Source organism: Streptomyces sp. NPDC028928 (genome assembly GCF_055564915.1).
The window spans coordinates 159,030-337,251 of record NZ_JBVHVI010000011.1 but is presented as its reverse complement, the minus strand read 5'-3'; the positions used below and the strand labels follow the sequence as shown (position 1 = coordinate 337,251).

The following is a 178,222-nucleotide window of genomic DNA, read 5'->3' as shown; positions in this document are numbered from 1 at the left end:
TGAACCGAAAGGACAAAGCGAGGGCTTCCCCCCCCGAGAGTGCACTCTCTCCCTGGTCGGGTGTGGACCGCAAGCGTGGGGGGGGGGCGGTCCCCTCGAGCCCCCCCCGCCTTCCTATGTCTCCGGTCCCCGAGGACGGGAGCCCGCGGTCAGGACGTCCGTGGGCCGCCGTGCGCCCGTCCGCCGCGCCTGCGGCGCGCATCCCGCACCGCCACCGCCGTACCGGCCAGGCCCGCCACCAGGACCAGGCCGCCCACGACCGTGTAGGTCGCCAGCCGGCTGTTGCGCTCCTCGGCCGTCTCGCCGAAGTGCAGGGGGGTGACCGACGGGGCCTCGCCCCGGGCCACGCCGTTCTGGGGGTGCGGTGACTGGACGGGGTGCGCCGGGTCCACGTCCGTGAGGGCCTTCACCGGATCCACCACGCCCCATCCCACCCGGATGTCGTTCCCTGGAATCGAGCGTTCCGCGGTCTGTTCGATCTGGGCGACGACCTCCTGGGCCGTCCAGTCGGGGTACTTGGACTTCAACAGGGCCGCCACGCCCGCGACGTAGGGCGCCGAGAAGCTCGTGCCGTTGTCCGAACAGTGGCCGTTACCCGGCACGGTGGAGATCATGTCGACACCGGGAGCCGCGACGTCCACGAAATCTCCCGACTGTGAAAAGGCGGCCCGCTCATTGTTGCGGTCGGAGGCCGCCACCGCCAGGACACCGTCGTACGACGCCGGGTACGTGACCTTGACGTTGCCGCCCACGCCGTCGTTGCCGGCCGAAGCCACGACCACGACCTTCCGGTCCAGGGCGTAGTCGACGGCGTCCTTCAGGGTCGAGTCCTTCGGGTTGAGGGGCTCGGACGTGTCCTGGGAGATGTTGATGACGTCGGCGCCCGCCTGCACGGCGTACTTGATCGCGTCGGCCAGCGTGTCCGCCGTGCCGTCGCCCTCGGCGTCGTTCTGCTTGATCGGGATGATCGTGGCGTCCGGAGCCAGACCGACGAAGCCCGTACCCTTCACCGGGCGGGCCGCGATGATGCCCGCCACGCGCGTGCCGTGGCCGACGGTGTCCGTGGTGCCCGACTTGTTGCCGCGGTCTATCTTCTCGCCCTTGCGGTTCTTCTCGGGCAGCAGGTTCTTGCCCTTGGACGCGTCCACGGCCTTGGTGAGCTGCGGGTTCTTGATGTCCACCCCGGTGTCGATCACGGCCACCTGAACGCCCTTGCCCGTGGACTGGGCCCACAGCTCGTCCAGGTTGACGCGCTGCAGGGCCCAGGGCCGGCCCGCGTACCGCTTCGACGGGAACGTGCACTGGCCGTCGTCCGCCCGGGCGGGGGTGGCGGGCAGGGCGACCACCGTGGTCGTCGCGGTGAGGGCCACCGCGGCGGCCATAAGGGCCGTGCGCGTCCCAGTCCCCGGCGTGCTTGCCTTCAGCATGAGTGCGTTCTCCTCCGCCCGCCGCTACGAACCCTGCGGCTGCCGCGCCGCCGCCTCCGACAGGCGGGGGCCCGTCGGCAGGAAGGTCGACCACGCCATGGGGACGGGGACGGGGTTCACCTTCTCGTAGCCGAGGCGGGTCTGGGCGATCTTCGCCTCGGCCAGCTCCTCCTTGCGCTTCTTGTCGGAGGTGCCGATGCCCTTGTCCTCGGTGGCGCTGTCGCTGTTGGACTGCAGGGCGTAGCGCAGGCCCGTGTCGGTGACCAGGAAGACACCGCCGGCCGTGGTCTCGGTGCCCTGGAACTGGCGGTAGAGCTGGCCGGAACCGGCGGTGACGTAGGCGCTGGAGGAACCGGTGGGCAGTTGGGCGGGGAAGTCCTTGCCGACCCAGGTGGACAGGGTGGTCCTGCCCTTGGCGCCGACCGACTGCAGCACGTTGCAGACCGTGTTGCGGCCGCTGGTGGCGCTGGAACCGTCGTTCACCGTCCGCGGCTTGTACGCCGGCCAGGTCTTGTCCTCGTCGAAGGTCGTGCTGTCGGCGACCGCGCCGGGGCTGACCTGCTGCGCCTCACCGGCCTGGCCCACGCCGACCAGCTGGCCGCTGTTGAGCAGGAGCGTGGCCGTGAACTCGGAGATACGGGCCACCTTGCCCTGGAGGACGACGTAGTACCGCAGCACCTGGCCGTCGTAGGCCTTGATGACCTCGCCGACCTTGTCGTACTGGGCGGGCATGATCCCGGCGTTGGCCTTCGCGCCGGGGGTGCCGTCGATCCTCGGGATGGCGATCGGGCTGCCCTTGTGCAGGGTGGCGAGCCAGTCCTGGGAGACGCGCTGCGGGGCACGGCCCTGGGTGTCGAGGGCCTTGAGGAGTTCCTTGTCGGCCGGGTCGGCGATCTGGTAGGCGGTGCCGCCCGCGTCGACCACGTACTGGGTCTTGCCGTCCGGGCCGACGACGTACATCAGGTCGCCGCGGGTGAGCTTGTCGGGCCCCTCCGTCTTGGACCATTCCTTCTTCGCGAGAACGAACGCCGCCTTCTGGATCGCCCGGCCTCCGTCGCCGGGGCGCTCGCAGACCGCCCAGCGCTTGGCGGCCTCGGCCTCCCCCGGGGAGGGCAGGCGGTCGGGGGCGTAGGGGATGCCGATGGTGGCGCCGTGCGGAGGCTTGCCGCTGTCGAGGATCTTCTCGTCCACGGTGATGACGCTGGCCTTGCTGGGGTCCAGGAGCAGCTTGGCCGAGGCCATGTTGAGGACCGGGTGGAGCTGCTTCTGCTTGCCCGTCTTCAGGACGACGTACCGGGTGGTCGACTCGCTGGCGACGATGACGTGTTCCTCGGGTGTGTCCCACCCCTTGGGTGCCGTGGGGCTGAACATGCCGATCGCGCCGAACACCGCGAGGACCACGACGCCGACGACCAGGCCGGGGACCAGCGCCCCCAGCGGCTTGGGGGCGCCCTCCTCCGTGCCGGAGGGGGAGGGCTGCAGGAATGACGCGAGCGTACGGCGCTTCGCGAAGGTGTAGGCGTTGAGTTCGTCCCGCCGTGATGCCATCTGTGTCCGCTCTCTCCCCGTTGCGGAGCCGTGGGGGACCTGTGAAGATCCGTCCCCCGCCCTCGGTTGCCTCTGGTGCCTCGACTGTCAGACCCGGCCCCTACTATGCCTGTTGCGAGGACGTGCTTGTGGCACGGGTAGGGTGCTCAGGGCTTGAAGGGACCGGAGCGCAAGGGTTTTCGGGAGAGTTCGGGGGTTTTGAAGTGATGGCTTCCGCAACGCGGGCCCGGTCGCGATCGCAATCGGGGTCACGATCGGGTGGCGCGCGCCGGTCGGGTAGCCGCGGCTCTTCCTCCCGGCGGGGCGGCGCCCAGCAGGCGCCGACGCCCCACCAGGGCGCTGTCACGCCGCGCCTGGAGTCCCGCTCGGGGCGCGGCGGTTCGTTCGCGGTGCAGCGGCTGGTGCTGCTGGAGATCGCGGGCGCACTCGCGTTGTGCGGCTGGCTGCTGGGCACGGTGGCGCTGATCGCCACCGCCCCCGTCTCCGTCGTGCTCGTGGTGCTCGCCGTCGTACGGCGCCGCGGGCGCTCCCTGCCGGAGTGGCTCGGCACGCTGCTGGCCATGCGGGCCCGCATCCGGCGGGCCGCGAACACCCCGGTGCCACCCGGGACCGACTCCGGTCTCGCGCCCGCCGTGGAGTGCGACCCGACCCTGCGCACGTTCAGCTACAACCGGGGCGACGACCGCGACCAGCGGCCGATCGGCATGGTGGGCGACGGCGGGTTCCTGACCGCGGTGCTCCAGGTGGAGTCGGACGTCGACGCGCTGCGCGCGGAGCGCGGCCGGCGACCGCTGCCCATAGCCCTCGTCCGGGACGTCCTCGAAGTCGACGGCATCCGCCTGGAGTCGGCGCAGATCGTGGTGCACACCCAGCCCGCGCCCGCGCTGCACCTGCCCCAGCAGTCGGTCGTGGTCAGCAACTACGCCCCGCTGCAGGCCCAGACCGGCTCCCCCGCGGTCCGCATCACCTGGATCGCGCTGAAACTCGACCCCGAGCTGTGCCCGGAGGCCGTGGCCGCGCGCGGCGGCGGGCTGCTGGGGGCGCAGAAGTGCCTCGCGCGCTCGGCCGAGCACCTGTCGAGCCGGCTGACCGGCGCCGGGTTCCGGGCGAACGTGCTCACCGAGGAGGAGCTGACGGCCGCGATCGCCACGTCCGCGTGCGCCAATCCGATGGTGACGGCCCAGGCCGGGCGGGGCGAGGCGCCGCAGCGCCGGACCGAGGAGTCCAGCCGCAGCTGGCGCTGTGACAACCGCCGGCACACCACCTACTGGGTGCGCCGCTGGCCCCAGCTCGGCGGCAACGGCGGCTCGCTGGCCCAGCTGGTGGCCCAGCTGACCGCGGTGCCCGCGCTGGCGACGACCTTCAGCCTGACGCTGGCCAAGGGCGCACAGCAGGACGTGACCGTCACCGGTCACGTGCGGATCACCGGGCGCAGCAAGCAGGAACTGACCGACGCGCGGCGCGATCTGGAGCGTGCGGCGCAGCAGGCACGGACCGGGCTCGCGCGTCTGGACCGGGAACAGCTCCCCGGCGTTCTGGCCACCCTGCCGCTCGGAGGCGCCCGCTGATGAACACGACGACCACGCCCACCCCTTCGGGCCCCGGCCTCGCCGAGCGGCTGCGCACCGGCTTCGGCCTGCTGGGCCCCCGTCATCCGCGGCACTCGCTGCCCGTGGAGCAGGCGGACGCACTGACCCTGCCCATCGGCGACGACGGTGTGGTGGTCGGCGTCAACAGTGAGGGCGAGCCCGCCGTGCTCGGCGTGAACCGCCCCACGCCGTACGACATGGTGCTCATCGGCGGCCTGTGGACGGCCCAGGTTCTCGCTCTGCGGTCCGCCGCCACCGGTGCCCGGGTCGCGGTGGAGACCGGGCGGCCGCAGGCGTGGATGCAGATGGTGCACGCCATGGGCGGCGGGCAGAACGGCTTGTCCGTGTACGAGGTGGGGCGGGTTCCGCCGCAGGGTGCCTCCGCGGGGACGCCGGTGCTGGTGGTGCGGGACTGCGGTATGCGGCCCCCGCGCGGGCGGGTGGTGTCCGGGCCCTGGCAGTCGGTGCTGACGCTGCTGCCGTATCTCAGCCCGGTCGCGCCCCGGCTGCTGCGGCAGGCGCGGCTCGCCGGCATCCAGCGGGTCTCGCCGGACGAGGCGGCCGAACTGGGGCGCACCATGGGGCTGTCGCGGACCGAGGTGGAGTCGCTGCCGGCGCTGCCCGACGGTGTCACCCTGTGGTGTACCGACCGTGACCGGCAGTATGTGCTGACCCAACCCACCGACGCCGAGATCGGATTGTTGGGCACGCCCCGACGGATGGACTGAACTGCCCTCGCCCGTCCCTTTTGTTCACCGTGTGGCAGTGGCTGTGCGGGCCGGGCGGGGCGTTTCCGGGCCCGCTGTGACCTGGTGGGCGGGCGCGGAGAGGTGGGCGGGCCTGCCGAGGTGTGGCTCTTGGTGATTAGGCTGGGAGCGGGCGCGATGGCAGGACCCGTGGACCGGGCGTCGGTGTCCCGGGGGAGGGCCGGTGAATCGGACTGCCCCGAACGACTACGGACGACTCGGTACGACACGACATGGTCGCCCCGGCACGGCATGAGGGTGCTCGACCACACCAGGAGGAACTGTGAGCAGCGATCGGGACGGGATGCGCGGGGGCTGGGACACACCCGGCGATGACCAGCCCGACGCGGAGGCCATCGAGACCACCGGCGAGTTCACCATCGACTACGCTCCCCCCGCCTGGTACACGCAGAACGCGTCCGGTACGGCGGGAGGCCCGGGCGGTGCGGGCGGTTTCGCCGGCACCGGCTCCGGCGGTGACTCGGGCGCTCCGGCCGCCCCCGCGGTGCCGTTCCCCACGGGCACGCCGGTTCCGGGTCCGACGCCGCCCCCGCCGGCCGCCCAGCCGACGGGCACGCCCCCGCAGGGGACTCCGTACGCTCCGGCGCCGGACGCGTCGTTCACCCCGCCGCAGGGCGCCCCCTACGCTCCTCCGGCTCCCCCGGTCGCGCAGCCCGCGCCGCCGGCCGGCAATCCCGTCCCCATGCCGCGGCTGCCCGACGGTTTTGAGCTGCAGCAGCCTCAGCCCGCCCCGCAGGAGACGCCGGCCGCCTCCTCCGCGGTCCAGCCGGAGACCGACAACGGTGACCTGGAGAGTGGGGCGACCATGCGGTTCTCCGCCGTCGCCCTGAAGCGCCAGATGGCCGAGATCGCCGAGCGCACGGCAGCCGCCGGGACGCCGGCCGCATCCGGGAGCGAGGGCTCCGCGCAGGACACGGCAGCCGCCGTCGGCACGGAAGGCGCGGAGGGTACGGAGGGTACGGAGGGTACGGACGGCTCGTCCGGTGCCGAGGAAGCCGAGGACCGTACCGGGGAGTCCGGTGGCGAGGCTGCCGCGCAGGAGGGCGCGGTGGCGGAGACCGGCGGCTCGGACGGCTCCGGCTCGGACGGCTCCGGCTCCGACGGGGAAGAGGAGCGGGGCGAGGGCTCGGTCGCGCAGGGTGCCACCGACTCGGCCGACGCCGAGAAGGGTGCGGCGGCGGACGACGGGGGCGACCAGGGCGCCGGCGAGGAAGCCGACGCCGCCGCGCAGTCCGACGCGGCGGAGGCCTCGGAGGCCGTGGCTGGGGACGCCGTCACCGCGGACGCCGTCACCGCAGACGCCGCCCCCGCAGACGCCGCCGCAGAGGCCGAGGCCCAGAGCAGCGCGGCCCAGCAGGGCACGCCCGAGGACAACGCCGCGCAGCAGCCCGCCGCGCCGCAGGCGGACGCCCAGCAGCCCGTCCCGGGCCAGCCCACCCCCGGACAGCCCGACCCCGGCCGGCCCGGCGGCTACGGCTTCCCGCAGCCCGGCGCCGACGCCGGTGCCCCGCAGCCTGCCGTACCGCCCGCTCCCCCGGCCCCTCAGGGTGCCCAGCCCGGCTGGACCCCGCCGCCCCCGCCGCAGAACGGGCTGCCCCCGCTGCCGCCGTCGTACCAGCCTGCCGCGCCGGCTCCGGCCGCCCAGTGGCCCGCGCAGCCCGGGACCCCGCAGGGTGCCCCGCAGCAGCCCGGACCGATGCCGGGCGAGCAGCCGCAGCCGGCGGGTGGCCACGTCCCGGCCGGTGTGCCCGGCCAGCAGCCGCCCTTCCAGCCGCAGGCGCCGCAGCCCGCGCCCGCCGCGTGGCAGCAGCCGAACCAGCCGAACCAGGCCAGTCAGCCGAACCAGCCCGGCGTGCCCGCCGCACCGGCACCGGCACCGCAGCCGGCCCCCGGCGGTTACGGCTTCCCGCAGCCCCCGGCGCCCCAGCCGGCGGCCCCCAACGGCCCGACCCCGCCGAGCGGTTACGGCTTCCCGCAGCCGGGCGTGCCCAACCCGCAGGCACAGCCGGGCGGGTACGGCTTCCCGCAGCCCGGCGCGCCCAACCCTCCGGCGCAGCCCGGTGATTACGGCTTCCCGCAGACCCCGGACTCCGCCCCGGGCGCCCCGCAGCCTCCGCAGGCCCCGCAGACGCCTCAGGCCCCGCAGGCCCCGCAGGCCCCGGTCGACCCGCGGTCAGGTGCCGCCTGGCCGCAGCCTGTTCAGCACGATCAGCGGCAGCCGACCAACCCCGGTGCCGCGCCGCTCGGTTACACCGCCGCCGTCGAGCTGTCCTCGGACCGGCTGCTCAACAACAAGAAGCAGAAGGCGAAGAGCGGGCGGCCCGCGGCGGCGGGCGGCCGGTTCAAGCTCGGCGGCAAGAAGGAGGAGGCCGAGCGGCAGCGCAAGCTGGAGCTGATCCGTACGCCGGTGCTGTCCTGCTACCGGATCGCGGTCATCAGCCTCAAGGGCGGCGTCGGCAAGACGACCACGACGACCGCGCTCGGCTCCACCCTCGCCACCGAGCGCCAGGACAAGATCCTCGCCATCGACGCCAACCCGGACGCCGGTACGCTCGGGCGCCGGGTGCGCCGGGAGACCGGGGCCACCATCCGTGACCTCGTCCAGGCCATCCCGTACCTGAACTCGTACATGGACATCCGGCGGTTCACCTCCCAGGCCCCCTCCGGTCTGGAGATCATCGCCAACGACGTGGACCCGGCCGTCTCGACCACGTTCAACGACGAGGACTACCGGCGGGCGATCGACGTGCTCGGCCGGCAGTACCCGGTCATCCTGACCGACTCGGGCACCGGCCTGCTGTACAGCGCCATGCGCGGGGTGCTGGACCTCGCCGACCAGCTCATCATCATCTCCACGCCGTCCGTGGACGGCGCGAGCAGCGCCAGTACGACGCTGGACTGGCTGTCCGCGCACGGGTACGCCGACCTGGTCTCCCGGTCCCTCACCGTGATCTCCGGGGTCCGCGAGACCGGCAAGATGATCAAGGTCGAGGACATCGTGGCGCACTTCGAGACCCGCACCCGCGGGGTCATCGTGGTGCCCTTCGACGAGCATCTGGCCGCCGGTGCCGAGGTCGACCTCGACATGATGCGGCCGAAGACGCGCGAGGCGTACTTCAACCTCGCCGCGATGGTCGCCGAGGACTTCACCCGCCACCAGCAGGCGCACGGCCTGTGGACGAGCGACGGCAACCCGCCGCCGGTGGCCGCCCCGCCCATGCCCGGCCAGCCGTACGGCCCCGGTCAGGGCTACCCGCAGGCCCAGGGCCAGCCCTACCCGCAGGCCCCCGGCCAGCCGTACGCCCCGGCGCAGCAGCCGTACCCGCCGCAGCAGGGTCAGCCGCAGCCGTACCCGGCACAGCCCCAGCCGCCCGGCTACCCGCAGCCGCAGCCGCAGCCGCAGCCGGGCCAGCAGCCCCCGCAGGCTCCGCCCCAGCAGTAGGGCCCACGGCAAAGGGCGGCCGGTGCTCATCGCACCGGCCGCCCTTTGCGCTGTACCGCTGTACCGCTGTACCGCGGCACCGCTGTGTGCGAGGTCTACTCCTCCGCCGCCACGATCTCCCGGCACCGCTTCACATCCGCGGCCATCTGCTCCAGCAGGGCCTCCAGCGACTCGAACTTCGCCTGGCCGCGCACGTAGGCGAGGAAGTCGACGGCGACATGCAGGCCGTACAGGTCGAGGCCGACGCGGTCGATGGCGTACGCCTCCACCGTGCGCTCGGTGCCGTCGAACTGCGGGTTGGTGCCGACGGAGATCGCGGCCGGCATGACCTCGCCCTGGGCGTGCAGATACCCGGCGTACACGCCGTCGGCGGGGATCGCGGTGTGCGGGAGCGTCTCGACGTTGGCCGTCGGGAAGCCCAGTTCCCGGCCGCGCTGGGCACCGCGGACGACGATGCCCTCCACGCGGTGCGGGCGGCCCAGGATCTCGCGGGCGCCCTCGACGTCGCCCTCGGCGACCAGGCGGCGGGTCAGCGTGGAGGAGAACGGCTCGCCGCCGCCCGCCTCACCGGTGACGTACAGGTCGACGATCTCGACCTCGAAGTCGTAGACCTTGCCCTGCTCGGCGAGGAACTCGACGTTCCCGGCCGCCTTGTGGCCGAAGCGGAAGTTCGGGCCCTCCACGACCGCCTTGGCGTGCAGCTTGTCCACCAGGACCTTCACCACGAACTCGGCGGGCGAGAGCTTCGAGAACTCGGTGGTGAAGGGCAGGATGAGGACCGCGTCGACGCCCAGCTCGGCCATGAGTTCGGCACGGCGGTGGTGCGGGGCGAGCAACGGCGGGTGGCTGCCGGGGCGCACGACCTCGCTGGGGTGCGGGTCGAAGGTGACCACGACGGCGGGAACGCCCAGTTCGCGGGCGCGGTCGACGGCGTGCTTGATGATCAGCTGGTGGCCGCGGTGGACGCCGTCGTAGGAACCGATGGTGACGACGCTGCGCCCCCAGTCCTGGGGGATGTCCTCCAAGCCACGCCAGCGCTGCACTGTGACCGCTCCTCGAACCCGTGTCCGTGTCTATCGTTGACCTCTTGTGCAGGTCTAAGGGTGCCATGCCGGGTGCCCCGCGCCAGCATCGGCATGGGGGCTGTGACGGGGCGCACGTTCCGGCGCCGCTCAGGCCGGTACGCGGACGCCCGCCAGGTTCTCGATCATGCGGCGGGTACTGGGGCCGACCACGGCGGCCCAGTCGTCCGGGTCGTCGGTGAGCCAGCGGACCATGCGGGCCGCGAAGCCGGGCACGTGCCGGCCGAGGTCGACCAGGCCGCGGTCGAAGCGGGTGGCGCCCTCGGGCGTGCGGACGAGGAGCAGGCCGGTACGGTGCACCAGCCCGCGGACCTCCGCATCCCCGATCTCCTCCCCGATCTCCTCCCCGGTCTCCTGCCCCGCCGTACCGCGCTCGACCGCCGCGTGCAGGACGGCGTCCAGGACGGCCGGCTCCTGCTCCCCCGCGAGCAGCACCTCCAGCAGCTCACGGCGGAGCGGGCGGGAGACGGCCGTGCCGGGGGCGGCGAGGACGGTGGCGAGGGCGGCCCGCAGCGGTTCCGGACCGCCGTCGAGCAGGCCGGTGACGAGGGGAAGCAGGACCGGGCGTGCGGTGGGGCCCTGTTCGAGGCGGCGGTCGACGTCGCCGGCGACGGGTCCGGCGGTCTCCGGGCGCAGCCGCACCGCTTCCTGGACGAGGGCGGCGACCCGGCGGGCCAGGGCCGGGGTGGTGACCTCGGCGAGGCCGCGCAGGGCCGCCGCGGTGTCCGGGCCGTCGGCGTCCGGCGCGCACAGCCTGGCCTGGAAGGCCTCCAGGACCGGCTCCGGATGCGTGGTCAGGGCCGGGAGCAGGGCGCTCGGCGGGAACTGCGGGTCGCCGTCGGCGAAGTGGCGCAGGGCCGCGGGCAGGTACCGGTCGCGGGTGTGCGGGTCGCGGACCAGCAGGGCCAGGGCGCCGCCGTGCAGGGTGCGGTCGGCGGGGCGGGCGAGCAGGGTGAGGGCGGCGTGGCGCAGCAGCTCACGGTCCGCGTCCGCGTGGACGTACGGGGCGGCGCGCAGTCCGACCGCCACCGCTGCCACCCGGCGGGCGGGGCGCTCGTCGTGCGCCCAGCGGTCGACGGCCCGGCAGACGGCCGACGGCTCCTCCTCGGCGAGGACGGCGAGCAGCTCGTCGGCACGGCGGTGCGCGCAGGCCACCAGGACCTCGACGAGATCGTCCAGGGCGGCGTGCCGGTGCGTGTGCAGCAGTGCCTGCGCGGCGGTGGCCACGGTGGCGTGCGGGGTCGCGGGGAGCGGCCGCTCGTCGGCGAACCAGCCGGTGAGCAGGGGCTGTACGACGGTGGGGGCGGCGGCGAGCAGGCCGGCCACGGCGTCCAGGTAGCGGTCCCCGGCCGCGGGCGGCGCCGGGTCGGCCAGGACGAGGCGGCGCAGCAGCTCCAGGCGCTCGGCGTCGGGGACGGGCAGGACGGTCCAGAAGGCGGGGCGGAAGTCGGCCGGTACGGGCCGCTGGGCGCGGTGCCAGGCCACCACACGGTCGGCGAGCAGGCGCAGCACCTCCGTGTACGGCGTCGCGTCCGGGACCTGCAGCAGGGTCCGGGCGAGCAGCCGGGCGGCCCACCAGGAGGCGGGGTCGCGGTCCAGGGCATCGACCAACTCCCGCAGCCGCAGGGACAGTTGCCGGGGGCCGTGCTGGCGGGCGAGGAGCAGCAGGGCCTGGACGACGGGGCCGACGCGGTGGTGGGGCACGGGGACGGGGTGGCGGGTGTCGCGGGGCTCGCCGGGGTGGTGCACCAGGGCTCGCAGGGCCCCGTCCAGGTCCAGGTGCATGCCCTGGATCCAGTCGGCCAGTTCCTCGTGGGCGAAGCGGTAGCCGCCGCCGGCCGGTACGAGGAGGCCCTCGGTGAGGACGGCGGAGGCCCAGCCGGTGCCGCCGCCGAGCCGGGCCGGGGCGGGGCCCCAGGGGAACAGCGCCTCGAACGACTCCCGGTCCAGCTCCCCCTGCCCCGGGCCGAGACTGCGCCGTGCGGCCTCGTGCACCTGCCCGGCCACGCGCGCGGCCAGCCGTCGTACGGCCGTACCGCGCAGGCCGCCGGCTGCGGCGAGCCGGACCGCGATGCGCAGGCACATGAGATCGAGGTACGCGGCGAACACGTCGTCCCGGTCGAGGGTCCCGGCCAGCGACGCGTCCGGTACGGCGCCCCGCACCTCCCCCAACAACCGAAGCACCAACGGATGCCGAGCATCCCGCTCGACAAGCACCCCCTCCGGAACCCCGTACAGCCCCCGAGCCCGCCGCGCCTCGTCAACGGTGAAGTCCCCGATCCGCAGACAGGGGGGCAGGGCGGTGTCGGTGTCGATGGGGGTGGGAGTGGGAGGTGGTCCGGCGGGGTGGGCATCGCCGGGCACCGCGAGCGGGGTGTGTCCAGGCGTACGGAAAGACCCATGCTCCTCCGCCGAGCAAGTGGAGCCGGCAGGCCGGCGGGCCGGGCACGCTCCAGCAGCCGGGGCTTCAGGACCGGTCGCCAGGTGCTTCGACTCGGTGTCGCCGTTCGCCGAGGTGGCGGGACCGGTCGGGCACGGATCGACCGCTCCCGATGCCCCCGCCCGCTCGCGCGGCGGGCCCTCGTCCACCTCTGGCGGAGTGCTGGGGGAGTCCGGGATGTGGAGCAGGTGCTCCGGGAATGCCCTGCCCGCGCGTTCCCAGTGTTCTTCGCGGCAGGCGATCGCCAGGCGGGTGCCTGTTCGGTGTAGCCAGGTGGCCGTGGTCCGGGTCCAGGTGGGGAGGCGGTGGGCCAGGACGGGGGGCATTTCCTCGGGGGCGTCGAGGAGGAGCAGGAGCGGGCGGCCGGCGCGGGCGGCGAGGTGGGCCAGGTGTTCGGGGGTGACGTCGCCGAGGTCCTCGGGCTGGACGCAGTGGGACGCGGCGACGATCCGGGCGGCACGCTCCAGGGCGCGGCGGGCGGCGTCGGCCAGCGAGTCGTCGGTGTCGTGGAGGTCGGCGCCGCGCAGCCACAGGGTGGGGGCGGGGCGCTCGCCCCGGGCGCGGCGGGCGGCGAGCGCCGCGAGTTCCGTCGTACGGCCGCTGCCCGGGGCTCCGACGAGGCCGAGCACCGGCCGGTCGCCGGCGGTGAAGGCGGCCAGCTCCCGGGTGATGCCGGCGCGTTCGAGCGGTTCCGGGGCGCCCGGGGGGCCGTCCTGGCCGACCGAGGTGGCGGTCAGCTGGAGGATTCCGGCGAGGTTGAGGTCGGCTCCGTAGGCGGGCACGGTGGCCGCGTTGCGGGCGAGCAGGGCGGCGAGGGCACCGTCGGCGGGCCGCAGCGGCACGGCGAAGCCCGCGTCGCGCTCGGCGGTGTGCAGGGCGGTGCCGAGGACGCCGAGGACAGCGCCGGTGCGGGCGTCGAGCACCGGTCCCCCGGCCGCCCCGCCGCCGAGCCGGAGCGCGTCCCGGCCGGCGGTGCCGATGGCCAGCTCCAGGACGTCCTCCAGCAGGTGGAAACCGTCCGTGGCGGTGTACGTCACCTCGGTGGCGGCCAGCAGCCGCGCCTCGCGCCAGCAGCCGGCGGCGACCCGGACGTACGTGCCGGCGGCGATCCGCTCCCGCACCGTCAGTGGAAGGGGGGCCACGCCCAGGCCCTCGGTGCGTACGAGGGCGAGGTCGAGGGCGGGCAGCGGGGTGACCGCGTCGGCGGGGACCACGCAGGTGCGGTCTCCACGCGTACCGTCCCCGGGGGCTTGCAGCACCAGCCGGGACAGGCCGTCGACCGTCTCGTGGCTGGTGAGCAGGGTGCCCTCGTGGTCGGCGAGGAAGCCGACCCCGCGCGGGCGCCCCGCCAGGTCCCGGATCCGTACGAGCGCGGCGTCGGCGCGATCCGCAGCGGTGCCGCCGGCACCCGGTCCGCCGTACGCCTGTTCCCGCTCGCGGCGCCCGCCTCCGCTGCGCGGGCCCCGTCCCGCCATGGCCGTACCTCCCCGCCCGTCCCCGTGCCCTGTCCCCGACGGTAGGCGCGGGATGATCGGCGGGACAGATCGCGTGCGGAACGCGCCCCCTTCCGCTCCCCCGGTTCACTCCGAGCGCCTGCCCGGTCGGGTGAATTGACGGGGGCTGCTGGACAACCTAGGGGTGGGGGAACCGAGGGGGGACCGTGGAGCGGCGGCAGGGGCACGACCCCGTGGCCGGCCGCCGCTCCACGGCAGACGGCCCCGCTCCGGCTCAGCCGAAGACGGCCAGGCTCTTCGCCTTGCCCCGGTGCTGCTCGACCAGCGCGAGGAAACGGCCGTCGGTGTCGAACACGGCCACGGGGCCGGCGCCCGCGTACTCGTCGGGCATGTCCAGCCGGACGCCGTTCAGCAGCAGCCGGGCCCGCCGGGCGTCGACCTGCCACTGCGGGAACGCCGCGGCGGCCGCCTCGGCGAGCGGCATCACGGTCAGGTCCTGCTGGAGCTGGTCCAGCGTTTTGGCCGCGTCCAGCTTGTACGGTCCGACGCGTGTCCGGCGCAGCGCGGTGAGGTGGCCGCCGACGCCGAGGCCGGCGCCCAGGTCGCGGGCGAGGGCGCGGATGTAGGTGCCGGAGGAGCAGACCACCGACACCACCAGGTCGAGCACGGGCGTGCCGTCCTCGGCGACCGCGTCGCGGACGTCGTACACCGCGAAGGAGGTGATGGTCACGGGCCGGGCGGGGATCTCGAACTCCTCGCCCTCGCGGGCCCGCTTGTACGACCGTACGCCGTCGATCTTGATGGCGCTGACCTTGGACGGCACCTGCATGATGTCGCCGGTGAGCTTGGCGATGCCGGCGTCGATGGCGTCCCGGGTCACCTTCGAGGCGTCGGTGGACGAGGTGATCTCGCCCTCGGCGTCGTCGGTGAGGGTGTTCTGGCCCAGGCGGATGGTGCCGAGGTACTCCTTCTCGGTGAGCGCGAGGTGCCCGAGGAGCTTGGTGGCGCGCTCGATCCCGAGGACCAGGACGCCGGTCGCCATCGGGTCGAGGGTGCCGGCGTGGCCGACGCGGCGGGTCCTGGCGATTCCGCGCATCTTGGCGACCACGTCGTGCGAAGTGAAGCCCGACGGCTTGTCGACGATGACGAGGCCGTCGGGCGTGGTGTGCTTCTGGGTCATTCGGTGGCGTCGCCGTCCGTGTCGGTGTCGTCGTCCGCCGGCTTGCGGTAGGGGTCGGCGCCGCCGGCGTACGTGGCGCCCGTGGCCGCCTCGCGCACCTTCTCGTCGGACTGCCGGGCCTTGTCGAGGAGGTCCTCGATGGTCCGGGCGGTGTCCGGCAGGGCGTCCGCGACGAAGGTCAGGGTCGGGGTGAACTTCACCCCGGCCGCACGGCCCACCTCGGAGCGCAGGATGCCCTTGGCGCTCTCCAGGCCGGCGGCCGCGGCCTTCCGCTCCTCGTCGTCGCCGTAGACCGTGTAGAAGACGGTCGCCTCCCGCAGGTCACCCGTGACCCGGGTGTCCGTGATGGTGACGTGTGAGCCGAGCCGCGGGTCCTTGATCCCGCGCTGCAGCTTCTGGGCCACCACCTCTCGGATGAGGTCCGCCAGCCTTTTCGCCCGCGCGTTGTCGGCCACTGGTCCGTCTCCCGTTCTTTCTCTTGCTTGTGTCGTTCTGTGGTCTGGTCGTGGTCAGTCGTCTTCGCCGTGGAAGCGGCGTCGGACCGACAGCAGCTCCACCTCCGGGCGGGCGGCGACCAGCCGTTCACACCGGTCCAGTACGTCGGTGAGGTGCGCCGCGTCGCCGGAGACCATGGCGAGGCCGATGATCGCTCGCCGGTGGAGGTCCATGTGGTCCACCTCGGCCGCGCTCACCGCGTACTTCCGTTGGAGTTCGGCGACGATCGGGCGGACGACGGAGCGCTTCTCCTTCAGCGAGTGGACGTCGCCGAGGAGGAGGTCGAAGGACAGAGTCCCCACGTACATGTTTGTGCCGGTTTACCCGCCGGTACGGGATCGATGGCCTGGAGCCACCGTACCGCTTGCCTGCCGGCGGCTCGACCGGGTTTCCCGGCACTCCGGCCGGGGGCGGAAAACGGCGCGCTGGCCGGCAGGACCGCAGTCCCGCCGGCCAGCACGAACCGTAGGCGTTACGCCCGCGGCTTCTCCCGCATCTCGTACGTCGCGATGACGTCGTCGACCTTGATGTCGTTGAAGTTTCCGAGGTTGATACCACCCTCGTAGCCTTCGCGGATCTCGGTGACGTCGTCCTTGAAGCGACGCAGGCCCTCGATGTTGAGGTTCTCCGCGACGACCTTGCCGTCGCGGATGAGGCGCGCCTTGGTGTTGCGCTTGACCTCGCCCGACCGGATGAGCACACCGGCGATGTTGCCCAGCTTGGACGACTTGAAGACCTCGCGGATCTCCGCCGTACCCAGCTCGACCTCTTCGTACTCCGGCTTGAGCATGCCCTTGAGGGCCGCCTCGATCTCCTCGATCGCCTGGTAGATGACCGAGTAGTACCGGACGTCCACGCCCTCGCGCTCGGCCATCTGCGCCGCGCGGCCGGCCGCACGGACGTTGAAGCCGATCACGATGGCGTCGGAGCCCATCGCCAGGTCGATGTCGGACTCCGTGACCGCACCGACACCACGGTGCAGGACGCGGATGTCGACCTCTTCGCCGACGTCCAGCTGGAGCAGGGAGGACTCCAGGGCCTCGACGGAACCAGAAGCGTCACCCTTGATGATCAGGTTCAGCTGCTGGACCTCGCCGGCCTTGAGCACCTTGTCCAGGTCCTCCAGCGACACGCGGCGCGTGCGCTTGGCGAAGGCGGCGTTGCGCTCACGGGCGGCGCGCTTCTCGGCGATCTGACGGGCCGTACGGTCCTCGTCGACCACCAGGAAGTTGTCACCCGCACCCGGGACGTTGGTCAGGCCCAGGACCTGGACCGGCGTCGACGGGCCGGCCTCGGCGACGTTGTTGCCGTTGTCGTCGAGCATGGCGCGCACGCGACCGTAGGCGTCGCCCACGACCATCGTGTCGCCGACCCGCAGGGTGCCTCGCTGGACGAGGACCGTCGCCACGGCACCACGGCCGCGGTCGAGACGGGACTCGATCGAGATGCCCTGCGCGTCCTGGTTCGGGTTGGCCCGCAGGTCGAGCGAGGCGTCGGCCGTGAGGATCACGGCCTCCAGCAGCGAGTCGATGTGCAGACCCTGCTTGGCGGAGATGTCGACGAACATGGTGTCGCCGCCGTACTCCTCGGCCACCAGGCCGTACTCGGTCAGCTGACCGCGCACCTTGGTCGGGTCGGCACCCTCGACGTCGATCTTGTTGACCGCGACGACGATCGGGACGTCGGCCGCCTTGGCGTGGTTGAGCGCCTCGACCGTCTGCGGCATGACGCCGTCGTTGGCCGCGACGACCAGGATCGCGATGTCGGTCGACTTCGCACCACGGGCACGCATGGCGGTGAACGCCTCGTGACCCGGGGTGTCGATGAAGGTGATCTTGCGCTCTTCGTCGTTGACCTGGGTCGCGACCTGGTAGGCACCGATGTGCTGGGTGATGCCGCCGGCCTCGCCCGCGATGACGTTCGTCTTGCGGATGGCGTCGAGCAGTCGGGTCTTACCGTGGTCGACGTGACCCATGACGGTGACGACCGGCGGACGGACCACCAGGTCCTCCTCGTCGCCCTCGTCCTCGCCGAACTCGATGTCGAAGGACTCGAGCAGCTCGCGGTCCTCCTCCTCCGGGCTGACGATCTGAACCGTGTAGTTCATCTCGTCGGCGAGGAGCTGGAGGGTCTCGTCGGAGACGGACTGCGTGGCCGTGACCATCTCGCCGAGGTTCATCATGACCGCGACGAGGGACGCCGGGTTGGCGTTGATCTTCTCCGCGAAGTCGGTGAGCGACGCGCCGCGGGAGAGACGGATGGTCTCGCCGTTGCCGCGCGGCAGCATCACGCCGCCGACGCTCGGGGCCTGCATGGCCTCGTACTCCTGGCGCCTCTGCCGCTTCGACTTGCGGCCACGACGCGCGGGACCACCGGGACGGCCGAAGGCGCCCTGCGTGCCACCGCGGCCACCGGGACCACCGGGACGGCCGCCGAAGCCGGGACGGCCACCGCCGCCACCGCCGCCGGGACCACCCGGACGGCCGGCGAAGCCACCGCCACCGCCGCCGCCACCGGGACGACCGGCGAAGCCACCGCCGCCACCGCCACCGGGACGACCGGCGAAGCCGCCGCCCGGACGGCCGCCGCCGCCACCGGGACGAGCGCCGGCACCGGGACCGCGGCCACCGGGGCCACCGCCGCCGGGACGCGGGCCGGCAGCGGGACGCTGCGGCATCATGCCCGGGTTCGGACGCGGACCGGCCGGGCCGGGACGCGGGCCGCCCTGCGGGCGCGGCATGCCGGCCGGCGACGGACGGGGACCGCCCGGAGCCTGCGGACGCGGACCGCCGCCCTGGGCGCCGGGCGCCTGCGGACGGGGAGCGCCGCCGGGACCGCCGGGGCCGGGACGCGCGCCGCCCTGCGGGCGCGGGGCCTGCGGGCGGGCCATGCCGGCGTTGCCACCGGAGGTGAAGGGGTTGTTGCCCGGGCGCGGACCGGCCGGACGGGCACCCGGACGCGGGGCCTGGCCGCCGGGGCGCTGAGCACCCTGACCCGGACGGGGCGCCTGGCCCTGGCCGGAGGACGGGCGGGCGCCACCGGGCTTGGGGGCACCGGGACGGGCGCCGGGACGCGGACCCTGGGCGGCCGGAGCCTGCGGGGTCTGCGCGGCCGGGGCGGCCGGCGGAGCGGTGAACTCCGGGGCGGCCGGGGCCGGGCGCGGCGCGGGCTTGGGACCGGGCACCGGACGCGGGCCGGGGGCCGGCGCGGACGCCGCGGGGGCCGACGGGGCGGCCGGCTGCTGGGCAGCGGGCGCCGTCGGGGGCTTGGGAGCCGCCGGCCTCGGGGCCGGGGCAGCCGGACGTGCCGCCTGCGCCGGGGAGGGCGCGGCGGGCTTGGGGGCGGCCTTGCGCGGGGCGGGCTTCGCGGACTTGCCGCTGCCACCGCCCTGGAAGGCGTCGGTCAGCTTGCGTACAACCGGCGCTTCGATGGTCGAAGACGCCGAACGGACGAATTCACCGAGTTCCTGGAGCTTGGCCATGACGACCTTGCTCTCGACACCGAACTCCTTGGCGAGTTCGTAGACCCGGACCTTAGCCACTTCGCTCCTTTGAGGTCCGGGTTGAAGCCGGACCGTCGCTAGTTCATGGGCGTACTCATCGCGTACTCATCGAGTGCTCATCGCAATCTCGACCTGCTTTCGACTCGCGAGGTACCAGACCGCACGGGGTTCCGTACGGCATGTCTTACGGCGTTGCCTGCTCGGCAACTGTTGTCTGCTCGACGTACTGGCGCAACGCCTTTGTGTCGAGCGCTCCCGGGACGCGCAGTGCCCGCGGGAACGCCCGGCGGCGTACCGCCTGGTCGAGACAGACCAGGGCGGGGTGTACATAGGCACCCCGGCCGGGCAGCGTACCGCGAGGATCGGGGACGCATGCGTCCCCGCTCTTCACGATCCGCAGGAGATCGTTCTTGGCCGCCCGCTCCCGGCACCCCACACAGGTGCGTTCAGGGCATGCTCGGGTGTGCGTCCGGCCAGACACAGTTAAGTCTACCTCCCCGTACCGACCTCACCCCTTTGGGGCAAGAATCGAACGGCTGTTGTCGTGATCTCAGCGGCCTGCGGCTTGGATTTATTCCCCGGCCTGCTCGGTGTCGGGCCGGATGTCGATGCGCCAGCCGGTGAGGCGGGCGGCGAGGCGGGCGTTCTGGCCCTCCTTGCCGATCGCCAGCGACAGCTGGTAGTCCGGCACGGTCACCCGTGCGGAGCGGGAGGCCATGTCCACGACCTCCACCTTGCTCACCCGAGCGGGTGACAGGGCGTTCGCCACCATCTCGGCCGGGTCGTCCGACCAGTCGACGATGTCGATCTTCTCGCCGTTCAGCTCGCCCATGACATTGCGCACACGGCCGCCCATGGGACCGATGCAGGCGCCCTTGGCGTTCAGGCCCGAACGGGTGGACCGTACGGCGATCTTGGTGCGGTGACCGGCCTCACGGGCGATGGCCGCGATCTCGACCGACCCGTCGGCGATCTCCGGCACCTCCAGGGCGAAGAGCTTCTTCACCAGGTTGGGGTGCGTACGGGAGAGCGTGACGGACGGGCCGCGCACGCCCTTGGCCACCCGGACGACGTACGACCTGAGGCGCATGCCGTGCGGGTAGGTCTCGCCGGGCACCTGCTCCTGCACCGGCAGGATGGCCTCCAGCTTGCCGATGTCCACGAGCACGTTCTTCGGGTCGCGGCCCTGCTGGACCACGCCGGTGACGATGTCGCCCTCGCGGCCGGCGTACTCGCCGAGCGTCGCGTCGTCCTCGGCGTCGCGCAGCCGCTGCAGGATCACCTGCTTGGCGGTGGTGGCGGCGATGCGGCCGAAGCCGGACGGGGTGTCGTCGAACTCACGGGGCTCCTGGCCCTCGGCGAGGTCCTCGGGGTCCTCCTTCGCCCACACGGTCACATGTCCGGTCTCCCGGTTGAGCTCCACGCGCGCGTGTCGGCGGCTTCCCTCGGTGCGGTGGTAGGCGATGAGGAGGGCCGACTCGATCGCCTCGACCAGCAGGTCGAAGGAGATCTCCTTCTCCCGAACCAAGCCCCGCAGGGCACTCATGTCGATGTCCACGGCTACGCCTCCTCCTCTTCCTTCTTGTCCTTCGTGCCGGCCGTGCCGCCGGCGCTGTCCTTACGGTTGAACTCGACCTGCACGCGCGCCTTGGCGATCTCCGGGAAGGCGAGTCTGCGGGCGGTGGCCTTGCGGCCCTTCACCCCGGGCACCTCGACGTCGATGCCCTCGTCGTCGACCTCCAGGATCCGCGCGAGAAGCTCGCCGCCCTCCGTGAGCTGGAACTTCACGAGCCGGTCGGTGGCGCGCACGAAGTGCCGGTGCTCGGTGAGGAGGCGCTCCGCGCCGGGGGTTCCGACCTCCAGGTCGTACGCCGCGTCGCCCATCGCGTTCGTCTCGTCCAGCTTCGCCGAGAGCGCGCGGCTCACATCGGCGATGGCGTCCAGATCGGCTCCGGTGTCGGAGTCCACGACGACACGCAGCACTCGTTTGCGTCCGACCGAGTCCACGGCGATCTCTTCGAGATCCAGCCCCTGGGAGGTGACGAGCGGTTCCAGCAGCTCTCGCAGCCTCTCGCTCTGGGTGGTGCTCATCCGGGTGACTCCTCGGCCGCGTGTGCTGTTGTGGGATGGGTCGCGTGTCTGATCAAAGGGTACTGCCTCCCGGGGTGGGCGGTTCGCAGGAGAGCCCCCGCGCCCCTTGGGCGGGTCCGCTGAGCCGGTGACAGGAGGCGAGCGGATGCGCGGGTACCGTGATCAGCGGCGGGTGGCGTTCCCGCCTGTGTGTTCGTACGAGCCCCCGAGGACGTCAGCCGTGCCGTACTCCCCACCACCGCGCTTCCCCTCGGGGCCGCGCAGAAGATCCCTGCTCGCCTCGGCCGCCGGTGTCGCCCTGCTGGCGGGCTGTTCGGACGGGGCGGAGCCCGGCGACGACGGTCCGTCGGTCACCGAGCGGGCACGCGCGCGTGCGGCACGGGACAGCCGGGGGCTGCTGGAGCGCTACGACGCCGTGCTCGCCGCGCATCCCGGGCTGGCGGAGCGGCTGCGCCCGCTGCGCGAGCAGGTCGCGGCGCACGCGGCGGCCTTCGAGGACGGTACGACGACGCCCACGCCGGCGAAGTCCTCGGCCGCCCCGGCTCCCGTGCCGGCCGGCGAGAAGGACGCCGTCGCCGGGCTGGCCGCCGCCGAGCGCGCGCTGGCCGACCGGCGCGCCAAGGAGCTGCTGGAGGTACCGGGCGAGCTGGCGCGGCTGCTGGCGTCGGTCGCGGCGGCCGGCGCCGCGCACGCGTACCTGCTGACGGAGGGGGCCCGGTGAGCGAGGGGACGGAGCAGACCGAGCGGGACGAGCTGACCGCGCTGCAGGCGGCGCTGGCGGCGGAGCACGCGGCGGTGTACGGGTACGGCGTCGTCGGCGGCCGGATCGACGAGCGGCGCCGGGCCGAGGCGCGGGCGGCGTACGACGCCCACCGGGCGCGCCGGGACACGCTGGTGCGCGCCGTGCGTGACCTGGGCGGCGCCCCGGTCGCCGCGAGCGCCGGGTACGCGCTGCCGTTCCCGGTCCAGGACGGCACGGCGGCGGTACGGCTGGCCGCGCGGCTGGAGGAGCGGGTGGCCGGGGTGTACTCGGACCTGGTGCGGGCGGCGACGGGAGCGCGGCGGGCGGACGCGGCCGGGGCGCTGCGGGAGGCCGCGGTGCGGGCGGTGCGCTGGAGCGGGGGGAGCGTAGCCTTCCCTGGGCTCGCCGAGCGGTCCGGCGAGCAGGCGGGCGCGGCCGGCACGACCCCGTCGGCGTCGGCGTCGGCGACGGCGACGGCGACGCGTTAGCCGCCGGGAGGGCGGTCACCGCACCCGGGGAAGCCCGGGGCAGGCAGGCTCGACAACAGGCGACAGGAAGGGAACGACTCGCGCATGGCTTTCGAAGCGCCGCGGCGTCTGGAGCGGGCGCTCGGTGAGACGGCACCGGCCGGGGACGACTGGCTGGCGCGGCTGCCCGCGATGGCCGAGCAGGCCGTCGCCCGGCGCGAGTTGACCGTCGAGCGGGTGCAGGTGCCGGGCGGGCGCAGCAGCCTGGTGGTGCTGGTACGGCGCGCCGACGGCACCCCGGCCGTGCTGAAGCTGGCGCCGCCCCGGGCCCGCCCGGAGAGCGAGCGGGCGGCGCTGGCGCACTGGGGCGGGCTGGGCGCCGTGCAGCTGCTGGAGACCGAGGCGGAGGACGGGGCGCTGCTGCTGGAGCGGCTGCACCCGGATGTGTCGGTGCGGTCGCTGCCGGAGGCGAAGGCGTTGCTGGAGGCGGCGGGGACGCTGCGCCGGCTGTGGGTGGCGCCGGCGGCCGGGCACACCTTCGAGACCGTCGCCGAGCGGACCGGTCGGCAGGCGGCGGCGATGCGCGCGAGCGCCGAGGCCGACCCGGAGACGGCGCCCCTGGTGGACGCGGCGCTCGCCGCCCGCGAGGAGCTGCTGGCCGCGCCGCCCGAGCAGTTGCTGCTGCACGGCACGTTCCGGCAGAGCAAGGTGCTCGCCGGGGAGCGGATGCCCTGGCTCGCGGTGGGCCCGGACCCGGTGGTCGGCGAGAGCGCCTTCGACCTGGCCCGGCTGGTGCGGGACCGGGTGGAGGACCTGATCGCGACGCCGTCCGGCCCGGCCACCACCCGGCGCCGGATCAAACGCCTCGCCGAGTCCCTGGAAGTCGACCAGGAACGACTGCGCGGCTGGACACTCTTCCGGGCCGTGGAATCCGGGGCACGCGCGCTGCGAGTGGGACGGCCGAAGGACGCGGAACTCCTGCTGGAATTCGCCGGCTGGCTCTAGCGACGCCCCGGCTCCGGCGACGCCCCCGGGGAGCCGGGGGCGTCGTCGGCCGGTGTGGTGCTACGCCGTCAGGCGGGCGATCGCGTCCTCGACGGTCAGTTCCTCGCGCTCGCCGGTCTTGCGGTCCTTCAGTTCCAGGACGCCCTCGCCGGCGCGGCGGCCGGCCACCAGGATCTGCGGGACGCCGATCAGCTCGGCGTCGGTGAACTTCACGCCGGGGGAGACGCCGGCCCGGTCGTCCACCAGGACGCGGACGCCCGCGGCGGCGAGCTTCCCGGCGACGTCCAGTGCCAGCTCGGTCTGGAGCGCCTTGCCGGCGGCCACGACGTGCACGTCGGCCGGGGCGACCTCCTTGGGCCAGACCAGGCCGTGCTCGTCGGCGGTCTGCTCGGCGAGCGCGGCGACGGCACGGGAGACGCCGATGCCGTAGGAGCCCATGGTGACGCGGACCGGCTTGCCGTTCTGGCCGAGGACGTCCAGCTTGAGGGCGTCGGCGTACTTGCGGCCCAGCTGGAAGATGTGACCGATCTCGATGGCGCGGTCCAGCTTCAGGCCGGTGCCGCACTTCGGGCAGGGGTCGCCCTCCTGGACCACGACGACGTCCACGTACGCGTCGACCTCGAAGTCACGGCCGGCGACGACGTTCTTCGCGTGCGTGTGCTCCTTGTTGGCGCCGGTGATCCAGGCGGTGCCGGGGGCCACGCGCGGGTCGGCGATGTACTTCACCTTCTCGCCCAGGCCCTGCGGGCCGACGTAGCCGCGGACCAGGTCGGGGCGTCCGGCGAAGTCGGCCTCGGTGACCATCTCGACGGCGGCCGGGGCGAAGTGCGCCTCGACCTTGCCCAGGTCCACCTCGCGGTCGCCGGGCACGCCCACGGCGACGATCTCGCCGTCCACCTTGACCAGCAGGTTCTTCAGCGTGGCGGAGGCCGGGACACCGAGCGCCTCGGCGAGCGTCTCGATGGTCGGGGTGTCCGGGGTGGGGATCTCCTCCAGCGCGGGCAGGGCCGAGCCGTCGACGGCCTTCAGCTCGTAGGTGACCGCCTCCGTGTTGGCGGCGAAGTCGCAGTGGGGGCAGTCCACGAAGGTGTCCTCGCCGGCCTCGGCGGGGGCCAGGAACTCCTCGGACTTGGAGCCGCCCATGGCGCCGGCGGTGGCGGCGACGACGCGGTAGTCGAGGCCGAGGCGCGCGAAGACGCGCTGGTAGGCCTCGCGGTGCAGGGCGTAGGACGCGCCGAGGCCCTCGTCGTCCAGGTCGAAGGAGTACGAGTCCTTCATCAGGAACTCGCGGCCGCGCAGGATGCCGGCACGGGGGCGGGCCTCGTCGCGGAACTTGGTCTGGATCTGGTAGAGGATCACCGGCATGTCCTTGTAGGACGTGCACTGGTCCTTGACCAGGAGGGTGAAGATCTCCTCGTGGGTGGGGCCGAGGAGGTAGTCGCCGCCCTTGCGGTCCTTGAGCCGGAACAGCTCCTGGCCGTACTCGTCCCAGCGGCCGGTGGCCTCGTAGGGCTCGCGCGGCAGCAGGGCGGGCAGCGAGACCTCCTGGGCGCCGATGGCGTCCATCTCCTCGCGGACGATGCGCTCGACGTTGGCGAGGACCTTCTTGCCGAGGGGCAGCCAGCTCCAGATGCCGGCGGCCGTGCGGCGGACGTAGCCGGCGCGGACGAGGAGCTTGTGGCTGAGGACCTCGGCGTCCGCCGGGTCGTCGCGCAGCGTCTTCGCCATCAACTGGGACATGCGCTGGACCGGTGCGTTGGCCATGGTTCTCGTACTCCTGCCAGGTAAGGGTGATGGCACAGGAGGTTAGCCGGGCTCGCTGTGCCGGTGGAAATCGGTTAGCGCCTGCGCAGCGGCAGGGGGGCGCCCATCACGGCGTACGGGCGCGGTGCGCTCGGGAAGTGGACCTGGCGGGCGAGGTCGGTGTAGCCGAGGGAGAAGTACAGGCCGCGGGCGGGGCTGTCGGTGTCGATCGCGGAGAGGATCGAGCGGGGTTCGGTCGCGGTGTCGGTGATGGCGGTGATCAGCCGCCGGCCGATGCCGCGGTTCTGGTGGTCGGGGTGGACGTGCAGCTCGGTGATGACGAAGGAGTCGTCCAGCCACAAGTCGTTGCCGTTGGCCCGCAGGTAGGGCTCCACGACGGTGGACCACCAGTGGGTGCGGCTGTTGGGCATGCCGTAGACGAAGCCGATCAGCCGGCCGCGGCTGGTGGCGCCGAGGGCCCGGGCGCCGTTGTACTGCATGTGGCGCTGGACGATCTGGCGGCGTACGGCGACTTCGTCCGGTCCGAGTCCGAAGGCGACGGCCTGGACGGCCAGGGCCTCGTCGACGCGGGCAGCGAGGTCCAGGGGGCCGATCACGACGTCCATGCCGGGAGCGTACAGGGCGGTCAGAACAGGACGCTCATGAAGGCTCCCACCTCTTGGAAGCCCACCCGGCGGTACGTCCTGCGCGCCGCCGTGTTGAAGTCGTTCACGTAGAGGCTGACCACGGGGGCCACGTCCGCGAGGGCGTAGCGCAGTACGGCCGCCATGCCGGGCGCCGCGAGGCCCCTCCCCCGGTACTCGGGGGCCACCCACACGCCCTGGATCTGGCAGGCGTGGGGGGTCGCCGCGCCGATCTCCGCCTTGAAGACGACCCGGCCCTGGTCGTCGACGCGGGCGAAGGAGCGGCCGGAGCCGACGAGTTCGGCGATGCGGGCCTGGTAGAGCAGGCCGCCGTCGCCGGCCAGCGGGGAGATGCCGACCTCCTCGGTGAACATCGCCACGCAGGCCGGCATGATCGTCTCCATCTCGTCCTTGCGGACGCGGCGGACGTACGGGTCCGGGGCGATGTCGGCCGGCATGCGGTCGGTGACCATGAGCGGCTGGTGGGCACGGACCTCGCGGGCCGGGCCCCAGTGCGGCTCCAGCAGCCGCCACAGCTGGGCGGTGGCCTCGGCCGGGCCGACGATGGAGGAGCAGCGGCGGCCGGCCCGGCGGGCGCGGTCGGCGAAGGCGCGGACCGCGCGGGGGGTGGCGCAGATGGGGACGAGGTTGGCGCCCGCGTAGCACAGGGACGTGAGCATGCCGTCCTCGTACCAGCCCCACATCTCCCCGCCGAGCCGCCAGGGATCCAGGCCCGCGACCTGCACCCGGGACGTCACGAAGGCGTTGACCACCGGCTCGCGGTCGAGAACGGCGAGCGCGGCGTCCAGGTCGCTCGGTTCGAGCACCCGTGAGGTGGTCTGGGTCAACACGTGGCGGGGCCTCACGACGGGGGTTCTGCTGGTCCCCGCACTATAACTGCGCTGCCTCGCCGGGCGCCTTCCAGCTCGGGGGGCTCGGGTTCCGGGCGGCTGCGGGCTGGGGGTGGCTGGTCGTTTCCCGCGCCCCGTCAGGGCGCGGTCGCACTGGCACGGGAAAAGTCAGCCCGCCACCGAGACCGACGGCTCGCCGGACGTCACGCCCTCGGCCTCCATCTGCTCGGCCAGCTTCATGGCCTCCTCGATGAGGGTTTCCACGATCTTGGACTCGGGGACGGTCTTGATGACCTCGCCCTTGACGAAGATCTGGCCCTTGCCGTTGCCGGAGGCGACGCCGAGGTCGGCCTCGCGGGCCTCGCCGGGGCCGTTGACGACGCAGCCCATGACGGCGACGCGGAGGGGGACCTCCATGCCGGTGAGGCCGGCGGTGACCTCTTCGGCGAGCTTGTAGACGTCGACCTGGGCGCGGCCGCAGGAGGGGCAGGAGACGATCTCCAGGCCGCGCTGGCGCAGGCCGAGGGACTGGAGGATCTGGAGGCCGACCTTGACCTCCTCGACGGGCGGGGCGGACAGGGAGACGCGGATCGTGTCGCCGATGCCCTGGGACAGGAGGGCGCCGAAGGCGACCGCCGACTTGATCGTGCCCTGGAAGGCGGGGCCGGCCTCCGTGACGCCCAGGTGGAGGGGGTAGTCGCACTGCTCGGCGAGCTGGCGGTAGGCCTCGATCATCACGACCGGGTCGTTGTGCTTGACCGAGATCTTGATGTCGCGGAAGTCGTGCTCCTCGAAGAGGGAGGCTTCCCACAGGGCGCTCTCGACCAGCGCCTCGGGCGTCGCCTTGCCGTACTTCTGGAGCAGGCGGCGGTCGAGGGAGCCGGCGTTGACGCCGATGCGGATCGGGGTGCCGTGCTCCTTCGCGGCCCGCGCGATCTCCTTGACCTTGTCGTCGAACTGCTTGATGTTGCCGGGGTTCACGCGGACCGCGGCGCAGCCGGCCTCGATGGCGGCGAAGACGTACTTGGGCTGGAAGTGGATGTCCGCGATCACCGGGATCTGGGACTTCCTCGCGATGGTGGCGAGGGCGTCGGCGTCGTCCTGGGTGGGGCAGGCCACGCGGACGATCTGGCAGCCGGAGGCGGTCAGCTCGGCGATCTGCTGGAGGGTGGCGCCGATGTCGGACGTACGGGTCGTGGTCATCGACTGGACCGAGACCGGCGCGTCTCCGCCGACCGCCACGCTTCCGACCTGGATCTGCCGGCTCTTGCGGCGCTCGGCGAGCTTGGTCGGAACGGACGGCATGCCGAGAGAAATCGCAGTCATCTGCTGTGCAACCCCAAGTCGTGGATCAAGGTCCGGCCCCGTGAACGGCGGGCTCCAGGCTTCGAGATTACGGCACCGGGCCGGGCGTCAGCACATCCCTCCCGCAAACCCACCCGATGGAATGCGGCCCGGAACCAGAGGGTTCCGGGCCGTGTCGAACAGCGGGTGGCTAGGAGATTTTCACCGGGTTGACGACGTCGGCGATCAGCACCAGGACGGTGAAGCAGACGAAGATCCCGGCCACCACGTACGCCACCGGCATCAGCTTGGCGACGTCGAACGGACCGGGGTCGGGCCGGCGCAGCACCCGGGCCACGTTCCGCCTGAGCGACTCCCACAGGGCGCCCGCGATGTGCCCGCCGTCCAGCGGGAGCAGCGGGAGCATGTTGAACAGGAACAGGGACAGGTTGAATCCGGCGACCACGAACACGGCCATGGCCAGCTGCTGCGATGCCGGGATGTCCAGCGTGGCGATCTCGCCGGTGACCCGGGCCGCGCCGACGATGCCCATCGGGGAGTCCGGTTCGCGCGGGCCGTCGCCGAAGGCCGCGTCCCACAGGGCGGGGATCTTGCCGGGCAGGTCCACGAGGGAGTCGACGGCGTCGCCGACCCGGTCGGTCATCCAGGTCACGGACTGGCCGAAGTCCTGTTTGACGACGCCACGGGCCGGGCTGAAGCCGAGGAAGCCTGCCTTGACGTACTCGCCCTCGACGTAGGCGCCGCTGGAGTCCTTCTTGGCGACCTGGTTGGTGGCGATCTTCGCGTGCAGGGTCACCTGCCGGCCGCCGCGGTCGACCACGATCGGCACGTCCTTGCCGGCGTGTCCGCGGATCAGGTCCGAGAGCGCGTTCCAGTTCTCGGTCGGCACGCCGCCGAAGGAGACGATCCGGTCGCCCGCCTTCATGCCGGCGTCCGCGGCCGGGGAGGCCGGGTCGGACTTCTTGCAGCTGTCGCGGTGCTCGCTCTGCGCGATGACACAGGGCGAGACGGACTCGACGGTGGTGGTCTCCTGCTGGATGCCGAAGCCCATCAGCACGGTGAGGAACAGGCCGATCGCGAGCACCAGGTTCATGAAGGGGCCCGCGAACATGACGATGACCCGCTTCCACGGTTTGCGCGTGTAGAACATGCGCGTCTCGTCACCCGGCTCGAGTTCCTCGAAGGCCGCCGAGCGGGCGTCCTCGATCATGCCGCGCCACGGGGAGGTGGAGCGGGCGGTGACCCGGCCGGAGTCGTCGGGCGGGAACATCCCGATCATGCGGATGTAGCCGCCGAGCGGGATCGCCTTGATGCCGTACTCGGTCTCGCCCCTCTTCCGCGACCAGATGGTCGGGCCGAAGCCGACCATGTACTGCGGGACGCGGATGCCGAAGAGCTTGGCCGTGGACAGGTGCCCCAGCTCGTGCCACGCGATCGAGACGAGCAGGCCCACCGCGAAGACCACTATGCCGAGGATGAACATCAAGGTCGTCATGCACGCGCCTCCGCGGTCGCCGTCGTGGCTGTGAGTTCGCGGGCCCGGGCCCTGGCCCAGGTCTCCGCTTCGAGGACGTCCGACACCGTGAGCGAGGTTCCCGTGACCGGGGTGCCGTGCTCCTCCACCACCCGGGTGACGGTCTCCATGATCCCGTTGAAGGGCAGCGCGCCGCTCAGGAAGGCCGCGACGCACTCCTCGTTGGCGGCATTGAACACCGCCGGGGCCGTGCCCGCGAGCTGCCCGACGTGCCGGGCGAGGTTCACCGAGGGGAAGGCCTCGTTGTCCAGCGGGAAGAACTCCCAGGTGGAGGCCTTGCTCCAGTCGAAGGCGGGCGCCGCGTCGGGGACACGTTCGGGCCAGCCCAGGCCGATGGCGATCGGCCCGCGCATGTCGGGGGGCGTCGCCTGGGCGATCGTGGATCCGTCGGTGAACTCGACCATCGAGTGGACATACGACTGGGGGTGCACGACCACCTCAATGCGGTCGAAGGGAATGTCGTAGAGGAGGTGTGCCTCGATGACCTCCAGTCCCTTGTTGACCAGGGTCGCGGAGTTGACCGTGATCACGGGGCCCATGGCCCAGGTGGGGTGGGCGAGGGCGTCCGTGACGGTGACGTGCGCCAGCTCGTCCTTGGTCCGGCCGCGGAAGGGGCCGCCGGAGGCGGTGACGACGAGCTTGCGGACGTCGGCCCGGGTGCCGGCGGCCAGCGCCTGGAAGAGGGCGGCGTGCTCGGAGTCCACCGGGATGATCTGGCCGGGCTTGGCGAGCGCGGTGACCAGCGGGCCGCCGACGATCAGCGACTCCTTGTTGGCGAGCGCGAGGGTGCGGCCCGCCTCCAGGGCGGCGAGGGTCGGCGCGAGGCCGATGGAGCCGGTGATGCCGTTGAGCACGGTGTGGCAGTCGGACGCGGCGACCTGGGTGGCCGCGTCGGGCCCGGCGAGGATCTCGGGCAGCGGCTCCCCCGCGCCGTACTCTGCGGCGAGCGCCTCGCGCAGCGCGGGTACGACGTCCTCGCGGGCGACCGCCACGGTCCGCACCCGCAGCCGGTGCGCCTGCTCGGCGAGGAGGGCGACCCGGCCGCCGTTCGCGGAGAGGGCGGTGACGCGGAAGCGGTCGGGGTTGCGCAGCACGAGGTCGATGGCCTGGGTGCCGATGGATCCGGTGGAGCCGAGGATCACCACGTCCTTGGGACCGTCGCCGGCGACGGGATCGTAGACGAGGTGGGGGTCGGCGAGGGGGGCCGGATGGGCGGGACTGTCGGTCATCCCCCCATTGTGGCCGCAACCGGCCCCGCTCCGGACAGCGCGTCCCTCCGGGAGGTGGACTGCGCGGGATTGTGAAGTCACCGTGAAGATCATGTGATAACACTTCGTTCCACATGATTCGCGGACGACATCCTGGGGGGATTTCTCCATGCGTACTGTGCGCATACGCGCCGCCCTGCCCGCTCTCGCCGGAGCGGCCCTGCTCACCGGCACCCTGCTCAGCACCCCGGCACAGGCCGCCGGGGGCGTGAGGATCCACCATGTGTGGTTCGACAGCCCCGGCTCGGACAACCGCTCGAACAAGAGCCTGAACGCCGAGTGGGTGCAGCTCAGGAACACCAGCGGCTCGGCGGTCTCGCTCAAGGGCTGGGTGCTGAAGGACGCCTCCAACCACAAGTACGTCTTCCCGAACGTCAAGATCGGCGCCGGGAAGTACCTGAAGATCCACACCGGCAGCGGCTCGGACACCGCGTCGGACAAGTACCAGGACCGCCGCGCCTACGTCTGGAACAACGACAAGGACACGGCCACGCTGACCAGGGCGAGCGGCAGCAAGGTCGACAGCTGCTCCTGGACGACGCGGGACCCGAGCGACACGTACTGCTGACCCCCGTAACAGCCGGACTAGCTCCCGAAGGGACGGCGGGCATTCTCGCGAGTCGACGCGCCGGGGGTCGCGTCGGCGATCCACGGGCCCTCGCCCGAGGGGTCGAGGATGCCCTCCTCCAGCCAGGTGTAGGCCCCGCCGAGGACGCCCCTGACCACCTTGCGGTCCAGTTCGTCGGTGTTGGTCCACAGGCGGTCGAAGAGTTCCTCCGCCCGGATGCGGGCCTGGCGGCAGAAGGCGTCGGCGAGCTGGTAGGCCTCGCGGCCGTGCTCGCCCTCCCGCCACAGCCGCTCGGCGCGGACACAGGCCGCGCTCATCGCGAACAGTTCGGCGCCGATGTCCACGATCCGGCCCAGGAAGCCCTGCTTGGTCTCCATCCGGCCCTGCCAGCGGGACATGGCGTAGAACGTGGAGCGGGCGAGTTTGCGGGCCGTGCGCTCGACGTAGCGGAGGTGCCCGGACAGGTCGATGCCGTGCTTGAACTCGCCGTACGCCATCGGCAGCTGGCCCGGTCCGGCGACCAGCTTCGGCAGCCACTTGGCGTAGAAGACGCCCGCGTTCGCGCCCGCCCTCGCCTTGGCGGACAGCGGCTTGTCGGGGTCGATGAGGTCGCCGGCGACCGACAGGTGGGCGTCCACGGCCTCCCGGGCGATCAGCAGGTGCATGATCTCGGTCGAGCCCTCGAAGATGCGGTTGATGCGCAGGTCCCGCAGGATCTGCTCGGCCGGGACCGGGCGCTCGCCGCGCGCCCGCAGCGACTCGGCCGTCTCGTAGCCGCGCCCGCCGCGGATCTGGACCAGTTCGTCGGCCATCCGCCAGGCCATCTCGGAGCCGTAGAGCTTGGCGAGGGCGGCCTCGATGCGGATGTCGTTGCGGTCCTCGTCGGCCATCTGGGAGGACAGGTCGAGGACCGCTTCCAGGGCGAAGGTCGTGGCCGCGATGAAGCTGATCTTGGAACCGACGGCCTCGTGCAGCGCGACCGGCTTGCCCCACTGCTCGCGCTCCGCCGCCCACTCGCGGGCGATCTTCAGACACCATTTGCCGGCCCCCGCGCACATCGCCGGCAGCGACAGCCGCCCGGTGTTCAACGTCGTCAGCGCGATCTTCAGGCCCGCACCCTCGGGGCCGATCCGGTTGGCGGCGGGGACCCGCACCTGGTGGAAGCGGGTCACACCGTTCTCGATGCCGCGCAGGCCCATGAAGGCGTTGCGGTTCTCGACGGTGATGCCCTCGGCGGTCGCCTCCACCACGAACGCGGTGATGCCGCCCTTGTGCCCCTCGGACTTCGGCACCCGCGCCATGACCACGAGCAGGTCGGCGACCACCCCGTTGGTGGTCCACAGCTTCACCCCGTCGAGGACGTACGTGTCGCCGTCGGGGACGGCCGTGGTGGCGAGGCGGGCCGGGTCGGAGCCCACGTCCGGCTCGGTGAGCAGGAACGCGGAGATGTCGGTGCGGGCGCAGCGGGGCAGGAACGCGTCCTTCTGCTCCTGGGTGCCGAACATCTTCAGCGGCTGCGGTACGCCGATCGACTGGTGGGCGGAGAGCAGCGCGCCGACGGCGGGGCTGACGGAGCCGACCAGCGCGAGGGCCTTGTTGTAGTAGAGCTGGGTGAGGCCGAGACCGCCGTACTTGGGGTCGATCTTCATGCCGAGTGCGCCGAGTTCCTTCAGGCCCGCCACGACCTCGTCGGGGATGCGGGCCTCGCGTTCGATGCGGGCGGGGTCGATCGCCGTCTCGCAGAACGCGCGCAGCTTCGCCAGGAACTCCTCGCCGCGCCGGACGGACTCGTCGTCGGGGAGCGGGTGCGGGTGGATGAGGTCGAGCCGGAAGCGCCCGAGGAACAGTTCCTTGGCGAAGCTTGGCTTGCGCCAGTCCTGTTCCCGGGCGGCCTCCGCCACCTGGCGGGACTCGCGCTCGGTGACGGTGGTGCGTGGGGTGGTGGTGGCGGACATGGAGCCTCACCTCGCCGCGAAGGGGGACGACTGGGACCGTTCGTTACCGACCAGTGCTACTGGATCGTTGGTACCCGAAACGGGGCGACCTCACCACCCCTCGCGCGCACGGTCGGCCGACGGCGGCCGAGCAGGAGGTGGTGCCGAGGCGCCCGGAACCCTGGAAGACCTCGGTGCCGGCCGCGATCCCGGAGACGTACGTGTCGTCGCCGGGGAGCTTGCGCCGGACGAGTGCCTGCGTGACGTCGTCGAGGGGTCCGTCCGCGGTGTTGCGTCGAGGATGTCTTCCGGGGGACGGTTCCGTACCGGAAGGACGGTGGCCGCCGCCTGCGAGAGGTTGCCGCGAACCAACGGCCGAGATCGCTGTCGAAGCGCTTCGACTGACTCTGGACACCCCGCCTGGCTGAGGCTACTGTCATTCCCACCCCCACCTACCCGTGTCGGCAACGCGCAGTGTCGAAGCGCTTCACAAAGCTTGGAGAGCTGGATGGTCACCCTCGCCGAGGTCGCCCAGCACGCCGGAGTCTCGGCGAGCACGGTGAGCTATGTCCTCAGCGGCAAGCGGTCCATCTCCGCGACCACCCGGCAGCGGGTCGAGCAGAGCATCCGGGAGCTGGGCTACCACCCCAACGCGGGCGCCCGCGCCCTGGCCGGCAAGCGGTCCAACATCATCGCGCTGATGATCCCGCTGCGCACCGACATGTACGTGCCGGTGATGATGGAGATCGCCATCGCGGTGGCCACCACCGCCCGGACGCACGGCTACGACGTCCTGCTGCTCACCGGCGAGGAGGGCCCGGACGCGGTGCGCCGGGTCACCGGCAGCGGGCTGGCCGACGCGATGATCCTGATGGACGTCGAGCTGGAGGACGAGCGGCTGCCGCTGCTGCGGGAGACCGACCAGCCCTCCGTGCTCATCGGCCTGCCCTCCGACACCACCGGCCTGACCTGCGTGGACCTGGACTGGAGCGCGACCGGCGCGCTGTGCGTGGAGCACCTCGCGGGGCTCGGTCACCGTGACATCGCTGTCATCGGCGAGGCCCCGGCGGTCTACGAGCGGCACACCGGCTTCGCCGAGCGCACCCTCGACGGGCTGCGCTCCCGGGCCCGTCAGGCGGGCGTGCGGGTGCTGCACCGGCCGTGCGAGGGCGGGTACGACGCGATGGCGCTCACGCTGTCCCGGATCTTCGACGAGCGCCCCGGGACGACCGGGTTCGTGGTGCAGAACGAGTCGGCGGTGGAGCCGCTGCTCGCGCTGCTGCGCCAGCAGGGCCGGGCCGTGCCCGAGGACGTGTCGGTGGTCGCGATCTGCCCGGACCAGGTCGCGGTCCAGGCCTCGGTGCGGCTGACCTCGGTGGCCGTCCCGGCACAGGAGATGGGCCGGCACGCCGTGGAACACCTGGTGGCCAAGCTGGACGAGCGGGGCAGCGACGAGGTCGTGCTGCTCGCGCCCGAGCTGACGGTACGGGCGAGTTCGGGGCCGGCGCCGGCCGCGTAGCCGGAGGGGCCGGCCCCCGCTCGGGAGCCGGCCCGGACAGCTCAACTGCTGCTGACGGTGAGGTTGTTGGTGGTGAAGTTCAGGCCGCCGGACGAGGACGTGATCTCGTAGCCGAACTGGACGTCACCGATGGTCTCGTTGCCGAACCAGCCCTTGGTGTCCTTGATCCACTTCAGGATGGGCAGGATGTTGACCGTGCCGGAGCCGGAGTTGGAGGTGCGCACGAAGGAGAAGACCTCGTTCGCGCCGTTGTCGCCCTTGTAGACGGTCCAGGTGTGACCGCCCAGCGTCACGGTGCCCTGCGAGGTGCCGAGGGGGCCGACGGCTCCGGTCTTGTTGACCCAGAGCATGATCTCGTAGTCGTAGTCGGTGTCCCAGATGTCGTAGGACGTGTTGTACGCGCCGGACGACGGGACGGTGACGTTGTAGCTGCTGGAGAGCGAGCCCAGCGAGGTGATCGACTTGTTGATCACCTTCTTGGCGTTGGGGTAGGACTTGATCCCGCCGGTGTCGGGGTGGTTCGCCCAGACGCCCCAGTTGGTGCCGGAGTTGGCCCAGACGCACTGGCTGCCGGCGCCGGAGCCCCAGATGTTGTTGTAGAGGGTGTAGCCGTTCAGGGTGGTGTTGCCCCACTGGTCGCAGGAGTTCCAGACGGCGGCGGAGGCGGGGGCCGAGGCGAGGCCGACGGTGGCGCCGAGGGCGAGGGCGGGGGCCAGCAGGGCCTTGGCGACCCTGCTCAGCGTGCTTGTTGCCATGGTGTCCCTTCCATGGGTGGGGGGAGTTGTTCCGGTCACCGCGCCCCCAGGGTGAGGACGCGGTCTTCTCCGGCGACGAGGTCGAGCGGCTCGGTGCCGGAGGAAGTCCGCAGTTCGACGCGGCCGCTGCGGTGGGGGCGTACGACGGCCCGGGCGCCGTCCGGGCCCCAGGCGAGGTCGATCTCCGCGCCGAACCGGGTGCGCACCCCGCGCAGTTCGCCGCGCGGGCAGCTGTCCGGGACGGCGGGCAGCAGGACGAGCCGGTCCGGGGTGGACTGGACGAGCAGTTCGATCAGCACCCCGGGCAGGGTGTGCGCGGCGTCCGCGTTGTAGACGTCGCGGTGGGGGTAGTGGGCGCTCATCAGGGAGGCGTGGAAGTAGTCGCCGTCGAGCACCCGGCGCAGGGCGTCGGCGGCCCGCTCCGGGTCGCGGAGCCGGGCGGCGATCAGCGCGTGGTGGAGGTGGCCGTGGGCGGAGTCGTTCTCGGTGCCGCGCAGTTCGAGGGCCCGGTAGGCGGCGGCGGCCAGGCGCGGGGTGTCGTAGGGGGTGATCTCCTCCAGCGGCCAGACGCCGTAGAGATGGCTGAGGTGGCGGTGGTCGTAGGTGTCGTCCAGTCCGGGCCAGGCCCATTCGGCGAGGGCGCCGTCGGCGTTGATCCGGTGCGGGGGCAGCCGGTCGGCGAGCGCCCGCCATCTGTCCGCGTGTTCGGGGTGGTAGCGGGCGGCGGTGCGCAGGGTGTGGCGGGCGGCGGAGAGGTCCATGGCCGCGTTGACCGCGCCCCAGCTGCCGTTCGCGGGCCGGTTCTCCGGTGAGTAGGAGGGCACGACGACGAGGTGGCCGTCGGGGTCGGTGCGGGTCAGGAAGTCCTCGTGGAAGAGGGCCGCCTCGGCGAGGGCGGCGGCGGTGCGCGGGTCCTGCGCGCCGCGGATCTCGTCGTGGTCCACCAGCGGTTTGAGCAGCCAGTCCGCGCCGGCGGTCCACAGGTGCAGCGGGTACGCACGGCTGAAGTGGTACGTCAGCCCCGACTCGCCGTCGGTGTGCGAGGGCGCGACGGCGCCCCGGGTGCCGAAGATCGCGCGGGCGTTGGCCCGCCAGTCCGGCAGCTGCCGTTCGACCAGCGCGGCCAGCGCCTCGGTGACCTCCGGCAGGGCGGCGGCGGGCGCGGAAGCGGTCTGGAGGTTGAGGTTGGCGTTCGTGGTGAACGCGCCCGACCAGGCGGTGTCCCAGTCGCCGGTCCACAGTCCGGTGAGCCGGGGCGGCAGCAGGCCGCTGCTGGAGAGCAGGTGGTAGCGGCCGGCGGCGAAGAGCCGCTCCAGCAGGGCCGGGCTGTGCGGGCGTGTCAGCAGCTCGGAGCCGGGCAGGGCGCGCTCGGCCGGGTCGGCGCCGAGGTCGAGCGAGACCCGGAGGTAGGCGGGGCGGTGCCGGTCCAGGTGGCGGGCGAGCAGGCTGTCGTACGGCCGGTCGGTGCCGTCGAGCAGGCCCTGGAGCCGCCGGGCCTCGGCGACCACGTCCGCCTCGCCGGTGTGCCGGCGCACCCGGGTGAGCAGCAGCACCGAGCGGGCGCCGGTGACGCGGACGCCCGGCGGGACGAGTTCGGTCCGGCCGCCGGAGACGGCGACCAGGGTCACCCCGGTGTAGGCGCGGTCGCTGTCCGGGTAGCGGGCGCGCAGGCTGAGCAGGGCGCCTTCCGGGGTGAGCAGGGTGCCGTGGCCGACCCGCAGCCCGGCCGGGGCGCCCGGCAGCCGGTGGTCCAGGCGGATGTCGAGGTCGCCGCCGGTGACCTCGTGCACGATCACGTCGTCCGCGCGGGAGACGAAGACGCGGCTTCCGGCGTCGGCGCGGGCCGCCGTGGCCTCGCCGCTGGTGAAGTCGACGGCGCGGCGGAAGCCGTAGCGGTCACCGCCCGCCGCCGCGCGCACCCGGATCCGGAAGGCGGGGTGGAAGGGCTGCACCCACTGCAGCGGGCGGCCGTCGGTGAAGCTCTCGGCGGCGGTGAGGTCACCGGCGAGCAGCCGGTCCTGGAGCGCGGGGAGTCGGGCGGCCAGCCGGGGCGGGCGGGCGTGCTCGCCGCCGTTGGGACGCACCAGGCTGTGATGGGTGACAACCACCCGCTCATCGTTCGGGTCGCCGAACACAAGGGCGCCGTGGTGACCGTTCCCGCTCAGGAAGGCGTCCTCCCAGCGGGCGGCCGGGGCGGGCTCCCAGGTGCCGTGGACCGGCGTCCGGCTCATGACCGCAGCACCGCCACGCCGTAGCGGCCGAGGGTGACCGCGTCCGTGACGTCCGTGCCGCCGAGCAGCTCGCGATGGGCCCCGGGGACCTGGACGGTGACCGGTTCCCGCCCGTGGTTGAGCAGGAACAGCAGCTCACCCCGGCGCACCGCCTCCACGCCGGCCGGCAGCCCGTCCAGCACCGGCCGTACGCCCGCCCCGTCGGCGATGCCGGCCAGCAGGGAGCGCAGCGCCTCCGGCTCGGGCAGCGTGGAGAGGTACCAGGCGCGGCCCCGGTGCAGGACGGCGGGCAGCCCGTCCAGCTCACCGCCCCGGTACGGCACGGTCTCGGCGGCGCCGGGCTCCGGCTCGATCTCCTCCGCCCACAGCGTGCCGCGAAAGCCCTCGCAGGCCACGGTCTCCCCCGCCTCCAGCGGCCACCACTCGTGCAGGGTGCGGATGCCGAACAGCTCGCGCAGCCGGGCGTCCATGCCGCCGGGCCGGATCCGGTCGTCCTCGTCGGCGACCCCGGTGAGGAAGCCGCAGACCAGGGTGCCGCCGCCGCGGACGTACGCCAGGAGGTTGTCCACGGCGGCGTCGGTGAGCAGGTACAGCTGCGGGACGACGACGAGCCGGTAGCCGGACAGCTCGTGTTCCGGGTGGGCGAAGTCGGTGGTGAGGTGGGACTCCCACAGGGCCCGGTGCCAGGCGGTGAGCACCTCCGGCAGGTCCACCAGCGCCGACAGCCGGCCTTCGTGGTCACCGGCCCACCAGGAGTGCCAGTCGTGGAGCAGGGCGACGCCGGCGGTGACGCGGCCGCCCGTCACCTGGCCTCCGAGCCGGGCGAGTTCCTCCCCGAGCTGCTTGACCTCCTGGAAGGTACGGCCCTCCTCCCCCGCATGGCCGACCATCCCGGAGTGGAACTTCTCGGCGCCCTGCCGGGACTGGCGCCACTGGAAGTAGCAGACGGCGTCGGCGCCGCGGGCGACGGCCTGGAGCGACCACAGGCGGTTGAGTCCGCGCGGTTTGGGATGGTTCACGCCCCGCCAGTTGACCGGCCCGGCGGCCTGTTCCATCAGCATCCACGGACCGCGCGCCTGCGAACGGGTGAGGTCCTGCACGAGGGCGCCGCGCTGGGCGCCCATCGGATCGCGCGGGTCGGGATAGAGGTCGACGGAGACGACATCCTCCTCCTCGGCCCAGCGCCAGCCGTCCTGCCCGGTGAACAGCGGCATGAAGTTGGTGGTGACCGGGAGGTGCGGGCTGTGCCGGCGGACGATGTCCCGCTCGGCGGTGTAGCACTCCAGGAGCATGTCGGAGGTGAACCGCCGGAAGTCCAGCACCTGACCGGGGTTCTTCAGGTAGTGGGCGTGGCGCGGCGGCAGGACGCTGTCCCAGGTGTCGTAGCCCTGGCTCCAGAAGGCGGTTCCCCAGGCGGAGTTGAGTGCGTCGAGGGTGCCGTACCTCGCGCGCAGCCAGCGGCGGAAGGCGGCGGCGGCCTCGTCGCCGTAGTCGAAGGTGCAGTACTCGTTGTTGATGTGCCACATGGTGAGCGCCGGGTGGTTGCCGTAGCGGGCGGCCAGGTCCTCGGTGATGGCGGCGGCGTACCGGCGGTAGGTGGCGCTGGAGTGCGAGAAGTGCTGCCGGCCGCCCCACCATTCGATCCGGCCGTCGGCGTCCCGGGGCAGGGTGTCCGGGTGCAGCCGCCCCATCCAGGGCGGCGGGGAGGAGGTGGGCGTGGCGAGGACGACGCCGATGCCGTGGGCGTGCAGGAGGTCCATCAGCCGGTCGAGCCAGCCGAACTCCCGTGCTCCCGGCTCGGGTTCCAGCATCGCCCAGGAGAAGACGCCGAGCGTGACCGAGTTGACGCGGGCGTCCTTCATCAGCCGGACGTCGTCCTGCCAGGTCTCCTCCGGCCACTGCTCGGGGTTGTAGTCGCCGCCGAAGAGGATGCGGCCCCGGGTGGCGTCGGCGAGGTCCGGCCTCATACCGGCTCCCCGTACTGGATGCCCCGCCCGTTGGTGGCGAGGTAGACCCGGCCGTGGATCCGCGGGTCACCGGTGACGGCCTGCCCGGTCCAGCCCCACTGGTGGGCGTCGTCGTTGATACGGATCCAGGTGCGGGCCTCGTCGTCGGAGCGGAGGACGGCGGGGCGGGAGTCGGTGGCGCCGACCAGGTAGACGGCCGGGTAGCGGGCGCCGGGGGCCGCCTTGCCGAAGCCGAGGGTGTAGCCGGCCCGGACCCCGCCGACCTCGGCGAAGCCCGCTCCGCCGTCCGTGGACCGGTACAGCCCGTGCTCCTTGGCGCACAGCCACAGGTCACCGGTCCGCCCCGGCGCCACGGCCAGCTGGAACTGGATGTCACCGGACGGCAGTCGCCCGGCGCGGGCGGAGAACGTCCGACCGCCGTCGGTGCTGGCGTACAGGGTCCCGCTGTCGGTGTCGTAGGCGTAGAAGACGGCCGGGTCGACGGGGTCGGCGACCGGGGTGGCTCCCTTGGGGAAGGAGGTCACCTCGGCCCAGCCGGCACCCCCGTCCGCCGACCGGTGGGCGGGGTACCTGGTCCCGTCCCGGTGGACGAAGGTCCACAGCAGCACGCGGCCGTCGGCGCTGACGGCGATCGGGCCGGGGGCGTCCTCGGCGAGGGCGGGCTGGGCCGGGAAGGGCGCCCAGGTGCGTCCGCCGTCGGTGGAGAAGGCGCCGTTGCCGTGGTCGCCCCATCCGGTGCGGACGACGTACGAGGGTTTCGCCGCGGCCTGGGCGAGTCCGGTGGCCGTGCCGAAGACGGGGTCGGTGGCCATGCCGCGCTTCGGGGAGGCGGTGAGCCGCTCGTGGTACAGCACCCCGATGTCCCCGTTGGCGCTGATCAGATGGGCTTCCCCGGCCGGCGGCGAGATCAGCTGCCGTACCGAGGTCTCCTCCAGGCCGCGGACGCGGGGTGCCCAGTGGACGAGGTCGCGGGTGCCGTAGACGGTGGCGCCGGTGCCGTAGAGGATGTGCTCGCTGTCGTACGGGTCGACGGCGACGGCCTGGATCCACCAGCCGAACTTGGGCTTCTCCTCGCCCCAGTAGAGGTACGGCGTCTCGGAGACGTCGAGGACGGCGGTGTCCTTCAGGGAGACCCAGCTGCGGCCCGCGTCGGTGGTCCGGTACAGGGTGTCCACGGCGGACCAGCGGTTGTTCGTGGAGACGACGACGGTGCCGGGGCGGCGGGCGGCGACGGCGATCCCGCCGTAGCCGAAGGTGTCCGACCCGCCGGGGGCGACCGGGGTGACGTCGGTCCAGGTGCCGGTGGTGGTGTCCAGCTTGTGCACGCTGCCCGTGGTCTGGCCGTTGGGGCCCGGCACGTCGGCATACGTGACGTACAGCTCGCGGGTGTGCGGGTCGTGGGCGGCGCGGACCGGGACCTTGGCGGACGCGCCGGCGGGCTGTCCGGGGACGGCTTCCCAGGTGGTGCCGTCGGTGGTGCGGTACAGGTTCGGCCGCGCGGGGGTGCCGTCGCTGTCGCCCCAGCCGGCGTAGACGGTACGGCCGGCGGCGAGGAGCAGGGTGACGCCCTGGCCGGTGCCGGCGGGAGTGGCCGGGAAGTTCTTCTCCTGTACCCAAGTGTCCCCCCTGTCGGTGGACTTGAGCAGGCCGTCGTGGCGGGTGCCGAGCCAGAGGGTGTCGCTGTCCCGGGGGTCCACGAGGAGCCGTTCGCCGGTGCCGCGGCCGTCCTCGTTGGCTCCGAGGCGTACGGGGAGGTCGGTGCGGTGCCAGGTGCGGCCGCGGTCTTCCGAGCGGAGGAGGGCGCCGTTGCCGGCCCAGGGCTGGGTGTACGTGCCGAGGGCCAGGTACAGCCGGTCGGGGTGGGCCGGGTCGACGGCCATGGCCTCCACGCCGAGGAGGTTCCAGTCGTCCCAGCCGAGGTGGTCGGTGAGGGGGGTCCAGTGGGCGGTGGTCCGGTCCCAGCGGTAGGCGCCGCCGATGTCCGTGCGGGCGTAGGCGAGGTGGGGGATGGTGGGGTGGAAGAGGATGCCGGTGACGAAGCCGGTGCCGCCGATCACCGCGGTGCGCCAGCGGTACGCTCGCCGCTCGGCCGGGGCCGCGTGTGCCTGGGGGGCGGGGAGGCCGGCGAGTGCGGCCGCGGCCGCGGTGCCGGCGAGGACGGTTCTGCGAGTGGGCATGTGGGGTTACCTCACGTGTCTTGGTGGGGTGGTCGGTGCCGGTGCCGGTGCCGGCGGGGGTGGGAGCGCTCGCCCGCGCTTGCGGGGTGCCTCCCATCGCCCACCCGTGCCGCCCCAGCGGCACGACTGCCCGCAGCTACGCGGATGCGACGACCGCTGCGGACAGGCGCCCCGTCACCCCTTCACCGCTCCGGTGAGCATCCCTTTGCGGAAATGCTTCTGGACGAACGGGGACAGGACAGCCACCGGCAGCAGGGCCAGGACCATCACGGCCATCTGGACGGCCAGGGGGGACAGTTGCCCGGTGTTGATCTGGGCCGACAGGCCGACCGGCCGTTCCTGTTTCTGGACCAGCTGGATCATCACGTTCTGCAGCGGCATCATCTTCTGGTCGGTGAGATAGATCGACGCGTTGAACCAGGCACTCCAGTACCCCACCGCGTAGAACAGGGTGATCACCGCGAGCACGGCCCGGGACAGCGGCAGCACGATCTGCCACAGGATCCGCCAGTCCCCCGCCCCGTCGATCCGCGCGCTGTCGATCAGTTCGGGCGAGATGCCCATGAAGAACCCGCGCAGGACCAGGATGTTGAAGACGCTGACCGCGCTCGGCAGGATCAGTGCCAGGTAGGTGTCGGTGAGCCCGAGCGCCTGGACGAGCAGGTACGTCGGGATCAGGCCGGCCCCGAAGAACATCGTCGCCAGCAGGGTCATCAGGATCCAGCGGTGGCCCAGTGAGCCCCGGCGCGAGAGGCCGTACGCGCACAGCACCGACACCGTCATGCTGAACAGCGTGCCGACGAGCGTCACCCCGACGCTGACCAGTGCGGCGCGCTGCACCTGGCCGCCGCCGAGCAGTTCCTGGTAGGCGACGAAGGTGATGCCCTTGGGGATCACCACCAGTCCGCCGGTCTCGTCTATGACCTTCTTCGGGGACAGGCTGGTGACCACCACGATCCACAGCGGGAAGAGCACGGCGAAGCAGGCGATCGCGAGGACCAGCCCTTTCGCGGCGAGCCCGGCCCTCGCCGGCTCCTCCTCCCAGGACGGCCGGGGCGGCGCCGCCCACCGGCTGCGTCTCTCCCGCTTCTCCGGCCGCTCGCGTTCCACGGGAGGCCGTTCGGCGACGGTGCTCATTTCTCGTACACCCCCTGCTCGCCCATGAGGTGGGCCACCTTGTTCGCCACGAGGACGAGGGTCAGTCCGACGACGCCCTTGATCAGGCCGGCCGCGGCCGCGTAGCTGAAGTCCTGGTTGCGGATGCCGTTCCACCACACGTAGGTGTCGAGCACCTCGGAAGCGTCCGGGCCGACCGCCTGCCGCTGGAGCAGGAACTGCTCGAAGCCGACGGTGAGGGCGTCGCCGACGCGCAGGACGAGCAGCAGGGCGATCACCGGCCGCAGTGCGGGCAGGGTGATGTGCCACATGCGGCGCCAGCGCCCGGCACCGTCCATCGCGGCGGCCTCGTACAGGTCCGGGGAGACGGCGGCGAGGGCCGCGAGGAAGACGATGATGCCCCAGCCGGCGTCCTTCCAGACCGTCTGGGCCGTCACCAGGAACTTGAAGACCGAGGGGTCGGTCATGAGGTCGAAGCCGGAGTGCCCGTGTTCGCGCAGGGTCTGCGCGAGGACGCCGGCGCCGCCGAAGATCTGCTGGAAGACGGTGACGACCAGCACCCAGGAGAAGAAGTGCGGCAGATACATGATCGCCTGGGCGACCGCGCGCACCCGGGGCCGGATCACGCTGTTGATGAGCAGGGCCAGCGCGACGGGGATCGGGAAGTACAGCACGAGCTGGAGGAGGAAGAGGACGAAGGTGTTCTGCACGGCGTGCCAGAACTCCGAGTCCTCGAAGACCCGTTGGAACTGCTCGAAGCCGACCCAGGGGCTCTGGAAGACGGCGATGAAGCCGTTGTCGCTGAGGTAGGGGTCGTAGTCCTGGAAGGCGACGACGTTGCCGAGGATCGGGATGTAGTTGAAGACCAGGAGCAGCAGGACCACGGGCAGGGTCATCAGGATCAGGGTGCGGTCGCGCCGGAATCTGATCCTCAGGCTGAGCCCCCGGCCGCGCGCCCGGCGGCCGGTGGCGCCGCCGGACGCCGCCTCGGCCTCCTCCCCCGCCTTGGCCCTGCTGCGGGGCACGGTGCTGGTCACTTCGCCGAGCCGGTGGAGTCGAGCAGCTTGCGGTACCAGTCGCGCAGGTCGTCGCCGCCCTGTTTCTTCCAGTCGGAGACCGCCTGCTGTACGTCGCTGATCTTCTTCCGGCCGCGTACGACGTCGTCCTCCAGCTGCTCGAAGTCGTCGGCGAGGTTGGACCAGCGGCTGGGTTCGGTGATCGTCAGGCCGTAGAAGGAGGACTTCTTGGTGAAGGCGCCCATGCGCTGCTGCCACTCGACCATGCCCCGGGTGACCTCGGGGAAGTCGGGGTGGGCGACGTAGGCGGCGGGCTTGCCGGTGTAGTCGAAGGCGCCGAGGACCTCGTTGACGCCCTTGGTGGTCTTGGTGGGGACGCCCTTCTGCAGGGTGTAGTCGGTGCCCTCGACGCCGTATTCGGCGAGCAGGCGCTCCTTGGTGCCGAAGGGGGCGGCGCAGAAGTTGGCGACGGCGAGGAAGTCCTTGATCTTCTGCTCGGACGCGGTCTTGTTGACGAAGGTGAAGATGTTGGACGGTTGGGTGGCCCACAGGAGCGGGTCGCCGCCGTCGTGGGTGAAGATGTCCATCGCGGCCATCTCGAAGTCCGGGTTCTGGGTGTGCTGTTCGGAGGTCTTGCCGAACCAGTCGGACAGGTCCTGGTTGTAGACGAGGAGCTTGCCGGCGGTGAACCGGGTGCCGGGCGGGTTGGCGGTCTTGCCGGCCTTGTCGTCGGGGTGGACGACGCCGGCGGCGAAGAGCTTGCGGGCCCACTCCAGCGCTTCGAGGTAGGCCTCGGTCTCGATCCGGTTGATCAGCTTGCCGTCCTGGAGGTTCCACCACAGCGCCTTCTCGCCGCCGTTGAGGACACCGAAGGCGCTGAAGGCGGTCCACTTCATGTCGGCGCAGGCCCACACCCCGCCCCTGGCGTCGGTGGCCTCCTTCGCCCAGGCGAGGAACTCGTCGGTGGACTTGGGGAGTTGCCAGCCCCTCTTGTCGAAGACGTCCTTGCGGTAGAAGGGCGCGATGTTGGGGACGTAGGAGCCGGGCAGCGGGATCGCCCGCAGCTGTCCGCCGAAGATGGCGCGCTGCCAGGCATCGGTGGGGACGGCGGCGAGGTTGGGGTAGTCCTTGACCTTGTCGCCGGACAGATAGGGGCCGAGGTCGGCGAACTTGGCGTTGATGGCGTTGGGGATCTTGCCCATCAGGTTCCAGCCGGGGACGACCACGACGTCCGGGATGTCACTGGAGGCGAGGACCGCGCCGAGCTTCTCGTCGTAGGTGTTGCCGTCCTGGTTCTGCCAGCTGGTCTCGACGCCGATGGCCTCGTTCATGGCCTTGTAGTACGGGTTGCCGTTGTCCGGCGGGGTGCCCCACAGCGGGGCCATGATGGTGAGCCGGCCGCCGCTGCCGAGCTTCTTCGGCACGGAGGTCTTCAGCTGGTCCATCGCGACGGCCTTGGTGAAGCCGACCGCCGAGCCGTTCTTCGAGGGGATGTCCGGGGCGACGACGCTCGACGCGACGTACGCGGGAAGGATCTTCTGCGCCGCCTTGCCGGAGGTGGTGCCTTCCTTGCGGCCCTCCTGCCCGCCGCCGCAGGCGGTGAGCAGCGGCATCCCGCCGGCGACCGCCGCGGCGGCGACCGCGGTGGAGGCGAGGAAGCTTCTCCGGCTCGGGGAGCTTCTCCGGCTGGGCGCGGAGGAGGCGGAGGCGGCGTTCGGCGTCATTGCGTCAACCCTTCATGGCGCACCAGGACACCCGGCGGTGGGCCGTCGGCTGCGGTGTCTTCAGTGGATCCGGCTGAGCGGAAGCGCGTCTGCCGTGCAGAGGCAGTCGAAGCGCTTCGAAGTTGCTGCGAGGTTAAGTGAACACGTGAGGGCACACAAGGCCCGTTCCCAAGATTCCTCCGTTCTCCGGCGAGCCCGGCCAGTGTTGGGGTGCGTGGGAAAGTCGGTCCTGTTTCGGCCCAGCACCTTGACACCCCGACACCGGTCGACCGAGCATCGAAGCGCTTCGAAAGGACCGTCTCGCTCCATGCGCAAGGGGAACCGCTCGTGACCGTTGACTCGCCGTCCACGCCGCCTTTCCGCGATCCGCACCTGCCGTTCGCGAAGCGCATCGAGGACCTGCTGGCACGGCTCACCCTGGACGAGAAGATCTCCTTCCTGCACCAGTTCACGCCCGCCGTGGAGCGGCTCGGCATCGCCGCCTGGCGGACCGGCCAGGAGGCGCTGCACGGTGTGGCCTGGATGGGCCCGGCGACGGTGTTCCCGCAGGCGGTCGGTCTCGGCGCGACCTGGAACCCGGAGCTGGTGCGCCGGATCGGCGAGGCGGTCTCCAAGGAGGCCCGGGCGATGCGCGCCCGGGACGACCGGGTCGGGCTGAACGTCTGGTCGCCGACGGTCAACCTGCTGCGCCACCCGCTGTGGGGCCGTAACGAGGAGGGCTACGCGGAGGACCCGAAGCTGACCTCGGCCATCGCCACGGCGTACACCCGGGGCCTGCGCGGCGACCACCCCGTGTACTGGCGCACCGCGCCCGTGCTGAAGCACTGGCTGGCGCACAACAACGAGACGGACCGGGCCACTTCGTCGGCCTCCGTACGCCCCCGGGTGCTGCACGAGTACGACCTGCGCGCCTTCAAGGACACGGTCGAGGCGGGTGCGGTGGCCGGGGTGATGCCCGCCTACAACCTGGTCAACGGCCGCCCCAACCACGTCTCCCCGTACCTGCGCGAGCAGTTGCGCACCTGGACCGACGACGAGCTGCTGGTCTGCTCGGACGCGGGCGCGCCCTCCAACCTGGTCGACGCCGAGCACTACTTCGACACCCACGAGGAGGCCACCGCGGCGGCCCTGCTGGCCGGCGTGGACAGCTTCACCGACCACGGCACGGACTCCGCGTCGATCACCGCGCGGGTCAGGGGGGCGGTCGAGCAGGGTCTGCTGACGGAGGGGGACATCGACACCGCCGTCCGCCGCCAGCTCTCGGTGCGCTTCCGGCTCGGCGAGTTCGACCCGCACTACGACCCGCACGCGGGCACCGGCGAGTTCGACACCCCGGCCCACCGGGCGCTTGCGCAGGAGGCCGCCGAGCAGGCGATCGTGCTGCTGAAGAACGACGACGACCTGCTGCCCCTCACCCCCGGCACCCGGATCGCGGTCGTCGGGCTGCTCGCCGACGAGTGCAAGCTCGACTGGTACAGCGGCAGCCTCCTCCACCGCTCCACTCCCCTGGAGGGCCTGTACGAGCGGTTCGGCGCGGAGCGCGTGCAGTTCGCGGAGGGCGTGGACCGGGTCCGGCTGCGGACGGCGGCGGGCGCGTTCCTGTCCGTGCCGCCGGCCGGGGCCCCCGACCGGGCGCGCGCCGCCGAGGGCGCCCTGGACCCCGCGCTGCTGTCCGGCCGCACCGACCTGCCGCCGCTGACCACGGACCCGACCGGCACCGAGTTCGCGCTGGCCGACTGGGGCGAGGGGGTGCTGACGCTGCGCGCCCCCGACGGCCGCTATCTCTCGGTCGCCGAGGACGGCTACCTGCGCGCCTCCGCCGACCAGCCCGGCGGCTGGATCGTCCAGGAGACCTTCCGGCTGGAACCGCACCGCGGCGGTCACCTCCTCGAGCACCTGGGCACGGGTCGTCACGTGCGGGTCGCCGCCGACGGCGTGAAGGTTGCCGACACGGGTGACGTCTTCGAGGTCGTGACGGTCGAGCGGGGCGAGGAGGCCGTGGCCCGGGTGGCGGGCGGGGCGGACGTCGTCGTGGTGGTGGCGGGCAACGACCCGCACATCAACGGCCGCGAGACCGAGGACCGTACGACCCTGCTGCTGCCCGAGCACCAGCAGCGGCTGCTGCGCGCGGCCCGGGCCGCCAACCCGCGCACCGTGCTGGTGCTGGTGTCGGCGTACCCGTACGCGGTGGACACGGTCCGGCTGCCGGCCGCGCTCTGGACGGCGCACGGCGGCCAGGCGGCGGGCACGGCCCTGGCCCGGGTCCTGGCGGGCGACGTCTCCCCGGCCGGCCGCCTCCCCCAGACCTGGTACGCCTCCGACGCGGACCTGCCCGACCTGCTCGACTACGACGTGATCGGCAGCCGTCAGACCTATCTCTACTTCGACGGCACCCCGCTCTTCCCCTTCGGCCACGGCCTGTCGTACGCGTCGTTCGGGTACGCCGGCGTGGCGGCCCGGGTGGAGGCGGACTCGGTGCTGGTGAGCTGCACGGTCACCAACACCGGGGACCGGACGGCGGACGAGGTGGTGCAGCTGTACGGCCGGGCGGTGGACCCGTCGGTGGCCCGCCCGCGCCGCGAGCTGCTGGACCACCGCCGGATCACGCTCGCCCCCGGTGAGACGGCCGCCGTCTCCTTCGAGGTCCCGCTCAGCGCACTGGAGTTCTGGGACGTGCGGCAGGGCGGCTGGCGCCTGGAGGGGGGCCCGTACGAACTCCTGCTGGGCGCGTCCAGCGCGGACGTACGGCTGCGGACGACCGTGCACCTGGACGGTCCGCCACCGGCCCCCCGCAGGGCACGGGAGCGCGGCCTGTCCGGCGCCGATTTCGACGAGCAGTCCGGCGTCGCGCTCGTGGACCGGACGAGGACGGCGGGCGACGCGGTGACCCCGGCCCACGGAGGAACGGCCGAACTGGTCTACCGCGCCTGCGACTTCGGCGCGGGCGTGAGCGAGGTGACGGCGGAGCTGGCGGGCGAGGGCACCCTGGAACTCTCCCTGGACGGCGGCCCGGTCCTGGCGACGCTCACCCCGGACACCCCCACGGCCGGCCCGTACACCTACACCAGGGTGACCGCCGCCCTGGTCGCCGAGGGCGTCCACGACGTCCGCCTCGCGCTGCGCGGCCCGCTGCGGCTCGCGCACGTCGGCTTCTCCGGTTGAGGGTCCGGGGAAGGCCGGCACCAGCAAGGGGCCCGGCACCGGAAGGCAGCGGTGCCGGGCCCCTTCGGGGTGGCGGGAGTTGCGCCACGGCGATTCTAAATGAAAATGGTTCCCAATAGCCAGTGGTGGCAGACGTGCTCTTTCACCGCTAGCGGACCACAATGATCACGATGGTGCCGTTGCCGAACCGGTGATCGAAGCGGTGGTCGAAACGATGATCGAAGCGGTGGTCGGAGCGATGGTCGAAGCAGCGCCAGCCGTGGTGGCCCCAGCACCAGTCGTTCGTGACCCGGGTGGGCGCCGCAGGGGCTGCCGCCGAGGCTGTGCCTGCCGCGCCGATCGCGGCGCCGCCGGCCATCAGCAGGCCGGCCGCGGACGCCGCGAAGAGGCGCCTCGCGCGTGATGCTCGCATGACGGCCCTCCTTCTTCCCTCAGGGGTGCGGCCCTACTGTGTGTACGTCCGCGGAGCCCTTCCGGATTGCCTCGGCGAGAGAAAACGGCGAACGGCCGCAGCCCCCGCACAGTGGGCTGCGGCCGTTCTGTTCCTGACCTGTCCGTGGCAGGTCAGAGCGCGAGACCGGTGAGGACCAGCACGCGCTCGTAGGTGTAGTCCTCCATCGCGAACCGCACGCCTTCGCGGCCCACGCCGGACTGCTTGGCGCCGCCGTACGGCATCTGGTCGGCACGGTAGGACGGGACGTCGCCGATCACCACACCGCCGACCTCCAGGGCGCGGTGGGCACGGAAGGCGACCTGCAGGTCGTGGGTGAACACGCCCGCCTGGAGGCCGTACTTGGAGTCGTTGACCGCGGCGAACGCCTCGGCCTCGCCGTCCACCTTCTGCACGGTGAGGACGGGCCCGAAGACCTCCTCGCAGGCGAGGGTGGTGCCCGCCGGTACGTCGGTGAGCACGGTCGGCGCGTAAGAGGCGCCGTCCCGGTCACCGCCGGTGAGCAGGGTGGCGCCGGCCTCCACGGCCTCCTTCACCCAGGACTCGACGCGCTTGGCGGCGTCCTCGCTGACCAGCGGGCCGACGTCGGTCTTGTCGTCGGACGGGTCACCGGTGACCTGGGCCTCGACGGCGGCGACGATGCGCGGCAGCAGCCGGTCGTACACGGAGGCGTCCGCGATGACGCGCTGCACCGAGATGCAGGACTGGCCGCCCTGGTAGTTGGAGAAGGTCGCGATGCGGGTCGCGGCCCAGTCCAGGTCGGCGTCGGAGGCGTAGTCGCCGAGGACGACCGCGGCGCCGTTGCCGCCCAGCTCCAGCGTGCAGTGCTTGCGCGGCACCGAGTCCATGATCGCGTAGCCGACCTGCTCGGAACCGGTGAAGGAGATGACCGGCAGGCGCTCGTCCTGGACGAGGGCGGGCATCTTGTCGTTCGGCACCGGGAGGATGCTCCACGACCCGGCCGGCAGGTCGGTCTCGGCGAGCAGGTCACCGAGGATCAGACCGGACAGCGGGGTGGCGGGGGCCGGCTTCAGGATGATCGGGGCGCCGGCCGCGATCGCCGGGGCGACCTTGTGGGCGCACAGGTTCAACGGGAAGTTGAACGGCGCGATGCCGAGCACGACACCCTTCGGGAAGCGGCGGGTGAGCGCGAGCCGGCCCTGGCCGCCGGCGTCGGTGTCCAGCCGCTGGGCCTCGCCGCCGTTGAACCGCCGGGCCTCCTCGGCGGCGAACCGGAACACGGAGACGGCACGCCCGACCTCGCCCCGGGCCCACTTGATCGGCTTGCCGTTCTCGGCGGAGATCAGCTGGGCGATCTCCTCGGTGCGCTCGGCCAGCCGCTTGCTGACGTGGTCGAGCGCGGCGGCGCGGACGTGCGCCGGGGTGCCGGCGAACTCGTCCCGGACGGCGTACGCGGCGGCCACGGCCTCCTCGACCTGGGCGTCGTTCGGCACGCTGACCTTGCCGACGAGCCGGCCGTCCCACGGGGAGGTGACGTCGAAGGTGTCCTCGCCGGTGACCTGGCGGCCGGCGAGCCAGAAGGCATGGGTGGAAGTCATGTACGAGTCCCGGCCCTTCCGCGTTGGAGGTGTACTGCTTGGCTTGCGTCCTCCACGGTAGGGCGGGGGCGGCCGGGGGGCGCTTGTCCGAGTCGTAGCAGTTGCGGTGGGGGGTACGCCGGATTGGCGAGGTGAGCCGCCCGCGTCGGTCACTCGGTCGACGTCGCCTTCAGGGCGAGCCACAGCTCCATGCGTACGTCGGGGTCGTCCAGGCTTCGTCCGAGGATCTCCTCGACCCGGCGCATCCGGTACCGCAGGGTGTGCCGGTGCACACCCAGGTCGGCCGCCGCGGCGTCCCACTGGCCGTGCCGGGACAGCCACGCCCGTAGCGAGGCGACGAGGTCTCCCCGACCGGTCGCGTCGTGTTCGTGCAGCGCCCGCAGGAGCCCGTCGGCGAACGCCTTCACCGCGTCGTCGGCCAGCAGCGGAAGGACGGACCCGGCGGCCAGCTGCTCGTGCTCCACGAACACCCGCCCCCGCCGCCGCGCCACCGACAGCGCCTGCTCGGCCTGCTTGTACGCCGCTGCCGCCGCGATCGGCCCCGCGGGCGCCGACAGGCCGACCACCAGCTCGCCCTCGTCCGCCCGCCCCTGCTCGGTCGCCGTCCGCCCCGCCTCCAGCGCCGCCGCGTACGCGGAGCACGCGGCGACCGCCGCGCCCTCGTCGGCGGCCAGCACCACCAGCCGCTCCCCCTCCGGCACGACCAGTACGGCCTCCCCCGCCCGCGCCGCCGCGGACTCCACGGTCTCCGCGAGTTCGCCCAGCGGTTCGCCCGCCGTACCGGACCCGGACTCGGCGACGATCATCCGGAACGGGGCGTCCAGCAGTCCGCCGTACAGGTCCCCGGCGACCGCCCGGGCGTGGTCGGGTTCGCCGGCGAGGAGCATGCGCAGCACCGCCGCACCGACGCGCTGCTCGGCCGCGTGCAGGGAGCGGGAGCGTTCGGTGGTGAGGGTGAGCAGGGCGATGGCGGAGTGGACGGCGTACCGTTCGGCGGTGCCGAGCGCGGCGGCCGTGCCCACGGCGAGCGCGGCCCGCGGGTGGCGGCCGGTACCGAGGCTGTGCAGCTCCACCCGGTCCTCGTGGTCGGGCCCGCCGACGACGGAGGAGGCGGGGGCGGGCCGCTCCCGCAGCCGTTCCACCTCGGTGGTGAGCCGGGCGGCGCGGCGGCCGGCCCACTCCGGCGCGGCGGCGACGACGGCGCCCGAGGCGTCGTACAGCGCCGCCCAGCCGTCGACCTGGGCGGCGAGCGCGCTGAGCACCCCCTCGGGACCGGTGTTCAGCGCCTGCTTGGTCAGCTCGCGCTGCGCGGCGAAGCCTGCCGTGACCGCGCGGTACTGGTCGGCGGCGATGGCGGCGGAGACGGCCTTGCTGATGGCGAGGAAGGGTGTGCGGCGGGGGACCTCCAACAACGGCAGCCCCTCCTCCGCGCAGGCGTCGACAAGAGCCTTGGGGATCTCCTCGTAGTTGACGCCCACGGCGAACCCGAGCCCGACGACGCCGGCGCCGGCCAGCCGCCGGACGTACCGCCGCATGGCCTCCGGATCCTCCGCGTCCAGCTTGAGCGCGGTGATCAGCAGCAGCTCGCCGCCCTCCATGTAGGGCACGGGGTCGGCCAGCTCGCTGACGTGCGCCCAGCGGACGGGCACGTCCAGGCGGTCCTCGCCCGCGCGCACGGTCAGCTTCAGCGCCGAGTGGTGGACGAGCGAGGCGAGAGTCGGGGGCATGGGGCCTTCACGGTGAGGAGACGCGGCGATCGCGATGATCTCTTGGCCGCCGTGTACGAACGGCCTACCCCGATTCTGCCTCACCGTACGACCCCGCGTCGGCCCTCCGCTCAGCCCCGCAGATCCACCAGCAACGGCGGCGCGTGCTCCCCCTGCACGGTGGTCAACGACAACACCGCATGCCCCGGCGGCACCCCATGAGCCAACTCGGAAGCCGACCACCGCTCCCGCTCCACCTGACGCACGGTGACGGCGCGGGCCGTGGGCGCCTGACCGGTGATGACCCGGCGCAGCATGTGCACGGCCTTGCCGGCCGGGGTCTCGGCGATGATCTGGCGGTCGGTGACGTCCCGGGTCTCCGTCCACTCCTTGCCCCACACCTCGGCGAAGTCCTGACCGTCCCAGGGGGTGAGCCCGGACAGCGCCATCCTGCAGCCCGTCGCGCCGAGCAGCGGGCCGCGCAGCGGCCGGGGTACGTCGTCCAGGGTGCGCAGCGTGAGCACCGTACCGGCGTTGGCGCTGCGCAGCCGCTGGATGCCGCGTACGGCCTCCGGTGTGACGACTCCGGAGGCGTCGTCGAGGAGCAGGCAGGCGAAGAGCGACCGGTCCTCCCGTACCGTCACGGAGGCGGTGAACTGGGCGAGCACCAGCCGGGCCAGGATCCGGGAGGCGTCGGCATGGCCGCGCTGGGGCAGGTCGATGCGGACCCGTACCGGGTGGTCGAGGGCCCGGAGCGAGAACGGCCGGCTCTGTCCGGAGGTATCGAAGAAGGCTGCGAAGGCGGGACGGTCGAGCAGGGCGATCCGGTCGGCGAGGACGGTACCGACGTCGCCCGGGTGGGCCATCTGCCGCTCCCGGGCGTCCAGCTCCCTGAGCAGGGACGCGTGCCCGGCGTCGGTCAGGCCCTTGCGCAGCGCGGCCAGCGGTCCGGGGGCGCCGTCGAGCAGCTGCCGCAGCTCCGGTACGGAGGGGAAGCGGTCGTGGACGGCGTGGAAGGGGCCGAGCAACTGGGCGAGGACGGTGGTGGAGCGGCGGCTGTCGCTGCCGGGGTGCGGGTCGGCGAGGTCACCGACGAGAGCCTCGGCGAGTATGGCGGCGGCTTCGTCGGGGTCGGTGGTGCCGCCGTAGAGGTCGAGGTCGTACACGGACTCGGGGTGGCCGACGCGTACGACCACGTCGTAGGCCTCCGCCGGGCCGAGCCCGGCGCCCGCTGCGCCGACCACCACGACCGAGGCGCGGCCGGCCAGGGCGTGCAGGCACAGGGACTCGGCGAGCGGTCGCACCAGGGCACCGGTCTTCCCGGATCCGGCCGGGCCGACGGCGAGCAGTGAGGTGCCGAGCAGGTCGGGGCCGAGGGCGAGGCCGGCGCCGCGGTACTGGTAGGGGTTGCGGGGGTCGTCGGCGGTGGTGCCGAGCCGGACCTGGCCGGTGAGCAGGTCGTGCCGGGCGTGCCGGGCGGGCAGGTCGCGGTCGCCGGAGGGGTGCGGGCAGGCGGCGGCGCCGTCCTTCAGCACGGCGCCGGTGAAGCCGGCAAGACTGTGCCGGCCGGACCGCACGCCCTGCCAGGCCCGGCTGATCCGCGCATGGTCCACATCCCGCATGAGCCCGGCCTTCGCCTCGGCAGCCAGCCGCTCAGCAGCCTCATACGCCCCGGCCCGCCGCAGCTGGGGCCATTCGGCGGGGTCTTGGTCGGGGGTGGGGGGCGCGCTCGCCTCCGCGGGCTCCGCGGGGCGCCAGGCGCGCGGCCCGTAACGGCGCCAGACCTCGCCCCAGCGACCGAGACGCCCGACGACCAGCAGGATGGCGAGCGCGATGACGGTGTAGTACGAGTACCAGAGGATCGCGTTGCCGACGGCGTCGTTGCCCTGACGCCAGGAGTCGGGGGTGAACAACTCCAGCGGCAGCACCCACCAGGCGCCGAGGTAGCCGTTCCACAGCAGGGACCACACCAGCCAGCCCACGAGGAAGGCGATCAGCGCGCCGCTGAGCAGTTGCCGGGCCGGGATCTGTTCCGGCTCCTGGTCGGGCCGGGGCCGGTGCCCGTAGCGCCACACTCCCGGCGCGGCCTCCGGGCGCGGGGTCCGCAGCCAGGTGAGGAAGGGGGATCCGTCCGGCTTCGGCGGCGCACCGGGCGGCATCAAGGCCCCGGGCGGCATCGCGGGTGCGGGCGGCGCACCGGGCGGCATGGGCGGCACCCCCGCCCCCTCCCCCGACGTCGTTGGCCGTGGTACAGGGTTCGTGTGCGTGCCGCGTGGGTCCCGCGTGCTGTCGCTGTCCATCGAGCTTGCCCCCTGACCAGCGCGTCCGTCCGCCGTTCCGTCCGTCATCAGCGAGTCAATCTAACGCCCCGGCAAGGGGAGTTCACCGCTTACATGGCCGGAAGCGGCAGGGGGCGCCCGGGTGGGCTATGTCCACGGCGGACAACGGGAGGCGTCGACAACGCCCACATGGAGCATGCCCACCCCCCGGAACCGGTCTTAGCCTGCGAGAAAAGAAGGTATGCGTCCGAAAACGCACCGCCCGGAACACCCCGGGACCGCCCGGTACGCAAGATCATCAGGGAGCCCCCATGACCGCACTTCCGCAGGAGCGCCGCGTCGTCACCGCCATCCCCGGCCCGAAGTCGCAGGAGCTTCAGGCCCGCCGTACCGCCGCGGTCGCACAGGGCGTGGGCTCCGTGCTGCCCGTGTTCACCACGCGCGCCGGCGGCGGCATCATCGAGGACGTCGACGGCAACCGGCTCATCGACTTCGGTTCCGGTATCGCCGTGACCAGCGTCGGCGCCTCCGCCGAGGCCGTCGTACGGCGGGCGAGCGCCCAGCTCGCCGACTTCACCCACACCTGTTTCATGGTCACCCCGTACGAGGGCTACGTGGAGGTCGCGGAGGCGCTGGCCGAGCTGACCCCGGGTGACCACGCCAAGAAGTCCGCGCTGTTCAACTCCGGCGCCGAGGCCGTCGAGAACGCCGTCAAGATCGCGCGTGCGTACACCAAGCGGCAGGCCGTGGTCGTGTTCGACCACGGGTACCACGGGCGGACCAACCTGACCATGGCGCTGACCGCCAAGAACATGCCGTACAAGCACGGCTTCGGTCCGTTCGCGCCCGAGGTGTACCGCGTCCCGGTCGCGTACGGCTACCGCTGGCCGACCGGCCCGGAGAACGCCGGCCCCGAGGCCGCCGCGCAGGCCATCGACCAGATCACCAAGCAGGTCGGCCCGGACAACGTCGCCGCGATCATCATCGAGCCGGTCCTCGGCGAGGGCGGCTTCATCGAGCCCGCGAAGGGCTTCCTGCCGGCCATCCGGCAGTTCGCCGCCGACAACGGGATCGTCTTCGTCGCCGACGAAATCCAGTCCGGCTTCTGCCGGACCGGGCAGTGGTTCGCGTGTGAGGACGAGGGCATCGTCCCGGACCTCATCACGACCGCCAAGGGCATCGCGGGCGGGCTTCCGCTCGCCGCCGTGACCGGGCGCGCGGAGATCATGGACGCCGCGCACGCCGGTGGGCTGGGTGGTACCTACGGCGGTAACCCCGTCGCCTGCGCGGGTGCGCTCGGTGCCATCGAGACCATGAAGGAGCAGGACCTCAACGGCAAGGCCAAGCGCATCGAGGAGGTCATGAAGGGCCGCCTCACCGCGATGGCCGAGAAGTTCGACATCATCGGTGACGTGCGTGGACGCGGTGCCATGATCGCCATCGAGCTGGTCAAGGACCGGGCCACCAAGCAGCCGAACCCCGAGGCGACCGCCGCGCTCGCCAAGGCCTGCCACGCCGAGGGCCTGCTGGTCCTGACCTGTGGCACCTACGGCAACGTGCTCCGCTTCCTGCCCCCGCTGGTGATCGGCGAGGACCTCCTGAACGAGGGTCTCGACATCATCGAGCAGGCGTTCGCGCGCATCTGAGCAGCAGGTCCGCACCTCTGAAGAGGTGCCTGCGGCAGGCCGTGTGAAGAACGTGTGCGGGGTGGATGACGGGAGCGGATTCCGTCTGCCCAAGCGCCCCGGCCTGCCGTAGGTTCTCTCCAGATGAGAGATACACCCGTCCACAGGGGACTGCGGACGGACACCGGGCCGGGGCCTCCCCAGCTTCGACCTGGTCGTGCCCTCGCGCACACAACCGGCGCCTGACGGCTCCGGGATCTCCTCACCGATCGGACGGTCGCCGCCCCAAACCCCCCGGGGCGCGCGACGTTCCGATCCGGACGGCCGCCTCGGAACCACCCCCCTGTTCCGGGGCGGCCGACCTCCTTCCCGCCGGCTGTCTGCCAAGCTGGGCCCATGCTGCTCCTGGTCCTCCCGGCGATCGTCCTCGCCCTCGTCACCTGGCAGGTAGTCGCCGACGGGCCGCTGCTCCGGGTGGACGCGGACGCCAGCCGGGCCCTCGTCCACCCGGACCGGTTCTCCCAGCTCCTCTCCGACCTCGGCAACGTCCAGGTCGCCCTGCCCGTGCTCGCCGTGGCCCTCGGGTACGCGGCCTGGCGGGGCCGGGCCGCCGGTGCCGGGCGCTGGTGGCTGCCGCCGCTCGCCGCGGCCGTGCTGATGGCGCTGGTGCCGGCGGTCGTCGTACCGCTGAAGGAGTGGACGGCCCGGCCGGGGACACCGGTGGTGCCCCCGGGGACCGGCTACTTCCCGTCCGGTCACACGGCGACGGCGGCGGTCGCGTACGGCTCGGCGACCCTGCTCCTGCTGCCCTGGCTCCGCTCCCCCGCCGCCCGCCGCGCCCTGGTCACCGGGTGCGTGGCCCTTGTCCTCGGGGTGTCGTACGGCCTGGTCCGCCACGGCTGGCACTGGCCGCTGGACGTGGTGGCCGGCTGGTGTCTGAGCACGGTGCTGCTGGCCGCCATGTCCCTGGTGGTCAGCCGAAGTACGCGTCGAAGTTCTTCTGGAACTCCCCGTTCGCGTAGCGGTCCCAGTTCACCGACCACGTCATCAGACCCCGCAGCGCGGGCCAGGTCCCGTGGGTGGGGTACGAGCCGCAGTTCGTCTTCTTCGTCAGGCAGTCCAGGGCCTTGGTGACCTCGGCCGGGGAGACGTAGCCGTTGCCCGCGTTCGTGGACGCCGGCATGCCGATCGCGACCTGGTCGGGGCGCAGCGGCGGGAAGACGTGGTCCGGGTCGCCGGCGACCGGGAAGCCGGTGAGCAGCATGTCGGTCATGGCGATGTGGAAGTCGGCGCCGCCCATGGAGTGGTACTGGTTGTCCAGACCCATGATCGGGCCGGAGTTGTAGTCCTGGACGTGGAGCAGGGTCAGGTCGTCGCGCAGGGCGTGGATGACCGGGAGGTAGGCGCCGCAGCGCGGGTCCTGGCCGCCCCACTTGCCGGTGCCGTAGTACTGGTAGCCGTTCTGCACGAAGAAGGTCTCCGGCGCCATCGTGAGCACGAACGTCGACCCGTACCTGGTCTTCAGGGTCTTCAGGGCCGAGATGAGGTTCACGATCACGGGCGTGGTCGGGTTCCTGAAGTCGGTGTCGTTCGCGTTCAGGGACAGCGAGTGGCCCTCGAAGTCGATGTCGAGGCCGTCGAGGCCGTACTCGTCGATGATCTTCGAGACCGAGGAGACGAAGGCGTCCCGGGCGGCCGTCGTGGTCAGCTGGACCTGGCCGTTCTGGCCGCCGACGGAGATCAGCACCTTCTTGCCGGCGGCCTGTTTGGCCTTGATCGCCGCCTTGAAGTCGGCGTCGCTCTCCACGTTCGGGCACTCGGTGACCGGGCAGCGGTGGAAGCGGATGTCTCCGGAGGTGGCCGAGGTGGGCTCGCCGAAGGCGAGGTCGATGACGTCCCAGCTGTCGGGGACGTCGGCGAGCCGGGTGTAGCCGGCGCCGTTGGCGAAGCTCGCGTGCAGGTAGCCGACGAGGGCGTGGGCGGGCAGGCCGGACGATCCGCCGCCCCCGCTGCCGGCGCTGGTCGTGGCGGTCACGACGGCGGACTTCGCGGACTCGCCGGCGTCGTTCACGGCCGCCACCTGGAAGCTGTACGCCGTCGAGGCCGCGAGGCCGGACACGGTGGCCGAGGTTCCGGTCACCGTCTGGACCTTGGCACCGTCGCGGTAGACCGTGTAGCTCGTGGCGCCGGTCACCGCCGACCAGGACAGGGCGACGGAGGAGGAGGTCACGGAGGTGGTCTTCAGGCCGGCCGGGGCGGCGGGCGGCTGTCCGGTGCCGCTGCCGCCGGGGCCGACCAGGGTGATGTCGTCGGCCTGGTAGGCGCCGGTGCCGTACCAGCCGTGGGTGTGGATCGTGACCCTGGTGGTACCGGCGCCGGTGCGGAAGGTGGTGCTCAGCCTCTGCCAGTCGGGGGCGGACTGGGTCCAGGCGGAGACGTCGGTGGTACCGGTGCCGCTCGCACCGAGGTAGACGTAGGAGCCGCGGACGTAACCGGACAGGGTGTACTGCGCGTTCGGCTGGACGGTCACCGTCTGGGAGCACTGGGCGTTGTCGCTGCCGGCCGGGGTGGCCTGGAGTGCGGAACTTCCGCTGCGCACGGGAGAGTTGACGGTCGTACCGGCCGTGCAGGTCCAGCCGGTCAGGCCGGACTCGAAGCCGCCGTTGACCGCGACGTCCGCGTCGGCCGCACGGGCGGCCGACGAGAGCGCGGTGATACCGGGTACGGCCAGCAGGGCGGCCGTGAGCGCGGCGAGGACGGATCTCGGACGTCGGGCGCGTTCCACAAGGGCCTCCGGGTTCGGGGGAGTTGGCGGGGCGGAGCGCACACAACTTGGTCCAGACCAATCCTCTTGTCAAGGTGTCCGGGCGCTACCCGTCCTCATCCCTCCGCGCGGCCAGCCCGGCCGCCGCCTCGTGCATCGCCAGCTCCAGCAGCGCCGGGTCGGTCAGCGTGCCCGACCCGTCCGGCGGCACCAGCCAGCGCACCCCACGGGTCGCCCGGCCGGGATACGGCACGACGATCCAGGTGCCGGCCCCGGCGGTACGGACACCGGTGCCGAGCCAGCGGGCCGCGGTCCCCGGCGGCACGAGGAACCCGACCCGGTTGTCGCCGAAGTCCACGAGCACCGGACCGAGTTGGTCGAGGACACGGGTGAGCACGTCCAGGGTCGGATAGCCGAGGTGCCCCGGCAGGATCAGGACGTCCCACGCCTTGCCGGCGGGCAGCAGGGCGACCCCCAAGGGGTTGCGCTCCCACTCCCAGCGACAGGCCTCGGGGTCCGGTGCGACGGATGCCAGCCATTCGACCGCCGTCTTCGCCCCAGTCATCAGAAAGCCTCCCTCTCTCGTACGACACGGTCGCGTCGGGAGAAGAGAGGGAGGCACTCCGCGGGCATTACGCGGGTTTCGGCGACCCGATCGAGCGATCCGGGTCACACCCGGGTGAAGCCCCGGCGGGGCGATCTACGTCGAGACGACCATCGCCTCCCCCTGTGGCGGCGGGAACAACGGGTACGCGCAGGCCTACGACTGCACGACCCAGCACTGGCCGCCCAGGCTGCCCGTACCCGTGTGCGTCCGGTTCGACTAGCTGTCGAAGCCCAGCCCCAGCTTGTCCATCGTGCGCAGCCACAGGTTCCGCCGGCCCCCGTGGGCGTCCGCGCGGGCCAGGGACCACTTGGTGAGGGCGATGCCGGTCCAGGCGAACGGCTCCGGCGGGAACGGCAGCGGCTTCTTGCGGACCATCTCCAGTTCGGTCCGCTCGGTGCGCTCCCCGTCCAGCAGGTCCAGCATCACGTCCGCGCCGAACCGGGTCGCGCCGACGCCGAGGCCCGTGTAGCCCGCCGCGTAGGCCACGCGGCCCTGGTGGGCGGTGCCGAAGAACGCCGAGAAGCGGGAGCAGGTGTCGATCGCGCCGCCCCAGGCGTGGGTGAAGCGGACGCCCTCCAGCTGCGGGAAACAGGTGAAGAAGTGGCCCGCGAGCTTGGCGTACGTCTCGGGCCGGTCGTCGTACTCGGCGCGGACGCGGCCACCGTAGGGGTAGATCGCGTCGTAGCCGCCCCACAGGATGCGGTTGTCGGCGGACAGCCGGAAGTAGTGGAACTGGTTCGCCGAATCGCCCAGTCCCTGCCGGTTCTTCCAGCCGATCTCCGCCAGCTGGCCGTCGTTCAGCGGCTCGGTCATCAGCGCGTAGTCGTAGACCGGGACGGTGTACGACCGCACGCGGCGCAGCAGGCTCGGGAAGATGTTCGTGCCGAGCGCGACCCTGCGGGCGCGGACGGCGCCGTACGGGGTGCGTACGGCCATCCCGGCGCCGTAACTCTTCAGGGTGAGGGCGGGGGTGTGCTCGTACACCCGCACCCCGAGTTTCAGGCAGGCCTTCTTCAGGCCCCAGGCCAGCTTGGCCGGGTGCAGCATGGCCACGCCCCGGCGGTCCCACAGGCCGGCCTCGAAGGTGGGTGAGTTCACCTGCTCGCGGACGGCGTCGGCGTCCAGGAACTCGATGCCGTCCGCGAGGCCCTTGTCCTCCAGTTCGCGGTGCCAGTCGCGCAGTTCCCAGGCCTGGTAGGTCTCGGTGGCGACGTCGATCTCGCCGGTGCGCTCGAAGTCGCAGTCGATGCCGTGCCGGGCGATCGCGGCCTCGATCTCGTCGAGGTTGCGCCGGCCCATCTCCTCCAGTCTGTGGATCTCGTCGGGCCAGCGGGCGAGGCCGTTGGGCAGGCCGTGGGTGAGGGAGGCGGCGCAGAAGCCGCCGTTGCGGCCGGAGGCGGCCCAGCCCACCTCGCGGCCTTCCAGCAGGACCACATCGCGCTGCGGGTCGCGCTCCTTGGCGTTGAGCGCGGTCCACAGCCCGCTGTAGCCGCCGCCGACGACGAGCAGGTCACAGGTCTCGGCGGAGGTGAGGGCGGGCTCGGCGGGTGGCTTGCCGGGGTCTTCCAGCCAGTACGGGACCGGCTGGGCTTCGGAGAGAGAGGCGATCCAGTTGTCTTTGCCACGGCTCATGGCGCTTGGGGCCATGATTTCAACTCCCTACAGAGGACTGCGTGAAAGGCCTACGCCTTTTGCTTGTTCCGGCGATTGCCGATGACCATCGACGTCAGCACGAAGAGCACGGCGACGAGGAACATGGCCGTACCGATGACGTTGATCTGCACGGGCGTTCCGCGCTGCGCCGAACCCCACACGAACATGGGGAACGTGACGGTCGAACCGGCGTTGAAGTTGGTGATGATGAAATCGTCGAAGGAGAGCGCGAACGACAGCAGCGCGCCCGCGGCGATTCCGGGTGCCGCGATGGGCAGGGTGACCCGCAGGAAGGTCTGCACGGGACCGGCGTACAGGTCCCGGGCGGCCTCCTCGAGGCGCGGGTCCATCGACATCACGCGCGCCTTGACCGCGGTGACGACGAAGCTCAGGCAGAACATGATGTGGGCGATCAGGATCGTCCAGAAGCCGAGCTGGGCGCCCATGTTGAGGAACAGGGTGAGCAGCGAGGCGGCCATGACGACCTCGGGCATCGCCATCGGCAGGAAGATCAGCGAGTTCACGGCGCCGCGCGCGCGGAAGCGGTAGCGGACCAGCGCGAAGGAGATCATCGTGCCGAGGATCGTGGCGCCGACCGTGGCCCACACGGCGATCTGGAGGCTGAGGGACAGCGAGCCGCACAGGTCGGCGACGCCGCACGGGTCCTTCCAGGCGTCCGTGGAGAACTGCTGCCATTCGTAGTTGAAGCGCCCCTTCGGTTTGTTGAAGGAGAACACCGTGACGACGACGTTCGGCAGCAGGAGATAGGCGAGCGTGAGCAGCCCCGCGATGACGACGAGACGGCGCTTGAGCCAGTTGACGAAGGGCATTTAGACCAGATCCTCCGTCCCGGACCGGCGGATGTAGAGCGTGACCATGGCCAGGATCGCGGCCATGAGGATGAACGAGAGGGCCGCGGCCGTCGGATAGTCCAGAATGCGCAGGAACTGCGTCTGGATGACGTTGCCGATCATGCGGGTGTCGGTGGAGCCGAGGAGTTCGGCGTTGACGTAGTCACCGGCCGCCGGGATGAAGGTCAGCAGCGTCCCGGAGACCACGCCTGGCATGGACAGCGGGAAGGTGACCTTGCGGAAGGTGGTCCACGGCTTGGCGTACAGGTCGCCGGCGGCCTCGTGCAGCCGCCCGTCGATCCGCTCCAGCGAGGTGTACAGCGGCAGGATCATGAACGGCAGGAAGTTGTACGTCAGACCGCACACCACCGCGAGCGGGGTGGCCAGCACGCGGTCGCCGGCCGTCCAGCCGATCCAGCTGGTGAGGTCCAGGACGTGCAGCGAGTTGAGGGTCTGCACGACCACGCCGTTGTCCGCGAGGATCGTCTTCCAGGCCAGGGTCCGGATCAGGAAGCTGGTGAAGAACGGCGCGATCACCAGGATCATGATCAGGTTGCGCCAGCGGCCGGCGCGGAAGGCGATCAGGTAGGCCAGCGGATAGCCGAGCAGCAGGCACAGCACGGTCGCGGCGGCGGCGTAGAGGACGGACCGCAGGAACTGCGGCCAGTACTCGGCGAGCGCGTCCCAGTAGGTCGCGAAGTGCCAGGTGACCTTGTAGCCCTCCTCCAGGGAGCCCTGCTGCACGGAGGTGGAGGCCTGGTAGATCATCGGCAGCGCGAAGAAGACGACCAGCCAGAGGATGCCGGGCAGCAGCAGCCAGTACGGGGTGAACCGGCCGCGCTTGCGCGGGGGCTTCTTCGCGGGTTCGGCGGGGGCGAGGGGCGGTGGCGCCTCGGAGAGCGTGGACATCAGGCGGCGACCTCTTCCTCGGTGCCCGCGTCGATGTCCTGGGCGGCGTCCAGGCCGAACGTGTGCGCCGGGCTCCAGTGCAGGACCACGTCGGCGCCGGGGACGAGCCGGCCGTCCCGCTCGACGTTCTGGACGTACACCGCCAGCTCGTCGCAGACGGGGCTGTCGATGACGTACTGCGTGGAGACACCGATGAAACTCGCGTCGGCGATCTTGCCGGTGAGGCGGTTGCGGCCCTGCGGGATCTCCCCCGCGTCGTCGGCGTGCGTGAGCGAGATCTTCTCCGGGCGGATGCCGACCAGCACCTTGCCGCCGGCCGTCGTCGGGGCGGAACATCGCGCCTCGGGCAGCACCAGCTTGCCGGTGCCCGCCCTGAGCACGATGTCGTCGCCGTTCTTGGTGTCGACCTCGGCCTCGATGAGGTTGGAGGTGCCGAGGAAGTTCGCGACGAAGGTGCTCTGCGGGTTCTCGTACAGGTCGGCCGGCGAGCCGAGCTGCTCGACCCGGCCGCCGTTCATCACGGCGACCGTGTCGGCCATGGTCATGGCCTCCTCCTGGTCGTGCGTGACGTGGATGAAGGTGATGCCGACCTCGGTCTGGATGCGCTTCAGCTCCAGCTGCATCTGGCGGCGCAGCTTGAGGTCGAGGGCACCGAGCGGCTCGTCGAGCAGGAGCACCTTCGGGTGGTTGATCAGCGCGCGGGCCACGGCGACCCGCTGCTGCTGGCCGCCGGAGAGCTGGTGCGGCTTCTTGCGTGCCTGCTCGCCCAGCTGGACCAGCTCCAGCATGTCCTCCACCTGCTTCTTCACGCTCTTGATGCCGCGCCGGCGCAGACCGAAGGCGACGTTCTCGAAGATGTCGAGGTGCGGGAAGAGGGCGTAGGACTGGAAGACCGTGTTGACCGGCCGTTTGTACGGCGGCAGGTGGGTGACGTCCTGGTCGCCGAGCCGGACCGTGCCGGTCGTGGGCTCCTCCAGGCCGGCGATCATGCGCAGGGTGGTGGTCTTGCCGCAGCCGGAGGCGCCGAGCAGGGCGAAGAAGGAGCCCTCGGGCACGGTCAGGTCGAGCGGGTGTACGGCGGTGAAGGAGCCGTAGGTCTTGGAGATGCCGGAGAGGCGGACGTCGCCGCTGTTGTCTGGTGTCGTCTTCATCGTCGTCACGCCCCTGTGAGCTTCGCGAACTTTCCTTCGTAGGCCGTCTCTTCCTTCTGGCTCAGGGAGCGGAAGGCATGGGACTTCGCCTGCATGGCCTTGTCGGGGACGATCAGCGGGTTGTCCGCGGCGTCCTTGTCGATCTTCGCAAGGTACGGCTTCACGCCGTCGACCGGCGTCACGTAGTTGATGTAGGCGGCGAGCGCGGCGGCCTGCTCGGGCTCGTAGAAGAAGTCCATGAGCCGCTCGGCGTTCGTCTTGTGCCGGGCCTTGTTCGGGACGCACATGTTGTCGGTCGACGTCATGTAGCCGCTGTCCGGGATGACGAAGTCGACGTCCGGGCTGTCCGCCTTGAGCTGGACCACGTCACCGGCCCAGGCGATGCAGGCCGCGAAGTCGCCCTTGGTCAGGTCGGAGGTGTAGTCGTTGCCGGTGAAGCGGCGGATCTGGCCCTTGTCGACGGCCTTCTGGAGGCGGGCGATCGCGGCGTCGTAGTCGTCGTCGGTGAACTTCGCCGGGTCCTTGCCCATGTCGAGCAGGGTCATGCCGATGGAGTCCCGCATCTCCGACAGGAAGCCGACGCGCCCCTTGAGCCTGGGATTGTCGAGCAGGTCGGAGACCGACTTCACCTCGATGCCGTCGAGCGCCTTCTTGTTGTAGGCGATCACGGTCGAGATGCCCTGCCAGGGGTAGGAGTACGCCCGCCCGGGGTCCCAGTCGGGGTTGCGGAACTGGGCCGAGAGGTTGGTGTACGCGTGCGGGAGGTTCGACGGGTCGAGCTTCTGCACCCAGCCGAGGCGGATCAGCCGGGCGGCCAGCCAGTCGGTGAGGACGATGATGTCCCGGCCGGTGTCCTGGCCCGCGGCGAGCTGCGGCTTGATCTTGCCGAAGAACTCGTTGTTGTCGTTGATGTCCTCGGTGTAGTCGACCGTGATCCCGGTCCGCCTGCGGAAGGTCTCCAGGGTGGGGTGGTGCTTGCCGCTGTCGTCGACGTCGATGTACTCGGTCCAGTTGGAGAAGTTCACGACCTTCTCCCGGGCCGAGTGGTCCTGGGCGGAGGTGCCGCCCTGGCTCTTGCCCGCCGCGGGGATCCCGCAGCCGCTCAGCGCCCCGAGGCCGCCGGCCGCGAGCGCGCCGCCCGCGGAGGCCCGCAGCAGCGACCGGCGGGTCAGCGCGGCCCTGCCGTTGCGGAGGCTGCGCCGCATGGCGGCCACTTGGGGCGGGGTCAGACGGTCGGGCTCGTACTGCTCCATGCGCGTGGTGCCCTTTCGGGAGGGATCGGCCTGGTCGTGGCCTGGTCGGTCTCTAGCGGTCCCCGAAGATCGTGCGGTGCCAGTCCTTCCTGGCCACCGCCGTGTTGTCGAACATTACGTGCTTGACCTGCGTGTATTCCTCGAAGGAGTACGCCGACATGTCCTTGCCGAAGCCGGAGGCCTTGTAGCCGCCGTGCGGCATCTCGCTGATGATCGGAATGTGGTCGTTGACCCAGACGCAGCCCGCCTTGATCTCGCGGGTGGCCCGGTTCGCGCGGTAGACGTTGCTGCTCCACGCCGAGGCGGCGAGGCCGTACGGGGTGTCGTTGGCCAGCCGGATCCCCTCATCATCGTCGTCGAACGGAAGCACGACCAGCACGGGGCCGAAGATCTCCGACTGGACGATCTCGCTGTCCTGGGCCGCGTCGGCGATCAGCGTGGGCCGGTAGTAGGCGCCGTCCTTCAGCTCGCCCTGCGGGGCCTCGCCGCCGGTCACCACGCGCGCGTAGCCCCGCGCGCGGTCCACGAAGGCGGCGACCCGGTCGCGCTGGACGTGCGAGATCAGCGGCCCGAGGTCGGTGCCGGGCGCGAAGGGGTCGCCGAGCCGGACGGTCTCCATCAGGGCGGCGGTCCGCTCCACGAACGCCTCGTACAGCGGGCGCTGCACGTACGCGCGCGTGGCGGCCGTGCAGTCCTGCCCGGTGTTGATGAGCGCGCCCGCGACCGCGCCGTGCACGGCGGCCTCCAGGTCGGCGTCGTCGAAGACGACGAAGGGCGCCTTGCCGCCCAGCTCCAGGTGGAGCCGCTTGACGGTGGCGGTGGCGACCTCCGCGACGCGCTTGCCGACGGCGGTGGACCCGGTGAAGGAGGTCATGGCCACGTCCGGGTGCCCGACCAGGTGCTCGCCCGCCTCCTTCCCGGTCCCGGTGACGATGTTGATCACGCCGTCCGGGAGGCCCGCGTCCGTGGCGGCCTGGGCGAACAGCAGCGAGGTCAGCGGGGTCAGCTCGGCGGGCTTCAGGACGATCGTGTTGCCCGCGGCGATCGCCGGGAGGATCTTCCAGGCAGCCATCTGGAGCGGGTAGTTCCAGGGCGCGATGGACCCGACGACGCCGATGGGTTCACGGCGGATGTACGACGTGTGGTCGCCGGAGTACTCACCGGCGGACTGGCCCTGCAGCTGCCGGGCGGCGCCCGCGAAGAACGCGGTGTTGTCGATGGTCCCCGGCACGTCGAACTCGCGGGTGAGCTTGAGCGGCTTGCCGCACTGGAGGGACTCCGCGCGGGCGAGGTCCTCGGCGCGGTCGGCGAGCACGGCGGCGAACCGGTTCAGGGCGTCCGAGCGCTCGCCCGGGGTGGCGGCGGCCCAGCCGGGGAAGGCGGCGCGCGCGGCGGCGACGGCCGCGTCGACGTCGTCGGTGCCGGCCAGCTCGTACGTGTACACCTCGGCGCCGGTCGCGGGGTCCACCACGGCGTGGTGGCGGCCCGAGGTGCCTTGGGTGAGGCGGCCCGCGACGAACTGCGCGCCGTCCGCGAAGCGGTCCTGTGCGGGGAATCGTTCCGGGGTGGCGGTGCCCGGGTTGTGCATGTCGCTCTCCTCCGCCGTACGCCCCGTCCCGGGGGGTGGGTGGCGTAGCTCCAGCTCGATTTGAGTGCCGATCCTGACAGAGCCATGGCACTCCAACAAGTGATTCCGTTGTTGCCTTTTGGTTACGCGACGGAATCTGTCGACCAGGTGTCGAGTCGGCGTGGAAAAGGGCGGACGGAGTGTCCGTGGTGCGTGCCAGACTCGCGTGCATGGGGAAGATCGACGGGGTGGACGCCCTGATCAGGGAGGTCCGGGCAGGGTCCCGGATCAGGTATCTGCACTTCTGGGGGCACCGGCCGCGGCCGGACGGCCGGGTCGGCGCGAGCTGTCTCAGCCAGTGGTGGCCGGCCCCGTTCGTGGTGGACGGCGTGGAGTACGCGACGGCCGAGCACTGGATGATGGCGGGCAAGGCGCGGCTGTTCGGCGACGCGGAGGCGGAGCGCCGGGTGCTGGCCGCGAAGCATCCGGCGGCGGCGAAGAAGGCCGGGCGGCTGGTCCGGGACTTCGACGAGGAGACCTGGCGGCGGGAACGCTTCCGGCTGGTGGTCGAGGGCAGCGTGCACAAGTTCGCCGCCCATGACGACCTCGGGCTCTTCCTGCGGAACACCGGGGAGCGGGTGCTGGTGGAGGCGAGCCCGCTGGACCGGATATGGGGCATCGGCCTGGCCGCGGACGACGAGGCGGCCTCCGACCCGGAGCGCTGGCGGGGGCTGAACCTGCTGGGCTTCGCCCTGATGGAGGCGCGGGAACGGCTGGCGGGCGCGGGGGCGTAGCGCTGCGGGGCTCTGCCGTCACGCCGGGGGCCGGTGCGCCCTCACACCGGGACCGGTGTGCCGTCAGTCCGCAGGCGGGCCGTCTTCGGGCCACTCGTGCGCGCCGGTCACTTCCCGCGCGACGCGCTGCCACTCGCCTCCCCCGCCGGGCAGCGGCCAGGCCCACGTGGGCCGTTCCGTCGTGTGCAGCTCGTGGAGCCGGCGGGCGAGGGACGGCCCCTCGATCGCGGCACCATCGGGGACCGCGGTGCCATAACGGGCGCGCAGCTCCGTGTAGCGGGCCAGTTCGGTCTCGTAGCGGTGCACCGCCCGAGCGGTGCCCGCGGCCACCTCGTCGCTCGGGGCGGTGCGGTGCAGGTGCAGCAGCGGCGGTGCGGTCGACTCGGCGATCGCCGCGGCCAGCCGTGCGTGACCGTCCAGGACCAGATGGCAGTCCAGGCCGCTGACCCACCACAACAGGACGGGCGGGAGCGTTCCGTCACGGGCCTGCTTGCGGTAGGCCTTGACCCGGCCGTCGCTCGCGTCGGGCACCGGGCGCAGCGGGAGGATCTCCCACGAGCCGGAGTGGACGAACCAGTCGATGTATCCGTCGGGGTGGCCCTGGACGAGCATCTCCTGCCAGTACTCGGCCTGCGGCCGACCACCGTGGTTCCAGCGCAGCAGCCGGCTGTCGGGCGAGATCAGCCAGCGGCCGTCGTGGAGCGGGCCGCCCGGTGCGTCGAGCAGGTGGGACACGAGGCGGTGGGCCCAGCGGGCCGGGTCGCCGGCCAGAGCCCGTGCCGTCCGCGCACGCAGCGGCGGGACGGGCGGGCGATAGGCGTCGGTGCGCCAGAAGTCCACTCCGCACTGGTCCCGCTCGACGGCCGCGAGGAGCACGGGCCGCGACTCCTGGGCCAGGAGCAGCCGCCGTTCCGCGCTGAACAGGCACAGGCCGGGTTGCCGACGGGACCGCACCTCCAGGGACAGGCCCGCCCACGTGCCGTCGTCACGCGTGAGGTCCGTGCGCCGCATGCCGGGACGACACATGCCGGGGGCGGTCAGCCGCGCGTGGCGATGAGCAGGGCGAACAGGCCCAGGACCAGGACGATCCCCGCGGCGCCGCAGATGATGCCGGCCAGGGCCACGCCCGGGTTCGTCGCCTCGCCGCGGCGGGCCCTGCCCCGGCCGATCCCGCCGAAGATCAGGGCCAGGACGCCCAGCACCAGGGCGATCGGCCACATGACGAAGCCGACCGCCGAGATGATGCCGAGCACCAGGGAGGCGGTGCCCATGCCGTTGCTCGGGAGCGGCTGCATGCCGGGCCAGGCGTAGCCGCCTCCGGCGGGGTAGGGGGCGCCGTACGGGGCCTGCTGCGGGCCCGGGTAGCCGTAGCCGGGCGTGGGGCCCGGGTAGCCGTACGGCACCTGGCCGGGGCCGCCGGGGGCGATGGGCGGCGGGGGCACCGGTTCCGCTCCGCCGTGCGGGGCGGCGGGGGGTGCGAAGGGGTTCGCCGGAGGCGTGGCGGCCGGGGGCGCGAAGGGGTTCGGCTGCGGCGTGGCGGCCGGGGGTGCGAAGGGGTTCGGCTGCGGCGTGGCGGCCGGAGGCGCGAAGGGGTTCGGCTGCGGTGCCGGGGACGGCGACGCGGGTGCGTGTCCGTGGGCCGGGCTGGCCCAGGGTGCGGGGCCGGCGTCGGCGGGTGCGGGCGGGGCCGTCGGCAGGGAGGTCAGCGTCTGCTGGTCGTGGACGGAGACCGGTGCCGGTGCCGGTTGCTTGTCCAGGGAGACCTGGGGGGTCGCGGCGGGCTGCTCCCGCGGCGTGGACTGCGGCACGTCGTCGGACATGGTGAAAGAACCCCCTCGCTGGACGTCCCGCCATGCTACGGGCCGGAGGGGAGGCCGTGGCCCGGGGCCTACGATGATGCCGCGCGGACGCCGCGCGACCGATCAGCCGATCACCCCGGGGAGGACCCCTTGACCGACAGCTCCGCACCCGCCACCGGCACCGCCGACCGCGATCTGCGTGTCTTCATCGCCGGGCTGCCCAAGGCCGAACTGCACGTCCACCACGTCGGCTCCGCCTCCCCCCGCATCGTCTCGGAACTGGCCGCCCGCCACCCCGACTCCAAGGTCCCCACCGACCCCGAGGCCCTGGTCGACTACTTCACGTTCACCGACTTCGCGCACTTCGTCGAGGTGTACCTGTCGGTCGTGGACCTCATCCGCACCCCGGAGGACGTCCGGCTGCTCACCTACGAGGTGGCCCGCGACATGGCCCGCCAGCAGGTGCGGTACGCCGAGCTGACCATCACCCCCTTCTCCTCCACCCGGCGCGGGATCGACGAGCGGGGCTTCATGGACGCGATCGAGGACGCCCGGAAGGCGGCCGAGGCCGAGTTCGGGACCGTACTGCGCTGGTGCTTCGACATCCCCGGCGAGGCCGGTCTGGAGGCGGCCGAGGAGACGACGCGGCTGGCCACCGACGACCGGATCCGCCCGGAGGGCCTGGTGTCGTTCGGGCTCGGCGGGCCGGAGATCGGCGTGCCCCGGCCGCAGTTCAAGCCCTACTTCGACCGGGCCGTCGCCGCCGGGCTGCGCTCCGTCCCGCACGCCGGGGAGACCACCGGCCCGCAGACGGTGTGGGACGCGCTGACCGAGCTGGGCGCGGAGCGGATCGGGCACGGCACCAGCTCCGCGCAGGACCCGAAGCTGCTCGCCCACCTCGCCGAGCATCGCATCCCGCTGGAGGTGTGCCCGACCTCCAACATCGCCACCCGCGCGGTCCGCACCCTGGAGGAGCACCCGATCAAGGAGTTCGCCCGGGCCGGGGTGCTCGTCACGGTCAACTCCGACGACCCGCCGATGTTCGGCACCGACCTGAACAACGAGTACGCGGTGGCCGCCCGGCTCCTGGACCTGGACGAGCGGGGCCTGGCCGGTCTGGCGAAGAACGCCGTGGAAGCCTCCTTCCTGGACGCGGAGGGCAAGGCGCGGATCGCCGCCGAGATCGATTCCTACACCTCGGCCTGGCTCGGCTCCTGACGCCCACCACAATGGGGCCATGCAGACCGTGACCGCCGTGGCCCACCGCGGCGACCCCTACCGCTTCCGCGAGAACACCGTCGACTCACTGCGTTCCGCGCTCGACCAGGGCGCGGACGCCGTCGAGGTCGACGTACGGCTCACCCGTGACGGCGTCCCCGTGCTGCTGCACGACGAGACGCTGCAACGGCTGTGGGAGGTCGGCCGGCCGCTGGCCGCGCTGTCCGCCGAGGAGCTGCGCGGGCTCACGGCGGGCGGGGTGCCGACGCTCGCGGAGGCGCTGGCCGCGACCGGTGACAGCGGGGTGATGGTGGACCTGTGCGGGCCGGTCGGCCGCCGTACGGTCGAGCGGACCCTGGACGTGGTCCGGCAGAGCGGCGCCCGGGACCGCGTCTACTACTCCGCGCACGCCGAGGCGGTGCTCGCCGTCCGCGCCGCCGACCCGGCCGCCGAGATCGCCCTGACCTGGACGACCCTGGCCCCGCCCCGGCCCGCGGTGCTGGCCGCCATCCGCCCGCGCTGGCTCAACTACCGCTTCTCCCTGGTGAGCCGGGAGCTGGCGGCCCGCGTCCACCACGACGGCTGCCTGCTGTCGGTGTGGACCCCGGACACCCGCCGCTCCATGAGCCGCCTGCTGGATCTGGGCGTCGACTCGATCACCACGAACCGGATCGACGTCCTGCACGCCCTGCGCACCGCGGCCCAGGAGGACTGCACCCGGGATTACTGAGAGGTCGACGCCCTGGTTCCAGGCCATCTCAGGTCCCGCCGTTGTGCAGCGGTGAGGCGGTGTTGCCGGCGCGGGCGTGTTCTTCGGCGCCGCCTCCCCCACCCGTAGGGGCCATCCCCGACAACTCCCCGACCCTCGCGGCCGGTTGATCCGGACCGCACCAGGGTCGCACCCCCTCCTCGGTGAGGATCCGCGTTCCGTACCCGGCGCCGCAAGCTGATCACGCACCTTCTCCGGATGCCCGATCCGCCCTCTCCTCAAGGAGTCCCGCGCATGCGCCCGAACCGCCGCTCCACCCTCCTGGCCGCCGCCCTCGTCACCGCGTTGGCCGCCGGCCCGCTGGCCGTGCCCGCGTTCGCCGCGCCCGCGCCCCCGGCGTCAGCCCCCGCCACCACCGGCCCGGACGCCGAGGCCCTCTCCGCCGCGATCGCCGGGCTGCCCGATCACGATGCCACCGCCGCGCTGCTGCGCGTCGGCGGTGACGGCAGCTGGCACGGGACGGCCGGGGTGCGGGACGTGCGGAGCGGGGCGCCGGCGCTGGCGAACGGGCGGTTCCGGGCCGGTTCGGTGACGAAGGTCGTGACGGCCTCGCTCGTGCTGCAACTGGCCGCGGAGGGGCGGATCGACCTGGACGGCACCGTGCAGCGGTATCTGCCGGGCCTGCTCACCGAGGACTTCGACCCGATCACCGTACGGCAGCTGCTGAACTACACCAGCGGTCTGCGCCCGGGTTCGTCCCTCGGCGACACCGTGGAGGAGGGTTACCCGCACCGCTTCGAGACGCTGACGCCCCGACAGGTCGTGGCGGACGCCGTGGCGCAGGGTCCGGCGTACGCGCCGGGCACCCAGCAGACCTACGGCAACATCCACTACACCGTGCTGGGCATGCTCATCGAGAAGGTGACCGGCGACTCGTACGCGCACCAGGCCGCGGTGCGGATCTTCCGGCCGCTCGGCATGCGGCACAGCTCCTTCCCCGTCGGCGGGGACCCCCGGATCCACGGGCCGCACAACCGGGGCTACGACTGGATCGACGGCAGGCTGGTCGACGTGACCGACTGGAACATGACCGACCGGTTCGCGGCCGGCGACCTGATCTCCACGACCGCCGACCTGGAGCGGCTGCTGGTGGGGCTGTTCCGCGGCCGGGTGGTGCCCGAGCCGCAGCTGAAGGAGATGTTCACGCTGCCGGACGTGCCCGGGGCCCGGTACGGCGCGGCGCTGGAGCGGATCGAGGTGAACGGCAAGGTGATCTGGGGCAAGACCGGCTCGCGGCCGGGGTACACCGCGGTGATCGCCGCGACCCGGGACCTGTCCCGCACCCTGGTCTACTCGGTGAACTCCACGGACGCCAAGGGCGACGGCCAGCAGGCCGCCGCCCAGCGCTTCGGGTTCCCGGCGTTCAACCGCTGACGGTGACGGCGGCCGGGGGCGCGGACGGTGTGCCGAGCGCCTCCAGCCGCTTGATCTTCTTCCGTACGACGTACAGCGGGACGACCCCGAACACCCCGAACGACATGTCGATGACGCTCCACCAGAACGGGATGCCGCGGACGGGTCCGCAGACGAGGGCGAGCGGGATGACCCCGGCGCAGGCGATCATGCCGAACTCGACCACCCAGATGTTGCGGACGGGGTCGCGGTACGGGCCGTAGAACGCGACCGCGATGACGAGGTGGGCGAAGGCCAGCCAGTCGGTGCCGTACAGGACGAAGGGGTACTCGGTGTCGACGGTGTCCAGGCCGTCCCGCACCCGGGTGATCCACGCCATCATCCCGGGCAGGTGCTCCGGCACGGACAGCGCGCGCAACGCGCTCTCGGTCCAGTGCAGTTCGTGCACCAGCGGAAAGGCGGTGGCCCCGCTCAGGACGAGGCACACGACGAAGAGGGCCAGCCAGACGCGGATGCCCTTGAGCAGGGCGGCTCTGTCGCTCATGGCAGGAGCGTACGCCTGGAGTTGAACATGTTCAAAACCCCTTTCCCGGTGCGGACTTCCGGTGAGTCATTTCACAATTCTCGGACATACGCGTAAATTTCCGCCCACCGCTTCGAGGGCTCACCGGCAGACGGGGGCAAGGCATGGGCACGGACGACCGCGTCACGGTGACGACCGGGATCGCACGGCTGCACGCGTCGCCGGCACTCGCCGGCCCCGGCCGGCTGGGGCTGGTGACCAACCACACCGGTGTCCTCCCCGACCTGCGCCCGGCCGCGCCCGCGCTGCTCGACGCCGGCGTACGGCTGGTCGCCCTGTTCGGTCCCGAGCACGGGCTGCACGGAAGCGGCCAGGCCGGCGAGAGCGAGGCCGCCCGGACGGACCCCGCCACCGGCCTGCCGGTCCACGACACCTACCGGTGCGAGGGCGAACGCCTCGGCAGACTGCTGGCCGACAGCGGCGTCGACGCCCTCGTGTACGACCTCCAGGACATCGGGGCCAGGTTCTACACCTACGTCTGGACGATGTTCGACCTGATGGTCTCGGCGGCCCGTACGGGCGTACGGTTCGTCGTCGCCGACCGGCCGAACCCCGTCGGCGGACTCGTCAGTGAGGGCCCGCTGCTCGAGGCCGCGTGGGCCAGCTTCGTCGGGCGCGCCCCGCTGCCCGTCCGGCACGGCCTCACCTGCGGCGAACTCGCCCGGCAGCTCAACGCCTCCGCCGTGCCCGAAGCGGCCGGCCGCGCCGCCGACCTGACGGTGATCGAGATGACCGGCTGGCGGCGGGACATGGACGCGGAGGCCACGGGGCTGCCCTGGGTCGCGCCCTCGCCGAACATCCCGACGCCGGCCACCGCCCGTGTCTACCCCGGCACCTGCCTGTTCGAGGGGACCAACCTCTCGGAGGGCCGCGGCACCACCCAGCCCTTCGAGATCGTCGGCGCCCCGTACCTCGACGCCCGGTTCGTACCCGCGCTCGCCGAACTCGGTCTGCCCGGAGTGCACTTCCGAGACCTGTGGTACGTACCGACCTTCCACAAACACGCCGGACGGCCACTGCGCGGGGTGCAGCTGCACATCACCGACCGCGAGGCATTCGCTCCCGTACGCACCGCCGCCCTGATGCTCGCCACCGTACGGCGGCTGTACCCCGACGACTTCGCCTGGCACTCCGCGAACGGCGGCGTGCCGGGGGCCGGCCGGCGGTACTTCATCGACCTGCTGTGGGGGTCCGACCGGCTGCGGCGCGCCGTGGACGCGGGCGAGGACCCGCTGCCGCTGTGTGATCCGCCGGCACCGCCCGCCCGGTGGGCCGGCGACGACGTGCTGCTCTACGCCTGAGACCGGAGACGACCCGCCGATGACCACTCGTACGACCCCGCCCCGGGCCGGCATCCGTGGCTTCCGCGTCGGTGACGGCCCGCGGCTGGTGGAGGCGTGGCGCCGGAGCGCACCGGCCGACCCCATCACCCCGGACCGCTTCCGCTCCCTGGTGCTGCTCGACGCCAACTTCGATCCGCAGGGGCTGCGGGTGGCCGTCGACGGGGACCGGGTCGTCGGTGCCGCCTACGCGGTGCGCCGGCTGACCCCGCTGGCCGGAACCGACCTGGAGCCGGAGCAGGGCTGGATCCCGTTCTTCTTCGTGGACCCGGCCGCCCGCGGGCGCGGCCTCGGCCGCCGGCTGCTGACCGAGGCCCTCGACTGGCTGCACGGCCACGGCCGCACCCGGGTGGACTTCTCCTCGTACACCCCGCACTACGTCCTCCCCGGCCTGGACGCCGAGGCGTACCCCGAGGCGGCCGGGCTCCTCGGCTCCCTGGGGTTCCGCACGCTGTACGAGGCGGCGGCGATGGACCGCGGCCTGGTCGGCTATCGCCTCCCGGACGAGGTCGCGCGCCGCGCCGCGGAACTGACGGCGCGGGGCTACCGGTTCGCCACCCCGTCCGACGACGACCTGGTGGATCTGGTCGCGCTCGCCGGGAACCACTTCAACGCCGACTGGGCGCGGGCGATCCGGGGGTGCCTGGCCGCGGGCACCCCGCTCGACCGGATCGTGGTCGTCCGGGACCCCGCGGGCCGCCTGGTCGGCTGGGCGATGCACGGCGCGTACGAGTCGGCGGACGAGCGGTTCGGGCCGTTCGGGGTGCTGGAGGAGATGCGCGGCACCGGGCTCGGCAAGGTCCTGCTGCACCTGGTCCTGGAACGGATGCGGGCGCGCGGCGCGCACTCCGCGTGGTTCCTGTGGACCGGCGAGCGGTCCCCGGCGGGCCACCTGTACCGCGCGGCGGGTTTCCGCACGACCCGGGTCTTCCGCGTGCTGCGCCGGGAGGCCGCCCGATGACACCGTCCCCCCGCGGCACCGGGGGCCTGAGCCGTCGTCACTTCGCGCTCGCGCTCCCCTCGGCCCTGCTCGTCTCCGGCTGCGCCGCGCCGCACCGGGGCACCGGCCGGCCCGGGGATCCGATCGTGCTCACCCTGCTCTCGCACTACGCGAGCGGGGTGCTCCGGGAGGCCCTGCAGGGCCCGGTGGACGAGTGGAACGCCACGCACGAGCGGGTCAAGGTACGGACGCTGGCCGTGGAGTTCACGGACCTGCTGACCACGTTCATGGTCCGGCAGGCCGCCGGGCAGGGCGCCGACATCGTCCACCCGTACTGCCTGTGGAACGGCCAGCTCGTACGGGCCGGCGTCCTGCGGCCCGCCCCGCCCGAGCACGCCGAGGAGATCCGGCGCGGCTACGGCGAGGCGGCCGTAGGCGCCGCGTCGGTGGACGGCACGGTCTACGGCTACCCCACCGAGGTGCAGACGTACGCCCTCTACTACAACAAGCGGCTGCTGCGCGCGGCCGGTGTCGACGGCCCGCCGCGCACCTGGCGGGAGCTGGAGGACACGGCGTACCGCACCACCCGGCGGGACCGGTACGGCAACACGCTGGTCCAGGGGTTCGGTCTGTCGGTGTACGACGACTCCACCACCGTCGGCCAGACTCTCGCCCTGCTCAACGCGGCGGGCGGGAGGTTCGTCACCGCCGACGGCAGGAGCACCGCCCTCGACTCCCCCGCCGGCCGGGCCGTGTTCGGTCTGGAGCGGCGCCTCGTCGTGGAGGGGGCGAGTGATCCCGGCGTCAACGTCTACCAGGCGTTCGCGTCCGGGCGGGTGGCCATGGTGATCAGTGCCGGCTGGTGGACCGGGAGCCTGCGGGCCGTGATGGGCGGGGCCTACCGGGACGTCGGTGTCGCGCCCGTGCCCGTCCCCCGGGCCGGCGACGCGCGCGCCACGCTCTCCACCGGCTTCATGCTCGGGGTCAACACGGCCAGTGAACATCCGCGCGAGGCATGGGAGTTCCTGCGCTGGCTCAACACCGAGCGGGTGCGCGGGAAGAAGGGCGCCACGGTGACCCGGATGAGTGCCCTGCAGGTGTCCGCCGGCTCCCTGACCGCCCGCGCCGACGACATGCGGGCGCTGCTGGGTACGGGCGGCGACCCGAACCTGCGCCCGTTCCTGGACGCGCTGGGGTACGCGGTGCCGGAGCCCAACGGGCCGGGCGCGCAAGCGGCCAAGTCGCTGCTGCGCAAGAACATCGAGGCGCTGTGGACCGGTCAGCAGTCGGTCACCGAGGCCCTGCGCACCATCCGCCGCCAGGTCGATCAGGAGGTGGCGCGCTCATGGTGAACACCCTGGCGCCGGAGCCGACCGAGCGGGCGCCCGGCCCCCGGTCCGCCGGTCCCGCCGGAGACGGCCGCGAGCGGACCCGGCGCCGGCGCCGCCAGGCCGTCGTCGCCTATCTCTTCCTCGCGCCGACGCTGCTGTTCTTCGCGGTCTTCCTGGTACTGCCGCTCGGCTTCGCGCTGCTGCTGTCGCTGTCCCGCTGGGCCGGCTTCGACCTCGCGGACATCGATCCGGCCGGCCTGGACAACTTCGCCGGGCTCTTCGCGGACGGCTCGACGTTCCTGGCGCCGGTCCTGACCAACACCCTGCTGTTCGCCCTCGGCACCGTGGCCCTCGCACTCGCCGGCTCCGTGCTCGTCGCCACCTGCATCGACAAGCTGCGCTGGCAGGGGCTGTGGCGCACCCTGTACTTCCTGCCGATCGTCACCACCGTTGTCGCCGTCGGCAACGTGTGGAAGTACATGTACGAACCGGGCGGCCTGGTCAACGGCGTCCTCAACGCCCTCGGGCTCGGCTCGGTGGCGTTCCTCCAGGATCCTCACACCGCGCTGCCGTCGGTCGTGGTCGTCCAGGCCTGGGCCTCGCTGGGCTCGGCGATCCTCGTCCTGACCGCCGGGCTGAAGTCCGTACCCGAGTCGTACTACGAGGCCGCCGCGCTCGACGGGGCCGGGCCGGTCACCGTGTTCTGGAGGATCACGCTGCCGCTGCTGCGGCCGTCCCTGCTGTTCGTGTGCGTCACCCAGTTCCTCACCGGCCTGCAGTCGTTCGCGCTGATCATCGTGATGACCAAGGGCGGGCCGGGCGACGCGACCGACGTCGCCGCGCTGGAGATGTACCGGCAGGCCTTCGGCTACGGCGACTGGGGCACCGCCGGCGCCGCCGCCTTCGTGCTGTTCCTGGTGGTCCTCGCCGTCACCCTGATCCAGTTGTGGATCTTCCGGCACAAAGGGGAGGACGCGTGACCGGACGCCGTTTCCCGTGGCTGTCGTACCTGGTGGTCGTCACCGGCGCCGTGCTCACGGTGGTGCCGTTCCTCGACATGGTGATGACGTCCTTCAAGGGGCCCGGTGAGGCCGGCACGCTGCCGTACCGTTTCCTGCCGAAGGCGTTCGACCTGTCCAACTACCGGGCGGCGATCGACCAGTTGGACCTGCCGGTGCTCTTCCGCAACAGTGTCGTCGCCACCACGGTCATCACCGGATCGGTGCTGCTCACGTCGTCGCTCGCCGGCTACGCACTCGCCAAACTGCGCTTCCCCGGCCGGGACCTGGTCTTCCGCCTGGTGCTGGCGACGATGATGTTCCCGCCGTTCCTCTTCTTCGTCCCCCGCTTCCTGATCATGGTGCACTGGCCGCTGGCGGGCGGCAACGACCTGTTCGGGCGGGGCGGTGCGGGTCTGACCGTCAGCATCGTGGCGCTCGCGATGCCGTTCCTCGTCAACGGGTTCGGGATCTTCCTGATGCGCCAGTTCATGGTCGCGATCCCGGACGAGGTCCTGGAGGCCGCGCGCATCGACGGGGCCGGGGAGTTCGCCGTGTGGTGGCGGATCGTGGTGCCGCAGACCAGGCCGGTCGTGGTGACGCTCGGACTGCTGACCTTCGTGGACGCCTGGAACGAGTACATCTGGGCGCTGCTGGTCTCGACCGCCAACCCGGACGTGATGACGCTGCCCGTCGGCATCCAGCTTTTGCAGGACCACGTCGACCCGGCCCGCACGATGCCGATCGTCATGGCCGGCCTGGTCCTGAGCGTCCTGCCGGTCCTGGTCCTCTTCCTGCTGCTGCAGAAGCACTACATCCGCGGTGTGATGCTCAGCGGCCTCAAGTGAACCGGAAGAAGGTCCCGGAAGGGGGGGTCAAAGACCCGCGATCCTGTTCCAGCGCCGGGCGAACTCCGTCCGTTCCGTGGAGGTGATGTCCCGGGCGACGGCGAGCCGTTCGCGCATCGTGTCGTCGGGGAAGATCAGGGGGTTGTCGGCGAGGGCCGCGGTCTCCTCGTCCCCGGCGGCGGCGAGGACGTCCCGGGCGGCCGGTACCGGGCAGACGTAGTTCACCCACGCGGCGAGCCGCGCGGCGACCTCGGGGTCGTAGTAGTGGTCGACCAGCCGCTCGGCGTTGGCCTTGTGGCGGGCCCGGTCGGGGATCATCAGGGAGTCCGACCACAGCTCGGCGCCCTCCTCGGGCACGACGAAGCGGATGTCGGGGTTGTCCGCCTGGAGCTGGATGACGTCGCCGGAGTACGCCTGGCAGGCCAGCACGTCCCCGCTGACCAGGTCCTTGGTGTAGTCGTTGCCGGTGAAGCGGCGGATATGGCCGCGGTGGACCTCCCGCTCCACCTGGTCGCACACGCGGTGGAAGTCGTCGGCGGTCCACCGGGTGATGTCCACGCCGTTGCCCTGCATGAGCAGCGCGAACGACTCGTCCAGGCCGGACAGCAGGGTCACACGGCCCTTGAGGTCCTTCGCCCACAGGTCGGAGACGGCGCGTATCTCACGGCCGAGCTCGCGGTGGTTGTAGGCGATGCCGGTGATGCCGGACTGCCACGGCACGGTGAAGCGGCGGCCCTGGTCGAAGGCGGGCGAGCGGAGCAGCGGGTCGAGGTGGTGCGCCACGTTCGGCTGGCGGTCGCGGTCCATCTCCTGCACCCAGCCGAGCCGGACGTACCGGGCGCACATCCAGTCGCTGATGACGATCAGGTCGCGGCCGGTGGACTGGTGGTTCATCAGCGCGGGGCTGATCTTGCCGAAGAACTCGTCGTTGTCGTTGATCTCCTCGACGTAGTCCACGGAGATCCCGGTGCGCTTCTCGAACGCGCGCAGCGTGGGCCGCTGGTCGGGGTTGTCGTCGTCGGTGTCGATGTACAGCGGCCAGTTCGCCCAGGTCAGCCTCTTGTCGGCCGCGGACTCGTCGGCCACGGCCCGGTCGCCGGGCCGGACGTAGGCGGCGGGCACCCCGCATCCGGCCAGGGCACCGAGCGCGGCGGTGCCGCCGAGGGCGCGCAGCAGGGAACGGCGGGACGGCGGGGGTGTACGAGAAGAAGTCTGTGACACCCCGAAAGCATGCCGTCCCGCCGTTCAGGCGATCAATCGACGCTGCGTCGAGCGAGGCCGCGTCTGCCTGACACCCTGTCGATCAGCGCTGAGGACGTGTCAGCCGTCCAGCGACGTCATCACGTGCTTGATCCGCGTGTAGTCCTCGAAGCCGTACGCCGACAGGTCCTTGCCGTAGCCGGACTTCTTGAAGCCGCCGTGCGGCATCTCCGCGACCAGCGGGATGTGCGTGTTGATCCATACGCAGCCGAAGTCGAGCTTCTTGGACATGCGCATCGCGCGGGCGTGGTCCTTGGTCCACACGGAGGAGGCCAGGGCGTACTCCACGCCGTTGGCGTACTCGACGGCCTGGTCCTCGTCGGTGAAGGACTGGACGGTGATGACCGGGCCGAAGACCTCGTTCTGGATGATCTCGTCGTCCTGCTTCAGGCCGGAGACGACGGTGGGGGCGTAGAAGTAGCCCTTGTCGCCGACCTGCTGGCCGCCCGCCTCGACCTTGGCGTGGGCGGGGAGGCGCTCGATGAATCCGGCGACCTGCTTGAGCTGGTTGGGGTTGTTCAGCGGGCCGAAGAGGACGTCCTCGTCGTCCGGCTGGCCGGTCTTGGTCTCGGCCGCGGCCTTGGCGAGCGCGGCCACGAACTCGTCGTGGATGGACTCGTGGACGAGGACGCGGGTGGCGGCCGTACAGTCCTGGCCGGCGTTGAAGAAGCCCGCGACGGAGATGTCCTCCACGGCCTTGGCGATGTCGGTGTCCTCGAAGACGACGACCGGCGCCTTGCCGCCCAGCTCCAGGTGGACCCGCTTGACGTCCTTGGAGGCGGACTCGGCGACGGAGATGCCGGCGCGCACGGAGCCGGTGATGGAGGCCATCGCCGGGGTGTCGTGCTCGACCATCATGCGGCCGGTCTCACGGTCGCCGCAGATGACGTTGAAGACGCCCTTGGGCAGGATCGAGCCGATGATGTCGGCGATCAGGACCGTGGAGGCCGGGGTGGTGTCCGAGGGCTTCAGGACGACCGTGTTGCCCGCGGCGATGGCCGGGGCGAACTTCCACACGGCCATCATCATCGGGTAGTTCCACGGGGCGACCTGCGCGCAGACGCCGACCGGCTCACGGCGGATGATCGAGGTCATCCCGTCCATGTACTCGCCGGCCGAGCGGCCCTCCAGCATCCGGGCCGCGCCCGCGAAGAAGCGGATCTGGTCGACCATCGGCGGGATCTCCTCGGAGCGGGTGAGCCCGACCGGCTTGCCGGTGTTCTCCACCTCGGCCGCGATCAGGTCCTCGGCGCGCTCCTCGAAGGCGTCGGCGATCTTCAGGAGGGCCTTCTGCCGCTCGGCCGGCGTGGTGTCGCGCCAGCCCGGGAAGGCGCGGGCGGCGGCCTCCATGGCGGCGTCCACGTCCGCCTGCCCGGACAGCGGCGCGGTGGCGTACGCCTCGCCCGTCGCGGGGTTGACCACCTCGGTGGTCCGTCCGTCGGCGGCGTCCCGGAACTCACCGTCGATGTAGTTGCGCAGACGACGCAGCTCGGTGCTCACTGCCGGCCTCCTGATCTTGTTCAAGCTGTCCGATCTCTGAGACACCCACCCTAGTCGCCGTACCCACGTTTTCAACACCCCCGACGCCGTCACATCTGCGAAATCCGCAAGGTCGCGTCTCACAAACAACGAATTTCATCGCTCGGGCCTTGCGAAACTATCGAGACGTCGTGCAGAGTGAGGTCGTGGCCAGTCGAAGCGCAGACCAGAGGGACTCGTCCCGCGAGTCCAGGAACGGCGGCAGTCCCCAGCTGGACGCCGTCTCCCTCGCCATCATCCAGCAGCTCCAGGAGGACGGCCGCCGGCCGTACGCCGCGATCGGCAAGGCCGTCGGCCTGTCCGAGGCCGCCGTGCGCCAGCGCGTGCAGAAACTGCTGGACCAGGGCGTGATGCAGATCGTCGCCGTCACGGACCCGCTCACCGTGGGCTTCCGCCGGCAGGCGATGGTCGGGATCAACGTCGAGGGCGATGTCGAGTCGATCGCGGACGCGCTCACTGACATGTCGGAAGTCGAGTACGTGGTGATGACCGCGGGCTCGTTCGACATCCTCGCCGAGATCGTCTGCGAGGACGACGACCACCTGCTGGACGTCATCAACAAACGCATCCGGTCCCTGCCCGGAGTGCGCTCCACCGAAAGCTTCGTCTACCTGAAGCTGAAGAAGCAGACCTACATGTGGGGAACCCGATAACCGTGAGGACCCGATAACCGTGAGCACCAAGGACCTCAGCCGCACCGCGTACGACCACCTGTGGATGCACTTCACCCGCATGTCCTCGTACGAGAACTCCCCGGTCCCGACCATCGTCCGGGGTGAGGGCACCTACATCTACGACGACAAGGGCAAGCGCTACCTCGACGGTCTCGCGGGTCTGTTCGTGGTCCAGGCCGGTCACGGCCGCACGGAACTCGCCGAGACCGCGTTCAAGCAGGCCCAGGAGCTGGCCTTCTTCCCCGTGTGGTCGTACGCGCACCCCAAGGCCGTCGAGCTGGCCGAGCGCCTCGCCGACCACGCCCCGGGCGACCTGAACAAGGTCTTCTTCACCACCGGCGGCGGCGAGGCCGTCGAGACCGCCTGGAAGCTCGCCAAGCAGTACTTCAAGCTGCAGGGCAAGCCGACCAAGTACAAGGTCATCTCCCGTGCGGTCGCCTACCACGGCACCCCGCAGGGCGCCCTGTCCATCACGGGTCTGCCGGGCCTCAAGGCCCCGTTCGAGCCGCTCGTCCCGGGCGCGCACAAGGTGCCGAACACCAACATCTACCGCGCCCCGATCTTCGGTGACGACCCGGAGGCCTTCGGCCGCTGGGCCGCCGACCAGATCGAGCAGCAGATCCTCTTCGAGGGCCCGGACACGGTCGCCGCGGTCTTCCTGGAGCCGGTGCAGAACGCCGGCGGCTGCTTCCCGCCGCCCCCCGGCTACTTCCAGCGCGTGCGCGAGATCTGCGACAAGTACGACGTGCTGCTCGTGTCGGACGAGGTCATCTGCGCCTTCGGCCGCCTCGGCACGATGTTCGCCTGCGACAAGTTCGGCTACGTCCCGGACATGATCACCTGCGCCAAGGGCATGACCTCGGGCTACTCCCCGATCGGCGCCTGCATCATCTCCGACAAGCTCGCCGAGCCGTTCTACAAGGGCGACAACACCTTCCTGCACGGCTACACCTTCGGCGGCCACCCCGTGTCGGCCGCGGTGGGCCTCGCCAACCTCGACCTGTTCGAGCGCGAGAACCTCAACCAGCACGTGCTGGACAACGAGGGCGCCTTCCGCGCGACCCTGGAGAAGCTGCACGACCTGCCGATCGTCGGCGACGTCCGCGGCAACGGCTTCTTCTACGGCATCGAGCTGGTGAAGGACAAGAACACCAAGGAGTCCTTCAACGAGGAGGAGACCGAGCGCGTCCTGTACGGCTTCCTCTCCAAGGCCCTCTTCGACAACGGCCTGTACTGCCGCGCCGACGACCGCGGCGACCCGGTCGTCCAGCTCGCCCCGCCGCTGATCTCCGACCAGGAGACCTTCGACGAGATCGAGCAGATCCTGCGCGCCACCCTCACGGAGGCGTGGACGAAGCTCTGATCATCCGCCTGGATGACCGGCCCGGCCCCGGCGCCCTCCGTTCGAGTGAGAACGGGGGCCCGGGGCCGTGTGCTGTCCGGCCTCCCCGCACCGGCTGCCTAGCGTTCCAGTGACCGATGGGCCCGGCTTTCGTTCCCCCGGACGGGGGATCGGATACGGGAAAACGGATCAGAACCGAGGTGTACGCCCATGGAGGCCCCGCCGGACAACGACGTGCTCTGGGCACGCTCCCTGCACTTCAGGCACCGCGACGGCTCCCCCGGACTCACCGGGGTCTCGCTCGGCGTACGGGAGAGCGAGATCCTCGCCGTCAGCGGGCCGCGCGGCAGCGGCAAGACGACCCTGCTGCGCTGTCTGTCCGGACTGGTGCCGGTGCTGAGCGGCGAGGTCTGGTTCAACAGCTCTCCCGTGCACACCCTCGGCCCGATGGCCCGCGAGCGGCTGCGCCGGGACCGCTTCGGCTGGATCGACCCCGAGCCTGTGCTGGTCCCCGAGCTGAACGTCTGGGAGAACGCCGCGCTCCCGCTGATGCTGCGCGGCACCGGCCGCCGCCGGGCCAAGGTGGCCGCGCTGGAGTGGCTGGAGCGCCTCGACGTCGGCGAGAAGGCCCGCAGCCGCCCGCACGAGCTGCAGCACGCCGAACGCCAGCGCGTCGCCATCGCCCGCGCGCTCGCCCCCGGACCCGCTGTCCTCTTCGCCGACGAGCCCACGGCCCCCCTGCACCGCGCCGACCGCGCGCACGTGCTGCGCACCCTCACCGCGGCGGCCCGCTCGCACGGCATCACCGTCGTCCTCGCCACGCACGACCCCGACACCGCCGCCCTCGCCGACCGCACGGTGGCCCTGCTGGACGGGCGCCGGGTGCACACCGTGCACCTGCCGGACAGCCCCGACGCGGAAGGCCGGGCCGCGTGCTCGCTCTCCGTCTGACCGGCGCCGCCCGGCCCGCCGTCCAGCTGCGCCGCCTGCTGGTGGCCGCGGCCTCGGCGGGCACCGGCTTCCTGCTGCTGTCCTGCCTCGGCTACGCCCTGAACCACCCCGAGGCCGCGGACGCCGCCGCGCTGCGCCTGGCCTGGTGCGGGCTGCCGCTCGCCGCCACGGTGTACCTCGCGCTCGCCGTCGCCCGCACCGACCCCGGCACCCGGCCGCGCCCCGGCCTGTCCGCGGTGGGCCTGGGCCCGGCCCGCCTCATGGCGATCTCCGCCCTGACCACGGCCCTGTCCTGCACCCTGGGCTCGGCGCTGGCCCTGCTCTTCTTCCTCCACCTGCGCGGCGACCTCACGGGCATGCCGTTCGACGGCGCGGCGGCCGACGTCCTGGCCACGGGCCTCCCCCTCCCGATCCCGGCCACCGTGACCCTCCTGACCGTCCTCCCGGCCACAGCGACCACCACGGTGGCCGTGGCCCTCCGCCCGAGAGACCCCCGGCCGCCGGCCCGGGACACGCGAAGGTACGGGCGTTTCGGGGCGTACGGCGACGCCCCGGAGAGGGAGACGTTCGGGGCGTACGGCCGATTCGGCGCGCGTTTCGGCCGTCGGCCGACGGGCGGCGCACCGGCCGCGGCCGATCCGCGCTCCGCGGACGTCACCGACAACGGCGAGCAACCCGGTCGTCAGCCCCTCAAGTCCGCGGGCAGTCGTGCCGCTCGGACGGCTTCCGACCCGGAGGAGGACGGCAGCGACACGGCGCCGGACAGCGCGAGCGACCCCGAGCCCCCGGCCCAGGACACCGGATCCGCGCCTGCCGGCGGAGCCCCCGCCGGCCTCCCCTGGGGCGTCGCCCTCGTCACCGCCGGTCTCGCTGCCCACGCCTACGCCGGCCGTTCGGCCCCGGCCCCCTCCCTCGCCGTACTCCTCGGCTGGCTGCTCACCGCCACCGGTCTCGTCCTGGCCTCCCCCGGCCTCACCCACCTGTGCGGCCGGCTGCTCCAGGCCTGCCGGCCGGGTGCGCTCAGGCTGCTCGCCGGCCGGGTGCTGATGTCGGAGGCCACCCGGATCGGCCGTCCGCTCGGCGTGGTGTCGGCGGTGGCGTCCGCCGGTTACGCCATGACCGTCCTGCACGACGGCCCGGCCCCCGCCTTCGGCCCGCTGTCCGCCCTCGGCGCGCTCGTCGTCGCCGGCTCCACGGTCGCCACCCTCCTCACCACGGCCGTGGAGGCCCGCCAGTGCCGCGCCGGCACCACCACCGCGCTGCTCCGCCTCGGCGCACCCGCCGGCCTGCTGCGCGTGGCCGCCGCCCTCCGCGCGGCCGCCCTGCTGGCCCTGTTCGCCCCGCTCACCCTGGTGATCGCCGCGCTGTCGGTCCTGCCCCTGACCCGCTGACGGCCCGTCCGGCCGGCCGCGAAAAAAAGTCCGGTGATCGCCGATGAGTTCGGGGCGGGACCCCGGTCTACCCCCCGAACGCGACGGACGGACCGCGCGCGACCCGACGGGAGAGGCCCGCATGTACCAGCAGATGATCTTCGTGAACCTGCCCGTGAACGACCTGGACGCCTCGAAGAAGTTCTTCACCGAACTCGGCTACACGATCAACCCGCAGTTCAGCGACGAGAAGGCGGCCTCCGTGGTGATCAGCGACACCATCGTCGCGATGCTGCTGACCAAGCCGTTCTACGCGACCTTCACCAAGAAGGAGATCGCCGACGCGACGACGACCAGCGAGGTGCTGATCTGTCTGAGCGCCGAGAGCCGCGAGAAGGTGGACGAACTGGTCGACAAGGCCATCGCGGCGGGCGGCACGGCGAGCGGCGAGACCCAGGACCACGGCTTCATGTACGGCCGCGCCTTCGACGACCTCGACGGCCACACGTGGGAGGTCATGTGGATGGACCCGGCCGCTGTCCAGGGCTGACCCCCACGGCCCGAACGTCCGTGCCAGCATGGGCGGGTGCAACCGACACCCGCCCAGCCGCTCCGTGCCGCCCACGACCGCGAGATCGAGTCCCTCGCCGAGTTCGACGCGGTGGTCGCCGAGCACGGCTCGCTCGCCCGGTTCCGGGTCCAGGCCGTCGATCTGACCGGCCGTACCGACGTCCTGCTCCGCCTCGACACCTCGGGCGCCGTCTTCCTCGGCTGCCCGATGGACCCCGAGGCCGCCGCCCGGGTCCGGGCCGCCGGGGCCCTGGTGTTCCCGCCGATACCGGGGCTCCCGTTCGACCCGTACCGCGCCTTCGTCTACACGCCCGACGAATTGTTCGAGTCCCTGGACGAGGGGTACGAGGCGACGCCGGACGCGCGGGCCTACGCCTGGTTCCAGCGGACGAAGGCCGACGGTGACGTCTTCGCCTCGATGCTCCGCGCGATCCACGACGACGCCGTCTCCGACGCCCTGGACGAACTCCTCGCCGGCGCCCGGGTGGTGGGAGTCATGGGCGGCCACGCCATGGCGCGCGGGACCACCGCCTACGCCGGTGCCGCCCGGCTCGGCCGCGCACTGACCCGCGCCGGGTTCACGGTCGCAACCGGCGGCGGACCGGGCGCGATGGAGGCGGCCAACCTCGGCGCGTACGCCGCCCCGTTCGCCGACGACATGCTGGAGGACGCGCTCCGGCTGCTCGCCAAGGCGCCCTCGTTCCGGCCGTCGGTCACCGACTGGGCGCGCGCCGCGTTCGAGGTGCGCGAGCGCTGGCCGGGCGGCGGGGACTCGGTGGGCATCCCCACCTGGTTCTACGGCCACGAACCCCCGAACGCGTTCGCCGCGCACCTCGCCAAGTACTTCGCCAACGCCACCCGCGAGGACGGCCTGCTGGCCCGCTCCACCGCCGGGGTGGTGTTCCTGCCGGGCGCCGCCGGGACCGTGCAGGAGATCTTCGACAACGCGACGCCCAACTACTACGAGTCGCGCGGTGAGCCGACCCCGATGGTGCTGGTGGACAGCGGGCACTGGACGCGGGAGCTGCCCGCCTGGCCGCTGCTGCAATCGCTGGCGCGGGGCAGGGCGATGGAGTCCCGTATCGCCCTTGTCGACCGGATCGAGCAGGCTGCGGAGGCGATCAAACGTCTGGGTGGTTAATAAGCGGGCAAAGTCAACGGCCGTTGACGGCAGACGCGTTGACACTACTTACGGAGCGCTTATAAACCTGTGAGCCTCCGGGGGATGCCGGGGCCTCGCCTCATCCGTCGCCCCAACCCCCCTTCCACCCCCCGCAATTGCTCTCTGTAAAGGACAAACGTTGTCCATGACTCGCCGTAGCGTACGCGGTTCCGTGCGCGTGCTGGGTGTCGCCTCCGGATCGGCCGCGCTGGTGCTGGGCCTGGCCGGCTCCGCTCTCGCGGGCAACATCAAGGACTTCTCCGCCGAGGCCAAGTGCGTCGGCGGCAAGGGCGTCATCGTCGTCACCGACACGGACGCCTCCGCCAAGGACGCCACCGTCACCGTCTTCCTCAAGGGCGTCGGCGGCGTCGAGACGAAGGTCGGCGAGCAGCCGGTCAAGGGGTCGAAGGAGGGCGCCCGGATCACCTTCGCGGAGGACTGGAAGCCCAGCGCCACCTACCGGATCCACGTCAAGGCCGACCAGGCCGTCGACGAGGACATCCAGCCCGATCTGGTGACCCCGGCCACCGCCTGCAAGACCGAGAGCCGGACCCCGGCACCCTCGGCCAGCACCACGCCGTCGCCGTCCCCGTCCACCTCCACGTCCGCCCCGGCCGAGCCGGCCGAGCCGGCCACGCCGACGCCGTCGGCCTCCGAGTCGAGCACCGCCCCGGCGGGCACCTCCGAGAACGCGCCGTCCCCGGCGGTCGGTGACTCCAACCTGGCGGAGACCGGTGCCAGTTCCAACACCGGTCTGATCGCCGGGATCGCGGCACTCCTGGTCGTCGTCGGCGGCGGCGCGGTCTGGTTCGGCATGCGCCGCCGCGGGACGGGCCGCAACGGCTGAGCCCGCACCCCCCGTCGTACCGCGCACCGGCCCGCCCTCCCGTCCTCAGGGGGCGGGCCGGTACGTCAGCCGAACGTGGTCCGCTCCAGCCAGAACTCCAGCAGCTCCCGGTCGCCGAGCACCTCCAGGCCGGGCGTGTCCAGCGGCAGCCGGCGGTAGAAGGCGAGCAGCACCGGGGTGAGCGGGCCACGCAGGGCGACCGTGGCCTTCTCGTGCCCGCGCCGCCAGCTCACGCCCTCCTCGCCCAGCTCGACGATCCACTCGGCGTTCAGGTCCGGGTCGGCGTCGGTGGCGTGCAGATGGATCGAGCGCCCCGGGCCGCGCAGCTCCTTCGCCGACTCCCGTGCCCCGGTGCGCTGCACCCACTCCACGAGCTGCAGCCACTCGTCCAGCGCGTCCGCCGCGATGTCCGGCGCCAGCTCGTAGGGCAGCCCGGCGGCGAGCGCGGCGTCGGCCCGGTGCACGGTGATCTCGCAGGCCATACGGCGGGCCCAGAAGCCGGTGTTCAGCATCCCGGTCCAGGCCCACACCTCGGTGTCGGGGCCGGCCTCGCGCAGCGCGCCGACGACCCGCTCGCCGGCGTCGGCGAGCCACTTGTCCAGGGCCGCCGCGTCCCCGTGTTCCTCCGGACCGGCGCCGAGCGGCACCCGCTCCGGCGGGATGTTCTCCTGCGCCCGGGTGCGCACCAGGGCGTCCACCCAGCGCAGGGCGCCCCCCATGTGCCGTACGAGGTCTTCCAGCGACCAGTCCGGGCAGGTCGGCACCGTTGCGGACAGGTCGGCGCCGGAGGTCACCACGGCTCTCAACTGTTCGACCTGGTGGGCGATTTCGTCACAGTAACGGTCATGCGTGAGCAAAGGCATGCCCTCACCCTACGGGCGCGATGATCAGTCCAGCACGAGGGTTTCGGCCACGTCGAACTCCACGCCGACCGAGGCGCCGGGTTCCGGCGCGTCCCTGAGCGGGCAGGCCGCCTCCAGGCGCGGACCGTCCGCCGGCTGGAGGTGGAGGGCCACATGGGTGCCCTTGAAGGTGCGGGCGGTCACCGTGCAGGGCAGGCCCTGGTCGGCCGGTACCAGCCGGATTCCGGCCGGACGGACGAGGACCGTGCGGTTGCCCTGCGCGGAGCCGTCCGGCACCGGCAACTTGCCCCACGGACTGTCGGCGGCCGTACCGGCCACGGTCGCCGGGACCACGTTCTGGAAGCCGAGGAAACGGGCCACGAACGCGTCGGCGGGCCGCTGCCACACCTCGAGCGGCGTCCCGGTCTGCGCGATCCGCCCGTCCCGCATCACCACCACCCGGTCGGCCAGCGCGAACGCCTCGCCCTGGTCGTGGGTGACGGCGAGCACGGTCGTCCCCAGCCGGCCGAACAGTTCCCGCAGTTCGACCACCAGCCGTTCCCGCAGCGAGCGGTCGAGCTGGCCGAGCGGCTCGTCCAGCATCAGCAGCCGGGGCCGGGGCGCGAGCGCCCGGGCGAGGGCCACACGCTGCTGCTCACCGCCGGACAGGGAGGCCACGGCCCGCCGGGCGGCCCCCGGCAGCCCGACCAGCTCCAGCAACTGGCCCGCCTCGGCCGCCCGTTCCCCCTTGGCGACGCCGTGCATGCGCAGCCCGAAGGCGACGTTCGCGCCGACGTCCCGCTGCGGGAACAGCTGGTGGTCCTGGAACATCAGCCCGACGCCCCGCCGGTGCGCGGGTACGCCCGCCTGGTCGCGGCCGTCGAGCAGGATCCGTCCGCCGGACAGGGGCTGGAGCCCGGCCACGGCCCGCAGCAGGGTGGACTTGCCACTGCCGCTGGGCCCGAGGACGCACACCACCTCGTGCTCGGCGACGTCCAGGCCGACGGCGTCGAGCACGGCCCGCCCGCCGAAGCGCACGGTCGCGGCGTCCAGGCTCAGCAGCATCTAGAACTCCCCGGTCCGGTCGGTGCGCAGCCGCTCCAGCACCAGCAGCGCGGCGGCGCACACCACCATCAGAATCGTCGAAAGGGCCATCGCCTGGCCGTAGTTGAGGTCACCGGGCCGGCTCAGCAGGCGAGCCACGGCGACCGGGAGCGTGGGGTTGTCGGGCCGGGCGATGAACACGGTCGCGCCGAACTCGCCGAGCGACACGGCGAACGCGAACCCGGCCGCGACCAGCAGCGCCCGCCGCACCAGCGGCAGATCCACCTCCCGCCACACCCGCCAGGGCGAGGCGCCGAGCACGGCGGCGGCCTCACGGAGGCGGACGTCCACCGCGCGCAGCACGGGCAGCATGGTCCGTACGACGAAGGGGGCGCCGACCAGCGCCTGGGCGAGCGGCACCAGGATCCAGGACTGGCGCAGGTCCAGCGGCGGTTTGTCGAGCGCGATCAGGAAGCCGAAGCCGACGGTCACGGCGGAGACGCCGAGCGGCAGCATCAGCAGCGCGTCGAAGCCCCGTACCAGCCGTCCGGCGTCCCGGCGGGCCAGCGCGGCGGCGGCGAGACCTCCGATGACGACGGCGATGGCGGTGGCGGCGACGGCGTACTCCAGCGAGGTCCACACCGCGTGCACGGGCGCCACCAGGAACGTACCGCCGTCCGTCTCGGTCAGCGCCCGGTAGTAGCCGAGGCCGGGCGCGTCGAGGGAGCGTCGGACGAGCACGGCGAGCGGCAGGACCAGCAGCAGGGCGACGGTGGCGAGGACGCCGGCGAGCAGCGCCCACTGGCCGGCGCCGCGCGGGCGCCGCGCGGTGGTCTTCGGGTCCACGAGCCGCAGGGCGGTCTCCCGGCGCCGTACCGTCCAGGCGTGCACGGCCAGGATCGCGCCGACGGCCGCGAACTGGACGAGGGTGAGGACGGCGGCCGTGGACAGGTCGAAGACCTCGGAGGTCTGCCGGTAGATCTCCACTTCGAGGGTGGAGAAGGTGGGGCCGCCGAGGATCTGCACCACGCCGAAGGAGGTGAAGGTGAACAGGAACACCATCAGGGCGGCGGCGGCCACGGCGGGCGCGAGCGCGGGCAGGGTGACCTTCCGCCAGGCCGCGAGCGGGGAGGCGCCCAGCATCCGCGCGGCCTCCTCCTGCCGGGGGTCGAGCTGGGCCCACAGCCCGCCGACCGTGCGGACGACGACCGCGTAGTTGAAGAAGACGTGGGCCAGCAGGATCGCCCACACCGTGGTGTCCAGCCGTACCCCCCACAGCTGGTCGAGCAGCCCGTGGCGGCCGACCAGGGCCAGGAAGGCGCTGCCGGCGACGACGGTCGGCAGCACGAACGGCACGGTGACGACGGCCCGCAGCAGCTGCCGGCCGGGGAAGTCGAGGCGGGCGAGGACATAGGCGGCGGGCAGGGCGGACAGCAGGGTGAGCGCGGTGGAGGCGAGCGCCTGCCAGGTGGTGAACCACAGCACGTGCCGGAGGTCCGGCTGGGTGACGACGTCCGCGATCCGCCCGACGTGCCAGGCGCCGTCCGTCTTCAGCCCGCGGGCGACGATCGAGGCCACGGGCCAGGCGAAGAACAGCGCGAAGAACGCGACGGGCAGGGCCATCAGCCCGAGCCGCGCCGCGCTCCCCGCGCGGTCCTTTCGGGGGGCTACTTCAGTACGAGCGAGGTCCACGACTTGACCCACTGGTCGCGGTTGGCGGCGATCTTGTCGGGAGCCATGGTCTCGGGGTCCTTGGCGGCCGGGCCGTACTTCGTGAAGTCGGCGGGCACCGCGGCCCCCCGCACGACCGGGTAGACGAACATGTTCAGCGGCATGTCCTGCTGGAACTCCTTGGTGAGCAGGAAGTCGATCAGCGCCTTGCCGCCCTTGGTGTTCCGCGCGTTGCTCAGCAGCCCGGCGAACTCGATCTGCCGGAAGCAGGTGCCGTCGGACACCCCGGTCGGGGCGGTGCCGGGCCGCTTCTTGGCGTAGATCACCTCGGCGGGCGGGGAGGAGGCGTACGACACCACCAGCGGCCGGTCGCCGCCGGCCTTCTTCCCCTGTGAGGAGCCGGAGAACTCCTGGGTGTACGCCTGCTCCCAGCCGTCGACGACCTTGACGCCGTTGGCCTTCAGCTTCTTCCAGTAGCCCTGCCAGCCGTCGTCGCCGAACTGCGCGGCACTGCCCAGCAGGAAGCCGAGGCCCGGGGAGGAGGTGGCCGCGTTCTCGGTGACGAGGAGGTTCTTGTACGCGGGCTTGGCCAGGTCCGCGAACGACTTCGGCGGGGTCAGCTTGTGCTCGCTGAACCAGGCCTTGTCGTAGTTGACGCAGATGTCGCCGTAGTCGACGGGCGTGACCCGGTGCTTGTCCTTGTCGAGCTGGTACTCGGCGCCGACCGTGCCGAGCCCCTTCGCCTCGTACGGCTGGAACAGGCCGTTGTCGAGGGCGCGGGAGAGCAGGGTGTTGTCGACACCGAAGAAGACGTCGCCCTGCGGGTTGTCCTTGGTCAGGATCGCCTTGTTGACGGCCTGCCCGGCGTCGCCGTCCTCGAGGACCTTGACCTTGTATCCGGACTGCTTCTCGAACGCCTTGAGCACGTCCTTGGAGACGGCCCACGAGTTGTGGCTGACCAGGGTCACGGTCTTGGAGTCCGCGGACGACTCGCTCTCGCCGGAACCGCACGCGGACAGCGTGACGAGGCCGAGACCGACCGCCACGGCCACGAAGGTCTTGTGGTGCACTGGATGTCCTCCTGGGGGTTGGCCAGGAAGAACGCGGCCCCGCCCGGAACCCGGGCAGGGCACGACAGCTTGAGGTGATGACCGAACTTCCTACCCAGAATGACCTGGGCGAGGTTCAGAGGGTCTGCGGCCCTGTCCGCCGCACTCTCAGCGCTGTGGCGCTCCCCTGTCGGAATATGAAGATATGTGGACGCGGCCAGATTACCGCTCGGTGGCCGCGAGCTGACCACAGGCCCCGTCGATCTCCTGACCACGGGTGTCCCGGATGGTCACCGGCACCCCATGGGCCGCGATGGCCTCCACGAACGCCTTCTCGTCCTCCGGCCGCGACGCGGTCCACTTCGAGCCCGGCGTCGGGTTCAGCGGAATGAGGTTGACGTGCACGGGCTTGCCCTTGAGCAGCCGGCCGAGCCGGTCGCCACGCCAGGCCTGGTCGTTGATGTCCCGGATCAGCGCGTACTCGATGGACAGCCGGCGCCCGCTCTTCTCGACGTACTCGAACCCGGCGTCCAGCACCTCGCGCACCTTCCACCGCGTGTTCACGGGGACGAGGGTGTCGCGCAGCTCGTCGTCGGGGGCGTGCAGGGAGATCGCCAGCCGGCACTTGAAGCCCTCGTCGGCGAACCGGTGGATGGCCGGCACCAGCCCGACGGTGGAGACGGTGATCCCGCGCTGCGACAGCCCCAGCCCGTCCGGCGCCGGATCGGTCAGCGCGCGGATGGCACCCACGACCCGGTTGTAGTTGGCGAGCGGCTCGCCCATGCCCATGAAGACGATGTTGGACAGCCGCGCGGGCCCGCCCGGCACCTCCCCGTCCCGGAGCGCCCGCATCCCGTCCACGATCTGGTGGACGATCTCGGCGGTGGACAGGTTGCGGTCCAGGCCCGCCTGCCCGGTCGCGCAGAACGGGCAGTTCATACCGCATCCGGCCTGCGAGCTGATGCACATGGTGACCCGGTCCGGGTATCGCATCAGCACGGACTCGACCAGCGTGCCGTCGAACAGCCGCCACAGCGTCTTGCGGGTGTCCCCCTGGTCGGTGGACAGATGCCGGACGACGGTCATCAGCTCCGGGAACAGCGCTTCCTGGAGCTTGGCGCGTGAACCGGCGGGGATGTCGGTCCACTGCTCCGGGTCGTGCGCGTACCGCGCGAAGTAATGCTGCGAGAGCTGCTTGGCACGGAACGGCTTCTCACCGATCTCGGCCACCGCGGCCTTGCGTTCGGCGGGCGTGAGGTCGGCGAGATGCCGCGGCGGCTTCTTGGCTCCGCGCGGCGCGACGAAAGTGAGTTCTCCGGGCTTGGGCATGGTCTTACCAGTGTCGCAGATCGATTTCCGTGCCCCGTGCCCATGCCCGTGACCTTGCCGGTGGCTCAGGCGACGCCGTGCTGGCCGCCCTGGGTGAAGTCGCAGTCGTGGCCGGCGCTGAGGTAGCCGGCGCCGCTGTTGGAGTAGTTGTCCTCCACGCTGCCGCAGGCTCTCACCCAGACGTCCGCGCCCTCGGGGATGTTCCACGGGTGTCTGGTGTCCGTGGTGTTGCATCCGGACGTGTTGCGGACCGTCCGGTAATTCCAGCCGTATCCGGACTTGTACCACGTCAGCTGAGCCCAGACGGTGTCGCCGTCGCACAGGTTGTCGTGGACGAGGAAATTGTCGCCGTCGGCCACGAAGTACGCGTAGCCGTCACCGTTGCTCGCGTCCGAGACGGGCGAGTTCGTGCCGGCGCTGGCGGTGGTCGCGGTGCCGATGACCAGGCACGCGGCGGCAGCGGCGACGGCCGAGAGGCGGCCCCGGGATATTGCCTTCATTTCGCTTGATTTCCGATCTGGAGGAAATGGAGGAACGGCTGCGCAACAACGGTCTAAATCGGCGTATTTACGCAGCGCGCGATGTTCCGCGTACGCTCTCACACGGAGATCGTCGTGATCAAGGGGTACGCGGGACCCGGTGACATCGAGGGCCGCGCGGCCGTCCTCTTCAGTCGTCGCCGTCGTCGCCCCGGCTGCTCCAGCCGCTCTTGCGGCCGCTCTTCCGGGCGCTGCTCACCAGCTCGCCCGCCCCGCGCGTGAGGGCCGCGACGACCCGGACCCAGCGGGGCCCGCCGCGCTCCGCCCACACCACGCAGACGCATCCGCCGATGACGAGCGCCAGGACACCGAGCAGTAGAAAGATCATGTTCCCCCCTGTGGTCATGCGTACTGTGCCACGGACCGGCTCACCACGTCACGGGCAGCGTCCTCGGTCCCCGGATCAGGCCCTGCCGCTGGAACTCGACCCGCTCGGGCGGCACGGCCAGGCGGATTCCGGGGAAGCGGGTGAGGACGGAGCCGATCATCACCTCGGCCTCCATGCGGGCCATGACGGCGGCCAGGCAGTGGTGCGGGCCGTGACCGAAGGCGACGTGGGCGGCGCCCTGGCGGTCGAAGTCCAGGGCGTCGGGGTCGGGGAAGACCTCGGGGTCGCGGTTGGCGGCGACATAGGAGTTGTAGACCACGTCTCCGGCACGGATCAGCCGGCCGCCGACCTCGACGTCCTCGGTGGCGATCCGGGGGATGCCGACGCCGTTGCGGTGGGGGACGTAGCGCAACAGCTCCTCCACGGCCCGGGGCAGCAGTTCCGGTTCCCGGCGCAGCCGGTCCAGCTGCGCGGGGTGGGTGAGCAGCGCGTACATCATCGAGCCGCTGTTGCTGCGGACCGCGTGACCCCCGCTGACCTGCACGGCGATGGCGAGGGAGACCGCCTCGTCGTCGGTGATCTCGCCCGCCGCGGCGGCTTGCGCCAGTACGCCGGCCAGGTCCTCGCGGGGTTCCGCACGGCGCTGCCGGAGCAGTTCGGTGATCCGGGCCCGGGTGGTCCGGGCGGCCTCGCGGGCCCGCTCCTCGGAGTCGGCGCCCGCGGACAGCAGAGCCTCGCCCGTCTCGGCCCAGCGGTGCCAGTCCTTCTCGTCCACGCCGAGGAAGTCACGGATGAGGGCGATCGGGAACGGGCCGTGCAGGTGCTCCATGAGGTCGGCGGGCGCGCCGGCCCGCTCCATCCCGTCGAGCAGTTCGGCGGCCCGGCGCTCCGCGAGCGGGCGCAGCCGCCGCATGCTGCTGCCGGTGAACGCGCGGGCGACGACCCGGCGCAGCCGGGTGTGCCGGGGCGGATCGATGTACTGCAGGCCCGCCGTCTGGGAGGCCACCGGCACCGGGCGCATGGTGGTGACATCGCGGCCGACGACCTGTTCCCGGGAGAAGCGCGGGTCGGAGGTGACGAAGCGGACGTCCTCGTACCGGGTGACCAGCCAGGCGTGTCCCGCGCCGTACGGCAGCTTGATCCGGGCGACCGGCTCCTCGCGCAGCAGCTCGTCCAGGAGGGGGTCGGGGTCGAGTGCGGGCAGGTCCTCGACGGGCCAGAACCTCACCGGCGGGGCGGGGGCGGGCGCCGAGGGCTCCGAGGGGGCCGGGGTGGGGGCCGGGTCGAGGGGCATCGGGCTCACTCCCTGCTGCGTCGCCGGGCGGCGGCCTGCTGCGTCACCGGGCGGCGGAAACGCCGTCCTGTCAGGGAGTCTGCCGCGCCCGGGTCCCGGCCGCCGACTTGTGCTGCGGCATCCGGGGCAGGCCGGGACACGACGACGGTCCCCGCCCCGCGCCCGGGACGGGGACCGTGGAGCCGTACCCCTCAGGCCGACCCGACGAAGATCACCATCAGCAGCCACACCACCGGCGCGGTGGGCAGCAGCGAGTCGAGGCGGTCCATGATGCCGCCGTGACCGGGGAGCAAGGTGCCCATGTCCTTGATGCCCAGGTCCCGCTTGATCATGGATTCGCCGAGGTCGCCCAGCGTGGCGCTGGCCGCGACCGCGAGGCCCAGCAGCAGGCCCTGCCACCAGGTGCCGTCGTCGATCAGGAACTGCATGCACAGCGCGCCCGCGGTCATCGCGAACAGCACCGCGCCCAGCAGGCCCTCGCGGGTCTTGCCGGGGCTGATGCGCGGGGCGAGCTTGTGCTTGCCGAAACGCCAGCCGACCGCGTACGCGCCGGTGTCGCTGACGACCGTCAGGAGCAGGAAGGTGAGGACCCGCCAGGGGCCGTCGTCGGCGGTGAGCATCATCGCGACGAACGTGGCCAGGAAGGGCACGTAGAACGCGGCGAAGACACCGGCCGTGACGTCCTTGAGGTAGTCCTGCGGTGGTTCCGTCATCCGCCAGACCAGCGTGGCCAGCGCCGTCAGCGCCATGGCGACCCACGCGCCCTCGGCGCCGCGCACATAGCCGGCGACGACCATCGCCGCACCGCCGACCGCGAGCGGCACCAGCGGCGCCTTGATGCCCTTGCGCTCCTGGAGCCTGCTGGTCAGCTCCCACAGGCCGACGACGACGGCGACCGCGATCACACCGACGAAGACGGCCTTCTCGACGAACAGGGACGCGACGATGACCACACCGAGTCCGACACCGACGCCTATGGCCGCGCTCAGGTCACGGCCCGCGCTCTTCTTCTGCGGCGCTGGCGCCGGCTGCGGGGCGTCGGGCATGGGCTCCGGGTTCTGGGTCTCGGCCGGGAGTTCCCCGGTCTGGAACGTCGCGTCTGCGCACAGGGGGCCGCTCAGCCGCGCGGCCCCCCGGTCGTCGTCCTGGTCTCCGCCGTACGCGGGTCCCTCGGGCACGATGGGCATGGGGCGAGTCTGCTGCGCCTCAGGCGCATCGTACGCGGGACCCGCCGGAACGGCCCCCGGGACAGGCTGGGCGGGCCCGCCCCCGGCGGACCCCCAGTACCCGGCCTGGCCCGCCGCTGGCGGCGCCCCCCAGGAAGAGTCGCTCATCAGACTTCGAGCAGCTCCGCTTCCTTGTGCTTGAGGAGCTCGTCCACCTGGGCGACGTACTTCGCCGTGGTGTCGTCCAGCTCCTTCTCCGCACGACGGCCCTCGTCCTCGCCGACCTCGCCGTCCTTGATCAGCTTGTCGATGGCGTCCTTGGCCTTGCGGCGCACCGAGCGGATGGACACCTTGGCGTCCTCGCCCTTGCCCTTGGCGACCTTGATGTACTCGCGGCGGCGCTCCTCGGTCAGCTCGGGGAACACCACCCGGATGATGTTGCCGTCGTTGCTGGGGTTGACGCCCAGGTCGGAGTCGCGGATCGCCTGCTCGATGTTGCGCAGCGCGCTCTTGTCGAACGGGGTCACGACCGCCATGCGCGGCTCCGGCACGGAGAACGAGGCCAGCTGGTTGATCGGCGTCGGGGCACCGTAGTAGTCGGCCACGATCTTGTTGAACATCGCCGGGTGCGCACGCCCGGTGCGGATCGCGGCGAAGTCCTCCTTGGCGACCACGACGGCCTTCTCCATCTTCTCCTCGGCTTCGAGGAGGGTCTCTTCGATCACCACTTGCTCCTGCGTGTCTTGAGTAAGGCCCGGCTGCGGTTCCTGAAGTCGGTCGGCGGCCGGCTGCGTCGCGTCTTCTTCCTGCACGGTTCCCGACCGGCAGGACATTGTCCATCCCCCGGCCGGGGTCCGGCCCCCTCACAGGGCCGCACATCACCGGCCGGGTTGATCCCGGGTCAGTCCCGGCTGCCCTGGTCACCCACCAGCGTGCCGATCTTCTCACCCTTGACGGCGCGGGCGATATTGCCCTCCGCGAGAAGCTCGAAGACGAGGATCGGGAGCTTGTTGTCGCGGCACAGCGTGATGGCGGTGGCGTCGGCGACCTTGAGGTCGCGGGTGATGACCTCGCCGTAGCCGAGGGCGTCGAACTTGACGGCGTCGGGGTTGGTCTTGGGGTCGGAGTCGTAGACCCCGTCCACGCCGTTCTTGCCCATGAGCAGCGCCTCGGCGTCGATCTCCAGGGCGCGCTGGGCGGCGGTGGTGTCGGTGGAGAAGTAGGGCATGCCCATACCGGCGCCGAAGATGACCACGCGGCCCTTCTCCAGGTGGCGCACGGCGCGCAACGGGATGTACGGCTCGGCGACCTGGCCCATGGTGATGGCGGTCTGGACGCGGGACTGGATGCCCTCCTTCTCCAGGAAGTCCTGGAGGGCGAGGCAGTTCATCACGGTGCCGAGCATGCCCATGTAGTCGGAGCGGGCGCGGTCCATGCCGCGCTGCTGGAGTTCGGCGCCGCGGAAGAAGTTGCCGCCGCCGATGACGACCGCGATCTGGGCCCCGTCGCGCACGACGGCCGCGATCTCGCGGGCGATCTTGTGCACCACGTCCGGGTCGACGCCCAGGCCCCCGCCACCGGAGAAGGCCTCTCCGGACAGCTTCAGCAGAAACCGGCCGCGTACTTTGCCGTCGTCGCTCTTCTGGGCCTTGGTGGTCATGGGGATCCCGCCTCTTTCACGTGTTGCACATACGAAGAAGGCCATTGCCGATGGGGGTGCTTTTCGCTCCCATGCGCGGCAATGGCCTCCTCGTCAGATCTGCTGCCGTCCGCCTCACGCCGGGGTGTGGCGGTGTGCGCGGACGACTGCGGTCGACCCTATCGAGAATTCTCGCCGGGTCGCGCGTCGATCGCGGTACGGACTCAGATGCCGACCTTGATGCGCGAGAAGCGCTTCAGGGTGACACCGGCCTCGTCCAGCACCTTCTGGACCGACTTCTTGTTGTCCAGCGCGTACGGCTGGCCGAGCAGCGTGGCGTCCTTGAAGAAACCGTTCAGACGACCCTCGACGATCTTCGCGATCGCGGCCTCGGGCTTGCCCTCGGCGCGGGTGGTCTCCTCGGCGATACGACGCTCGGACTCGACGACCTCGGCCGGCACGTCCTCCTTGGCGAGGTACTTCGGCGCGAAGGCGGCGATGTGCTGGGCGATGCCCTTGGCGACCTCGGCGTTCGGCTTGTCGAACTCGACCAGGACACCGATCTGCGGGGGCAGGTCGGGCATGGTGCGGTGCATGTAGGCGGTGACGTAGCCGTCGGCGAACTGCGCGAAGCGGTCCAGGACGATCTTCTCGCCGAGGTTGGCGTTGGCCTCGTCCACGAACGCCTGGACGGTCTTGCCGGGCTCGATCTCGGAGGCGAGCAGGGCCTCGATGTCGGCCGGGTTCGTCTTGGCGACGTGCTCGGCGATGGCCTTGGCCACGGCCTGGAACTTCTCGCCCTTGGCGACGAAGTCCGTCTCGCACTTCAGCTCGACCAGGACACCGGAGGAGTTGTCGTCGGCGATGATGGAAACCACGGCGCCGTTCTCGGCGGAGCGGCCCTCGCGCTTGGCGACGCCCTTCTGGCCCTTGATGCGCAGCGCCTCGACGGCCTTGTCGACGTTGCCCTCGGCCTCGTCCAGCGCCTTCTTGCAGTCCATCATGCCGGCGCCGGTCAGCTCACGGAGCTTCTTGACGTCGGCGGCGGTGTAGTTCGCCATGAGTCTGTGAGTCTTTCTCGAAGTCTGGAAGATCGAAGTTCAGGGGGTCTGCGTTCTACATGGAGATGCAGATCTCCGACCCGCCTGTGACCTGCGGATGAACAGCGGGGGCGGACTTCACCGCGCCGAAGGCGCCGTGGGATGCCGTACCGCCCCCGCCGTCAACGCTGACGTCAGGCCTGCTCGCCCTCGGCGGCCGGAGCCTCGGCAGCCGGAGCCTCAGCGGCCGGAGCCTCAGCGGCCGGAGCCTCGGCGGCGGGAGCCTCGGCGGCCGGGGTCTCCTCGGCCTTCTTCTCACCCTCGAGCAGGTCGCGCTCCCACTCGGCGAGCGGCTCGCCCGCGGCCTTCTCGCCCTTGTCACCGGTGGCGACGCCGGAGCGGGCGATGAGGCCCTCGGCGACGGCGTCGGCGATCACACGGGTGAGCAGGGTGACGGAGCGGATCGCGTCGTCGTTGCCCGGGATCTTGTAGTCGACCTCGTCGGGGTCGCAGTTGGTGTCGAGGATCGCGACGACCGGAATGTTCAGCTTCCGGGCCTCACCAACGGCGATGTGCTCCTTCTTGGTGTCCACGATCCAGACGGCGCTGGGCACCTTCTGCATCTCGCGGATACCGCCGAGGGTCTTCTCCAGCTTGGCCTTCTCGCGGGAGAGGACCAGCAGCTCCTTCTTGGTCAGACCGGAGGACGCGACGTCCTCGAAGTCGATCTGCTCCAGCTCCTTCAGGCGCTGCAGACGCTTGTAGACGGTCGAGAAGTTGGTGAGCATGCCGCCCAGCCAGCGCTGGTTGACGTAGGGCATGCCGACGCGGGTGGCCTGCTCGGCGATGGCCTCCTGCGCCTGCTTCTTCGTACCGACGAACATGACCGTGCCGCCGTGGGCGACGGTCTCCTTGACGAACTCGTAGGCGCGGTCGATGTACGACAGCGACTGGAGCAGGTCGATGATGTAGATGCCGTTGCGCTCGGTGAAGATGAAGCGCTTCATCTTCGGGTTCCAGCGACGGGTCTGGTGACCGAAGTGGACGCCGCTCTCCAGCAGCTCCCGCATCGTGACGACGGCCATGGCCGTATCTCCTTGGTGTTCTCGGTTGTGCCGCGTCCGCCGGACGGCGGTCGCGCCTGACGCCCGCGATGCGCCGTGCCGCGAAGGACCGAGGGGCGCTTGGTACGAACCGTTGCCGGAAGCCGTACCGGGGCGTGCGAAGTCGACCCGGTGACCCGGATCGCCAGAAGAAGTGTACGGGACCGGCGGGGCACCGGGTGACGCCACTGTCCACAACCGGCGAGTAGTCCACAGGCTCCGGACATGATCGGCGGGGCTGCGGGACGGTGTCGGCATGCGACACGTGATGCTCCGAACGGCCCTGCTGCTGGCCTCGGCGGCTACGGCACTGACTCCCCCGGCGCGGGCCGGCACCCCGCCTCCGGCCCCGCCGACGGCTTCGCCGACGGCTCCGCAGCCCCGCGTCCCGGCTCTCGCCCGCGCCTGGCCGGTCGGCCTGCGCCCACCGGTCCTGCGCGGCTGGGAACCACCGGCGACGGTGTACGGCCCCGGGCACCGCGGCGTGGACCTCGCCGCCCCGCCCGGCGCTCCGGTGCGGGCGGTCGCGGCCGGCCGAGTGCTGTTCGCGGGACGGGTGGCCGGGAAGGGGGTGGTCTCGCTGGAACTGGAGGGCACGGACCTGCGCACCACGTACGAACCGGTACGCCCGTCCGTGGAGAAAGGGGACGAGGTGGGGGCGGGTGAGGTGGTGGGGGTGGTGGAGCCGGCCGGCTCCCACTGCGGGCCGGCGACGTGCGTGCACTGGGGCGTGCTGCGAGGTGCGGCCTACCTGAACCCTTTGTCCCTGCTGCCACCGTGGCTGCTGGCGAGGGGGCCGTCGAGGCTGCTGCCGGTCGTCGTGCCGTAGCCGCGGGCCGCCCGCGGCCGGCCGCGCGGTTCCCCGCGCCCCTTCGGGTCGCCCCCGGCCAGGGCGGGGCTCAGCCCTTCACACCCCGCAGGGCCATGGCAACGGCCGCTTCCGTCACCACCGCGGGATCCTCCGCGGCCCCCAGCTCGATCCTCCGCACCGCCGCGTCCACCACCCCCTGCAGCAACATCGCCGCGAGCCGGGGCTGCCCGTGCCCCATCTCCCCCAACGCCTCGACGATCATCGCGACCAGCCCCCCGTGGGCCGCCCGGATCTTCTCCCGCGCCCCGTCGTCCAGCTCACTCGCGGAGATGGCGACGACCGCCCGGTGCCGCCGGTCCCCCACCAGCGCCAGTTGCTGCCGTACGTACGCCTCGACCTTGCCCTCGGCCGACGCGGCGCGCTCCATCGCCGCCGCGACCTCCGCCGCCCACACCGGGAAGTCGACCTCGCACAGCTCCTCGACCACGGCGGCCCGGGACCGGAAGTACTCGTACACGGACGACCGCGCCAGCCCCGTCCGCTCGGCCAGCGCCGGAAAGGTCAGCGCTTCCGTCCCACCCTCGGAGAGCAGGGACCGAGCCGCGTCCAGCAGGGCGGCTCGCTGCATCGACCGGTGTTCGGCCACGGAGGCCGCTCGAATCCTTGGCACGCCGACCACTTTACGGACCGGCCGCCCGGGAAGGGAGGACTCAGCGCCCGAAGCTCGCCAGCTTGGCCCGCAGCTGCAGCACCGACTTCGTGTGGATCTGGCTGACCCGGCTCTCGGTGACGCCGAGCACATTGCCGATCTCGGCGAGGGTCAGTCCCTCGTAGTAGTACAGGGTGACCACGGTCTTCTCCCGCTCGGGCAGCGTGTTGATCGCCCGCGCCAGGAACCGCCGCAGCTCACGGTCCTCGGCCACCTCCACGGGGTTGTCGGCGGCGGTGTCCTCCAGCGTGTCCATCAGGCTGAGCCGGTCCCCGCCCTCGCCGCCGACGTGCAGCAGCTCCTCCAGGGCGACCACGTTGGCCAGCGACAACTGGCTGAACACGGCGTGCAGTTCGTCGACCTCCATGCCCAGCTCGGCGGCCACCTCCCCCTCCGTCGGGGTCCGCCGCAGCCGTGCCTCCAGGGTGGCGTAGGCACGCTCCACGTTCCGCGCCTTCTGCCGGACCGAGCGGGGGATCCAGTCCAGCGCCCGCAGCTCGTCGATCATCGCGCCGCGGATCCGGGTGATCGCGTACGTCTCGAACTTGATCTCCCGGTCGATGTCGAACTTCTCGATCGCGTCGATCAGCCCGAACACTCCGGAGGAGACGAAGTCGGCCTGCTCCACGTTGGGCGGCAGCCCGACGCTGACCCGGCCCGCCACGTACTTGACCAGCGGCGAGTAGTGCAGGATCAGCTGCTCCCGCAGCCGGTCGTCCCCCGTCGCCTTGTACGACCGCCACAGCTCGTCGAGCGTCGAGGGTGCGGGAGGTCGCACGCTGCCGCCGTCGCGGGCGGCTGGGGGGATCGCCGCCCGGTCGGACCCGGAGGTGTGCTGGGGCATTCGTCGCCTTGTGCCGTTCTGCCGTGAAGTGCCGTGAACTGCCGTGGAGTGGGTGGAAGTGGGGTTCGTGCGAGGAAGTGGGCTGCCTGGGTGGGGTGACGTCGGATGTCGGGTTGGCGCGATCTGCGCCGCCGCCTTTGTGAGCGTAGCGTGACTGAGGAGTCGCGGTGTGCGAACACCGAGGCACCACTCGTGCGCGGGGCGCTCGCGCCGGGTGGGTGACCGCATGCCACGGCTCGCTCTCCGTGACCGGCGCGAGGCGCCAACTCCTGGAAACTCCAAGGGCGTCGGGAGTTCCCCCGGACGGCCGAACACGGTCGGTCAGCATGGCGGGCGACCGCCCCGGACCGAGATCATCGCCTGGCGTGTCAACTTCCAGCCATCGCCGTGTCGTTCGACGTAACCAAGTGCTCGGAGTTCGTACAGTCTCGCGATCGCCTCGTCCCGGGTGGTGCGCGCGCCGAGCGCGATCTCGTCGGCGGGGGCGGCACGGTTGCCGGGCAGGGCGGCGAGGACGGTCCGGGCGGCCGGTTCCAGCAGGTCACGGGGGAGGACCGGGCCGCGGCGGGCCGGCGCGAGGTCACCCATGTCGCCCACGAGTTCGATGACCTCCGTGGCGTCGGTGACCAGGGTGGCCTCTCCGCGCAGCAGTTCGTGCACGCCGGCGGAGAGGGCGCTGGTGACCGGGCCGGGTACGCCCATGGTGAAGCGGCCGAGGCGCCCCGCGGCCCGCGCGGTGGAGAGCGAGCCGCTGCGGCAGGCCGCCTCCACGACGACGGTGCCCCTGGTCAGGGCGGCGATGACCCGGTTGCGGAGGATGAACCGGCTGGGGGTGGGGTGGTCCCCCGGCGGCAGCTCGCCCACGACCAGTCCCTGTTCCGCGATCCGGCCGATCAGCGCGGCGTGGCCGCGGGGGTAGGGCTGGTCGACGCCGCAGGCCAGGACGGCGATGGTGGCGCCACGGGCGGCGAGGGTGCCGCGGTGGGCGGCGCCGTCGATGCCGTAGGCACCGCCGGACACGACGACCCATCCGCGCTCGGCGAGGCCGGAGGCGAGGGCGGCGGCCGTGTGGGTGCCGTACTCGGTGCAGGCGCGGGCGCCGACGACGGCCACGGAGCGCAGCGCCCACATCCGCAGATGGGGCCGGCCTCGCACCCACAGCCCGAGGGGCCGTCCGTCGCCGAGGTCGTCCAGCTGGCCCGGCCACTCACCGTCCCCCGGGCGGACGAACCGCGCCCCCGCGGCCCGGGCCACCTCCAGATCCCGCTCCGGCTCGGCCCGCCGGGCCCGCGCGACGAGCCCCGCCCACCGGGTCCCGCTCACCCCCGGCAACGCCTCCCGGCCGCACCGCAGCCTCCGCACCACCTCCCCCACCCCGAACTCCCGCACCCACCGCCCGCCGACCTCGTCCCCCGGCTCGAGCACCCGCCCGAGAAACACCCGCGCGAGCAGGTCGGCGCCGGAACCGTCCTCTCCGGTCACGTCAGGGCTCCGATGGCCATCGGCACCCCTCGGGGGACGCCGGTGCGCAGTTGCAGGGCCAGGGCGACGTCGGTCGCGTCCGGGCGGTCGTGTCCGACGAGGTCGGCGACGGTCCAGGCGACGCGCAGGACGCGGTCGATGCCGCGGGCGGTGAGCACGCCCCGTTCCAGGTTGCGTTCCGCCTCGTCCATCGCCCCGGCCACGGCGTGGTACCGGCTGCGCAGTTCGCGGCCGGGCACTTCGCTGTTGGTGCGCCACGGGGTGCCGGTGAGCCGGGCCGCGGCCCGCTCGCGGGCCTGCCGTACCCGGTCGGCCACGGTCGCCGTGGACTCTCCGCGGGCGCCGGGCTCGGTGAGCTGGGCCCGGGTGACCGGGTCGACCTCGACGCGCAGGTCCACCCGGTCCAGCAGCGGGCCGGACAGCCGGGACTGGTAGCGGCGGATCGTGGACGGCGGGCACTCGCACAGCGAGTCGCGCAGGGAGAACCGTCCGCAGGGGCAGGGGTTGGCGGCCAGGACCATCAGGAACCGCGCCGGGAACCGGACCACGCCGGCGCTGCGCGCGATGACGACGTGCCCGGATTCCAGTGGCTGTCGCAGGGCGTCCAGGGTCTGGCTGTGGAACTCGGGTGCCTCGTCCAGGAACAGCACGCCTCGATGGGCGAGGGACACCGCGCCGGGGCGGGCGACGCCCGGGCCGCCGCCGACCAGGGACTGCATGGTGGCCGAGTGGTGCGGGGCGCAGTAGGGGGCGACGTCGATGAGCGGCTTGCCCGGAGGTAGCAGCCCGGCGACCGAGTGGACGGCCGTGACTTCCAGCGACTCCTCCCGGGTGAGCCGGGGAAGGACGGCGGGCAGGCGTTCGGCGAGCATGGTCTTGCCCGCGCCGGGCGGGCCCTCCAGGAACAGGTGGTGTCCGCCGGCGGCGGCCACCTCGACGGCCGTACGGGCGGAGGTCTGCCCGACGACGTCGGCCAGGTCGTGATCGTGGTCGTGCTGGGCGGCGCCGATGCTGTGCATGCCGGTGGCGGCGCCCGTGCCCGGTACCCGCAGCCCGGCGAGGAGGGGATCGGGCCGCCCCTGTTCCTCCGGTGCCTCGGCGGGGACGGGCTCCTCGGCCAGGACCGCGATGAGCTGCCGCAGGCTGCGGACCCCGAGGACGGACACCCCGGGGACCAGCGAGGCCTCGGCGGCGGCGCATTCGGGCACGACCACCTGCTCGTATCCCGCGTCGGCCGCCGCGAGGACGGCCGGCAGGATGCCGCGGACCGGGCGCACCCGGCCGTCCAGGCCCAGCTCTCCGATCATGACGATGTCGGCGAGGACCCGGGGGTCGATGCGCTCGGCGGCCCCGAGGACCGCGCAGGCGACGGCCAGGTCGAATCCCGAGCCGGCCTTGGGGACGGAGGCCGGGCTGAGGCCGACGGTGAGCTTCTTCTGCGGCCACTCGCCGCCCGAGTTCACCACCGCCGCCCGTACCCGGTCCCGGCTCTCCGTCAGGCTCTTGTCGGGGAGGCCCACCAGGGTGAAGGCGGCGACGCCGGGTTCGAGGTCGGCCTGGACCTCGACGACCACGCCCTCGACGCCGACCAGGGCCACGGAGCATGTGCGGGCGAACGCCATTCAGGCCACCCCCCGCGCGTGTTGGACGGACGGGGCGCCACGGCGGGGCAGGAGGACGCCGACGAGGTCGATACGGACTCCGCCCGGCGGGGCTCCTCCGTGGGTCTGGATCCAGTGCGCGGCGAGGGCCCGGAGCCGGGCGGCCTTCTCGGGGGTCACCGCGGCCATGGGGTGTTCGTAGCCGCCGCCCGTGCGGGTCTTGACCTCGCAGACGACGAGCGCGTCCCCGTCCCGCGCCACGATGTCGATCTCGCCGGCCCGTCCGAAGCGCCAGTTGCGCTCCAGGATCGTCATGCCGGCCTCGGCGAGCCGCCGGGCGGCCAGGTCCTCGCCGTACTTGCCGATTGCTTCTCGTGCGTTCATGTCGGCACCACCTCCGGCGCCAACCGTCACGCATTCCGCCCCAAGATGTTGATCTTGGTGAACTACTCGGCGGTTGTGGAAAACTCCGTCACCCGCGAGGGTGAGCAGCCGCCCGGCATCAGCCGCCCGGCAGCTCCAGGTCGCTCTTGTTCAGCTCCTCGATGTTCACGTCCTTGAACGTCAAGACGCGCACCTGCTTGACGAAACGGGCCGGGCGGTACATGTCCCAGACCCAGGCGTCGGCCATGGTGACCTCGAAGAAAACCTCGCCCTGAACCGAATGCACCTGCATCTCGTAGTCGTTGGTGAGGTAGAACCGTCGTTCGGTCTCGATCACGTATTTGAACAGACCGACGACATCTCGGTACTCCCGGTAGAGCTTCAGCTCCATCTCGGTCTCGTACTTTTCGAGGTCCTCGGCGCTCATGGCATGTTCCCCTTCAGCCGTGCGATCCCCCCATTGTGCGCCAGTCCCGGGTGCCCTCAGACGATTTCCGTGTCGAGGGTCACGGGCCTGGCCGGGGGACCTTCGACGAGCAGCGTGCGCAGCAGCTCGGCGAGTCTGGTCGGATACACCGTCTCATGTGCCCGGGTCAGTTCCTGACACGTCCACCAGCGCGCTCCGGCGACGCTGCGCCGCTCCAGCTCCGTCAACCCCGTCGCCGCCGTGGCCGTCTGGGTCGTACGGGCCAGGTAGTACCACTCGTCCTGGTCCCAGCGGCGGCCCGCGAACGGGAACGAGCACCGCCGCCGCCACAGCACGGGGCCGAGTTCGACGTCGGTGATGCCGGTCTCCTCGGCGAGTTCCCGCAGCGCGGCCTCCTCGCGCGTCTCGGTGCCCTCCAGGCCGCCGCCGGGGGTGAACCACCAGTCGTCGGCCGGGTCGCCCGGCTCATGGCCGTGCAGGAGCAGGATGCGATCCTCGGGATCGAGCAGCACCACCCGGGCCACCCTGCGCAGTCCGCCCTCGCCGTCGCCCTCGTGGGGCCCCTCAGGCCCCTCGCCCTCGTACGACTCCTCCGCCGGCCGCGCGGTCTCAGCGGGCACCTGCCGCCTCCGGGCGGGCGGTGCGGGCGCGGGAGCGGTTCAGGCGGCCCGCGATCGGGCCGTAGGCGCCGCCGCCGAGGACCAGGACCGCGCCGGCCACGACCATCAGCTCGATGGTGCGCAGCGGTCCGGGCTGGGAGAGGGCGCCGAGCGCCTCGAAGCCGGTGGGGCGCTTGAGCGTGCCCTTCCAGGGCCAGACGACGGCCTCCACGCGGGCGGACACGGCGCTGCGCGAGACGGTGCCCCGGGCCGCGTCGGTGAGGTGGGCGGTGGAGTCCAGGGAGCCCTGGCGTTCGTCGCCGAGCAGGAACAGCCGGCCCTCGGGGACGGTCACGGTGCCGAAGTTCTTGATCTCGGCCAGGCTGCCCTCGGGCAGGTACGGCTCGTCGATCTGCTTGCCGTTGACGGTCAGCTTGCCGTTCGTGCAGCAGGAGACGGTGTCGCCGCCGACGGCGACCACGCGCTTGACCACCTTGGCGTTACTGACCCAGGTCTTGTCCTCGAAGACGACCACGTCACCGCGGCGCACCTCGTCGCCGTCGACGCGCTGGGCGAGCACCCGGTCGCCGGCGTCGATGGTGGGGGTCATGGAGCTGGTGGGGACGGTGTACGGCCGGTAGACCAGCGCTCCCCATGCGAACCCGCCGAGGAACAGCACCAGCCCCAGCGCCATGGCCAGTCCGGACAGCCGCTGCCCGAGCCGGCCGCCGCCGGCCTGTGCCGTGCCGGTGCCGCCGCCCTGCGGGGCCGTACGCGTCATGCTCTCGCCACCCATGGGTCCGCACCCTACCCGGCGGTACCGGACACGGGCAGCCCCCTCTTTCGCCGCCCGGCGGGTTCTTACCCGTGGTCAGCCGTCGACCGGTCCGTGCGCCGGCGTCGCCACACCGCCACCGGGAGGACCGCCGCCACGGCGATGCCCTGCGGGGCCGCCGTCAGGGACGCCGCCGCGGAGGACTGCTGGTCGAGGCCGGGCTGGTCGAAGGTGTCCGGGATCGGCAGGGTGCCCCAGCGGTTGATCGGCCAGGCCTTGACGATCGCGCGGCCGACGACCTTGTCGACGGGAACCATGCCGTGGTTCTTGTCGGACTGGTTGTACCGGGAGTCGCGGGAGTTCTGGCGGTGGTCGCCCATCACCCAGATGTAGCCCTTGGGGACCTTGACCTTGAACTGGCCGCCCTGGTCGTCCACGCTGCACGGCGTGTTGCCCGGGTAGACGTACGGCTCGTTCAGCGCCTTGCCGTTGACCTTCAGCGGGCCGCTGCCCTTGCACTCGACCGTGTCGCCGCCGACGCCGATCACCCGCTTGATCAGGTCCTTCTCCTCCGCCGACGGCATCAGGCCGATCCAGCTGAGGACCTTCTGCACCGGGTTCGGGGTGGGCGTCGGCTCGCCCGCCAGCCAGTTGTCCGGGTCGTGGAAGACGACGACCTCGCCGCGCTCGGGCTCGGAGCCGAACCACGGGGTCAGCTTGTCGACCAGCACCCGGTCACCCTGCTGGAGGGTGTTCTGCATCGAGTCCGACGGGATCGAGAACGCCTGCACCAGGAAGGTCTTGATCAGCAGCGCCAGGACCAGCGCGATGCCGATCAGGATCGGCAGCTCTTTCCAGAAGGAGCGCGGCTTCCTCGGCCGGAGAGCCGCCGCGCCCGCGCCCGGGCCCTCGCCCTCGGCCCGCGGCCGCTCCTCGCCCTCGTCGCCCGCCGCCGCGTCATTCGCGGAGGTCATGGCGCCGTCCGGTACGGGAACGTCCGGTTCCACGGGGTGCCCGCGGTGCTCCTCGCCGTCGTGCCCCGACCGTGCGCCAACCGCCACATCCCCCACGCCAACTCCTCACTCTGTGCCGCCGCCTGCCCCATACACGGTGCAGGCCCACCACTCCCATAACGAGCGGGAGTTCCGCAGGGGTCGGGAGCTGGGTCATTCCGTTCCGATTCTCGGAGGTAACCCTATGCGACGCCTGGGGAGCGGCGACCGCCCCCGACACGGAGTCGGTGACGCTTGCGAAGGTTTTAGGTTCTTCCAGGCGCGTCCAGTGACCGACCGGCCAGCCGATGACCATGGCCCGGCCGACCACCGAGTCCACGGAGACCGTGCCGCCGTAGGACGTGTTCTGGTGGGAGCGGGAGTCCGCCGAGTTGCCCCGGTGGTCGCCCATCACCCACAGCCGGCCCTTGGGGACGGTGATGTCGAAGGGCATGGTGGAGGGCACGTCCCCCGGGTAGAGGTAGTCGCCCTCGGTGAGCGGGACTCCGTTGACGGTGACGCGGCCCTGCGCGTCGCAGCACTTGACGTGGTCGCCACCGACCCCGATGACCCGTTTGATCAGGTCCTTCTCGTTGTCGGACGGCAGCAGCCCGATGAAGGTGAGGCCTTCCTTGAGCTGCTTGACGACGACGGGGTCCTTCTTCTTGGTGGTCTGCTCGTCCTGGAGCCAGCCGCCCGGGTCGTGGAACACGACGACGTCCCCGCGCTGCGGCTCGGAGCCGAACCACGGGGTGAGCTTGTCGACCAGGACCCGGTCGCCGATGCGGATCGTCTGCTCCATGGATCCGGACGGGATCACGAAGGCCTGGACGAGGAACGTCTTCAGGACGAGCGCGATCAGGACGGCGACCCCGATCAGCAGCGGGATCTCCCGGACGGCCGACCGCCTGCGCTTGCGTTTGACCTTGCGCTGCAGTTTCCGCCGCTCCGCGCGCGTGCGGCCACCGCCGGGCGCGGAGGTGCGGCGGGCCCCGGTGGGCAGCAGGTTGTCGGCGGGCGTGGCGGGCACCCCGCGTGGTTTGCCGCGGTTACCCATGGGCGGCCCCCGCGGGGGCGGCGGGCACGCGCGCGTAGGCGGACGGCCGGGTCAGCCGCGTCCAGTGGCGGTAGGGCCACATGATCCAGTCGGCCCTGCCGATGACCTCGCCGACGGGGATCATGCCGCCGCCGGGCGAGCCGAGGTGGTCGCGGGAGTCGCTGGAGTCGCTGCGGTGGTCGCCGAGGACGAAGAGACGGCCCGAGGGCACGACGACGTCGAAGGGCACACTGGAGGCGCTGTCCCCCGGATAGAGGAACGCCGTCTCGTCGACCGGCCGGCCGTTCACCTCGATCCTTCCCTTCTTGCCGCAGCACACCACATGGTCTCCGCCCACACCGACCACCCGCTTGATGTAGTCGGCGTCCCCGAAATACCCGGTGCCGTCGAACACAATCACGTCGCCGCGGCTGGGCTGGGCACCGAAACGGTACGCCAACTTATTTACGAGCACGCGGTCCCCGATCCTCAAACCGCGCTCCATGGATCCGCTCGGAATCTCGAACGGCTGCACCACGAAGGCGTTGAGGAGCAGCAGGAACGCCAGACCGGCGAAGAGGGTGAGGGTGATCCGGCCGCCCGGGAGCCAGTCGGCGACCCGCGACAGCAACGCGAAACGCGACCGGCCCTCCGCCCCCGGAATTCCGGGGTGGGAGGAGCGGTCGCGTTCCGTCGGCTGTGCTTCGGTGTCCATCGGAGCCAGATGCTATCCGGCTCCGCTGTGACTCCGGGAAGGCGCTCAGCTCTCGCGCTTCTCCTTGATCTTCGCGGCCTTGCCGCGCAGGTCACGGAGGTAGTACAGCTTGGCGCGGCGCACGTCACCCTTGGTGACCAGCTCGATCTTCTCGACGATCGGGGTGTGCACCGGGAAGGTGCGCTCGACGCCGACGGAGAACGAGACCTTGCGGACCGTGAAGGTCTCGCGGACACCGGAGCCCTGGCGGCGGATCACAACGCCCTTGAACTGCTGCACACGGGAGCGGTTGCCCTCGATGACGCGCACGTGGACGTTGACGGTGTCACCCGGGCGGAAGGCCGGGATGTCGCTGCGCAGCGACGCGGCGTCGACGGAGTCGAGCAGGTGAGACATTTCGTCTGCTTTCTTCGCTGATGCCACAGGTCATCAACGGAAACTAGGGGTTCCAAGAGGACTGTCGTGCGGGTCGGGGCGGGCGTCGTGTCCCCCTGTGGCAGGGGCGCACGCCGGACGGGCGCACAACAGCGGTCTATTCTTCCACGCCCTCGGCCCGCCGCCAAAATCGGCCGTACGGCTCCCCCGCGGGGTCCGGTTCCCAGCCGAGGATGGAGAGCATCTCGCGGTCCTTCTTGTCGAAGGCCTTGGGGTCACAGCGCTCGATCAGGTCGGGCCGGTTGACGGTCGTACGCCTGAGGGCCTCGTCGCGGCGCCAGCGGGCGATCTTGCCGTGGTGGCCGCTGAGCAGCACCTCGGGGATGTCCCGGCCGCGCCAGACGGGCGGCTTGGTGTAGACGGGGCCTTCGAGGAGGTTGGCCATCGCACCGGGCGCGAAGGAGTCGTCGCGGTGGGACTCCGCGTTGCCGAGCACGCCGGGCAGCAGCCGGGCCACGGCCTCGGTGATGACGAGGACGGCCGCCTCGCCGCCGGCCAGGACGTAGTCGCCGATGGAGGCCTCGTACACCGGCATGCGGGTCGCGTACTCGTCCATCACGCGCCGGTCGATGCCCTCGTAGCGGGCCGGGGTGAAGATCAGCCAGGGGCGCTCGGACAGCTCGACGGCCAGTTCCTGGGTGAAGGGCCGGCCGCTCGGGGTGGGGACGATGAGCGCGGGGGCCCGGGCGCCCGTCTCGTAGCCGTCGGCGAGGACCGTGTCCAGGGCGTCACCCCAGGGGTCGGTCTTCATGACCATGCCGGGGCCGCCGCCGTACGGCGTGTCGTCCACCGTGTTGTGCCGGTCGTACGTCCACGCGCGCAGGTCGTGCACATGGACGTTCAGCTGCCCACGCGCGCGTGCCTTGCCGACGAGCGAGACGTTCAGGGGCTCCAGGTACTCCGGGAAGATCGTGACGACGTCGAGCCTCATGCGCCGTCATCCCTCGACGAGGCGATCTCGGCGCGGTCGTCGATCAGGCCCGGCGGGGGCGCGATGACGGCCTTCTGCTCCTCCAGGTCGATCTCGGTGACGATCTCCTCCACGAAGGGGATCATCACCTCGCTGCCGTCGGGGCGTTCCACGATGAACAGGTCCTGCGAGGGCAGGTGCGAGATCTCGGTGATCCGGCCGACCTCCGTGCCGTCCTCGGTGACCACGTCGAGGTCGATCAGCTGGTGGTCGTAGTACTCGTCCTCGCCCTCGGGGAGTTCCTCCGGGTCCACCTCGGCGATCAGCAGGGTGTTGCGCAGGGCCTCGGCGGCGTTGCGGTCGGTGACGCCCTCGAAGCGCAGGAGCAGGCGGCCGCTGTGCACGCGGCCGGTGGCGATGGTGAGCGGCCCGGTGGAAGCCGGGTCGGTGGCCAGGACGGCGCCCGGGGCGAGCCGCAGCTCCGGCTCGTCGGTACGTACCTCCACGGTGACCTCGCCCTTGATGCCATGGGCGCGGCCGATCCGTGCGACTACGAGCTGCACTGTGCTTGGTCTCCTGTCATACGACTACGGGCCGGGGACGGCCCAGTGGCCCTCCCCGGCCCGAGCCGGTTGCGATGAAGCGTCAGCGGACGTGATCCACGTCGACCAGGTCGACGCGGACACCGCGGCCGCCGATGGCGCCCACGACGGTACGCAGGGCACGCGCGGTGCGGCCGTTGCGGCCGATCACCTTGCCGAGGTCGTCCGGGTGGACCCGGACCTCCAGCACGCGCCCGCGGCGCAGGTTGCGCGAGGCGACCTGCACATCGTCAGGGTTGTCGACGATGCCCTTCACGAGGTGCTCAAGCGCCTCTTCGAGCATGCTGCTCAGGCCTCGGTCGACTCGGACTCGGCAGCCGCCTCGTCCTTCTTCTCAGCCTTCTTCTTCTGGGTGATCGCCTCACCCTTGCCCTCGTCGTCACCGCCGAGAGCCTCGAACGACGGACGGGCCGGCTTCGGCTCGGCGACGAGCAGCGGCGCGGGGGCCGGCTCGCCCTTGAACTTCTGCCAGTCGCCCGTCTTCTTCAGGATGGCGAGCACGGGCTCGGTCGGCTGGGCGCCGACACCGAGCCAGTACGCCACACGCTCGGCGTCCACCTCGATGACCGACGGGTTGTAGGTCGGGTGGTACTTGCCGATCTCCTCGATGGCCCGGCCGTCACGGCGGGTACGGGAGTCGGCGACGACGATGCGGTAGTGAGGCGAACGGATCTTGCCCAGACGCTTCAGCTTGATCTTGACTGCCACGGGAGTGGGTTCTCCTGGAATTGACGTGGTTGGGCACGGCGAGACGCCGCGTGGGGTTGCGGTACCCGAGTGCCCGATGGACGCGTCAGCCGGAGGAGAGAGGGGTCCTGTGCGGCTGTCGAGTACAGCTAGCCATTGTGCCATACCCCGTGGGTCGCTCTCGGCCGAGGGTGCGTGAGCTGCGGCGGGGCATGTTCCAGCGGCACCCGGCGTGGAGGTGAGGTCACGTCGGGTGCGCTGTCCGGTGCTGTGAAGTTGCCGGCGGCGGCCCCGGCACCCACGAGATGCCGGTGTACGCGCCGCGCTTACGCCGCCCCCACGACCTCCGGGATCCGGAACGGCTTGCCGCAGCCGCCGCAGACGATGGGGGCCTGGGCCAGGACCGAGGGGACCACCCGGACGTTGCGACCGCAGTCGCACACCGCCTTGACGCGGACGCCGCCGCCGGAGGAGCCGTGCCGGGCGGCCGGGCCGCGGAAGGTGCGGGAGGTGTCGGCCGAGGTGGCCGCCGTGTGGGCCTTCAGCGCGCGCTGCAGCCGCTCGATCGTCGGGCGGTAGCGCCGCTTCGCCTCGGCGTTGAGCGTGACCAGCGAGAAACCGCTGCTCGGGTGCGGCTCCTCGGGGTGGTCCAGGCCCAGCTCCTCGGCGATCGCGAGGAAACGACGGTTGTGATAGCGGCCGGCCCGGGAGGTGTCCCGGATGCCGCGGGCGGCGGCGATGCCGTGGACTGCCTCATGGAGCAGCCGTTCGAAGGAGAGCTCGTGACCGCACGCGGACGACGACTCTCCGATCAGGGACTCTGGCGCGGCGAGGTCCGGCAGCTCGGGGTGGTACCGCTGAATGTCGGCCCACGCCTGCGCCAGCTCTGCGGCGAGAACAGGTGGTGTCTGTGTCGTGCTCACGTAATGACAACGAGCGGGGGTGCCGCTGTGTTCCTATTCCGGGGCATCCCAAATAATTTGCACGTACCCGTCAGTTGCCGCTGATGCGTGGAGACGAGGGCGGGTGCGCTGATCTGCGGAGAAGCGTCACAGCTCCTACCAAGCTGGTGCGTAGTCCGCGCTACGCCCCGCCCCGGAGCCCCGATGCGACGACGGCCGGCCGCCGCGCAAGAGGTGTTTCGGCCGCGATCCGCACGCGGCCCCCACCCCGGACAGCGTCCACGGCCGTCGTGACGTTACCCCCCGCCGCCGCGGCCCCCGCCACCGGCCCGCACGGGCCCCGTGGGGTCCGCGCCCCGGAACGGACACCGTAGGGCCGCCCGGATTGCGGGCACGTGAAATCTCGCCACACCCGCGTCCCGGACCCAAGCCGGGCCCCACGACCCCTGGACGGCACCGCGAGCCGGGAGTTAGGTGGCATACGTGGGAAGTGCGCGCGCACGGCACGGGGGCCACGCAACCGGGCGCAGCGGCGAACTGTCGGCGGATTGGGGCGCATACCTATGACACCTACGCTCGTGCGGCAGCACATGTCTCACGCGGACTCGGCACCCCGCGTGGACCTGAGCGCACGCGCGCGTGACTGGTCCGAGATCCAGGAGCGGATGCTCGTACCGCTCTACGAAGCCGTGTACGACCGACTCGACGTGGGCCCCGCCACCCGGCTGCTGGGCCTGCGCTGCGGTTCCGGACTCGCCCTGCTGATGGCGGCCTCCAGAGGCGCCGCGGTCACCGGTGTCGACTCCGTCTCCCCCGAGCGGCTCGCCCTCGCCCGCGAACGGCTGCTGCCGGACACCCCGCCGGGCCGCACCGGAAGCGGCGCCGGCAGCGGCACGCGCGCGCGTACGGCCGCGAGACTCGTCGGCGGCCCGCCCGCGGACGCGGCCGGCCCCGACCCGGCCGGGTACACCCTGGTGACCGCCTTCGAGCCGATCGGCGGCCTCGCCGGCGACTCCGAGGGGCTCGGCGAACTCCTCGCCGACGCGCTGCCGCTGGCCGGCCGCGGAGCCGCCGTGGTGCTGGCCGGCTGGGGACCGCCGGAGCGCTGCGCCACCTCCTCGGTGTTGCGGGTAGCCACCAAACTGGCCGATCCGGTGTGCGGCGCGCGCACCTGGCGGCCCGCCCGGCGTGACGACCTGGAGGAGGTCGCCGCACGGGCCGGGCTGAAACCGGACGGCTCGGGCCGGGTCGCCTGCCCGTTCGGGTACGCCGGCCTCGACAGCGCCGTCCGCGGACTGCTGTCCACCGGCCTGTTCGACGCCGCGATCACGGCAACGGACGCCAAACAGGTCGACAAGGAGCTGGCGGAGGCCCTGCACCCGCACCGGCGCCCGGACGGCACCGTGTGGATGCCGAACGTCTTCCGCTACCTCATCGCCCGCGTACCCTGACCTCCTCGCGCCCCGAACCCTAGGGCTCCGGCTCCTTGGCCAGGCGCGTGATCCCGGCGATCCGGTACGCGTCCGCCTCCTCCAGCGTCTCCCGCTCCAGCAGCGCCTGCGCCAGCGCGTCCAGCTGACCGCGGTGGTCGCGGAGCTTGCGGCACGCCTCCTCGTAGCAGTCGTCCACGATCCGCCGCATCTCCGCGTCGATCACGTCCAGGGTCTGCGGCGCGGCCGACAGCCCGTACGCCTGCTGGGCGTCGCTCGGCAGGGCGGACAGCCGGCCCACCCGTTCGCTCATGCCCCAGCGCCCCACCATCCCGCGCGCGATGTTGGTGACCTGCTCCAGGTCGTTCTCCGCGCCCGTCGTCACGACCCCGTAGACGACGTCCTCCGCCGCCATCCCGCCCAGGGCCCCGATGATCCGCCCGCGCAGATACTCCTCGGAGTGCGCGTACCGCTCCACCTCGGGCGTGGACATGGTCACCCCGAGCGCCCGGCCGCGCGGCACGATGGTGATCTTGCGGACGGGGTCGGCGCCCGGCTGCAGCATGCCCAGCAGGGCATGGCCGCTCTCGTGGTACGCCGTTCGGCGGCGGTCCTCCTCGGGCATGACCAGGGTGCGCTCGGCGCCCAGCTGCACCTTCTCCAGGGCCTCCGACAGGTCGGCGCCCGTCACCTCCTGCTGCTTGCGTTTGACCGCCAGCAGAGCGGCCTCGTTGGCGAGATTGGCCAGATCCGCGCCGGTCATGCCCGGCGTCACCCGGGCCATCTGGGCCAGGTCCACATCGGGCGCGAGCGGGATCTGCCGGGTGTGGATCCGCAGGATCGACTCACGGCCCGCCCGGTCCGGCGGAGCCACCGTGACCACCCGGTCGAACCGGCCGGGACGGGTCAGCGCCGGGTCCAGGATGTCCGCCCGGTTGGTCGCCGCGATGACGATCACACCCTCGGAGCCCGAGAAGCCGTCCATCTCCGTGAGGATCTGGTTCAGCGTCTGCTCACGCTCGTCGTGACCGCTCATCGAGGCACTGCCGCCCCGCGCGCGTCCGATGGTGTCGATCTCGTCGATGAAGATGATCGACGGCGCGACCTTGCGGGCCTCGGCGAACAGCTCCCGGACCCGGGACGCGCCCACACCCACGATCATCTCGATGAACTCCGACGCCGAGGCCGAGAAGAACGGCACCCCGGCCTCACCCGCGACGGCCCGGGCGAGCAGCGTCTTGCCGGTACCGGGGGGACCGGCCAGCAGCACCCCGCGGGGCAGCTTCGCGCCCATCCTGCGGTAGACGTCGGGGTGCTCCAGGAAATCCACGACGTCGTCCAGCTCGCCCTTGACCTCGTCGATGCCGGCCACGTCGGCGAAGGTCGTGCGCTCGGTGTCCGGCAGCAGCCCGACCGGCTTGGGCGGCGACCGGCGGCCGAACAGACCGCCCGCGCCGGGCAGCATCCCGCCGAGCCGCCGTTGGACGAGGATCCACACCACGACCAGGACCGCGATCGGGATCAGGGAGATCAGCACATTGGACAGCAGGCTGCGTTCCTGGACCACCGGCCGCGCGGTCACCGTGACACCGTGGCTGCTCAGGTTCTGCCACAGCCTGTCGTCCGCGAAGGCCGGCCGCTGTGTCTTGAACTTGGTGTACTCGCCGCCGCCGTCCGGATTGGCGCGGGGGCTCCTGAGCTGGCCCTGGATCGCGTCGCCCTTGGAGTAGATCTTGGCGACGTTGCCGTCGGCGACCTCCCTGCTGAACTGCGTGTACGAGATCGTCGGCTCGTTGCCCTGGCCGAAGTAGTGCAGCCCGAGATACGCCAGCACGAAGACGATCACCGCGGTGGCCAGCAGGCCCCACCATTTCCCGCCCCGGAGCCCGCCGCCACGCCGAGGCGGCTCGTCCGGGGTGCCCTCGGCGCGCCACGGCTGATCAGGGGCCTTGCGGGGTGGCGCCGCATTGCTCATATCTGGACGTTACGACACACAGCGGGCCTCGGCATACGCAAAGGGCGCCCCCTGCGGAAAGGGAGCGCCCCCGGCGTCGTACGAGCGGGACTCAGTCCCGAACTTCTCGAAGCTCAGCCCGTGAATGTCTCGAAGCTCAGCCCGTGAATTTCTTGAAGCTCAGCCCATGAACTTCTTGAACTCGTCCGGCAGCTCGAAGTCCTGGACGGCCTGCTGGCCCGGCAGCTCGAGAGCGCCACCCTGCGCGGCGGCCTCGCGGCGCTGCGCCGCCTCCAGCTCCTGCTGCTTGCGCTTCATCGGGTTGCCGGAGCGCTGCTTGCCCTTGGCCTTCTTCTGCTGCTTCTTCTGCCGGCCGGGGCCGCCGCCCATGCCCGGGATCCCCGGCATGCCCGGCATACCGCCGCCCTGGGCCATGCGGGACATCATCTTGCGGGCCTCGAAGAACCGCTCGACCAGGCCCTTCACCGCGCTGACCTCGACACCGGAACCCCGCGCGATACGGGCCCGGCGGGAGCCGTTGATGATCGTCGGGTCCTGGCGCTCGGCCGGGGTCATCGACTTGATGATCGCGGCGGTGCGGTCGACGTCCCGCTCGTCCAGGTTGGCGATCTGGTCCTTGATCTGACCCATGCCCGGGAGCATGCCGAGCAGCTTGCTGATGCTGCCCATCTTCCTGACCTGCTCCATCTGGGACAGGAAGTCGTCCAGGGTGAAGTCCTGGCCCTTCTTGGACGCCAGCTTGGAGGCCATCTTCTGGGCCTCTTCCTGGCTGAACGTCTTCTCCGCCTGCTCGATCAGGGTGAGCAGGTCACCCATGTCGAGGATGCGGGAGGCCATCCGATCCGGGTGGAACGCGTCGAAGTCGTCCAGCTTCTCGCCGTTCGACGCGAACATGATCGGCTTGCCGGTGATCTGCCGGATCGACAGGGCGGCACCACCGCGGGCGTCACCGTCGAGCTTGGACAGGACCACGCCGTCGAAGCCGACGCCGTCGCGGAAGGCCTCGGCGGTGTTGACGGCGTCCTGGCCGATCATGGCGTCGACGACGAACAGGATCTCGTCGGGGCCGACCGCGTCCCGGATGTCCGCCGCCTGCTGCATCATCTCGGCGTCGATACCGAGGCGGCCGGCGGTGTCCACGATCACGATGTCGTGGACCTTGGACTTCGCGAAGTCGATGGAGTCCTTGGCGACCTTGACCGGGTCACCGACGCCGTTTCCGGGCTCCGGCGCGTACACGGCCACACCGGCGCGCTCGGCGACGACGCTCAGCTGGTTGACGGCGTTGGGGCGCTGGAGGTCGGCGGCGACCAGCAGCGGGGAGTGGCCCTGCTCCTTGAGCCACCGGCCGAGCTTGCCCGCGAGGGTGGTCTTACCGGCACCCTGGAGACCGGCCAGCATGATCACGGTGGGCGGCTGCTTGGCGAAGCGGAGCCGGCGCGTCTCGCCGCCGAGGATGGTGATCAGTTCCTCGTTGACGATCTTGAGGACCTGCTGGGCGGGGTTCAGGGCCTTGGAGACCTCGGCCCCGAGCGCACGCTCCTTGACGTTCTTGATGAACGTGCGGACTACCGGCAGCGCCACGTCCGCTTCGAGCAGCGCGATACGGATCTCGCGCGCCGTGGCGTCGATGTCCGCCTCGGAGAGCCGTCCCTTGCCGCGCAGGTTCTTGAAAGTCGCTGACAGGCGATCGGAGAGAGTGTCGAACACGGCGCTCGCGGTCCTCGGGGTCGGTGACGGTCTTGAAGGAATCGCCCTCCAGGGTATCCCGGCGTCGGAGGCACCGGGGCAGGGTCATCCGCGAAGCGTCTCCTCCAGCACCCGCGCCAGCGACCCCGCGTCCTCTCGTGGCAGGGGCGCGCCCGTGCCCGTCGTGACGTAGAACGCATCCACCGCGTTGGAGCCCAGCGTGCTCACGTGCATGCTCCGCACCCGCACGCCGGCCTTCTCCAGGGCCATGCCGATGCGGTGGAGCAGGCCCGGGGCGTCCTGGGCGCGGACCTCGATCACCGTGGCGTGGCGGGAGGCGGCGGGGGCGACCGTGACGCGGGGCGGTGGGGCGGTCCAGCCGCGGCGGCGGGGGTAGGCCGCGTCGCGTTCGGCGAGTCGGCCGGCGATGTCGAGGCTGCCGTCGAGGGCGCGGACGAGGTCGGTGCGCAGCCGGGCCGCCTGGGGCAGGGAGCCGTACTCGGCGGCGACCCGCCAGTTGAGGAGGAGGACCGCGCCGTCGTCCTCCACGTCGTCCGGGAGGCTGAGGGCGCGCAGTTCCGCCGTGCGGACGGTGAGGCGGTGCACCGCGAGGACGCCGGCGACCGCGGGGAGGACGCCGGGCTGGTCGGGTACGGCGATGAGGAGTTCGACGCCGAGGGGTTCCGGATCGCCGGACGGCTCCTCGGCGGTGGCCGGTTCGGTCTGGGCGCACAGGGCGAGGACCGGGCCGCCGGTGCGGAAGGCCTCGATGGCGAGGCGTTCCTGTTCGGCGGTGGGGGCGGCCGGCTCGGGCTCCTCGGGGGCGTCGCCGGCGAGCACGGCGGAGACGCGGCGGACGAGGTCGGCGACGAGGGAGCCGCGCCAGGAGGACCAGGCGGCCGGGCCGGTGGCGAGGGCGTCGGCCTCGGTGAGCGCGTGCAGCAGTTCCAGGGTGCTCTGGGTGCCGACGGCCTCGGCGACCGAGCGGACGGTGGCGGGGTCGTCCAGGTCGCGGCGGGTGGCCGTCTCGATGAGCAGCAGGTGGTGGCGGACCAGGAGGGACAGCACGGCGACGTCCGAGCGGTCGAAGCCGATGCGCGCGGCGACGTCCTTGGCGATGATCTCGCCGGCCACCGAGTGGTCGCCGGGCCAGCCCTTGCCGATGTCGTGCAGCAGGGCGGCGACCAGGAGGAGGTCGGGACGGCTGACCCGGCGGGTGAGTTCGGAGGCGCGGACGGCGGTCTCGATGAGGTGCCGGTCGACCGTCCAGATGTGGACGGCGTTGCGCTGGGGTCGGCAGCGGACCCGCTCCCAGTCCGGGAGCAGGCGGCTGATCAGGCCCTCTGCCTCCAGGGCCTCCCAGACCTCGACCGTGGGGCGGCCGGAGCCGAGCAGGGTGACCAGCTGTTCGCGGGCCTCGGCGGGCCAGGGCGTGGGCAGGGCGCGCGCGGTGGCGGCCAGGCGCCGTACGGCGTGCAGGGAGAGCGGGAGGCCGGCCTGTGCGGCGGCGGCAGCGGCACGCAGCGGGAGCACGGGGTCGCGTTCGGGGCGTGCGGTGCGAGCGAGCACCACCTCGCCGTCCTGTTCCACGACGCCTTCGGCCAGGGGCGACCGTTCGGTGACCGGTTTGCCGCCGCCCAGCATGGCGCGCAGGCGGGGCCGGACGGAGCGCGAGCGCAGGACGCGCCCCACTTCGCGCCAGGTGACGTCGCTGGCGTACGCGATGACGCGCGCCGCTTCGTAGACCTGCCGCAGCAGGGTGTCGGCGTCGAGCAGGTCCAGCTCGGCGGCGACCTGGTCCTGCTCCTGGAGGGCGAGCCGGTCGGTGGCGCGGCCGGTGGCCAGATGGAGGGCGTCGCGGACGTCGAGGAGGCGGCGGCGGGCGTCGGCCAGGCCCTCGCGCGGGGCGTCGGCGAGCCAGGAGGCTGCGACGGCGCGCAGGGCGGTGGCGTCGCGCAGGCCGCCGCGGGCCTCCTTGAGGTCGGGTTCCAGCAGGTACTGGAGTTCGCCCTGGCGTGCGGCGCGTTCGGCGCACAGTTCCTGGAGTTCGGGGAGGCGTTTGGGGGCCTGGTTGCGCCAGTCGGCGAGGGCGGTGGTGCGCAGGCCGGCGGTGAGGGCGGGGTCGCCGGCGAGGTGGCGGGCGTCCAGCAGGCCGAGGTGGACCTTGAGGTCCTCGCCGGCGGTCTTGCGGGCCTCGGCGGGGGTGCGGACGGAGTGGTCGAGGGAGAGGCCGAGGTCCCAGACGGGGTACCAGAGCCGGTCGGCGAGGGCGGCGACCGCGCCGGGGTCGGAGCCGTCGTGCAGCAGGACGAGGTCGAGGTCGCTGCGCGGGGACAGTTCCCCGCGGCCGTATCCGCCGACGGCGACCAGCGAGACGCCCTGCGTCCCGGCCGCCGCCGCGGTGAACAGTCCGGCGAGCCAGTCGTCGGTCAGTTCGGCGAGGGCGGTACGGCGCGGCGGCCCGGACCGCGCCCCCTCGGTGAGGAGGCGCAGCCGGGCCGCCGCGTAGCCGCCGGGTCCCGAGTCTTCCGTCTCTTTACGCACATCCGTTCCGGTCACCCAGCGACTCCTGTTCCGTTTCCCCGCGTGTCCCTGACTCAGATTCTGCTGGGTCAGAGGGCGTCCGGCCCGCGCTCGCCCGTGCGGACCCGTACGGCGGTCTCGACGGGCAGGGACCAGACCTTGCCGTCCCCGATCTTGCCGGTGCGGGCCGCCTTGACGATGACCTCGATCAGCTGTTCGGCGTCGTCGTCCTCGGCGAGGACCTCGATGCGGATCTTGGGGACGAGGTCGACGGTGTACTCGGCGCCGCGGTAGACCTCGGTGTGGCCGCGCTGCCGGCCGTAGCCGCTGGCCTCGGTGACCGTGAGCCCGTGGACGCCGAAGGCCTGGAGGGCTTCCTTGATCTCGTCGAGCCGGTGAGGCTTCACGACGGCGGTGATGAGCTTCATGCGTCCACCTTCTTGGTCTGCGCGGCGGCCAGGGCCGGGGCGGCGAGGGTCCCGGTGACTCCGCCGCCGGCGCCGCTGAAGTCGTATGCGGTCTCGGCGTGCTCGGCCTGGTCGATGCCGGAGATCTCCTCGTCCTCGGTGACCCGCATGCCGAGGGTCTTGTCGAGGAGGAAGGCGAGGACGGCGGAGACGACCAGGGAGTAGGCGAGGACCGCGCCGACGCCGGCGCACTGCTTCCACAGCTGGGTCCAGGTGTGGTCACCGTAGAAGACGCCGGTGGCGGTGGACTGGCCCTTGCCGGTGGCGAAGAAGCCGATCAGCAGGGAGCCGATGATGCCGCCGACCATGTGGACGCCGACGACGTCGAGGGAGTCGTCGTAGCCGAACCTGAACTTCAGGCCGACGGCCGCGGCGCAGGCGACACCGGCGATGGCGCCGACGGCGATCGCGCCGAGCGGGGAGACCGCGCCGCCGGACGGGGTGATGGCGACCAGGCCGGCGACCGCGCCGGAGGCGGCGCCGAGCGTGGTGAACGCGCCGTGGCGGATCTTCTCGTAGGCGAGCCAGGCGAGCATGGCGGCGGCGGTGGCGACCTGGGTGTTGACGAACATCAGCGCGCCCACGCCGTCGTCGTTGCCGAGCCAGGAGCCGGCGTTGAAGCCGAACCAGCCGAACCACAGCAGACCGGCGCCGAGCATGACCAGCGGGAGGCTGTGCGGGCGCATGGGGTCGCGCTTGAAGCCGACGCGCTTGCCGATGACGAGGATGACACCGAGGGCGGCCGCACCGGCGTTGATGTGGACCGCCGTACCGCCGGCGAAGTCGATCACGCCGAGCTTGAAGGCCCAGCCGTCGGCGCCCCAGACCCAGTGGGCGACCGGGACGTAGACGATCGTGGCCCACAGGGCGACGAAGAGCGCCCAGGCGGAGAACTTGACCCGGTCGGCGAGGGCGCCGCTTATCAGGGCCGGGGTGATGATCGCGAACATCAGCTGGAAGACCATGAAGACGAAGACCGGGATGGTGTAGCCGTCCCAGAGTTCCGTCAGGCCGATGTTGCTGAGGCCGATCCAGTCGGCGTTGTAGCCGAGGAGGCTGTTGCCGGTGCCGAAGGCGAAGGAGAAGCCGTAGAGCACCCACAGGATGGTGACGATCCCGAGGCTGATGAAGCTCATCATCAGCATGTTCAGGGTGCTCTTGACGCGGACCATGCCTCCGTAGAAGAAGGCCAGTCCCGGGGTCATGAGCATCACCAGGGCGGAACAGATGAGCATGAAGCCTGTGTTGGCGGACGACAGTTTCGCGTCCGCCGCAAGCATGATGGCTGGTGCCATCGGCGTCTCCTCGTCGGTTGTGCGGCCCCGTGCGGGCGGTGCCGGAGCGGTCCGGTCGGGGTGAGGGGTGGGCCGGTTATGCGCCATGAGACTGGCGCAGCGCCGTTTCGGTGGAAGCCCCTCGTTGTTTCGCCGGGGTGACAAGGGCGCCCTGCGTGTTACGCCTGGATGAAGCGCCGGATTCCGGGCTCGCCGATCGTTATCGTGGCGCAACCTTCGGGCGGAGGAGACGCGGACGGGACACAGGACCGGCCGCGGCGGGCCTTCCGATGACCTGGCATGGGGGAGCCGAGTCGGGCAGTTCGGGAGGACCGGCCGCGGCCGGGGTTCTGGGGGTGTGCGGTGGTCAGACGGCTTCGGCGGTCTCCGGCAGGTCGACGGCGAGCTTGTCGGAGAGGTCGACCACGGCGGCGAGGTCGCCGTAGTCGCGGACGGCCGTGTCGACCGTCTTTCGGATACGAGTGTTCACACGCTCGGAGCGGACCTTCTTGGCGATGTCCATGGCCTGCGCGGCATAGGTCGTGCTCTCCTCGGGCTCGCGCTGGAGCAGGTGCACGGTGGCCATGCCGATGAGGTTGAGCGCGTACGACCGCTGGTGCTCGGAGTCCTTGGCGAACAGTTCCACGGCCCGGCGCATGAGCGGTTCGGCGAGGGAGGCGTAGGTGGGGCTGCGCCCGGCGACGTAGGCGAGGTCGCGGAAGGAGTGGGAGTTCTCCCCGTACAGCTCGGCCTCGGAGAAGAAGCGGATCCAGTCGGGGTCCGGCTCGTCCCACTCGTCGGCCTCGGCGAAGGTGTCCTCGGCCATGCGGACGGCGCGCTTGGTCTTGCCGGGCTGGCCCATGTTGGCGTAGGCGCGGGCCTCCATCGCATACAGCATGGACTGGGTGCGCGGGCTCGCGCAGTCGCGGCTGCCGTACTGGGCGAGGTGGATCAGCTCCAGGGCGTCCTCGGGCCGGCCGAGATGGATCATCTGGCGGCTCATGCTGGAGAGGATGTAGGAGCCGAGCGGTTTGTCACCGGCTTCCTTGGCGGCGTGCAGGGCGAGCACGAAGTACTTCTGCGCGGTGGGCTGGAGGCCGACGTCGTACGACATCCAGCCGGCCAGTTCGGCCAGCTCGGCGGCGACCTGGAAGAGCTTGCGGGTGGTGGCCTCGGGCTGGGGTTCCTGGAGCAGGTCGGTGACCTCGTGCAGCTGGCCGACGACGGCCTTGCGGCGCAGGCCGCCGCCGCACTGGGCGTCCCACTGGCGGAACATCTGCGTGGTGGACTCCAGCAGGTCCAGTTCGGGCTGGGAGAGCCGGCCGGGCCGACGCGGGTCGAGGGCGGGCCGGGGCTCGGACGGGACCGGGGAGGCCGGGGAGGGCACGAGCCAGCGCTGCATCGGCTCGATGAGGGAGGGGCCGGCGGACAGGGCGAGGGAGGTGCCGAGGAAGCCGCGCCGGGCGAGCATCAGGTCGCTGCGGGAGAACTCGCCGAGCAGGGCGACCGTCTGCGGGCCCGTCCAGGGCAGGTCGACGCCGGAGGCGGCGGGTGACTGGCGGGCGGCGCGCAGGCCGAGGTCCTCGATGGAGACCACGCAGCCGAAGCGCTCGGAGAACAGTTCCGAGAGGATGCGCGGGATCGGTTCGCGCGGATTCTCCCCGTCCAGCCAGCGGCGCACCCGCGAGGTGTCGGTGGAGATGTGGTTGGCACCCAACTGGCGTGCCCTGCGGTTCACCTGGCGGGCCAGCTCGCCCTTGGACCAGCCGCTGCGCACGAACCACGAGCCGAGCAGCTCGTTGGGCCGCTTGTCAGCGTGTGTCCCGCTACCGCCGTTGCCGCCCACTGGAACGCCCCCATCCCTGAGACCACTTGTCCCCTGAGACCACTTGTCGCCTGGTGCGCCAAGCCCTATCAGAATGCCGGTAGATACGGCTTGCCGTCCGCCGGTTCTCACCCTTCGAACGAGTTGACGACTTGCCTCCGGCATACCCACGAGTGCATGTGCCCCCGGGACTCGCACACTCACAGTAATCCTACGATCACCCGTCCAGCCACGGGGATCCCGGAAACGCCACCATTCGCCACCCCTTCGAATGAACTCACGATCGGCTCCGCGCGATTCACTTGACACAGGACGGCCGGAAGTGGGCGGAGTGATGCACGCCGGGGCGCGTATCCCCCGGTGCGCCACCCGCCGCACTCCAAGGCGCCGCCTTGCTCCCGCGCCACCGCGGGAAGGCGGAGCCGTAGCGTTACGTTCCGCTTCCGTCTCGTTCCGTGTCGTAACCACCGGCGCGCAGGACCCGTTGGAGGGGGCATGGGCTTCACGATCGGCGGCATCCGCGAGATCCGCTCCGGCACGCGTCGGCGCGGCCGCTTAGCGGAGTGCACCGCCGTGGCCGAGTTCACCGGGCTGTGGGGGTGGGACGTGGTGCCGGGGGCGCGGGCCGCCGGGGGCGTCTGCTCGTGCGGGCGGTCCGGCTGCGCGGCGCCGGGCGCGCATCCGCTCGACTTCGCCCCCGTGGTGCCGGCCGGGGCCACGCTGGACGAGGTGAGCAAGGCCTGGTCGGAGTTCCCGGGCGCCTCGGTGATGCTGCCGGTCGGCCAGGCGTTCGACGTCATCGAGGTCTCGGAGCCGGCCGGCCGCCGCGCCCTGGTCCGCCTGGAGCGCATGGGCCTCCCCCTCGGCCCGGTGACCGCGGGACCGGACGGCCGCGCCCACTTCTTCGTCGCGCCCGGCGCCGCCGCCGACCTCCCCCGGCTGCTGTACCGCATGGGCTGGGACGACCCGGCCGCGCTGGACCTGCGCGGTCTCGGCCCCGGCACGCACATCACCGCGCCGCCCTCCGACCGTGGCGGTCTGGGCCCGGTGCGCTGGCTGCGCCCGCCCGCACTGGACTCCGCTACCAGGCCTCCGGCGGCGCGGCTGCTGCTGGGCACGCTGGCGTACGTGGCGCACCGGTCGCGGGCGTGACCGCGCCGGTCATGACGAAGCTCCCGTCCCCGACTGCACCTCGGGGCGGGAGCTTCTCGTCGACCACCCAGGACGTTCCTGGGTGGTTCACTCTCCGATAAGCGCATCCACGAACGCCTCCGGCTCGAACGGCGCGAGATCGTCCGCGCCCTCGCCGAGCCCGACCAGCTTGACCGGCACTCCCAGCTCGCGCTGGACCGCGACCACGATGCCGCCCTTGGCCGTACCGTCCAGCTTGGTCAGCACGATGCCGGTGATGTCCACGACCTCGGCGAACACGCGGGCCTGCACCAGGCCGTTCTGGCCGGTGGTGGCGTCCAGGACGAGCAGCACCTCGTCCAGCGGCGCGTGCTTCTCGACCACGCGCTTGACCTTGCCCAGCTCGTCCATGAGACCGGTCTTGGTGTGCAGGCGCCCGGCGGTGTCGATGAGGACGACGTCGACCCCCATCTCCTTGCCCTCCTTCACCGCGTCGAACGCGACGGAGGCGGGATCGCCGGCCTCGGGTCCGCGCACGGTGTAGGCGCCGACGCGCTCGCCCCAGGTCTGGAGCTGGTCGGCGGCGGCGGCCCGGAAGGTGTCGGCGGCGCCGAGGACGACCGTACGGCCGTCGGCGACGAGCACGCGGGCGAGCTTGCCGGTGGTGGTGGTCTTGCCGGTGCCGTTGACGCCGACGACCATGACGATGCCGGGCTTGCGGTCCTCGGGCTCGGTCTTCACGGTGCGGTCGACGTCGGTGCCGACCAGCTTGAGCAGCTCCTCGCGGAGCAGTCCGCGCAGCTCCTCGGGGCTGCGGGTGCCGAGGACCTTCACGCGTTCGCGCAGCCGCTCGACGAGTTCCTGGGTGGGCTGCACGCCGACGTCGGCGGTGAGGAGCGTGTCCTCGATCTCCTCCCAGGTGTCCTCGTCCAGGTGCTCGCGGGAGAGCAGCGTGAGCAGGCCCTTGCCCAGGGCGTTCTGGGAGCGGGACAGGCGGGCGCGCAGGCGGACCAGCCGGCCTGCGGTGGGCTCCGGGATCTCGATCTCGGGAGCCTCGACGGTCGGAGGCTCCTCCACGACGACCGGTGCGGGGCCGCCGGGGAGATCCACCTCCTCGATCGTCCGGCGTGGTTCGTCTCGGGGCGTCTCGGCCTCTTCGCCGACGTGCGGCTCGGCCGGGGGCGCGGTGATGTCGGGCGCCTTCGGGGGCGGCGGGGGCAGCGGCTTCCGGCGCCGGCTGCCCACGATCAGCCCGCCGAGCGCCGCGAGCACGACCACGGCGATGACTACAGCAAGGATGACGGTTTCCATAACCCGACCAGTATCGGACATGGGGTGCGCCAGGGCTCCGTTTGTGGCTTCGTCCGAGAGACAAAGGCCACTTAGCATGAGGACTCGGAGCAAAGTACGATGGTGGCCACGCGATCCACGCGCGTAGAGTCCCCACGTCACCCTGTCCCCCCACTGTCTGGCACCTCTTCCATGAGCAAATCCGTCGAGACCGAAGGCGCTCTCGAAACGCGCGGTATCGAGCAGGTCCCCGACCACGAGCGCACCGCGAAGACCCGGGAGCTGTTCCCCACCTGGGTCGGCGCCAACATCAGCGTGCTGCTCCTGACCATGGGCGCGAGCCTGGTCGTGGCGTACCACCTGAACATCTGGCAGGCGCTGGTCGTCGCGGTCGCCGCACCGCTCGTGTCGTACGGCCTGGTCGGTCTGATCGGCATCGCGGGCAAGCGGGGCGGCGCGCCCGGCATGGCGCTGTCGCGGGCGGTCTTCGGTCAGCGCGGCAATCTGCTGCCCGGTTCACTGATCTGGGTCGCCCGCTGGGGCTGGGAGACCATCAACGCGGTGACCGGCGCGTACGCGATGCTCACCATCCTGGACATCCTGTTCGGCATCAAGGCGAACAGCGTGCTCGACATGGTGATGCTGCTGGCGTTCGTCGTCGCGACCTTCGCGATCTCCGGGCTCGGCATCAACGCCGTGCAGAAGTGCAACAAGTACGCGACCTATTTCTTCGGTGTCTTCTCGGTGCTCGTCCTGGCCTATCTGGTGGCGAACACCGACTGGTCGAAGGTGATGGACCACAGCGCCGGTTCCACGGCCGCGGTGATCACCGGTATCGGCATGATCGCCGCGGGCGGTGTCAGCTGGATCCCGTCCGCCCCGGACTTCACCCGTTACCTGCCGCGCACGGCCTCCTCCAAGGCGATCGTGGGTACGGCGGTGGGCGGCGCCGGTGTCGTCGTGCTGCCCATGGTCCTGATGGGCGCGGTGATGGCGGTCTCCACGCCGGACCTGGCCTCGGCGAGCGACCCGGTGTCCTTCCTGGGTGAGATCCTGCCGACCTGGATCGCCGTGCCGTACCTGTTCATCGCGCTGATCGGCATGCTGCTGATCAACTCGATGTCGATGTACTCGGCGGGCTTCACCGCGCAGACCCTGGGCTTCAAGGTGCCCCGGCACTGGGCGGTCTCGGTCAACGCCGTGATCTCGCTGATCTTCGGCGGGGTGCTGATGCTGGTCGCGACCAGCTTCATGGGCTCGTTCATCGCCTTCCTGTCGCTGCTGGCGGTCGCCTTCTCCGCCTGGGTCGGCGTGTTCGGCGCGGACATGTTCCGCCGCACGGAGTACGACGGCGAAGCGATGACCGACACCACCCGCACCAGCGCCTACTGGTACAAGGGTGGCTTCTCCCCCGCGGCCGTGGCCGCCTGGGCGGTGGGTCTGCTGTCGGGTCTGATGTTCACCACCTCCGACTGGTTCACCGGCCCGCTCGCGACGAACAACGTGATCGGCGAGTACGGTCTCGGCTGGGTCGCCACGATCGTGGTCTCGGGTGTGCTGTACCTGGTCCTGCCGAAGCCGGCGGTCGAGCGCCCGGCGGCCGGTGCGCCCGCGGAGGAGCGCGAGACCCTGGCCGTCTGACGCCCCGTCAGCTACCGTCCCCCTCCACCGAGCCGTACCGGAGGGGGACTCCTCATGCCCGTCACCGTCGTACGTTTCAACCTCGTCGCCCCCGGTGCCCCTCCCGCCGCCCTCTCCGCCCGCTACCGGGCCGCCCTGGAGATGGCCGCGTACGCGGACGAGCACGGGGTCAGCACCGTGCAGACCGAGGAGCACCACGGCGCCGACAACAACTGGCTGCCCTCGCCGTTCGCCTTCGCGGGCGCGGTGTTCGGCGCGACCCGCCGGATCGCGGTGACGGTCTCGGCGGTGATCGGCCCGCTGCACGACCCGCTGCGGCTGGCCGAGGAGATCGCCGTGCTGGACCTGCTGAGCGGCGGCCGGCTGGTGACCGTGGCGGGGATCGGTTACCGGCCGGAGGAGTACGAGCTGTTCGGCGTGGACTGGGGGCGCCGGGGCCGGATCCAGGACGAGCTTCTGGAGACGCTGCTCGCGGCCTGGACCGGCGAGGAGTTCCGGTACCGGGGCCGCAGGGTGCGGCTCACCCCGCGGCCGTACACCGATCCGCATCCGTTGCTGCTGGTCGGCGGCTCCTCCAAGGCCGCCGCCCGCCGGGCCGCCCGGCTCGGCCTGCCGTTCTTCCCGAGTGCGCATCTGCCGGAGCTGGAGGCGTACTACAAGGAGAAGCTCACCGAGTACGGCACCGAGGGCTGGACGATGATGCCCGCCGCCGAGACCCCGCTCCTCCACCTCGCCGAGGACCCGGACCGGGCGTGGGCCGAGTACGGCGCGCACTTCCTGCACGAGGCCCGGACCTACGCCTCCTGGCAGTCGGGCCACATCCGCTCGGCGGTGCGGTCGGCGGCCACGACCGTGGCGGAGCTGCGCGCGGAGGGCGTGTACCGGGTCCTCACCCCGGAGCAGTGCGTGGCGCAGGGCCTGGACAGCCTGGTGCTGCATCCGCTGGCGGGCGGGATGCCGGTGGAGGAGGGCTGGCGCAGCCTCAGGCTCTTCGCGGAGCGGGTTCTGCCGGCGCTGGCCGACTGAGCCGCGCCATGAGTGCGCGGCCGACCCGCTGGAGTTCCTCGTCGTCGGCCATGGAGGAGAACCGCCCGGCGCGCCATCGCCGCCCAGGCCTTGAGCAGCACGCCCAGTCGATGTCGGGACACCGGACCGGCTGTGGACACGGGCCGTACGACACCACCGCCCCCGGTCCGGGCAGTGGCCGGGCCGGGGGCGGCGGACGGATCGAGGAGAGGGGCAGCGGGGACTTGGCCCTTCTCCCCGAGTTCGGGGCGCCTCGCTACGAGGCTCAGCCCATCTCCTCCAGGGACTTGCCCTTCGTCTCCTTGACGAACTTCAGGACGAACGGGATGGAGAGCGCGGCGAAGACGGTGTAGATCACGTAGGTGCCGGAGAGGTTCCAGTCGGCCAGCGACGGGAAGCTCGCGGTGATGGCCCAGTTGGCGATCCACTGCGCGGCGGCGGCCACGCCCAGGGCGGCGGCGCGGATCTTGTTCGGGAACATCTCGCCGAGCATGACCCAGACGACCACACCCCAGGACAGGGCGAAGAAGAGGACGAACACATGGGCGGCGATCAGGGCGGTCCAGCCCTGCGTGCTCGGCAGCTTGCCGTCGACCAGGTCGTAGCTGAACGCCCAGGCCTCCAGCGCGAGGCCGACGGCCATGCCGACGGAACCGATGAGGGCGAGCGGCCTGCGGCCGACGCGGTCCACGAAGATCATCGCGATCACGGTGCCGACGATGTTGATGATCGACGTCGTGAAGGAGTAGAAGAACGAGTCCGTCGGGTCGACACCGACCGACTGCCACAGCGTCGAGGAGTAGTAGAACGCGACGTTGATGCCGACGAACTGCTGGAAGACCGACAGGCCGATACCGATCCAGACGATCGGCTTGAAGAAGAAGGAGCCGCCGAGCAGGTCCTTGAAGGAGGACTTGTGCTCGCTCTTCATCGCCAGCTCGATCTCGGCGACGCGGGCGTCCAGGTCGATGTCCTTGCCCTCGACCTCGGCGAGGATCTCACGGGCGCGCTCACGCTTGCCGACGGAGAGCAGGAAGCGCGGGGACTCGGGGATCGCGAAGGACAGCAGGCCGTAGAGGACGGCCGGTACGACCATCACACCGAGCATGACCTGCCAGGCCTCCAGGCCCATCAGCTTGCCGCGCTGGTCGCCGCCGGAGGCGTTGAGCAGGCCCCAGTTCACGAGCTGGGAGATGGCGATGCCGACGACGATCGCGGCCTGCTGGAAGGAGCCGAGCCGGCCACGGTAGGCGGGCGGGGCGACCTCGGCGATGTAGGCCGGGCCGATGACGGAGGCCATGCCGATGGCGAAGCCGCCGACGATGCGCCAGAAGGCGAGGTCCCACAGCGCGAAGGGCAGCGCGGAGCCGACGGCGCTGATGGTGAACAGGACGGCGGCGATCTGCATACAGCGGATGCGGCCGATCCGGTCGGCGATGCGGCCGGCGGTGGCGGCACCGATGGCACAGCCGATCAGCGCGATCGCGATGACCTGGGCGAGGGCGGCGGATCCGATGTCGTACCGGTCGCGGATGGCCTCGACGGCGCCGTTGATCACGGAGCTGTCGTAGCCGAAGAGGAAGCCGCCCATCGCGGCAGCCGCTGCGATGAAGATGACGTGCCCGAGATGTTCGGGTTGAGCCGTCCTGGCTCCTGACTGAGGTGCCTGCGCTGTGCTGGTCACGTGTATCTCCTCGGGCCACGGCAACGCTGCCGTGTGGGGTGTGAGCCCTCTCAGGTGGTGACACCTGAAGGTAAAAGCAACGTTGCAGAGACTATGCCTTCAAGTTTCGAAGTCAATACTTCAACGGCTGTGAGTTTTTCGATATGCCCAAGCCCACTGTGTTCACCTTTTGAACACAGTGTTAGTTGATCTTGAGGGTGATCCCAGAGGTGATCCTGGAGGTGCGCTACCTGAGGCGCTGGGAGATGACCTTCGACACACCGTCGCCCTGCATGGACACGCCGTAGAGCGCGTCGGCGACCTCCATCGTGCGCTTCTGGTGCGTGATCACGATCAGCTGCGAGGTCTCCTGCAGCTCCTGCATGATCCGGATCAGCCGCTGGAGGTTGGTGTCGTCCAGCGCGGCCTCGACCTCGTCCATGACGTAGAAGGGACTCGGCCGGGCCTTGAAGATCGACACCAGCAGCGCGACGGCCGTCAGCGAGCGCTCGCCGCCCGAGAGCAGGGAGAGCCGCTTGACCTTCTTGCCCGGCGGGCGCGCCTCGACGTCCACGCCCGTGGTGAGCATGTTGTCGGGGTCGGTCAGCACCAGGCGCCCCTCGCCGCCCGGGAACAGCCGGCTGAAGACGCCCTCGAACTCCCGGGCCGTGTCCCGGTAGGCCTCGGTGAAGACCTGCTCGACGCGCTCGTCGACCTCCTTCACCACCTGGAGCAGGTCGGCGCGGGTCTTCTTCAGGTCCTCCAGCTGTTCGCTGAGGAACTTGTGCCGCTCCTCCAGCGCCGCGAACTCCTCCAGCGCCAGCGGGTTGACCTTGCCCAGCTGCTGGTACGCCCGCTCGGCGGCCTTGAGCCGCTTCTCCTGCTCGGCGCGCACGAAGGGGCGCGGCTGGTTGCGCGGGTGGTCGGGGTCCTCGGGCAGGTGCTCGCCGTCGGCGGGGGGCGAGGGCGGCACGGGCTGGTGCGGGCCGTACTCCGCCACCAGCCCCTCCGGTTCGACACCCAGCTCCTCCAGCGCCTTGGTCTCCAGCTGCTCGATGCGCAGCCGCTTCTCCGCGCCGAGTACCTCGCCCCGGTGGACCGAATCCGTCAACTTGTCGAGTTCGGCCTTGAGTTCGCGGCCGGCCGTACGGGCGGCGGCCAGCTCCTGCTCACCCCGGGCCTTGGCGGCCTCGGCGGCGGAACGCTCCTGCTCGGCCCGGGCCAGGGACACCTCGACGTGCGCGAGCAGCTGCCGGGCACCCGAGGCGACGGCTGCCGCGACCGCCGCCTCGTGCCGCAGCCGGGCCCGGCGCTGCTCGGCACGCGCGCGTGCCTCGCGTTCGGCGCGGGCCGCCCGGTCGAGCGAGTCGGCGCGGCCGGCGAGCCCCTTGACCCGCTCCTCGTGCGTACGGACCTGGAGGCGGGCCTCCATCTCGGTCTGCCGTGCGTTGGCCCCGTCGGCGGCGAGCCGGTCCCGCACCGAGGTGTCCGGCTCCTCCTCCACCGGCATCTCCTCGGCCACGGCCAGCCGTTCCGCCAGCTCCTCGGCCTCCTGTACGGCCTTCTCCAGCGCCTCCTGCGCGCGTGCCGCCGCCGCGGCCGACCGCTCGGCCTCCCCGGCGGCGCCGCGTGCCTGTCCGGCGAGCCGGCCGAGCTGCTGGGCCACGGCCGACTTCTCGCGGTCGGCGGCCCGGCGCCGCTCTCCGACTTCCTCCACCAGGGCTGCGGCCCGCTCGCGGTGCTCGACCGCGGCCTGCTGTGCCTCGGCCAGCTCGGCGCACCGCACCTCCAGCTCGGCCAGCTCGGCCGCGGCCTCGTCGACGGAGGCCTGTACCTCCAGCAGGCTGGGCGCGCCGGCCGAACCGCCGTGTGCGAAGTGGGCGCCCAAAAGGTCGCCTTCGGCGGTGACGGCGGTCAGCTCCGGGTGGGAGTAGACGACGGCCTCGGCGTCGTCCAGGGTTTCGACCACGACGATTCCGCGCAGGAGGCGGCGGACGGCGGGCATCAGCTCGGCGGGGCCGCGGACGAGGTCGGCGGCGGGGAGGGGGGTGCCGGGCAGGCTTTCGGCTGCGGAGAGAGGGGTGCCGGGCAGGCTTTCGGCTGCGGGGGCGGCGGCCCTGCGGGGCGCTGCCCCACCGTCGCCGGCCGCGGGTACGTCGTGGCCGATCGCGCCGTTCCCCGCGCCCCTTCGGGGTGCTTCCTCCGGGGCTCCTGCCAAGAGGAGGGCCGCCCTGCCCCCGTCCTGTTTGCGGAGCAGGGTGATCGCCTCGGCCGCCGCTGCGGGGGTCGTCACGGCGATCGCGTCCGCCGCCGCGCCGAAGGCTGCCGCCAGGGGGATCTCGTAGCCCGGGGTGATCCTCAGCAGTTCCGCCGCCGGGCCCAGGACTCCGGTGAGGCGGTCCCGGGCGCCGAGCAGTATGCCGGTGCCGTCCTTGCGGCGCAGGCCCAGGGCCAGGGCCTCGTGCCGGGCCTGGGTCGCGGCGCGGCTGCGCTCGGCGGTGGTCAGGGCCTCGCGGGCCGTGGTCAGGGCCGCTTCCGCCTCCGCCAGCCGGCGCTTGGCCGCCTCGTGCTGCTCGGCCAGGTCCGCGTCGCCGGCGTCGAGGCCGTCGACCTCGGCCTGGAGGGCCTCGTACTCCTCCTGGGCGCGGACCGCGCGTTCCTGTGCCTCGTCGCGGGCCGTGGCCAGGCGGTCGATCTCGGCCTGGGCGGAGGCGGCGCGTGAGCGGGCCGCGTTGACCTGCCCGGAGAGGCGGGCCAGGCCCTCGCGGCGGTCGGCGATGGCGCGGGCGACGTCCTTGAGCCGGCGTTCCTCGGCCGCCAGCTCGCGCTCCAGTTCGGCGCGGTGGGCGACCGTGTCGTCCAGTGCCCGCTGGGCCGCCTCCAGGGCGGCCTCCAGCTCGGCCTCCTGTTCGCGGATGCGGGCGGCCTCGCGCTCCAGGTCCTCCGGGTCGCGGCCGCGCCGTTCCTCCGGCGGGGCGGAGGTGGCGCTCTTGACCCGGGCGTCGGCCAGCGAGACGGTGCCGCGCACCCGCTCGGCCAGCTGGGACAGCTCGTACCAGGTCTGCTGGGCGCGCTGGAGGCGCGGGGTGAGCCGGCGTACCTCGTCCTCCAGCAGGGCCTCGCGGTGCAGGGCCTTCTTCAGCTCCTGCTCGGCGGTCTCCTTGCGTTCCTTCAGCGCCGCCTCGTCGGCGATCTCGGCCTGGAGCGCTTCGCGCAGGCGTACGAGGTCGTCGGCGAGGAGCCGCAGGCGGGCGTCGCGGAGGTCGGCCTGGATGACGGCGGCCCGGCGGGCGACGGCGGCCTGCCGGCCGAGGGGCTTGAGCTGGCGCCGCAGCTCGTCGGTGAGGTCCTGCACGCGCGCGAGGTTGGCCTGCATCGCGTCCAGCTTGCGGAGCGCCTTCTCCTTGCGCTTGCGGTGCTTGAGGACGCCGGCCGCCTCCTCGATGAAGGCGCGGCGGCCCATGGGGTCGGCGTGCAGGACGGAGTCGAGCTGGCCCTGGCCGACGATGACGTGCATCTCGCGGCCGATACCGGAGTCGGAGAGGAGTTCCTGGATGTCCAGCAGGCGGCAGGTGTCGCCGTTGATCTGGTACTCGCTGCCGCCGTTGCGGAACATGATCCGCGTGATGGTGACCTCGGCGTACTCGATGGGCAGCGCCCCGTCGGAGTTGTCGATGGTCAGGGACACCTCGGCGCGGCCGAGCGGCGGGCGGCCGGTGGTGCCGGCGAAGATGACGTCCTCCATCTTGCCGCCGCGCAGCGATTTGGCGCCCTGTTCGCCCATGACCCAGCTGAGCGCGTCCACGACATTGGACTTGCCCGAGCCGTTCGGGCCGACGACACACGTGATCCCTGGTTCGAATCGGAGCGTGGTCGCCGAGGCGAACGACTTGAACCCGCGGAGGGTCAGGGCCTTGAGGTGCACGCCGCTGGACTCTACCCGCCGCCGCTATCTCACTCCATGAACCCTCGCAACCGCGCGGTTTCGTCATTGAACATGCAGGGCACACCAGATGTTGAAGAGAGTGAAAGGATGCGCGGGGGAAAGAACGAAGGGACGCCGAAGCGTCCCTTGCAACTCTGACGACTGGGTCTCAGTCGTCTGATCAACTGAGCGGTTGATACGGGCAGCCTGATCGCTGACTGCTGTTGTGGAGCGGTGCAACGATCAGGTGAGCGCAGGCTCCGCCTGGTGTGCGTCGATGCTCTCCATGATCCTGTCCTGAGAGGCGGCAGCCGTCAGCGCTTCGTTCTCCGCCTGGATCCGTACGAGCTCGGACTCCAGGTCCTGGACGCGCTGCTGCAGCCGTCGCATCTCGGCGAGGAGTCGAGGGTCGGAGCCGCCGACGTAACCGAGAAGCGCCTTTGCCATGATGGATGGTCCTCCACACTGAGTGACCGACCGATGCGGTGTGGGTCGTGAGGGATTCGCACCCGCGGTGCTTGGCACATCCGGGTGTTGCTCTGCTGTTGTTCCATGCCAAACAGCTAAGGTGCGCGGGGCTTTCAGCGTCTCACCAAAAAGTTTGACGGTCAACACGATCACGCCCTGTATTGGGGGCGAACCGGGATACGCGGCCGGAAACACGGCGGCGCTGTGACTCCTCCGGGCCCTCAGGGCGTGGCGACCAGCAGTACCAGCGGAGCCTGCCATGCCACGCCCGTCTTGGCAACCACCAGGGCGTTTCCGTTTCCGCACATGCCCCCGGCAGCTTGCCGCGCACCCGGACGGGGGGCTTCCGGGCGCGGGATCAGCGGATGGCGAAGCCGTCGTAGCCGCCGCGCGGTGTGTCCCAGATCTCGGTGACGCCGTCCACGCGCCCGGGCGTGTCGCTGCCCTGGAGCCAGTCCAGCAGCCCCTCGCAGCCCTCCCGTGACCCCTCCGCGACCACCTGGACCCGGCCGTCGGCCAAATTGAGAGCAAAACCACTCAACCCGCCGATCTCCAGGGCCTTGGCGCGCGTGAACCAGCGAAAACCCACGCCCTGCACGTGTCCACGCACCCAGGCGACCAGTCGTACGTCCTCACTCATGGGTGCAACCTAACCGGCCGGTGTCGTCCGGGACACGTCGTCCCCCAGCGGCATGGGGTACCGTCCGGACCCAATGAATCCCATATGAAACTCACTCGATCGAGTGAGTCGGGTTGGCCGGACGGAGTCACTCGCCACGCGTCGCTCGCCGCGCGTCGCTCGCCGGGGAGTCGCTCGCCGTGCGGGCACCGGTCGACCGCGAGCACGAGGAAGAGGGCAAGGACATGGGACGCCACCGACGCTCCGCCGCCGGCCGCGCCGCCACGGGCCGCGCCACGGGGGTCAGCCACACGCAGCGCTCCGGCTCCGGGAGCGACGGCACCCGGCGCTCGTCCGCGGGTGAACGCCAGATACCCATGGGCACAGCGCCCTATCTGAACCCTGAGGCCTACGCCGAGGCGACCGCCAAGGCGCAGGCCTATCTCTTCGCCACGGACGACGACCCCGCCGCGCACGGGTCCGCGTCCTCCTCCGGCTCGACCTCCGCGTCCGGCTCCGGTGGTTTCACCCCGGCCGGCGGGCCCTCCCGTGACCGTCAGCGACGCGGCAGGGCCGGACGGCCGGTACGCACGGGTCTGCTCGGGATATCCGTGGCCGTCGCGCTCGGCACGGTCGCGGTGACCACGGGCGTGGTGCCGGGTCTGGGCGACTACCAGCTCGGCGGCGGCACGCACACCACCGGCGGGGACCGGGTGCAGTCGGCCGGCGCCCCCAGCAACACGGCCAGCGAGCAGGGCGGCACCTCGGGCAGCGTCGACAGCCCCGCCGCCACGCCCACCAGCGGGACCGGCGGGAACGCCGCGCGCGCCGGCTCCCCGAGCCCGTCGGCCTCCGCCTCCGCTTCCCCCTCGGCTTCCCCCTCCCCCTCGGCTTCCGCCTCGAAGTCGGCGTCCCCGACCCGGGCCCCGTCGAGGACGCCTGCCAGGAAGCCGGCGCCGAAGACCAGCCCCAAGCTCACCCCCTCGAAGCCCTCCGCGTCGCCCAAGCCGAAGAGCACCCCGTCGCGTACGGCCACCAAGGCGCCGGCGCCGGCCTCCACACCGGTGACGGTGTCGCGGGAGGCCGCCGTCGAGGCCGAGGTGCTGAAGCTCGTCAACGAGGAGCGGGCCAAGGCCGGCTGCAGCCCGCTGGCGGCGAACTCCTCGCTGACGAAGCTGGCCGAGTCGTTCAGCGACGACATGGCCGCGCGGGGCTTCTTCGACCACACCGACCCGGACGGCAGGTCGCCCTGGGACCGGGCCGCGGCGGCCGGCGTCACCGACCTGGGCGGCGAGAACATCGCCCGCGGCCAGGCCGACGCGGCGGCCGTGATGCAGGCCTGGATGAGCAGCCCCGGCCACCGCGCCAACATCCTGAACTGCGACTTCAAGACCCTCGGCGTCGGCGTCCACTTCGGCCCGGGCGGGCCTTGGTGGACGCAGGACTTCGGGTACTGAGGACGCCCGGGCCGAGCCGCCCGTCAGGCGCTTACGCCGCGGTGCGGCCGCGCGTGAAGACCGTTGCCGTCTGGGCGACCCGGCGGCCCAGGTGCTCGGCGGTGGCTATGTCGGCCTTGTGGACGCCCTCGGGGCCCTGGTCGTTGTTGCTCTGGGCGGCGGCGCCGGCGAAGAAGCCGAGGCGGTTGAGGTCGTTCTCGGAGGCGGTGCTGCTGTTCCAGCCGGGGAGCAGGCCGAGGTTGACCCAGTGCATGCCGTGCTGGGCGGCGAGCGTCTGGAAGAACTGCAGGGTGTGCAGCTTGTCGCCGCTCTTGGAGGCGGAGTTGGTGAAGCCGGCGGCCAGCTTGTCCTTCCAGTCCTGGCCGAACCAGCGCTTGGAGGAGGCCTCGGCGAAGGCGTGGAAGGCGCCGGAGGCGGTGCCCATGTAGGTCGGCGAGCCGAAGACGATCGCGTCGGAGCGGTCCAGTGTCTCCCACTGCTCGTCGGTGATCTCGTCCACCTTGATCAGGTGGACCTCGGCACCCGCGTCGAGGGCACCGGCGCGGACGGCCTCGGCGAGGACGGCGGTGTGGCCGTAGCCGGAGTGGTAGGCGATGGAAACGACGGGCGTGGTCATGCGAACTCCTCGGAAAGGGCAGCGGAAAGCGGCAGCTCGACTGGAGAGCAGCTCGTAAGCGGTAACCACAGGAAAGCACTAACTTCTGGTTAGTGCAACCTGGTAGTGAGCGCTGTGCGGGCGTACTCTTGCGCTATGACCGCCACCGCCCAGGACCACGACGACCTCGCGTACAACGTCTTCGCCAAGGCCTGCCCGTCGCGCGCCACGCTGGAGCACGTCACGGGCCGCTGGGGCGGGCTGACGCTCGGCGCGCTGTACGAGGGTTCGCTGCGCTTCAACGAGCTGCGCCGCCGCGTGGACGGGGTGAGCGAGAAGATGCTGTCCCAGACGCTGCACGCGCTGGAGCGCGACGGCCTGGTGCACCGCGAGGCCCAGCCGACGAACCCGCCCCGCGTGGACTACGAGCTGACGCCCCTCGGCCGGCAGGTCGCCGAGCGGCTGCTGGCGCTCATCCACTGTGTGGAGGGCGCGATGGACGACGTCCTCGCGGCCCGCGCGCGTTACGACGAGACGCGCGGCGCCCTCTGACACTTCGGGCAGAAGTAGCTGGACCGGTTCATCCAGGGGCGGCGGCGCATGGGGGTGCCGCAGCGCTTGCAGGGCAGGCCCTCGCGGCCGTACGCGTCCAGGGAGCGGTCGAAGTAGCCTGACTCGCCGTTGACGTTGACGTACAGGCTGTCGAAGCTGGTGCCGCCGACGGCGAGGGCCTCGTTCATCACGTCCCGGATGTGACCGAGGAGTTCCGCCGTGACCGGGCGGGTGAAGTTCGCCGTCGGGCGCTCGTAGTGGACGCGGGCGCGCCACAGGGCCTCGTCCGCGTAGATGTTGCCGACCCCGCTGATCAGCGACTGGTCCAGCAGGGCGCGCTTGATGGTGGTCCGCTTGCGGCGCAGCGCCCGGTGGAAGACCTCGTCGTCGAAGAGCGGGTCCAGCGGGTCGCGCGCGATGTGCGCGATGACGTCGGGCAGGCCGTCGGGGGTGTTGTCGTGCAGGGACAGTCCGCCGAAGGTGCGCTGGTCCACGAAGCGGAGTTCGGTGCCGAGGCCGTCGGCGAACCGGACACGGATGCGCAGGTGCTTCTCGTCCGGCGCGTCGTGCGGCTGGACCAGCAGCTGGCCGCTCATCCCGAGGTGGGCGAGGACGGACTGGTTCGTCTCCTCCAGGGGCAGCCACAGGTACTTGCCGCGCCGGCGGGGCGTGCCGATGTGGTGGCCCTTGAGCCGGTGCGCGAAGTCGTCGGGCCCGGCGATGTGCCGGCGCACGGCACGCGGGTGCAGCACCTCGGTCTCGGCGACGGTCCGGTGGGCGACCCAGCGCTCCAGGCCCCGCCGTACGACCTCGACCTCGGGCAACTCGGGCACGGTACTCCTTCGGGCGGCTGGGGAGGACGGCTGCTGCGGAAGAGCTGGGGGCAGGGTGTCCCGGGCCGTGGAGGGACCCGTGGACGGACCCGTGGATGGGCCGAGCGCCCGCCTCCGCCGGGGGCGGGACGGGCGCTCGGGTGGTGCTGCTTTTCGGTCAGGCGGTGGCGGACGACGTGTCGCCGCCCTTGACGGCCTCGTCGGCCGTCTCCTTCACAGGCTCCTTGGCCACCTTGGCGCGCTCGTCCGCGGCTGCGCGGATGGAACGCCAGGCGGACTCGGCGGCCTGCTGCTCCGCCTCCTTCTTGCTGCGGCCGGTGCCGGTGCCGTACGAGACGCCTCCGACGCGGGCGGCAGCAGTGAAGGTCTTCTCGTGGTCGGGACCGGTCTCCGTGACCAGGTACTCGGGCACGCCGAGCCCCTCGATCGCGGTCAGCTCCTGGAGGGACGTCTTCCAGTCCAGGCCTGCACCGAGGTTGGAGGACTTCTCGATCAGCGGGTCGAACAGGCGGTGCACCAGTTCGGAGGCCGCGTCGAGGCCCTGGTCGAGATAGACCGCGCCGATCACCGCTTCCAGGGTGTCGGCGAGGATGGATGCCTTGTCCCGGCCGCCCGTGCCCTCTTCACCCCGGCCGAGCCGGATGAAGGCGCCCAGGTCGAGGCCTCGGCCGACCTCCGCCAGCGCACGCGAGTTGACCACCGCGGCCCGCAGCTTGGCCAGCTGGCCTTCGGGCAGGTCGGGGTGGGTGCGGTACAGCGTGTCCGTGACGACGAGGCCGAGCACGGAGTCCCCAAGGAACTCCAGCCGCTCGTTCGTCGGCAGACCGCCGTTCTCGTACGCGTAGGAACGGTGGGTCAGCGCTCGCACCAGAAGGGCGGACTCGACCTGGTAGCCGAGCCGCCCTTCCAGAAGCGTGTGGGACGAGGCCTGCGGACTACCCCCGCGCTGGCGGGGACTAGCTGCTTTCGCGTCAGTCATCGGGCCTCTCACCAGCCACTCAGACTTCGAGGACCTGGCGCTTGTTGTAGGTGCCGCACGACGGGCACGCGATGTGCTGCTGCTTGGGCTCGTGGCAGCGCTCGCACGCAACCAGGGTGGGGACCGCAGCCTTCCACTGCGACCGGCGGTGGCGCGTGTTGCTGCGCGACATCTTCCGCTTCGGAACAGCCACGGCTACTTCTCCTGCTTCTCGTCGACGCCCGCTTCGGCGCCGCTCATCTCGTCCTTCTCGCCGTCCGTCATCGAACCGGCGAGTCCCTGCAAAGCCGCCCAACGGATGTCGACGGCGTCATGGTGGTGGTCCGGGTCGTCCGCGAGCCGCGCTCCGCACTCGGAGCACAGGCCCGGGCAGTCTTCCTGGCACACCGGCTGCATCGGCAGTGCGAGCACCACCGCATCGCGCAGCAGAGGTTCGAGGTCGAAGAGTCCGTCCTCGAGGAAGAACCTGTCCTCGTCGTCCTCGGCGTCGTCGCCCGGTTCCGCGATCACACGGCCCCGGTCGTCGGCGTCAGGGTACGAGAACAGTTCCTGGAAGTCCGCTTCGAGCTCCAGCCCGACCGGCTCCAGACACCTTACGCACTCCCCCTCGGCCTGTGCACGGGCGGTGCCTGTGACGAGCACCCCTTCCATGACCGACTCGAGCCGGAGTTCGAGTTCGACCGGGGCGCCTTCCGGCACTCCGATGACCCCCTGGATGCCGAGATCGGCGGGAGCGTCGATCGTGCGGGTCAGGCGCTGGAGCGCGCCAGGACGCCGACCCAGCTCGTGCGTGTCGAACACGAGGGGGTTGCGGTGGTCGAGGCGGGCGTTGGAGGCCATTCCTGCTTTCGATCTACGAACTCGGAGGGACGCCGCCCTTCGGTGTCCCGGGGCAGCGGTGATCGCGGACATACGCGCGACCGAAGAGCCAGGATACTGGACCTTTCGCTCTGCGCCCAATCCGGGGCGCGGCTACAGACCCCGGCCCTGCTCGTACGCCCTCAGCTGCTCCGCGCTGATCATGCTGGTGTCGAAGAGGCTGGTCTCGTCCAGAGCATAGCCCTGCTGCCCCTGGGGCTCCGACTGGTGCTGCTGCGGCTGGTGCTGGGGCTGCTGAGGGTGCTGCTGGGGGTCGTAGCCGCTCTGCTGGGCGTCGTAGCCCTGGTAGGCGTAGGGGTCGGCCTGCTGGTAGCCGTACGGGTCCTGCTGCGGCGGGTAGCCGGGCTGCTGCGGGAAGCCCGCGTACGGGTCCTGCTGCTGGTACCCGTAGGCCGGCTGCGGCTCGTACGACGGCTGCGGCGGCTGGGCCTGCTCCTGCTGCTCGGGCCGGCGCCGGTCCGCGCGGTCGCTGTCCGCGAGGGCCGCGAGGTCGGCGAGGTAGTCGGCGTCGCTGGAGTGCTGGAAGGTCGTGGTGTCGTCGGCGAGGGCGCCGAGGTCGTCGGTGGCGATCCGGCCGTGCAGCTTCTGCCGGCCCCGGCCGACGGCCTCCAGGGTCTTGGCGAGGACCGCCTCGAAGGCGCCGAGCTTGGCGTCCACGTAGGCGTCGGCGTTGTGGCGCAGGGTCTCCGGGTCCTGGCTGCGCTCGGGGGCGTCCTCGTCCTCGTAGCCGTTCTCGTCCAGGCCGGGCCCGGTGCCGAGGAGCTTCTCGCGGCCCCGGCCGACCGAGCCGAGGGTCTTGGTGAGGACGACCTCGAAGTTGGCGAGCTTGGAGTCGACGTAGTCGTCGGCCTCGGCGCGGATCTCCTCGGCCTCCTTGCGGGCCTCGGCGAGGATCCGGTCGGCCTCGGCCTGGGAGCGGCGGGCGATCTCGGTGTCGGAGATCAGCGAGCCGCGTTCGGCGTGCGCGTTCTCGATGATCCGCTCGGCCTCCAGCCGGGCCTGCTCGACCATCTGCTCACGGTCGCCGATCAGCTCCTGCGCCTGGGCGAGGGAGCCGGGCAGCGCCTGGCGCACCTCTTCGAGCATCGCGAGCAGCTCGGCGCGGTTGATCACGCACGAGGCCGACATGGGCATGCCCCGGGCGCTGGAGACCGCGGAGACGATCTCGTCGAGCTTCTTCTGCACGTCCACCTGTGCTCGCCACTCTCTACAGCCGGGTTGGAGACGGACGGGACGACTGTAGCCCCATCAGCCCTTGGCCAGGCGCTTGTTCAGTGCCTCCAGGACCTGGGCCGGCACCAGGTGGGAGACGTCGCCGCCCCAGGCCGCGACCTCCTTGACGAGGGAGGAGGACAGGAAGCTGTAGGTGGGGTTGGTGGGCACGAACAGCGTCTCCACGCCGGTGAGGCCGTTGTTCATCTGGGCCATCTGGAGTTCGTAGTCGAAGTCGCTGACGGCGCGCAGGCCCTTGACGATGGCGGGGATGTCGCGCTGCTTGCAGTAGTCCACCAGGAGGCCGTGGAACGCCTCCACCCGGACGTTGGCGTACTCGGCGGTGACCTGGCGGATCAGCTCGATCCGCTCCTCGATCTCGAACAGCCCCTTCTTGGACTTGTTGATCATCACCGCGACGTAGACCTCGTCGTAGAGACGGGAGGCTCGGGCGATGATGTCGAGGTGTCCGTTGGTGATCGGGTCGAACGACCCGGGACATACGGCGCGGCGCACTTGTGATCCCTCGCTCTCCGGTCCGGTCATCGTGCGTCTTCGCACGTAGAGGCGGCGCGACCGTACCAAAACGTTCCCTCGCCGTAGCGACGGGACCGGAGCGCCTCGAAGCCGTCCGGCCAGTGGAATTCGCCGCCTCTGGTGCTGCGCTCCACGGTGACGAGCGCTTGCTCAGCGAGCCAGCCTTCCGAGTGGAGTGTGAGCAGAATCTCGCGAAGATCGTGATCTGTGACGGCGTACGGAGGGTCGAGGAAGACGAGGTCGTAGGGCTCGGTGGGGGGTGCGGTCCGGATGATCTGTTCCGCTTTGCCCGCTCTGACCTCGGCGCCGGGGAGGCCCAGGTTTCTCACGTTCTCCCGGACGACTCTGGCCGCGCGGGCGTCGGCTTCGACCAGGAGCGTGTGGCTCGCGCCCCGGGACAGGGCTTCCAGGCCCACGGCGCCCGAGCCGGCGTAGAGGTCGAGGACCCGTTCGCCGTCCAGGGGGCCGCCCAGGAGGGACTGCCAGGTGGAGAAGAGGCCCTCGCGTGCGCGGTCCGAGGTGGGGCGGGTGCCGGTGCCGGGGGGTACTGCCAGGCGCCGTCCGCCGGCCCGGCCGGCGATCACGCGGGTCATGTGGGGTCCTTCTGAGTGGGCGGCTTTACGGGTTCATTGTGGCTGGTCGCGCATTTCTTCGCGCCCTCGGGTGGACACCTCATCCCTTTTCCAAGTACTGCTCCCTCTCGTCGTCCAACAGGGCGTCCAGAGCCGTCCGCAGAGCCGGGAGGCCGGTCAGCTCGGGGTCGGCCGCCACCACCGCGGCCGCTTCCTCTCTCGCCTCCGCGATGACCTCCTCGTCCTCGATGACGGCCAGCACCCGCAGGCTGGAGCGGGCGCCGGACTGGGCCTGGCCGAGGACGTCGCCCTCGCGGCGCTGTTCGAGGTCGATGCGGGACAACTCGAAGCCGTCGAGCGTGGAGGCGACGGCGGCCAGGCGCTGGCGGGCGGGGCTGGCCTCGGGCATCTCGGTGACCAGGAGGCACAGGCCGGGGGCGGAGCCACGGCCGACCCGGCCGCGCAGCTGGTGGAGCTGGGAGACGCCGAAGCGGTCGGCGTCCATGATGACCATGGCCGTGGCGTTGGGGACGTTGACGCCGACCTCGATGACGGTGGTGGCGACCAGGACGTCCGTCTCGCCGGCGGCGAAGCGGCGCATCACGGCGTCCTTGTCGTCGGGGTGCATACGGCCGTGCAGCACCTCCACCTCGAGGCCCTTCAGGGGGCCTCGGCCGAGCTGGTCGGCGACGTCGAGCACGGCCAGCGGGGGGCGCTTCTCCGCCTCGTCCTCGGGGGACTTCTTCTTGCCGGCCTTCTTCGGGTCGTCCTCCTCGTCCCCGATGCGGGGGCAGACGACGTACGCCTGGTGGCCGGCCTCGACCTCCTCGCGGACGCGTTCCCAGGCGCGGGCCAGGAAGTGGGGTTTGTCGGCGGCCGGGACGACATGGCTGGCGATCGGGGAGCGGCCGGCCGGGAGCTGGTCGAGGACCGAGGTCTCCAGGTCACCGAAGACCGTCATGGCGACCGTGCGCGGGATGGGGGTGGCCGTCATGACGAGGAGGTGCGGGGACCGCCTCTCCCCCTGGGAGTGCGCCTTGCCGCGCAGGGCGTCGCGCTGCTCCACACCGAAGCGGTGCTGTTCGTCCACCACGACCAGGCCCAGGTCGTGGAACTGGACCTTGTCCTCGATCAGGGCGTGGGTGCCGATGACGATGCCCGCCTCGCCGGTGGCCAGGTCGAGCAGGGCCTGACGGCGGGCCGCCGCGCCCATGGAGCCGGTGAGCAGGACGACCTTGGTGGCGTGCTCGGCGCCGCCCAGCATGCCCCCCTCGGCCAGCTCCCCCATCATCTCGGTGACCGACCGGTGGTGCTGCTGGGCGAGGACCTCGGTGGGCGCGAGCATGGCCGCCTGCCCGCCCGCGTCGACCACGGCGAGCATGGCGCGCAGGGCGACCATGGTGTTGTGGGTCACGGTGAAGTTGTCGGTGACGTAAGCGTGGCTCGGGTGGGCGACGCTGATGCACTGCACCGGCTTCCGCCCCACGTGTTCGACGGCCCGGATCCCGCGCCGGAAGGTGTGGTCCTTCGGACGTGGTCGTAGGCGGTCCGCCTTGCGGGGGAGCCTGAAGGGAGCGAATTCGCCGGGCAAGGCGACGGAGACGTCGAAGGCGGCCCCCTTCCGCCGCACTCGCGCCCGGCCGCCCAGCGACCGCACGAGCCACGCGACGTCCTCCGCGAGCCTGCGCGAGGCCGAGCACAGGGAGATGCTCGTGCCGTCGCGCTGAACCGTGCCACCCGTGTCCAGGAGCCCCTGCAGGAGCGCGAGACGGTTCTTGATCGACGTGTTCTTGAAATCGGCGGGGATGAACTTCTCGTGCGACGTCAGTCCCCAGAGGCCGAGGTCACGCAGGGTCTGGATCACTGGGCCGGCGTCATGGATCTCGCTGTCGACGGTGGACAGACGCAGGGTGCGGCGGAACGAGCCGTCTGCGAGGAGGAGGCCGAACTGATAGGGGTCCAGGGGGAGTCCGAAGTCCCCGCCGAGGTCCACCGGGGTCGCGGCCGGGATGTACCACTTCGACGAACCGTCGGCCGCGAGCAGATCGTGCCGGATTTCCCGCGTGGTCATCACCTCGGGCGACTGACCGCGCTGCCATCCGCGGCTCGTGCCGACGATCCACAGGTGCTCGTCGTCGCACTCCACGGAGCTTCCGTCGGAGAGCACGACGCGCCACACATCGCGCTCGCCTTGAGGGAAGACCCCGTCGACCACGGCGATGTCACCATCGGGCACGACGACCTCGTCCCCCACCCGCACATCGCCCATCCGCCTGAACCCCGCGGGTGTCAGAACGAGCGAGTCCAGGGGCTGGGCCTTCCCCGAGCCGACCTCCCCTTGCAGCAGGCGGTGCATCGGGTGGGCGGTGGCCAGGTCGGTGAAGATCTCCTGGGAGACCTTCTGCTGGCCCTCGGTGAGGGTGAAGGGGAGGCGGTCGTCGAAGGCGGCGAGGATGCCGTCCGGCTTGGGGACGCGCGGGACGGCGGGCATCTGGGTGTCGGCGTGCCGGCGGCGGGCCAGGGCGACCTGGAGGACGAAGGCCTCGTCCCACTTCAGGCGGGCGCGGGCGTCGGCGATGTCGGCCTTGGTGTGCGGGCGGTGGATCTTGAGCAGGGCCTCGGGGAGCGGCAGCAGGCCACGGCCCTCGCGGAGGGTGGCGGGCAGCGGGTCGAGGGCTTCCCGGGCGCTCGGGAGGACCGTCTGCACCGCCTTGCCGATCTTCCAGGACTCCAGCTTGGCGGTGGCCGGGTAGATGGGGATCAGCGCGCCGGCCCAGGTCTCGACCGCCTCCTCGCCGTCGCCTCGCAACAGCTCGTAGGCCGGGTGGGCGAGTTGGAGGCGGCGGTTGAAGACGGAGACCTTGCCGGCGAACATCGCGCGGGTGCCCGGCAGCAGCTCCTTGTGGGGTTTGTGGACGCCGTTGCCGAAGAAGACCAGCTGGAGCCGGCCGCTGCCGTCGGTGATCGTGACCTCCAGGCGCTGGCCCTTGCCGCGCGGGGCCCTGGCCGAGGCGAAGGTGTGCAGGCGGGCGTCGGCGACCTGGGCGACCACCGTGACGTGCTCGTCCATCGGGAGGTCGGCGAGGTGGGTGAGCTGGCCGCGCTCCTCGTATCTGCGCGGGTAGTGGTGCAGCAGGTCGCCGACGGTGTGCAGGCCGAGGTGCTCGGCCATCACCTTCGCGGTGGCGGGGCCGAGCACTTTCTTGAGCGGTTCTTGCAGTGCGGGCACGGAATCAATTGCACACCATGGCACTGACAATGCCGCAGACGCTGCCCCGCGGGTTCCGCCCGAGGCGCTGTAAACATCAGGGAAACTCCTGGTCAGGTGGGCTGTTCCGGGCCTAGGATGGCGCGCTCCGGCCATCCTTCGCGGTCACCGCCCGCCGGGACCGCCCGACCCCGCGCCGCACGCACTCCCCCTCCGGCGCAGTGACGATGGACTCCTCCCAGACCTCTCAGGCATCCCAGGCATCCCAGTCACCTCATCCACCTCACAGTTTCCAGGTCGACCTGCGTGGTCTGGTGGACCTGCTCTCCCATCACCTCTACTCCAGTCCCCAGGTCTACCTGCGCGAGCTGCTGCAGAACGCCGTGGACGCCGTCACCGCCCGGCGGGCCGTTGAGCCGGACGCCCCGGCGCGGATCCGGCTGTACGCGGCGGACGGCGCCCTGCGGATGGAGGACACCGGCGTCGGGCTCACCGAGCCGGACGTGCACAGCCTGCTGGCGACCATCGGCCGCAGCTCCAAGCGGGCCGAGGGCCTGCAGGAGGCCCGGGCGGACTTCCTGGGCCAGTTCGGCATCGGGCTGTTGGCCTGCTTCGTGGTCGCCGAGCGGATCCGGGTGGTCAGCCGCAGCGCCCGTACGCCCGAGGCCCCGCCGGTGGAGTGGACGGCACGTGACGACGGCTCGTACACCGTGCGCACGCTGCCCGACGCCGAGCGGCCCGAGCCGGGTACGACCGTGTACCTGACGGCGCGGGCCGGTGCGGCCGAGTGGCTGGCGCCGGAGCGGGTCCGCGCCCTGGCCCGGGACTTCGGCTCCCTGCTGCCGTACGACGTCCGGGTCGGCGGCGAGCCGGTCACCGATCTGCCCGCGCCCTGGGACCGCGCCTATCCGAGTCCCGCCGTCCGGCGGGTGGCGCTGGCCCGGCACTGCCAGGAGCTGTTCGGTTTCACCCCGCTGGACTCGATCGACCTGAACGTGCCGCTGGCGGGGGTCCGCGGGGTGGCGTACGTGCTGCCGTCGGCGGTCAGCCCCGCCCAGCGGGCGACCCACCGCGTGCACCTGAAGGGCATGCTGCTCACCGAGCGGGCCGAACAGCTGCTGCCGGACTGGGCGTTCTTCGTGCGCTGCGTCCTGGACACCGACAGCCTGCGGCCCACCGCCTCGCGCGAGTCGCTGTACGAGGACGAGACCCTCGCCGCCGTACGGGACGCCCTCGGCGGAAGGATCCGGTCCTGGCTGACCGGGCTCGCGGCCGGTGACCCGGAGCGCCTGTCGGCCTTCCTCGCCGTGCACCACCTGGGTGTGAAGTCCCTGGCCCGGCACGATCCGGAGATGCTGCGCACGATGCTGCCGTGGCTGCCGTTCGAGACGACCGACGGGCAGCTGTCCCTGGAGGAGTTCGCGCGGCGGCACCCGGTGGTGCACTTCACGCGGACGGTCGAGGAGTACCGGCAGGTCGCGCCGATCGCCTCGGCGCAGGGCGTCGGCGTGGTCAACGGCGGCTACACCTACGACAGCGAGCTGGTCGAGGCGCTGGGGCGGGTGCGGCCGGGCACGGTGGTCGCCGAGCTGGACGCGGACACCGTGACCGCGCACCTGGACGCGGTCGACCCGGGCGAGGAGCTGGCGCTGTCCGGTTTCCTGGCCGCCGCTCGGGACCGGCTCGACCCGCTGGGCTGTGACGTCGTCCTGCGGGCCTTCCACCCGCTGTCCGTGCCCGCGCTGCACCTGGACGACCGGGCCGCCCGGCACGAGCAGGCCCGGGCGGCGGCGGAGGAGCAGGCCGACGACCTGTGGGCGGGCATCCTGGGCTCGCTGCGCGGCAGCGCCCCGCGCGCGCGTCTGGTGCTCAACCACCTCAACCCGCTGGTCCGGCGGATCGGTTCGCTCCGGGACCCGGAGCTGATCGGTACCGCGACCGAGTCGCTGTACGGGCAGGCCCTGCTGATGGCGCAGCGCCCGCTGCGCCCGGCCGACTCGGCGCTGCTCAACCGGGCGTTCATCGGGCTGCTCGAATGGGCGACCCACGGGGAGGGGGACGGACGATGAGCGAGATCACCGATTTCGACGCGCTGCGCCGGGCGCTTGCGGAGAACTCCGAGGAACCGGAGGGCCCGGCCCGCAACGCGCGCGCGGAGCACCTGCTCGCCGAGGCCGAGAAGCTGAACATCCCGCTGGCCGTGATCGAGGCGCTCGGGCACCAGCTGAAGGTCTACAACTACAGCTCCGAGAAGGACAAGATGTTCGTCCCGTTCGCGCGGCTGCTGCGCATGTGGGACGAACGGCCCGAGGACTTCGACGAGTACGAGACGCACTCGCTGCACTGGGTCTTCAAGTGGATGTCGGCGGGCATGCTGGACCAGCCGCACATCCCGCTGGCCTCGATCGAGAAGTGGCTCGGCGAGATGGAGCACCGCTACCGGCTCGCCGGGCACTCGGAACGGGCCGTGCGCAGTGCCGAGTTCAGCGTGGCCGCGCACATCGGGGACCTCGCGCGCGCGGAGCGGGCGTACGCCGCGTGGCTGGCCGCCGACCGGGACGCGATGGCCGACTGCCACGCCTGCGAGCTGCACGGGCAGGGCACCTGGCAGGTGCGGTGCGGGCGGGACGCGGAGGCGCTGGAGCTGTGGCGGCCGGTGCTGGAGGGCGAGTTCGCCTGCGCGCACGAGCCGCACACGGTGCTCGCCTCCTCGCTGGCCCCGCTGCTGCGCCTCGGCCGCCTGGAGGAGGCCCGGGCCCACCACCTGCGTGGTTTTCGGCTGGTGCGGCCCATGGAGAGCATGCGGGGCGCGTACGCCGACCACGTGGAGTTCTGCGCGCTGACCGGGAACGAGGCGCGCGGTCTGGAGCTGCTGGCCGAGCGGCCGGCGTACTTCACGGACACCGGGCATCCGCGCAGCCGGCTGGACTTCATGGCCGTGGTGACGCTGCTCATGGACCGGCTGACCGAGCTGGGCCTGGGCGCGCAGCGGGTGCCGGGGCCGGCCGGGCGGACCTGGACGGCGCGGGAACTCGCCGTGCACGCGCGCGCGGAGGCGACGGACCTCGCCGAGCGGTTCGACCGCCGCAACGGCACCTCCGCGGTGGGCGACCGGATCCGGGCGCGGATGGCCCAGCGCCCGCTGGCGGAGCGGCTGCCGCTGGGTGTGCGTACGGTACGTCCGGCGCCGGCGCCGATGGTCGCGCCCCCGGCGGCGGGCGTCCCCGGCGAACCCGAGCTGCCCGCCCTCCTCGCCGAGGCGCGACGACGGTCGCAGACCCTGCGGCCGCACGCCCTGGAGGCGTGGGCGGCGGTCGCGCGGGCCGCCGGGGACGGCGCCGGCCTGGAGCCGCGCGACCGCGCGGAGATCGCCGACCACGAGGCGATGGCCCGCGGCCCCGAGGGCATCCCCCTGTTCGAGCGAGCGGCGGCGCTGTACGCGGAGGCCGGCGACCCCGGCGAGGCGCTGGCCGCACGCGCGCGTGCGACGTACATCCGTGCGCTGGCGGGCGAGGTGGACGCGGCCCTCGCCACGGTCACGGAGCTGTACGACGAGGTGCTCGCGCTGTACGCCGACGAGGGCACCGGGGTGCGGCAGACCGCGTCGGTGGTGATGAGCCGGGCGCGCGTCCTGATGCGGCGGGTGCACGAGGCGGCCGCGGGCAGCGGTCAGCATGCCGGGCGGGCCGTCGCGGAGGCCGAGGCGGCCGTGCGGGAGGTGCTGGCGCTCGTCGAGGGGCGCGGCGGGGACGACGTACGGCTGGCGGCTCGGGCCGCCGAGGCCCGGGCGATGCTCGCCGAGCTGGCCGGGCTCACCGGGGACGCGGAGCGGGCGGCGGAGCTGTTCGGGAGGTCCGCCGACGCGTACGTGGCCGCCGGGTTGCCGTGGTTCGCGGTGGAGTACGAGGTGCAGGTCGCCGCCCTGGCCCACCAGGCCGGTGACCTGGCCGGGGCCGAGCGGGCGCTGCGGGCGGCCCTGGAGCACGGCGGCCCGTACGTGGAGCCGGTCGGGCGGGCCCAGCTGCACCTCCAGCTCGCCGAGGTGCTCGGGGGCCGGGACGCGCCCGGCGAGGCGGCCGAGCACGCGCTCCAGGCCGCGCACTGGGCCGACGAGGCCGGCGAGAGCGGCACCCTGGGCGCCTGGGCGCGGCAGCAGCTGGGCGGCTTCCTGCTGCGCCGGGGCCGGTACGCGGAGGCCGCCGAGGTGCTGGAGTCCGCGCTGGCCGACCTGAGCGCCGAGACGCACGGGGACGCGGTGGTCGTGCAGGCGCGCTGGTGGCTCGGGGACTGCCTGGGCGAGCTGGGCGAGCACCGGGCCGCCGCCGAGGAGCGGCTCAAGGCCGCCGACCTGGCCCGGCACTGGCCCGAGCAGCAGGACCACGCCACGCTCGCCCACCTCGCCGCCGAGTCGCTGGGCGCCGCGGGGCTGGCGGCGGAGGCGGACCGGGCCTACGCGCGCGCGGGCGAGCTGTGGCGCGCGCTCGGCAACGCCCCGTTCCTGGTCCGCTCGCTGCGCGCCCGCGCCTGGCTGGCGCTGGGCGGGGAGTCCGGTGCGGCGGACGCCCGGGCGCTGATGGCCGAGGCGATACGGGAGTGCGAGACGGCGCTGACGGCGGCGGAGGGGGCGGACCGGGAGGAGCTGGCCGTGGAACTCGGCGGCACCCACCGGCAGTTCGCGGAGCTGCTGGCCCGCTCGGCGTCCGAGGAGGCCGAGGACCCGGCGATCCGGGCCGCGTTCGAGGCGGCGCTGGAGCAGATGACCCGGGCCGTGGCGGTCTTCGCCGGGCTCGGCGTCGCCGGGCTGCACAGCCGTACCGGGGCCGAACTGGGCGCGGGCTGGCTGGAAGCCGACCTCGGCCGCCCCGCAGAGGCAGCCGCACGCGCGCACGCGGTACTCACGGCCTACGAAAGCGCGGACGACGCCGACGAAACCGTCCGGGCCCGCCGGGACGAAGCCACGCAGATGCTGGAGGCGGCCCGCGAAGGCGCGGAGGCGGAACGGGACTGAGCGGCGGTCTTCGCCGGGCTCGGCGTCGCCGGGCTGCACAGCCGTACCGGGGCCGAACTGGGCGCGGGCTGGCTGGAAGCCGACCTCGGCCGCCCCGCAGAGGCAGCCGCACGCGCGCACGCGGTACTCACGGCCTACGAAAGCGCGGACGACGCCGACGAAACCGTCCGGGCCCGCCGGGACGAAGCCACGCAGATGCTGGAGGCGGCCCGCGAAGGCGCGGAGGCGGAACGGGACTGAGCGGCGGTCGCGTCACTCCACGCCGATGAGCAGGAGCGCGCCCTGCCTCCCGCCGCGGTAGGCGACCGTGTCCACCGCCAGGTAGGACTCCCGTACGTGTGTCTCCAGGTGCGCGGCGACGGTCTCGGGCGCCTCGTCGCCGACGACGAGGGTGACCAGCTCGCCGCCGGCCTGGAGCATGCGGTCCAGGACGGTCCGGGCGGTGGTGGTGACGTCCGCGCCGATCACCGCCACATCGCCGTCGATCAGGCCGAGCACGTCCCCGGCCTGGCAGATGCCGGCCGTCGTCCAGGACTCGTGCTCGGCGACGACGACCTCCGCGTAGCGGGTGGCGCCCGCCGCCGAGGTCATCTGGACCACGTCCTCGTCGAACCGGCGCTCCGGCTCGTGCACCGCGAGTGCGGCGATGCCCTGGACCGCCGAGCGGGTCGGGATCAGGGCGACGCGGATGCCCTCGGTGCGGGCCTGCTCGGCCGCGGCGGCGGCCGTGTGGCGCAGCTCGGCGTCGTTGGGCAGCAGCACGACCTCGCGCGCGTGGGCCCGCCGTACCGCCTGCACCAGCTCCCCGCTGGCGGGCGGCTCCCCGGGGCGCGCGAGGACGGTGGTCGCGCCCGCCTCGGTGTACAGCCCGGCCAGCCCCTCGCCCGGTACGACGGCGACGACCGCGCGCTGGGCACGCTCGCGCGGCGGGCGCTCGCGCCCGGTGTGCACGTCACCGAGCCCGAAGTGGGTGATCCGGATCCGGTACGGCCGCCCGGCCTCCACACCGGCCTCCACGGCGGCGCCCGCGTCGTCCACGTGCACATGGACGTTCCACAGCCCGTCGCCGCCGACGACGACCAGGGAGTCCCCGAGGGCGTCGAGCCGCGCCCGCAGCCGGGCCACGGCCGCGTCGTCGGCCTCCAGGAGGTAGATCACCTCGAACGCGGGGCCGCCGGCGTCGGACGGGCACTCCGGTGCCGTCTCCACGGCCGTCTCTATGCCCGTCCTTACGCGCGCGTGCGCGTCGGGCGCCTCCACGCGCGCGTGCGGGCCGTGCGGGCCGTACGGGTCAACCGTCTCGACGGGAACGGCAGCCGGGGACCGCGGCACCTCGCGTACCGCCTCCCCCGTGAACGCCTCCACCAGCGCCCCCAGCACCGTCACCAGTCCCCGTCCGCCCGCGTCGACCACGCCGGCCCGCTCCAGCACGGCCAGCTGGCCCGGGGTCGCGGCCAGGGCCGCCCGCGCGCCCTCGTAGGCGGCCCGGGCGACCGTCCCGCAGTCCCCTTCGGCTCCCTCGGCGGCGTCGGCGGCGGCCGAGGCGACCGTCAGAACCGTGCCCTCGACGGGGTGGGCCACGGCCTGCCGGGCGGAGTCCGCGGCCCGGCGCAGGGCCAGCCGCAGCGCCGAGCCGTCGGTGTGCGGGGAGTCACCGGCGTCCGCGAGCACCTGGGCCATGCCGCGCAGCAGTTGCGCGAGGATCGTCCCGGAGTTGCCCCGGGCCCCGATGAGCGCCCCGTGGGCCATGGCCCGCACGGCGTCGGCCAGGGCGGGCTCCCCGGCACCGGTGCCGTACCCGTCGAACACCGCCTCCACGGCCGTCGCCGCCGACTCCACGGTCAGATAGAGGTTGGTCCCGGTGTCGCCGTCGGCCACCGGATAGACGTTGATCGCGTCGATCTCCTCGCGGGCCCGGCCCAGTGCCCGGAGCGCCAGACCGCACCAGGTGCGCACCGCGAGAGCATCGAAGAATGTCTGCGGCACCTGCGCCACCTGCGCCTCCCTGAGCCGGCCGTACGTGGGACGCAGCGTAGACCCCGGACCGGTGCACTCCGGAAGAGGGCCGGGGGCGGGGCCCTGAGCTGCCATGGTAGTTTCGTTGCACGGACGCAGTCGTTGTATGCTGCTCCGGTTGCCCGATCCGATCGGGCCGTTCCCCTGGCAACGCCACTCAAGATCTCAGGTCTTAGGATCTCGATCCCGGCATGCCGGGATTAACCGTAAGTGCATCTGAAGTCTTTGGAGTGACCCGTGGCTGCCAACTGCGACGTCTGCGGCAAGGGGCCGGGCTTCGGCAACAACATCTCGCACTCGCACCGCCGTACGTCCCGTCGCTGGAACCCGAACATCCAGCGTGTGCGTACCGTGGTCGGCGGGACGCCGAAGCGCGTGAACGCTTGCACCTCGTGCATCAAGGCCGGCAAGGTCTCGCGCTGACGCTTCAGCTGAGCGCGCGGCCACTGTCTGCTGGTTCGCTGCACTGAGCCGGTCCACCTCCGGGTGGGCCGGCTTTTTGCCGTACCCACGACCGGCTGTGGCCTGCCAGAATCCACGGAATGCGCTTCGGCATCCTGGGCCCGGTCGAGATCCACACCGATGACGGCACCCCGCTCGACCCCGGCGGCCCCCGGCCCCGGGCCCTGCTCACGCTGCTGCTGCTCGATGCCGGCCGCCCGGTCTCCGTGGAGCGCCTCCTGGACGGCCTGTACGGCGCGGAGCCGCCCGCCGGGGCCGTGAGCGCGCTCCAGTCGCAGATCTCCCGCCTGCGCCGGCGGCTCGCGCCGCACGCCGGCATCGACGCCGTCCCCGCCGGATACGCCCTCGCCGTCGCCCCGGAGGCGGTCGACGCCCACCGTTTCGCCCGGCTGGCCGCCGAGGGCCGTACGGCGCTCGCCGCCGGCGACCACCCGCGGGCGGCGGCCCTCCTGCGCGACGCCCTCGCGCTGTGGCGGGGGCCGGCGCTGCCCGACCTGCCGGACGCGCACGCCGACCGGGTCCGGCTGGAGGAGCTGCGGCCGGCCGTCGTACAGGACCGGATCGAGGCCGAACTGGGGTCCGGAGGCGGGCCGGAGCTGGTGCCCGAGCTGCGGGCGCTGCTCCAGGGGCATCCGCTGGACGAACGGCTGTACGGGCAGCTGATGCGGGCCCTGCACGCGGCCGGACGGCCCGCCGAGGCGCTCGCGGTGTTCGACGACGCGCGGCGCACCCTCGCCGACGAGCTGGGCGCGGACCCCTCGCCGGAGCTGTCCGCGCTCCACCTCCGGTTGCTCCGGGACGGCACCGAGCCGCCGGCCCGGCCCCGGCTCCCGGCCCAGCTCACCCGGTTCGTGGGCCGCGAGGCCGAACTGACCCGCATCGCCCGCGCCCTGTCCGGCTCCCGCCTGGTGACACTGACCGGCCCCGGCGGCGTCGGCAAGACCCGCCTCGCCCTGGAAGCAGCCCGCACCCGCCCGGGTGCCGCCCCGGACGTCTGTCTGGTCGAGCTGGCGCCGGTCGCCGATGGTGGACGGATCCCGTACGCGGTGCTGGCGGCGCTCGGGGTGCGGGACGGGTTCCGCAGTCCGGCCACGGACGCCCTGGACCGGCTGCTGGAGGTGCTGGCGGACCGTGAGGTGCTGCTGGTGCTGGACAACTGCGAGCACCTGGTCGAGGCCGCCGCGCGCACGGCCGCGCTGCTCCTGGGCGCCTGCCCCGGGGTCCGGGTGCTGGCGACCAGCCGGGAGTCGCTGGGCATCACGGGCGAGGTGCTGGTGCCGGTACCGCCGCTGCCCGAGGAGCCCGCCGTGCGGCTGCTGCTGGACCGGGCGCGGGCGGTGCGGCCCGATTTCGACGGCCACGCGCGCGTGCCGGAGATCTGCCGCGCGCTGGACGGGCTGCCGCTGGCGATCGAGCTGGCGGCGGCCCGGCTGCGCACGCTCTCCGTGGACGAGCTGGCGGACCGGCTGCACGACCGGTTCCGGCTGCTCGCGCGCGGGGACCGTGCCAAGGCGCCCCGGCATCGCACGCTGCGCGCGGTGGTGGAGTGGAGCTGGGAGCTGCTGGACGCGGAGGAACGGGACCTGGCGAGCAGGCTGACCGTCTTCGCGGGCGGGGTCACCCTGGACGCCGTGGCGGCCGTGTGCGGGGTGCCGTACCCGGAGGACCCGCTGGCGTCCCTGGTGGAGAAGTCCTTCCTGGAGGTGTCCGACGGGCGCTACCGGATGCTGGAGACGATCCGTGCCTTCGCCGCCGAGGCCCTCACCGGCCCCCGGGAGCTGCGGGCCGCCCACGCCGCGTACTTCCTGCGGCTCGCCGAGGAGGCGGAGCCGCTGTTGCGCGGGGGCGACCAGCTGCCCTGGCTGGAGCGGCTGGCGGCCGAGCAGGAGAACCTGGACGCTGCCCTGCGGTATCTGACGGAGACCGCGCCCGGGGACGCGTTGCGGCTGACGACCGCGCTGACCTGGTTCCGGCGGCTGCGCGGCCTGCACGGCGACCGTGTGTCCGGCGCCCGGGCACTGCTCGCCGCGGCCGGGGCGAAGCCGCCTCCCGGACTGGCCGAGGAGTACGCGCTGTGCGTGATGAACGCCGTCTCCGGGCGGGGCGACGACCCGGAGGACGCCGGGCTGATCGCGCGCGCGGGTGCCCTCATGGCCTCCTTGGACCGTCCGCTGCGGCTGCCGTTCACGGTGATCCTGTGGTCCCTCACGGGCGGTCCCCGGCTGAGCGTGGACGCACGCGTGCGCGTGCAGCTGGACCGGGAGCCGTGGGGCCGGGCCCTGCTGGATCTGGGCCTCGCCTACCAGGAGCTGCTCGCGGGGCGCGCGGCGGCCGCGGAAGCGGGCTTCACACGCGCGTGGAAGGGTTTCCGGGGGACGGGCGACCGCTGGGGCATGGCCAACTGCCTCGATCCGCTGGGCGGGTTCGCGTACGGCCGGGGCGAGTACGCGCGGGCGCTGGCCCTGCTGGACGAGGGCCTGGTGCACGTCCGCGAGCTGGACGCGCCGGAGGAGACCGCCGACCTGCTGCGTACGCGGGCGATGGTGCTGCTGGCCCAGGGGGCGCCGGAGGAGGCGGCCGCGCACTTCACGCGCTCCGGCGAGCTGGCCCGTACCGCCGGGGCCACGGACAAGGTGGCCGGGGCGCTGCGCGGCCTGGGGGACGTGGCCCGGCTGGCCGGAGACACGGCACGCGCACGCGTGCACTACGAGAACGCCCTGGAGGCCTGCGCGGCCACCTGGTTCAGCGTCGGGGAGACGGCACGGATCCTCATCGGTCTGGGGCGCGCGTCCCTCGCCGAGGGTGACCCGGACACCGCCCGGGACTGGCTCGCCCAGGCCCGCGCGCAGGCCCTGGACCCGCCCGACCCGCTCCTGCTCGCCGATGTCGCGTACGCCCTCGCGGCCGCCGCCCCGCGGCCGGAGCGGGCGGCCGAACTCCTCGGCGCCGCCGCGGCCCTGCGCGGTGCGCCCCTGCGCGGGGACCCGGACGTCGCGCGGACGACGGAACACACGCGCGCGGGCCTGTCCCCCGAGGCGTACGCCACGGCCTACGGGAGAGGCCAGGGGCTGCGGTCAGCGGCGGTCAGCGAACGGTAGGCGGACGGTAAGCGGGGTCCGGGACCGTGGCCGGCATGACGAAGACACACGACCTCGGCCACCTGTCCGTCCTGATCTCCGGCGCCAGCGTCGCCGGCCCCGCCCTCGCCCTGAACCTGGCCCGCTACGGCGCCCGGGTCACGGTCGTGGAGAAGGCGCCCGCCCTGCGCGCCGGCGGCTTCGCGGTCGACTTCCGGGGGCACGTGCACCGTACGGTGCTCACCGCGATGGGCATCTGGGACGACGTCCACGCCCACCAGACCCGCATGGGCCCGCAGAGCGTCGTCGCCGCCGACGGCACCCCGCGGGTGGACCTGCCCGCGGAGATGATGAGCGGCGATGTGGAGATCTTCCGCGGCGACCTGGCCCGGATCATGTACGAGCGGACGAAGGACTCGGCGGAGTACGTCTTCGGCGACTCCGTCACGGCGCTGACCGACACCCCGCGGGGCGTCGAGGTCGCGTTCGAGCGGGGGGCGCCCCGCCGCTTCGACCTCGTCGTCGGCGCCGACGGCCTGCACTCGAACACCCGCCGGCTGGTCTTCGGGGACGAGTCCCGCTACCTGCGCTTCCTCGACCACTACGTGGCCGGCTTCACCCTCCCCAACCACCTGGGCCTGAACCGCACCGGCCGGCTGTACAGCGAGCCCGGTCGCTGTGTCGGCCTCAACAACTACGACGGCGACCCGGAGCGGGCCGGCGCCCTGCTGGTCTTCCGGTCCGAGCGGCTGGCGTACGACCGCCGGGACGTCGAGGCGCAGAAGCGGATCCTCACCGAGCGGTTCGCCGGGATGGGCTGGGAGACACCGGCCGTGCTGAGGGGTCTCGCGGAGACCGACGACCTGTACCTCGACGCCATCGCGCAGATCCACATCGACCGTCTCACCCGGGGCCGGGTGGCGCTGCTCGGGGATGCCGGGTACGGGGCGACGATGGGCGGCATGGGCACGGGCGTGGCGATCGTCGCCGCCTATGTCCTCGCCGGTGAGCTGGCCCTGGCGGGCGGCGAGCACCGGGTCGCGCTGGCCGCCTACGAGAGCCGGATCCGGGACTTCGCCAAGGGCTGCCAGAAGATCTCCGGCAACGCGGGGCCGTTCTTCGCGCCGGCCACCGAGCGGCGCATCCGCAGCCGGGACCGGATGTACCGGCTGCTCGGCTCGCGGATGCTGGCCGGGTTCTTCAAGCGGCTGACGGAGAGGGCGGCGACCGCCATCGACCTCAGGGAGTACCCCGCCTGAGCGCCCAGCCGTGGTCCACGGGTCCGATGCCGGCGCCGAGGGAGAACCCGGCGGCGATCGCCCCGGTGACGTACTCCTTGGCCGCCGTGACCGCCTCCGGCACGGACCGCCCCTCGGCCAGTCCGCAGGCGATCGCGGAGGCGAGGGTGCAGCCCGTGCCGTGGGTGTGCCGGTTGTCGTGGCGGGGCGCCCGGAGGACGTGTTCCTCGGTGCCGTCGGTGAGCAGGTCCACGGCGTCGCCCGCGAGGTGCCCGCCCTTGATCAGCACCCACCGCGGCCCGAACTCCAGCACGGCCGCGGCGGCCCGCCGTAGATCGTTCTCCGACTGGACGCGGACGCCGGTGAGTTGGGCGACCTCGTCCAGGTTCGGGGTGGCGACGGTGGCGGCCGGGAGCAGTTTCGTGCGTACGGAGTCCAGCGCGGAGGCGGCCAGCAGCGGGTCTCCGTGCTTGGAGACGCCGACCGGGTCGACCACGGCCGGCGCGTCCGTGCCGGAGATCAAATCGGCGACCGCCTCGACCAGTTCGGCGGAGGCCAGCATGCCGGTCTTCACGGCCTGGACGCCGATGTCGTCCACGACGCTGCGGTACTGGGCCCGCACCGCCTCCACCGGCAGCTCCCAGGCGCCCTGCACCCCCAGGGAGTTCTGCGCGGTCACCGCGGTGAGCACGCTCATGCCGTGCACGCCCAGCGCGAGCATCGTCTTCAGGTCGGCCTGGACGCCGGCGCCGCCGCCGGAGTCCGAGCCCGCCACCGTGAGCACCCGGGGGATCATGACTCGATGTCCCCGAAGTGGTCCCAGCCGCCCTTGCTGGTCCAGGGTGCCCCGTCGACCGTCACCTGGGGCAGCGCGGAGGGGTTGAGGACCTCGCCGATGACCTTCCAGCGGGCCGGAAGCTTGGCGTCCGGCGGGAAGGTGGCCACGATCGCGTGGTCCTCTCCCCCGGTCAGCACCCACTGCAGCGGGTCCACGCCGACGGCCTGCCCGATGTCGTTCATCTGCGTGGGGATGTCGATCGCGCCGGAGCGGATGTCGATACGGACCTTGCTGGCCTCGGCGATGTGCCCGAGGTCGGCGATCAGGCCGTCGCTGACGTCGCACATCGCGGTGGCGCCGAGCGCGGCGGCGGCCGGGCCCGCGTGGTACGGCGGCTCGGGGCGCCGGTGGGCCTCCACGAAGGCGCGCGGCGAGCGGAAACCGCGGGCGAGCACCGCGTACCCGGCCGCGGACCAGCCCAGCCAGCCGGTGACGGCCACGATGTCGCCGGGCTGGGCACCCGCGCGCGTGACGGGCTCCTGGTTGCGCAGATCACCGAGCGCGGTGATCGACACCATGATCGTGTCGCCGCGTACGACGTCCCCGCCGACCACGGCGGCGCCGGCGACCTGGCACTCGTCGCGCAGGCCGTCCATCAGCTCGGTGGGCCAGGTGACCGGTAGTTCGGCCGGGACGACCAGGCCGAGCAGCAGCGCGGTCGGTACGGCGCCCATCGCGGCGATGTCGGCGAGGTTCTGCGCGGCGGCCTTGCGGCCGACGTCGTAGGCCGTGGACCAGTCGCGGCGGAAGTGCCGGCCCTCCAGCAGGATGTCGGTGCTCGCCACCACCCGCCGGTCGGGCGCGGCGACCACCGCGGCGTCGTCGCCGGGGCCGACCCGGACCGCCGGGGTGGTGGTGAGACGGGAGGTCAGCTCCCTGATGAGCCCGAACTCACCTAGCTCACCCACTGTGCCCTTCATTGCCTCAAGCCCCTTCTGTGCCGTGCCCTGCCCGGTCGCGCGTCATCAGTGTCCCCGATACGGTCGAGAGGACCGTAAGCCGCGGTCCTCGATGACCGCCGGCCCGGTCGTCGATGACCGTCGGTACGGTCCGGGTGACCGTCAATGTCCGTCGTGCCTGCACCCTGGCGCGCAAGCCCGGTTCCCGCAGGTCTCCCCGCGGGGAGCGGCGACGCGATACCGTGGCGTTCCTTTCCCCCACATGATCCTCGTGGCCGCCCTGGAGGTTCCGTGGTACAGGCGTACATCCTGATCCAGACGGAGGTCGGCAAGGCGTCGACCGTCGCCGAGACGATCAGCAAGATCCCTGGAGTTCTCCAGGCGGAGGACGTGACGGGACCGTACGACGTGATCGTGCGCGCCCAGGCCGACACCGTCGACGAACTCGGCCGCATGGTGGTCGCCAAGGTCCAGCAGGTGGACGGCATCACGCGCACCCTGACCTGCCCGGTCGTCCATCTGTAGCCCCCGTCTACGCTGGGCCGGTGAACATCTTCCGTCACCGGCCTGTCCGCCTGCTCGCGCCCGCCCTGCTCATCGCGGTCGCGGGCTGCTCCACCGCGGACGACGGCGGCACCGTCGCGGCCCCCACCCCCGACGCGAAGACCGCCCCGCTCTGCCGTGACCTGGACAAGGTGCTGCCCCGGAAGGTGGACGGGCGAAGCCGCCAGGACCCCGAGCCCCGGTCCGCCTACACGGCGGGCTGGGGAAGCCCGGCGATCATACTGCGCTGCGGCATCGTCCGGCCGCCGAAGATGGTCGATCCCAAGGTCGCCCAGGGCAATGACCCGGACGCGGTCGGCGGCGGGGTCAACGGCGTGGACTGGCTGATGGAGAAGCAGGACGACGGGACGTGGCGGTTCACCACGTCCGGTCGTCGGGCGTATGTGCAGGTGACCCTGCCGAAGGAGCTGTCCGGGTCGGACGACAGCGCCCAGGTGCTGATGGACCTGGCGACGGCCGTCAAGAAGGCGGTCCCGGAGGGGATGGCCTCCATGCGGCACTGACCCGCCGCTGGGTCAGCGCAGCCCGGTCGGGCGGCGCAGCGCCGCCTGCACCAGGCGGTCCACCAGCTCGGGGTAGCTGATGCCGGTCTCCTGCCACATCTTCGGGTACATCGAGATCGGCGTGAAGCCGGGCATGGTGTTGATCTCGTTGATCACGAACTCGCCGTCCTCGGTGAGGAAGAAGTCCGCGCGGACCAGGCCCTCGCAGGAGGCCGCGTCGAACGCCTCGACCGCGAGCCGGCGCACCTCGGCGGTCTGCTCCTCGGTGAGCGGGGCCGGGACGACACCGGGCGTGGAGTCGATGTACTTGGCCTCGAAGTCGTAGTACGCGTGCGCGTCCGGCGGCGGGATCTCGGCCGGGACGGAGGCGCGCGGGCCGTCCTCGAACTCCAGGACGCCGCACTCGATCTCACGGCCCCGTACGGCCGCCTCGACGAGGATCTTCGGGTCGTGCGCCTGCGCCTCGGCGATCGCCTCGTCCAGGCCGGACAGGTCGTCGACCTTGGTGATGCCGATGGAGGAACCCGCGCGCGCGGGCTTCACGAACAGCGGCCAGCCGTGCTCACCGGCGAAGTCGACGATCTTCTTGCGGGCGGCGGACTCGTCCTGCGCCCACTCGCGGGGCCGGATCACCACGTACGGGCCGACCTTGAGCCCGAAGGAGGTGAACACCCGCTTCATGTACTCCTTGTCCTGGCCGACGGCCGAGGCGAGCACGCCCGAGCCGACGTACGGCACACCGGACAGCTCCAGCAGGCCCTGCAGGGTGCCGTCCTCGCCGTAGGGGCCGTGGAGCACCGGGAAGACCACGTCGACCTCGCCGAGCGCCTTGGGCACGGAGCCGGGCTCGCTGTAGACGACCTCGCGGTTCGCGGGGTCGACGGGGAGCACCACGCCGCCCTCGTGCGACTCCGCCAGCTCCTCCACGCTGGGGGTACGGCGGTCGGTGATGGCCATCCGCTCCGGCTCGTCGGCCGTCAGCGCCCAGCGGCCGTCCGCGGTGATGCCGATCGGCAGGACGTCGTACTTCGTCCGGTCGATGGCCTTGAGGACGGCGCCGGCGGTGACCACGGAGATCCCGTGTTCGGAGCTGCGGCCGCCGAACACGACGGCGACGCGCGGCTTGCGCGACGGCTGCTCAGGGCTCTGGGGAAGGTTCTCGGTGCTCATATCGGGTTGAGAGTACCCGCTGGTATCCCGCGAGTCAGCGCCCGCTCCACGGCCGTGACTCCGTGTCCCCCGGGCGGTCGCTCAGCGTCGCGCGCGGGTGGTTTCAGTGCCTTTCGGGCTTGGCGCTGCGGGCCATCAGCTCCTTGAGCGCGACGACCGGCGACTTGCCCTCGTGGACGATGCTGACGACCGTCTCGGTGATGGGCATGTCGACGCCGTGCCGGCGGGCCAGATCCAGCACGGACTCGCAGGACTTGACGCCCTCGGCGGTCTGCCTGGTGACCGCGATGGTCTCCTCCAGGGTCATGCCCTTGCCGAGGTTGGTGCCGAAGGTGTGGTTGCGCGACAGCGGCGAGGAGCAGGTGGCCACCAGGTCGCCCAGGCCCGCGAGTCCGGAGAAGGTCAGCGGGTCGGCGCCCATCGCGAGGCCGAGCCGGGTGGTCTCGGCGAGGCCGCGCGTGATGAGCGAGCCCTTGGCGTTGTCGCCCAGTCCCATGCCGTCGGCGATGCCGACCGCGAGCCCGATGACGTTCTTGACCGCACCGGCGAGTTCGCAGCCGACCACGTCGGTGTTGGTGTACGGCCGGAAGTACGGCGTGTGGCAGGCGGCCTGGAGCCGCTGGGCGACCCGCTCGTCGGTGCAGGCCACGACGGCCAGGGCGGGCATGCGGGCGGCGATCTCGCGGGCCAGGTTGGGTCCGGTGACGACCGCGATCCGGTCGGTGCCGACCTTGGCGACGTCCTCGATGACCTCGCTCATCCGCATGGTGGAGCCGAGTTCGACGCCCTTCATCAGGGAGACGAGCACGGTGTCCGGCGCGAGCAGCGGCGCCCACTCGGTGAGGTTGGCGCGCAGGGTCTGGGAGGGGACGGCGAGCACGGTGAAGTCCGCGTCCCTGAGGGCCTCGGCCGCGTCCGCGGTGGCGCGCAGGTTCTGCGGGAGTTCCACGCCGGGCAGGTAGTCGGGGTTGGTCCGGGTGGAGTTGACCGCCTCGGCCAGCTCCGGTCGGCGGGCCCACAGGGTCACGTCACAGCCGGCGTCGGCGAGGACCATGCCGAAGGCGGTGCCCCACGAACCGGTGCCCATGACGGCCGCCCGCACAGGCTTGCTCACTTGCTCTGCTCCTCCGCTTGCCGGCCCTGCGCCTGCGCCGGCGTCTGTGCCTGCGTCCGTGCCTTCGTCTGTGCCTGGGTGCGGCGCCGCTGCTCGATCCGCTCACGGCGCGGGTCGTACGGCGTCTCGGGCGCCTTCTCGCCGCGGATCTCCTCCAGCTGGCGGGTGATGGCCGCCATGATGACCTCGGTGGCCTCCTTGAGCACCTCCGGGGTCATCTCCCGGTCGTAGAAGCGGGAGAGGTCCACGGGCGGGCCCGCGAGCACGTGGTGCGTCTTGCGCGGGAAGAGGTTCGGCTTCTTGGCGTACGGCGGCAGCAGTTCGTTGGCGCCCCACTGGGCGACCGGGATGACCGGGCACTTGGTCTGCAGGGCGACCCGGGCGGCGCCGGTCTTGCCGGTCATGGGCCAGCCGTTCGGGTCGCGGGTGAGGGTGCCCTCGGGGTAGAAGGCCACGCACTCGCCGCGCTCAACGGCGTCGATCGCGGCCCGGAAGGCGCTCAGGGCGTCCGTGGACTCACGGTAGACGGGGATCTGCCCGGTGCCGCGCATCGCGGCACCGACGAATCCCTTCTTGAAAAGCCCGCTCTTCGCCAGGAATCGCGGCACCCGCCCGGTGTTGTACTGATAGTGCGCGTACGCGAAGGGGTCCAGGTGGGAATTGTGGTTCACCGCGGTGATAAATCCGCCCTCGGCCGGAATGTGCTCCATTCCACGCCAGTCCCGCTTGATCAGAACCACCAGCGGCGGTTTGCAGATCACCGCGGCGAAGCGGTACCAGAAGCCGATTCTGCGGCGGGGCACAAGGACACCTTCCTCTAGGACTGCCACCCCGGCGGGGGCCGCACAAGTGTGGCCCCGGGCCGCCGGTCTGTCGAGAACACCGTACGCCCCGCCACCGAACGCGCCAGATGGCGCGGGGGACAATGAGCGCGACGAGAGAGGGACGGTACGCCGGTGCAGTGGACCTTGGTCATCCCCCTGAAGCCCCTGGCGCGGGCCAAGAGCAGGCTCGCGGACACCGCCCACGACGGGGTGCGCCCGGGGCTGGCACTGGCGTTCGCGCAGGACACCGTCGGCGCGGCGCTGGCCTGCCCGGCGGTGGCGGATGTGGCGGTCGTCACGGACGACGAGCTGGCCGGCCGGGAGCTGGCCGCGCTGGGCGCGCGGATCCTCCCGGACGCCCCCCGCAGCGGCCTGAACGCCGCCCTGGCGCACGGCGCGGCCGCCGTGCGGTCGCTGCGCCCGGATACGCCGGTGGCGGCCCTGAACGCCGATCTGCCGGCCCTGCGGTCGCCGGAATTGGCCCGGGTGCTGGCCGCTGCCGCGGAATTCCCCCGGGCATTTCTGGCGGATGCGGCGGAACGGGGTACGACCCTGCTGGCCGCGAGTCCCGGCCGGGAATTGCAGCCGGCGTTCGGCATCGATTCCCGCTCCCGCCACCGCGCCTCCGGCGCGACGGAACTCGCGCTCACGGGGGTCGATTCGGTACGGCAGGACGTGGACACCGGAGACGATCTGCGCGCGGCACTGCGGCTCGGGGTGGGCCGGCACACGGCGACGGCATCGGCGGGCTTACTGATCCCGGGCTCCTGAAGGCGCCGCCCACGACCCTGAGGCGGAACCCGGATCCGCAGCGACCAGTAGGCTGCTGCCATGCAGGCCACCGCATACACCTACGACCCGGACACCCGCAGCGGTCAGGTGCTCCTCGACGACGGCACCCCGGTGCCCTTCGACACCGCCGCGTTCGACGCCGGAGGCCTGCGACTGCTGCGCCCCGGACAGCGCGTGCGGATCGAGACGGAGGGCGAGGGCGAGGCCGTGCGGATCACCCTCGTAACCCTTCAAACCCTGTAACTGCCCTTACACACGCCGCGGGCCGGGCTCCCCAGGGGAGTCCGGCCCGGCGCGTGAATGCCCTGGCGGCCTTACGACGTCGCCTTGCGGGCGGTGGTCTTCTTGGCGGTGGTCTTGCGGGCCGTCGACTTCTTGGCCGGGGCCTTCTTCGCGGTGACCTTCTTGGCCGGGGCCTTCTTGGCCGTCGCCTTCTTGGCGGTGGTCTTCTTCGCGGCGGTGGTCTTGGCGGCCGCCGTGGTCTTCTTGGCGGCGGGCGCCTTCTTCGCCGTGGTCTTCTTCGCGGCGGCCGTGGTCTTCTTCGCCGGTGCCGCCTTCTTGGCGGTGGTGGCCTTCTTCGCGGCGGCCTTGGTGGTCTTCTTGGCGGCGGCCTTCTTGACCGTCGTCGCCGCGGCGCCGCCGGTCAGGCTGCCCTTGGGCGCCTTCTTGACCGAGACCTCGCCCCCGCGCGGGAGCTTCTTCGAGCCGCTCACCAGGTCCTTGAAGCCCTGACCGGCGCGGAATCGCGGCACGGAGGTCTTCTTGACCCGAACCCGCTCGCCCGTCTGGGGGTTGCGGGCGTAGCGGGCGGGGCGGTCCACCTTCTCGAAGGACCCGAAGCCGGTGACCGAGACCCGCTCGCCCGCGACGACCGCGCGGACGATGGCGTCCAGGACATGATCGACAGCGTCGGCGGCCTGCTGGCGGCCACCCACCTTGTCGGCAATCGCTTCTACGAGCTGCGCCTTGTTCACGTCTTCCCCTTCGGAGACTTCGCCAGAACGAAAGTGTTCAAGCTTTTTCGCACGTTAGGCAGATATATACCGCAAATCAAACACGAAACGGGCTTATCACCCTTGTGCCGCAACGGACTCGGCCGTCCCGGACGGTTCAGCGGTCCTCTTCGGGGATCCGACCCGCGTCGAGGTCCGCCGTGAACCGATCGAGCCGGCTTGCCGCGTCGGCGAGATCGTGCTTGGCCGCGGCCGTAATGACCAGCAGCTTCCGGGTCAGCGCCATCCGTACGCCCTCCGGGACTTGCAGTGCGCGCACCCTTGCGTGCGCTTCCTTGAGTTGGTTCGCGACCGCCGTATAGAGCTGGAGTTGGCCGTCGTGTTCCATGCACAGATTGTGCCATCTGGGGCGAGTTGTCGCCTGCGCAGGGTGTAACTGCCGCCTCAAATGGCCTTGCAGGCACTTGCGGCGGACGCGAACACAGCACTCACGTACCCGGACAACAGCCTTCCTAACATGGGAAGTTGGGCTGACCTGGGCGTGATCGCAGGGCCGTTCGGGTGCAGACATGGCTGTACCCCCAATCGTGGCGATCGGGGGTACAGAGGGGGTGTTGCGGTGGCCGAAACCCGACCCGCTCGGGGGGTCCGGCCGAGCCGGATCAGACCTGGAGCGTGCGCGGCTTGTAGGCGGGGCGCTCGGCCTCGTAGGCGGCGATGTCGGCCTCGTTCTGGAGCGTGATGGAGATGTCGTCCAGGCCGTTCAGCAGCCGCCAGCGGGAGTTCTCGTCCAGCTCGAAGGAGGCGGTGATGCCCTCGGCGCGCACCTCACGCGCCTCAAGGTCCACAGTGACCTCAGCAGTGGGGTCCTGTTCGGTCAGCTCCCACAGCGCGTCCACGATCTTCTGGTCCAGGACCACCGTGAGCAGGCCGTTCTTCAGCGAGTTGCCGCGGAAGATGTCGGCGAAGCGGGAGGAGATCACGGCCTTGAAGCCGTAGTTCTGCAGCGCCCAGACGGCGTGCTCACGGGAGGAGCCGGTGCCGAAGTCGGGGCCGGCGACCAGGACGGTCGCACCCTGCCGCTCGGGGCGGTTGAGCACGAACTCGGGGTCCTTGCGCCAGGCCTCGAACAGACCGTCCTCGAAGCCGTCCCGGGTGACCTTCTTGAGCCAGTGAGCAGGGATGATCTGGTCGGTGTCGACGTTGCTGCGGCGCAGCGGGACGGCCCGGCCGGTGTGGGTGGTGAAGGCTTCCATGATTCTCAGACTCCAGCGGGCGCGGGGGCGTCGGTCAGGTCGGCGGGCGAGGCCAGGTGGCCCAGGACGGCGGTCGCGGCCGCGACCTGCGGCGACACCAGGTGCGTACGGCCGCCCTTGCCCTGCCGGCCCTCGAAGTTGCGGTTGGAGGTGGAGGCGGAGCGCTCGCCCGGGGCCAGCTGGTCGGGGTTCATGCCGAGGCACATCGAGCAGCCGGCGTGCCGCCATTCGGCGCCGGCCTCCTTGAAGACCACGTCCAGGCCCTCGGAGACGGCCTGCAGACCCACCCGCGCGGAGCCCGGGACGACCAGCATCCGTACGCCGTCGGCGACTTTGCGGCCCTTCAGCAGCTCGGCGGCGGCGCGCAGGTCCTCGATGCGGCCGTTGGTGCAGGAGCCTACGAAGACGGTGTCCACCTTGATGGAGCGCAGCGGCTGTCCGGCCTCCAACCCCATGTATTCCAGGGCCTTTTCGGCGGCGAGGCGCTCCGAAGCGTCTTCGTACGAAGCCGGGTCGGGGACGTTCGCCGAAAGCGGCGCACCCTGGCCGGGGTTGGTGCCCCAGGTGACGAACGGGGAGAGCGAGGCGGCGTCGATGTGGACCTCGGCGTCGAAGACGGCGTCCTCGTCGGTCCTCAGGGTCTTCCAGTACGCGACGGCCGCGTCCCAGTCGGCGCCCTCGGGGGCGTGCGGGCGGCCCTTCAGGTACGCGAAGGTGGTCTCGTCGGGGGCGATCATGCCCGCGCGGGCGCCGGCCTCGATCGACATGTTGCAGATGGTCATCCGGGCCTCCATCGAGAGCTTCTCGATGGCGGAGCCGCGGTACTCCAGGATGTAGCCCTGGCCGCCGCCGGTGCCGATCTTGGCGATGATCGCCAGGATCAGGTCCTTGGCGGTGACGCCCTCGGGCAGTTCGCCGTCGACCGTGATCGCCATGGTCTTCGGGCGGGCCAGCGGCAGCGTCTGGGTGGCCAGCACGTGCTCGACCTGGGAGGTGCCGATGCCGAACGCCAGCGCGCCGAAGGCGCCGTGCGTGGAGGTGTGCGAGTCGCCGCAGACGACGGTCGTGCCGGGCTGGGTCAGGCCCAGCTGGGGGCCGACGACGTGCACGACGCCCTGCTCGACGTCGCCCAGCGGGTGCAGCCGCACGCCGAACTCGGCGCAGTTCTTGCGCAGGGTCTCCAGCTGGGCGCGGGAGACGGGGTCGGCGATGGGCTTGTCGATGTCGAGGGTGGGGGTGTTGTGGTCCTCGGTCGCGATGGTGAGGTCGAGACGGCGCACCTGGCGGCCGCTCTTGCGGAGCCCGTCGAAGGCCTGGGGGCTGGTCACCTCGTGCAGCAGGTGCAGATCGATGTAGAGGAGGTCGGGCTCGCCCTCGGCGCGCCGGACGACATGGTCGTCCCAGACCTTCTCCGCGAGTGTCCTACCCATCGCTTTCCCTCCGGCCGGCAAGCGTCCACCGACCCAACTAGAGATCTTGAGGAGCGGTGGCTGCCCTCCTCGGGGCCCCTGAACGTCGTGATTCCGGGCGTCCACCGCCAGGCCCGTTGGTCTGCGGGCCGCTGTGTGATTCCAGGGTGGCGCGTTCCACGGAAAATTGAACTTGCGTTTCACAGAGTGAGACGTGAGTATCGTTGCATGGACAACAGTAGCGGCGTCGGCGTTCTGGACAAGGCGGCCCTCGTCCTGAGCGCTCTGGAGTCCGGTCCGGCCACCCTCGCGGGTCTGGTCGGAGCCACCGGACTGGCACGACCCACGGCCCACCGCCTGGCCGTGGCCCTGGAACACCACCGCATGGTGGCACGCGACATGCAGGGCCGGTTCATCCTCGGACCGCGCCTCGCGGAGCTCGCCGCGGCGGCGGGCGAGGACCGCCTGCTCGCGACGGCGGGCCCCGTGCTCACCCACCTCCGCGATGTCACCGGCGAGAGCGCGCAGCTCTACCGGCGCCAGGGTGACATGCGGATCTGTGTGGCCGCGGCGGAGCGCCTGTCCGGTCTGCGGGACACCGTCCCGGTCGGCTCCACGCTCACGATGAAGGCCGGCTCCTCCGCGCAGATCCTCCTGGCCTGGGAGGAGCCCGAGCGCCTGCACCGGGGCCTGCAGGGCGCCCGCTTCACGGCGACGGCCCTGTCGGGCGTACGGCGGCGCGGCTGGGCCCAGTCCATCGGCGAGCGCGAGCCGGGCGTCGCGTCCGTCTCCGCGCCCGTTCGCGGCCCCTCCAACCGCGTGGTGGCCGCCGTGTCCGTCTCCGGCCCCATCGAGCGCCTGACCCGCCACCCGGGCCGTATGCACGCCCAGGCGGTCATCGACGCGGCGGCCCGCCTCTCGGAGGCCCTGCGCCGCTCCGGCTGAGCCCGGCCGTACGGAGACGCCGTACCGAGACGCCGTACCGAGGCGCCGAGGAGGGCCTGCCCCAACGCCGCGGCAGGCCCTCCTCTGCTCCCCCGGTCCCCCCGATCTCCCCCCGTTCAGCCGGTCTTCCCGGCCACCGGACCCCGCTGCGAGCGGTACGAGAACCGGTCCTTCGCGTACCGGCCCCGCTTCTCCAGCGGCACCTGCCCGTACGCCTCGGCCAGACCGAACGCCGGCATGTCCCCGTAGATCGCCTCGTACGACCCCTCCGGCACCACGTACGTCTCGTGCCAGATGCCCACCTGCCCGCGCAGCTTCCCGGTCCGCTCCTTGCGGTTGAGCCGTGCCCAGGCCTTGTGGTGGAAGGCGTCCGGCGCGGTCGCGTAGGCGTACAGCTTCTCCTTGGACTCCCAGTACTGGACGATGTAGTAGCTCCGCGGCGACGCCGTCAGCATCACCTTGGCGCGCAGCCCCCGCGCGGGGTCCTTCTCCAGTTCCCGCAGCATGCGGAACATCGCCAGCATCACGGGCAGCCACAGATGCACCGCCCGGAAGCGGTGGATGCGCATGCCGATCAGCAGAACGACGACCTCGCCCTGCGCGTCAGCGGTCGTTCGGGACACCATGAGTTCCCCCTCGTCGGTGAGCGCCGCTATCCAAAGCCCGCATGCTTGGATAGTGCCGTTATCCAAGAAGGAGCGCAAGGGATGCGGCTTGCCGAGCTGAGCAGACGCAGCGGTGTGGCCACCGCGACGATCAAGTACTACCTGCGGGAAGGGCTGTTGCCACCGGGCCGCCAGGTCAACACGACGACGGCGGAGTACGACGAGGAGCACCTGCGCCGGCTGCGGCTGGTGCGCGCGATGATCCAGGTCGGCGGGCTCCCGGTGGCCACGGTCCGGGAGGTGCTCGGGCACGTGGACGACGACTCCCTGGGCCGCTCGATGCGCCTGGGCGCGGCCCTGTGGGCGCTGCCGCAGGTGCCGGAGCCGGACGAGGAGGACGAGTACGTCCGGGCCGCGCAGCAGGAGGTCGACGCGCTCCTGGACCGGCTCGGCTGGCAGAACGCCAGGCTGCTCGCGACCGTCTCCCCCGCGTACCGCTCGCTGGTGGTGGCGGTGGCCGCGTTCCGCCGGCTCGGGTACGAGTGGGGCTTCGAACTACTCGCCTCCTACGCCGAGTTGATGCACGAGGTGGCCAGGCTCGACCTGGACTTCGTGGAGACGCATCCGTCGGAGGCGGAGAAGGTGGAGACGGCGGTGCTCGGTGCGGTGCTGACCGAGCCGATGCTGCAGGCCCTGCGCCGGCTGGCCCAGGAGGAGGAGTCGACGCGGCGGTACGGCTTCGAGTAGCCGGCGCCGGGCACGACGAAGGCCCTCCGCCGAAGCGAAGGGCCTTCCTGTTGTACCCCCGACCGGATTCGAACCGGCGCTACCGCCTTGAGAGGGCGGCGTGCTAGGCCGCTACACAACGGGGGCGTGGACACTGCGTTTCCGCAGGTCCGAGCTGGTCTACCTGGACTCGAACCAAGACTAACTGAACCAGAATCAGTCGTGCTGCCAATTACACCATAGACCAATGATGGTTTAGACCAGTCAGTACCCCCGACCGGATTCGAACCGGCGCTACCGCCTTGAGAGGGCGGCGTGCTAGGCCGCTACACAACGGGGGCCCTAGCGATCCCGACAAGATCGAGATCAGTACCCCCGACCGGATTCGAACCGGCGCTACTGCCTTGAGAGGGCAGCGTGCTAGGCCGCTACACAACGGGGGCTTTGCAGATGAGCTCTGCGAGCTGGCCTACCTGGACTCGAACCAAGACTAACTGAACCAGAATCAGTCGTGCTGCCAATTACACCATAGGCCACTGGAACTCAACCCCCTGCGGGGTATTCGTTCTAGTCTGCTCCTCGGGGCTCCGGCCTTTCGGCCCGCTCCCCTCGGCGCAGAAAGAACATTACCCGAAGGTGGACGGGGCTCCAAAACGGGTATCCGCGCGGACGAGCGCCGGGAGTTCGGCGAGGGTCGAGATCCGGTGCGCGACGACCTCCCCGGCGGCCCGTACGCAGGCCCCTGCGCGGTCGATCCACACCGACAGCAGCCCGGCCTCGGCGGCGCCCCGCCCGTCGATCTCGGGGTGGTCGCCGACGTACGCCACCTCGTGCGGCGGCAGGCCCAGCGCCTCGCAGGACGCCAGGAAGGCGCCCGGCTCCGGCTTGGAGACGCCCAGCTCGGCGGCGCAGAGCACGGACTCGAAGCGGTCGAGCAGGCCGAGGGTGCGCAGCTTGTGCTCCTGGACGGTGATGCTGGAGTTGGACAGCACCGCGTGCCGGTGGCTGGCGGAGAGGGCCTCCAGGGCGGGCAGGACGTCCGGGAAGAGGCTCCAGGCGGCCTCGTAGTGCCCGACGTACCGCTGGAACCAGGCGTCGGCCTCGGCGTCGGTCAGCTCGGCGCCGAGAAAGACCCGCACCCGGTCGCGCCGCTGGTCCTGGAACGAGCACTCCCCCGCCGCGTACCGCGCCCACTGCCGATCGGTGATCTCCCGCCACCGCACGAGGGCCTGCGCGGGGCTGTCGTACCCGGCGAGCAGCCCCTCGGCCGCCAGATGCGCCCGCATCCCCTCACGGTCGGCGGTCGTGTAGTCGAACAGCGTGTCGTCCACGTCCCAGACCACGGCTCTGATCGTCATGACACCGACGGTACCGTCGGACGACTGGCAAACTGGGGGCCATGAACGAGTACCGCGTCCAGTTCACCGTCGAGGCCCGGGCGACGTACGACATGTTGCCTGGCACTCGCCGGGCTCAGCTGGACACGGCCCTGCGGATACTGGCCCGCGACCCGTTCCGCAAGACCTCGACTGCCCAGCTCGGCCCGGACGAGCATCTGCGCAAGGCGTACGTGGCCCCCGGTGTGGTGCTGGAGTACATGGTGGCCGGCGCGATCATGGTCATCGTCGTGCTGGAGATCTTCGACGAGAGCCACTACTTGGTCGACGAAGCCGACGCCCAGTGACCAACGCGACAGGGGCGGCACCCGGAGTTCCGGGTGCCGCCCCTGTCGGCGTGGTGATCGGTTACGCGGCCAGCTTCGCCAGCGCCGCGTCGATGCGGGCCAGCGTCTTCTCCTTGCCCAGGATCTCCAGGGACTCGAAGAGGGGCAGGCCGACGGTGCGGCCGGTGACGGCCACGCGGACCGGGGCCTGCGCCTTGCCGAGCTTCAGGCCGTGCGCCTCGCCGGCGGCCAGGACGGCCTCCTTGAGGGACTCGGCGGAGGTCCAGTCGGCCGCCTCCAGCTTCTCCCGGGCCGTGCGGAGCAGGGCGTCGCTGCCCTCCTTCATGGCCTTGGTCCACGAAGCCTCGTCGTGGACCGGCTGCGCGAGGAAGAGGAAGTCGACGTTGTCGGTGATCTCCGACAGGACCTTGAGGCGGGTCTGGGCGTGCGGGGCGATCGCCTGCCACCGCGCCTCGTCGAAGTCCTCCGGCGCCCACGGGGCGAACGGGGCCTTCAGCCACGGGCGGCAGCGCTCGGTGAACTCCTTCACATCCAGCATGCGGATGTGGTCGCCGTTGATCGCCTCGCACTTCTTCAGGTCGAAGCGCGCCGGGTTGGGGTTCACGTCGGAGATGTCGAAGGCCGCGACCATCTCCTCGATCGTGAAGATGTCCTGGTCCGCCGAGAGGGACCAGCCCAGCAGCGACAGGTAGTTGAGCAGGCCCTCGGGCAGGAAGCCCTGCTCCCGGTAGAGGTTGAGGGAGGACTGCGGGTCCCGCTTGGAGAGCTTCTTGTTGCCCTCGCCCATGACGTAGGGGAGATGACCGAACTGCGGGATCTGCTGCGCGATGCCCAGTTCGATCAGCGCCTTGTACAGGGCGATCTGGCGCGGGGTGGAGGAGAGCAGGTCCTCGCCGCGCAGGACGTGGGTGATCTCCATCAGGGCGTCGTCGACCGGGTTGACCAGCGTGTACAGCGGGGCGCCGTTCGCGCGGACGATGCCGTAGTCGGGCACGTTCTCCGGCGTGAAGGTCAGCTCGCCGCGGACCAGGTCGGTGAAGGTGATCGTCTCGTCCGGCATCCGGAAGCGGACGATCGGGGTGCGGCCCTGGGCCTGGTACTCCTCGACCTGCTCGGCGGTCAGCTCGCGGCAGTGGCCGTCGTAGCCGGAGGGCTTCCCGGCGGCGCGGGCGGCCTCGCGGCGGGTGTCCAGCTCCTCCTGGGAGCAGTAGCAGCGGTAGGCGTAGCCGCCGTCGAGGAGCTTCTGCGCGACGTCCTTGTAGATGTCCATGCGCTGCGACTGGCGGTACGGCGCGTGCGGGCCGCCGACCTCGGGGCCCTCGTCCCAGTCGAAACCGAGCCAGCGCATCGCGTCGAGCAGCTGGTTGTACGACTCCTCCGAGTCGCGGGCCGCGTCGGTGTCCTCGATGCGGAACACCAGGGTGCCCTGGTGGTGCCGGGCGAACGCCCAGTTGAACAGGGCGGTGCGGACCAGGCCCACGTGCGGGTTACCGGTGGGCGAGGGGCAGAAACGGACGCGTACGGGAGAGCCGGGTGCGCTAGCCACGCTTGACAACCTTGTTGGTGAGAGTGCCGATGCCTTCGATGGTGACGGCGACCTCGTCGCCGACACCTAGGGGGCCGACCCCCGCGGGGGTGCCGGTGAGGATGACGTCGCCGGGGAGCAGCGTCATGGCCTCGGAGATGTTGACGATCAGGTCCTCGATGGAGTGGATCATCTCGCTCGTGCGGCCCAGCTGGCGCTGTTCGCCGTTGACCGTGAGCTGGATGGTGAGGTCGTTCGCGGCGTCCACCGAGAGGTCCGTCTCCACCCACGGGCCGAGCGGGCAGGAGGTGTCGAAGCCCTTGGCCCGGGCCCACTGCTTCTCGCGCTTCTGCACGTCGCGGGCGGTGACGTCGTTGGCGCACGTGTATCCGAAGATCACGTCCTTGACGCGCTCGCGCGGGACCTCGCGGCACATGCGGCCGATGACGACGGCCAGCTCGGCCTCGTGGTGCAGGTCCTCGGAGAACGACGGGTACTGGATCTCGTCGCCGGGGCCGATCACGGAGGTGGAGGGCTTGAAGAAGGCGAACGGCGCCTCGGGGACCGCGTTGCCCAGCTCCTGGGCGTGCTCGCGGTAGTTGCGGGCGAAGGCCACGACCTTGTTGGGGAGCACCGGCGGGAGCAGCCTGACCTTGCTGAGCGGCACCTTCGTCCCGGACAGTTCGTAGTCCGCGAACGGGATGCCCTTGATGATGTCGAGGACGAGTTCGTCCTGCTTGTCGCCCTCGACCGCGCCGAAGGCTACGTTCCCGTCGATGGAGAACCTGGCGATGCGCACGGGATCCTTGCGCCCCTCACTGAGAACCGGCGTACTGACGCCTCAGGCTATCGGAGCTATGCGAAGTTGTTCGCTTCTGGGGGCATCACCGCAGGTCGGAGGCGGGTCACCCGGGATCGTGCGCCGTCTCTGCGGATAAGAGGAGCGGGGGGGGGGGGGGGGGGGGGGGGGGGGGGGGGGGGGGGGGGGGGGCGCCGGGGGGGGGGGGGGGGGGGGCCCCTTCGGATCTTTGCTTGGCGTGCTTAAACGAGTTCACTGGTTAGCTAGTGCCCGGAGCGGCGG

151 protein-coding genes, 5 tRNA genes and 1 pseudogene are annotated in these 178,222 nt (G+C 72.0%); 46 read left to right on the top strand and 111 right to left on the bottom strand.

Annotation, left to right across the window (positions count from 1 at the left end):
• Nucleotides 1–149 precede the first annotated feature (149 nt).
• Together mycP and eccB are read right to left on the bottom strand one after the other, a co-directional pair.
• Complete coding sequence (gene mycP / locus ACZ4U1_RS26860; RefSeq protein WP_467906635.1) at nucleotides 150–1,427, bottom strand: type VII secretion-associated serine protease mycosin; 1,278 nt, start codon at nucleotides 1,425–1,427, stop codon at nucleotides 150–152.
• Between the two features lie 24 nt (nucleotides 1,428–1,451).
• Nucleotides 1,452–2,975, bottom strand: coding sequence for a type VII secretion protein EccB (gene eccB / locus ACZ4U1_RS26855; RefSeq protein ID WP_467906633.1), 1,524 nt, complete (start codon nucleotides 2,973–2,975; stop codon nucleotides 1,452–1,454).
• Between the two features lie 206 nt (nucleotides 2,976–3,181).
• Between eccB and eccE the strand changes: the two genes are divergently transcribed.
• The 3 genes from eccE to ACZ4U1_RS26840 all read left to right on the top strand — a co-directional run bounded on the left by eccE (nucleotide 3,182) and on the right by ACZ4U1_RS26840 (nucleotide 8,773).
• On the top strand, nucleotides 3,182–4,543 hold the full coding sequence (gene eccE, locus ACZ4U1_RS26850) for a type VII secretion protein EccE (RefSeq protein ID WP_467906631.1): 1,362 nt from the start codon (nucleotides 3,182–3,184) through the stop codon (nucleotides 4,541–4,543).
• On the top strand, nucleotides 4,543–5,292 hold the full coding sequence (locus tag ACZ4U1_RS26845) for a hypothetical protein (protein WP_467906630.1): 750 nt from the start codon (nucleotides 4,543–4,545) through the stop codon (nucleotides 5,290–5,292). The genes eccE and ACZ4U1_RS26845 overlap by 1 nt, the downstream gene beginning before the upstream one ends.
• A gap of 301 nt (nucleotides 5,293–5,593) precedes the next feature.
• Nucleotides 5,594–8,773: an SCO5717 family growth-regulating ATPase gene (locus ACZ4U1_RS26840; protein ID WP_467906628.1), complete on the top strand. Its 3,180-nt coding sequence runs from the start codon at nucleotides 5,594–5,596 to the stop codon at nucleotides 8,771–8,773.
• 95 nt (nucleotides 8,774–8,868) lie between these two features.
• Here ACZ4U1_RS26840 and ACZ4U1_RS26835 read toward each other — a convergent pair whose 3' ends face one another.
• The 9 genes from ACZ4U1_RS26835 to rimP form a co-directional block, all read right to left on the bottom strand.
• Complete coding sequence (locus ACZ4U1_RS26835) at nucleotides 8,869–9,816, bottom strand: bifunctional riboflavin kinase/FAD synthetase (RefSeq protein ID WP_467906626.1); 948 nt, start codon at nucleotides 9,814–9,816, stop codon at nucleotides 8,869–8,871.
• Nucleotides 9,817–9,945: 129 nt separating this feature from the next.
• Nucleotides 9,946–13,770 (bottom strand): trypsin-like peptidase domain-containing protein, encoded by a 3,825-nt coding sequence (locus ACZ4U1_RS26830; RefSeq protein WP_467906625.1) that lies wholly within the window; start codon nucleotides 13,768–13,770, stop codon nucleotides 9,946–9,948.
• 253 nt (nucleotides 13,771–14,023) lie between these two features.
• Nucleotides 14,024–14,929 (bottom strand): tRNA pseudouridine(55) synthase TruB, encoded by a 906-nt coding sequence (gene truB, locus ACZ4U1_RS26825; protein WP_467906623.1) that lies wholly within the window; start codon nucleotides 14,927–14,929, stop codon nucleotides 14,024–14,026.
• Nucleotides 14,926–15,384: a 30S ribosome-binding factor RbfA gene (gene rbfA, locus ACZ4U1_RS26820; protein WP_467906622.1), complete on the bottom strand. Its 459-nt coding sequence runs from the start codon at nucleotides 15,382–15,384 to the stop codon at nucleotides 14,926–14,928. Before rbfA ends, truB begins: the two co-directional genes overlap by 4 nt.
• Before the next feature lie 54 nt (nucleotides 15,385–15,438).
• On the bottom strand, nucleotides 15,439–15,732 hold the full coding sequence (locus ACZ4U1_RS26815) for a DUF503 domain-containing protein (protein WP_059252917.1): 294 nt from the start codon (nucleotides 15,730–15,732) through the stop codon (nucleotides 15,439–15,441).
• A gap of 164 nt (nucleotides 15,733–15,896) precedes the next feature.
• The gene (gene infB / locus ACZ4U1_RS26810) at nucleotides 15,897–18,965 is read right to left on the bottom strand and encodes a translation initiation factor IF-2 (RefSeq protein WP_467906620.1); all 3,069 of its coding nucleotides are present in this window, start codon (nucleotides 18,963–18,965) and stop codon (nucleotides 15,897–15,899) included.
• 145 nt (nucleotides 18,966–19,110) lie between these two features.
• Nucleotides 19,111–19,407 (bottom strand): YlxR family protein, encoded by a 297-nt coding sequence (locus tag ACZ4U1_RS26805; protein ID WP_467906618.1) that lies wholly within the window; start codon nucleotides 19,405–19,407, stop codon nucleotides 19,111–19,113.
• 90 nt (nucleotides 19,408–19,497) lie between these two features.
• Complete coding sequence (gene nusA / locus ACZ4U1_RS26800; RefSeq protein WP_398057094.1) at nucleotides 19,498–20,484, bottom strand: transcription termination factor NusA; 987 nt, start codon at nucleotides 20,482–20,484, stop codon at nucleotides 19,498–19,500.
• Nucleotides 20,485–20,486: 2 nt separating this feature from the next.
• Nucleotides 20,487–21,017, bottom strand: a complete 531-nt coding sequence (gene rimP / locus ACZ4U1_RS26795; RefSeq protein WP_467906616.1) for a ribosome maturation factor RimP — start codon at nucleotides 21,015–21,017, stop codon at nucleotides 20,487–20,489.
• Nucleotides 21,018–21,237: 220 nt separating this feature from the next.
• On the opposite strand from rimP, the gene ACZ4U1_RS26790 reads away from it, so the two are divergent.
• The 3 genes from ACZ4U1_RS26790 to ACZ4U1_RS26780 all read left to right on the top strand — a co-directional run bounded on the left by ACZ4U1_RS26790 (nucleotide 21,238) and on the right by ACZ4U1_RS26780 (nucleotide 23,231).
• Nucleotides 21,238–21,738: a hypothetical protein gene (locus ACZ4U1_RS26790; protein WP_467906614.1), complete on the top strand. Its 501-nt coding sequence runs from the start codon at nucleotides 21,238–21,240 to the stop codon at nucleotides 21,736–21,738.
• A complete protein-coding gene (locus ACZ4U1_RS26785) occupies nucleotides 21,735–22,247 on the top strand; it encodes a ferritin-like domain-containing protein (RefSeq protein WP_467906613.1) in 513 nt (170 codons plus the stop codon). The genes ACZ4U1_RS26790 and ACZ4U1_RS26785 overlap by 4 nt, the downstream gene beginning before the upstream one ends.
• A gap of 84 nt (nucleotides 22,248–22,331) precedes the next feature.
• Nucleotides 22,332–23,231: an aminoglycoside phosphotransferase family protein gene (locus tag ACZ4U1_RS26780; protein ID WP_467906612.1), complete on the top strand. Its 900-nt coding sequence runs from the start codon at nucleotides 22,332–22,334 to the stop codon at nucleotides 23,229–23,231.
• 60 nt (nucleotides 23,232–23,291) lie between these two features.
• Here ACZ4U1_RS26780 and ACZ4U1_RS26775 read toward each other — a convergent pair whose 3' ends face one another.
• From ACZ4U1_RS26775 to dxr, 6 genes are all read right to left on the bottom strand, one after another.
• On the bottom strand, nucleotides 23,292–24,995 hold the full coding sequence (locus ACZ4U1_RS26775) for a proline--tRNA ligase (RefSeq protein ID WP_467906611.1): 1,704 nt from the start codon (nucleotides 24,993–24,995) through the stop codon (nucleotides 23,292–23,294).
• Between the two features lie 74 nt (nucleotides 24,996–25,069).
• Complete coding sequence (locus tag ACZ4U1_RS26770) at nucleotides 25,070–25,600, bottom strand: GNAT family N-acetyltransferase (RefSeq protein WP_467906610.1); 531 nt, start codon at nucleotides 25,598–25,600, stop codon at nucleotides 25,070–25,072.
• A gap of 20 nt (nucleotides 25,601–25,620) precedes the next feature.
• Nucleotides 25,621–26,469 carry a GNAT family N-acetyltransferase gene (locus tag ACZ4U1_RS26765; protein ID WP_467906608.1) on the bottom strand — a complete coding sequence of 283 codons (849 nt, stop codon included), beginning with the start codon at nucleotides 26,467–26,469 and terminating at the stop codon, nucleotides 25,621–25,623.
• 168 nt (nucleotides 26,470–26,637) lie between these two features.
• Entirely contained in the window at nucleotides 26,638–27,795 is a 1,158-nt protein-coding gene (gene ispG, locus ACZ4U1_RS26760) for a flavodoxin-dependent (E)-4-hydroxy-3-methylbut-2-enyl-diphosphate synthase (protein ID WP_467906607.1), read from the bottom strand.
• A 169-nt stretch (nucleotides 27,796–27,964) separates the two neighbouring features.
• Nucleotides 27,965–29,269 (bottom strand): M50 family metallopeptidase, encoded by a 1,305-nt coding sequence (locus ACZ4U1_RS26755; protein ID WP_467906605.1) that lies wholly within the window; start codon nucleotides 29,267–29,269, stop codon nucleotides 27,965–27,967.
• Nucleotides 29,266–30,537: a 1-deoxy-D-xylulose-5-phosphate reductoisomerase gene (gene dxr / locus ACZ4U1_RS26750; RefSeq protein WP_467906603.1), complete on the bottom strand. Its 1,272-nt coding sequence runs from the start codon at nucleotides 30,535–30,537 to the stop codon at nucleotides 29,266–29,268. Before dxr ends, ACZ4U1_RS26755 begins: the two co-directional genes overlap by 4 nt.
• A gap of 148 nt (nucleotides 30,538–30,685) precedes the next feature.
• On the opposite strand from dxr, the gene ACZ4U1_RS26745 reads away from it, so the two are divergent.
• Nucleotides 30,686–31,144, top strand: a complete 459-nt coding sequence (locus tag ACZ4U1_RS26745; protein WP_467906601.1) for a lamin tail domain-containing protein — start codon at nucleotides 30,686–30,688, stop codon at nucleotides 31,142–31,144.
• A gap of 17 nt (nucleotides 31,145–31,161) precedes the next feature.
• On the opposite strand, the gene ACZ4U1_RS26740 is transcribed toward ACZ4U1_RS26745, so the two are convergent.
• Complete coding sequence (locus ACZ4U1_RS26740; RefSeq protein ID WP_467906600.1) at nucleotides 31,162–33,099, bottom strand: acyl-CoA dehydrogenase family protein; 1,938 nt, start codon at nucleotides 33,097–33,099, stop codon at nucleotides 31,162–31,164.
• Nucleotides 33,100–33,586: 487 nt separating this feature from the next.
• On the opposite strand from ACZ4U1_RS26740, the gene ACZ4U1_RS26735 reads away from it, so the two are divergent.
• The gene (locus ACZ4U1_RS26735) at nucleotides 33,587–34,597 is read left to right on the top strand and encodes a LacI family DNA-binding transcriptional regulator (RefSeq protein ID WP_467906598.1); all 1,011 of its coding nucleotides are present in this window, start codon (nucleotides 33,587–33,589) and stop codon (nucleotides 34,595–34,597) included.
• Nucleotides 34,598–34,638: 41 nt separating this feature from the next.
• Here the strand turns inward: ACZ4U1_RS26735 and ACZ4U1_RS26730 are convergent, their stop codons facing one another.
• From ACZ4U1_RS26730 to ACZ4U1_RS26700, 7 genes are all read right to left on the bottom strand, one after another.
• Nucleotides 34,639–35,352: a glycoside hydrolase family 12 protein gene (locus tag ACZ4U1_RS26730; RefSeq protein WP_467906597.1), complete on the bottom strand. Its 714-nt coding sequence runs from the start codon at nucleotides 35,350–35,352 to the stop codon at nucleotides 34,639–34,641.
• Between the two features lie 35 nt (nucleotides 35,353–35,387).
• A complete protein-coding gene (locus ACZ4U1_RS26725; protein WP_467906595.1) occupies nucleotides 35,388–37,583 on the bottom strand; it encodes a glycosyl hydrolase family 95 catalytic domain-containing protein in 2,196 nt (731 codons plus the stop codon).
• Nucleotides 37,580–39,550, bottom strand: coding sequence for a beta-galactosidase (locus ACZ4U1_RS26720; RefSeq protein WP_467906593.1), 1,971 nt, complete (start codon nucleotides 39,548–39,550; stop codon nucleotides 37,580–37,582). Before ACZ4U1_RS26720 ends, ACZ4U1_RS26725 begins: the two co-directional genes overlap by 4 nt.
• Nucleotides 39,547–41,727, bottom strand: a complete 2,181-nt coding sequence (locus ACZ4U1_RS26715; RefSeq protein ID WP_467906592.1) for a WD40/YVTN/BNR-like repeat-containing protein — start codon at nucleotides 41,725–41,727, stop codon at nucleotides 39,547–39,549. Before ACZ4U1_RS26715 ends, ACZ4U1_RS26720 begins: the two co-directional genes overlap by 4 nt.
• A gap of 174 nt (nucleotides 41,728–41,901) precedes the next feature.
• Nucleotides 41,902–42,864 (bottom strand): carbohydrate ABC transporter permease, encoded by a 963-nt coding sequence (locus ACZ4U1_RS26710; protein ID WP_467906590.1) that lies wholly within the window; start codon nucleotides 42,862–42,864, stop codon nucleotides 41,902–41,904.
• The gene (locus ACZ4U1_RS26705; RefSeq protein WP_467906588.1) at nucleotides 42,861–43,880 is read right to left on the bottom strand and encodes an ABC transporter permease; all 1,020 of its coding nucleotides are present in this window, start codon (nucleotides 43,878–43,880) and stop codon (nucleotides 42,861–42,863) included. Before ACZ4U1_RS26705 ends, ACZ4U1_RS26710 begins: the two co-directional genes overlap by 4 nt.
• A complete protein-coding gene (locus ACZ4U1_RS26700) occupies nucleotides 43,877–45,583 on the bottom strand; it encodes an extracellular solute-binding protein (RefSeq protein ID WP_467906586.1) in 1,707 nt (568 codons plus the stop codon). Before ACZ4U1_RS26700 ends, ACZ4U1_RS26705 begins: the two co-directional genes overlap by 4 nt.
• 327 nt (nucleotides 45,584–45,910) lie before the next feature.
• On the opposite strand from ACZ4U1_RS26700, the gene ACZ4U1_RS26695 reads away from it, so the two are divergent.
• Nucleotides 45,911–48,745 carry a glycoside hydrolase family 3 C-terminal domain-containing protein gene (locus ACZ4U1_RS26695; RefSeq protein WP_467906585.1) on the top strand — a complete coding sequence of 945 codons (2,835 nt, stop codon included), beginning with the start codon at nucleotides 45,911–45,913 and terminating at the stop codon, nucleotides 48,743–48,745.
• A gap of 148 nt (nucleotides 48,746–48,893) precedes the next feature.
• On the opposite strand, the gene ACZ4U1_RS26690 is transcribed toward ACZ4U1_RS26695, so the two are convergent.
• The 4 genes from ACZ4U1_RS26690 to ACZ4U1_RS26675 form a co-directional block, all read right to left on the bottom strand.
• Entirely contained in the window at nucleotides 48,894–49,157 is a 264-nt protein-coding gene (locus ACZ4U1_RS26690) for a hypothetical protein (RefSeq protein ID WP_467906584.1), read from the bottom strand.
• A gap of 152 nt (nucleotides 49,158–49,309) precedes the next feature.
• The gene (locus tag ACZ4U1_RS26685) at nucleotides 49,310–50,755 is read right to left on the bottom strand and encodes an aldehyde dehydrogenase family protein (protein WP_467906583.1); all 1,446 of its coding nucleotides are present in this window, start codon (nucleotides 50,753–50,755) and stop codon (nucleotides 49,310–49,312) included.
• Nucleotides 50,756–50,904: 149 nt separating this feature from the next.
• Entirely contained in the window at nucleotides 50,905–52,482 is a 1,578-nt protein-coding gene (locus ACZ4U1_RS26680; protein ID WP_467906581.1) for a PucR family transcriptional regulator, read from the bottom strand.
• Nucleotides 52,483–52,592: 110 nt separating this feature from the next.
• The gene (locus ACZ4U1_RS26675) at nucleotides 52,593–54,761 is read right to left on the bottom strand and encodes an ATP-binding protein (protein ID WP_467906579.1); all 2,169 of its coding nucleotides are present in this window, start codon (nucleotides 54,759–54,761) and stop codon (nucleotides 52,593–52,595) included.
• Between the two features lie 290 nt (nucleotides 54,762–55,051).
• Here ACZ4U1_RS26675 and gabT point away from each other — a divergent pair, with 290 nt between their 5' ends.
• On the top strand, nucleotides 55,052–56,386 hold the full coding sequence (gabT, locus tag ACZ4U1_RS26670; protein WP_388322635.1) for a 4-aminobutyrate--2-oxoglutarate transaminase: 1,335 nt from the start codon (nucleotides 55,052–55,054) through the stop codon (nucleotides 56,384–56,386).
• A 375-nt stretch (nucleotides 56,387–56,761) separates the two neighbouring features.
• Nucleotides 56,762–57,397: pseudogene (locus tag ACZ4U1_RS26665) on the top strand (phosphatase PAP2 family protein); the annotation flags it as partial.
• Here the strand turns inward: ACZ4U1_RS26665 and ACZ4U1_RS26660 are convergent.
• The 8 genes from ACZ4U1_RS26660 to ACZ4U1_RS26625 form a co-directional block, all read right to left on the bottom strand.
• Complete coding sequence (locus tag ACZ4U1_RS26660) at nucleotides 57,339–59,150, bottom strand: chitinase (protein ID WP_467906578.1); 1,812 nt, start codon at nucleotides 59,148–59,150, stop codon at nucleotides 57,339–57,341. The pseudogene ACZ4U1_RS26665 and the gene ACZ4U1_RS26660 sit on opposite strands and share 59 nt — an antisense overlap.
• A gap of 85 nt (nucleotides 59,151–59,235) precedes the next feature.
• Nucleotides 59,236–59,694 (bottom strand): hypothetical protein, encoded by a 459-nt coding sequence (locus ACZ4U1_RS26655; protein WP_467906576.1) that lies wholly within the window; start codon nucleotides 59,692–59,694, stop codon nucleotides 59,236–59,238.
• Nucleotides 59,695–59,952: 258 nt separating this feature from the next.
• On the bottom strand, nucleotides 59,953–61,383 hold the full coding sequence (locus ACZ4U1_RS26650) for an NAD(P)/FAD-dependent oxidoreductase (RefSeq protein WP_467906575.1): 1,431 nt from the start codon (nucleotides 61,381–61,383) through the stop codon (nucleotides 59,953–59,955).
• Nucleotides 61,384–61,418: 35 nt separating this feature from the next.
• A complete protein-coding gene (locus tag ACZ4U1_RS26645) occupies nucleotides 61,419–62,219 on the bottom strand; it encodes an ABC transporter permease (RefSeq protein WP_467906574.1) in 801 nt (266 codons plus the stop codon).
• Nucleotides 62,220–63,149, bottom strand: coding sequence for an ABC transporter permease (locus ACZ4U1_RS26640; RefSeq protein WP_467906573.1), 930 nt, complete (start codon nucleotides 63,147–63,149; stop codon nucleotides 62,220–62,222). It lies immediately after the preceding gene.
• Nucleotides 63,149–64,309: an ABC transporter ATP-binding protein gene (locus tag ACZ4U1_RS26635; RefSeq protein WP_467906572.1), complete on the bottom strand. Its 1,161-nt coding sequence runs from the start codon at nucleotides 64,307–64,309 to the stop codon at nucleotides 63,149–63,151. Before ACZ4U1_RS26635 ends, ACZ4U1_RS26640 begins: the two co-directional genes overlap by 1 nt.
• Nucleotides 64,306–65,553 (bottom strand): polyamine ABC transporter substrate-binding protein, encoded by a 1,248-nt coding sequence (locus ACZ4U1_RS26630; RefSeq protein WP_467906571.1) that lies wholly within the window; start codon nucleotides 65,551–65,553, stop codon nucleotides 64,306–64,308. The genes ACZ4U1_RS26635 and ACZ4U1_RS26630 overlap by 4 nt, the downstream gene beginning before the upstream one ends.
• 52 nt (nucleotides 65,554–65,605) lie before the next feature.
• Nucleotides 65,606–67,141 (bottom strand): gamma-aminobutyraldehyde dehydrogenase, encoded by a 1,536-nt coding sequence (locus tag ACZ4U1_RS26625; RefSeq protein ID WP_467906569.1) that lies wholly within the window; start codon nucleotides 67,139–67,141, stop codon nucleotides 65,606–65,608.
• A gap of 209 nt (nucleotides 67,142–67,350) precedes the next feature.
• Here ACZ4U1_RS26625 and ACZ4U1_RS26620 point away from each other — a divergent pair, with 209 nt between their 5' ends.
• The gene (locus ACZ4U1_RS26620) at nucleotides 67,351–67,914 is read left to right on the top strand and encodes an NADAR family protein (RefSeq protein ID WP_467906567.1); all 564 of its coding nucleotides are present in this window, start codon (nucleotides 67,351–67,353) and stop codon (nucleotides 67,912–67,914) included.
• Nucleotides 67,915–67,977: 63 nt separating this feature from the next.
• Here ACZ4U1_RS26620 and ACZ4U1_RS26615 read toward each other — a convergent pair whose 3' ends face one another.
• The gene (locus ACZ4U1_RS26615; protein ID WP_467906565.1) at nucleotides 67,978–68,925 is read right to left on the bottom strand and encodes a hypothetical protein; all 948 of its coding nucleotides are present in this window, start codon (nucleotides 68,923–68,925) and stop codon (nucleotides 67,978–67,980) included.
• Nucleotides 68,926–68,951: 26 nt separating this feature from the next.
• Nucleotides 68,952–69,734 carry a DUF4190 domain-containing protein gene (locus tag ACZ4U1_RS26610; protein WP_467906563.1) on the bottom strand — a complete coding sequence of 261 codons (783 nt, stop codon included), beginning with the start codon at nucleotides 69,732–69,734 and terminating at the stop codon, nucleotides 68,952–68,954.
• An 18-nt stretch (nucleotides 69,735–69,752) separates the two neighbouring features.
• Between ACZ4U1_RS26610 and ACZ4U1_RS26605 the strand changes: the two genes are divergently transcribed.
• From ACZ4U1_RS26605 to ACZ4U1_RS26595, 3 genes are all read left to right on the top strand, one after another.
• Entirely contained in the window at nucleotides 69,753–70,931 is a 1,179-nt protein-coding gene (locus tag ACZ4U1_RS26605) for an adenosine deaminase (RefSeq protein WP_467906687.1), read from the top strand.
• Nucleotides 70,932–70,950: 19 nt separating this feature from the next.
• Nucleotides 70,951–71,661, top strand: a complete 711-nt coding sequence (locus ACZ4U1_RS26600) for a glycerophosphodiester phosphodiesterase (protein ID WP_467906561.1) — start codon at nucleotides 70,951–70,953, stop codon at nucleotides 71,659–71,661.
• 273 nt (nucleotides 71,662–71,934) lie between these two features.
• Nucleotides 71,935–73,074 (top strand): serine hydrolase domain-containing protein, encoded by a 1,140-nt coding sequence (locus ACZ4U1_RS26595; RefSeq protein WP_467906560.1) that lies wholly within the window; start codon nucleotides 71,935–71,937, stop codon nucleotides 73,072–73,074.
• On the opposite strand, the gene ACZ4U1_RS26590 is transcribed toward ACZ4U1_RS26595, so the two are convergent.
• The gene (locus tag ACZ4U1_RS26590; protein WP_467906558.1) at nucleotides 73,064–73,597 is read right to left on the bottom strand and encodes a hypothetical protein; all 534 of its coding nucleotides are present in this window, start codon (nucleotides 73,595–73,597) and stop codon (nucleotides 73,064–73,066) included. The genes ACZ4U1_RS26595 and ACZ4U1_RS26590 overlap by 11 nt on opposite strands.
• A gap of 143 nt (nucleotides 73,598–73,740) precedes the next feature.
• On the opposite strand from ACZ4U1_RS26590, the gene ACZ4U1_RS26585 reads away from it, so the two are divergent.
• The 5 genes from ACZ4U1_RS26585 to ACZ4U1_RS26565 are packed head-to-tail and all read left to right on the top strand — an operon-like array spanning nucleotide 73,741 to nucleotide 79,093.
• Nucleotides 73,741–74,937, top strand: a complete 1,197-nt coding sequence (locus ACZ4U1_RS26585) for an exo-beta-N-acetylmuramidase NamZ family protein (protein WP_467906556.1) — start codon at nucleotides 73,741–73,743, stop codon at nucleotides 74,935–74,937.
• Nucleotides 74,938–74,956: 19 nt separating this feature from the next.
• Nucleotides 74,957–75,937 carry a GNAT family N-acetyltransferase gene (locus ACZ4U1_RS26580; RefSeq protein WP_467906554.1) on the top strand — a complete coding sequence of 327 codons (981 nt, stop codon included), beginning with the start codon at nucleotides 74,957–74,959 and terminating at the stop codon, nucleotides 75,935–75,937.
• Nucleotides 75,934–77,268 carry an ABC transporter substrate-binding protein gene (locus ACZ4U1_RS26575; RefSeq protein WP_467906553.1) on the top strand — a complete coding sequence of 445 codons (1,335 nt, stop codon included), beginning with the start codon at nucleotides 75,934–75,936 and terminating at the stop codon, nucleotides 77,266–77,268. Before ACZ4U1_RS26580 ends, ACZ4U1_RS26575 begins: the two co-directional genes overlap by 4 nt.
• Complete coding sequence (locus tag ACZ4U1_RS26570; protein ID WP_467906551.1) at nucleotides 77,262–78,227, top strand: carbohydrate ABC transporter permease; 966 nt, start codon at nucleotides 77,262–77,264, stop codon at nucleotides 78,225–78,227. Before ACZ4U1_RS26575 ends, ACZ4U1_RS26570 begins: the two co-directional genes overlap by 7 nt.
• A complete protein-coding gene (locus tag ACZ4U1_RS26565; RefSeq protein WP_467906549.1) occupies nucleotides 78,224–79,093 on the top strand; it encodes a carbohydrate ABC transporter permease in 870 nt (289 codons plus the stop codon). The genes ACZ4U1_RS26570 and ACZ4U1_RS26565 overlap by 4 nt, the downstream gene beginning before the upstream one ends.
• A gap of 27 nt (nucleotides 79,094–79,120) precedes the next feature.
• Here the strand turns inward: ACZ4U1_RS26565 and ACZ4U1_RS26560 are convergent, their stop codons facing one another.
• Both ACZ4U1_RS26560 and ACZ4U1_RS26555 read right to left on the bottom strand, forming a co-directional pair.
• The gene (locus tag ACZ4U1_RS26560; protein ID WP_467906547.1) at nucleotides 79,121–80,314 is read right to left on the bottom strand and encodes an ABC transporter substrate-binding protein; all 1,194 of its coding nucleotides are present in this window, start codon (nucleotides 80,312–80,314) and stop codon (nucleotides 79,121–79,123) included.
• A 99-nt stretch (nucleotides 80,315–80,413) separates the two neighbouring features.
• Complete coding sequence (locus ACZ4U1_RS26555) at nucleotides 80,414–81,853, bottom strand: gamma-aminobutyraldehyde dehydrogenase (protein WP_467906546.1); 1,440 nt, start codon at nucleotides 81,851–81,853, stop codon at nucleotides 80,414–80,416.
• A gap of 170 nt (nucleotides 81,854–82,023) precedes the next feature.
• On the opposite strand from ACZ4U1_RS26555, the gene ACZ4U1_RS26550 reads away from it, so the two are divergent.
• The 7 genes from ACZ4U1_RS26550 (at nucleotide 82,024) to ACZ4U1_RS26520 (ending at nucleotide 88,808) form a co-directional block, all read left to right on the top strand.
• Entirely contained in the window at nucleotides 82,024–82,545 is a 522-nt protein-coding gene (locus ACZ4U1_RS26550; protein ID WP_467906545.1) for an Lrp/AsnC family transcriptional regulator, read from the top strand.
• 19 nt (nucleotides 82,546–82,564) lie between these two features.
• Nucleotides 82,565–83,929 carry an aspartate aminotransferase family protein gene (locus tag ACZ4U1_RS26545; protein WP_467906543.1) on the top strand — a complete coding sequence of 455 codons (1,365 nt, stop codon included), beginning with the start codon at nucleotides 82,565–82,567 and terminating at the stop codon, nucleotides 83,927–83,929.
• Between the two features lie 189 nt (nucleotides 83,930–84,118).
• The gene (locus tag ACZ4U1_RS26540) at nucleotides 84,119–84,859 is read left to right on the top strand and encodes an ABC transporter ATP-binding protein (RefSeq protein WP_467906541.1); all 741 of its coding nucleotides are present in this window, start codon (nucleotides 84,119–84,121) and stop codon (nucleotides 84,857–84,859) included.
• Nucleotides 84,841–86,250 carry a hypothetical protein gene (locus ACZ4U1_RS26535; protein WP_467906539.1) on the top strand — a complete coding sequence of 470 codons (1,410 nt, stop codon included), beginning with the start codon at nucleotides 84,841–84,843 and terminating at the stop codon, nucleotides 86,248–86,250. Before ACZ4U1_RS26540 ends, ACZ4U1_RS26535 begins: the two co-directional genes overlap by 19 nt.
• 121 nt (nucleotides 86,251–86,371) lie before the next feature.
• Entirely contained in the window at nucleotides 86,372–86,779 is a 408-nt protein-coding gene (locus ACZ4U1_RS26530; protein WP_467906537.1) for a VOC family protein, read from the top strand.
• Between the two features lie 36 nt (nucleotides 86,780–86,815).
• On the top strand, nucleotides 86,816–87,940 hold the full coding sequence (locus ACZ4U1_RS26525; protein WP_467906535.1) for an LOG family protein: 1,125 nt from the start codon (nucleotides 86,816–86,818) through the stop codon (nucleotides 87,938–87,940).
• A gap of 166 nt (nucleotides 87,941–88,106) precedes the next feature.
• Nucleotides 88,107–88,808, top strand: coding sequence for an LAETG motif-containing sortase-dependent surface protein (locus ACZ4U1_RS26520; protein WP_467906533.1), 702 nt, complete (start codon nucleotides 88,107–88,109; stop codon nucleotides 88,806–88,808).
• A gap of 65 nt (nucleotides 88,809–88,873) precedes the next feature.
• On the opposite strand, the gene ACZ4U1_RS26515 is transcribed toward ACZ4U1_RS26520, so the two are convergent.
• From ACZ4U1_RS26515 to rpsB, 13 genes are all read right to left on the bottom strand, one after another.
• Complete coding sequence (locus ACZ4U1_RS26515; RefSeq protein WP_467906531.1) at nucleotides 88,874–89,671, bottom strand: maleylpyruvate isomerase family mycothiol-dependent enzyme; 798 nt, start codon at nucleotides 89,669–89,671, stop codon at nucleotides 88,874–88,876.
• 24 nt (nucleotides 89,672–89,695) lie between these two features.
• Nucleotides 89,696–90,715: an ABC transporter ATP-binding protein gene (locus ACZ4U1_RS26510; RefSeq protein WP_467906529.1), complete on the bottom strand. Its 1,020-nt coding sequence runs from the start codon at nucleotides 90,713–90,715 to the stop codon at nucleotides 89,696–89,698.
• Nucleotides 90,716–92,317 (bottom strand): ABC transporter permease, encoded by a 1,602-nt coding sequence (locus tag ACZ4U1_RS26505; RefSeq protein ID WP_467906527.1) that lies wholly within the window; start codon nucleotides 92,315–92,317, stop codon nucleotides 90,716–90,718.
• A gap of 44 nt (nucleotides 92,318–92,361) precedes the next feature.
• Nucleotides 92,362–93,435, bottom strand: a complete 1,074-nt coding sequence (locus tag ACZ4U1_RS26500) for a thiamine ABC transporter substrate-binding protein (protein WP_467906526.1) — start codon at nucleotides 93,433–93,435, stop codon at nucleotides 92,362–92,364.
• A gap of 201 nt (nucleotides 93,436–93,636) precedes the next feature.
• Nucleotides 93,637–94,743, bottom strand: a complete 1,107-nt coding sequence (rlmN, locus tag ACZ4U1_RS26495) for a dual-specificity RNA methyltransferase RlmN (protein ID WP_467906524.1) — start codon at nucleotides 94,741–94,743, stop codon at nucleotides 93,637–93,639.
• Between the two features lie 65 nt (nucleotides 94,744–94,808).
• Nucleotides 94,809–95,243 carry a hypothetical protein gene (locus ACZ4U1_RS26490; protein ID WP_467906522.1) on the bottom strand — a complete coding sequence of 145 codons (435 nt, stop codon included), beginning with the start codon at nucleotides 95,241–95,243 and terminating at the stop codon, nucleotides 94,809–94,811.
• 169 nt (nucleotides 95,244–95,412) lie between these two features.
• The gene (locus ACZ4U1_RS26485; RefSeq protein ID WP_467906520.1) at nucleotides 95,413–95,610 is read right to left on the bottom strand and encodes a hypothetical protein; all 198 of its coding nucleotides are present in this window, start codon (nucleotides 95,608–95,610) and stop codon (nucleotides 95,413–95,415) included.
• Between the two features lie 40 nt (nucleotides 95,611–95,650).
• Nucleotides 95,651–96,904 (bottom strand): cytochrome P450, encoded by a 1,254-nt coding sequence (locus tag ACZ4U1_RS26480; RefSeq protein WP_467906518.1) that lies wholly within the window; start codon nucleotides 96,902–96,904, stop codon nucleotides 95,651–95,653.
• Between the two features lie 191 nt (nucleotides 96,905–97,095).
• Complete coding sequence (locus ACZ4U1_RS26475; RefSeq protein WP_467906516.1) at nucleotides 97,096–98,238, bottom strand: phosphatidate cytidylyltransferase; 1,143 nt, start codon at nucleotides 98,236–98,238, stop codon at nucleotides 97,096–97,098.
• Entirely contained in the window at nucleotides 98,238–98,795 is a 558-nt protein-coding gene (gene frr / locus ACZ4U1_RS26470; RefSeq protein ID WP_014675285.1) for a ribosome recycling factor, read from the bottom strand. The genes ACZ4U1_RS26475 and frr overlap by 1 nt, the downstream gene beginning before the upstream one ends.
• Before the next feature lie 176 nt (nucleotides 98,796–98,971).
• Nucleotides 98,972–99,730: a UMP kinase gene (gene pyrH / locus ACZ4U1_RS26465; RefSeq protein WP_014675284.1), complete on the bottom strand. Its 759-nt coding sequence runs from the start codon at nucleotides 99,728–99,730 to the stop codon at nucleotides 98,972–98,974.
• Nucleotides 99,731–99,933: 203 nt separating this feature from the next.
• Nucleotides 99,934–100,770 (bottom strand): translation elongation factor Ts, encoded by an 837-nt coding sequence (gene tsf / locus ACZ4U1_RS26460; protein ID WP_467906514.1) that lies wholly within the window; start codon nucleotides 100,768–100,770, stop codon nucleotides 99,934–99,936.
• Nucleotides 100,771–100,943: 173 nt separating this feature from the next.
• The gene (rpsB, locus tag ACZ4U1_RS26455; RefSeq protein ID WP_467906512.1) at nucleotides 100,944–101,834 is read right to left on the bottom strand and encodes a 30S ribosomal protein S2; all 891 of its coding nucleotides are present in this window, start codon (nucleotides 101,832–101,834) and stop codon (nucleotides 100,944–100,946) included.
• Nucleotides 101,835–102,108: 274 nt separating this feature from the next.
• Here rpsB and ACZ4U1_RS26450 point away from each other — a divergent pair, with 274 nt between their 5' ends.
• Nucleotides 102,109–102,681, top strand: coding sequence for a peptidoglycan DD-metalloendopeptidase family protein (locus ACZ4U1_RS26450; RefSeq protein WP_467906510.1), 573 nt, complete (start codon nucleotides 102,109–102,111; stop codon nucleotides 102,679–102,681).
• Between the two features lie 70 nt (nucleotides 102,682–102,751).
• Here ACZ4U1_RS26450 and ACZ4U1_RS26445 read toward each other — a convergent pair whose 3' ends face one another.
• From ACZ4U1_RS26445 to ACZ4U1_RS26365, 17 genes are all read right to left on the bottom strand, one after another.
• The gene (locus ACZ4U1_RS26445; RefSeq protein ID WP_467906684.1) at nucleotides 102,752–103,309 is read right to left on the bottom strand and encodes a TetR/AcrR family transcriptional regulator; all 558 of its coding nucleotides are present in this window, start codon (nucleotides 103,307–103,309) and stop codon (nucleotides 102,752–102,754) included.
• 64 nt (nucleotides 103,310–103,373) lie between these two features.
• Nucleotides 103,374–104,216, bottom strand: a complete 843-nt coding sequence (whiG, locus tag ACZ4U1_RS26440; RefSeq protein ID WP_030649029.1) for an RNA polymerase sigma factor WhiG — start codon at nucleotides 104,214–104,216, stop codon at nucleotides 103,374–103,376.
• Nucleotides 104,217–104,537: 321 nt separating this feature from the next.
• On the bottom strand, nucleotides 104,538–105,698 hold the full coding sequence (gene dprA, locus ACZ4U1_RS26435; protein WP_467906508.1) for a DNA-processing protein DprA: 1,161 nt from the start codon (nucleotides 105,696–105,698) through the stop codon (nucleotides 104,538–104,540).
• Nucleotides 105,695–107,320, bottom strand: coding sequence for a YifB family Mg chelatase-like AAA ATPase (locus tag ACZ4U1_RS26430; RefSeq protein WP_467906506.1), 1,626 nt, complete (start codon nucleotides 107,318–107,320; stop codon nucleotides 105,695–105,697). Before ACZ4U1_RS26430 ends, dprA begins: the two co-directional genes overlap by 4 nt.
• Complete coding sequence (locus ACZ4U1_RS26425; protein WP_467906504.1) at nucleotides 107,321–107,683, bottom strand: YraN family protein; 363 nt, start codon at nucleotides 107,681–107,683, stop codon at nucleotides 107,321–107,323.
• A 118-nt stretch (nucleotides 107,684–107,801) separates the two neighbouring features.
• Nucleotides 107,802–108,110 carry a DUF2469 domain-containing protein gene (locus ACZ4U1_RS26420; protein WP_014675276.1) on the bottom strand — a complete coding sequence of 103 codons (309 nt, stop codon included), beginning with the start codon at nucleotides 108,108–108,110 and terminating at the stop codon, nucleotides 107,802–107,804.
• Between the two features lie 56 nt (nucleotides 108,111–108,166).
• On the bottom strand, nucleotides 108,167–108,730 hold the full coding sequence (locus ACZ4U1_RS26415; RefSeq protein WP_467906502.1) for an NUDIX hydrolase: 564 nt from the start codon (nucleotides 108,728–108,730) through the stop codon (nucleotides 108,167–108,169).
• On the bottom strand, nucleotides 108,720–109,505 hold the full coding sequence (lepB, locus tag ACZ4U1_RS26410) for a signal peptidase I (RefSeq protein ID WP_467906500.1): 786 nt from the start codon (nucleotides 109,503–109,505) through the stop codon (nucleotides 108,720–108,722). Before lepB (ACZ4U1_RS26410) ends, ACZ4U1_RS26415 begins: the two co-directional genes overlap by 11 nt.
• A gap of 65 nt (nucleotides 109,506–109,570) precedes the next feature.
• The gene (lepB, locus tag ACZ4U1_RS26405; RefSeq protein WP_467906498.1) at nucleotides 109,571–110,554 is read right to left on the bottom strand and encodes a signal peptidase I; all 984 of its coding nucleotides are present in this window, start codon (nucleotides 110,552–110,554) and stop codon (nucleotides 109,571–109,573) included.
• Complete coding sequence (lepB, locus tag ACZ4U1_RS26400; RefSeq protein WP_467906497.1) at nucleotides 110,442–111,533, bottom strand: signal peptidase I; 1,092 nt, start codon at nucleotides 111,531–111,533, stop codon at nucleotides 110,442–110,444. The genes lepB (ACZ4U1_RS26405) and lepB (ACZ4U1_RS26400) overlap by 113 nt, the downstream gene beginning before the upstream one ends.
• Complete coding sequence (lepB, locus tag ACZ4U1_RS26395) at nucleotides 111,526–112,227, bottom strand: signal peptidase I (RefSeq protein WP_467906495.1); 702 nt, start codon at nucleotides 112,225–112,227, stop codon at nucleotides 111,526–111,528. Before lepB (ACZ4U1_RS26395) ends, lepB (ACZ4U1_RS26400) begins: the two co-directional genes overlap by 8 nt.
• A 45-nt stretch (nucleotides 112,228–112,272) precedes the next feature.
• On the bottom strand, nucleotides 112,273–112,623 hold the full coding sequence (gene rplS / locus ACZ4U1_RS26390) for a 50S ribosomal protein L19 (RefSeq protein ID WP_189818699.1): 351 nt from the start codon (nucleotides 112,621–112,623) through the stop codon (nucleotides 112,273–112,275).
• Between the two features lie 136 nt (nucleotides 112,624–112,759).
• A complete protein-coding gene (gene trmD, locus ACZ4U1_RS26385; protein ID WP_467906494.1) occupies nucleotides 112,760–113,593 on the bottom strand; it encodes a tRNA (guanosine(37)-N1)-methyltransferase TrmD in 834 nt (277 codons plus the stop codon).
• Nucleotides 113,590–114,135 (bottom strand): ribosome maturation factor RimM, encoded by a 546-nt coding sequence (rimM, locus tag ACZ4U1_RS26380; RefSeq protein ID WP_467906493.1) that lies wholly within the window; start codon nucleotides 114,133–114,135, stop codon nucleotides 113,590–113,592. Before rimM ends, trmD begins: the two co-directional genes overlap by 4 nt.
• Nucleotides 114,136–114,217: 82 nt before the next feature.
• Entirely contained in the window at nucleotides 114,218–114,457 is a 240-nt protein-coding gene (locus ACZ4U1_RS26375; protein WP_003973401.1) for an RNA-binding protein, read from the bottom strand.
• Nucleotides 114,458–114,462: 5 nt separating this feature from the next.
• The gene (gene rpsP, locus ACZ4U1_RS26370) at nucleotides 114,463–114,882 is read right to left on the bottom strand and encodes a 30S ribosomal protein S16 (protein ID WP_030785131.1); all 420 of its coding nucleotides are present in this window, start codon (nucleotides 114,880–114,882) and stop codon (nucleotides 114,463–114,465) included.
• Nucleotides 114,883–115,187: 305 nt separating this feature from the next.
• On the bottom strand, nucleotides 115,188–115,784 hold the full coding sequence (locus ACZ4U1_RS26365; RefSeq protein WP_059252836.1) for a hypothetical protein: 597 nt from the start codon (nucleotides 115,782–115,784) through the stop codon (nucleotides 115,188–115,190).
• A gap of 542 nt (nucleotides 115,785–116,326) precedes the next feature.
• Here ACZ4U1_RS26365 and ACZ4U1_RS26360 point away from each other — a divergent pair.
• The gene (locus ACZ4U1_RS26360; protein ID WP_467906492.1) at nucleotides 116,327–117,214 is read left to right on the top strand and encodes a class I SAM-dependent methyltransferase; all 888 of its coding nucleotides are present in this window, start codon (nucleotides 116,327–116,329) and stop codon (nucleotides 117,212–117,214) included.
• 19 nt (nucleotides 117,215–117,233) lie between these two features.
• On the opposite strand, the gene ftsH is transcribed toward ACZ4U1_RS26360, so the two are convergent.
• The 6 genes from ftsH to nsdA form a co-directional block, all read right to left on the bottom strand.
• Complete coding sequence (gene ftsH, locus ACZ4U1_RS26355; RefSeq protein ID WP_467906490.1) at nucleotides 117,234–119,168, bottom strand: ATP-dependent zinc metalloprotease FtsH; 1,935 nt, start codon at nucleotides 119,166–119,168, stop codon at nucleotides 117,234–117,236.
• Nucleotides 119,169–119,327: 159 nt separating this feature from the next.
• Nucleotides 119,328–120,878, bottom strand: coding sequence for a signal recognition particle protein (gene ffh, locus ACZ4U1_RS26350; RefSeq protein WP_467906488.1), 1,551 nt, complete (start codon nucleotides 120,876–120,878; stop codon nucleotides 119,328–119,330).
• Between the two features lie 84 nt (nucleotides 120,879–120,962).
• Entirely contained in the window at nucleotides 120,963–123,416 is a 2,454-nt protein-coding gene (locus tag ACZ4U1_RS26345; protein WP_467906486.1) for a [protein-PII] uridylyltransferase, read from the bottom strand.
• A gap of 53 nt (nucleotides 123,417–123,469) precedes the next feature.
• Nucleotides 123,470–123,808, bottom strand: a complete 339-nt coding sequence (locus ACZ4U1_RS26340; RefSeq protein ID WP_030990174.1) for a P-II family nitrogen regulator — start codon at nucleotides 123,806–123,808, stop codon at nucleotides 123,470–123,472.
• Nucleotides 123,805–125,142: an ammonium transporter gene (locus ACZ4U1_RS26335; RefSeq protein WP_467906484.1), complete on the bottom strand. Its 1,338-nt coding sequence runs from the start codon at nucleotides 125,140–125,142 to the stop codon at nucleotides 123,805–123,807. The genes ACZ4U1_RS26340 and ACZ4U1_RS26335 overlap by 4 nt, the downstream gene beginning before the upstream one ends.
• Before the next feature lie 346 nt (nucleotides 125,143–125,488).
• Nucleotides 125,489–126,967, bottom strand: coding sequence for a transcriptional repressor NsdA (nsdA, locus tag ACZ4U1_RS26330; protein WP_467906482.1), 1,479 nt, complete (start codon nucleotides 126,965–126,967; stop codon nucleotides 125,489–125,491).
• A gap of 474 nt (nucleotides 126,968–127,441) precedes the next feature.
• Between nsdA and ACZ4U1_RS26325 the strand changes: the two genes are divergently transcribed.
• Nucleotides 127,442–128,098, top strand: a complete 657-nt coding sequence (locus tag ACZ4U1_RS26325; RefSeq protein ID WP_467906481.1) for a bifunctional DNA primase/polymerase — start codon at nucleotides 127,442–127,444, stop codon at nucleotides 128,096–128,098.
• A gap of 87 nt (nucleotides 128,099–128,185) precedes the next feature.
• Here the strand turns inward: ACZ4U1_RS26325 and ftsY are convergent, their stop codons facing one another.
• Nucleotides 128,186–129,388, bottom strand: a complete 1,203-nt coding sequence (gene ftsY / locus ACZ4U1_RS26320; protein WP_467906480.1) for a signal recognition particle-docking protein FtsY — start codon at nucleotides 129,386–129,388, stop codon at nucleotides 128,186–128,188.
• 171 nt (nucleotides 129,389–129,559) lie between these two features.
• Here ftsY and ACZ4U1_RS26315 point away from each other — a divergent pair, with 171 nt between their 5' ends.
• Entirely contained in the window at nucleotides 129,560–131,008 is a 1,449-nt protein-coding gene (locus tag ACZ4U1_RS26315) for a cytosine permease (protein WP_467906478.1), read from the top strand.
• 54 nt (nucleotides 131,009–131,062) lie between these two features.
• Nucleotides 131,063–132,034 carry an LLM class flavin-dependent oxidoreductase gene (locus ACZ4U1_RS26310; protein ID WP_467906476.1) on the top strand — a complete coding sequence of 324 codons (972 nt, stop codon included), beginning with the start codon at nucleotides 131,063–131,065 and terminating at the stop codon, nucleotides 132,032–132,034.
• Nucleotides 132,035–132,299: 265 nt separating this feature from the next.
• On the opposite strand, the gene ACZ4U1_RS26305 is transcribed toward ACZ4U1_RS26310, so the two are convergent.
• From ACZ4U1_RS26305 to ACZ4U1_RS26290, 4 genes are all read right to left on the bottom strand, one after another.
• Nucleotides 132,300–133,718, bottom strand: coding sequence for a sugar porter family MFS transporter (locus ACZ4U1_RS26305; protein WP_467906474.1), 1,419 nt, complete (start codon nucleotides 133,716–133,718; stop codon nucleotides 132,300–132,302).
• Between the two features lie 226 nt (nucleotides 133,719–133,944).
• Nucleotides 133,945–137,622: an AAA family ATPase gene (locus ACZ4U1_RS26300; protein ID WP_467906472.1), complete on the bottom strand. Its 3,678-nt coding sequence runs from the start codon at nucleotides 137,620–137,622 to the stop codon at nucleotides 133,945–133,947.
• Between the two features lie 243 nt (nucleotides 137,623–137,865).
• Entirely contained in the window at nucleotides 137,866–138,069 is a 204-nt protein-coding gene (locus ACZ4U1_RS26295; RefSeq protein WP_014675251.1) for a hypothetical protein, read from the bottom strand.
• A 379-nt stretch (nucleotides 138,070–138,448) separates the two neighbouring features.
• Entirely contained in the window at nucleotides 138,449–138,730 is a 282-nt protein-coding gene (locus ACZ4U1_RS26290) for an acylphosphatase (protein WP_423560040.1), read from the bottom strand.
• Nucleotides 138,731–138,954: 224 nt separating this feature from the next.
• On the opposite strand from ACZ4U1_RS26290, the gene ACZ4U1_RS26285 reads away from it, so the two are divergent.
• The gene (locus tag ACZ4U1_RS26285) at nucleotides 138,955–140,166 is read left to right on the top strand and encodes a CAP domain-containing protein (RefSeq protein ID WP_467906682.1); all 1,212 of its coding nucleotides are present in this window, start codon (nucleotides 138,955–138,957) and stop codon (nucleotides 140,164–140,166) included.
• Nucleotides 140,167–140,197: 31 nt separating this feature from the next.
• Here ACZ4U1_RS26285 and ACZ4U1_RS26280 read toward each other — a convergent pair whose 3' ends face one another.
• Nucleotides 140,198–140,782: a flavodoxin family protein gene (locus tag ACZ4U1_RS26280; protein ID WP_467906470.1), complete on the bottom strand. Its 585-nt coding sequence runs from the start codon at nucleotides 140,780–140,782 to the stop codon at nucleotides 140,198–140,200.
• Nucleotides 140,783–140,917: 135 nt separating this feature from the next.
• Here ACZ4U1_RS26280 and ACZ4U1_RS26275 point away from each other — a divergent pair, with 135 nt between their 5' ends.
• On the top strand, nucleotides 140,918–141,313 hold the full coding sequence (locus ACZ4U1_RS26275; protein WP_467906469.1) for a winged helix-turn-helix transcriptional regulator: 396 nt from the start codon (nucleotides 140,918–140,920) through the stop codon (nucleotides 141,311–141,313).
• Here the strand turns inward: ACZ4U1_RS26275 and mutM are convergent.
• The 8 genes from mutM to ACZ4U1_RS26235 form a co-directional block, all read right to left on the bottom strand.
• Nucleotides 141,286–142,146 carry a bifunctional DNA-formamidopyrimidine glycosylase/DNA-(apurinic or apyrimidinic site) lyase gene (gene mutM / locus ACZ4U1_RS26270; RefSeq protein WP_467906467.1) on the bottom strand — a complete coding sequence of 287 codons (861 nt, stop codon included), beginning with the start codon at nucleotides 142,144–142,146 and terminating at the stop codon, nucleotides 141,286–141,288. The two genes, ACZ4U1_RS26275 and mutM, sit on opposite strands and share 28 nt — an antisense overlap.
• Nucleotides 142,147–142,303: 157 nt before the next feature.
• Nucleotides 142,304–143,125 (bottom strand): ribonuclease III, encoded by an 822-nt coding sequence (gene rnc / locus ACZ4U1_RS26265; RefSeq protein WP_467906465.1) that lies wholly within the window; start codon nucleotides 143,123–143,125, stop codon nucleotides 142,304–142,306.
• Nucleotides 143,126–143,144: 19 nt separating this feature from the next.
• Nucleotides 143,145–143,318 carry a 50S ribosomal protein L32 gene (rpmF, locus tag ACZ4U1_RS26260; RefSeq protein WP_003951102.1) on the bottom strand — a complete coding sequence of 58 codons (174 nt, stop codon included), beginning with the start codon at nucleotides 143,316–143,318 and terminating at the stop codon, nucleotides 143,145–143,147.
• Between the two features lie 2 nt (nucleotides 143,319–143,320).
• Nucleotides 143,321–143,965 carry a YceD family protein gene (locus ACZ4U1_RS26255; protein WP_467906463.1) on the bottom strand — a complete coding sequence of 215 codons (645 nt, stop codon included), beginning with the start codon at nucleotides 143,963–143,965 and terminating at the stop codon, nucleotides 143,321–143,323.
• 132 nt (nucleotides 143,966–144,097) lie between these two features.
• Nucleotides 144,098–145,195: an ATP synthase F0 subunit B gene (locus ACZ4U1_RS26250; protein WP_467906461.1), complete on the bottom strand. Its 1,098-nt coding sequence runs from the start codon at nucleotides 145,193–145,195 to the stop codon at nucleotides 144,098–144,100.
• 57 nt (nucleotides 145,196–145,252) lie between these two features.
• On the bottom strand, nucleotides 145,253–145,732 hold the full coding sequence (coaD, locus tag ACZ4U1_RS26245) for a pantetheine-phosphate adenylyltransferase (RefSeq protein ID WP_467906680.1): 480 nt from the start codon (nucleotides 145,730–145,732) through the stop codon (nucleotides 145,253–145,255).
• 26 nt (nucleotides 145,733–145,758) lie between these two features.
• A complete protein-coding gene (gene rsmD / locus ACZ4U1_RS26240; protein WP_467906459.1) occupies nucleotides 145,759–146,346 on the bottom strand; it encodes a 16S rRNA (guanine(966)-N(2))-methyltransferase RsmD in 588 nt (195 codons plus the stop codon).
• A gap of 79 nt (nucleotides 146,347–146,425) precedes the next feature.
• The gene (locus ACZ4U1_RS26235; protein ID WP_467906678.1) at nucleotides 146,426–149,563 is read right to left on the bottom strand and encodes a helicase-related protein; all 3,138 of its coding nucleotides are present in this window, start codon (nucleotides 149,561–149,563) and stop codon (nucleotides 146,426–146,428) included.
• Nucleotides 149,564–149,760: 197 nt separating this feature from the next.
• On the opposite strand from ACZ4U1_RS26235, the gene ACZ4U1_RS26230 reads away from it, so the two are divergent.
• Nucleotides 149,761–151,602, top strand: coding sequence for an HSP90 family protein (locus tag ACZ4U1_RS26230; protein ID WP_467906458.1), 1,842 nt, complete (start codon nucleotides 149,761–149,763; stop codon nucleotides 151,600–151,602).
• Nucleotides 151,599–154,541 (top strand): tetratricopeptide repeat protein, encoded by a 2,943-nt coding sequence (locus tag ACZ4U1_RS26225; RefSeq protein WP_467906456.1) that lies wholly within the window; start codon nucleotides 151,599–151,601, stop codon nucleotides 154,539–154,541. The genes ACZ4U1_RS26230 and ACZ4U1_RS26225 overlap by 4 nt, the downstream gene beginning before the upstream one ends.
• Nucleotides 154,542–154,793: 252 nt before the next feature.
• On the opposite strand, the gene ACZ4U1_RS26220 is transcribed toward ACZ4U1_RS26225, so the two are convergent.
• Nucleotides 154,794–156,536 (bottom strand): DAK2 domain-containing protein, encoded by a 1,743-nt coding sequence (locus ACZ4U1_RS26220; RefSeq protein WP_467906454.1) that lies wholly within the window; start codon nucleotides 156,534–156,536, stop codon nucleotides 154,794–154,796.
• Nucleotides 156,537–156,794: 258 nt separating this feature from the next.
• Between ACZ4U1_RS26220 and rpmB the strand changes: the two genes are divergently transcribed.
• The 3 genes from rpmB to ACZ4U1_RS26205 all read left to right on the top strand — a co-directional run bounded on the left by rpmB (nucleotide 156,795) and on the right by ACZ4U1_RS26205 (nucleotide 161,355).
• On the top strand, nucleotides 156,795–156,980 hold the full coding sequence (gene rpmB / locus ACZ4U1_RS26215) for a 50S ribosomal protein L28 (RefSeq protein WP_003993230.1): 186 nt from the start codon (nucleotides 156,795–156,797) through the stop codon (nucleotides 156,978–156,980).
• A gap of 119 nt (nucleotides 156,981–157,099) precedes the next feature.
• The gene (locus ACZ4U1_RS26210) at nucleotides 157,100–160,117 is read left to right on the top strand and encodes an AfsR/SARP family transcriptional regulator (protein ID WP_467906453.1); all 3,018 of its coding nucleotides are present in this window, start codon (nucleotides 157,100–157,102) and stop codon (nucleotides 160,115–160,117) included.
• Nucleotides 160,118–160,152: 35 nt separating this feature from the next.
• Nucleotides 160,153–161,355, top strand: coding sequence for an FAD-dependent monooxygenase (locus tag ACZ4U1_RS26205; protein ID WP_467906451.1), 1,203 nt, complete (start codon nucleotides 160,153–160,155; stop codon nucleotides 161,353–161,355).
• Here the strand turns inward: ACZ4U1_RS26205 and thiD are convergent.
• Together thiD and ACZ4U1_RS26195 are read right to left on the bottom strand one after the other, a co-directional pair.
• Nucleotides 161,336–162,130, bottom strand: coding sequence for a bifunctional hydroxymethylpyrimidine kinase/phosphomethylpyrimidine kinase (thiD, locus tag ACZ4U1_RS26200; protein ID WP_467906449.1), 795 nt, complete (start codon nucleotides 162,128–162,130; stop codon nucleotides 161,336–161,338). The genes ACZ4U1_RS26205 and thiD overlap by 20 nt on opposite strands.
• Nucleotides 162,127–163,092 (bottom strand): thiamine-phosphate kinase, encoded by a 966-nt coding sequence (locus ACZ4U1_RS26195; RefSeq protein ID WP_467906448.1) that lies wholly within the window; start codon nucleotides 163,090–163,092, stop codon nucleotides 162,127–162,129. Before ACZ4U1_RS26195 ends, thiD begins: the two co-directional genes overlap by 4 nt.
• A 270-nt stretch (nucleotides 163,093–163,362) precedes the next feature.
• Between ACZ4U1_RS26195 and ACZ4U1_RS26190 the strand changes: the two genes are divergently transcribed.
• Nucleotides 163,363–163,596, top strand: coding sequence for an Lrp/AsnC family transcriptional regulator (locus ACZ4U1_RS26190; RefSeq protein WP_059252806.1), 234 nt, complete (start codon nucleotides 163,363–163,365; stop codon nucleotides 163,594–163,596).
• 20 nt (nucleotides 163,597–163,616) lie between these two features.
• On the top strand, nucleotides 163,617–164,138 hold the full coding sequence (locus ACZ4U1_RS26185) for a DUF3515 domain-containing protein (RefSeq protein ID WP_467906447.1): 522 nt from the start codon (nucleotides 163,617–163,619) through the stop codon (nucleotides 164,136–164,138).
• Nucleotides 164,139–164,150: 12 nt separating this feature from the next.
• Here ACZ4U1_RS26185 and ACZ4U1_RS26180 read toward each other — a convergent pair whose 3' ends face one another.
• The 3 genes from ACZ4U1_RS26180 to ACZ4U1_RS26170 form a co-directional block, all read right to left on the bottom strand.
• Nucleotides 164,151–165,308: a D-alanine--D-alanine ligase family protein gene (locus ACZ4U1_RS26180; protein ID WP_467906446.1), complete on the bottom strand. Its 1,158-nt coding sequence runs from the start codon at nucleotides 165,306–165,308 to the stop codon at nucleotides 164,151–164,153.
• Nucleotides 165,309–165,411: 103 nt separating this feature from the next.
• Complete coding sequence (locus ACZ4U1_RS26175) at nucleotides 165,412–166,422, bottom strand: NAD(P)H-dependent glycerol-3-phosphate dehydrogenase (protein WP_467906444.1); 1,011 nt, start codon at nucleotides 166,420–166,422, stop codon at nucleotides 165,412–165,414.
• Entirely contained in the window at nucleotides 166,419–167,225 is an 807-nt protein-coding gene (locus tag ACZ4U1_RS26170; RefSeq protein WP_467906443.1) for a lysophospholipid acyltransferase family protein, read from the bottom strand. Before ACZ4U1_RS26170 ends, ACZ4U1_RS26175 begins: the two co-directional genes overlap by 4 nt.
• A 153-nt stretch (nucleotides 167,226–167,378) precedes the next feature.
• On the opposite strand from ACZ4U1_RS26170, the gene cofC reads away from it, so the two are divergent.
• Together cofC and ACZ4U1_RS26160 are read left to right on the top strand one after the other, a co-directional pair.
• Nucleotides 167,379–168,017 carry a 2-phospho-L-lactate guanylyltransferase gene (gene cofC, locus ACZ4U1_RS26165; RefSeq protein ID WP_467906441.1) on the top strand — a complete coding sequence of 213 codons (639 nt, stop codon included), beginning with the start codon at nucleotides 167,379–167,381 and terminating at the stop codon, nucleotides 168,015–168,017.
• Nucleotides 168,018–168,077: 60 nt separating this feature from the next.
• Complete coding sequence (locus ACZ4U1_RS26160; protein WP_467906440.1) at nucleotides 168,078–168,281, top strand: hypothetical protein; 204 nt, start codon at nucleotides 168,078–168,080, stop codon at nucleotides 168,279–168,281.
• A gap of 71 nt (nucleotides 168,282–168,352) precedes the next feature.
• Here ACZ4U1_RS26160 and ACZ4U1_RS26155 read toward each other — a convergent pair whose 3' ends face one another.
• From ACZ4U1_RS26155 to leuC, 4 genes are all read right to left on the bottom strand, one after another.
• The gene (locus tag ACZ4U1_RS26155) at nucleotides 168,353–169,012 is read right to left on the bottom strand and encodes an HU family DNA-binding protein (RefSeq protein ID WP_467906438.1); all 660 of its coding nucleotides are present in this window, start codon (nucleotides 169,010–169,012) and stop codon (nucleotides 168,353–168,355) included.
• A 136-nt stretch (nucleotides 169,013–169,148) separates the two neighbouring features.
• Complete coding sequence (locus ACZ4U1_RS26150; protein ID WP_467906437.1) at nucleotides 169,149–169,379, bottom strand: SCO5555 family protein; 231 nt, start codon at nucleotides 169,377–169,379, stop codon at nucleotides 169,149–169,151.
• A gap of 274 nt (nucleotides 169,380–169,653) precedes the next feature.
• Entirely contained in the window at nucleotides 169,654–170,247 is a 594-nt protein-coding gene (gene leuD, locus ACZ4U1_RS26145; protein WP_467906435.1) for a 3-isopropylmalate dehydratase small subunit, read from the bottom strand.
• 5 nt (nucleotides 170,248–170,252) lie between these two features.
• Entirely contained in the window at nucleotides 170,253–171,677 is a 1,425-nt protein-coding gene (gene leuC / locus ACZ4U1_RS26140) for a 3-isopropylmalate dehydratase large subunit (protein WP_467906434.1), read from the bottom strand.
• Between the two features lie 207 nt (nucleotides 171,678–171,884).
• Between leuC and ndgR the strand changes: the two genes are divergently transcribed.
• Nucleotides 171,885–172,601, top strand: coding sequence for an IclR family transcriptional regulator NdgR (ndgR, locus tag ACZ4U1_RS26135; protein WP_023546516.1), 717 nt, complete (start codon nucleotides 171,885–171,887; stop codon nucleotides 172,599–172,601).
• A 116-nt stretch (nucleotides 172,602–172,717) separates the two neighbouring features.
• Here ndgR and ACZ4U1_RS26130 read toward each other — a convergent pair whose 3' ends face one another.
• Nucleotides 172,718–173,227: a DUF4188 domain-containing protein gene (locus ACZ4U1_RS26130; protein WP_467906432.1), complete on the bottom strand. Its 510-nt coding sequence runs from the start codon at nucleotides 173,225–173,227 to the stop codon at nucleotides 172,718–172,720.
• Nucleotides 173,228–173,308: 81 nt separating this feature from the next.
• Between ACZ4U1_RS26130 and ACZ4U1_RS26125 the strand changes: the two genes are divergently transcribed.
• The gene (locus ACZ4U1_RS26125; RefSeq protein WP_467906430.1) at nucleotides 173,309–173,953 is read left to right on the top strand and encodes a MerR family transcriptional regulator; all 645 of its coding nucleotides are present in this window, start codon (nucleotides 173,309–173,311) and stop codon (nucleotides 173,951–173,953) included.
• A gap of 53 nt (nucleotides 173,954–174,006) precedes the next feature.
• Here the strand turns inward: ACZ4U1_RS26125 and ACZ4U1_RS26120 are convergent.
• The 6 genes from ACZ4U1_RS26120 to ACZ4U1_RS26095 form a co-directional block, all read right to left on the bottom strand.
• Nucleotides 174,007–174,079 (bottom strand) — tRNA-Glu (locus ACZ4U1_RS26120).
• Between the two features lie 28 nt (nucleotides 174,080–174,107).
• A tRNA-Gln gene (locus ACZ4U1_RS26115) sits at nucleotides 174,108–174,179 on the bottom strand.
• A 21-nt stretch (nucleotides 174,180–174,200) separates the two neighbouring features.
• A tRNA-Glu gene (locus ACZ4U1_RS26110) sits at nucleotides 174,201–174,273 on the bottom strand.
• A gap of 29 nt (nucleotides 174,274–174,302) precedes the next feature.
• A tRNA-Glu gene (locus tag ACZ4U1_RS26105) sits at nucleotides 174,303–174,375 on the bottom strand.
• Between the two features lie 21 nt (nucleotides 174,376–174,396).
• Nucleotides 174,397–174,468 (bottom strand) — tRNA-Gln (locus ACZ4U1_RS26100).
• Nucleotides 174,469–174,558: 90 nt separating this feature from the next.
• A complete protein-coding gene (locus ACZ4U1_RS26095; RefSeq protein WP_467906429.1) occupies nucleotides 174,559–175,290 on the bottom strand; it encodes an HAD family hydrolase in 732 nt (243 codons plus the stop codon).
• 41 nt (nucleotides 175,291–175,331) lie between these two features.
• Here ACZ4U1_RS26095 and ACZ4U1_RS26090 point away from each other — a divergent pair, with 41 nt between their 5' ends.
• Nucleotides 175,332–175,616, top strand: a complete 285-nt coding sequence (locus tag ACZ4U1_RS26090; protein WP_467906427.1) for a hypothetical protein — start codon at nucleotides 175,332–175,334, stop codon at nucleotides 175,614–175,616.
• 61 nt (nucleotides 175,617–175,677) lie between these two features.
• Here the strand turns inward: ACZ4U1_RS26090 and gltX are convergent, their stop codons facing one another.
• Together gltX and ACZ4U1_RS26080 are read right to left on the bottom strand one after the other, a co-directional pair.
• The gene (gene gltX / locus ACZ4U1_RS26085; RefSeq protein WP_467906426.1) at nucleotides 175,678–177,162 is read right to left on the bottom strand and encodes a glutamate--tRNA ligase; all 1,485 of its coding nucleotides are present in this window, start codon (nucleotides 177,160–177,162) and stop codon (nucleotides 175,678–175,680) included.
• A complete protein-coding gene (locus tag ACZ4U1_RS26080) occupies nucleotides 177,155–177,940 on the bottom strand; it encodes a fumarylacetoacetate hydrolase family protein (protein WP_467906424.1) in 786 nt (261 codons plus the stop codon). Before ACZ4U1_RS26080 ends, gltX begins: the two co-directional genes overlap by 8 nt.
• Nucleotides 177,941–178,222: the final 282 nt, after the last annotated feature.

Bases quoted from the DNA above. Each gene is read 5' to 3' on its own strand.
- ACZ4U1_RS26255 (WP_467906463.1), bottom strand. From the start codon at position 143,965: ATGGCCTCCAACGCCCGCCTCGACCACCGCAACCCCCTCGTGTTCGAC.
- ACZ4U1_RS26690 (WP_467906584.1), bottom strand. From the start codon at position 49,157: ATGCGAGCATCACGCGCGAGGCGCCTCTTCGCGGCGTCCGCGGCCGGC.
- ACZ4U1_RS26485 (WP_467906520.1), bottom strand. From the start codon at position 95,610: ATGATCTTTCTACTGCTCGGTGTCCTGGCGCTCGTCATCGGCGGATGC.
- leuD (WP_467906435.1), bottom strand. From the start codon at position 170,247: ATGGAAGCCTTCACCACCCACACCGGCCGGGCCGTCCCGCTGCGCCGC.
- ACZ4U1_RS26600 (WP_467906561.1), top strand. From the start codon at position 70,951: ATGCAGACCGTGACCGCCGTGGCCCACCGCGGCGACCCCTACCGCTTC.
- ispG (WP_467906607.1), bottom strand. From the start codon at position 27,795: ATGACTGCGATTTCTCTCGGCATGCCGTCCGTTCCGACCAAGCTCGCC.
- ACZ4U1_RS26655 (WP_467906576.1), bottom strand. From the start codon at position 59,694: ATGACTGGGGCGAAGACGGCGGTCGAATGGCTGGCATCCGTCGCACCG.
- pyrH (WP_014675284.1), bottom strand. From the start codon at position 99,730: ATGACCACCAAGGCCCAGAAGAGCGACGACGGCAAAGTACGCGGCCGG.
- dxr (WP_467906603.1), bottom strand. From the start codon at position 30,537: ATGACCGACAGTCCCGCCCATCCGGCCCCCCTCGCCGACCCCCACCTC.
- ACZ4U1_RS26425 (WP_467906504.1), bottom strand. From the start codon at position 107,683: ATGAACGCACGAGAAGCAATCGGCAAGTACGGCGAGGACCTGGCCGCC.
- rplS (WP_189818699.1), bottom strand. From the start codon at position 112,623: ATGTCTCACCTGCTCGACTCCGTCGACGCCGCGTCGCTGCGCAGCGAC.
- ACZ4U1_RS26475 (WP_467906516.1), bottom strand. From the start codon at position 98,238: ATGAGCGACTCTTCCTGGGGGGCGCCGCCAGCGGCGGGCCAGGCCGGG.
- ACZ4U1_RS26735 (WP_467906598.1), top strand. From the start codon at position 33,587: ATGGTCACCCTCGCCGAGGTCGCCCAGCACGCCGGAGTCTCGGCGAGC.
- ACZ4U1_RS26745 (WP_467906601.1), top strand. From the start codon at position 30,686: ATGCGTACTGTGCGCATACGCGCCGCCCTGCCCGCTCTCGCCGGAGCG.
- ACZ4U1_RS26770 (WP_467906610.1), bottom strand. From the start codon at position 25,600: ATGGACGTCGTGATCGGCCCCCTGGACCTCGCTGCCCGCGTCGACGAG.
- ACZ4U1_RS26645 (WP_467906574.1), bottom strand. From the start codon at position 62,219: ATGCCCTTCGTCAACTGGCTCAAGCGCCGTCTCGTCGTCATCGCGGGG.
- ACZ4U1_RS26515 (WP_467906531.1), bottom strand. From the start codon at position 89,671: ATGCCTTTGCTCACGCATGACCGTTACTGTGACGAAATCGCCCACCAG.
- eccB (WP_467906633.1), bottom strand. From the start codon at position 2,975: ATGGCATCACGGCGGGACGAACTCAACGCCTACACCTTCGCGAAGCGC.
- ACZ4U1_RS26610 (WP_467906563.1), bottom strand. From the start codon at position 69,734: ATGTCCGACGACGTGCCGCAGTCCACGCCGCGGGAGCAGCCCGCCGCG.
- ACZ4U1_RS26575 (WP_467906553.1), top strand. From the start codon at position 75,934: ATGACACCGTCCCCCCGCGGCACCGGGGGCCTGAGCCGTCGTCACTTC.
- ACZ4U1_RS26715 (WP_467906592.1), bottom strand. From the start codon at position 41,727: ATGCCCACTCGCAGAACCGTCCTCGCCGGCACCGCGGCCGCGGCCGCA.
- ACZ4U1_RS26285 (WP_467906682.1), top strand. From the start codon at position 138,955: ATGGGACGCCACCGACGCTCCGCCGCCGGCCGCGCCGCCACGGGCCGC.
- rlmN (WP_467906524.1), bottom strand. From the start codon at position 94,743: ATGCCCAAGCCCGGAGAACTCACTTTCGTCGCGCCGCGCGGAGCCAAG.
- ACZ4U1_RS26595 (WP_467906560.1), top strand. From the start codon at position 71,935: ATGCGCCCGAACCGCCGCTCCACCCTCCTGGCCGCCGCCCTCGTCACC.
- tsf (WP_467906514.1), bottom strand. From the start codon at position 100,770: ATGGCGAACTACACCGCCGCCGACGTCAAGAAGCTCCGTGAGCTGACC.
- ACZ4U1_RS26375 (WP_003973401.1), bottom strand. From the start codon at position 114,457: ATGCTCGAAGAGGCGCTTGAGCACCTCGTGAAGGGCATCGTCGACAAC.
- thiD (WP_467906449.1), bottom strand. From the start codon at position 162,130: ATGATCCCCCGGGTGCTCACGGTGGCGGGCTCGGACTCCGGCGGCGGC.
- ACZ4U1_RS26815 (WP_059252917.1), bottom strand. From the start codon at position 15,732: ATGTACGTGGGGACTCTGTCCTTCGACCTCCTCCTCGGCGACGTCCAC.
- ACZ4U1_RS26210 (WP_467906453.1), top strand. From the start codon at position 157,100: ATGCGCTTCGGCATCCTGGGCCCGGTCGAGATCCACACCGATGACGGC.
- rsmD (WP_467906459.1), bottom strand. From the start codon at position 146,346: ATGACCCGCGTGATCGCCGGCCGGGCCGGCGGACGGCGCCTGGCAGTA.
- ACZ4U1_RS26360 (WP_467906492.1), top strand. From the start codon at position 116,327: ATGACACCTACGCTCGTGCGGCAGCACATGTCTCACGCGGACTCGGCA.
- ACZ4U1_RS26630 (WP_467906571.1), bottom strand. From the start codon at position 65,553: ATGGAGCAGTACGAGCCCGACCGTCTGACCCCGCCCCAAGTGGCCGCC.
- ACZ4U1_RS26420 (WP_014675276.1), bottom strand. From the start codon at position 108,110: ATGAGCGCCGAGGACCTCGAAAAGTACGAGACCGAGATGGAGCTGAAG.
- truB (WP_467906623.1), bottom strand. From the start codon at position 14,929: ATGACCCAGAAGCACACCACGCCCGACGGCCTCGTCATCGTCGACAAG.
- ACZ4U1_RS26710 (WP_467906590.1), bottom strand. From the start codon at position 42,864: ATGAGCACCGTCGCCGAACGGCCTCCCGTGGAACGCGAGCGGCCGGAG.
- ACZ4U1_RS26620 (WP_467906567.1), top strand. From the start codon at position 67,351: ATGGGGAAGATCGACGGGGTGGACGCCCTGATCAGGGAGGTCCGGGCA.
- ACZ4U1_RS26530 (WP_467906537.1), top strand. From the start codon at position 86,372: ATGTACCAGCAGATGATCTTCGTGAACCTGCCCGTGAACGACCTGGAC.
- ACZ4U1_RS26315 (WP_467906478.1), top strand. From the start codon at position 129,560: ATGAGCAAATCCGTCGAGACCGAAGGCGCTCTCGAAACGCGCGGTATC.
- ACZ4U1_RS26590 (WP_467906558.1), bottom strand. From the start codon at position 73,597: ATGAGCGACAGAGCCGCCCTGCTCAAGGGCATCCGCGTCTGGCTGGCC.
- lepB (WP_467906495.1), bottom strand. From the start codon at position 112,227: ATGGACACCGAAGCACAGCCGACGGAACGCGACCGCTCCTCCCACCCC.
- ftsY (WP_467906480.1), bottom strand. From the start codon at position 129,388: ATGGAAACCGTCATCCTTGCTGTAGTCATCGCCGTGGTCGTGCTCGCG.
- ACZ4U1_RS26295 (WP_014675251.1), bottom strand. From the start codon at position 138,069: ATGGCAAAGGCGCTTCTCGGTTACGTCGGCGGCTCCGACCCTCGACTC.
- lepB (WP_467906497.1), bottom strand. From the start codon at position 111,533: ATGGGTAACCGCGGCAAACCACGCGGGGTGCCCGCCACGCCCGCCGAC.
- mycP (WP_467906635.1), bottom strand. From the start codon at position 1,427: ATGCTGAAGGCAAGCACGCCGGGGACTGGGACGCGCACGGCCCTTATG.
- rnc (WP_467906465.1), bottom strand. From the start codon at position 143,125: ATGACTGACGCGAAAGCAGCTAGTCCCCGCCAGCGCGGGGGTAGTCCG.
- eccE (WP_467906631.1), top strand. From the start codon at position 3,182: ATGGCTTCCGCAACGCGGGCCCGGTCGCGATCGCAATCGGGGTCACGA.
- ACZ4U1_RS26780 (WP_467906612.1), top strand. From the start codon at position 22,332: ATGGCTTTCGAAGCGCCGCGGCGTCTGGAGCGGGCGCTCGGTGAGACG.
- ftsH (WP_467906490.1), bottom strand. From the start codon at position 119,168: ATGAGCAATGCGGCGCCACCCCGCAAGGCCCCTGATCAGCCGTGGCGC.
- ACZ4U1_RS26775 (WP_467906611.1), bottom strand. From the start codon at position 24,995: ATGGCCAACGCACCGGTCCAGCGCATGTCCCAGTTGATGGCGAAGACG.
- ACZ4U1_RS26510 (WP_467906529.1), bottom strand. From the start codon at position 90,715: ATGCTGCTGAGCCTGGACGCCGCGACCGTGCGCTTCGGCGGGCGGGCC.
- ACZ4U1_RS26845 (WP_467906630.1), top strand. From the start codon at position 4,543: ATGAACACGACGACCACGCCCACCCCTTCGGGCCCCGGCCTCGCCGAG.
- rimP (WP_467906616.1), bottom strand. From the start codon at position 21,017: ATGAGCACCACCCAGAGCGAGAGGCTGCGAGAGCTGCTGGAACCGCTC.
- ACZ4U1_RS26740 (WP_467906600.1), bottom strand. From the start codon at position 33,099: ATGTCCGCCACCACCACCCCACGCACCACCGTCACCGAGCGCGAGTCC.
- ACZ4U1_RS26585 (WP_467906556.1), top strand. From the start codon at position 73,741: ATGGGCACGGACGACCGCGTCACGGTGACGACCGGGATCGCACGGCTG.
- ACZ4U1_RS26325 (WP_467906481.1), top strand. From the start codon at position 127,442: ATGGGCTTCACGATCGGCGGCATCCGCGAGATCCGCTCCGGCACGCGT.
- ACZ4U1_RS26685 (WP_467906583.1), bottom strand. From the start codon at position 50,755: ATGACTTCCACCCATGCCTTCTGGCTCGCCGGCCGCCAGGTCACCGGC.
- ACZ4U1_RS26580 (WP_467906554.1), top strand. From the start codon at position 74,957: ATGACCACTCGTACGACCCCGCCCCGGGCCGGCATCCGTGGCTTCCGC.
- ACZ4U1_RS26125 (WP_467906430.1), top strand. From the start codon at position 173,309: ATGCGGCTTGCCGAGCTGAGCAGACGCAGCGGTGTGGCCACCGCGACG.
- ACZ4U1_RS26205 (WP_467906451.1), top strand. From the start codon at position 160,153: ATGACGAAGACACACGACCTCGGCCACCTGTCCGTCCTGATCTCCGGC.
- trmD (WP_467906494.1), bottom strand. From the start codon at position 113,593: ATGAGGCTCGACGTCGTCACGATCTTCCCGGAGTACCTGGAGCCCCTG.
- ACZ4U1_RS26130 (WP_467906432.1), bottom strand. From the start codon at position 173,227: ATGGTGTCCCGAACGACCGCTGACGCGCAGGGCGAGGTCGTCGTTCTG.
- ACZ4U1_RS26680 (WP_467906581.1), bottom strand. From the start codon at position 52,482: ATGCCCCCGACTCTCGCCTCGCTCGTCCACCACTCGGCGCTGAAGCTG.
- whiG (WP_030649029.1), bottom strand. From the start codon at position 104,216: ATGCCCCAGCACACCTCCGGGTCCGACCGGGCGGCGATCCCCCCAGCC.
- ACZ4U1_RS26650 (WP_467906575.1), bottom strand. From the start codon at position 61,383: ATGGCCCCAAGCGCCATGAGCCGTGGCAAAGACAACTGGATCGCCTCT.
- ACZ4U1_RS26505 (WP_467906527.1), bottom strand. From the start codon at position 92,317: ATGGCCCTGCCCGTCGCGTTCTTCGCGCTGTTCTTCGCCTGGCCCGTG.
- leuC (WP_467906434.1), bottom strand. From the start codon at position 171,677: ATGGGTAGGACACTCGCGGAGAAGGTCTGGGACGACCATGTCGTCCGG.
- gabT (WP_388322635.1), top strand. From the start codon at position 55,052: ATGACCGCACTTCCGCAGGAGCGCCGCGTCGTCACCGCCATCCCCGGC.
- ACZ4U1_RS26310 (WP_467906476.1), top strand. From the start codon at position 131,063: ATGCCCGTCACCGTCGTACGTTTCAACCTCGTCGCCCCCGGTGCCCCT.
- ACZ4U1_RS26830 (WP_467906625.1), bottom strand. From the start codon at position 13,770: ATGGCGGGACGGGGCCCGCGCAGCGGAGGCGGGCGCCGCGAGCGGGAA.
- ACZ4U1_RS26730 (WP_467906597.1), bottom strand. From the start codon at position 35,352: ATGGCAACAAGCACGCTGAGCAGGGTCGCCAAGGCCCTGCTGGCCCCC.
- ACZ4U1_RS26280 (WP_467906470.1), bottom strand. From the start codon at position 140,782: ATGACCACGCCCGTCGTTTCCATCGCCTACCACTCCGGCTACGGCCAC.
- lepB (WP_467906500.1), bottom strand. From the start codon at position 109,505: ATGGGTGGCGAGAGCATGACGCGTACGGCCCCGCAGGGCGGCGGCACC.
- ACZ4U1_RS26675 (WP_467906579.1), bottom strand. From the start codon at position 54,761: ATGGACAGCGACAGCACGCGGGACCCACGCGGCACGCACACGAACCCT.
- ACZ4U1_RS26340 (WP_030990174.1), bottom strand. From the start codon at position 123,808: ATGAAGCTCATCACCGCCGTCGTGAAGCCTCACCGGCTCGACGAGATC.
- ACZ4U1_RS26275 (WP_467906469.1), top strand. From the start codon at position 140,918: ATGACCGCCACCGCCCAGGACCACGACGACCTCGCGTACAACGTCTTC.
- ACZ4U1_RS26150 (WP_467906437.1), bottom strand. From the start codon at position 169,379: ATGGAACACGACGGCCAACTCCAGCTCTATACGGCGGTCGCGAACCAA.
- ACZ4U1_RS26160 (WP_467906440.1), top strand. From the start codon at position 168,078: ATGCAGGCCACCGCATACACCTACGACCCGGACACCCGCAGCGGTCAG.
- ACZ4U1_RS26195 (WP_467906448.1), bottom strand. From the start codon at position 163,092: ATGAAGGGCACAGTGGGTGAGCTAGGTGAGTTCGGGCTCATCAGGGAG.
- ACZ4U1_RS26725 (WP_467906595.1), bottom strand. From the start codon at position 37,583: ATGAGCCGGACGCCGGTCCACGGCACCTGGGAGCCCGCCCCGGCCGCC.
- ACZ4U1_RS26625 (WP_467906569.1), bottom strand. From the start codon at position 67,141: ATGCACAACCCGGGCACCGCCACCCCGGAACGATTCCCCGCACAGGAC.
- ACZ4U1_RS26480 (WP_467906518.1), bottom strand. From the start codon at position 96,904: ATGCCCCTCGACCCGGCCCCCACCCCGGCCCCCTCGGAGCCCTCGGCG.
- ACZ4U1_RS26615 (WP_467906565.1), bottom strand. From the start codon at position 68,925: ATGCGGCGCACGGACCTCACGCGTGACGACGGCACGTGGGCGGGCCTG.
- ACZ4U1_RS26225 (WP_467906456.1), top strand. From the start codon at position 151,599: ATGAGCGAGATCACCGATTTCGACGCGCTGCGCCGGGCGCTTGCGGAG.
- ndgR (WP_023546516.1), top strand. From the start codon at position 171,885: ATGGACAACAGTAGCGGCGTCGGCGTTCTGGACAAGGCGGCCCTCGTC.
- ACZ4U1_RS26700 (WP_467906586.1), bottom strand. From the start codon at position 45,583: ATGACGCCGAACGCCGCCTCCGCCTCCTCCGCGCCCAGCCGGAGAAGC.
- ACZ4U1_RS26090 (WP_467906427.1), top strand. From the start codon at position 175,332: ATGAACGAGTACCGCGTCCAGTTCACCGTCGAGGCCCGGGCGACGTAC.
- rpsB (WP_467906512.1), bottom strand. From the start codon at position 101,834: ATGGCCGTCGTCACGATGCGGGAGCTGCTGGAGAGCGGCGTCCACTTC.
- ACZ4U1_RS26095 (WP_467906429.1), bottom strand. From the start codon at position 175,290: ATGACGATCAGAGCCGTGGTCTGGGACGTGGACGACACGCTGTTCGAC.
- ACZ4U1_RS26520 (WP_467906533.1), top strand. From the start codon at position 88,107: ATGACTCGCCGTAGCGTACGCGGTTCCGTGCGCGTGCTGGGTGTCGCC.
- ACZ4U1_RS26570 (WP_467906551.1), top strand. From the start codon at position 77,262: ATGGTGAACACCCTGGCGCCGGAGCCGACCGAGCGGGCGCCCGGCCCC.
- ACZ4U1_RS26755 (WP_467906605.1), bottom strand. From the start codon at position 29,269: ATGACGACCTTGATGTTCATCCTCGGCATAGTGGTCTTCGCGGTGGGC.
- ACZ4U1_RS26335 (WP_467906484.1), bottom strand. From the start codon at position 125,142: ATGGCACCAGCCATCATGCTTGCGGCGGACGCGAAACTGTCGTCCGCC.
- ACZ4U1_RS26640 (WP_467906573.1), bottom strand. From the start codon at position 63,149: ATGTCCACGCTCTCCGAGGCGCCACCGCCCCTCGCCCCCGCCGAACCC.
- ACZ4U1_RS26430 (WP_467906506.1), bottom strand. From the start codon at position 107,320: ATGGCGTTCGCCCGCACATGCTCCGTGGCCCTGGTCGGCGTCGAGGGC.
- ACZ4U1_RS26180 (WP_467906446.1), bottom strand. From the start codon at position 165,308: ATGAGCACCGAGAACCTTCCCCAGAGCCCTGAGCAGCCGTCGCGCAAG.
- ACZ4U1_RS26490 (WP_467906522.1), bottom strand. From the start codon at position 95,243: ATGAAGGCAATATCCCGGGGCCGCCTCTCGGCCGTCGCCGCTGCCGCC.
- ACZ4U1_RS26450 (WP_467906510.1), top strand. From the start codon at position 102,109: ATGCGACACGTGATGCTCCGAACGGCCCTGCTGCTGGCCTCGGCGGCT.
- ACZ4U1_RS26290 (WP_423560040.1), bottom strand. From the start codon at position 138,730: ATGAGTGAGGACGTACGACTGGTCGCCTGGGTGCGTGGACACGTGCAG.
- ACZ4U1_RS26720 (WP_467906593.1), bottom strand. From the start codon at position 39,550: ATGAGGCCGGACCTCGCCGACGCCACCCGGGGCCGCATCCTCTTCGGC.
- ACZ4U1_RS26540 (WP_467906541.1), top strand. From the start codon at position 84,119: ATGGAGGCCCCGCCGGACAACGACGTGCTCTGGGCACGCTCCCTGCAC.
- ACZ4U1_RS26230 (WP_467906458.1), top strand. From the start codon at position 149,761: ATGGACTCCTCCCAGACCTCTCAGGCATCCCAGGCATCCCAGTCACCT.